The 221560-nt window shown below is 64.0% G+C and carries 220 protein-coding genes, 3 tRNA genes, 1 rRNA gene, 2 pseudogenes and 1 riboswitch (2 of these 227 only partly in view); of the genes and pseudogenes, 148 read left to right on the top strand and 78 right to left on the bottom strand.

Annotated elements, in window-relative coordinates; all coding sequences use genetic code 11:
* Both BRA1253DRAFT_RS21020 and BRA1253DRAFT_RS21015 read right to left on the bottom strand, forming a co-directional pair.
* Positions 1–76 carry the 5' portion of a GntR family transcriptional regulator gene (locus BRA1253DRAFT_RS21020; protein WP_007597652.1) on the bottom strand. 590 nt of this gene lie to the left of the window's left edge, so 76 of the gene's 666 nt are visible here — the first part of the coding sequence; its start codon is at positions 74–76; its stop codon lies off the left edge, out of view.
* An 8-nt stretch (positions 77–84) separates the two neighbouring features.
* Positions 85–1497, bottom strand: coding sequence for an FAD-binding oxidoreductase (locus tag BRA1253DRAFT_RS21015; RefSeq protein WP_007597645.1), 1413 nt, complete (start codon positions 1495–1497; stop codon positions 85–87).
* 180 nt (positions 1498–1677) lie between these two features.
* Between BRA1253DRAFT_RS21015 and BRA1253DRAFT_RS21010 the strand changes: the two genes are divergently transcribed.
* From BRA1253DRAFT_RS21010 to BRA1253DRAFT_RS21000, 3 genes are all read left to right on the top strand, one after another.
* Positions 1678–2562 carry a dihydrodipicolinate synthase family protein gene (locus BRA1253DRAFT_RS21010; RefSeq protein WP_007597644.1) on the top strand — a complete coding sequence of 295 codons (885 nt, stop codon included), beginning with the start codon at positions 1678–1680 and terminating at the stop codon, positions 2560–2562.
* 206 nt (positions 2563–2768) lie between these two features.
* On the top strand, positions 2769–5093 hold the full coding sequence (locus BRA1253DRAFT_RS21005) for a TonB-dependent siderophore receptor (protein ID WP_007597643.1): 2325 nt from the start codon (positions 2769–2771) through the stop codon (positions 5091–5093).
* Between the two features lie 63 nt (positions 5094–5156).
* Complete coding sequence (locus BRA1253DRAFT_RS21000) at positions 5157–6350, top strand: PepSY domain-containing protein (RefSeq protein ID WP_007597642.1); 1194 nt, start codon at positions 5157–5159, stop codon at positions 6348–6350.
* Positions 6351–6407: 57 nt separating this feature from the next.
* On the opposite strand, the gene BRA1253DRAFT_RS20995 is transcribed toward BRA1253DRAFT_RS21000, so the two are convergent.
* A complete protein-coding gene (locus BRA1253DRAFT_RS20995; protein WP_007597641.1) occupies positions 6408–7076 on the bottom strand; it encodes a hypothetical protein in 669 nt (222 codons plus the stop codon).
* A 182-nt stretch (positions 7077–7258) separates the two neighbouring features.
* On the opposite strand from BRA1253DRAFT_RS20995, the gene BRA1253DRAFT_RS20990 reads away from it, so the two are divergent.
* The 3 genes from BRA1253DRAFT_RS20990 (at position 7259) to BRA1253DRAFT_RS20980 (ending at position 11574) form a co-directional block, all read left to right on the top strand.
* A complete protein-coding gene (locus tag BRA1253DRAFT_RS20990; protein ID WP_035993744.1) occupies positions 7259–8491 on the top strand; it encodes a rhodanese-like domain-containing protein in 1233 nt (410 codons plus the stop codon).
* A gap of 99 nt (positions 8492–8590) precedes the next feature.
* Positions 8591–9835 (top strand): phosphoglycerate dehydrogenase, encoded by a 1245-nt coding sequence (serA, locus tag BRA1253DRAFT_RS20985; protein ID WP_007597639.1) that lies wholly within the window; start codon positions 8591–8593, stop codon positions 9833–9835.
* 77 nt (positions 9836–9912) lie between these two features.
* Positions 9913–11574: a tannase/feruloyl esterase family alpha/beta hydrolase gene (locus tag BRA1253DRAFT_RS20980; protein ID WP_007597638.1), complete on the top strand. Its 1662-nt coding sequence runs from the start codon at positions 9913–9915 to the stop codon at positions 11572–11574.
* 25 nt (positions 11575–11599) lie between these two features.
* Here the strand turns inward: BRA1253DRAFT_RS20980 and BRA1253DRAFT_RS20975 are convergent, their stop codons facing one another.
* Entirely contained in the window at positions 11600–13321 is a 1722-nt protein-coding gene (locus tag BRA1253DRAFT_RS20975) for an ATP-dependent Clp protease adaptor ClpS (RefSeq protein ID WP_007597637.1), read from the bottom strand.
* 208 nt (positions 13322–13529) lie between these two features.
* Here BRA1253DRAFT_RS20975 and BRA1253DRAFT_RS20970 point away from each other — a divergent pair, with 208 nt between their 5' ends.
* The 6 genes from BRA1253DRAFT_RS20970 to BRA1253DRAFT_RS20945 all read left to right on the top strand — a co-directional run bounded on the left by BRA1253DRAFT_RS20970 (position 13530) and on the right by BRA1253DRAFT_RS20945 (position 20441).
* Complete coding sequence (locus BRA1253DRAFT_RS20970; RefSeq protein WP_007597635.1) at positions 13530–14003, top strand: MarR family winged helix-turn-helix transcriptional regulator; 474 nt, start codon at positions 13530–13532, stop codon at positions 14001–14003.
* An 11-nt stretch (positions 14004–14014) separates the two neighbouring features.
* Positions 14015–14785, top strand: coding sequence for an enoyl-CoA hydratase (locus BRA1253DRAFT_RS20965; protein ID WP_007597633.1), 771 nt, complete (start codon positions 14015–14017; stop codon positions 14783–14785).
* A 129-nt stretch (positions 14786–14914) separates the two neighbouring features.
* On the top strand, positions 14915–16996 hold the full coding sequence (locus BRA1253DRAFT_RS20960) for a methyl-accepting chemotaxis protein (RefSeq protein WP_007597630.1): 2082 nt from the start codon (positions 14915–14917) through the stop codon (positions 16994–16996).
* A gap of 124 nt (positions 16997–17120) precedes the next feature.
* Positions 17121–18062 (top strand): dihydrodipicolinate synthase family protein, encoded by a 942-nt coding sequence (locus tag BRA1253DRAFT_RS20955; RefSeq protein WP_007597629.1) that lies wholly within the window; start codon positions 17121–17123, stop codon positions 18060–18062.
* A gap of 307 nt (positions 18063–18369) precedes the next feature.
* On the top strand, positions 18370–19770 hold the full coding sequence (locus BRA1253DRAFT_RS20950) for a selenium-binding protein SBP56-related protein (protein WP_007597628.1): 1401 nt from the start codon (positions 18370–18372) through the stop codon (positions 19768–19770).
* Positions 19771–19847: 77 nt separating this feature from the next.
* Positions 19848–20441 carry a hypothetical protein gene (locus tag BRA1253DRAFT_RS20945; protein WP_088941049.1) on the top strand — a complete coding sequence of 198 codons (594 nt, stop codon included), beginning with the start codon at positions 19848–19850 and terminating at the stop codon, positions 20439–20441.
* A 3-nt stretch (positions 20442–20444) separates the two neighbouring features.
* Here BRA1253DRAFT_RS20945 and BRA1253DRAFT_RS20940 read toward each other — a convergent pair whose 3' ends face one another.
* The 3 genes from BRA1253DRAFT_RS20940 to BRA1253DRAFT_RS20930 are packed head-to-tail and all read right to left on the bottom strand — an operon-like array spanning position 20445 to position 23011.
* Positions 20445–21143, bottom strand: a complete 699-nt coding sequence (locus BRA1253DRAFT_RS20940) for a DUF1045 domain-containing protein (RefSeq protein WP_007597626.1) — start codon at positions 21141–21143, stop codon at positions 20445–20447.
* 18 nt (positions 21144–21161) lie between these two features.
* Entirely contained in the window at positions 21162–22355 is a 1194-nt protein-coding gene (locus BRA1253DRAFT_RS20935) for an alpha-D-ribose 1-methylphosphonate 5-triphosphate diphosphatase (RefSeq protein WP_007597625.1), read from the bottom strand.
* Positions 22352–23011, bottom strand: a complete 660-nt coding sequence (locus BRA1253DRAFT_RS20930) for an acetyltransferase (protein ID WP_007597624.1) — start codon at positions 23009–23011, stop codon at positions 22352–22354. Before BRA1253DRAFT_RS20930 ends, BRA1253DRAFT_RS20935 begins: the two co-directional genes overlap by 4 nt.
* 183 nt (positions 23012–23194) lie before the next feature.
* On the opposite strand from BRA1253DRAFT_RS20930, the gene phnC reads away from it, so the two are divergent.
* The 4 genes from phnC (at position 23195) to phnE (BRA1253DRAFT_RS20910) (ending at position 26809) form a co-directional block, all read left to right on the top strand.
* Positions 23195–24004, top strand: coding sequence for a phosphonate ABC transporter ATP-binding protein (phnC, locus tag BRA1253DRAFT_RS20925; protein ID WP_007597623.1), 810 nt, complete (start codon positions 23195–23197; stop codon positions 24002–24004).
* A gap of 63 nt (positions 24005–24067) precedes the next feature.
* A complete protein-coding gene (gene phnD / locus BRA1253DRAFT_RS20920) occupies positions 24068–25003 on the top strand; it encodes a phosphonate ABC transporter substrate-binding protein (RefSeq protein WP_007597622.1) in 936 nt (311 codons plus the stop codon).
* A gap of 76 nt (positions 25004–25079) precedes the next feature.
* The gene (phnE, locus tag BRA1253DRAFT_RS20915; RefSeq protein WP_007597621.1) at positions 25080–25964 is read left to right on the top strand and encodes a phosphonate ABC transporter, permease protein PhnE; all 885 of its coding nucleotides are present in this window, start codon (positions 25080–25082) and stop codon (positions 25962–25964) included.
* On the top strand, positions 25961–26809 hold the full coding sequence (gene phnE / locus BRA1253DRAFT_RS20910; RefSeq protein ID WP_007597620.1) for a phosphonate ABC transporter, permease protein PhnE: 849 nt from the start codon (positions 25961–25963) through the stop codon (positions 26807–26809). Before phnE (BRA1253DRAFT_RS20915) ends, phnE (BRA1253DRAFT_RS20910) begins: the two co-directional genes overlap by 4 nt.
* Before the next feature lie 109 nt (positions 26810–26918).
* Here the strand turns inward: phnE (BRA1253DRAFT_RS20910) and phnF are convergent, their stop codons facing one another.
* Positions 26919–27650, bottom strand: a complete 732-nt coding sequence (phnF, locus tag BRA1253DRAFT_RS20905) for a phosphonate metabolism transcriptional regulator PhnF (protein WP_035993736.1) — start codon at positions 27648–27650, stop codon at positions 26919–26921.
* 170 nt (positions 27651–27820) lie between these two features.
* Between phnF and phnG the strand changes: the two genes are divergently transcribed.
* The 11 genes from phnG (at position 27821) to BRA1253DRAFT_RS20850 (ending at position 36438) form a co-directional block, all read left to right on the top strand.
* Positions 27821–28234 (top strand): phosphonate C-P lyase system protein PhnG, encoded by a 414-nt coding sequence (gene phnG, locus BRA1253DRAFT_RS20900; RefSeq protein ID WP_007597616.1) that lies wholly within the window; start codon positions 27821–27823, stop codon positions 28232–28234.
* 4 nt (positions 28235–28238) lie between these two features.
* Entirely contained in the window at positions 28239–28847 is a 609-nt protein-coding gene (gene phnH, locus BRA1253DRAFT_RS20895; RefSeq protein ID WP_007597614.1) for a phosphonate C-P lyase system protein PhnH, read from the top strand.
* 2 nt (positions 28848–28849) lie between these two features.
* Complete coding sequence (locus BRA1253DRAFT_RS20890) at positions 28850–29965, top strand: carbon-phosphorus lyase complex subunit PhnI (RefSeq protein WP_007597612.1); 1116 nt, start codon at positions 28850–28852, stop codon at positions 29963–29965.
* Positions 29962–30858, top strand: a complete 897-nt coding sequence (locus BRA1253DRAFT_RS20885) for an alpha-D-ribose 1-methylphosphonate 5-phosphate C-P-lyase PhnJ (RefSeq protein WP_007597610.1) — start codon at positions 29962–29964, stop codon at positions 30856–30858. The genes BRA1253DRAFT_RS20890 and BRA1253DRAFT_RS20885 overlap by 4 nt, the downstream gene beginning before the upstream one ends.
* A complete protein-coding gene (gene phnK / locus BRA1253DRAFT_RS20880; RefSeq protein ID WP_007597609.1) occupies positions 30851–31648 on the top strand; it encodes a phosphonate C-P lyase system protein PhnK in 798 nt (265 codons plus the stop codon). Before BRA1253DRAFT_RS20885 ends, phnK begins: the two co-directional genes overlap by 8 nt.
* Before the next feature lie 22 nt (positions 31649–31670).
* Positions 31671–32369, top strand: coding sequence for a phosphonate C-P lyase system protein PhnL (phnL, locus tag BRA1253DRAFT_RS20875; RefSeq protein ID WP_007597608.1), 699 nt, complete (start codon positions 31671–31673; stop codon positions 32367–32369).
* 11 nt (positions 32370–32380) lie between these two features.
* Positions 32381–33535 (top strand): alpha-D-ribose 1-methylphosphonate 5-triphosphate diphosphatase, encoded by a 1155-nt coding sequence (locus tag BRA1253DRAFT_RS20870; protein WP_007597607.1) that lies wholly within the window; start codon positions 32381–32383, stop codon positions 33533–33535.
* Positions 33532–34128: a phosphonate metabolism protein/1,5-bisphosphokinase (PRPP-forming) PhnN gene (gene phnN / locus BRA1253DRAFT_RS20865; RefSeq protein ID WP_007597606.1), complete on the top strand. Its 597-nt coding sequence runs from the start codon at positions 33532–33534 to the stop codon at positions 34126–34128. Before BRA1253DRAFT_RS20870 ends, phnN begins: the two co-directional genes overlap by 4 nt.
* Positions 34129–34150: 22 nt before the next feature.
* Positions 34151–34762: a pyridoxamine 5'-phosphate oxidase family protein gene (locus BRA1253DRAFT_RS20860; RefSeq protein ID WP_007597605.1), complete on the top strand. Its 612-nt coding sequence runs from the start codon at positions 34151–34153 to the stop codon at positions 34760–34762.
* Positions 34763–35241: 479 nt separating this feature from the next.
* Positions 35242–35463: a hypothetical protein gene (locus tag BRA1253DRAFT_RS20855; protein WP_007597604.1), complete on the top strand. Its 222-nt coding sequence runs from the start codon at positions 35242–35244 to the stop codon at positions 35461–35463.
* A 21-nt stretch (positions 35464–35484) separates the two neighbouring features.
* The gene (locus BRA1253DRAFT_RS20850) at positions 35485–36438 is read left to right on the top strand and encodes an aliphatic sulfonate ABC transporter substrate-binding protein (RefSeq protein WP_007597603.1); all 954 of its coding nucleotides are present in this window, start codon (positions 35485–35487) and stop codon (positions 36436–36438) included.
* 11 nt (positions 36439–36449) lie between these two features.
* On the opposite strand, the gene BRA1253DRAFT_RS20845 is transcribed toward BRA1253DRAFT_RS20850, so the two are convergent.
* The 4 genes from BRA1253DRAFT_RS20845 to BRA1253DRAFT_RS20830 all read right to left on the bottom strand — a co-directional run bounded on the left by BRA1253DRAFT_RS20845 (position 36450) and on the right by BRA1253DRAFT_RS20830 (position 39987).
* Complete coding sequence (locus tag BRA1253DRAFT_RS20845) at positions 36450–36953, bottom strand: DUF6496 domain-containing protein (protein WP_007597601.1); 504 nt, start codon at positions 36951–36953, stop codon at positions 36450–36452.
* 68 nt (positions 36954–37021) lie between these two features.
* Positions 37022–37804, bottom strand: a complete 783-nt coding sequence (locus BRA1253DRAFT_RS20840) for an alpha/beta fold hydrolase (protein WP_007597600.1) — start codon at positions 37802–37804, stop codon at positions 37022–37024.
* A 4-nt stretch (positions 37805–37808) separates the two neighbouring features.
* Entirely contained in the window at positions 37809–39104 is a 1296-nt protein-coding gene (locus BRA1253DRAFT_RS20835) for an O-acetylhomoserine aminocarboxypropyltransferase (RefSeq protein WP_007597599.1), read from the bottom strand.
* An 82-nt stretch (positions 39105–39186) separates the two neighbouring features.
* Positions 39187–39987 carry an IclR family transcriptional regulator gene (locus BRA1253DRAFT_RS20830; protein WP_007597598.1) on the bottom strand — a complete coding sequence of 267 codons (801 nt, stop codon included), beginning with the start codon at positions 39985–39987 and terminating at the stop codon, positions 39187–39189.
* Positions 39988–40118: 131 nt separating this feature from the next.
* On the opposite strand from BRA1253DRAFT_RS20830, the gene BRA1253DRAFT_RS20825 reads away from it, so the two are divergent.
* Genes BRA1253DRAFT_RS20825 through BRA1253DRAFT_RS20800 form a run of 6 tightly spaced genes read left to right on the top strand, consistent with a single transcriptional unit; the run spans position 40119 to position 44721 of the window.
* Complete coding sequence (locus BRA1253DRAFT_RS20825; protein WP_007597597.1) at positions 40119–41084, top strand: tripartite tricarboxylate transporter substrate binding protein; 966 nt, start codon at positions 40119–40121, stop codon at positions 41082–41084.
* A gap of 3 nt (positions 41085–41087) precedes the next feature.
* Complete coding sequence (locus tag BRA1253DRAFT_RS20820; RefSeq protein ID WP_007597595.1) at positions 41088–41705, top strand: flavin reductase family protein; 618 nt, start codon at positions 41088–41090, stop codon at positions 41703–41705.
* Between the two features lie 43 nt (positions 41706–41748).
* Entirely contained in the window at positions 41749–42609 is an 861-nt protein-coding gene (locus BRA1253DRAFT_RS20815) for a fumarylacetoacetate hydrolase family protein (RefSeq protein ID WP_007597593.1), read from the top strand.
* Between the two features lie 3 nt (positions 42610–42612).
* Complete coding sequence (hpaH, locus tag BRA1253DRAFT_RS20810; protein WP_007597591.1) at positions 42613–43416, top strand: 2-oxo-hept-4-ene-1,7-dioate hydratase; 804 nt, start codon at positions 42613–42615, stop codon at positions 43414–43416.
* 24 nt (positions 43417–43440) lie between these two features.
* The gene (locus tag BRA1253DRAFT_RS20805; RefSeq protein WP_007597590.1) at positions 43441–43833 is read left to right on the top strand and encodes a RidA family protein; all 393 of its coding nucleotides are present in this window, start codon (positions 43441–43443) and stop codon (positions 43831–43833) included.
* A 12-nt stretch (positions 43834–43845) separates the two neighbouring features.
* Complete coding sequence (locus BRA1253DRAFT_RS20800) at positions 43846–44721, top strand: amidohydrolase (protein WP_007597589.1); 876 nt, start codon at positions 43846–43848, stop codon at positions 44719–44721.
* Between the two features lie 193 nt (positions 44722–44914).
* Here the strand turns inward: BRA1253DRAFT_RS20800 and BRA1253DRAFT_RS20795 are convergent, their stop codons facing one another.
* On the bottom strand, positions 44915–45910 hold the full coding sequence (locus tag BRA1253DRAFT_RS20795; RefSeq protein ID WP_035995312.1) for an LLM class flavin-dependent oxidoreductase: 996 nt from the start codon (positions 45908–45910) through the stop codon (positions 44915–44917).
* A gap of 283 nt (positions 45911–46193) precedes the next feature.
* Between BRA1253DRAFT_RS20795 and BRA1253DRAFT_RS20790 the strand changes: the two genes are divergently transcribed.
* The 4 genes from BRA1253DRAFT_RS20790 (at position 46194) to BRA1253DRAFT_RS20775 (ending at position 48384) form a co-directional block, all read left to right on the top strand.
* The gene (locus BRA1253DRAFT_RS20790) at positions 46194–46697 is read left to right on the top strand and encodes a hypothetical protein (protein WP_007597587.1); all 504 of its coding nucleotides are present in this window, start codon (positions 46194–46196) and stop codon (positions 46695–46697) included.
* Between the two features lie 11 nt (positions 46698–46708).
* Complete coding sequence (locus BRA1253DRAFT_RS20785; RefSeq protein WP_007597586.1) at positions 46709–47338, top strand: ferric reductase-like transmembrane domain-containing protein; 630 nt, start codon at positions 46709–46711, stop codon at positions 47336–47338.
* Between the two features lie 191 nt (positions 47339–47529).
* A complete protein-coding gene (locus BRA1253DRAFT_RS20780) occupies positions 47530–47994 on the top strand; it encodes a Crp/Fnr family transcriptional regulator (RefSeq protein WP_035993730.1) in 465 nt (154 codons plus the stop codon).
* Positions 47995–48093: 99 nt separating this feature from the next.
* Positions 48094–48384 carry a hypothetical protein gene (locus BRA1253DRAFT_RS20775; protein ID WP_007597584.1) on the top strand — a complete coding sequence of 97 codons (291 nt, stop codon included), beginning with the start codon at positions 48094–48096 and terminating at the stop codon, positions 48382–48384.
* 730 nt (positions 48385–49114) lie between these two features.
* Here the strand turns inward: BRA1253DRAFT_RS20775 and BRA1253DRAFT_RS20770 are convergent.
* Positions 49115–49189 (bottom strand) — tRNA-Thr (locus tag BRA1253DRAFT_RS20770).
* A 315-nt stretch (positions 49190–49504) separates the two neighbouring features.
* On the opposite strand from BRA1253DRAFT_RS20770, the gene BRA1253DRAFT_RS20765 reads away from it, so the two are divergent.
* The 5 genes from BRA1253DRAFT_RS20765 (at position 49505) to BRA1253DRAFT_RS20745 (ending at position 53607) form a co-directional block, all read left to right on the top strand.
* Positions 49505–49717, top strand: coding sequence for a hypothetical protein (locus BRA1253DRAFT_RS20765; RefSeq protein ID WP_007597578.1), 213 nt, complete (start codon positions 49505–49507; stop codon positions 49715–49717).
* 27 nt (positions 49718–49744) lie between these two features.
* On the top strand, positions 49745–51451 hold the full coding sequence (locus tag BRA1253DRAFT_RS20760; protein WP_035993727.1) for an FAD-dependent oxidoreductase: 1707 nt from the start codon (positions 49745–49747) through the stop codon (positions 51449–51451).
* A 216-nt stretch (positions 51452–51667) separates the two neighbouring features.
* Positions 51668–51976 carry an EthD family reductase gene (locus tag BRA1253DRAFT_RS20755; RefSeq protein ID WP_007597575.1) on the top strand — a complete coding sequence of 103 codons (309 nt, stop codon included), beginning with the start codon at positions 51668–51670 and terminating at the stop codon, positions 51974–51976.
* Between the two features lie 277 nt (positions 51977–52253).
* Positions 52254–52763 (top strand): hypothetical protein, encoded by a 510-nt coding sequence (locus tag BRA1253DRAFT_RS20750; RefSeq protein ID WP_007597572.1) that lies wholly within the window; start codon positions 52254–52256, stop codon positions 52761–52763.
* Positions 52764–52782: 19 nt separating this feature from the next.
* A complete protein-coding gene (locus BRA1253DRAFT_RS20745; RefSeq protein ID WP_007597570.1) occupies positions 52783–53607 on the top strand; it encodes an alpha/beta fold hydrolase in 825 nt (274 codons plus the stop codon).
* A gap of 6 nt (positions 53608–53613) precedes the next feature.
* Here BRA1253DRAFT_RS20745 and BRA1253DRAFT_RS20740 read toward each other — a convergent pair whose 3' ends face one another.
* A complete protein-coding gene (locus BRA1253DRAFT_RS20740; protein ID WP_035993724.1) occupies positions 53614–54267 on the bottom strand; it encodes a TetR/AcrR family transcriptional regulator in 654 nt (217 codons plus the stop codon).
* Positions 54268–54350: 83 nt separating this feature from the next.
* On the opposite strand from BRA1253DRAFT_RS20740, the gene BRA1253DRAFT_RS20735 reads away from it, so the two are divergent.
* From BRA1253DRAFT_RS20735 to BRA1253DRAFT_RS20695, 9 genes are all read left to right on the top strand, one after another.
* Positions 54351–55289, top strand: a complete 939-nt coding sequence (locus tag BRA1253DRAFT_RS20735; protein ID WP_007597568.1) for an SDR family oxidoreductase — start codon at positions 54351–54353, stop codon at positions 55287–55289.
* A gap of 26 nt (positions 55290–55315) precedes the next feature.
* Positions 55316–55975 carry an NAD(P)H-binding protein gene (locus BRA1253DRAFT_RS20730; RefSeq protein ID WP_007597567.1) on the top strand — a complete coding sequence of 220 codons (660 nt, stop codon included), beginning with the start codon at positions 55316–55318 and terminating at the stop codon, positions 55973–55975.
* A gap of 81 nt (positions 55976–56056) precedes the next feature.
* Positions 56057–56494: a DUF2948 family protein gene (locus tag BRA1253DRAFT_RS20725; RefSeq protein WP_007597561.1), complete on the top strand. Its 438-nt coding sequence runs from the start codon at positions 56057–56059 to the stop codon at positions 56492–56494.
* Positions 56495–56646: 152 nt separating this feature from the next.
* Positions 56647–57942 carry a histidinol dehydrogenase gene (gene hisD, locus BRA1253DRAFT_RS20720; protein ID WP_035993721.1) on the top strand — a complete coding sequence of 432 codons (1296 nt, stop codon included), beginning with the start codon at positions 56647–56649 and terminating at the stop codon, positions 57940–57942.
* Entirely contained in the window at positions 57939–58436 is a 498-nt protein-coding gene (locus tag BRA1253DRAFT_RS20715; RefSeq protein WP_007597559.1) for a UPF0262 family protein, read from the top strand. Before hisD ends, BRA1253DRAFT_RS20715 begins: the two co-directional genes overlap by 4 nt.
* Before the next feature lie 5 nt (positions 58437–58441).
* A complete protein-coding gene (locus tag BRA1253DRAFT_RS20710; protein WP_007597558.1) occupies positions 58442–58909 on the top strand; it encodes a low molecular weight phosphatase family protein in 468 nt (155 codons plus the stop codon).
* Positions 58910–59065: 156 nt separating this feature from the next.
* Complete coding sequence (locus tag BRA1253DRAFT_RS20705; protein WP_007597557.1) at positions 59066–59695, top strand: Maf-like protein; 630 nt, start codon at positions 59066–59068, stop codon at positions 59693–59695.
* 155 nt (positions 59696–59850) lie between these two features.
* Entirely contained in the window at positions 59851–60033 is a 183-nt protein-coding gene (gene yacG / locus BRA1253DRAFT_RS20700) for a DNA gyrase inhibitor YacG (protein ID WP_007597555.1), read from the top strand.
* Positions 60034–60218: 185 nt separating this feature from the next.
* Positions 60219–60294: transfer RNA gene (locus BRA1253DRAFT_RS20695), tRNA-Phe, on the top strand.
* Between the two features lie 168 nt (positions 60295–60462).
* Here the strand turns inward: BRA1253DRAFT_RS20695 and BRA1253DRAFT_RS20690 are convergent.
* The 6 genes from BRA1253DRAFT_RS20690 to BRA1253DRAFT_RS20665 all read right to left on the bottom strand — a co-directional run bounded on the left by BRA1253DRAFT_RS20690 (position 60463) and on the right by BRA1253DRAFT_RS20665 (position 65763).
* Positions 60463–60780 (bottom strand): nitrile hydratase accessory protein, encoded by a 318-nt coding sequence (locus BRA1253DRAFT_RS20690; RefSeq protein ID WP_007597553.1) that lies wholly within the window; start codon positions 60778–60780, stop codon positions 60463–60465.
* Positions 60781–60784: 4 nt separating this feature from the next.
* Entirely contained in the window at positions 60785–61408 is a 624-nt protein-coding gene (gene nthA, locus BRA1253DRAFT_RS20685; RefSeq protein ID WP_035993718.1) for a nitrile hydratase subunit alpha, read from the bottom strand.
* Positions 61409–61416: 8 nt separating this feature from the next.
* The gene (nthB, locus tag BRA1253DRAFT_RS20680; RefSeq protein WP_007597549.1) at positions 61417–62139 is read right to left on the bottom strand and encodes a nitrile hydratase subunit beta; all 723 of its coding nucleotides are present in this window, start codon (positions 62137–62139) and stop codon (positions 61417–61419) included.
* 28 nt (positions 62140–62167) lie between these two features.
* On the bottom strand, positions 62168–63166 hold the full coding sequence (locus tag BRA1253DRAFT_RS20675; protein WP_007597548.1) for a GTP-binding protein: 999 nt from the start codon (positions 63164–63166) through the stop codon (positions 62168–62170).
* 123 nt (positions 63167–63289) lie between these two features.
* On the bottom strand, positions 63290–64915 hold the full coding sequence (locus BRA1253DRAFT_RS20670; RefSeq protein WP_007597546.1) for an MFS transporter: 1626 nt from the start codon (positions 64913–64915) through the stop codon (positions 63290–63292).
* Positions 64916–64929: 14 nt separating this feature from the next.
* On the bottom strand, positions 64930–65763 hold the full coding sequence (locus BRA1253DRAFT_RS20665) for an alpha/beta fold hydrolase (protein WP_007597544.1): 834 nt from the start codon (positions 65761–65763) through the stop codon (positions 64930–64932).
* 226 nt (positions 65764–65989) lie between these two features.
* Here BRA1253DRAFT_RS20665 and BRA1253DRAFT_RS20660 point away from each other — a divergent pair, with 226 nt between their 5' ends.
* Both BRA1253DRAFT_RS20660 and BRA1253DRAFT_RS20655 read left to right on the top strand, forming a co-directional pair.
* Positions 65990–67360, top strand: coding sequence for a sigma-54-dependent Fis family transcriptional regulator (locus tag BRA1253DRAFT_RS20660; protein WP_007597543.1), 1371 nt, complete (start codon positions 65990–65992; stop codon positions 67358–67360).
* Between the two features lie 310 nt (positions 67361–67670).
* Positions 67671–67916, top strand: a complete 246-nt coding sequence (locus BRA1253DRAFT_RS20655; RefSeq protein WP_007597542.1) for a hypothetical protein — start codon at positions 67671–67673, stop codon at positions 67914–67916.
* A gap of 13 nt (positions 67917–67929) precedes the next feature.
* Here BRA1253DRAFT_RS20655 and BRA1253DRAFT_RS20650 read toward each other — a convergent pair whose 3' ends face one another.
* Positions 67930–69072, bottom strand: coding sequence for a helix-turn-helix transcriptional regulator (locus BRA1253DRAFT_RS20650; protein WP_007597541.1), 1143 nt, complete (start codon positions 69070–69072; stop codon positions 67930–67932).
* Positions 69073–69450: 378 nt separating this feature from the next.
* Between BRA1253DRAFT_RS20650 and BRA1253DRAFT_RS20645 the strand changes: the two genes are divergently transcribed.
* The 4 genes from BRA1253DRAFT_RS20645 (at position 69451) to BRA1253DRAFT_RS20630 (ending at position 72869) form a co-directional block, all read left to right on the top strand.
* Entirely contained in the window at positions 69451–69951 is a 501-nt protein-coding gene (locus tag BRA1253DRAFT_RS20645) for a hypothetical protein (RefSeq protein WP_007597540.1), read from the top strand.
* Between the two features lie 236 nt (positions 69952–70187).
* Positions 70188–70859 carry an FABP family protein gene (locus tag BRA1253DRAFT_RS20640; RefSeq protein WP_007597539.1) on the top strand — a complete coding sequence of 224 codons (672 nt, stop codon included), beginning with the start codon at positions 70188–70190 and terminating at the stop codon, positions 70857–70859.
* A gap of 19 nt (positions 70860–70878) precedes the next feature.
* The gene (locus BRA1253DRAFT_RS20635) at positions 70879–71589 is read left to right on the top strand and encodes a dihydrofolate reductase family protein (protein ID WP_007597538.1); all 711 of its coding nucleotides are present in this window, start codon (positions 70879–70881) and stop codon (positions 71587–71589) included.
* Between the two features lie 8 nt (positions 71590–71597).
* A complete protein-coding gene (locus tag BRA1253DRAFT_RS20630) occupies positions 71598–72869 on the top strand; it encodes an NAD(P)/FAD-dependent oxidoreductase (protein ID WP_007597536.1) in 1272 nt (423 codons plus the stop codon).
* 57 nt (positions 72870–72926) lie between these two features.
* Here BRA1253DRAFT_RS20630 and BRA1253DRAFT_RS20625 read toward each other — a convergent pair whose 3' ends face one another.
* Positions 72927–73247, bottom strand: a complete 321-nt coding sequence (locus tag BRA1253DRAFT_RS20625) for a hypothetical protein (RefSeq protein WP_007597534.1) — start codon at positions 73245–73247, stop codon at positions 72927–72929.
* 357 nt (positions 73248–73604) lie between these two features.
* On the opposite strand from BRA1253DRAFT_RS20625, the gene BRA1253DRAFT_RS20620 reads away from it, so the two are divergent.
* Entirely contained in the window at positions 73605–75158 is a 1554-nt protein-coding gene (locus tag BRA1253DRAFT_RS20620) for an oleate hydratase (protein WP_007597532.1), read from the top strand.
* A gap of 9 nt (positions 75159–75167) precedes the next feature.
* Here BRA1253DRAFT_RS20620 and BRA1253DRAFT_RS20615 read toward each other — a convergent pair whose 3' ends face one another.
* The 4 genes from BRA1253DRAFT_RS20615 to BRA1253DRAFT_RS20600 all read right to left on the bottom strand — a co-directional run bounded on the left by BRA1253DRAFT_RS20615 (position 75168) and on the right by BRA1253DRAFT_RS20600 (position 78981).
* Positions 75168–75743 (bottom strand): hypothetical protein, encoded by a 576-nt coding sequence (locus tag BRA1253DRAFT_RS20615; RefSeq protein ID WP_007597530.1) that lies wholly within the window; start codon positions 75741–75743, stop codon positions 75168–75170.
* A 196-nt stretch (positions 75744–75939) separates the two neighbouring features.
* Complete coding sequence (locus tag BRA1253DRAFT_RS20610) at positions 75940–77253, bottom strand: tetratricopeptide repeat protein (protein ID WP_007597529.1); 1314 nt, start codon at positions 77251–77253, stop codon at positions 75940–75942.
* 13 nt (positions 77254–77266) lie between these two features.
* The gene (locus BRA1253DRAFT_RS20605; protein WP_007597527.1) at positions 77267–78277 is read right to left on the bottom strand and encodes an aldo/keto reductase; all 1011 of its coding nucleotides are present in this window, start codon (positions 78275–78277) and stop codon (positions 77267–77269) included.
* Between the two features lie 278 nt (positions 78278–78555).
* Positions 78556–78981: a PaaI family thioesterase gene (locus tag BRA1253DRAFT_RS20600; RefSeq protein ID WP_007597526.1), complete on the bottom strand. Its 426-nt coding sequence runs from the start codon at positions 78979–78981 to the stop codon at positions 78556–78558.
* 65 nt (positions 78982–79046) lie between these two features.
* On the opposite strand from BRA1253DRAFT_RS20600, the gene BRA1253DRAFT_RS20595 reads away from it, so the two are divergent.
* Entirely contained in the window at positions 79047–79676 is a 630-nt protein-coding gene (locus BRA1253DRAFT_RS20595) for a CoA pyrophosphatase (RefSeq protein WP_088941042.1), read from the top strand.
* Between the two features lie 70 nt (positions 79677–79746).
* The gene (locus BRA1253DRAFT_RS20590) at positions 79747–80961 is read left to right on the top strand and encodes a hypothetical protein (protein WP_007597524.1); all 1215 of its coding nucleotides are present in this window, start codon (positions 79747–79749) and stop codon (positions 80959–80961) included.
* A gap of 167 nt (positions 80962–81128) precedes the next feature.
* Here the strand turns inward: BRA1253DRAFT_RS20590 and BRA1253DRAFT_RS20585 are convergent, their stop codons facing one another.
* Positions 81129–81431, bottom strand: coding sequence for a hypothetical protein (locus BRA1253DRAFT_RS20585; protein ID WP_007597523.1), 303 nt, complete (start codon positions 81429–81431; stop codon positions 81129–81131).
* 195 nt (positions 81432–81626) lie between these two features.
* Here BRA1253DRAFT_RS20585 and BRA1253DRAFT_RS20580 point away from each other — a divergent pair, with 195 nt between their 5' ends.
* Complete coding sequence (locus BRA1253DRAFT_RS20580) at positions 81627–82106, top strand: hypothetical protein (protein ID WP_007597522.1); 480 nt, start codon at positions 81627–81629, stop codon at positions 82104–82106.
* Positions 82107–82380: 274 nt separating this feature from the next.
* On the opposite strand, the gene BRA1253DRAFT_RS20575 is transcribed toward BRA1253DRAFT_RS20580, so the two are convergent.
* Positions 82381–83394 (bottom strand): IS5 family transposase, encoded by a 1014-nt coding sequence (locus BRA1253DRAFT_RS20575; RefSeq protein ID WP_007592298.1) that lies wholly within the window; start codon positions 83392–83394, stop codon positions 82381–82383.
* A gap of 272 nt (positions 83395–83666) precedes the next feature.
* Between BRA1253DRAFT_RS20575 and BRA1253DRAFT_RS20570 the strand changes: the two genes are divergently transcribed.
* From BRA1253DRAFT_RS20570 to BRA1253DRAFT_RS20555, 4 genes are all read left to right on the top strand, one after another.
* On the top strand, positions 83667–84614 hold the full coding sequence (locus tag BRA1253DRAFT_RS20570) for a TAXI family TRAP transporter solute-binding subunit (RefSeq protein WP_007597521.1): 948 nt from the start codon (positions 83667–83669) through the stop codon (positions 84612–84614).
* Positions 84615–84774: 160 nt separating this feature from the next.
* Positions 84775–86886 (top strand): TRAP transporter permease, encoded by a 2112-nt coding sequence (locus BRA1253DRAFT_RS20565; RefSeq protein ID WP_007597520.1) that lies wholly within the window; start codon positions 84775–84777, stop codon positions 86884–86886.
* Positions 86883–87260 (top strand): DUF1850 domain-containing protein, encoded by a 378-nt coding sequence (locus BRA1253DRAFT_RS20560; protein WP_007597519.1) that lies wholly within the window; start codon positions 86883–86885, stop codon positions 87258–87260. Before BRA1253DRAFT_RS20565 ends, BRA1253DRAFT_RS20560 begins: the two co-directional genes overlap by 4 nt.
* 88 nt (positions 87261–87348) lie before the next feature.
* A complete protein-coding gene (locus tag BRA1253DRAFT_RS20555) occupies positions 87349–88155 on the top strand; it encodes an SDR family NAD(P)-dependent oxidoreductase (RefSeq protein WP_007597518.1) in 807 nt (268 codons plus the stop codon).
* Between the two features lie 130 nt (positions 88156–88285).
* Here BRA1253DRAFT_RS20555 and BRA1253DRAFT_RS20550 read toward each other — a convergent pair whose 3' ends face one another.
* Both BRA1253DRAFT_RS20550 and BRA1253DRAFT_RS20545 read right to left on the bottom strand, forming a co-directional pair.
* Complete coding sequence (locus BRA1253DRAFT_RS20550) at positions 88286–89056, bottom strand: hypothetical protein (RefSeq protein ID WP_007597515.1); 771 nt, start codon at positions 89054–89056, stop codon at positions 88286–88288.
* A gap of 214 nt (positions 89057–89270) precedes the next feature.
* The gene (locus BRA1253DRAFT_RS20545) at positions 89271–90848 is read right to left on the bottom strand and encodes a sodium:proton antiporter (protein ID WP_088941041.1); all 1578 of its coding nucleotides are present in this window, start codon (positions 90846–90848) and stop codon (positions 89271–89273) included.
* A 95-nt stretch (positions 90849–90943) separates the two neighbouring features.
* Between BRA1253DRAFT_RS20545 and BRA1253DRAFT_RS20540 the strand changes: the two genes are divergently transcribed.
* The 5 genes from BRA1253DRAFT_RS20540 to BRA1253DRAFT_RS20520 all read left to right on the top strand — a co-directional run bounded on the left by BRA1253DRAFT_RS20540 (position 90944) and on the right by BRA1253DRAFT_RS20520 (position 96640).
* Positions 90944–91702: a tetratricopeptide repeat protein gene (locus tag BRA1253DRAFT_RS20540; protein ID WP_007597512.1), complete on the top strand. Its 759-nt coding sequence runs from the start codon at positions 90944–90946 to the stop codon at positions 91700–91702.
* Positions 91703–91834: 132 nt separating this feature from the next.
* Complete coding sequence (locus BRA1253DRAFT_RS20535) at positions 91835–93220, top strand: tetratricopeptide repeat protein (RefSeq protein WP_007597511.1); 1386 nt, start codon at positions 91835–91837, stop codon at positions 93218–93220.
* A gap of 145 nt (positions 93221–93365) precedes the next feature.
* Positions 93366–95300 (top strand): propionyl-CoA synthetase, encoded by a 1935-nt coding sequence (locus BRA1253DRAFT_RS20530; RefSeq protein ID WP_007597510.1) that lies wholly within the window; start codon positions 93366–93368, stop codon positions 95298–95300.
* A gap of 169 nt (positions 95301–95469) precedes the next feature.
* Positions 95470–95730 carry a hypothetical protein gene (locus BRA1253DRAFT_RS20525; RefSeq protein ID WP_007597509.1) on the top strand — a complete coding sequence of 87 codons (261 nt, stop codon included), beginning with the start codon at positions 95470–95472 and terminating at the stop codon, positions 95728–95730.
* 163 nt (positions 95731–95893) lie between these two features.
* Positions 95894–96640, top strand: a complete 747-nt coding sequence (locus tag BRA1253DRAFT_RS20520) for an OmpW family protein (RefSeq protein ID WP_007597508.1) — start codon at positions 95894–95896, stop codon at positions 96638–96640.
* A 268-nt stretch (positions 96641–96908) separates the two neighbouring features.
* Here the strand turns inward: BRA1253DRAFT_RS20520 and BRA1253DRAFT_RS20515 are convergent, their stop codons facing one another.
* Entirely contained in the window at positions 96909–97604 is a 696-nt protein-coding gene (locus BRA1253DRAFT_RS20515; RefSeq protein ID WP_007597507.1) for a DUF1013 domain-containing protein, read from the bottom strand.
* 253 nt (positions 97605–97857) lie between these two features.
* On the opposite strand from BRA1253DRAFT_RS20515, the gene ispH reads away from it, so the two are divergent.
* The 3 genes from ispH to rnhA are packed head-to-tail and all read left to right on the top strand — an operon-like array spanning position 97858 to position 100277.
* Positions 97858–98826: a 4-hydroxy-3-methylbut-2-enyl diphosphate reductase gene (gene ispH, locus BRA1253DRAFT_RS20510; RefSeq protein ID WP_007597506.1), complete on the top strand. Its 969-nt coding sequence runs from the start codon at positions 97858–97860 to the stop codon at positions 98824–98826.
* A gap of 6 nt (positions 98827–98832) precedes the next feature.
* Positions 98833–99816 (top strand): homoserine kinase, encoded by a 984-nt coding sequence (locus BRA1253DRAFT_RS20505; protein WP_007597504.1) that lies wholly within the window; start codon positions 98833–98835, stop codon positions 99814–99816.
* A complete protein-coding gene (gene rnhA / locus BRA1253DRAFT_RS20500) occupies positions 99813–100277 on the top strand; it encodes a ribonuclease HI (protein ID WP_007597503.1) in 465 nt (154 codons plus the stop codon). The genes BRA1253DRAFT_RS20505 and rnhA overlap by 4 nt, the downstream gene beginning before the upstream one ends.
* 165 nt (positions 100278–100442) lie before the next feature.
* Here rnhA and BRA1253DRAFT_RS20495 read toward each other — a convergent pair whose 3' ends face one another.
* From BRA1253DRAFT_RS20495 to BRA1253DRAFT_RS20470, 6 genes are all read right to left on the bottom strand, one after another.
* Positions 100443–100928 carry a peroxiredoxin gene (locus tag BRA1253DRAFT_RS20495; protein ID WP_007597501.1) on the bottom strand — a complete coding sequence of 162 codons (486 nt, stop codon included), beginning with the start codon at positions 100926–100928 and terminating at the stop codon, positions 100443–100445.
* A 107-nt stretch (positions 100929–101035) separates the two neighbouring features.
* Positions 101036–101590 carry a DUF924 family protein gene (locus BRA1253DRAFT_RS20490; RefSeq protein ID WP_007597498.1) on the bottom strand — a complete coding sequence of 185 codons (555 nt, stop codon included), beginning with the start codon at positions 101588–101590 and terminating at the stop codon, positions 101036–101038.
* Between the two features lie 15 nt (positions 101591–101605).
* Positions 101606–103291, bottom strand: coding sequence for a long-chain fatty acid--CoA ligase (locus BRA1253DRAFT_RS20485; protein WP_007597496.1), 1686 nt, complete (start codon positions 103289–103291; stop codon positions 101606–101608).
* A gap of 190 nt (positions 103292–103481) precedes the next feature.
* Positions 103482–104939: a D-alanyl-D-alanine carboxypeptidase family protein gene (locus BRA1253DRAFT_RS20480; RefSeq protein WP_007597494.1), complete on the bottom strand. Its 1458-nt coding sequence runs from the start codon at positions 104937–104939 to the stop codon at positions 103482–103484.
* Between the two features lie 202 nt (positions 104940–105141).
* A complete protein-coding gene (locus BRA1253DRAFT_RS20475; protein WP_007597492.1) occupies positions 105142–106938 on the bottom strand; it encodes a glucan ABC transporter ATP-binding protein/ permease in 1797 nt (598 codons plus the stop codon).
* An 89-nt stretch (positions 106939–107027) separates the two neighbouring features.
* Positions 107028–108074, bottom strand: a complete 1047-nt coding sequence (locus tag BRA1253DRAFT_RS20470; protein ID WP_035993711.1) for an ABC transporter substrate-binding protein — start codon at positions 108072–108074, stop codon at positions 107028–107030.
* Between the two features lie 224 nt (positions 108075–108298).
* On the opposite strand from BRA1253DRAFT_RS20470, the gene BRA1253DRAFT_RS20465 reads away from it, so the two are divergent.
* The 7 genes from BRA1253DRAFT_RS20465 (at position 108299) to BRA1253DRAFT_RS20435 (ending at position 113761) form a co-directional block, all read left to right on the top strand.
* Positions 108299–108670, top strand: a complete 372-nt coding sequence (locus BRA1253DRAFT_RS20465) for a hypothetical protein (RefSeq protein WP_007597488.1) — start codon at positions 108299–108301, stop codon at positions 108668–108670.
* Positions 108671–108789: 119 nt separating this feature from the next.
* A complete protein-coding gene (gene hisE, locus BRA1253DRAFT_RS20460) occupies positions 108790–109194 on the top strand; it encodes a phosphoribosyl-ATP diphosphatase (RefSeq protein ID WP_007597487.1) in 405 nt (134 codons plus the stop codon).
* Positions 109195–109240: 46 nt separating this feature from the next.
* The gene (locus tag BRA1253DRAFT_RS20455) at positions 109241–109843 is read left to right on the top strand and encodes a YqaA family protein (RefSeq protein WP_007597485.1); all 603 of its coding nucleotides are present in this window, start codon (positions 109241–109243) and stop codon (positions 109841–109843) included.
* A gap of 47 nt (positions 109844–109890) precedes the next feature.
* Positions 109891–110427, top strand: coding sequence for a hypothetical protein (locus BRA1253DRAFT_RS20450; RefSeq protein ID WP_007597483.1), 537 nt, complete (start codon positions 109891–109893; stop codon positions 110425–110427).
* A 30-nt stretch (positions 110428–110457) separates the two neighbouring features.
* Complete coding sequence (locus BRA1253DRAFT_RS20445) at positions 110458–111858, top strand: aspartate ammonia-lyase (RefSeq protein WP_007597482.1); 1401 nt, start codon at positions 110458–110460, stop codon at positions 111856–111858.
* 149 nt (positions 111859–112007) lie between these two features.
* The gene (locus BRA1253DRAFT_RS20440; RefSeq protein ID WP_007597481.1) at positions 112008–112976 is read left to right on the top strand and encodes a nitronate monooxygenase family protein; all 969 of its coding nucleotides are present in this window, start codon (positions 112008–112010) and stop codon (positions 112974–112976) included.
* 11 nt (positions 112977–112987) lie between these two features.
* Complete coding sequence (locus BRA1253DRAFT_RS20435) at positions 112988–113761, top strand: thioesterase family protein (protein ID WP_035993707.1); 774 nt, start codon at positions 112988–112990, stop codon at positions 113759–113761.
* A 37-nt stretch (positions 113762–113798) separates the two neighbouring features.
* Here the strand turns inward: BRA1253DRAFT_RS20435 and BRA1253DRAFT_RS20430 are convergent, their stop codons facing one another.
* The gene (locus BRA1253DRAFT_RS20430; protein WP_007597478.1) at positions 113799–115361 is read right to left on the bottom strand and encodes an AMP-binding protein; all 1563 of its coding nucleotides are present in this window, start codon (positions 115359–115361) and stop codon (positions 113799–113801) included.
* A gap of 108 nt (positions 115362–115469) precedes the next feature.
* Here BRA1253DRAFT_RS20430 and BRA1253DRAFT_RS20425 point away from each other — a divergent pair, with 108 nt between their 5' ends.
* From BRA1253DRAFT_RS20425 to BRA1253DRAFT_RS20410, 4 genes are all read left to right on the top strand, one after another.
* On the top strand, positions 115470–116435 hold the full coding sequence (locus BRA1253DRAFT_RS20425; protein WP_007597476.1) for a nitronate monooxygenase family protein: 966 nt from the start codon (positions 115470–115472) through the stop codon (positions 116433–116435).
* Between the two features lie 163 nt (positions 116436–116598).
* Positions 116599–116847, top strand: a complete 249-nt coding sequence (locus tag BRA1253DRAFT_RS20420; RefSeq protein ID WP_007597474.1) for a hypothetical protein — start codon at positions 116599–116601, stop codon at positions 116845–116847.
* A 132-nt stretch (positions 116848–116979) separates the two neighbouring features.
* A complete protein-coding gene (locus BRA1253DRAFT_RS20415; protein WP_007597473.1) occupies positions 116980–117690 on the top strand; it encodes a hypothetical protein in 711 nt (236 codons plus the stop codon).
* Between the two features lie 86 nt (positions 117691–117776).
* The gene (locus tag BRA1253DRAFT_RS20410; RefSeq protein ID WP_007597471.1) at positions 117777–118496 is read left to right on the top strand and encodes a hypothetical protein; all 720 of its coding nucleotides are present in this window, start codon (positions 117777–117779) and stop codon (positions 118494–118496) included.
* A gap of 86 nt (positions 118497–118582) precedes the next feature.
* Here BRA1253DRAFT_RS20410 and BRA1253DRAFT_RS20405 read toward each other — a convergent pair whose 3' ends face one another.
* On the bottom strand, positions 118583–118807 hold the full coding sequence (locus tag BRA1253DRAFT_RS20405) for a cysteine rich repeat-containing protein (RefSeq protein WP_007597470.1): 225 nt from the start codon (positions 118805–118807) through the stop codon (positions 118583–118585).
* Between the two features lie 235 nt (positions 118808–119042).
* Here BRA1253DRAFT_RS20405 and BRA1253DRAFT_RS20400 point away from each other — a divergent pair, with 235 nt between their 5' ends.
* Entirely contained in the window at positions 119043–119324 is a 282-nt protein-coding gene (locus tag BRA1253DRAFT_RS20400; RefSeq protein ID WP_007597469.1) for a hypothetical protein, read from the top strand.
* A 116-nt stretch (positions 119325–119440) separates the two neighbouring features.
* On the opposite strand, the gene BRA1253DRAFT_RS20395 is transcribed toward BRA1253DRAFT_RS20400, so the two are convergent.
* The 4 genes from BRA1253DRAFT_RS20395 to BRA1253DRAFT_RS20380 all read right to left on the bottom strand — a co-directional run bounded on the left by BRA1253DRAFT_RS20395 (position 119441) and on the right by BRA1253DRAFT_RS20380 (position 123000).
* Positions 119441–121378: an ATP-binding protein gene (locus tag BRA1253DRAFT_RS20395; protein ID WP_007597468.1), complete on the bottom strand. Its 1938-nt coding sequence runs from the start codon at positions 121376–121378 to the stop codon at positions 119441–119443.
* Complete coding sequence (locus BRA1253DRAFT_RS20390; RefSeq protein WP_007597467.1) at positions 121375–122058, bottom strand: response regulator transcription factor; 684 nt, start codon at positions 122056–122058, stop codon at positions 121375–121377. Before BRA1253DRAFT_RS20390 ends, BRA1253DRAFT_RS20395 begins: the two co-directional genes overlap by 4 nt.
* Before the next feature lie 253 nt (positions 122059–122311).
* The gene (locus BRA1253DRAFT_RS20385; protein WP_007597466.1) at positions 122312–122545 is read right to left on the bottom strand and encodes a hypothetical protein; all 234 of its coding nucleotides are present in this window, start codon (positions 122543–122545) and stop codon (positions 122312–122314) included.
* Positions 122546–122697: 152 nt separating this feature from the next.
* On the bottom strand, positions 122698–123000 hold the full coding sequence (locus BRA1253DRAFT_RS20380; protein ID WP_007597465.1) for a hypothetical protein: 303 nt from the start codon (positions 122998–123000) through the stop codon (positions 122698–122700).
* Between the two features lie 203 nt (positions 123001–123203).
* On the opposite strand from BRA1253DRAFT_RS20380, the gene BRA1253DRAFT_RS20375 reads away from it, so the two are divergent.
* From BRA1253DRAFT_RS20375 to BRA1253DRAFT_RS20280, 20 genes and pseudogenes are all read left to right on the top strand, one after another.
* Positions 123204–123866: a response regulator transcription factor gene (locus tag BRA1253DRAFT_RS20375; RefSeq protein ID WP_007597464.1), complete on the top strand. Its 663-nt coding sequence runs from the start codon at positions 123204–123206 to the stop codon at positions 123864–123866.
* Positions 123866–125287, top strand: a complete 1422-nt coding sequence (locus BRA1253DRAFT_RS20370) for a sensor histidine kinase (RefSeq protein ID WP_007597459.1) — start codon at positions 123866–123868, stop codon at positions 125285–125287. The genes BRA1253DRAFT_RS20375 and BRA1253DRAFT_RS20370 overlap by 1 nt, the downstream gene beginning before the upstream one ends.
* Positions 125288–125374: 87 nt before the next feature.
* Positions 125375–126451, top strand: a complete 1077-nt coding sequence (locus tag BRA1253DRAFT_RS20365) for an ABC transporter substrate-binding protein (RefSeq protein WP_007597457.1) — start codon at positions 125375–125377, stop codon at positions 126449–126451.
* Positions 126452–126729: 278 nt separating this feature from the next.
* Positions 126730–128037 carry an MFS transporter gene (locus BRA1253DRAFT_RS20360; RefSeq protein ID WP_007597454.1) on the top strand — a complete coding sequence of 436 codons (1308 nt, stop codon included), beginning with the start codon at positions 126730–126732 and terminating at the stop codon, positions 128035–128037.
* A gap of 77 nt (positions 128038–128114) precedes the next feature.
* Entirely contained in the window at positions 128115–128912 is a 798-nt protein-coding gene (locus BRA1253DRAFT_RS20355; protein ID WP_007597452.1) for an extracellular solute-binding protein, read from the top strand.
* 54 nt (positions 128913–128966) lie between these two features.
* Entirely contained in the window at positions 128967–129227 is a 261-nt protein-coding gene (locus BRA1253DRAFT_RS20350) for a hypothetical protein (RefSeq protein WP_007597450.1), read from the top strand.
* 24 nt (positions 129228–129251) lie between these two features.
* Entirely contained in the window at positions 129252–130571 is a 1320-nt protein-coding gene (locus BRA1253DRAFT_RS20345) for an MFS transporter (protein WP_007597448.1), read from the top strand.
* 58 nt (positions 130572–130629) lie between these two features.
* Positions 130630–131667 (top strand): isocitrate/isopropylmalate dehydrogenase family protein, encoded by a 1038-nt coding sequence (locus tag BRA1253DRAFT_RS20340; protein ID WP_007597446.1) that lies wholly within the window; start codon positions 130630–130632, stop codon positions 131665–131667.
* A gap of 3 nt (positions 131668–131670) precedes the next feature.
* Positions 131671–132993, top strand: a complete 1323-nt coding sequence (locus BRA1253DRAFT_RS20335; protein ID WP_007597444.1) for an MFS family transporter — start codon at positions 131671–131673, stop codon at positions 132991–132993.
* Positions 132994–133067: 74 nt separating this feature from the next.
* Positions 133068–134726, top strand: a complete 1659-nt coding sequence (locus BRA1253DRAFT_RS20330; RefSeq protein WP_007597442.1) for an acetolactate synthase large subunit — start codon at positions 133068–133070, stop codon at positions 134724–134726.
* Positions 134727–134799: 73 nt separating this feature from the next.
* Positions 134800–135168, top strand: coding sequence for a phasin family protein (locus BRA1253DRAFT_RS20325; RefSeq protein WP_007597440.1), 369 nt, complete (start codon positions 134800–134802; stop codon positions 135166–135168).
* Between the two features lie 149 nt (positions 135169–135317).
* A pseudogene (locus BRA1253DRAFT_RS20320) lies at positions 135318–136214 on the top strand (AMP-binding protein); the annotation flags it as partial.
* Positions 136211–136735, top strand: a complete 525-nt coding sequence (gene ppa / locus BRA1253DRAFT_RS20315; protein WP_007597438.1) for an inorganic diphosphatase — start codon at positions 136211–136213, stop codon at positions 136733–136735. The pseudogene BRA1253DRAFT_RS20320 and the gene ppa, both read left to right, overlap by 4 nt.
* 21 nt (positions 136736–136756) lie before the next feature.
* Positions 136757–137371, top strand: coding sequence for an adenylate kinase (locus tag BRA1253DRAFT_RS20310; protein ID WP_035995301.1), 615 nt, complete (start codon positions 136757–136759; stop codon positions 137369–137371).
* Positions 137368–138540, top strand: coding sequence for an iron-containing alcohol dehydrogenase (locus BRA1253DRAFT_RS20305; RefSeq protein ID WP_007597436.1), 1173 nt, complete (start codon positions 137368–137370; stop codon positions 138538–138540). Before BRA1253DRAFT_RS20310 ends, BRA1253DRAFT_RS20305 begins: the two co-directional genes overlap by 4 nt.
* Before the next feature lie 22 nt (positions 138541–138562).
* Positions 138563–139237 (top strand): poly(R)-hydroxyalkanoic acid synthase subunit PhaE, encoded by a 675-nt coding sequence (locus BRA1253DRAFT_RS20300; RefSeq protein ID WP_007597435.1) that lies wholly within the window; start codon positions 138563–138565, stop codon positions 139235–139237.
* Entirely contained in the window at positions 139234–140355 is a 1122-nt protein-coding gene (gene phaC / locus BRA1253DRAFT_RS20295) for a class III poly(R)-hydroxyalkanoic acid synthase subunit PhaC (protein WP_007597434.1), read from the top strand. Before BRA1253DRAFT_RS20300 ends, phaC begins: the two co-directional genes overlap by 4 nt.
* Positions 140355–142277, top strand: coding sequence for an acyl CoA:acetate/3-ketoacid CoA transferase (locus BRA1253DRAFT_RS20290; RefSeq protein ID WP_007597433.1), 1923 nt, complete (start codon positions 140355–140357; stop codon positions 142275–142277). The genes phaC and BRA1253DRAFT_RS20290 overlap by 1 nt, the downstream gene beginning before the upstream one ends.
* A 148-nt stretch (positions 142278–142425) precedes the next feature.
* Positions 142426–143208 carry an alpha/beta fold hydrolase gene (locus BRA1253DRAFT_RS20285; RefSeq protein WP_245285949.1) on the top strand — a complete coding sequence of 261 codons (783 nt, stop codon included), beginning with the start codon at positions 142426–142428 and terminating at the stop codon, positions 143206–143208.
* 15 nt (positions 143209–143223) lie between these two features.
* A pseudogene (locus BRA1253DRAFT_RS20280) lies at positions 143224–143574 on the top strand (aldehyde dehydrogenase family protein); the annotation flags it as partial.
* A 215-nt stretch (positions 143575–143789) separates the two neighbouring features.
* Here the strand turns inward: BRA1253DRAFT_RS20280 and BRA1253DRAFT_RS20275 are convergent.
* A tRNA-Leu gene (locus BRA1253DRAFT_RS20275) sits at positions 143790–143874 on the bottom strand.
* Between the two features lie 154 nt (positions 143875–144028).
* Here BRA1253DRAFT_RS20275 and BRA1253DRAFT_RS20270 point away from each other — a divergent pair.
* Positions 144029–144568 (top strand): disulfide bond formation protein B, encoded by a 540-nt coding sequence (locus tag BRA1253DRAFT_RS20270; RefSeq protein WP_007597428.1) that lies wholly within the window; start codon positions 144029–144031, stop codon positions 144566–144568.
* 3 nt (positions 144569–144571) lie between these two features.
* Here BRA1253DRAFT_RS20270 and BRA1253DRAFT_RS20265 read toward each other — a convergent pair whose 3' ends face one another.
* Together BRA1253DRAFT_RS20265 and BRA1253DRAFT_RS20260 are read right to left on the bottom strand one after the other, a co-directional pair.
* Positions 144572–145657, bottom strand: coding sequence for an AbrB family transcriptional regulator (locus tag BRA1253DRAFT_RS20265; RefSeq protein WP_007597426.1), 1086 nt, complete (start codon positions 145655–145657; stop codon positions 144572–144574).
* 97 nt (positions 145658–145754) lie between these two features.
* On the bottom strand, positions 145755–146039 hold the full coding sequence (locus tag BRA1253DRAFT_RS20260; protein ID WP_007597424.1) for a PsiF family protein: 285 nt from the start codon (positions 146037–146039) through the stop codon (positions 145755–145757).
* A gap of 201 nt (positions 146040–146240) precedes the next feature.
* Between BRA1253DRAFT_RS20260 and BRA1253DRAFT_RS20255 the strand changes: the two genes are divergently transcribed.
* On the top strand, positions 146241–146732 hold the full coding sequence (locus tag BRA1253DRAFT_RS20255) for a hypothetical protein (protein ID WP_007597423.1): 492 nt from the start codon (positions 146241–146243) through the stop codon (positions 146730–146732).
* Positions 146733–146778: 46 nt separating this feature from the next.
* Here the strand turns inward: BRA1253DRAFT_RS20255 and BRA1253DRAFT_RS20250 are convergent, their stop codons facing one another.
* Positions 146779–147327, bottom strand: a complete 549-nt coding sequence (locus tag BRA1253DRAFT_RS20250; protein WP_007597422.1) for a TetR/AcrR family transcriptional regulator — start codon at positions 147325–147327, stop codon at positions 146779–146781.
* Positions 147328–147437: 110 nt separating this feature from the next.
* Here BRA1253DRAFT_RS20250 and BRA1253DRAFT_RS20245 point away from each other — a divergent pair, with 110 nt between their 5' ends.
* The 5 genes from BRA1253DRAFT_RS20245 (at position 147438) to BRA1253DRAFT_RS20225 (ending at position 150240) form a co-directional block, all read left to right on the top strand.
* On the top strand, positions 147438–147866 hold the full coding sequence (locus BRA1253DRAFT_RS20245) for a thioesterase family protein (protein WP_007597421.1): 429 nt from the start codon (positions 147438–147440) through the stop codon (positions 147864–147866).
* Between the two features lie 3 nt (positions 147867–147869).
* Entirely contained in the window at positions 147870–148346 is a 477-nt protein-coding gene (locus BRA1253DRAFT_RS20240) for a PaaI family thioesterase (protein WP_007597420.1), read from the top strand.
* A gap of 44 nt (positions 148347–148390) precedes the next feature.
* The gene (locus tag BRA1253DRAFT_RS20235) at positions 148391–148774 is read left to right on the top strand and encodes a CidA/LrgA family protein (RefSeq protein WP_007597419.1); all 384 of its coding nucleotides are present in this window, start codon (positions 148391–148393) and stop codon (positions 148772–148774) included.
* Positions 148771–149493, top strand: coding sequence for an LrgB family protein (locus BRA1253DRAFT_RS20230; RefSeq protein ID WP_007597415.1), 723 nt, complete (start codon positions 148771–148773; stop codon positions 149491–149493). The genes BRA1253DRAFT_RS20235 and BRA1253DRAFT_RS20230 overlap by 4 nt, the downstream gene beginning before the upstream one ends.
* A gap of 87 nt (positions 149494–149580) precedes the next feature.
* Positions 149581–150240 carry a DsbA family protein gene (locus BRA1253DRAFT_RS20225; RefSeq protein ID WP_035993693.1) on the top strand — a complete coding sequence of 220 codons (660 nt, stop codon included), beginning with the start codon at positions 149581–149583 and terminating at the stop codon, positions 150238–150240.
* Between the two features lie 79 nt (positions 150241–150319).
* Here BRA1253DRAFT_RS20225 and BRA1253DRAFT_RS20220 read toward each other — a convergent pair whose 3' ends face one another.
* The 3 genes from BRA1253DRAFT_RS20220 to BRA1253DRAFT_RS20210 form a co-directional block, all read right to left on the bottom strand.
* On the bottom strand, positions 150320–150526 hold the full coding sequence (locus BRA1253DRAFT_RS20220) for a hypothetical protein (protein ID WP_007597407.1): 207 nt from the start codon (positions 150524–150526) through the stop codon (positions 150320–150322).
* Positions 150527–150608: 82 nt separating this feature from the next.
* The gene (locus BRA1253DRAFT_RS20215) at positions 150609–151679 is read right to left on the bottom strand and encodes a phospholipase (protein ID WP_007597406.1); all 1071 of its coding nucleotides are present in this window, start codon (positions 151677–151679) and stop codon (positions 150609–150611) included.
* A gap of 28 nt (positions 151680–151707) precedes the next feature.
* Positions 151708–152679 (bottom strand): S1C family serine protease, encoded by a 972-nt coding sequence (locus BRA1253DRAFT_RS20210; protein ID WP_007597405.1) that lies wholly within the window; start codon positions 152677–152679, stop codon positions 151708–151710.
* Between the two features lie 285 nt (positions 152680–152964).
* On the opposite strand from BRA1253DRAFT_RS20210, the gene BRA1253DRAFT_RS20205 reads away from it, so the two are divergent.
* The 6 genes from BRA1253DRAFT_RS20205 (at position 152965) to BRA1253DRAFT_RS20180 (ending at position 160266) form a co-directional block, all read left to right on the top strand.
* Positions 152965–154383 (top strand): M20 family metallopeptidase, encoded by a 1419-nt coding sequence (locus BRA1253DRAFT_RS20205; RefSeq protein ID WP_035993690.1) that lies wholly within the window; start codon positions 152965–152967, stop codon positions 154381–154383.
* 261 nt (positions 154384–154644) lie between these two features.
* Complete coding sequence (locus BRA1253DRAFT_RS20200) at positions 154645–156435, top strand: peptide ABC transporter substrate-binding protein (RefSeq protein WP_007597396.1); 1791 nt, start codon at positions 154645–154647, stop codon at positions 156433–156435.
* Positions 156436–156463: 28 nt separating this feature from the next.
* Positions 156464–157423, top strand: a complete 960-nt coding sequence (locus BRA1253DRAFT_RS20195; protein WP_007597394.1) for an ABC transporter permease — start codon at positions 156464–156466, stop codon at positions 157421–157423.
* Complete coding sequence (locus tag BRA1253DRAFT_RS20190) at positions 157389–158306, top strand: ABC transporter permease (RefSeq protein ID WP_007597392.1); 918 nt, start codon at positions 157389–157391, stop codon at positions 158304–158306. The genes BRA1253DRAFT_RS20195 and BRA1253DRAFT_RS20190 overlap by 35 nt, the downstream gene beginning before the upstream one ends.
* The gene (locus tag BRA1253DRAFT_RS20185) at positions 158306–159301 is read left to right on the top strand and encodes an ABC transporter ATP-binding protein (RefSeq protein WP_007597391.1); all 996 of its coding nucleotides are present in this window, start codon (positions 158306–158308) and stop codon (positions 159299–159301) included. The genes BRA1253DRAFT_RS20190 and BRA1253DRAFT_RS20185 overlap by 1 nt, the downstream gene beginning before the upstream one ends.
* Positions 159298–160266, top strand: coding sequence for an ABC transporter ATP-binding protein (locus BRA1253DRAFT_RS20180; RefSeq protein WP_007597389.1), 969 nt, complete (start codon positions 159298–159300; stop codon positions 160264–160266). Before BRA1253DRAFT_RS20185 ends, BRA1253DRAFT_RS20180 begins: the two co-directional genes overlap by 4 nt.
* A 31-nt stretch (positions 160267–160297) precedes the next feature.
* Here BRA1253DRAFT_RS20180 and BRA1253DRAFT_RS20175 read toward each other — a convergent pair whose 3' ends face one another.
* The 3 genes from BRA1253DRAFT_RS20175 to BRA1253DRAFT_RS20165 form a co-directional block, all read right to left on the bottom strand.
* Positions 160298–160945: an HAD family phosphatase gene (locus tag BRA1253DRAFT_RS20175; protein ID WP_007597385.1), complete on the bottom strand. Its 648-nt coding sequence runs from the start codon at positions 160943–160945 to the stop codon at positions 160298–160300.
* Between the two features lie 66 nt (positions 160946–161011).
* The gene (locus BRA1253DRAFT_RS20170) at positions 161012–162916 is read right to left on the bottom strand and encodes a sensor domain-containing diguanylate cyclase (protein ID WP_007597384.1); all 1905 of its coding nucleotides are present in this window, start codon (positions 162914–162916) and stop codon (positions 161012–161014) included.
* Positions 162917–163083: 167 nt separating this feature from the next.
* The gene (locus tag BRA1253DRAFT_RS20165) at positions 163084–163305 is read right to left on the bottom strand and encodes a dodecin (protein WP_007597383.1); all 222 of its coding nucleotides are present in this window, start codon (positions 163303–163305) and stop codon (positions 163084–163086) included.
* Positions 163306–163606: 301 nt separating this feature from the next.
* On the opposite strand from BRA1253DRAFT_RS20165, the gene BRA1253DRAFT_RS20160 reads away from it, so the two are divergent.
* Positions 163607–164608 carry a family 16 glycosylhydrolase gene (locus BRA1253DRAFT_RS20160; protein WP_007597382.1) on the top strand — a complete coding sequence of 334 codons (1002 nt, stop codon included), beginning with the start codon at positions 163607–163609 and terminating at the stop codon, positions 164606–164608.
* A 74-nt stretch (positions 164609–164682) separates the two neighbouring features.
* On the opposite strand, the gene BRA1253DRAFT_RS20155 is transcribed toward BRA1253DRAFT_RS20160, so the two are convergent.
* The 8 genes from BRA1253DRAFT_RS20155 to BRA1253DRAFT_RS20120 form a co-directional block, all read right to left on the bottom strand.
* Positions 164683–165240 carry an HNH endonuclease gene (locus tag BRA1253DRAFT_RS20155; protein ID WP_007597381.1) on the bottom strand — a complete coding sequence of 186 codons (558 nt, stop codon included), beginning with the start codon at positions 165238–165240 and terminating at the stop codon, positions 164683–164685.
* A 214-nt stretch (positions 165241–165454) separates the two neighbouring features.
* Positions 165455–166432: a peptidyl-alpha-hydroxyglycine alpha-amidating lyase family protein gene (locus BRA1253DRAFT_RS20150; protein WP_007597376.1), complete on the bottom strand. Its 978-nt coding sequence runs from the start codon at positions 166430–166432 to the stop codon at positions 165455–165457.
* 50 nt (positions 166433–166482) lie between these two features.
* Entirely contained in the window at positions 166483–168339 is a 1857-nt protein-coding gene (locus BRA1253DRAFT_RS20145; RefSeq protein ID WP_007597375.1) for an NAD(P)/FAD-dependent oxidoreductase, read from the bottom strand.
* Between the two features lie 252 nt (positions 168340–168591).
* On the bottom strand, positions 168592–169221 hold the full coding sequence (locus BRA1253DRAFT_RS20140) for a general stress protein (protein WP_007597374.1): 630 nt from the start codon (positions 169219–169221) through the stop codon (positions 168592–168594).
* Between the two features lie 12 nt (positions 169222–169233).
* On the bottom strand, positions 169234–169554 hold the full coding sequence (locus BRA1253DRAFT_RS20135) for a PepSY domain-containing protein (protein ID WP_007597366.1): 321 nt from the start codon (positions 169552–169554) through the stop codon (positions 169234–169236).
* A gap of 177 nt (positions 169555–169731) precedes the next feature.
* Positions 169732–171240, bottom strand: a complete 1509-nt coding sequence (locus tag BRA1253DRAFT_RS20130; RefSeq protein WP_007597365.1) for an acyl-CoA synthetase — start codon at positions 171238–171240, stop codon at positions 169732–169734.
* A 22-nt stretch (positions 171241–171262) separates the two neighbouring features.
* Positions 171263–172447 carry an ABC transporter substrate-binding protein gene (locus BRA1253DRAFT_RS20125; protein ID WP_007597363.1) on the bottom strand — a complete coding sequence of 395 codons (1185 nt, stop codon included), beginning with the start codon at positions 172445–172447 and terminating at the stop codon, positions 171263–171265.
* Positions 172448–172480: 33 nt separating this feature from the next.
* Positions 172481–173455, bottom strand: coding sequence for a nitronate monooxygenase family protein (locus tag BRA1253DRAFT_RS20120; protein WP_007597362.1), 975 nt, complete (start codon positions 173453–173455; stop codon positions 172481–172483).
* A 176-nt stretch (positions 173456–173631) separates the two neighbouring features.
* Between BRA1253DRAFT_RS20120 and BRA1253DRAFT_RS20115 the strand changes: the two genes are divergently transcribed.
* Positions 173632–174519 (top strand): LysR family transcriptional regulator, encoded by an 888-nt coding sequence (locus BRA1253DRAFT_RS20115; RefSeq protein WP_007597361.1) that lies wholly within the window; start codon positions 173632–173634, stop codon positions 174517–174519.
* On the opposite strand, the gene BRA1253DRAFT_RS20110 is transcribed toward BRA1253DRAFT_RS20115, so the two are convergent.
* On the bottom strand, positions 174516–175169 hold the full coding sequence (locus BRA1253DRAFT_RS20110; protein ID WP_007597360.1) for a DNA-3-methyladenine glycosylase: 654 nt from the start codon (positions 175167–175169) through the stop codon (positions 174516–174518). The two genes, BRA1253DRAFT_RS20115 and BRA1253DRAFT_RS20110, sit on opposite strands and share 4 nt — an antisense overlap.
* Positions 175170–175280: 111 nt before the next feature.
* Here BRA1253DRAFT_RS20110 and gluQRS point away from each other — a divergent pair, with 111 nt between their 5' ends.
* Positions 175281–176153, top strand: coding sequence for a tRNA glutamyl-Q(34) synthetase GluQRS (gene gluQRS, locus BRA1253DRAFT_RS20105; RefSeq protein WP_007597359.1), 873 nt, complete (start codon positions 175281–175283; stop codon positions 176151–176153).
* A gap of 104 nt (positions 176154–176257) precedes the next feature.
* Positions 176258–177553, top strand: coding sequence for an ATP-binding protein (locus BRA1253DRAFT_RS20100; RefSeq protein ID WP_007597358.1), 1296 nt, complete (start codon positions 176258–176260; stop codon positions 177551–177553).
* Here the strand turns inward: BRA1253DRAFT_RS20100 and BRA1253DRAFT_RS20095 are convergent.
* Positions 177480–178373 carry a YihY/virulence factor BrkB family protein gene (locus tag BRA1253DRAFT_RS20095; RefSeq protein ID WP_007597357.1) on the bottom strand — a complete coding sequence of 298 codons (894 nt, stop codon included), beginning with the start codon at positions 178371–178373 and terminating at the stop codon, positions 177480–177482. The genes BRA1253DRAFT_RS20100 and BRA1253DRAFT_RS20095 overlap by 74 nt on opposite strands.
* Positions 178374–178655: 282 nt before the next feature.
* Here BRA1253DRAFT_RS20095 and BRA1253DRAFT_RS20090 point away from each other — a divergent pair, with 282 nt between their 5' ends.
* The 6 genes from BRA1253DRAFT_RS20090 (at position 178656) to BRA1253DRAFT_RS20065 (ending at position 182656) form a co-directional block, all read left to right on the top strand.
* Positions 178656–178850, top strand: coding sequence for a twin transmembrane helix small protein (locus BRA1253DRAFT_RS20090; protein WP_007597355.1), 195 nt, complete (start codon positions 178656–178658; stop codon positions 178848–178850).
* 1 nt (position 178851) lies between these two features.
* On the top strand, positions 178852–179424 hold the full coding sequence (locus tag BRA1253DRAFT_RS20085) for a cob(I)yrinic acid a,c-diamide adenosyltransferase (RefSeq protein ID WP_007597347.1): 573 nt from the start codon (positions 178852–178854) through the stop codon (positions 179422–179424).
* Positions 179425–179548: 124 nt separating this feature from the next.
* Positions 179549–180298, top strand: coding sequence for an electron transfer flavoprotein subunit beta/FixA family protein (locus tag BRA1253DRAFT_RS20080; protein WP_007597346.1), 750 nt, complete (start codon positions 179549–179551; stop codon positions 180296–180298).
* Entirely contained in the window at positions 180298–181242 is a 945-nt protein-coding gene (locus tag BRA1253DRAFT_RS20075; RefSeq protein ID WP_007597340.1) for an electron transfer flavoprotein subunit alpha/FixB family protein, read from the top strand. Before BRA1253DRAFT_RS20080 ends, BRA1253DRAFT_RS20075 begins: the two co-directional genes overlap by 1 nt.
* Before the next feature lie 192 nt (positions 181243–181434).
* The gene (locus BRA1253DRAFT_RS20070; RefSeq protein ID WP_007597339.1) at positions 181435–182316 is read left to right on the top strand and encodes a 3-hydroxybutyryl-CoA dehydrogenase; all 882 of its coding nucleotides are present in this window, start codon (positions 181435–181437) and stop codon (positions 182314–182316) included.
* A gap of 145 nt (positions 182317–182461) precedes the next feature.
* Positions 182462–182656 carry a hypothetical protein gene (locus BRA1253DRAFT_RS20065; protein ID WP_007597338.1) on the top strand — a complete coding sequence of 65 codons (195 nt, stop codon included), beginning with the start codon at positions 182462–182464 and terminating at the stop codon, positions 182654–182656.
* Between the two features lie 10 nt (positions 182657–182666).
* Here BRA1253DRAFT_RS20065 and BRA1253DRAFT_RS20060 read toward each other — a convergent pair whose 3' ends face one another.
* Positions 182667–183356, bottom strand: coding sequence for a TlpA disulfide reductase family protein (locus BRA1253DRAFT_RS20060; protein WP_007597337.1), 690 nt, complete (start codon positions 183354–183356; stop codon positions 182667–182669).
* 106 nt (positions 183357–183462) lie between these two features.
* Between BRA1253DRAFT_RS20060 and argH the strand changes: the two genes are divergently transcribed.
* From argH to lysA, 3 genes are all read left to right on the top strand, one after another.
* On the top strand, positions 183463–184860 hold the full coding sequence (argH, locus tag BRA1253DRAFT_RS20055) for an argininosuccinate lyase (RefSeq protein ID WP_007597336.1): 1398 nt from the start codon (positions 183463–183465) through the stop codon (positions 184858–184860).
* A 94-nt stretch (positions 184861–184954) separates the two neighbouring features.
* On the top strand, positions 184955–185245 hold the full coding sequence (locus BRA1253DRAFT_RS20050; protein WP_007597331.1) for a lipoprotein: 291 nt from the start codon (positions 184955–184957) through the stop codon (positions 185243–185245).
* A 23-nt stretch (positions 185246–185268) separates the two neighbouring features.
* Positions 185269–186534: a diaminopimelate decarboxylase gene (gene lysA / locus BRA1253DRAFT_RS20045; protein WP_007597329.1), complete on the top strand. Its 1266-nt coding sequence runs from the start codon at positions 185269–185271 to the stop codon at positions 186532–186534.
* Positions 186535–186591: 57 nt separating this feature from the next.
* On the opposite strand, the gene BRA1253DRAFT_RS20040 is transcribed toward lysA, so the two are convergent.
* Positions 186592–187110, bottom strand: coding sequence for an SRPBCC family protein (locus BRA1253DRAFT_RS20040; RefSeq protein ID WP_007597327.1), 519 nt, complete (start codon positions 187108–187110; stop codon positions 186592–186594).
* A 179-nt stretch (positions 187111–187289) separates the two neighbouring features.
* On the opposite strand from BRA1253DRAFT_RS20040, the gene BRA1253DRAFT_RS20035 reads away from it, so the two are divergent.
* On the top strand, positions 187290–187988 hold the full coding sequence (locus tag BRA1253DRAFT_RS20035; protein WP_007597325.1) for a helix-turn-helix domain-containing protein: 699 nt from the start codon (positions 187290–187292) through the stop codon (positions 187986–187988).
* A gap of 134 nt (positions 187989–188122) precedes the next feature.
* Positions 188123–188449, top strand: a complete 327-nt coding sequence (locus BRA1253DRAFT_RS20030; protein WP_007597323.1) for a DUF1330 domain-containing protein — start codon at positions 188123–188125, stop codon at positions 188447–188449.
* Positions 188450–188850: 401 nt separating this feature from the next.
* Here the strand turns inward: BRA1253DRAFT_RS20030 and BRA1253DRAFT_RS20020 are convergent, their stop codons facing one another.
* Both BRA1253DRAFT_RS20020 and BRA1253DRAFT_RS20015 read right to left on the bottom strand, forming a co-directional pair.
* Positions 188851–189747 (bottom strand): NAD(P)-dependent oxidoreductase, encoded by an 897-nt coding sequence (locus BRA1253DRAFT_RS20020; RefSeq protein ID WP_007597319.1) that lies wholly within the window; start codon positions 189745–189747, stop codon positions 188851–188853.
* Positions 189748–189969: 222 nt separating this feature from the next.
* On the bottom strand, positions 189970–190353 hold the full coding sequence (locus tag BRA1253DRAFT_RS20015) for a carboxymuconolactone decarboxylase family protein (protein ID WP_007597318.1): 384 nt from the start codon (positions 190351–190353) through the stop codon (positions 189970–189972).
* Positions 190354–190530: 177 nt separating this feature from the next.
* Between BRA1253DRAFT_RS20015 and BRA1253DRAFT_RS20010 the strand changes: the two genes are divergently transcribed.
* Together BRA1253DRAFT_RS20010 and BRA1253DRAFT_RS20005 are read left to right on the top strand one after the other, a co-directional pair.
* Positions 190531–192477: a TIGR02302 family protein gene (locus BRA1253DRAFT_RS20010; RefSeq protein ID WP_007597316.1), complete on the top strand. Its 1947-nt coding sequence runs from the start codon at positions 190531–190533 to the stop codon at positions 192475–192477.
* Positions 192465–193625, top strand: a complete 1161-nt coding sequence (locus BRA1253DRAFT_RS20005) for a DUF4175 family protein (RefSeq protein WP_007597314.1) — start codon at positions 192465–192467, stop codon at positions 193623–193625. The genes BRA1253DRAFT_RS20010 and BRA1253DRAFT_RS20005 overlap by 13 nt, the downstream gene beginning before the upstream one ends.
* Before the next feature lie 103 nt (positions 193626–193728).
* On the opposite strand, the gene BRA1253DRAFT_RS20000 is transcribed toward BRA1253DRAFT_RS20005, so the two are convergent.
* A complete protein-coding gene (locus BRA1253DRAFT_RS20000; protein ID WP_007597312.1) occupies positions 193729–194103 on the bottom strand; it encodes a response regulator in 375 nt (124 codons plus the stop codon).
* A gap of 27 nt (positions 194104–194130) precedes the next feature.
* A complete protein-coding gene (locus tag BRA1253DRAFT_RS19995; protein WP_007597311.1) occupies positions 194131–195012 on the bottom strand; it encodes an MJ0042-type zinc finger domain-containing protein in 882 nt (293 codons plus the stop codon).
* Positions 195013–195203: 191 nt separating this feature from the next.
* Between BRA1253DRAFT_RS19995 and ftsE the strand changes: the two genes are divergently transcribed.
* The 4 genes from ftsE (at position 195204) to BRA1253DRAFT_RS19975 (ending at position 198398) form a co-directional block, all read left to right on the top strand.
* Positions 195204–195863 (top strand): cell division ATP-binding protein FtsE, encoded by a 660-nt coding sequence (ftsE, locus tag BRA1253DRAFT_RS19990; protein ID WP_007597309.1) that lies wholly within the window; start codon positions 195204–195206, stop codon positions 195861–195863.
* Positions 195856–196824 carry an ABC transporter permease gene (locus BRA1253DRAFT_RS19985; protein ID WP_007597308.1) on the top strand — a complete coding sequence of 323 codons (969 nt, stop codon included), beginning with the start codon at positions 195856–195858 and terminating at the stop codon, positions 196822–196824. Before ftsE ends, BRA1253DRAFT_RS19985 begins: the two co-directional genes overlap by 8 nt.
* Before the next feature lie 73 nt (positions 196825–196897).
* Positions 196898–197602: a YdcF family protein gene (locus BRA1253DRAFT_RS19980; protein ID WP_007597307.1), complete on the top strand. Its 705-nt coding sequence runs from the start codon at positions 196898–196900 to the stop codon at positions 197600–197602.
* 22 nt (positions 197603–197624) lie between these two features.
* Entirely contained in the window at positions 197625–198398 is a 774-nt protein-coding gene (locus BRA1253DRAFT_RS19975; protein ID WP_007597306.1) for a 1-acyl-sn-glycerol-3-phosphate acyltransferase, read from the top strand.
* On the opposite strand, the gene BRA1253DRAFT_RS19970 is transcribed toward BRA1253DRAFT_RS19975, so the two are convergent.
* Positions 198395–199006: a gamma-glutamylcyclotransferase gene (locus BRA1253DRAFT_RS19970; RefSeq protein ID WP_007597305.1), complete on the bottom strand. Its 612-nt coding sequence runs from the start codon at positions 199004–199006 to the stop codon at positions 198395–198397. The genes BRA1253DRAFT_RS19975 and BRA1253DRAFT_RS19970 overlap by 4 nt on opposite strands.
* Positions 199007–199116: 110 nt before the next feature.
* Here BRA1253DRAFT_RS19970 and BRA1253DRAFT_RS19965 point away from each other — a divergent pair, with 110 nt between their 5' ends.
* The 4 genes from BRA1253DRAFT_RS19965 (at position 199117) to BRA1253DRAFT_RS19950 (ending at position 204157) form a co-directional block, all read left to right on the top strand.
* A complete protein-coding gene (locus tag BRA1253DRAFT_RS19965) occupies positions 199117–200301 on the top strand; it encodes a DUF2125 domain-containing protein (RefSeq protein WP_007597304.1) in 1185 nt (394 codons plus the stop codon).
* Positions 200302–200540: 239 nt separating this feature from the next.
* Complete coding sequence (locus tag BRA1253DRAFT_RS19960; RefSeq protein WP_007597303.1) at positions 200541–201884, top strand: GDSL-type esterase/lipase family protein; 1344 nt, start codon at positions 200541–200543, stop codon at positions 201882–201884.
* 190 nt (positions 201885–202074) lie between these two features.
* On the top strand, positions 202075–202302 hold the full coding sequence (locus tag BRA1253DRAFT_RS19955) for a hypothetical protein (RefSeq protein ID WP_007597301.1): 228 nt from the start codon (positions 202075–202077) through the stop codon (positions 202300–202302).
* Positions 202303–202588: 286 nt separating this feature from the next.
* The gene (locus BRA1253DRAFT_RS19950) at positions 202589–204157 is read left to right on the top strand and encodes a hypothetical protein (protein WP_007597299.1); all 1569 of its coding nucleotides are present in this window, start codon (positions 202589–202591) and stop codon (positions 204155–204157) included.
* A 114-nt stretch (positions 204158–204271) separates the two neighbouring features.
* Here the strand turns inward: BRA1253DRAFT_RS19950 and BRA1253DRAFT_RS19945 are convergent, their stop codons facing one another.
* The 3 genes from BRA1253DRAFT_RS19945 to BRA1253DRAFT_RS19935 are packed head-to-tail and all read right to left on the bottom strand — an operon-like array spanning position 204272 to position 207184.
* Entirely contained in the window at positions 204272–205210 is a 939-nt protein-coding gene (locus BRA1253DRAFT_RS19945) for a prephenate/arogenate dehydrogenase family protein (RefSeq protein WP_007597298.1), read from the bottom strand.
* A complete protein-coding gene (hisC, locus tag BRA1253DRAFT_RS19940) occupies positions 205207–206301 on the bottom strand; it encodes a histidinol-phosphate transaminase (protein WP_007597297.1) in 1095 nt (364 codons plus the stop codon). The genes BRA1253DRAFT_RS19945 and hisC overlap by 4 nt, the downstream gene beginning before the upstream one ends.
* Positions 206302–206335: 34 nt before the next feature.
* Entirely contained in the window at positions 206336–207184 is an 849-nt protein-coding gene (locus BRA1253DRAFT_RS19935) for a chorismate mutase (protein ID WP_007597296.1), read from the bottom strand.
* A gap of 204 nt (positions 207185–207388) precedes the next feature.
* Positions 207389–207468: riboswitch (SAM riboswitch) on the top strand.
* A gap of 90 nt (positions 207469–207558) precedes the next feature.
* Between BRA1253DRAFT_RS19935 and BRA1253DRAFT_RS19930 the strand changes: the two genes are divergently transcribed.
* Together BRA1253DRAFT_RS19930 and metW are read left to right on the top strand one after the other, a co-directional pair.
* On the top strand, positions 207559–208761 hold the full coding sequence (locus BRA1253DRAFT_RS19930) for a homoserine O-acetyltransferase (protein ID WP_007597295.1): 1203 nt from the start codon (positions 207559–207561) through the stop codon (positions 208759–208761).
* A 15-nt stretch (positions 208762–208776) separates the two neighbouring features.
* Positions 208777–209439 (top strand): methionine biosynthesis protein MetW, encoded by a 663-nt coding sequence (metW, locus tag BRA1253DRAFT_RS19925; RefSeq protein WP_007597293.1) that lies wholly within the window; start codon positions 208777–208779, stop codon positions 209437–209439.
* A 122-nt stretch (positions 209440–209561) separates the two neighbouring features.
* Here the strand turns inward: metW and BRA1253DRAFT_RS19920 are convergent, their stop codons facing one another.
* Positions 209562–210425 (bottom strand): alpha/beta fold hydrolase, encoded by an 864-nt coding sequence (locus tag BRA1253DRAFT_RS19920; RefSeq protein ID WP_007597291.1) that lies wholly within the window; start codon positions 210423–210425, stop codon positions 209562–209564.
* Positions 210426–210634: 209 nt separating this feature from the next.
* Here BRA1253DRAFT_RS19920 and BRA1253DRAFT_RS19915 point away from each other — a divergent pair, with 209 nt between their 5' ends.
* Entirely contained in the window at positions 210635–211459 is an 825-nt protein-coding gene (locus tag BRA1253DRAFT_RS19915; RefSeq protein ID WP_007597289.1) for a TIGR02594 family protein, read from the top strand.
* A gap of 112 nt (positions 211460–211571) precedes the next feature.
* On the opposite strand, the gene BRA1253DRAFT_RS19910 is transcribed toward BRA1253DRAFT_RS19915, so the two are convergent.
* Positions 211572–212360 (bottom strand): MOSC domain-containing protein, encoded by a 789-nt coding sequence (locus BRA1253DRAFT_RS19910; protein ID WP_088941036.1) that lies wholly within the window; start codon positions 212358–212360, stop codon positions 211572–211574.
* 257 nt (positions 212361–212617) lie between these two features.
* Between BRA1253DRAFT_RS19910 and clpB the strand changes: the two genes are divergently transcribed.
* Positions 212618–215257, top strand: a complete 2640-nt coding sequence (gene clpB, locus BRA1253DRAFT_RS19905; RefSeq protein WP_007597285.1) for an ATP-dependent chaperone ClpB — start codon at positions 212618–212620, stop codon at positions 215255–215257.
* A gap of 184 nt (positions 215258–215441) precedes the next feature.
* On the opposite strand, the gene BRA1253DRAFT_RS19900 is transcribed toward clpB, so the two are convergent.
* Both BRA1253DRAFT_RS19900 and BRA1253DRAFT_RS19895 read right to left on the bottom strand, forming a co-directional pair.
* A complete protein-coding gene (locus BRA1253DRAFT_RS19900) occupies positions 215442–217061 on the bottom strand; it encodes a hypothetical protein (RefSeq protein WP_007597283.1) in 1620 nt (539 codons plus the stop codon).
* A 156-nt stretch (positions 217062–217217) separates the two neighbouring features.
* The gene (locus BRA1253DRAFT_RS19895) at positions 217218–219281 is read right to left on the bottom strand and encodes a M23 family metallopeptidase (protein ID WP_007597282.1); all 2064 of its coding nucleotides are present in this window, start codon (positions 219279–219281) and stop codon (positions 217218–217220) included.
* A 1060-nt stretch (positions 219282–220341) separates the two neighbouring features.
* Between BRA1253DRAFT_RS19895 and BRA1253DRAFT_RS19890 the strand changes: the two genes are divergently transcribed.
* Positions 220342–221560, top strand: a 16S ribosomal RNA gene (locus BRA1253DRAFT_RS19890); it runs 270 nt beyond the window's last position.

The raw sequence follows: 221560 nt of genomic DNA, 5'->3' as shown, positions 1-221560 counted from the left end.
CGATGATGGCTTGGCGCAGCCGCTGCATCACCCGCTGCGACAGCGATTTCGGTGCATCGAGCTTCAGCGATCGCATCGGCTCTCTCAGATCACCTTGCCGGGGTTGAGCAGATGATCGGGATCGAGCGCGGCCTTCAACGTCCGCATCAGCGCGATCTCGGCCTCGCTCCTGGCATGACCCAGCCACTTCTTCTTCAAGGTGCCGATACCGTGCTCGGCGGAGACGCTGCCGCCCATCTCGCGCACGAGACCGTAGATGATCGCGTCCATCGCTTCCTTCGGCTGCTGCTCGACGGCAAGGCCGGTCACCCAGGAGACGAGATGCAGATTGCCGTCGCCGATATGGCCGTAATAGACGCTCTCGCATCCGTCGATGCCGTCCGCCAGCGCGGCCTTGCAGCGCGTGACGAACTCGTCCATCCGCGCCACGGCGAGCCCGATATCGTAGGAGATGTGCGGCCCCAGCACTTGGCCGAACTCGGCGCAGATGTCGCGCACGCGCCAGAAGCTCTGCGTCTGCCCCAGCGATTGCGCCACGGCAGCGTCGGCGAGCAGGCCGCGCTCCATCAGCTCTTCGAGCCAGCTTTGGAACCGCGGTGCGTCGAGGCTCTCGTCGGTGCCTTGCGCTTCGACTAGCACGTAGAGGCCGTGGCCTGTGGCGACCGGCGGCTTGACGCCGGCGCGAGTCGTAATGACGTCCCAATAGTCCGGCCACATCACCTCGAATGCCGACAGCAGCGGGCCGAGCCCGCTTCGCGCGGCGCCGAGCAGCGCGATCACCGCGGCATAGTCCTCGAGCGCGCAGAGCGCGGCCATGGTCGAGCGCGGTTTTGGAAACAGCCGCAGCACCACGCGGGTGATGATGCCGAGCGTGCCTTCCGAGCCGATGAACAGATGCTTCAGGTCATAGCCGGCATTGTTCTTCATCAGCTTGTTGAGGCTGGTGATGATGGTGCCGTCGGGCAGCACGACTTGGAGCCCGAGCACCAGCTCGCGCGTCATGCCGTAGCGGATCACGCGGTTGCCGCCGGCATTGGTCGAGAGGTTGCCGCCGATCGCGCAGGAGCCGCGCGAGCCGAGATCGAGCGGAAAGAAGAAGCCGGCTTCGTCGGCCGCCTGCTGGATCGTCTGAAGCGGCGTGCCTGCTTTCACCGTCATCGTCATCGAGGCGTGATCGATCTCCTCGATGCCGCTCATGCGCTCCAGCGAGATCGCGACCCAGCCTGCCTCAGGCGATGCGCCGCGGCACAGCCCGGTCAATCCGCCCTGCGGCACGAACGGCAGATGTGCCTGCCGGCAAGTCGCGATCGCATCCGCAACGCCTTGCGCGTCGACCGGGCGGATTACCGCGAGCGGCGTTTGCGGCAGGCTCGCGCTCCAGTCGTTGCAATTGCGCGCGGGCACGTCGGTGCCAACAAGCACGGCTGCGGCGCCGAGCCTGCCGCGCAAGGCGCTAAGCAACTGGGCGGGCCGCTCGACGGGGGTCACCATGTCCATGCGAGACCTCCTCGGAATCTGGCTGCGTGTCATGCGCGCCATGACGATGGAAAGGATTTGCGCCTTTGTTGTATGTAAGGTACAAGGCGGAAAGTAAAGCAAAAACAAGGCTTGCCAAGCCCCTGGTTCGATCGTCCGAGATCAGAGGCGTGGTCCGAAGCCACAGCAACGGATGGTGTGATGACGGAGGCAATTCGCGGGTTCTGGGTGGCGTCGGCGACGCCGCTTGCCGCCGACGGCAGCGTGGACTCCGCCAAGCTCGCGGCCCACGCCAAGCAACTCTTCGGCAAGGGCGTCGACGGTGTCGTGCTGTTCGGCACCACCGGCGAGGGTACCTCGTTCAATGTCGCCGAGCGGGTCGCGACCATCGAGGCCGTGCTCAAGGCCGGCGTCGCGCCGGACCGAATTGGAATCGGCGGCGGCTTCCCCGCGATCAGCGACAGCATCGCACTGACGCGCGCCGTGCTCGGCCTCGGTCTGCGTCACGCGCTGTATCTGCCGCCTTACTTCGACCGCAGCGTCACCCCTGAAGGCATCGAGGATGCCTTTGCGGCGATCCTCGACGGCGTCGCCGACGATCGCCTGCGCGCCTACCTCTATCATATCCCGCAGATCTCGGGTGTCGCGATCCCGACGAGCGTCGCCGCGAATTTGCGCAAGCGCCACGGCAAGGTCGTTGCAGGCCTGAAAGACTCCAGCGGCGACTTCAAGCAGTTCCAGGCGTTCCGCGCCGCCGCTCCTGAGCTCGCCATCACCGTCGGCAACGAGGTTGACATCACCCGCGCGATCGCCGCCGGCGGCGCCGGCACCATCTGCGGCATGGCCAACATCGCGCCGGAGCTGGTCAAGGCCATGATCGACGGCAAGGATGTCGAAGCACGCATGCAGGCTGCCGTGGACATCGTGGTGAAATCGCCATCCTTCCTCACGACGCTGAAAGCCATCCTCGCGGCACAGACGGGCGATGCGAGCTGGCTGCGTGTGCGGCCGCCGCTCCGGGCCTTATCCGACGGCACCGTGCTCAAGCGGAAGCTCGACGAGCTGACGGCTCCCGCCATCGCGTGAGATCGCGCAAAACCGCGACACGTTGCCGCAAATTCGCGCGCTGCGTGTCGCGCTCGCTGCGCAATCAATCGAAGATTGCCGAACAGCGGGATCGGAATCTAGAACCCTTCAACACTAGAGCGATTCAAGTTCGCTTGCGGTTCTCTTCACGAACAGCGTCTGTTAGACGCGCCAGCTTCTGCGTCTGACTTGGAAGTGAATCGAAAGTGCGTGTCTATCTGGACGGCCAGCGCGTCAGCGGCCGTCGAACGCTTGCCGGCGAGAGCCGCGCGGGTCTTCTCATTGGAGCGGCCGTGCTGCTCGCCGAATTTCTCTCCAGCTCGGCGACCGCGCAGGCCCAATCCGCACTTCCGCCGGTGACGGTGGAAGCGCCGGCTCCGCGGCCGAAAGCGGCGCGTGCATCGGACCAGTCTCCGCGCCGCACGCAAACCGCCGCGCGCCAGCGCAATCACAATCCAGCACCCGCAGCGCCGACGCTCTCGGAGCGCGCCGCCGCGGAAGCCGCCGCGCAACAGGCCGCCAAGCTCGGCTACCGCGCGATGCCGAGCGCAACCACGTTGCGCAGCGGCGCCTCGCCGCTCGACACCTCGCAGGCCGTCAACGTCGTCCCTGCGCAAGTGTTGAAGGACCAGCTTCCGCGCAACATCGACGATGCGCTCGTCAATATCTCCGGCATCACCCAGACCAACACGCTCGCCGGCACCCAGGACGCCGTGATCCGTCGCGGATTCGGCGACAACCGCGACGGCTCGATCATGCGCAACGGCATGCCCCTGGTGCAGGGGCGCAGCCTGAATGCAGCCGTCGACAGCGTCGAGGTGCTGAAGGGGCCGGCCTCGCTGCTTTACGGCATCATGGATCCCGGCGGCATCGTCAACACCATCAGCAAGCGTCCGGAGCTCTATCAGCACGGCTCGGTCACGCTGCTCGGCTCGACCTTCGCGAACAACCGCAGCGGCGCTGACGGCACGCTCGACATCACCGGTCCGATCGGCGACGGCGGTCTCGCCTATCGTTTCATCGGCTACGGCGTCAGCGAGGACTATTGGCGCAATTTCGGCCGCCACAGGGAAATGCTGGTCAACCCGTCGCTCGCCTGGTACGGCGACACCACGACGGTCCAGCTCACCTATGAGCACCGCGAATTCATCACTCCGTTCGACCGCGGCACCGCGTTCGTCAACGGCGCTCCGCTGGCGATCCCGAAGACGCGCCGGCTCGACGAGCCCTTCAACAACATGTGGGGCACCTCCGACCTGGTGCAGGCCTCGGTCGAGCAGAAGCTCGACGACAATTGGAAGGTCACGGCGGCCTATAGCTACAACACCGAAACATATAGCGCCAATCAGCTTCGCATCACCGGCGTCAACGCCAAGAGCGGTGTGGAGACCCGCAGCAATGACGGCACCCAGAACTCGCTGAGCAACGCCAGTTACGGCACCTCCTATTTACAGGGTGACGTCTGGGTGGGCGGCTTCCGCAACGAGATCCTGTTCGGTGGCGAGGCGCTGTATCGCACGATCGATCGCCACGACTTGATCCGTCAGGCGACCCCGAGCTTCAATTTCTACAACCCGGTCTACGGACTGATCTCGCCGGGCACGGCTGTTTCGCCAACGGACAGCGAACAGACCGACAAGCTCGGCACCCGCGGCTTCTTCGCTCAGGACACCTTCCATCTGACCAACTGGCTGTCCGTGGTCGGAGGCGTGCGCTGGATGGAATACGAGCAGCTCGCCGGAAAAGGCCGGCCGAACTTCATCACAAACACTAATTTGGCGGGTGACAAGGTGCTGCCGCTCGGCGGCGTCATCTTCAAGCTGAACGATCAGCTCTCCTACTACGTGAGCTATACGCAGTCGTTGAAGCCGACATCGGTCATCGCAGCGTTCACCTCCGGCTTTGTCGTAGACTCCACCATCGCGCCCGAAGAAGGAACGCAATGGGAAACCGGTCTGAAGTTCGATGTCAACAAGCGGCTGTCGGGCACCCTGGCCGTCTACGACATCCAGAAGAAGAATGTCCTGGTGCTGGATGACATCGGCGGAGGCAAGTCGGCGGCGCGCGCCTCTGGCGCGGCCAAGTCGCGCGGCGTCGAATTGGACGTGACCGGCAAACTGACTGATCAATGGAGCCTGATCGGAAGTTATGGGTATACCGATGCCCGGCTGATCAATGATCCCGCTGTCGGTAACGCCAAGCTCCTGAACGCCGCCATGAACACGGCTTCGCTCTATCTCGTCTATGATTTCGGCGATGCGCTGCCCGGACGTCTGCGGCTCGGCGGCGGCGCGCACTATGTCGGTGACCGACCGGGCGACTCCCTCAACACGTTCTTCCTGCCGGCCTATACCGTCGCGGACATCTTTGCGACTTACGACACCAAGATCGACAATCTGCCGGTGACCTATCAATTCAACGTCAAGAACCTGTTCGACAAGGTCTACTATACGTCCACCACCGGAAACGCTCTGAACGTCGCGATCGGCGACGCGCGCAGGATATCCCTGTCGGCGACGGTGAAGTTCTAGCGATGACGGTGTGGCGCGAGGAAGCCGATTTCCCGGTCGTGCAGACCAGAAGGGCCGGCGCCGATGCATGAGTGCTGGCGCGCGATCAAGGCCGTTCTGCTTCAGGTCCATTCCATCGCGGGCCTCGCGCTCGCGCTGCTACTCGCTGTGATCGCGCTGACCGGTGCGATCATGAGTTTCGAGGACGAGATCGGCGACTATCTGAACCGCGGCATCATGCAGGTCGCGCCGCGCCAGGCAGCGGCGCTGATGCCGGACGAACTGGTTGCGCGCCTGACTGCGGCGCAGGATGTCGGCAAGGTCTCCGCCGTGACGCTAGCAAGTGATCCGTCCGCCGCGGTGCATGTGCGCTTCGCCCGCGACGAACGAGGCGCGCGGCCGTCCTCGCTCTATGTCGATCCCTATGACGCGCGCGTGTTGGGCGCACCGCGCGGCGAAGAGTTTTTCGCGACCGTGCGCAAGCTGCATCGCTGGCTGTTGATTCCCGGCGACGCCAAGGGCTGGGGGCGTCAGATCACGGGCGTGGCCGCGCTCGGCTTGATCGTGATGCTCGTCTCGGGACTGGTGCTGCGCTGGCCGCGGCGTGCAGGCAGCGTGAAGATGTGGCTGAAGCCCAATGTCCGGCTCAGCGGGCGCGGGCTGCATCGGTCGCTGCATGCGGTGATCGGCACCTGGGTCCTGCCGGTCTATCTGGTGATGACGCTCACCGGGCTCTGGTACTCGTTCGACTGGTACAAGGATGGCGTCGTCTGGTTGCTGTCGCGGCCGCAAGTCGCCGCCGCTAAGATGCAGCCCAAGATGCCCACAAAGGCGTCGCGTGCCACCGGCGCCGGCGAGACGGCGCAGCCGATCGGCTTTGATCGCGCGTGGGCCGCCTTCCTGCACGAAGAGGGCAGCCGCTTCTCCAAGGCGTTACTGACGCTGCCCGCCGGTCCGGGCACGGTGATACGGATCCGGTCCTGGGGGAAAGACTCCACCCTCGATACTACCCGCGACGAACTCCGCATCGACGCCGTGACCGGTCAGTTGGTCTCTGCGGAACGCTACGCCGACAAGACGTTCGGCGAGAAGATCATCGCGAATGTGCTCGACATCCACCGCGGTGCGATTCTGGGTTGGCCCGGCAAGCTCGCGTTCATGGTCGCGGCTGCGCTGATGCCGCTGTTCGCGGTCACCGGCGTCCTGCTCTATTTGTCGCGCCGCAGGATGCGGCGCCCTGTGCAGCCGCGGCTCGGCCGGCTCGTGCCGGGCGAGTGAACGGACGAACTGCTTCGACACGGCTTGGGGTCGCCCGGCTGACCTGCCGCCCTCATGTCACTTCGCCTGCATGCGCCGTTCGTCAATGACGATGTCGTTGTTGATGGCGTAGACGAAGCAGCCGCCATCTCGGCCGTTCCGCGCGGGATCGCTGTTGCATTTCGCCAACGCGGAGGTCTGGGCGTCTTTCAGGCTGGGATCCCCTGCCGAGATGAATAGTTTGCCCCCGGGATGGATCGCGATCGCCTTGGGCTCCATGGCCTTGTCGTAGTTCTGCACGTCAGGGCGCTGTCGCGTGATCCGCCGGATGATCGGAATCTGCGACAAGTCGTACTTGCCTGCATAGTGCAGCCGCGGCATGTCTCTCGACGCGAGCTCGCCTTCGGCGACGATTTCCTCGTTGACGGCCAGCAGGGCGCATGGCTTGCCGTAGCGGAGCTGACACGCTTCGAGCGAGCGGTCGCCGGTGACAGACGGGTCTTCATGCTCGCAGGAGCGAAAATAGCTTGCGCGGATGAGCTCCACGGCCTGTCCCTTGTTGGGTTTGCAGGCGAGATAGTCCTTGATCAGCGTGTCGCGAAGCGTTGGGTGTACGGCCGGCGTCGCTGCGGCCATGATCGAGGCCATTGCCCGCTCGAATTGCGATTTGCGTTCGGCATTGGTGAGCGCGGCCATGGCGACGCCCGGAAGCGCCAGAAATATCACCAGGAATTTCAACATTTTCATATTGCGCCCCCCAGACGATTTGGAAACTCTAGCCCCCAAGCGCGGCATACGAAACGATTTTTCAGCGAGGGGCCAGGGCGGGCGCGCCGCCGGGCGGGGCCATGCCCCGGATCGGGCTGGCCAACCGGCCGGCAATCATTCAAGAACCAGTCCCGTTCAAGTCTCCCAAGGTTGCCTACCCCATGAAGCTCACCACCGTCACCCCCGCCGACATTCGCCGCGCGCTGCTGCTTCGCGAGGAGATCGCGCTGCTCGATCTCAGGCACGAGGCTGGTCTCGCGACGGGACATCCATTGTTCGCCGCCAATTTGGCCGCCGATCGGATCGAGATCGAAGCCGAGGTCAGGCTGCCGCGCAAAAATGTGCCGATCGTGCTCTATGACGACGGCGAGGGATTGGTCACTGCCGGCACCGAGCGGCTGGCCGCGCTCGGCTATACCAACGTCCGCGCGCTCGATGGCGGGCTGAAGGCCTGGCGCGACGCGGGCTATCAGGTGTTCGAGGACGTCAACTCCTACTCAAAAGCCTTTGGCGAGCTGGTCGAATCGCGCAGGCATACGCCGTCGTTCAGTGCCGACGAGGTGGCAAAACTCATCGCGGACAAGGCCAACATCGCCATCCTCGACGTTCGCCGCTTCGACGAATATGCCACCATGAACATTCCGGGCTCGGTCAGCGTGCCCGGCGCGGAGCTGGTGCTGCGGGCAGGGCAGGCGGCACCCGATGCCGAGACCACCATCATCGTCAATTGCGCCGGCCGCACCCGCTCGATCATCGGCACCCAATCGCTGATCAATGCCGGCGTGCCGAACAAAGTCCGGGCACTGCGCAACGGCACCATCGGCTGGACGTTGGCGCGGCATACGCTCGACCATGGTGCCGACCGGCGTGGCGCAATCGGACCGTTCGAGGGCGGCCCGGCCAATGCGCGCGACGTCGCCTATCGCGCCGGTGTCCGCCATATCGGCGCGAGCGAGATGACTTCGCTTGTCGCGCAGGCCGATCGCACGCTCTATCGCTTCGACGTGCGTGACGCGGAGGAATATGCCGCAGGTCATCTCCCGGGGTTTCGCCACTATCCTGGCGGCCAGCTCGTCCAGGAGACCGATATGGCAGCACCAGTGCGCGGCGCGCGCGTCGTGCTGACCGACGACAGGGGCGTCCGCGCCGACATGACGGCGTCCTGGCTCGCGCAGATGGGCTGGGAGGTCTATGTGCGGGAAGGCGGCTATGACGGCGCACTCGAAATCGGTCCGCCGCACGTCCTGCCCAAGCCCGACCCAGCCCACCGCTACCGCCGCCCCTATGAGGGCACCGGCGTCGACGAGCGCGCGATGCAGGCCTATCTCGACTGGGAGTATGGTCTGGTCGATCAGTTGCGGCTTGACGGAACGCACGGGTTTTATGTGATCTGACGACCGCTCCGCCATCTTCTCCCCGTATCCGAACCCTATTGTGCTGCGCATCCCCCGCGGTCTATGAGCTGCGGCGAAGCTGTGACCCACGGAGATTTCATGCCAGTCCCAGGCCAAAGCCCTGAGCGGAGCGCGAAGGCGCTGCTGCTCGAAGGCGTCAACGACAGCGCCGTGGACCTGTTCAGAACGGCGGGTTTCACCAATGTCGAGCGCCTGACCAAGGCGCTGGACGGCGAGGATTTGCGGCGGGCGCTCAAGGGCGTGTCGCTGCTCGGCATTCGCTCGCGCACCCAGATCACCGATGAGGTGCTGGAAGCAGCCGACCAGCTTCTCGCCGTCGGCTGCTTCAGCGTCGGTACCAACCAGGTCGATCTGCTGGCGGCGCGCAAGCGCGGCATTCCGGTGTTCAACGCGCCGTTCTCGAACACGCGGAGCGTCGCCGAGCTCGTGATCGGCGAGATCGTGATGCTGCTGCGGCGCATCTTCCCGCGCTCGGTGTCGGCCCATGAGGGCGGCTGGGACAAGTCGGCGACCGGCAGCCGCGAAGTGCGCGGCCGCACCCTTGGCATCATCGGCTACGGCAATATCGGCTCGCAGCTCTCGACGCTGGCCGAAGCGATCGGCATGCGCGTGATCTATTTCGACCGCACCGACAAGCTCCGCCACGGCAACACCGAGCCGGTCGAGAAGCTGGAAGAGCTGCTGGCGCAGAGCGACGTCGTCAGCCTGCACGTGCCGGAGACGCCGGAGACCGCCGGGATGATCGGTGAGAAGGAGCTGCGGGCGATGAAGCCCGGCTCCCTCCTGATCAACAACAGCCGCGGCACCGTCGTCGATCTCGATGCGCTGGCGGGGGCTCTGCGCGACGGTCATCTCGCGGGTGCCGCCATCGACGTGTTTCCGGTCGAGCCGTCCTCGAATTCGGACCGCTTCAAGAGCCCGGTGCAGGGCCTCGGCAATGTCATCCTCACGCCGCATATCGGCGGCTCGACCGAGGAGGCGCAGGAGCGCATCGGCGGCGAGGTGGCGCGCAAGCTGGTTGACTTTTTCATCACCGGCTCGACCACGGGGGCGGTGAATTTTCCGGAGGTGCAGTTGCATCTGCGTCCCTCCGGCGCGCGCTTCAGCCACGTCCATCGCAACGTGCCCGGCATGCTGCGCCGGCTCAACGAGGTCTTCCTCCAGCGCGACATCAACATCGCCGCGCAGTATCTGGAGACCTCGGGCGACCTCGGTTACGTCGTGCTCGATGCCGACCTCGGCGGCCAGGATTCAGGCGCGCTGCTGCAGCAGATCCGCAGCCTCGAGGGGACCGTCGGCGCGCGGCTGGTGTTTGAGCACTAGCACTGCATTGACGACCGGCCGCAGGGCGCCTTGAATGCGGCCTGCCGGCAGAACGAACAGAAACTCAGGGGGAAACGATGGCGCAAATCCATGTGACACTGTGCGCATTGCTGGTGGGCGCAGCGGGCGTGCTCGGCGCGAATTCGGCTTCAGCGGCGACGCTGGCCGAGGATGCGGACACCGTCTGCAAGGGCCTCGTCGGCGGCATCGACGCCGTGAAGATCGATTCGGCGACGTTGCTGGCGCCGTCGCAGCTTGCCGTCGCCGAACGCGGCCCGACGCCGTCGCAGCGCGTCACGCCCGCCAATCCCGGCTTCTGCAAGCTGCTCGGCCATATCGATCCCAGCGATCCCAAGGCGCCGCCGATCAAATTTCAGGTCAATCTGCCCGTCGAATGGAACGGCCGCTCGCTGCAATATGGCGGCGGCGGATTCAACGGCGTGCTGATCACGGGCCTGACGCTGCCGCCGGCCTATCCCTTCGACAAGCCGTCGCCGCTCGCGCGCGGCTTCGTCACCTACGGCACCGATTCCGGTCATGAGTCCAAGCCGGGCGAACCGCCGCAGCTGTTCGCGCTCAACGACGAAGCCTTCGAGAATTTCGCCCATCGCGCCTACAAGAAGGTGCGCGATGCCGCCGTCACGCTGATGCAGCGCGCCTACGGCAAGAGACCTGAGAAGATGTACTTCATGGGTTCGTCCGAAGGCGGCCGCGAAGGCCTCACCATGGCACAGCGCTATCCTGACGATTTCGACGGCATCTTTGCTCGCGTGCCTGTCATCAACTGGGTCGGCCTTCAGCATGCCGGCACGCGTTCCGGGCTCGTGACCATGGGTGACGGCTGGATCAACCCGGCGCAGGTGAAGCTTGTGGGCGATGCCGTGCGCGCGGCTTGCGACAAGGCCGATGGCTCCGATGACGCGCTGGTGCAGGATCCTGTATCCTGCAAGGCAGCGTTCAAGGCGGAGACGCTGCGTTGCGCCAGCGGCAAGACCGGCGATCAGTGCCTCACCGACGCACAAATCAAGGCGATCGAGACCCTGCATGCGACCTACAAATTCCCGTTCGCGCTTGCCAATGGCCTCGACGACTATCCGGGCTGGGGCGTGTCGGGCGAGGACACGCCGGCGGTTGGCCCGACCGGCGGCTGGGTCGCGTGGTGGCTCGGCACGGCGCCCCCGGCGCAGCCACCCACGCCCAATAACGGCATCGCCTGGATCTACGGTGCCGGCGGCATCCAATATGTGTTCGCGCGCGATCCCAAGCTCGACGTGACGACGTACAAGCCCGAACAGCACAAGGCGCGGCTGCTCGAGGTCTCCAGCCTGATGGATTCCACCGACCCCGATCTCAGCCGCTTCCGCGCTCGCGGCGGCCGGCTGATCATGCTCGAGCACATGGCGGACTACGCGCAGAGCCCCTATGCCGGCATCCGTTATTTCGAGAACGTCGAACGTAAGCTCGGCAAGGCCGAGACGGCTGAATTCGCGCGGCTCTACACCGCGCCCGGCGTCGACCATGTCGGATCCGGCGCGCCGGCCAATGTCGACATGCTGAGCGCGCTGGTCGACTGGGTCGAAAAGGGCAAGGCGCCCGGCGATTTGGAAGTCGCCGAGCAGAAGGTCGAGGCGCCGTCGTTTGCGACGCTTCGCGCGCTGCCGCTGTGCCGCTGGCCGGCCTGGCCGCACTACAAGAGCGGCCCGCTGACGGAGGCGTCGAGCTTCATGTGCGCTCCGTAGCAGGCGCACCACGTCGGAGGAAGCGTCACCCGGTGGCCATTGCCTGCGCGCCGCCGAGCAGCTGCGCGTTAAGCCGGCCGCCGGAGAACAGCATGTCGTCGAGGGCTTCGTCGATATCGGCGGAGACCACGGTGTTGCCGCCGTCCCGCGCAATGCTTCCTTGCGCCAGCCGCCGCATCAGCTCCTTGATGAAGGCGCAACTCGTGCCGTCGCTACGCCGGGCAGCCTCTGCGATGACCGCCTCGTCGAGCGGCAGTCCCTTGCCGTAGAGCCGGACCAGCTTGCCGCGGCCGGTCTCGTTGGGTAGCGGCACTTCGATGGCTTGGTCGATGCGGCCGGGGCGACCCGCGAGAGCACCTTCGAGGTCCTCCGGCCGGTTGGTGGTCAGGACGAACAGGATGTCGGCATCTTCCTTCAGCCCGTCCATCTCGTTGAGCAGCTTGTTCAGCATGGATTCCTCACACGGCCCCATGTCATCGCGGTCACGGGCGATGAGATCGACATCCTCGATCACCACCATCGACGGCTGGAGCAGCCGTGCCAGGCTCATATAGGCGCCGAGCAGACCGATCTGTTCGGCCGTGATGATCAGCGTCGTATGCCCGGGCAAATGCGTTGCGAGATAGCGGATCGTGTGGGTCTTGCCGGTGCCCGGCGGGCCGTACAGCAAGATGCCTTTGCGGGTCGATTGGCCCAACCGGCGCAATTGGTCTCGGGTGTTGACGAAGGTCAGAACGTTGCGATCGAGCAGCCGCAGGGTCTGCTCCGGCAGGATCACCTCGTCGCGCGACACCTGCGGCAAGCGATGCACCGTGATGCCGCGCGAGCGACCGCGATAGTCGGAGTCCGCATCGAGCGACAGGATCTTGCCGCGATAGGTCCGCGCAGCCTGTACGGCTTCTTCCAATTCACTGAAGCATTGCTGGACCAGAGCCGCGCCTGCGGAACCTGAAGGCACCAGGATCTCGATTCGAATTCCGGGCTCGCGACTGTATTCGCGGTGTGCGCAGAGCAAAACCGCATAGCGGAGATGATCCTGCTCACACAGCCATAGTCCGTTATCCAGACACTTGACCGGGCTCTTCTCGCCTACGTCGACGTCGGAATATTGCAGCGGGGCAATCGCGATCGCATAGCGGCCCTCCTTGAGCAGCCGTGGAATCGACAGCGTTTCGTAGCGCTGCTCCTCGTTCAATCCCACCAGCCGGATGGCCTTGCCGAAGAGCCGGTCGACTGCGGCCTGGAGATCGACCCGCATGTGGCCGGGAAATTGGCGGATCGTGGTCACGAGTTTGCTGCGCGCGGTGCTGGCAAGGTGCCAATCGAGAACGTCGCAAGCAAAGTCGAAATCTTCCTCTTGTTCGTTCGAGGGCTCATCCGCCGCACGCATGCAGTCGCTGCACAGCCAGACCGTGCGGTCGCCGATACGCACGTCCATCTGTCCCTCAGGCTTCCCGCAGAGTTCGCAAGGAGTCTTGACGGCCTCAAGCGTGACCTGCAGTCGATGGCCGGCCAAGCCGATGGATTGTTGCGCAGATTTGAAAAGGGCTTCGGCAACCGATTGAGGGTAAGGTCCGCAAACCGCCTTTTCCTTCTGCTCGATCTGAGTGATCAGCGCGGTCGCTTCACGATCTGATTTGCCGAAGACCTGCCGAAGCAGATCCATCACGAATTGGTCCGGCGTATCATCGTCATTATGAATTACGAGCTGGGTCGGCTGGTTCTCGCCACGCATACTGTTCAACACGAAAGGTCTCCGGGACAATCTATGATTGAATAGAACGAATAGGGAACACAAAAAGAAGCGACCGTCAAGCGGGGCGGCGGCGACTAATTGCGATTGGTGGCTGAGGTCCTGGTGCGCCGGTGCGGCCCTGTTCCTCGACGACTGCCGCGGCACATCGACCTAGCCGCCGCTCTTTGACAATCTGAACCGCTTCGACTATCTATTTCGCATGCGAAATAAAGAAGCCGGCGCGGGGCATCATCGGCTGATCTACCTGCTGAGCGTTGCGCAGCGGCGCTTGCAGCGCTGGATGGCGACGCAGCCTTCGAGCGAGGTCACGCCGGCGCAGGCAGGACTCCTGTTCATCCTCGGCAAGCGGGACGGCGTGCTGATGGGCGAGGCGGGCACGGCGCTCGATCTGGGGCCGGCCGGCATCTCCGGCCTCGTCGATCGCACGGCGGCTGCAAAATTGATCGAGCGACGGGCCGATCGCGAGGACGGGCGCGCCTGGCGCGTCTGGCTGACGCCGAAGGGCCGTGCAGCGCTCGCACAGGCGAAGGCCAACGCGGCACAGGTCAACGCGGCCTTGACGGACGGATTCACCAGTGCGGAGATCGATATCGTCGCGCGCTGGCTGACCAGCATTCAGGACAAGTTTCCAAGAGAACTTTCAAGAGAGCTTTCGAAAGATCCAGAGGAATAGAGGAGAGACCGATGACCGAGCACGTCCGGATCGAGAACGACGGCGGAATTCTTACGCTCACGCTGGCGCGCCCCGACAAGAAGAACGCACTGACGGATGCGATGTACGGCAAGCTTGCCGATGCCATCGAATCCGCCGAGTCCGATGCGTCGGCCCGCGTGATCCTGATCCGCGGCGAAGGCGACATGTTCACTGCCGGCAACGACGTCGGCGAATTCGCGGCGGTCGCAGCGGGCAAGTCGGAAGTAAGCCGCAACGTCGTGCGCTTCATCCAGTCGCTGGCGCGCTGCACCCGGCCCTTGGTTGCCGCGGTGCAGGGCCGCGCCGTCGGCGTCGGCGCCACGATGCTGCTGCATTGCGACCTCGTCGTACTCGCCGACAACGCGCAATTGTCGACTCCCTTCGTCAGCCTTGCGCTGGTGCCGGAAGCCGCCTCTAGCCTGCTGATGCCGGCGCGCATCGGCTACGCGCGGGCCTACGAGATGTTCGCGCTGGGCGAGACGGTGCCGGCCAAATCCGCGCTGGAATGGGGGCTCGCCAACCGCGTCGTGCCGCTCGACAAGCTCGATGCCGAGGCGCTCGCGCTGGCGCAGCGTCTTGCCCGTCAGCCGGCCGGCGCGCTCACCGCCACCAAGAAGCTGATGCGCAATGGCGAGGCGCTGGTCGCGCAGATGAATGCCGAAGGCGAGCAGTTCGGACTGCGCCTGCGCACCGCCGAGGCGCGCGAGGCCTTCACGGCGTTCGCGGAACGCCGCCCGCCGGATTTCACCAAGGTTGCGTGATGGCCGGGGCCGGGGCTCCTTGGGCCGGAAACTCACGCCCATTCGATTAATACCTTAACGGAACATTGGCATGTCGCGGGGCAAGGTGGTGCCCGAAGAATAGGCCCCCGACCTCAGGCCCCCGACACCATGGCAATGTTTAAGAAATCGGTAAGTTCGCTTCTCCTGACCTTGATGGCCCTGCTGGCCGCGGGTGCGCTGGCCTCTACGGCGATCCAGATGGTTGGGGCGTTCGGCCGCTATAGCGACAGCCTGGAGACCGCGCGGCTCGCCGCCGCCGACAAGGCGATCTTCCAGGGCGTGCTGGCGCTGCGCCACAATCGCGGCGATGCGCAGAGCGCAATCCTCGGCGAGGACGACCCGCGGGCAAAACTCGGCGAGGTGGAAAAGGCTGAGCAGGGGGGGTACGACGCGATTGGCGCAGCGCTCGCCACCGTCGATTTCGCCCGCCGCGACGAACTCGCTGGCACATTGAAGCAGGGCTGGAGCGCCGCCTCGCCGCAATTCCAGCTGTTCTACGATGAAGCCAAGCGCCCGCGCGCGGAGCGCAAGATCGAGCGCACCAACTCCTGGTATGATGCCGTCACCAAGGTGATCGACACGGCCAATCTCGCCTCCACCGCGGTCTCGAACCGTGCCTGGATGAACGACCCCTTCATCGCCCGCATGATCCAGGTTCGGCGCTTCGCCTGGCAGGTGCGCGATCGTTATGGAATCCATTGTTCGTCCCTTCGCTCCAACGTCAACGCCAGCAAGCCGCTCGATGACGCTCAGAAGCGGTCAGTGGCGCAATGGGATGGCACGATCGCCTCCGGCTGGGCGGGCATGGCCGAGTTGCTGGCTGCGCCGGACGTGGCGGCAGAGCTGGTGACGGCAGCGACGGACGCAAAGGCCACGACCGACGGTGCCCTCAAGCAGATCGGCGACCTCACGAAAAATTTTGACGGCAGCGGCAAGCCCGCGATGCCCGCCGCGGAATGGAATACGCTGTGTCAGTCACCCTTCGCGTCCATCGTCGCGGTGGCGAACAAGGCGCTCGACCAGTCGATCGTCCGGGCGGAAACGGTGCAGGCCAAGGCGCTCACCAATCTCGTCGTACAGTCGCTCGCGTTCCTGCTCGCGCTGGCCGTGACCCTGGCCGGCGTGTACGTGGTCCGCAACCGCCTCATGCGCCCGGTGCGCGCCATTGTGGACGCCATCGCCAAGATCAGCGCCCGCGACTACGCAACGCCCGTCCCGCAATCCAGGTATCCCGACGAGTTCGGCACCATGGCGGCCGCACTCGAAAGCCTGCGCGAGAGCGCGGCGACCGCGGAACGCCTGGGCCGGGAGCGCGAAGCGCAGCAGGCGCTCCAGCTCGCCCGCTCCGGCACCGTCGATGCGGCTTGCCGCAGTTTCGACGACACCGTGCAAGCCGTCATTCACAGCGTTGCGGCCTCGACGAAGGAACTCGATGCCACCGCGACCGACGTGCGCTCGCTGGTTACGGAATCGAGCAGCCAGACCGCGGCGGTCTCGTCCTCCGCCGAACAGGCCACCAACAATCTCGAGACCATCGCGGCCGCGACCGAAGAACTCTCGGCGTCCGTCGGCGAGATCTCCGCGCAGGTGCAGGCCAGCGCCCGCGAGGCCCGCGAGGCCGTGTCGCAGGCAGCGCAGACCAATGCGACGGTCGAGATCCTCGATCAGACCGCTGGCCGCATCGGCGAGGTCGTGAAGATGATCAACGCCATCGCAGGGCAGACCAATCTCCTGGCGTTGAACGCCACCATCGAAGCCGCGCGCGCGGGCGAGGCCGGCCGCGGCTTCGCCGTGGTTGCCGGCGAGGTCAAGAGCCTCGCCTCGCAGACGGCGACGGCGACGGAAGAGATCTCCCGCCAGGTCGCGGAGATCCAGGGCGCGACGGGCCAGGCGGTCACTGCCATCCGCGCGATCGGCGGCGCGATCAGCGGCATCGACGAGAAGATGACGGCGATCGCCGCCGCCGTCGAACAGCAGCGCGCGGCCACCACCGAGATCTCCCGCAACTTCCAGCAGGCCGCGCAGGGAACCCGCGAGGTCACCGACACCATCGGCAGCGTCGCCAGGCTCAACCAGGAGACAGGCAATGCCGGTTCGGTCCTGTCGGTGTCCGTGACGAAAATGTCCGCCGATGCCGATCGTCTCCGCGTCGCGGTCGAGGGCTTTTTGGGCGCGGTGAGGACCGCATAGCTTCGACAATCTTCCGTCCCTACGTCGCGCGATCGGCATTGCCGCCGATGCGCGCGGCGGGTACATCTGTGACGCGGCGCGAGCGTCGCGGCAGATGTAAGAGATATCAGGGATGGAGAGTTCGATGCCGGTCACGCCTCAACACAAGGCCCAGCGCCCCTATCGCGGCGTGTTCCCGGTCGCGCCCACCATCTTCGACGAGCGCGGCGAGCTCGACCTCGAGGGACAGCGCCGCTGCATCGATTTCATGATCGACGCAGGCTCGAACGGTCTGTGCATTCTCGCGAATTTTTCCGAACAGTTCGTGCTCACGGACGCCGAGCGCGAGACCGTGATGCATGCAGTGCTGGAGCATGTCGCGGGCCGGGTTCCCGTGATCGTCACCACCACGCATTTCAGCTCGGCCGTCTGCGCCGCGCGGAGCCAGCAGGCCGAGGCGGCCGGTGCCGCCATGGTGATGGTCATGCCGCCCTATCACGGCGCGACCTTCCGCGTGCCCGAGAAAGGCGTGGTCGAATTCTTCAAGGTGCTGTCGGGCGCAATCAAGATTCCGATCATGATCCAGGATGCGCCCGTCGCCGGCACGCCGCTGTCGGTCGAGCTGCTCGCGCGGCTGGCGCGCGATTTCTCCAACATCCGCTATTTCAAGATCGAGGTGCCGGGCGCGGCTGCAAAGCTGCGTAGCCTGATCGAGGCGGGCGGCAGCGATATCGAAGGTCCCTGGGACGGCGAGGAAGCGATCACGCTGCTCGCCGATCTCGATGCAGGCGCCACCGGCGCGATGACCGGCGGCGGCTATCCCGACGGCATCCGCCAGATTGTCGATCCCTACTTCGCCGGCAAGCGTGAAGAGGCGAAGGCCTCCTACGAACGCTGGCTGCCGCTGATCAATTACGAAAACCGCCAATGCGGCCTGATCGCCTGCAAGGCGATGATGCAGGCCGGCGGCGTGATCAAGTCGGACACGGTGCGGCATCCGCTCCAGCCGCTGCACCCGGCGACGCGGGCCGGGCTGCTGGAGCTCGCGAAAGAACGGGATGCGCTGGCGCTGCGGTGGGGGAAGTAGCCTCTGCCGGCGTCCTGGACAAGCGCGCCCGAAGGTTATGTGTTCCGCCTCCCGTGCGCGATTGCGCACTAGGCCGGGACGACACTGAGTGTGAGGCGCGCTGTGAGGTGCGCGCCCTGGCCTGATCCCGCCGGCTGAAAGCGTCGAATTAACGCGGTTCGGGCGGTTTCGCGCAGCCCGGCGATGACATATTGTTCGCTCGCCAACCAGGCCCGCGGAGCATATCAAGACATCGCGCAACAACTCTTCATTATGCCGCTATTCCGAACCAGGTTGGTGCGAACCAACGAGACAGGGAGGCAGTGCCATGACGATGAGGCCGGATCCCACCTTTCACGCATCGCCCAAGCTTGCGATGGAAGCTCCTGCGGAGAACTTTGCCTACACGTTGCTGCTCAGTCCGGATTTCTCAAAACCGGATGCTCTCGCGGTCATCGACGTCAAGCCGGGATCGCCGACCTACAGCCAGATCGTCCACACCGTGACGATGCCCAACAAGGGCGATGAGTTTCATCACTTCGGCTGGAATGCCTGCTCCTCCGCCTTGTCGCCGCTCACTGGGCATGCCTTCATCGAGCGGCGCTATCTCATCATTCCCGGGCTGCGCTCGTCGCGGATCTACATCATCGATACCAAGCCCGATCCGACCAAAGCCAAAATCCACAAAATCATCGAGCCCGAGGAAGTTTTCAAAAAGACCGGCTATTCGCGGCCGCATACCATCCATTGCGGGCCGGACGGCGTCTATGTGAGCACGCTCGGCGGCGGCGGCAAGGACGGCACTAACGGGCCTCCAGGCGTCTTCATCATGGATTGCGAGACGTTCGAGGTCCTTGGACGATGGGAGATCGACCGCGGTCCGCAGACGCTGCACTATGATTTCTGGTGGAACCTGCCGCGCGACTACATGGTGACGAGTGAATGGGCGTTGCCGCCGCAGTTCGAGAACGGAATCGTCGCGGAAGATCTGCTGGCGAACAAATATGGCCATCGTCTCCACTTTTGGGATCTTCGCGCCCGTCGCAACGTGCAGACCATCGACCTCGGCGCCAATCATCAGATGGCGCTGGAGGTACGGCCGGCGCACGATCCGGTTCGCGAATACGGCTTCGTAGGCGTTGTGGTCGACACCACGAATCTCGAAGCCTCGATCTGGACTTGGTGGCGCGAAGGCGGAAAATTCCATGCGGAGAAGACGGCGACGATCCCGTCCGAGCCTGCGCCAAAGGAGAAGCTCCCGCCGCTGCTTCAGGGCTTTGGCGCCGTGCCGCCGCTGGTGACCGACATCGACCTGTCGATGGATGATCGTTTTCTCTACGTCTCGTGCTGGGGCACGGGTGAGATGCGCCAGTACGACGTGAGTAATCCGCGAAAGCCGAAGCTTGCGGGCTCGGTTCACATCGGCGGCATCGCGCGCCGCACCCGTCATCCGAACGGCAAGGCATTTGCGGCCGGCCCGCAGATGGTCGAGATCAGCCGCGACGGCAGGCGGGTGTACTGGACCAATTCGCTCTATTCCACCTGGGATGACCAGTTCTATCCCGATGGCGTTCCGGGTGTGGAAGTCATGGCCAATGTCGGTCGCAATGGCGGCCTTGAGCTCGACAAGAACTACTTCGTGAGCTTCCCCGACGGATATCGTGCGCACCAGATCAGGCTGGAGGGCGGTGATTGTTCGACGGACTCCTTTTGCTACCCGTCGGCCTAGATTGGGCACACGCGAGCCTCGGCTGGCTGTGGCTCGCTCTTGTTGCGAGCGGTCTCTATCACGGGGTCAATCCGGGAATGGGCTGGCCGCTCGCCGTTTCGGCCGGGCTCATGGACAAGAGCCCGCGCGCGCTCTTTCGTGCTTTGTGGGCTCTGGCGGCCGGGCATCTCCTGGCAACGCTTCTCGTGCTGCTGCCATTCGCGTTCCTTCTCGTGCTGGCCGAGTGGCAGCGTTCGATCCAGCTCGGCGCGAGCCTTCTCGTCATCGGCTTCGGCGTCTATCGGCTGGTCGAGCGGCGCCATCCGCGCGCGCTGGCACGAATTCCGCCGACGCAATTGGCGCTCTGGTCATTTGCCGTTGCCATTGCTCATGGCGCCGCCTTGATGCTCGTGCCGATCTATCTCGGGCTCTGCCAGGCCTTCGAACTCGATGCCGGCCATGAGGCCGCCGGCGCGCTGATGAAGGCGAGTCTCGGGATGGCGGTGCTGGTGTCTTTGGTGCACGTTGCCGCCATGGTCAGCGCCGGCGGATGCCTGGCATGGCTAGTCTACCGCCATCTGGGATTGAGATTCGTCTCGCGAAGCTGGTTCAATCTGGATGTAATCTGGGCGACCAGCCTCATTCTGGTTGGCGTTGTGGCGCTCGGCTTCAATCTCGCGAGCTGGCACTGACGCTTACTGCGTCAAGGCCCACTCGCCGATGATGCGGAAGCGAGCTTTGGCGTCATCCTGCTTGAACAGCGCGACGCGATCGATCGCAAGCGTCTTGAGACCGAGCGCAGCAAACCTTCCCCGCAGCATGTCCAGAATCGGCCCGCGCCGCTCCGCGTCGAGCCGGCCCGTCAGCGTCATGTGGAAGCGGAATTCCTCCATCACGTAAGGATAGCCCCAGCGGTCGAGATAGTCGCGTTGCCGTTCGCTCAGCTTCTCCGGCTTGCGCCGCGCGCGGTCTTCCGCGCTCAGCGGCGCGCGGAAGGAATCGAAGTCGCGCGCGCAATCGGCGGCGAGCTGCTGGAGTTCGCCGACCGGCTCCGCCGGAATGACGGCGATGAAGCCGCTGATGGAATCGACGACCGGGCGGATCACCGGAATTGCGCGTGCCCTGCCGGCGAATGTCGCGCAGGCCGCAACAAGCTCGACCTCGCGCCTGTCGGACGCCAGCGCCATCGGCGCCTTCAGCGTGGCGTGAAAGCCGTATTTGCGGGGATCGGCGGTGACATCACGCCAGTCCGGAGCCGTGCGCAGGGCCTCGTCCGGGAACGGCAGCTCTCGGCCGGTATGCGCATCATAGCCGAGCAGTTCGGCGCCGAAGCGCGAGACGGCGCTGTCGGCACTGGCGGCATGATAGATCGCGTAGCGGGGAAAATCTGTCATGGACCGAACATAACCGGTTTATGCCGCGACGACAGCTTCGCGCGGGGTAGCTGCCATGCCAAGCAACCGCGTCGCGTCGGTGAGATGTACGAGCTTGCCGCCTGATATCACGGCGATCAGCCGCGGCCGCAGCGGCATGCGGTCGTCGACCAGCAGAATGTCCGCGCGCCGGCCTTCCGCGAGCACGCCGCGATCGGCAAGGCCGGTCGCGCGCGCAGGCGCGGCGGAGACCAGATTCCAGGCCTCGGTCAACGGCAGCACGCCATCGGCGGCGAGCCGGAACGCAGCGAGCAGCTGCGCGGGATAGTAGTAGTCCGAGGCCAGCACCGAGCAGAGCCCTTTGGCGATCATGTCGGATGCCTTGGTCCAGCCGGTGTGGCTACCGCCGCGCACGACGTTTGGCGCGCCGTAGACGATGGCATCACCGTGGCTTGCTGCCGCCCGCGCCGTCTCCTCGTTGATCGGAAACTCCGCGATCGCCACGCCCATCGCGCGAAAGCTCTGGCGCATCGCCGGCGTCGCATCGTCATGCGAGAGCATCCGCACGTCGGCGGCGCGCGCCGCCGCGGCGAGTCGCGACACGGAAGCCGGCACATCCGCGGCGCGGGACATTATGTGTCCGACCAGCCGGTCGAAATCTTCACCCGAGAGGCCGGTGCGCTCCACCATGCGGTTGCGCTTGCGGGGCTTGGCCATGTCCCCAACCGTGCCGTCCATGTGGTCGTTGAAGGCGAACAGGTCGACGCGGCCCTCGCTGAGCCACTGCGAGATCTCGGCCTCGGCGTCGAGATTGTAGGTCTCGTGGCGCAGGTGAAAGCGGGTGTCGGCGGCAAACTGCGGGCGCTGCCGTTCGATCGCCTCCATCAGGCCGCGCGCATTGTCGGCGCTGCGCAGGCCCGGCTCCCACGAACAGGTCGTGGCGTGAAACACCGTGGTGATGCCGTTGCTGATCGCCTGGCGATCGCTGTCGGCGAGCGCCACATCGATCGGGAAGTCTACCCCGGCACGCGGCATCATCTGTCGCTCGAAGGCATCGCCGTGCAGATCGACGATGCCAGGCAGCACCAGCAGGTCGCGCGCGTCGATCGCAAGTCGTACGCGGCTACGAGAGCCATCGACCTGCGCGATGTCCGTTCCGGACACGAGAAGCGACGTTTCGACGAACTCGGAGCCGATCAGGGCCCGGCCGCCCTCGAGGAATATGTCTGTCACGCGACCGCGCTTCGTTTGCTGGCAGAGGAAGGTGCCCCTGCTTCGTATGTCGTGAGGAAATCCTCAATCCCGAGCTTGCGGAAATCGGGCAGGGCTTCACGCAACTTGTCGTGATCCCAGTCCCACCAGGCGAGCCTCGCAAGCCGCCCCGCAACCTCTTCCGAGAACCGCCGGCGCACGATGCGCGCCGGATTGCCGGCGACGATGGTGTAGGTCGGCACGTCCTTGGTGACGATGGCGCCGGCCGCGATCACCGCGCCGGTGCCGATGTTGCGACCCGGCAGCACGATCGCGCCGTGACCGATCCAGACATCGTGGCCGATATGGACGTGGTGCTGGCGCCGCCAGTCGAAGAATTCCGTGTCGTCGCTCTCGCCTTCGAAATAGGCGCTCGACCGATAGGTGAAATGCGCCTGCGTGGCCCGGTGCATCGGGTGATTGCCCGGATTGATCCGTGTCATCGCCGCGATCGAGCAGAATTTTCCGATGGTGGTGTAGGTGATCTGGGCGTCATTCACGACATAGGAGTAATCGCCCATCGTCACTTCGTGCAGCATCGTGCGCGCGCCGACCTCGGTGTAGGCCCCAAGCCTGGTGTCGTGCAGCTTCGCCGAGGGATCGATGGTCGGCTGGACCGAAAGAGCTTTGGCGGCCATGTTGCATCCGAACGAGAGGGCGGGCGTTTCTCTTCGAGCGGCTTGATGACAATGTCATGACGACGCGGTGACAAGGGATGAACAGGGGATGAGGTGTGTAGGATCGCCGCACCGCAACGTCCGTGTCACACAAGTGTCAAGCGCCGGCGTTAGCGGTGGGTCCCAGCTACTCTGGAGCCCTGCATGCTGGTGGTTGAAGGTCTGACGTGTCGCTTCGGCGTGAAAGCCGCGGTGGACGACGCTTCGTTTCAAGTCTCTCCCGGCGGTTTCGTCGGCGTGATCGGACGGTCCGGCGCCGGCAAGTCGACCCTGCTGCGGACCATCAACCGTCTCGCGACGCCTTCGCAGGGTCGCATCCTGTTCGACGGCCTCGACGTCACCGCGTTGCGCGGCAAGGAGCTGCGGCAGTGGCGAGCGCGCTCGGCGATGATCTTTCAGCAGTTCAACCTGGTCGGCCGGCTCGATGTTCTCACCAACGTCCTGATGGGACGGCTCGCGACGATGCCAGCCTGGCGCTCGCTGTCGCAGACCTGGCCCGAGCAGGACAAGGCGCTGGCGATGTCCGCGCTCGAACAGTTCGATATCGCCCCGCTCGCAGCCCAGCGCGCCGATCAGCTCTCCGGCGGCCAGCAGCAGCGCGTGGCGATCGCCCGCGCGCTGGTGCAGCAGCCCGACATCATTCTCGCCGACGAGCCTATCGCCTCGCTCGACCCGCGCAACACCAAGATCGTGATGGATGCGCTGCTGCGCATCAACAAGCATTTCGGCATCACCGTGCTCTGCAACCTGCATTCGCTCGATCTGGCGCGCAGCTATTGCGACCGGCTGATCGGCATGGCGCAGGGTCGCGTGGTGTTCGACGGCGCGCCGGCCGAGTTGACCGAGCACGTTGCGCGCGAGCTCTACGATCTCGAAGCCGCCGATGTCATGGGCGGCACGCCTGCACCGGTGCGACAAGGCATTCCGGCGCTTGGAACGGCGGCCGCCGCCTGAGCTGCGCCGCTTCAGGACTCACCAGTTTTGCGTCAACCGACCTCAACCAATGAAGAGGCTATCATGATTACTCGCAGATTGATTCTTGCCGGCGCCGCCGCGCTCGCGTTCACGGCTTCCGCGTCCGCCGAAGACTGGAAGGCCAAATACCCCGAGCTGACCTTCGCGGTCATTCCGGCGGAAAACGCCTCGGGCGTCACCGAGCGCTGGGCGCCGTTCATGAGCTATCTCTCCAAGGAACTGGGCGTGAAAGTCACGCTGCGCATCGCCAACGACTACGCTGCCGTGATCGAAGGCCAGCGCGCCGGCAACATCCACATCGCGAGCTACGGCTCTGCCTCGTTCGCCCGCGCCCGCCTGACCGGCGTCAAGACCGACGCCTTCGCCAACGACATCAATTCCGACGGCTCGACCGGCTACTACTCGGTGTTCTTCGTCAAGACGAGCAGCCCCTACAAGAGCATCGACCAGCTCAAAGGCAAGAACCTCGGCCTGGTCGACCCGAACTCGACCTCCGGCAACAACGTGCCGCGCTTCGAGCTCGACAAGATGGGCATCGCGGATGCCGACACCTATTTCAGCAAGGTCGTCTTCACCGGCAGCCATGAGAACGCGATCCTGGCGCTGGCGCAGGGCACTGTCGACGTTGCCGCCAACCAGTGGACCAGCGATGACGATTCGACGCTGGCGCAGATGCTGACCAAGGGCATGCTGAAGAATGCCGACGGCTCGGCGATGAAGAAGGACGATTTCCGCATCATCCACAAATCGGCGCCGATCATCAACGGTCCCTATGCCTACAATTCCGACCTGCCGGAAGAGGCCAAGGCCGCCATCGCCAAGGCGTTCTTCGACGCGCCGGCCAAGGACAAGGCGGCCTTCGATCGCCTCCAGGACGGCCAGAAGAAGGGTTTTCATCCCGCGACCACCAAGGATTGGGATGGCACGATCGAGCTGATCAAGTTCGTCGATGCGCTGCGTAAGAAGAAGGCGTCCTGAATTTCGGGACGATGCCACTGGAGCCGGGTCGATGGACCCGGCTCTTTCTCTTTGATCGACCACCTTTCCTGATCAGATGACCGTCGCGGTTTCGATCCTTCCCGAGCAGCAGCTCGCCGTGCTCAACGCCGCCTATCGCCAGGCGGTCGCGCGCAGGCGGCTCCGACTCCTGTTTGGAGCCGTGATCTTCGCCGCTGCACTGTGTCTGGCCGCGTTCGGCGCCGAAGTGAATCTGCGCACGCTGTTCACCCATTACGGCAACTTCATCAGCTATTTCGACCGCATCCTTACACTCGACAACGGACAGCGGGTCTGGACCGATGTCGGCGAGTGGCTGTGGGGCTGGCGCAAATGGCTGAAGATGCTGGGCGAGACCGTGCTGATCTCCTATGTCGGCACGTTGATCGGCGCGGTTTTTGCATTTTGCCTCAACTTCTTCGCTGCTGAAAACACCTCGCCCGCGCCCTGGCTGCGTTTCACGGTGCGGCGCCTGCTCGAATTCGCCCGCACGGTGCCCGGCATCGTGTTTGCGCTGATCTTCGTGATCGCCTTCGGTCTCGGTCCGATGGCGGGTGTGCTCGCAATTGCGATTCACTCCACCGGCGCGCTCGGCAAGCTGTTCTCGGAGATCGTCGAGAACGCCGACATGAAGCCGGTCGAAGGCGTTCGCTCGACCGGCGCAAGCTGGCTCTCCTGTATGCGCTTCGCCATCCTGCCGCAGGTCACGGCAGGCTATGCCAGCTACGCGCTGCTGCGTTTCGAGATCAACGTCCGCGAGGCCTCCGTGATGGGCTTTGTCGGTGCCGGTGGCATCGGCCAGGAGCTCGTCGTCGCCATCCGCAAGTTCTACTACTCCGACGTCAGCGCGATCCTGCTCACCATCATCGTCACGGTCTTCATCATCGACATCAGCACCGGCTGGCTGCGCGGCCGCCTGTTCGGCAAGGAGGCGCGGACGTGACGGGACCGCAGGAGATCGACACCGCGGCGCTTCGCGCGCGCTATCCTGACGTGTTCGACCGGCCGGCCTCGGCGCGGCTCGCGATGCCGGCGATGATCGTTGCGGCGCTCGCGATCCTGATTTATGGCCTCGTCGATCTCGACTTCTCGCCCTCGCGCTTCGTCGCCGGGCTCAGCCAGCTCGGCTGGATCAGCCTGATGATGATTCCGCCGGATCCCGGCTCGTCGCTGCCGGTCTATCTGAAGGCGCTGGGCGAGACGCTGTCGATCGCGCTGCTCGGCACGACGCTGGCCGCACTGTTCGCGCTGCCGGTCAGTCTTCTTGCCGCGCGTAACGTCGTGCCGTCGAGCATTTTGCGCTTCCCGATTCGACGTTTCCTGGATTCGATCCGCGGCGTCGACACGCTGATCTGGGCGCTGGTGTGGATCAACGTGGTCGGGCTCGGCCCGTTTGCCGGCGTGCTCGCCATTGCCGTGTCCGATTTCGGCGCGTTTGGAAAACTGTTCTCGGAAGCGATCGAGGGCGCCGACCAGAAGCAGGTCGAGGGCATCCGCGCCTCCGGCGGCAGCGCGCTGCACGAGATCCGCTTCGGTCTGCTGCCGCAGGTTTTGCCCGTGATCGCCGGGCAGGTGCTCTATTTCATCGAGTCGAATACGCGCTCGGCCACCATCATCGGCATCGTCGGCGCCGGCGGCATCGGCCTCCAGCTCGCCGAGCAGATCCGCGTACTGGAATGGCAGAAGGTGTCGTTCCTGATCCTGATGATCCTGGTCGCCGTCGCCGCGATCGATTTCGTCTCGGGAAAATTGCGGTTTGCGATTATTGGGCGAAGGGCGGTGGCCTGATCACCGATTTCGTAGGGTGGGCAAAGCGAAGCGTGCCCACCACTTCAATCGCGACGTTGGATAGATGGTGGGCAGGGCGCAAGCGCGCCTTTGCCCACCCTACGATTCTTCACCCGTTCTCCACCAGAAATTCCACCCGCTCCGCGGCAAAGCGCGAATGCTTGGTCACCAGCGGCTTGCCGTCGAGATCGTGGTCGGTGGCATCGACCACCAGGATCGGTCGTCCCAGCGCCAGATCGAGCCGCGCGGCGTCGGTGGCGTCGACAATGCCGGCGGTGATCCGGGTCGCGCCGCGGCGATAGTCGCGGACGCCGTAATGTTCGAGCAATTTCGTCATCGAGCGGGTGGCAGCAAAGACGTCGCCCGCACCCGGGAACAGCTGCGCCGACAGCCACGTCGTGGAGACGCAGATCGGCGTGCGGTCGGCGAGGCGCATCGCCTCGATCCGCACCAATGGTGCGCCGGCCTTTAATCCAAGTTCCCGCGCGAGTTCGCGGGTCGCGACATCATCGGACGCCTCGATCAGCCGGCCATGCGGTTCGCGGCCGTCGGCGCCGACGATCTCGGAGAAGCGGGTCCGCGAGCGCAGTGGATAAGCGAGCTTCTGCGCCTCGACATAGGTTCCGCTGCCGCGTTCGGCCCGCACGATGCCGCGCTCGGCAAGCGCGGCCAGCGCGCGTCGCACGGTGTGGCGGTTCACGCGATAGGTTTCGGCGATCTCCACCTCGCCCGGCAGCTTGTCGCCGGCCGCAAAGCGGCCGTCGGCGATGCCGCGCTCGATGCCGTCGGCAACGAGGCGCCACAACGCCACGCCGGAGGAGGCTGTGTCCTGCATGCTCATGTGGCTCGGAAGCTACTCCAGAAATCACGCCTTTGTCACGAAACAGTCATGGCGCTCCCGTATGAAGTTGTCTAGTATCATAGACAACTTGGATTCGGCAAGTTCTGCAGAAAGTTTCGGTAGATCTGGTGACCCAGCACAACAATCAGCAAGCCCAGCGCAAGGCCGCAATGGCCGTGCTGGCGCACGCGGAGGCGGGCGAGATCGCCGCTCGCCTCCGCGCTCTCGCTTTGCCGGCGCATCAGGATCTGCGCGCGCCGGAAAACGGCCTCGTCATGCTGCGCGGCCGGGTCGGCGGCGACGGTGCGCCATTCAATCTCGGCGAAGCGACGGTGTCGCGGGCTGCGGTGCGGCTTGCGAGCGGCGAGGTCGGTTTCGGTTACACGCTCGGTCGCGACGGTGAGAAGGCGCGGCTGATTGCGCTGTGCGATGCGCTGGTGCAGTCCAGCGATTTCAGTGGCGCGGTGGAGCGGGACATCATCGCGCCGTTGCGTGAGCAGCTTATGGTCAGGCGCAAGCAAGCGGCGGCCGAGACCGCTGCGACGAAGGTTGATTTCTACACCATGGTGCGCGGTGAGGGGTGAGATCATGACCACGATTGCGGAACTGCCGCCGGGGTTCGCCGATAAGGTGCTGTCGGCGCAATCGACCTTTCGCTCGGTCATGGACGCGATGGCGCGGCCGGGGTCGGTCCAGCGCATCGTGCCGACATCAGGCGCGCCTCATGTGATGATGCGCGGCACGGCCGCGATCGCGCTGACGCTGTTCGATCACGACACGCCGCTCTGGCTCGATGCGCGCATGTCGGAAAGCACCGACGTGACAAAATGGCTGAAGTTCCACACGGGCGCGCCGGTGGTGCAGGATTCCTCGATCGTCAGCTTCGCGCTGATCAGCGAAGGCGGGGCGCTGCCTTCGCTCGAGCGCTTCGCGCTCGGCACCAGCGAATATCCGGACCGGTCGACCACGCTGATCCTTCAGGTCGAGAGCCTGCATTCGGGGCGCAGCTTCGAGCTGCGCGGTCCCGGCATCGACGGCGTCGCGACGCTCAAGGCCTCGATCAAGCCGTTCGACCTGTTCGAGCGACTTCGTATTAACGAAGCGCTGTTTCCGCGCGGCATCGATGTGGTCCTGGTCGCGGATGATGCCGTGGTTGCGGTCCCGCGCACCACGCGCGTCGTGAGCAAGGGAAGCTAAGCATGTATGTCGCAGTCAAAGGCGGCGAACGCGCCATCGAGAACGCCCATCGCCTGCTCGCCAGTGCGCGGCGCGGCGATCAAAGCGTGCCGGAAATTTCCCTCGACCAGATTTCGGAGCAGCTTGGCCTCGCCGTGGACCGCGTCATGAGCGAAGGCTCGCTCTATGACCGCGAGCTCGCGGCGCTCGCGATCAAGCAGGCGCGCGGCGATTTGATCGAGGCGATCTTCCTGATCCGCGCCTTCCGCGCCACGCTGCCGCGCTTCGGCGCGAGCGAGCCGGTCGAGACCGGCGCGATGCGGGTGCAGCGGCGGGTGTCCTCGACCTTCAAGGACATTCCCGGCGGCCAGATCCTTGGCCCCACCTTCGATTATACCCACCGCCTGCTCGATCCCTCGCTCGCCGAAGGCTTCGTACCGGAAGCGCCGGCGACGGCCGAAGCATCGACAGTGCCCACGCCGCGGGTGACGGATATTCTCGGCCGCGACGGCCTGATCGAGCCCTCCCCGCAGGCCGAAGAGGGCGCCAGCGTCGGCGATCTCACCCGCGAGCCGCTGAATTTTCCTGCCGATCGTGACCTGCGCCTGCAAAACCTTGCGCGTGGCGACGAAGGGTTTCTGCTGGCGATGGGCTATTCCACCCAGCGCGGCTACGGCCGCAACCATCCCTTCGCCGGCGAAATCCGCTTCGGCGAGGTCGATGTCGAATTTTCGGCGGAAGACGTCGGCTTCGCCGTGCCGCTCGGTTCGATCGAACTCACCGAGTGCCAGATGGTCAATCAATTCAAGGGCTCCGCGACCGAAGCGCCGTGCTTCACCCGCGGCTATGGCCTCGCCTTCGGCCAGAGCGAGCGCAAGACGATGTCAATGGCGCTGGTCGACCGCGCGTTGCGCGCGCGCGAGCTCGGCGAGGAGGCACTCGCCCCCGCACAAGATGAAGAATTCGTGATGTCGCATTCGGACAACGTCCAGGCGACCGGCTTCGTCGAGCATTTGAAGCTGCCGCATTATGTCGACTTCCAGTCCGAGCTCGGCCTGTTGCGCAAGCTGCGCCAAGAGTTTTCTGAAGCGTTTGCGGAGGCCAATGCGCCTGACGCCATGAAGGAGGCCGCGGAATGAACGCGCCTACCTATAATTTCGCCTATCTCGACGAACAGACCAAACGGATGATCCGCCGGGCGATCCTCAAGGCGATCGCGATCCCCGGCTATCAGGTGCCGTTCGCCAGCCGCGAAATGCCGATGCCCTATGGCTGGGGCACCGGCGGCGTGCAGGTGACGGCCGCGCTTCTTGGTCCGCAGGACGTGCTCAAGGTGATCGACCAGGGGTCTGACGACACCACCAACGCGATCTCGATCCGAAAGTTCTTCGCCAAGACCGCCGGCGTCGCCACGACGACGGCGACTGAAGATGCGACCGTGATCCAGACCCGTCACCGCATCCCGGAGACGTCGCTGCACGCAAATCAGGTGCTGGTCTATCAGGTGCCGATCCCCGAGCCTTTACGTTTCCTCGAGCCGCGCGAGACGGAGACGCGGCGCATGCATGCGCTCGCCGAATACGGCCTGATGCATGTCAAGCTCTACGAGGACATCGCCCGCTTCGGCCACATCGCGACGGCTTACGCCTATCCGGTGAAGGTCAATGCGCGCTACGTGATGGACCCCTCGCCGACGCCGAAATTCGATAATCCCAAGATGGACAATTGCCCGGCGCTGCAATTGTTCGGCGCCGGCCGCGAAAAGCGCATCTACGCGATCCCGCCCTATACGCAAGTCGTGTCGCTCGACTTCGAAGACCATCCCTTCGAGCCGTATCGCTTTAATGCGCCTTGCGCGCTATGCGCCGCGGAAAATTCCTATCTCGACGAGATCGTCACCGACGACAAGGGCGGCCGCATGTTCGTCTGCTCCGACACCGATTATTGCGAGGGCCGCCAGGCCGCCGGCCACCACGGCAGCCTCAGCGCCGCGCCGTACAAGGAGAAGGCGCAGGGAGGCTCACATGGTTGATCAAGATATGCTCGAACACGATCAGCCGCTGCTGGTTGCGGAGTCTCTCAGCAAATCCTACGGCCGTATCGCCGCGTGCCGCGACGTGTCCTTTGCGCTCTATCCCGGCGAGGTGCTGGCGATCGTCGGCGAATCCGGCTCGGGCAAATCGACGCTGCTTCAGCTCCTGTCAGGTCAGCTCGCGGCCAGCGGCGGCCAGGTGTCCTACCGGATGCGCGACGGCGTCGCCCGCGATCTTGCCACGCTGGGCGAAGCCGAGCGGCGGTTTCTGTTTCGCACCGATTGGGGTTTCGTCCACCAGGATCCCGCGCAGGGTCTGCGCATGGCGGTCTCGGCCGGCGCCAATGTCGGCGAGCGGCTGATGGCAGTGGGCTGGAATCATTACGGCCGCATCCGTGATACCGCGTCGGACTGGCTGACCCGCGTCGAGATCGACATCGCACGCATCGACGATGCACCGCGCACCTATTCCGGCGGCATGCGCCAGCGCCTCCAGATTGCCCGCAACCTCGTCACCGAGCCGCGGCTGGTGTTCATGGACGAGCCGACTGGCGGCCTCGACGTTTCCGTGCAGGCCCGCCTGCTCGACCTCGTGCGCAGTCTCGTCGCCGAGCTGCACCTCGCGGTCATCATCGTCACCCATGATCTCGCGGTCGCGCGCCTGCTGTCGCATCGCGTGATGGTGATGAAGGGCGGCCGCGTCATCGAGACCGGCCTCACCGACCAGGTGCTCGACGATCCCCGCGAGCCCTACACCCAGCTCCTCGTCTCCTCGATTCTGCCGCCATGAGCCTTCCCGGAAGAGTGTTTCAATGATCGCCATGATTGACGTCGCCAACACCAACAAGACCTTTACGATGCACCTGCAGGGCGGCATCGAATTGCCAGTCGTCAGCGGCGTGACCTTCCACGTCAATCCTGGCGAATGCGTCGTGCTGTCGGGGCCATCAGGCGCCGGAAAATCGTCGATCCTGAAGATGATCTTCGGTAACTACCGCTGCGACTCCGGCCGCATCGGCATCCGCCATCGCGGCGCGCTGGTCGATCTTGCCACTGCCGAGCCGCGGCAGGTCCTCAACATCCGCCGCGCGACCATCGGCTATGTCAGCCAGTTCCTGCGCGCGGTGCCACGCGTCGCCACTGTCGACGTGGTCGCCGAGCCGCTGATCGTCAACGGCCTGGCTCGTGTCGACGCACAGACGCGCGCGGGCGAGTTGTTGCATCGGCTCAATATCCCCGAGCGGCTCTGGCAGCTTCCGCCCGCGACCTTCTCCGGCGGCGAGCAGCAGCGCGTCAACATCGCGCGCGGCTTCATCTCGGATCTGCCGATCCTGCTGCTGGACGAGCCCACCGCCTCGCTGGATGCCGCCAACCGCGCCGTCGTGGTCGAGCTGGTCGCCGAAAAGAAACGCCAGGGCGTCGCCATGGTCGCCATTGTCCATGACGACGAAATCCGTCATCAGATTGCCGACCGCATCGTCGACGTCACCAGCTTCGCCGCCGCGGCCTGAAGGAAATGGATATGAACGCCAAGAAGGACATCGTGATCGCCAACGCCAGGATCGTGCTGGCGGAGCGGGTGATCGAGCAGGGCTGGCTAGCTCTCGCCGATGGACGCATTGCCGAAATCGGTGAGGGCAGGGCGCCCGCCGGGGCCGAGGATGCCGCCGGCGATCTGATCATGCCCGGCCTGATCGAGCTCCACACCGATCACCTCGAAGCCCATTACGTGCCGCGCCCAAAAGTGTTCTGGAATCCGGTTGCGGCCGTCGTCTCCTATGACGGCCAGCTCGCCACCTCGGGCATCACCACGGTGTTCGACTCGCTCCGGGTCTGGCGCGAGGATGGCGCCGAGGAAGTCGACGGACGCGCCGGCACGCTCGCCGCCGCGATCACCACCGCACGCGATGCCAATTTGCTGCGTGCCGATCACTTCCTGCATCTGCGCTGCGAAATCCCGATGCCGAGCGTGGTCGAGGAGGCCATGGAGCTGATCGACCGTCCCGACGTGCGGCTGATGTCGCTGATGGACCACACCCCCGGCCAGCGCCAGTTCCGCGACGAAGGAAAGCTGCGCGACTATTATCGCGGCAAGGGCGGCGGCAAGACCGATGCCGAGCTCGACCAGCTGTTCGCGAAGCGCTTCGAATATCAGAAGGCCTATGCGGCGACCAACATGCGCGAGATCGTGGCGCTGGCACACAAGTACAAGATCCCGCTGGCGAGCCATGACGATACCACCGAGGAGAACGTCGTGGACGCCGTGCGCGATGGCGTTTCGGTGGCGGAATTTCCGACCACGCTGGAGGCCGCGCGCGGCCTGCACGAGGCCGGCATCGACATCCTGATGGGCGCGCCGAACGTCGTGCGCGGCGGCTCGCATTCCGGCAACATCGCCGCGGTCGATCTCGCTCGCGAAGGCCTGCTCGACATCCTGTCGTCGGACTACATTCCCTCGAGCCTTCTGATGGCCGCGCTACATTTGCCGGAGCATGTGCCTGCCATCAGTCTTGCGGCGGCGATCCGCACGGTGACGAAGGCGCCCGCCGAGGCAGTCGGCCTGTCCGACCGCGGCGAGATCGCGGTCGGCAAGCGTGCCGATTTGATCCGCGTGCATGTTGCGGGCAGCGTCCCCGCGGTCCGCAGCGTCTGGCGCGAGGGGAGCCGCGTCGCATGAGCGAGGCCGCGACCGTGGCGGAGGACGAGACGGATGCGATCGGCCCTGGCCGGCTCGTGCTCGTGGTCGGCCCCAGCGGTGCCGGCAAGGACACGCTGCTGCGGCTGGCGCGGGCAGCATGCATCGAGGATCACGACATCGTCTTTCCGCGCCGTGTCGTGACGCGCGAATCCTCAGCCGACGAAGACAATGTCGCGGTGAGCCCTGACGAATTCCGGCGCGCGCGCGAGCGTGGGGATTTCGCCGTGCATTGGGAAGCGCATGGGCATTGCTACGCGCTGCCGCTCGACCTCAACGATGATATTCGTGCCGGACGCGCCGTCGTGGCCAATGTTTCGCGCACGGTGATCGGCGCGCTACGCCAGACCTATGCAAACGTCGTGGTGGTCGCGATCACGGCGCCACCGGATGTGCTGGCGCAGCGGCTTGCCGCCCGCGCCCGGGACAGCGACGGTAATATCGCGGACCGGCTGACGCGCAGCGTCGGCGACGCATCGGCGCAGGCCGACGTCACCATTCTCAACGCGGGCAGCGCGGAGTATCATGGCCGCCAGCTTCTGCGCGTGATCAGAAATCAAGGCTGGCACGAATAGCCGGCACAACAAGGAGACTGGAATGTCGGTGATCGAAACGGTCGAGCAGCTGGAGGCCATCTACGGCGTCACCAATGACGCCTCGACCGTGAAAGTCGCCGACCACGTCACCCCGCTCTATCGCGTCTTCATCGAAAAGGCCCCGTTCGCCGCGCTCGCCACCATCGGACCCGAGGGGATCGACTGCTCGCCGCGCGGCGATCTCTCCGGCTTCGTCCGCATTCATGACCCGAAGACGCTGATGCTGCCGGATCGCCGCGGAAACAATCGGGTCGATTCTTTGCGCAACATCGTGCGCGATCCCAGGGTGTCGCTGATGTTCCTGATCCCCGGCTCCGGCAATGCGGTCCGCGCCAATGGCCGGGCCTATGTTTCCATCGATCCCGAACTGCTCGCTTCCTTCAAGGTCGACGGCAAGGCGCCGCGCAGCGTCATGGTGATGACGGTCCACGAAATCTACTTCCAGTGCGCCCGCGCCATCGTCCGCTCCGATCTCTGGAATCCCGACAAGCGCATCGACCCCAAGACGCTGCCGACACCCGGCCAGATCCTCGCCGAGATGAGTGAGAACAAGGTCGGCGGCGCGGAGTATGATCGCGCCTGGCCCGAGCGGGCCGCGGCGACGATGTGGTGAGCTCTCTTCCCTCTCCCCTGCGGGAGAGGGTGGCTCGCCGCGACAGCGGCGAGACGGGTGAGGGGTTCTCTCCGCGCGCGACTCTCTTCTGGATTCGCTGAGGCAACCCCTCATCCGGCGCTTCGCGCCACCTTCTGCCGCAAGGGGAGAAGGAAAGAACTCATCGCGAGATAAATTCGATTGCCTGCGCTCGCGCCCGGAGAAGTGCCGATGCGCGCCGGTGGTAATTATGGATAGCCATTTCATTGACCGATCGCGCCAAACACTCGATAGTCGAGGCATCGAAACTGCTCCTCGAGCCGAAGCCGCGATATGAGAACCGATCAGCAGCGCAATAGGGACGACATGCATGTGTGCATGACGCGGCGCTGTTTCTCGGCGGCCACCGGCGCCTGTTGTTGCTGACCGCCGTCTTCTAGCAGCACCTCACCCAGCAAATCCCGAGACAGGAACGCCGAGATCCCGGCGAACGAGCAGTCATGTCCCGAACTCAATCGAACGCTTACATCATCGAGATCCACGACCGCGCCGCCGGCATCGTCACGAAGGATACGCGCGGCTTCCGCTTCTTCTCCTCCGAGCGTCTGTTCGACAGCCTCGAAGGCAGGCAGTTCCGCTCGGCGCGCGAGGCCGAGCGTGCCGCCCGTGCCGTGTTCTCCGAACGGAGCCGGCGCGCGAATTCTCGCTTCTTTGCCAGCTGAAACCACCGAAAGGACCACATGATGATGACCCGACGATACATCCTCGCAACCAGCCTGCTGCTCGCGACGGCCTTGGCCCCACCTGCGCGCGCGGAGGACAAGCCGGCGGAAATCCGCATCGGTACGCAGAAGGGCGGCTTCTTCCCCGCGGTTCGCCAGCGCCAGACGCTCGAAAGCGCCTTCAAGCCGCTCGGCATCGAGGTCAAATGGATCGACTTCCAGTTTGGTCCGCCGCTGCTGGAGGCCATCAATGTCGGCAGCGTCGATTTCGGGTTCGTCGGCGATACCCCACCGATCTTCGCGCAAGCCGGCGGCGCCAGGATCCGCTACGTTGCGGCGGTGAAGTCGGACGGCGACACTCAGGCGATCATCGTGCCGAAGAATTCACCGATCAAATCGCTCGCAGACCTCAAGGGCAAGCGCGTTGCCTTCGCCAAGGGATCGAGTGCGCACAACCTCCTGGTCGCGTCGCTCGAGAAGGCCGGTCTCGCCTGGTCCGACATCACGCCGGCACCGCTCGCCCCGGCTGATGCGACAGCCGCCTTCATGAAGGGATCGGTCGATGCCTGGTCGATCTGGGATCCATATCTGGCGCTTGCTGAATTGAAGGAAAGCGCCCGAGTCATCGCCTTCGACAGGGATGTCCACAAGCCGAACGCTTTCTACATCGCCGGGACGGACTTCGTAGAGAAGTATCCTTCGCTGGTGGCAAAGCTCAACGCGAGCTTCGCCTCCGAAGGCGTATGGGCGGAATCTCACCATGAGGAGGTAGCAAAGGCTCAGTCCGAGGCGACCGGCGTCGACATCGAAGCTGTCAGCCGCTTCGTCAACCGCTCCACCTATCGCGTGGTGCCGCTGGATGCAGAGGTGACCAAGAGCCAGCAGGCCGTCGCCGACCGTTTTGCAAAACTGGGCCTGATCCCGAAGCCAGTCAACGTGTCCGACATCGTCTGGAAGTGGACGCCGGGCTCCTGAGGGGACCAGACTTAACTCCGGCGGCGCGCCCTGGTGCGTGCCGCCTTCTTTGCGGCGGCGGAGCGGGCCTTGGCGCCTTTGGTCCGGCTCGCCTTGCGGGCAGTCGCCGAACGCGAAGCAGCGGATCGCTGGCTCGCGGCACGCTTGCCCTGTTTCGACAGTGCACTGCGCGATGCGGTCGAGCGCGGCTCCTTCTTCAAAACCTTTTCGACGGCCCGCGACACGCGCGGCCGGCGCTTCGCGGTGCGCTTGCCCTGACCGACCTCATAGGCATATTTGGCGCTGCGTCGCGTCGCCTTCTTGACGCGTCCCTTGCGCGGCGGCGGAAGATCGACGCCGGCGCGGCGCGCCTCGGACAGACCGATGGCGATGGCCTGTTTCGTCGAGCGCGCACCATGCTTGCCCTTGCGGATCTTGTCGATCTGGTCCTTGACGAATTCGCCGGCCTGCGTGCTTGCCGATTTACCGGCACGCTTGTCTTGCCTGGCTTTGCGAACGACTTGCTGTCTTGGCATGGGTCCGGTTCCCTCTGGAATTCACAGGGATGTCTGACCGCAACGCGCAAGATGGACGATTGATCCTGTCAGTTCCGTAGCGCCGCCAGCAATTCATCCGGGCGTTCGGCCATGATCATGTGGCCGGCGCCGGGCACGATGACGGTCTTCGCATGCGGGATCGCCGCGGCGAGCGCCCTGCCGGCCTTCACCGGCGTCATCATGTCCCGTTCGCCAAGGATGAGCGTCGTGGGCACCTTCACGCTCGCGGCTGCCTGAAGCGCATTCGCGTAAGCATTGCAGGCCGACAAATCCCGGAACAGCACGCCCGGCTCGCAGTGTTTCAACACGGCCTGCGCGCCGCCATGCATCCACAGGCCCGGTGCGAGGCTGCCGCCGAGCTCGGCGTTGAAGCCGAGCCCCCAGATCGAGACCATGTCGTTTGCATCCTGCGAATTGGCTTCGGCCGCCTTCAGCAGATCCGGGCCGACGGTCATGGTCGCGGCCGTGCCGATCAGGCTGAGCGCGGACACCTTGTCGGGGTGACGTGCGGCCGTCTCCAGCGAGATCAGCGAGCCCATGGAATGGCCGATCAGATGCGCTTTCGTCACTCCGGCCGCATCGAGCAGGGCCGCCGTCCAGTCGGCCATTTCGGCGATGCTTGCGAGCGACGGTCCGGGAGAACGGCCGTGGCCGGGCAGATCAGGCGCCAGCACGCCAAAGCCGTGATGGGCGAACCAGCGCGTGTGCAGCGCCCAGGTCGAATGGTCGAAGCCGGCGCCGTGGAGGAAGACGACCGCGGGCAGGGCCTTGTCGAAGTCGCGGCCGCCGGTTGCGACCAGCACCTCGGCGCCGTTGACGGAGAGCTTCATGGTGTCAGACCTTTTGCGAGATGCGCAGCGCTTGGGTGAGATCGTCGATGATATCGCTTGCGGTCTCGATGCCGACCGAGAGCCGCACCAGCTCCTCGCCGATGCCGGAGGACTTAAGTTGTTCGGCGTCCATCTGCTGATGCGTGGTCGAGGCAGGGTGGATCACCAGCGTCTTGGCATCGCCGACATTGGCGAGATGGCTGATCATGCGCAGCTGCTCGATGAACTTGCGGCCCGCGGGCCGCCCGCCCTTGATGCCGAAGGAGACAATCGAGCCGGCGCCGCGCGGCAGCAACTGTTTTGCCAGCTGGTAGTCCGCGTGATCTTCCAGCGAGGGATGCTGCACCCAATCCACGGCCTTGTTGGACTTCAGTGCGTCCAGCACGAGGTGCGTGTTTTGCATATGGCGGTCCATGCGCACCCCGAGTGTCTCCACGCCCTGCAACAGCTGGAACGCGTTGGTCGGGGATAGACAAGCGCCGAAATCGCGCAGGCCTTCGGTGCGCGCACGCATGATGAAGGCCGCGGTGCCGAACTGCTCGTCGAAGACGATGCCGTGATAACCGCCATAGGGTTCGGTCAGCACGCCGAATCTTCCGGATGAGCGCCAATCAAACCGGCCGCCGTCGACGATGGCGCCGCCGATCGCGATGCCGTGGCCGCCGATCCATTTGGTCGCCGAATGCATGACGATGTCGGCCCCGAGTTCGATCGGACGGCTGAGATAGGGCGTGGCAAAGGTGTTGTCGATCAGCAGCGGAATCTTCGCGTCATGCGCGATCTGCGCGACCTTCGGAATGTCCAGCACCTCGAGCCCGGGATTGCCGATGGTCTCACCGATCACCAGCTTCGTGTTCGGCTTGATCGCCGCGCGGAACGCATCGAGATCGCGCGGTTTCACGAACGTTGTGGTGATGCCGAAGCGCGGCAGCGTGTGCGCGAGCAGGTTGATGGTGCCGCCATAGAGCGAGCTCGATGCGACGATATGGTCGCCGGCGTTCAGAAGCGTCGCGATCGCCAGATGCAGCGCCGCCATGCCGCTCGCGGTGCAGATCGCGCCGACGCCACCCTCCAGCGCCGCGAGCCGCTCCTCGAGCACGCCGGTGGTCGGATTGGAGATGCGCGTATAGATGTGGCCGGCGCGCTCGAGGTTGAACAGCGCGGCGGCGTGATCGGAGTCCTGGAACACGTAGGACGTGGTCTGGTAGATCGGCACCGCGCGGGCGCCGGTCGCGGGATCCGGATGCTGGCCCGCATGCAGGCTCAGGGTTTCGAAGGCGGGCGGTTTTGGCGCGGGCATGCGTGGCCTCGTTGCTCAGTCGGCGGGAGGCGGCCCTTGTGCCACAAAAATGCGCGCTGCGTCAGCCCATTGACTGCGTTGTCTAACCCCGGATCGCCTGCTCGATGATCCGCGCCTCCCGCAGCAGGATCTCCGCGGCCTCCTGCTCGCGGCGCGGGCCGAGCCTCGTCCGAACGGCGGAGACGGTCATCGCGGCGGCGGGGCGGCCGTCCGGGGTCTTGATCCAGGTGGAGATCGATTTCGTGCCCTGCACGAGACCAATCTCTCTCATGCCATATCCCAGCCGTCTTGCGGCGGTGACCTGGCCCAGCACCGTCGCAACATCGGTCCGGTAGGCCTCCAGTCTCTTCTCATTGGCAGCGACGATTTTCCGCGCGTCCTGGGCCGGCATCGCGGCGAGGATGGCAACGCCCGCGCTGGAGACGCCGAGCGGTCGGCGCGCGCCGACCTCGATCGACAGCACCTGGATCGGATAGACACCGATCCTGCGGTCGACGCACAGCGTGTCGTTGCCGGTCCGCACCGTCAGGAACAGCGTGTCGCCGATCTCGGTCGACGCACGTTGCAGCGACGGATTGGCGGCGATCAGCAGCCGCGACGGCCGAGCCCGTGCGAGCGCAAGCTCCGGCACCTGGTTGCCGATCGCGTAGCGGCCGGTTTTGTCATGCCGTTCGACGATACCTTCCTCGATCAGCACGTGGACGATGCGATGCACGGTCGGGCGGGTGAGGCCGGTCGCCCGCACCACCTCTGCCAGCGGCACGCCGTCCTCGCGGCCGGCGGCAAGAATGCGCAGCACCGCGAGCGCGCGGCGGATCGCCTGCGCACCCTGTCGCGGTTCGGTGATGCGGCGGGTGGATTTCGCGGAAGCGGTCTTGTCCATAATATGGACAAGAACGCCACAATTCACTCGACAGGTAAAGCGCGCATCTGGAGATTGCGCTCCGAATCGAGATGCCGTGTACGACGTCAGGCAAATCGACGTAAAATTGGAAGCGCCGCCGGGAGGTTAACATGAGATTAATCTGGATTGCCATCGCTGCCGCAGCGGCGATGCTGACGGGACCGGCGTCCGGCCAGCAATGGCCGTCGCGCAACGTCAAGCTGATCGTGCCCTATCCGGCCGGCGGCAATGTCGACAGCGCCGCGCGCATCATCGCCGACAAGCTCCAGGAAAAGCTTGGCCAGCCCTTCATCATCGAGAACAAGGCGGGCGCCGGCGGCATGATCGCGGGCGAGGCTTTCGCGAAATCCGCGCCCGACGGCTACACGCTGTTCGTCGGTGCCAACGGCCCGGTGCTGTTCGCGACCGAAATCAACAAGCGCGACGTCTACAGCTGGAAGAAGGACTTCCTGCCGATTACGACGATCTCGATGACGCCGCTGGTGCTCGAGGTGCATCCGTCGGTGCAGGCGGCGAATTTCAAGGAATTCATCGACCTTGCCAAGCGCGAGCCGGGCAAGTTGACGATGGCCTCGCCCGGTCCCGGCACCACCAACCATCTGCTCAGTGAGCTGATGCAGTCCAGCCTCGACCTGCAATGGGTCACCGCGCACTATCGCGGCAATGCGCCTGCGGTCAACGATCTCTTGGGCGGCCAGGTACAGTTCGCGTTCGACCAGCTCACGGTCAGCCTGCAGCACATCAAGGCCGGCCTGTTCCGGGCGCTGGCCGTCACCAGCCCGCACCGCCTGAAGTCGCTGCCTGACGTCCCGACGTTTGCCGAGCTCGGCTACAAGGATTTTGACGGCCAGACCTTCACCGGCCTGTTCGCACCGGCAGGCACGCCGGCGCCCGTGATCGACAAGCTGCACGACGCGTTGACCGCGATCCTGAAGGACCCCGCCGTGGTCGACAAGTTCGAGAAGCTCGGCGGCGAAGCCGTCGCGATGACGCCCGATGAATTCAGGGCCTATCTCGAGCGCGAGGACGCCAAATGGATTCCGATCGTGCGCAAGGCCAACATCAAGGCGGATTGATCGATGCGGATCGACCCCACCGAGCTCGGCGCCGAGCGCATCTACCGGCTGATGACCGGCATCGTGGTGCCGCGTCCGATCGCCTGGGTGACGAGCCTGTCCCGCGCAGGCGTGCTCAACCTCGCGCCGTTCAGCGCCTTCACCTTCGTCTCGCAGAAGCCGCCGATGCTGGCCATCAGCGTCGGCCGCAAGGGCGCCGACTACAAGGACACCGCGCACAACATTCTCGACACCGAGGAATATGTGATCCACATCGCCGATACCCCGCTGATGCAGGCCGTGCACGACTCGTCGGTAGAGCATCCGCCTGAGATCAGCGAGGTCGCGGAGCTTGGCCTCGAGACGCTCCCGAGCGAGCGCATCAAGGTGCCGCGGCTCAGCATTGCACCGGTTGCGATGGAATGCCGCTTCCGGCAGTGCCTGGAATTCGGCGACGCCCGCAGCCGCCTGATCGTCGGCGAAGTCGTGATGTTCCACCTCCGCGACGGCCTCGTGAACGACGGCAAGGTCGAAACCGCGGCGCTCGATCCGATCGCGCGCATCGGCGGACCGCGCTACGCCCGGCTCGGCGAGATCGTGACGCTGCGCGGCGTGTTCCAGACTCCCAAATCGAAAGACTGAGCGCGCTGCGCCGCGCGCGCCTCAAGACCATTGGAGAACGACCATGCGACTCGTGAGTTATCTCGTGGACGGAGAGCCGCACTATGGTGCCGCCATCGAAGGCGGTGTCGTCGATCTGACCCGGCGGGTCGGCCGCGACTTCTCCGATTTGAGGGCGCTGATCGCAGCCAATGCGCTGGCCGACGCGCAGGAAGCCGTCGCCGGACAAAAGCCGGATTATGCGCTCGACGAGCTCGTGCTGCTTCCGCCGGTGCTGGCGCCGGAAAAGCTCTGGTGCATCGGCGTCAATTATGCCGAGCGCAATGCCGAGTATAAAGACAGCTCCGACCTGCCCAAATATCCCAGCCTGTTCGTGCGCAGCATGTCCTCGATGACGGGCTCCGGTCAGCCGCTGGAGAAGCCCACGGTATCCGATCAGCTCGATTATGAAGGCGAACTCGTCATCGTGATCGGGCAGGGCGGCCGTCACATTCCGCGCGAAAAGGCCTGGTCACACATTTTCGGCATGACGCTGTGCAACGAGGGCACGATCCGCGACTGGCTGCGCCACGGCAAGTTCAATGTCACGCAAGGCAAGAATTTCGACCGCTCCGGCAGCATCGGTCCGTGGATCGTCACGTCGGACGAGCTCGATCCGCGCGGCCCTCATGACATCGTCACGCGCGTCAACGGCGAGGTCCGGCAGCAGGACACCACCGAGCGGCTGATGTTTCCGTTCGACTTTCTGATCTCCTATCTCTCCACGTTCGCCACTCTCAAGCCCGGCGACATGATCGTGACAGGCACGCCGACCGGCGCCGGCGCCCGCTTCGACCCGCCGCGCTGGCTGAAAGTCGGCGATGTCGTCGAGGTCGAATCCAGCCGCATCGGCGTGCTGCGCAACACCGTCGCGGCGGAGAGTTAAACCATGCTGGACACCGCCACGATCGAACGCCTTGCCGCGCGCCTTGACGAGGCCGAGCGCACCAAGACGCTGATCACGATGTTCACCAAAGACTATCCCGATTTCAGCATCGAGGATGCCTATGCCGTTCAGCGCGCCTGGACAAAACTCCAGCTCGGACGCGGCCGGGTTATCAAGGGCCACAAGATCGGCCTGACCTCGAAGGCGATGCAGAACGCGGTCGGCATTTCCGAGCCGGATTACGGCGTGCTGTTCGCCGACATGTTCTATGCCGATGCCACGCCGATTCCGTTCGACCGTTTTCACGCGCCGCGCATCGAGGTCGAGCTCGCCTTCGTGCTGAAGGCGCCGCTGCGCGGGCCGGATTGCACCATCTTCGACGTGCTCAACGCCACCGACTACGTCACCCCGGCGCTGGAGATCCTGGAGACGCGCATGCACCGCGTCGATCCCGACACCGGCAAGGCGCGAAAGGTGATGGACACGATCTCGGACAACGCGGCGAATGCCGCGCTGGTGCTCGGCGGCCGGCCGTTCCGCCCGATGGACGCGGACATGCGCTGGATCGGCGCGCTGTTGTTCCGCAACGGCGAGGTCGAGGAGACCGGGCTTGCGGCCGGCGTGCTCAATCATCCCGCCAACGGCATCGCCTGGCTCGCCAACCGCCTCGCGCCGCATGACGAGCATCTCGCCGCCGGCGAGGTGGTGCTGGCGGGGTCGTTCACGCGTCCGGTCGATATCCGCCGCGGCGACACGTTTCATGCCGACTACGGCGCGTTCGGCTCGGTGTCCTGCCAGTTCGTCTGAACCAACAATAAACGGGAGCGCATCATGACAGGCCAAACGCGGCGCAAGAGCATCCACATCGGCGGCTTCAAGCACGCCAACCCGATTCCGAACGCCTGCCGCATCGGCAATCTCGTGATGTCAGGCGTCATCCTCGGCCGCGATGCCGCCGGCGCGATGCCCGAGAGCCTCGATGCCCAATGCGCCAACATGTTCGCCCATATGAAGGCGACCGTTGAGGCCGCCGGCGGCACCACCGACGACATCATCAAGATGACGGTGTGGCTGAAGGACCGTACGCAGCGCGGCCCGGTCAACGTCGAGTGGCTGAAGATGTTCCCGGACGAGCATTCGCGCCCGGCGCGCCACGCGCTGCCGATGGACAATATGGACGGCGGCGCGCTGGTGCAGTGCGACTTCACCGCAATGATCGACTAAAGGAGTTTGCGTATGCCGACCTATCTGCCGTTCGACCCGAACCCGCGCCGCCCGGTCAAGGCGCCGCCGCCCAAAACCGTCGACAGCCAGTTTCACGTGCTCGGCCCCATCGACAAATATCCGGAACGTCCCGGCGCGGCCTATCGGATGCCGACCGCGACCTGGGAAGCGGCGCTGCGCGTGCACAAGACGCTCGGCATCGAGCGCGGCATCATCGTGCAGACCACCACCTACGGCGCCGATCATGCCGTCGTGCTCGACGGTCTCGCCGCGATGGGCCCGAACTATCGCGGCTGCGCCAACGCGCTGGTGTTCGCGGAGGCGAACGACACTTATCTCGCCAAGCTGCATGATGCAGGTGTCCGCGGCGCGCGCTTCAGCTTCCGCCAGGAGCTCGGCGCCGTGCTGTCGGATGCCGATTTCCTCCGCGCGATTGCCCGCATCCGCGAGCTCGGCTGGTACGTCAAGATCCAGCCCGAGAAGGACGGCATCGTCTCCAGCGTCGCCAAATACGAGAATCTCGACGTGCCCGTGCTGATCGACCACATGGCGCGTCCCGATCCGGAAGCCGGCAGGAACGATCCGAATTTGCGCAAGATGCTCGAACTGCTCGCCAAGGGCAATTTCTGGGTGATGCTGTCGCTCGGCGAGAAGACCTCGAAGCTCGGGCCGCCTTACGACGACGTCATCCCGATCGCGCGCGCCTATATCGAGGCCGCAGTCGACCGCTGCGTCTGGGCCAGCGACTGGCCGCATCCGGTCTCGGTCAAGCAGCCGCCCAACGACGCCGATCTGCTCGAGCTGATGTACCGCTACGCGCCTGATCAGGCGGAGCTTGAGAAGATTTTGGTGCACAATCCGGCCAAGCTGTTCGGCTTTCCGGATTAGGGGCTGCTTTCTGGATTTGGGGCTCGAGGCTCGCAACAAACGCGGTGCGCTCCCTCTCCCGCCTGCGGGAGAGGGCTGGGGTGAGGGCTCTCTCCTCTGGGAGATTGTCCCATCGCGGAAACACCCTCTCCCCAACCCTCCCCCGCAGGCGGGGGAGGGAGCGCACCTTCACTGTCGCAACAATCGCGCCCGCTCACCCCGCCAGCCGGTCCCTTACCCCAGCCGCGATCTCGAACGAGTGCAGTCGCGCAGCGTGATCGTAGATCTGGCCCGTGGTCATCAGTTCGTCCGCGCCGGTATCGGCGATCAGCGCCTTCAGCTTCGCTTCGACCATGTCAGGCGAGCCGACCGCCGAGCAGGACAGCGACTGCCCGACCATGGCCTTTTCCGCCGGCGACCACAGCGCGTCCATGTCGTCGACCGGTGGCGGCAGCGGGCCGGGCGTGCCGCGGCGAAGATTGATGAACTGCTGCTGCAGCGAGGAGAACATGCGTTGCGCGTCCGCCTCGCTATCGGCGGCGAACACGTTGACGCCGACCATTGCATAGGGCTTGTCCAGCTGCGCCGACGGCTCGAACCGCGCGCGATACTCGCGCAGCGCCGGCATCATCATCTGCGGCGCGAAATGCGAGGCGAACGCGAACGGCAGACCGAGCATGCCTGCGAGCTGCGCGCCAAAGGTGCTGGATCCCAGGATCCACAGCGGCACCTTCGTCCCCATGCCCGGCACGGCGCGGATGGTCTGGTTCGGCTTGACGTCGCCGAGCAGCGCCTGCAACTCCAGCACGTCCTGCGGAAAATTCTCGGAGCTGGTGGCGAGATCGCGGCGCAGCGCGCGTGCGGTGAACTGGTCGGTGCCCGGCGCCCTGCCGAGCCCAAGATCGATCCGCCCGGGAAAGAGCGAGGCCAGCGTGCCGAACTGCTCGGCGATGACCAGCGGTGAATGGTTCGGCAGCATGATCCCGCCGGAGCCGACGCGGATGGTTTTGGTGCCGCCCGCGACATGCCCGATCACCACCGACGTCGCCGCGCTCGCGATGCCCGTCATGTTGTGATGCTCGGCCAGCCAGAACCGTTTGTAGCCCCAACCTTCGGCGTGCCGGGCGAGATCGAGCGAATTGCGGAACGCTTGTGACGCGTCGCCACCCTGGCGGATGGGCGCGAGGTCGAGCACGGAGAAGGGGATCATTTCGGTACCGAAGTGGAGGAGGATGACGCGCGGCGGCTGAGAATACATGTAGTGTCGGCGCGTAGGATGGGTAGAGCGCAGCGAAACCCATCATGCGTCTTCATCGAACAAGGCTCGATGGGTTTCGCTTCGCTCTACCCATCCTACGAAGCTGTTCGAGCGGCCTAAACCCCATTCACAACACCGTCATCGCGCCCCGTTCCACCCCTCGCCCCAACTGGGCGTCTCGCGTCTGTTGTTGTACCATTCCCGGAGCCACTGCTCTGTTGCAGGAGGAACCGACATGACCACGGTCCTACTCAATCGCCGCAACCTCCTTGCCGCTGGCGGCTCGATCGTCGCCACCGGGATTTTGGCAACCGGCGTTCCCGGCCTGCTGTTGCCTGCCCGTGCGGACGGCCTCGCGCCGACCGAGACGATGTCGGGCGGCGCGAACAATTACCGCAAGGGCGCAGCGATCGTGGAGCGGATCGGCAAGGGCGGCTTCTGGATGAGCGGTACCGTGCGCCGCGCCGGCGACGGCGCGCCGCTCGCAGCCCAACGCATCCAGATCTGGGCGCACACCACCGAAGGGCAGGAGCACGAGCCGCAAAGCCATGGCGCCACGCTCACCGACAAGGACGGCAAGTTCCGGCTCGAGATGCCGCAGATCATTCCGATTTTCGGCCAGCCGCATGGACATCTCGCCTATGACAGCGGCGACTTCAAAACCGTGTTTCTGCGTCCGGTGATGCGGAGCGCAAAAGAAACCAGCCTGGAAGCGCACTTCGTCCTGCAGCCGGCCTGATCGCATTGCAAATGAAGGGGCGGAGATCGGCCCGGGCGAGCCTGATCTGGGTCGCCCTCGCCTTGGCCATTGGCGTGCCGATCGCGTTCGCTGCCGGAAGCGAGCAACTTGCATGGCGCGGCCCGGTCTACATCCTCGCCGGCTTTGCCGGGATGATTGCTCTGGGTCTTGTCCTCGTTCAGCCCCTGCTGATCGGCGGATATCTGCCGGGACTGTCGGCCTATCGCGGCCGGCGCGCCCATCACTGGATCGGCGGCGCGCTTGCTCTGGCGGTGGTGATCCACGTCGCCGGCCTCTGGATCACCAGCCCGCCCGATATGATCGACGCCCTGACCTATACCTCACCGACGCCGTTCTCCCCCTTCGGCGTGACCGCGATGTGGGCCATCTTCACCGTCGCGCTTCTGGCGCTACTGCGCCGGCGATTGGGATTGCGGCTGCGCACCTGGCGCATCGTCCATATTCCCCTCGCGATCATCATCGTAGCGGCCAGCGTCGCCCATTGCCTGCTGATCGAGGGGACGATGGAGACGATCTCGAAGGCAGTGCTGTGCGCAGCTGTGCTTGCGGCGACCGTCAAGGTGATGGTTGATCTCAGGCGAAAGCGGACGCTCCGCGGCGAGAGTGTTGCGCGGCAGTAAGCGTAGGGTGGGCAAAGGCGCGTAGCGCCGTGCCCACCATCTATCTATCAATAGTGGTTGGTGGGCACGCTTCGCTTTGCCCACCCTAAGAGCTACGAAATTTTCGCTGACCGCCTTGTTCCAACACGTTGAGCATCGTACCGATGTCTCCTCTGCTTGCCGCGGAAGGCGGTGAAGATTATCCTCCCGTGATGGCCGTCAGTGTCCCCGACCTGAAAGCATTCCTGCTCGCCACACCGTTCTTCGGCGGTATCCCGGATCAAAGTCTCGATCTCCTGATGTCGATGCTGGTCGAGTGCCGATTTGATACCGGAGCAACCGTCGTGACGGAGGGCGAACCCGGACGCTCGCTGTTCATCGTCAAGTCCGGCCGGCTGGCGGTGAGCAAGCGGGCGAATGCGGGGAGCGTCATTCCGATTTCAGTTCTCGAGCCCGGGGATTTCTTCGGCGAGATGACGCTGATCGAAATGCAGAATCGATCCGCCACGGTGGTCGCGGAGAGTCCGACCGTGCTTTACGAGTTGACGGCCCAGAAGCTCTACGCCTGCTACAAGGCCGATATCCACGCCTATGTGATCATCCTGCAAAACATTAATCGCGAGCTATGCCGACGGCTTCGCCGGTCTGATGATCGGTTTACCGGGCACAGTGCGTAGGATGGGTAGAGCACTGCGAAACCCATCATATTTCGTCACCGAACGAGGCCTCGATGGGTTTCGCTGCGCTCTACCCATCCTACGAGCTGAGATGTTTTCATGGGCACGTTCTATACCGACGAGCAGATACAGGAAGCCGTTGCTGCCTTAGAGGACCACACTCCCGGTATCTTCGAGAGAATGAAGAAATTGGCCTCAGTCAACGATCCGTTTAGCGATGAGCAAGAAGCAGAACTAGGAGCCGTCGTAAGAGTTCTCACTATCGTTCTGCCGAAAGTGTCGTACGTGGTGCAAGCTGAAGACAAAAATGAAGCGAGAGCGCGCCTCAGCATAGACCTGGGCGACGTTGTTCGCGCTGCACTCGCATCAGATGAAGACGATTCCCAATAACGCCCGCCATGGCCGCCTAAGGCTAACGTCGGTCATGCCAATCTGACCCGTCGGGCAAAACACCCGCCTCCCGCAAAGCCCCGCCAACCCTCCCTCACAAAAATATTCCACTTTACCGAAATTCGGAATCGCAGTATCAATCCGCCATCCCGGTCCAGGGAGAGGGGCGATCGTCCGTCGTAACGAACGTGGATCGGGGTGCGGTGGACGCAGCAGTGTCGGGCACGAAGGCGGGGACCAGGGCGAGATGAACCTCGTGAGGTCTTGTCTAGCGTGCGGACGAACGGCGCCAACGCCCTGCGAAGCCCTTTTGGGCGAAGCAGGACGTGTCCGGCGAAGCCTCTTGGCGAAGCCGGATCGCTGCGTACGGCAAAATCGTGTGGTCCTGGCCGTCGTTGCTACGGTCAAGCCTTGCGGAGATGGATCGGGGCTCTACCGGGTCTTTGTCCATCGTCAATTCGCAAGGCGACGGTGACAAAAAGGAACTCGTCGCCGGGGAGAGCGCGGCATAAGCCGTCAACCCACTGCGCAGGGAAGGCCGAGTGTTCGGCGTCACCTGTATGCTGCTGTGCGGTCTCTTTGCGCTACATCTTTGCGCAGCGGACCGCGGGTGCCAGCCGGCACCCGGTCTTCCCTGCGCCCTCTTCACAGAGGAGGGCTACGAAAAAAGCAAAACTCGGGCATTTGGTGCCGCGAGAAGGCTGCTTCATGTGCGATTTGAGCGAGGGAATGGTGCTGCCAGACAGGATTGAACTGTCGACCTCTCCATTACCAATGGAGTGCTCTACCACTGAGCTACGGCAGCATGTGCTGGGGTAAGAATCGGCCGCCACGAGGGGCCTACCAAGCGGGCCGATATCTGCCACAAGCCCCCCTCCTGTGCAAGCTTGCTAGCTCCGCCAAAGCGATAAAATCGGGTCGATATCGGGGCCAAAATGCCTGTTTTGGCTCGAAACGGCCGACTTTCCGCGGATTCGGTTCCGATATCCCCACCCAACTGGCCAGTTGCCCGATGCGCCGGATTCGATCCATTTCGATTTTCGCACGATCGGATCGCGCGGCCCTCTTGAGCTGCCTTATTCCTCGGGCATGTTATCGCCGATCGCTGTAATGGACCTCGATGGCAGACCAGAACGACAAGAGTACGAAGCAGGACTCCAGACAGGCGAGGGCATCCCGCGACGACCGGCTCAAATCGGCGCTGCGCGAAAACCTGAAGCGGCGAAAGATGCAGGCGCGCGAACGGGCCGCAAGTGGCGGCCCCTCGCAGAACGAAGATGATTCCCTAAATGAGGGGACCGCCGGCAAGATAGCCGACAAGACCGGCGACTAGAATTTTTTGGAGTGCATGGCCGTGGCAATGGGGCAGGACGAGCAGCAACGACCCGACGGTGACGCGCAGATGTCGCGGTTCACCCGCCCTGAGCAGACCTTTCCGGCGCTGACATCAGCCGAGATCGAGCGGATGAGGCATTTCGGTGAGGTCCGCAACTACGCCGATGGGGAATTCCTGTTCGAGACCGGCAAGCCCGGGCCGGGCATGTTCGTCGTGCTGAAGGGCCACGTCGCCATCACCCAGCGCGACGGCCTTGGCCATGTCACCCCGTTGATCGACCAGGGGCCGGGGCAATTTTTGGCCGAGTTGAGCCAGCTCTCGGGACGGCCGGCGCTGGTCGACGGCCGCGCCGAAGGCGATGTCGAGACGCTGCTGTTGCCACCGGAGCGGCTGCGCGCGCTGCTGGTCGCCGAGGCTGAACTCGGCGAGCGCATCATGCGCGCGCTGATTCTGCGCCGGGTCAATCTGCTCCAGGGCGGCGTTGGCGGCGTGGTGCTGATCGGTCCGTCGCATTCGGCAGGCGTGGTGCGGTTGCAGGGCTTCCTCACCCGCAACGGTCAGCCGCATCATCTGCTCGATCCCGCGCGCGATCGCGACGCCGCCGATGTCATCGCGCGTTATTCGCCCAAGCCGGACGATTGGCCGCTGGTCGTCACCCCCGATGGTGCGGTGCTGCGCAATCCCGGCGAAACCGAGCTTGCGCGCGCGATCGGCATGATCGGCGGCCCGCGCAACGACCGCATCTACGACGTCGCGATCGTCGGCTCCGGGCCGGCCGGGCTCGCTACCGCCGTGTATGCCGCGTCAGAAGGCCTCTCGGTCGCCGTGCTCGACACCCGCGCCTTCGGCGGCCAGGCCGGCGCCAGCGCGCGCATCGAAAACTATCTCGGCTTTCCGACCGGCATTTCCGGCCAAGCCCTGACCGCGCGCGCCTTCAACCAGGCGCAAAAGTTCGGCGCGGAGATCATGATCCCGGTGACGGTGAAGTCGCTCGACTGCACGCGCAAGGACGGCGCGTTTTCGGTGGCGCTTGACGGCTGCGACCCGCTGCATTCGCGCGCGGTGGTGGTCGCAAGCGGCGCGCGCTATCGCCGGCCCGAGATCGAGAACCTCGACAAGTTCGAAGGGCGTGGCGTCTGGTATTGGGCCTCGCCGGTCGAGGCGAAGCTGTGCGCCGGCGAAGAGGTGGCGCTGGTCGGTGCTGGCAACTCCGCGGGGCAGGCCGCTGTTTTCCTGTCGGGGCACGCCAAGAAAGTGCTGATGATCATCCGCGGCGGCGGGCTTGGCGCCAGCATGTCGCGCTATCTCATCGAGCGCATCGAAGCCACGCCGAACATCGAACTGATGTTCAACACCGAGATCACGGCGCTCGAAGGCGACGAGGCCTCGCTACTGCGGCGCATCCGCTGGAAGAGCCGGCTGTCTGATGACGAGGATTTCGCGGATATCCGCAATCTCTTCCTGTTCGTCGGCGCCGATCCCGCCACCAATTGGCTCGACGGCTGCGGCGTGACGCTCGATCGCGGCGGCTTCGTCGTCACGGGCGCGCAGTCCGAGCAGAACCAGGGCCGACTGGTGGCGCCGCTGGAGACCTCGGTGCCCGGCGTCTACGCGGTCGGCGACGTCCGCTCCGGCTCGGTCAAGCGCGTCGGCGGCGCCATCGGCGAAGGCGCGCAGGTCGTGGCCTCCCTGCACGGCTTCCTCGGCGACGCCGCAAAACCGGCGCTTTAGTCAAGCAGAAGACGAGCGGACGGCAAGCCGAATCTGGCTTGCCATCTTGCCGGGTGATGCGTGACTATCTCCCCTCATCCTGAGGAGCGGCCGCAGGCCGCGTCTCGAAGGATGAAGGCCCAGCTGCCAAAGCCGGGCCTTCATGGTTCGAGACGCGTGCTTCGCACGCTCCTCACCATGAGGATCTAACAGAACAAATTTCAACGGGAGGACTAAATGGCTGAACTCGTCGTGCTCTACAAGACGCCCAAGGATGCTGCCGCCTTCGACAAGCATTATGCCGAGACTCACATCCCGCTCGCCAAGAAACTTCCCGGCTTGAAGAAATACGCCGTGAGCACGGGCACGGTCGGCTCCCCCGCCGGACCTTCCGGAATTCACCTCGTCGCCATTCTCACCTTCGACAACGTCGCCGCCATCCAGTCGGCTTTCGGCAGCGAAGCAGGCAAGGCGGCCGCCGGCGACGTGCCGAAATTCGCCACTGGCGGCGCCGACCTGTTGATCTTCGATACCAAGGAAGTGTGAGCCGCGACTTTCGTCGTGTAGCCCGGATGGAGCGCAGCGTAATCCGGGGCCACTGCATTTGCATGCGAAAATCCCGGATTACGCTATCGCTCCATCCGGGCTACGCACTACAAACTGTCGTCGTTCGTGACAGCGTTGCAAAAAATTCAGCCATGCGTTTTTCGATTCGCACGATGACGCTTGGCTGCGCACGCATGTGTGACACCAGCGCGTGTGGCAATCCGATGAGGACCGTAATATCAATCCCGAACTCGATGCAGAGAGTAGGAGAGATGTCATGGTTCTTGGGTTGAGCTTGCCCGCCTTCACGCTGGTTCATGTCATCATCAGCCTGATCGGCATTGCCGCCGGCCTCGTCGTGATGTTCGGCCTGCTCGGCTCGAAGTCGATGCCGGGCCTCACCGCGATTTTCTTAGCGTTTACGATCCTCACCAGCGCCACCGGCTTCCTGTTTCCGTTCAAGGAGCTGCTGCCGTCGCATATCATCGGCATCATCTCGCTGGTGCTGCTCGCGATCGCCTGCATCGCGCTGTACGGCATGAAGCTCGCTGGCGTCTGGCGTCCGGTCTACATCGTGACCGCGATGATCTCGCTGTATTTCAATGTCTTCGTGCTGGTGATCCAGTCGTTCCTGAAGGTGCCGGCGCTCGCCGCGCTCGCACCCGCCGTGGCGCCGGCGCCGCCCGGAGGCCCCGTGTTCGCGGTGGTGCAGGGCCTCGTGCTGGTGTTCTTCGTGGTGCTCACCATCGGCGCCTGGCGCCGCTTCAGGCCGATGGCGTTCGCCTGATCATTCAAGGAGCCTGACAATGCCCACCATCACCACCAAGGACGGTGTCGAGATATTCTACAAGGACTGGGGCTCGGGCCAGCCGATCGTGTTCAGCCACGGCTGGCCGCTGTCGGCCGACGACTGGGACGCGCAGATGATGTTCTTCGTGACGCACGGCTATCGCGTCATCGCGCACGACCGTCGCGGCCATGGCCGTTCGTCGCAGGTCGCCGACGGCCACGACATGGATCATTATGCCGATGATCTCGCGGCCGTGACGGCCCATCTCGATCTCAAGAACGCGATCCATGTCGGCCACTCCACCGGCGGCGGCGAAGTGGTGCATTACATCGCGCGCCACGGCGAGAGCCGGGTGGCGAAGGCCGCGATCCTCTCGGCGGTGCCGCCGCTGATGCTGCAGACTGCGGCCAACCCCGGCGGCCTGCCGAAGAGCGTGTTCGACGATTTCCAGGTGCAGCTCGCTGCCGGCCGCGCCAGCTTCTACCGCGACATCGCGGCCGGCCCCTTCTATGGCTACAATCGTCCCGGCGCAAAGCCGTCGGAAGCGGTGATCCAGAACTGGTGGCGCCAGGGCATGATGGGCGGCGCGAAGGCCCATTATGACGGCATCGTCGCGTTCTCGCAGACCGACTTCACCGAGGACTTGAGGAAGATCAATGTGCCGGTGCTGGTGATGCACGGCGACGACGACCAGATCGTGCCTTACGCCGACTCCGCGCCGCTGTCGGCCAAGCTGCTCAAGAACGGTACGCTGAAGACCTACAAGGGTTTTCCGCACGGCATGCCGACGACGCACGCCGAGACCATCAACGCGGACCTGTTGGCGTTCTTTAGGGAGTGAGCGGCCTCACGCCAATATCGCCCTGATCGCGTCGAAGGTGCGCTTGACGAAAGCTTCCGGCTTCTCCGGCGCTCCTCCGGCGATCCAGCTCTCGCCGCCGACGCGCATCGCGCCGGTGGCGATCATGGCGACGAGCCGCGCCTTCAGCTGGTCCGATTTGGTTCTGGCGCGCTGGGCGAGCCCTTCGGCCAGCGCCCGCTCGAGCTTCTCGTATTTGAGTTGGTCGCGCGCCCGAAGCGCGGGATTATCGCGCTTGAGCCGCGACATGGCCGCAGCCTCCGCCGGATCGATCCGCTTGAGCGCCGCCGCGATCGCGTTCTCCGCCGCCGTCAGCATGGTTTCGCCCGCCGGCCGCGCCACGACCTCCGCGACCAGCGCGGCGGCGGCGCCTTCCTGCCAAGCCGCGACCACGTCCTCTTTCGAGGCGAAATAATGGAAGAAGCTGCGTCGCGACACGTCCGCCGCGGCCGCAATATCGTCGATGGTCGTGGCCTCGAAACCGCGCTCCAGGAATAGCGCCATCGCGGCGCGGGTCAACCGCTCGCGGGTCGCTTGCAATTTGCGCTGGCGCAGGCCGGTGCCATCGGCGGATTTTGCTCCTGCCGGCAATGGCTTGGTGCGCCTGTTGACTGATTTCCCGGCGACTTTCGAAAGCTTCAAATCACTTCACCACTTGCAAAGTTGCACCCAGTGCACATTTAGACCCGTCGCGGGGCCTTTCCCAGCCCCGACGGAGCTATGGCATGACCGACTGGACCACGGCAGACATCCCCTCCCTCAGCGGCAAGACTGCCGTCGTGACCGGAGCGACGGGCGGCCTCGGCTACGAGACGGCGATGGCGCTGGCGGGCGCCGGTGCCATTGTCATACTCACCGGACGCAACGAGGCAAAGGGCCTGCGCGCGATCGAGGGCATTTGCGAGCGCTTTCCCAATGCGCTGATCGCCTACGAGCATCTCGACCTCGCCAGCCTCGCTTCCGTCGCCGATTTTACCAGGCGCTTCGCCGCCAGCAACGAGCAGATCGACCTGCTCGTCAACAATGCCGGCGTGATGGCGCTGCCAACGCGGCAGCAGACGGCGGATCGTTTCGAGATGCAGCTCGGCACCAATTATCTCGGTCATTACGCGCTGACGGCGCGGCTGTTGCCGCAGCTTCGCCGGGCGAAGGCGGCTCGGGTCGTCAACCTCTCGAGCCTTGCGCACCGCTCCGGGGCGATCAATTTCGACGATCTGCAGGCTAAGCATTCCTATCGTCCGTGGCGGGCTTATTGCCAGTCCAAGCTGGCGATGCTGATGTTTTCGCTGGAATTGCAGCGCCGCAGCCTCGCCGCAGGCTGGGGTCTGACGAGCCTTGCCGCACATCCCGGCTACGCGCGGACCGATCTGATTTCGAACGGTCCGGGTGCGAACACGTTCCAGTGGCGTGTGAGCCGGTGGCTGCAGCCCTTCATCAGCCAGTCTGCCGCGGAAGGCGCGCTGCCGACTTTGTTGGCGGCGACCTCGCCGGCAGCAGAGCCGGGCGGCTACTATGGTCCCAACTGGTTCTTCGAATTGAAAGGGCCGCCGCGGCCGGCGAAGGTCATGCCGCATGCAAAGGATTTCGCCTCGTCAGCCATGCTGTGGGATGTTTCGGCGACGTTGACCGGTATATCCTTCGACGAGATCGCGGCCGCCGCATGAGCCGCGAGCCTGTCGGGGAGGTCCCGATGCAGATCATCATCTTCGGCGCGACCGGCATGGTCGGGCAGGGCGTCTTGCGCGAATGCCTGATCGATGCCGGCATCGATCGCGTGCTCGTGGTCGGCCGCAGCCCGACCGGCGTCCGCCACGCCAAGCTCACGGAGATCACGCACGGCGATTTCACGGACTACTCGGCGATCGAAGCGCAGCTCACCGGCTTCGATGCCTGCTTCTTCTGCCTCGGCGTCTCCTCGATCGGCATGAGCGAGGAGCGCTACCGCCATCTCACCTATGACCTCACGCTCGCAGCGGCGACCGCGCTGGCACGGCTCAATCCGCAGATGACATTCGTCTATGTCACGGGCGCCGGCACCGATTCCACCGAGCAGGGTTCGCGGATGTGGGCGCGGATCAAGGGCAAGACCGAGAACGATCTGCTCAAGCTGCCGTTCAAGGCGGCCTACATGTTCCGCCCCGGTGCAATCCAACCGCTCCACGGTGCCCGCTCCAAGACCGCGTGGGTGCAGGCCGTGTATGCAGCAAGTTGGCCACTGTGGTCGGTACTGCGCCGGGTCTCGCCGCGGCTCGTCACCTCGACGGAGCAGATCGGCCGCGCGATGATCCGGGTCGCGCGGGAGGGGTATCCGCGAAAGGTGCTGGAGATGGAGGATATCAATAGCCTCTAGTCCAGTGGGGCGTTAGTTCTAGGGAAATTTCGCCGCCCGCGCGCGTTGAGCCCTGTCCGCCCGAAGCAGAAAGCGCCGTCGATGTCTCCCCAGCTCAAACTGATCGCACTCGACGCCGACGACCTCTCCGTGATCTCGGCCCACGTCCAGGACGCCCGCGTGCAGCCCTCGGACATCATCTGGCGGCAAAGCGAAAAGCGGCTGGTCGTCGGCATGAGCCGGTTGGACTGGGAGCAGACGCTGGACGGCGAGGCCGAGCCGCGCAGGCTGGTCGCCGCCCTCCGTTTCGACCGCGTGCTCGCCTGCAAGTCGCGCAACATCGACCTCGACGCGCCGGACACTGTCCTGGACCTCGTCGGCATCGAATTCCACGGCCAGGACGCCCCCGGCGGGAGCGCGCTGCTCCTGTTTGCCCAAGGCGGCGCCATCCGCCTCGACGTCGAATGCCTGGAATGCGAACTGACTGATCTGGGGGCGGATCAGCTGGGAGCGGGGTTGGAGGCTGAAGGGGAGGGGTGAAGTGGCATGCCAAGGCCACGCATTCCGCTTTCGCCAGGACGACGCCGGAGGGGAACGGCCCGGCCCAAGGGTTGACGCAGCTTCCCCGCCGCGCCATTGAGCAGGGGCCTGGTGAGCCAAACCGCGCCCCCAAAAACCAGTTAGAAGCCAAGATGCCCGTTCGTCTCGACCGCAGCAGCGCCGATTTTGACCAGCGATTCGGGGCCTTCCTCGCCGCCAAGCGCGAGGCCTCGGCCGACGTCGAGGCGGCCGCGCGAGCCATCGTCGACGACGTGGCGAAGCGGGGCGATGCCGCCCTGCTCGAGGCCACGGCAAAGTTCGACCGGTTGACGCTCAATGCATCCGGCCTGCGCGTCACCGCCGCCGAGATCGAGGCCGCGGTGAAAGCCTGCGACGCAGCGACCCTGGATGCGCTCAAGCTCGCGCGCGATCGCATCGAGACCTATCACAGCCGGCAACTGCCGAAGGACGAGCGTTTCACCGATTCGCTCGGCGTCGAGCTCGGCTGGCGCTACACCGCGATCGAATCCGCCGGCCTCTACGTGCCCGGCGGCACTGCAGCCTATCCGTCTTCGGTGCTGATGAATGCGGTGCCGGCAAAGGTCGCGGGCGTAGCGCGCCTCGTCATGGTGGTGCCCTCGCCCGACGGCAAGCTCAACCCGCTGGTCCTGGCGGCAGCAAAGCTTGGCGGCGTCACCGAGATCTATCGCGTCGGCGGTGCGCAGGCGGTTGCCGCGCTCGCGCATGGCACCGCGACGATCGCGCCCGTCGCCAAGATCGTCGGACCCGGCAACGCGTATGTCGCCGCGGCAAAGCGGCTGGTGTTCGGCAAGGTCGGGATCGACATGATCGCCGGTCCCTCGGAGGTGCTTGTCATCGCCGATGACACCGGCAATGCCGACTGGATTGCCGCCGACCTGCTGGCACAGGCCGAGCACGATTCCAGCGCGCAGTCGATCCTGATTACCGATTCCGCGCGCCTTGCCGCCGACGTCGAAAAGGCCGTCGAGGCGCAGTTGAAGACGCTGCCGCGCGCTGCGATCGCCAGCGCCTCGTGGGCCGATTTCGGCGCCATCATCATGGTGCAGAGCCTCAATGACGCCATTCCGCTCGCGGATGCGATTGCCGCCGAGCATCTCGAGATCATGACGCATGATCCCGACGCGCTCGCCGCAAGGATCCGCAACGCAGGCGCCGTGTTCCTCGGGCCGCACACGCCGGAGGCGATTGGCGATTACGTCGGCGGCTCCAACCACGTGCTGCCGACGGCGCGCTCGGCACGATTCTCGTCGGGGCTCTCGGTGCACGATTTCCTCAAGCGCACCTCGATCCTGAAATGCGGCCCGGATCAGCTGCGTGCGCTCGGTCCGGCCGCGATGATTCTCGGCAAGGCGGAGGGGCTAGATGCCCATTCGCGCTCGATTGGATTGCGCCTCAACCTGTCATGACCCAGCCGCCCGAACAGGACGACTCGACCAATCGCATCGTCGGCGTCACGCTCGACGAGGACTCGATCGGCCGTTCCGGGCCCGACATCGAGCATGAGCGCGCGATCGCGATCTACGATTTGATCGAACAGAACCTGTTCGCGCCGGAGGGCGCCGACGGGAGAGGGCCGTTCACGCTGCATATCGGCATCACCGGCAGCCGCCTGATGTTCGACATCCGCCGTGAGGACGGCACGCCCGTGGTCGCGCATCTGTTGTCGCTGACGCCGTTCCGGCGGATCGTGAAGGACTATTTCATGATCTGCGACAGCTACTACCAGGCGATCCGCACGGCGACGCCGGACAAGATCGAGGCCATCGATATGGGCCGCCGCGGCATCCATGACGAGGGCTCGCGCACGCTGCAGGAGCGGCTGAAGGGCAAGGTGCGGGTCGATTTCGAGACCTCGCGCCGGCTGTTCACGCTCATTACTGTCCTGCACTGGAAGGGTTAAGCGCGATGGCGGGTCCGCCACGCGCACGCGATCCGCAATCGGTGCTGTTCGCTTGCGCCATGAACAGCGTGCGCTCGCCGATGGCCGAGAGCCTGCTGCGGCACATGTTTCCGCAAGGCCTCTACGTGAAGTCAGCCGGCGCAAGGCGCGGCGAGCTCGATCCGTTCGCGGTGTCCGTGATGGCCGAGCTCGGCCAGGACATCTCCACCCACAAGCCGCAGACCTTCGAGGAGCTGGAGGATTGGGAGGGGCTGAATTTCGACCTGATCATCACGCTGTCGCCGGAGGCGCATCACAAGGCGCTGGAGCTGACCCGGACGCTTGCCGCCGACGTCGAGTATTGGCCGACGCTTGATCCCACCACCATGGAAGGCAGCCGCGACCAGAAGTTGGCTGCCTATCGTGACGTCTGCGACCAGCTCCTGATGCGCATCCGCCGGCGGTTTTCGAAGGTGGGCGCGGCGAACGGGTAGCATTCGGCGCCCGTAACAACCGCGTCACAGACTGCGGGCACACGCATCCCGTACCCGTCGAATCAGTAAAGTCCGGGTTCCCGGGTTGTGAAATCAGCCCCCGTCCGATAGGTTCCGCGCGCAATTCACCCCCTGCTTCATTCCCCAAATCACCCGATGCTCGGCCGCCCCAAATTCGTTCTCGCCTCCGGTTCGCCGCGGCGCCTGTCGCTGCTCAACCAGGCCGGCATCGAGCCGGACGCGCTCCGGCCCGCCGACGTCGACGAGACGCCGAAGCGGGGCGAGCTGCCGCGCGCCTGCGCCAACCGGCTCGCGCGGGCCAAGGCGGATGCGGCGCTCAAATCAGTGCAGCTCGACGACGAGCTGCGCGGCGCCTTCATCCTCTCCGCCGACACGGTGGTGGCGGTCGGCCGCCGCATCCTGCCCAAGGCCAATCTCGTCGACGAGGCCGCGCAGTGCCTGCGGCTGCTGTCGGGCCGCAACCATCGCGTCTACACCGCAATCACCCTGGTGACGCCGCGTGAGGCCTTCCGCCAGCGCCTGGTCGAGACCCGCGTCCGCTTCAAGCGCCTCTCGGAGGACGACATCCAGGCCTATATCGGCTCCGGCGAATGGCGCGGCAAAGCCGGCGGCTACGCCGTGCAGGGCATCGCGGGGTCGTTCGTGGTCAAGATGGTGGGGTCCTACACCAACGTGGTCGGCCTGCCGCTCTACGAGACCACCACGCTGCTTGGCGGCGAAGGTTTCCCGATCCGCTTCGGCTGGCTCAATGCCACCGCCGTCTGAGCCGACAAGCCGCTCCTGTAAAAATCGCGAAAACAACCCCATGCACAGTAGAATTGCCCCGCGGGAATCTGGCCGGAACGCCTGCACTTCCGCCGGAGGAACTCCTTTGGCGACAGGCTCTTGAACTCTCTCACCTCGTGCAAGCTGAGCACCCTATGGACGACCAGGTGAAAAAGCCCGCAAGCCCCCTCAAAACCTGCCCGATCTGCGGCAAGCCGCAGTCCGAGGCCACCCGCCCGTTCTGCTCCTCGCGCTGCCGCGACGTCGATCTGAACCGCTGGCTGAAAGGCTCCTACGTCATCCCCGGCCGGGATGACGAGGCGGATGGAGAAGAATAAACAAGTAATATCAACATTCTAAGTGAATGATGCCCGCGCAGCACGCCAGCTCCAGCAAGCCCGCCCGACCTTGTGCACAGCCGGGCCGCGCCCGGCGAAGCCTCTTGGTGAAGCCGGGTGGACAGGCAGCCTTCAGCCCACTATAAACCGCCCGCTCGATGGGCTTTGGCCCCTCTTTGGAGCACGCCCAGGTAGCTCAGTTGGTAGAGCATGCGACTGAAAATCGCAGTGTCGGTGGTTCGATTCCGCCCCTGGGCACCAAATCCACGATTTTGTGCGCTGGGGCACAATTCGTACGGCTACATTCACCAGATATCGGCGCGAAGGCCCTCGCAGATCTATCTCTCTAGCGCTCGCTAAGTGTACGTACGATCAAGTCCAGCCCGCCGCGCTCTGGGGCCCCGCTGCATCGACCCGACATCGAGACGCCTAGAAATACGACCGGGCCGATTGCTCGATCAAGCCGGATCGTTGCACCATCTGCTCAACTACGGTGAGCCAGATCTCGTAGTAGTCCCAGCTTGGGTCGGTCTCGTCGTGGGTGGCCTCCCAAGCGGCGATGCTTGATATCATTTCCGAGCGGAAATCCTCCCATTCGAACAAGCCTTGTTTGGAGAGAGCAAGCGCCAGGCCGAATGCCTGACGCTCCCAAGGCGCGCCGAAGCAAAGGCTTCCGTTATCCTTGGGTGGCATGTCGGTCTTCCCCAACATGCTTCCCAGGGCGAAATGCTCGAAATTTGTTTGCATCGCTTCAGGTGCTCGGCGGCTTGACGATCGCGACGCCCATCATCGACTCGGGTGTGACAAGAGCTGCCAACTGCTCTTCGCTGAAGGTATCGGTGCCCGCCGGTCGTTCCGGGACAACGAACCAGCGGATCTGGGCGCTGCTGTCCCAGGTCCTGATTTCCTTTTCCGGCCCAATGTTCAGACCAAATTCGCTCAGCACTTTGCGGGGCTCGCGTGCAGCTCGCGCGCGGAACGAAGGATCCTTGTACCAATAGGGCGGCAGGCCCAGAATCGGCCAAGGATAGCAGGAACAGAGGGTGCAGATGATGAGATTGTGCACCTCCGGCGTGTTGATCGCCGCTCGCATATGCTCGCCTTCGGCGCCGGCTCCCCCGGTCACGAACTTCATCTGTTCGACCGCAGCCATGGTGTCTTCGGCCAGAATCTTCTTGAATGCCGGATCGACCCACGCTTTCGCAACAAGCTTGGCGCCATTGAACGGGCCCATTTCAGTCGCGAAGATTGCCATGATCTTGTCGACAGTCTCGCGCGTGATGACTCCCTTCTCGATGAGCAGAGCCTCCAGCGCGCGGACGCGCGCCGCGTTCACCGTTTCTCGATCCGTGGAATACTCGAAACGTTGCATCATGTGGCTCCTCAGGATGCGATGGCCGGTTCGAGATAGGCCTCGAACAGGTCTGCGTAAAAAGTAAAATTCTGCTCGGTATTTCCTGGCCACAGAGTTTCGGGATCGAATTTGACGCAGTAGACGGGCATTGCTTTGCCGATCCCGTCCGGCCCGATCTCGCAAAGATAAGTGTAAGCGTCAGGATACACGCTATCGATAATGCCCGCCTTGTTCCGAAGATGCCCTGGCAAGCGAGTGTGATCGACCGATTTCGGATCGGCGACGCAAACCGCCTCGCCGGCCGCGAAGCGCGGTTGGGTCGAGCGCTCCCGTTTCGGATCGTCGCCGATCAGCAGATATTTCCGCACGCGAGCGTCCACAGCCGCGTCTCCGCCTTTCGGCATGACTGGGGCTGACGTCAAGAAGGTTTCGGTTCGCGCGTCGAGTTCGATCTGAGTGATGTAACCCTTCGCGACGAAATACGCAGAGATTCCGCCCAGCCACTTCTCATAGTAGCGGAATTTGAAGTAATCGAACGGATTCATCGACTCTGCGCCCTTGCGCAGGTCGGCCCAGGTCCATTCGGTGTTGAATGTACTCGGTGTTGCTTCGAGATCGAGTTGCGAACTCAGTGCCATCATCGCCGTGTGGATGCCGAAGATCCTCTCCTCCCAAGCTTCCACGAACACCCGCGTTTCAAGCGAGATCGGATCGAGACCTTCGAGGCCTCCTAGATAGTGTTGCAACTTCATTGTTACAGCGCCCCTCTTCTGGCTTTGATCACGTGACCAGACTGGTATCCGACGAGGTCAGATCCGAAATTTCATTTCGAATTCGCGTTGCGTCGAGCCCTCTTCCGATGAAGACGATCGCGCTGGCGCGGTGCTCATTCGAGGCCCAGGCCCTGCCTGGTCGACCTTCGAGCGTCATATGGACTCCATGGAAAACCCAACGCCGGGCCTCGCCTGCCAGCGACAGGACACCCTTGCAGCGTAGAAGGGTCTCACCATTCTCCAGGACGAACACATTGAGCCACCGGAAGAATCGAGGCCCGTCGAGGGCGCGTTCTGCGCGTACTTCGACGCTGACCACCGAGAGATCATGCTCGTGCTCGAGCTCAGAGAGCAGCAGCGGTTCAATGGACAAGCAGTTTTTCAGATCGAAGGCCTTGACGTCGACGATTGAGGCGACGTCAATCCGGCTGTCGATCGCTCGGACCATCGGAGCCATGGGATTTATGGTCCGAATAGTCGCCTCGCATCTGGCGCGTGCGTCTTGGTCGACAAGATCCAGCTTGCTTATCACCAGGACGTCGGCGAAGGCGATCTGTTCGGCCGCGACGTTTTCGCCGGAGCCCTGATCGGCGAGCCACCGGTCTATATTGATGGCGTCGACCACGGTCACGACTGCATCGAGCGCCGTGACTTCAGAAAGCACCTCGTCGACAATAAAGCTTTGAATAATGGGGGCTGGATCGGCCAACCCTGTGGTCTCGATGAGGATGCGGCGGATGGGCCTTGTTCCTGAGAGAAGATTGGTGATCGTCGAAACAAGATCCGAGCGGACCGTACAGCAGATGCAGCCGTTGTTGATCTGCAGAATCTCCTCGTCAACGCCGACGACCAGCTCGGCGTCGATGCTGATGGCTCCGAACTCATTCACGATGACCGCTGACTCGGCCATCAAGTCGCTTTCGAGCAATTGATTCAGCAGCGTCGTCTTGCCGGATCCGAGGAAGCCCGTGAGGATAGTGACCGGAATTTTTTGTGATATTGCCATTGTTGCCGCCAGATTGTTCCAACGCCTGTCGCATGTCTGATGCAGTGGAATGCGCCGCTCGAGTGGCGCATCCCAACGAAGACCTGCGACGGCGAAACTCGGCGCCGCAGGTATGCGATCGCGCTATTGCCCTCGGATATCGCGACCACGGGTTTCCGGCAGAAAGAGTGCTCCGATGATCGCGGTCAAACCGGCAAACGCGATCGTGTACCAAAGCCCGCCGAAGATGTCGCCGCTCGCGATGACGACCGTCGTTGCGACGAATGGAGCAAAACCGCCGATCCAGCCGTTACCGAGCTGCAGTGCGACGGACACGCCGCTGTAGCGGATATGGACAGGAAAGAGCTCGACCAGAAGAGCGCCCAGCGGCCCGTAAACCATGGTCGCCAGGAAGACCAAAGCGAACAAGATGGCGATCACCATCGGACCGTTGGGTTGAGCCGGCGCCTTCGCCGATGGGAGGCCTCGTTCGGTCAGCTCCTTTAGAAGCTTGGCTCCATCGAAGGCGGTCGCCGGATCTTCGTTGATCTGGACGCTAAGGGAAGCAGTATCGGCCTTCACGACGTATGGAACGGCATTCGCAGTCAGGAATGCCTTCACGCGCGTACATTCCTTCGTCGCTTGCGGGCGGAATAGCTGGCCAATCCAGGACTGATCCTCGCTGCAGTCGTTGCCGTGCACGACCACAGAAGTCTTGGCGCGGAATTCTGCAAGCGCAGGGTTTCCGTAAGTCGCCAGACTCTGGAATAACGGCATGATCAGCAGGGCTGATAGCGCGCATCCCGTGACGACGATCCACTTGCGCCCCACCTTGTCGGAGAGCCAGCCGAAGAACAGGAAGAACGGTGTGCCGAGAATGAGCGCGACCAGAAGGTAGAAATTGGCCTGATCCTGGCTCATCTTCAATGCGGTGGTCATGAAATAAAGGCTGTAGAAATGCCCCGTGTACCAAATCACCGCCTGCCCCGCTACGACTCCAAAGATGGCCACGAGCACCAAACGCAGATTACGCCTGTCACCAAATGTGTCAGCGATAGGATTTTTCGAGCCTTTGCCCTCGGCCTTCATCTGCTGGAACACCGGCGACTCGTGCAGCTTCAGCCGGATGTACAAAGAGAGGATCAGAAGCGCGATCGATCCGATGAATGGAATTCGCCAGCCCCAGCTCGAGAAGCTCTCCGCCGACATCGAAGAACGGCAAAGAATGATCACCGCCAGCGAGAGAAACAGCCCAAGCGTCGCCGTGATCTGGATCCAGCTTGTCGTGAAGCCTCGCTTGTCCGGATCGGAGTGCTCGGCAACGTAGGTCACCGCACCCCCGAATTCGCCGCCAACGGCGAGCCCTTGCAGCAGGCGTAATCCGACCAAGATGGTCGGCGCCCACCAGCCGAAAGTCTCGAATGAGGGCAGCAGGCCGACCGCCGCGGTAGCGAGGCCCATCACCAGCATGGTTACGAGGAATGTCTTTTTGCGGCCTACGAGATCGCCGAGGCGTCCGAACACGATGGCGCCGAGCGGGCGAAGAACGAACCCCGCGCCGAAGGTCGCCAATGCTGCGAGCAATGCCGCGGTGTCATTTCCTTTCGGAAAAAACAGCGTGCTGAAAAACGCTGCCAACGAGCCGTAGACAAAAAAATCGTACCACTCGAAAACGGTGCCCAGGGCGGCCGCGAAGACAATGCGCTTGGTATCGCGATCGAGGCCGTTGGACGCGAGGATGGTTTCTGATTCGATAGCTTGAATGGACATTCGATCCTCCAGCATCAAACGGCTTGGTGTGTGTAAGACGACGCGTCTTCGGTCGGGCGTGGCGGCACGTCCTGCTGCGCCAGAAATTCGTTCAGCAAACGATTGAAAGTATCCGGTTGCTCAAGCATCGGGAAATGGCCCGCCGATGGTATGATGTGAAGGCGACTATTCGGAATGCCGTCCGCCAAGGTTTGCGATTCTCTCGGTGGGGTGATGACGTCCTCCTCGCCGACGAGGACCAGCGTTGGCACGCAGATCTCTCCAAGCTTTGCGCGGCTATCCGAGGCGTTGAGCGAGGCAATCGCCTGGCGCGCGACAAAGGCCGGAGTCTGCGTGACCTCGTTCCTGGCAAAGTCGATGAGCTCGGCGCTCGCGGCGGAGCCGAAGGATCGTTCGATCACCTTTTGGCTCGCCGTCGCCGCACCCAGTTCCTCAATGGCTTTGCGCACGTTGTCGACATTGACGTCTACGCCCAATCCATGAGGCGTGGCTCCCACCAGCACCAACGCCCGCACGTACTTCGGGTGGGCGAGCGTGAGGCTCTGGGCCACAGTTCCGCCCATCGAAAGGCCGACGAGAATGGCCGACTCGATGGACAATGCGCAGTACACTCCGAGCACGTCCTCGACGAAGGCGGCGATCGTATATTTTCGATCTACAGGGCGTGGTGAGCGACCGTGACCGGGCAGGTTGATGCGAATCATCTGGTAACCGGTCGAGAACGGCTCGACCTGCTCACGCCAGAATTCCGCTGTTGTCGTAAAGCCGTGCACGAACACCATCGGCATTCCGGCTCCGGACACCTGCACGACGGTATCGCCGACTGCGATGGTTCTTATGGTCGTCATTTCGCTCCCTCCCGAGGTCGATTCCATCACAGTAAGATCGCAAGCGCCGTGCCATGTCGGCGCCCCGCTGCACGGGGGCACCTAATGAATTGTTCTCGTTGCCAAAACGCGTGTGGCGGGGAGCGGCCCTTCCGGTTTGACGCTTTCCGAACGTGACGCTAGTGTCGCGTTTATGAGACAGTATGTCGCGCAAGTGTAACGCTTGCTGATCTGAGGTTTCCGTAAAATGGTTCTGTCCCAGTGGATCGCCGGCTCGTCCGAGGAAGCGAGCTTCCTGAAGCTTGTCCTCGATCATGTCTCGGACTGCTTGGTCGCGGTTGATACGTCAGGCACAATCGTATTGATCAACCAGCCGTATTGCAGATTGCTAGAAGGCCAGGCGGACGACTTCATCGGGCGACATATTACCGATGTCGTTGGTCCACAAACCAAGCTCCATCTCGTGGCGCGCGGCGAAGGCAGCCATATCGGTTATCCCCTGAAAGTGCGTGGACACCAACTCATTACGCGACAGGTCCCAGTGCTTCAGGATGGCCGCATTATTGGCGCGGTCGGTCTGGCCCTGTTCTCGAATCTCGGTGCTTTGAAGAGGACGTTTCGCCGGGTCGCGCAAGCCGAACTGGCACTGCCGCAGGCGAACAAGCAATGGCGCTCCCGCTTCAGCATGCGCGACATCGTTGGCCAAGGCGGGCTCATGGACGCGTACCGGCACTCGCTCGAGATCGTCGCCGGCCACGACCTTCCCGTGTTGATCTCGGGAGAGACCGGTTCCGGCAAGGAACTGGCCGCCCACGCGATTCACACGAATTCGAGCCGATCCGAGGGCCCCTTTGTCTGGATTAATTGTGCTTCAATCCCGGGCGAACTGATTGAAGCTGAATTGTTTGGCTATGAAGGGGGCGCGTTCACGGGCGCCCGAAGCCGGGGAAAGCCGGGAAAGTTCGAGCTAGCCTCCGGGGGCACCCTGTTCTTGGACGAAATCGGAGATATGCCGCTGCATCTGCAGGGCAGTTTGCTGCGGGTGCTTCAGACGAATGAGATGGTGCGGGTAGGCGGCACAACTCCGGTTGGGGTCAATGTCCGAATTGTTTGCGCAACCAATCAATCACTTCCGGAACTGGCCCAGGTCGGCCGCTTTCGGCAGGATCTCTATTACCGCCTGAGCGTGTTGCCGATCAACGTGCCATCGCTCCGTGAGCGGGACGATATCGAATTTCTCGCCCGACAATTGCTCACCCGGATCGGAGAGCGGTTGGGCAGCGAGACCAGGGACCTATCGCGAAAACAGTTAGCGTCGCTGGGTGCGCATGGGTGGCCTGGAAATGTGCGGGAGCTGGAAAACGTGCTCACTCGCTTCATCGTGACCGGTCAATTGTCGGTGCTCACCGCACATGCTTTGCCAACGCCGGAAGCGGAGAAGGTGTCCGGATTGTTGAAGGAACGCATCCGGTCTCAAACCGCGGCGGAAATTCGAGCCGCGTTGGAGAGATCCGGCGGTAACAAGCGCCAAGCAGCAGGGCTGCTCGGCATCAGTCGCGGGCATTTGTATCGGCTTATGAAAGAGCAAGCCTCTGATTCCAATCAAGCGCGGGACTAACGCGGTGGCGGATTGGCGATGAAGCGAATCTAGGCCACCGCTGCCAGGCACTCACGCCACCATATTGAGGACAAACAGCAATTCGTCCCGTCGGTGGTTGCGTATGATACCCTCCCTGGGCACCATTTTCGCTCGCCACGGGCAACATCTTCCCCAGCGCCAAGCCTTGAGCGCCAGGTCTTGACCAGCCCGCTCGCGCAGCAATCCGTTCCGGAACCAGATCGCGCCCGCCCATTGCTGGCACTCTGCTTGCTCAGCCAGGACCAAAGTCTGGCCTTGGAAGAGAGGCCGTTTCAGGTTGAGGCAAGTGATGCAGGAAGTGTCCCGTTCTGATGCTGGCGAACTCCGGCTCGATGCGTTGGTCGCCGATTTGTGGTGGCGCGTTCGGCTCATGAACACAGACATTCTCGAGGAAGAGGCGAGAGCAGGGGTGTTTGACGTGCTGCAGCCGACATACCCGCTTCTTGCGCTTAATCTTCGCGTGCGACGCGACAATTTGGTCTCGACGATCGGCGTGCTCGAGCAGCGTGCGCGATCAACGTCGGAAGCGGCTTGAGCGCGGTCTTCTGTTACACCGGGAACGTCAGCGATTTCGCGAGCCTGACCAGATCGACCTGGCGTCGGCAGCCTGTCTTTTCGAAGACGTGAATGAGGTGGCTCTTCACGGTGCTGACGGAAACGCCGAGCAAGGCCGAGATCGCGTCTCGTGTGTGTCCCTCGCAGATGAGCTCGAAGATGCGAATCTCGGCCGGCGTCAGGTCATAGAGCTGGTTGAGCGCATCGTGAGGCAATCGCGGCGGCCCGGAGGCTGACGTCACGAACACGGCGGCAGCGGCGCTTTGGATCAGGCCGGATCGCGTGTGGCTGCGTCGCAACGGCAGAACGTGAATGACGAGAGCGTCACCGCCTTGGCGAGGGATCGGGATGCCGATGCCTTTCTGCCCGAGCTTCGTCTCGTCCTTTGCCGCCTGCGCGACCGCCGATTGCAATGTGGCCGTGGTCGCCGCGGATTGAACCGCGATCCGGCCATGCCTTGCCACGATCGGATCGCCGGCCGCGAGCATCGCCGCGGCTGCGGCGTTGGTGTGAACGATTTTCGAATCCTCGTCGGCCAGGACGACGCCCACCGTCAGGGCCTCCACCGTGGCCGCGAATGTGTTGGCCTCCACCGCCTTCATGTCGAACAGATTGCTGATCGTCACGGCGCGGCGGATGTGAGGCGCCAGAAGGCGCAATCCGTCGACCTGCACATCGTCAATGCGGCCTGCCGACTCATGCTGGCTGAATATCGCATTTCCAACCATCGTCCTGTCGCGTACGAGGCCGACGGCAACGGCGTCGAACAAGCCCTTGGGCAGGGCCCATTCGCGATAATAGCGGTTGCTGGAAATGATCTCCGACCGGACGGCTTCGGATTGAACGATCGGCTCGCCGAGCGGATACTGCTGAATGCGCTCGGCGCCGCCCCATAGCTCGATGATGTCGGCGCCGTAGCCGACCCCGTTCTGGGCCATCTGGGCCAGGTCGGACCCGGAGACCGCATTGACGACGGCCTTCATATTGGTGAGGCTGGCGACCGAGAGCGCGCCGGTGGCAAAGCCGAACTCGGCGCAGATCTCATCCAGAACTTCGGTCCAGCGTTCCGGCGCGATCACACAATCATAGATACTGCCGATGAGGTCCGAGAACTTCTCGACCGAAGCCTGGTGCATTCCAAACCACTCACTTGAAAATAGCGGACGTCACTTGAAAGCTAGTTTAGGAGTGGCTTCATCGCCTATGACGTATTTCACAATCCCGAGGCAGCGATCCTATCACCGCGATTCGGGGGCGCAAACGGGAACACCGAACCCAAATGCTTGGAGTGGCTTGTTGGCGACCGCGACGCATTTCGCGCTCGTGCTTTGCTGCCGCTAAGTCGAGTGTCTGTTCTGCTCGATGCCTGCTCAAAACTGCGGCAGATGCGATGCGGAGCGCGTCGGCAGGCCGTGTCAAGTTGCATGGTTCCTCTCCATGCAACCTGGATCAGGGCGTGATATCCTGGCCCTCGGGACGGAATTGACCGTCCCCGCATCTGGAAGGACATGGCCATGACGTTGTCATCACGCTTCGGTACGCGTCCCGCTGTCGCCATCTCATCGATTGCACTGCTCCTGTGCGCCCTCGGCGGCACCGCGATGTCGCAACCGACGCCCACCACGACCGCCGCCGACACCCAGCTTCCCGGCGTCACGGTCGATGCGCCGAAGCATATGGCGCGGCCACACCGGCCAGCGCATCACGCGACAGCTCGCGGGACCGCATCGCGCACGTCAGCCGCTTCGACGGCGTCACTGGCGCCGAACTCGGACGCCGCGAAGCTTGCCAAGCTCGCCGCTGCCACGGGCAGCTGCGTCGGCGGTTGTCAATCGAGCTTCAAGACGGGCGACAAGCCCTGGGTTGGTTGCAACGTTTCGGGTGGCGTCTATTCGTTCACGTGCCGTAACGTCGCTAACTACAAGACCTATGACGAGTGCAAGGAAGCAGGACGGATCACCGGCTGGCGCTCCGGCGAGACCTCGGCATATTGCAGCAGCCTTGCGTTGAAGTAGCAGTGCGGATGGCCTCTCCTCCGATTGCACGAGGCAAGTCGCAAGCGGGTCGACGATCAGCGCGTGATTGACGACACATATCATTCCAGCCGGTCAGTCCAGCCTGTTGTCAGGTGGCTCGCGTCATGGATCGTCTGCGCGTGGCGCCTATGTCCATTCGCGATTGTGAGGCTTGCGAACGAGCCACGCCCGCGCTCTCATGCTATTGCTGCCTCCGCAATGACGCGAGGACACCCATGCTCCCCCTTCCCGCCGATATCTTCACCGAGCCCGAGGACGTCTCGCCCGACGGGCTTGCCAATCTCGGCCCGCTCCGCCGTCTCGCAGGCAGCTGGCAGGCCGACAAAGGTATCGATATCAATCCGAAGGCGGAGGGGCCGGAGCGGCGGACCTTCATTGAGCGCATCCGGATGGACCCGATCGATCCGCAGGCCAACGGGCCGCAGCTGCTCTATGGGCTGCGCTATCACATCCACATCAACACGCCCGAGGAAGACATCACCTTCCACGACCAGGTCGGCTACTGGTTGTGGGAGCCTGCGACCGGGCTGATCATGCAGACGCTGGCGATCCCGCGCGGGCAGGTGCTGCTGGCGTCGGGCAAGGCCGGGGCGGACGACAAGGAGATCTCCGTGACCGCCAAGCGCGGCGACACCGCATACGGGATCTGCTCGACTGATTTTCTGGAACAAGCGTTCCGCACCGATGCTTACCGCTGCGACATCACCTTCAACGACGACGGCAGTTGGACCTATCTGATCCAGACCGAGTTGTTCGTGCGCGGCGCGCCGTTCAACCATCGCGACACCAACACGCTGAAACTCGTCGCGCCGCCGAAGCTCAATCCCCTCGCGGTGATCTTGAACGATCGCGCCACGGGGAATAAGGGCAATGAGCCGGCAGCCTGAGCGCGGCCCGGAGATACGCATGAAGCCTTACGTCATCTGTCTGATGCATTCGAGTCTGGACGGCCGCACCCATCCGAGCCGCTGGCGCCCGAAGGGGGCAGGGACGGACTGGTTCGAGAAGATCCACGACGAGCTCGGCGGCGATGCCTGGGTAATCGGCCGCGTCACCGGCTCGGAGTTCGCCAAGGGCAAGCCCTATCCCGCGACGGCGGCCGCGAAATTTCCGCGCGAAAACTGGTTCGCGCGACGCGACGCGAAAACCTATGGCGTCGTGCTCGATGCGAAGGGCAAGATCGGCTGGGGCCGCTCCGATATCGGCGGCGATCCGATCGTCGTCGTGCTGACCGAGAGCGTCTCCGATTCGCATCTCGCGGGGCTCCGCCGCGAGGGCGTGTCCTATATCTTTGCCGGAAAGTCCGAGATCGACCTCGCGCGGGCGGTGGACATTCTCAACCGCGAGCTCGGCGTGAAGCGCCTTCTGGTGGAGGGCGGGGGCGTCGCCAACGGCGCGTTCCTGCGTGCCGGCCTGATCGACGAGTTCGATCTGATCCTTAGCCCCGCGATCGACGGCGCCAAGGGCGCGCCCTTCGTGTTCGATTCCACGGATGCCGATGGCGACCGGCGTGCACCGCTGAGCGCGATGACGCTGGAGAGCACGCGAGATCTCGGCGGCGGCGTCCTGCTGCTGCGCTATCTGATCCAGAACGATCCGCAGGCCGTGGGCAAGTAAGCACCGACATGTCGGCAACATCAGAGCATATCGTCATCGTCGGTGCCGGCGCGGCCGGCCTGATGGCGGCGCGCGAGCTGGCGTGCGCGGGCAGGACGGTGACGATCCTGGAGGCGCGCGAGCGCTGCGGCGGCCGCATCCATCCGCTGTCTGTTTCGGAGTTCGGCTACCCCGCCGATGGCGGCGCCGAATTCGTCCACGGCGAGGCGCCGGTCACGCGCGCGCTGCTGCATGAGGCCGGGCTGTCCCTTCAGAAAATCGAAGGCGAGCGATGGGTCTTTGACGGCGCAGACATCGTGCGCGAGGACCGCCACGATCCGCTTGAGGCCGAGCTGCACGCCGTGGTTCGGGAATTGAATGACGATCTCACCATCGCCGATTTCCTGCGCCGGCATTTTGCCGGCGATGAGCATGCGGGGCTGCGCCATTCGATCGAGCGAATGGTCGAGGGCTACGATGCGGCCGATCCCGAGCGCGCCTCCACGCTGGCGCTGCGCGAGGAATGGATGGCTGGCGGGCACTCTCCGCAGGCGCGCATCAAGGGAGGCTATGGTGGGATGATCGACTTCCTGGCAGCCGAGTGCCGCAAGCTTGGCGTGATGTTTCGCTTGGGCTGCGTGGTGTCGGCGATCGAGGAGGAGGGCGGCGCGATCGCCGTTCGCTGTATCGGCGGCGACGTGCATGGCTGCGGTCGCGTGATCCTCACTGTTCCGTTGCCGCTATTGCGCGAGATCGGGCTGCCGAGCCGCGCGCGCGCGAAGGCGGCGGCGGCCGACGACATCGGCTTCGGTAACGTGATAAAAATCCTGCTACGCTTCAGGCGGCCATGGTGGCGCGAGCGCAAGGAAGAGCTCGCGGACATGAGCTTCATTTTGTCCGACCAGGTCATCCCGGTGTGGTGGACGGAATATCCGAACCGGCATCCCGTGCTGACCGGATGGTTCGGCGGCCCGCGCACGGCAGCGCTGTCGCACCTCGGCCCGCAAGCGCTGATCGATGCCGGGCTCGATTCGCTTGCGACCGTCTTCGGCCTGTCGCGCGAAGATCTCGCGCGCGAGCTCATCGCGGCCGCTGCGACCAACTGGGCGCACGATCCCTATGCCCGCGGCGCCTATTCCTGGGCGACGCCGCGAACGCGCGAGGCGCAAACGATCCTCGCGCTGGCCGACGGTCCAGTGCTGTTCTCCGGCGAGGCGCTCTATCGCGGAGCCGACATGGGCACGGTCGAAGCGGCGCTGGCGAGCGGCCAGCAAACGGCGGGGCTGATCTTGCGGGGATAGCTGACAGTCAAGAAAAAGGCCCGCATCCCGCGGGCCTTCGTCTTACCAGCGACCGTCTTACCAGCGGCTGCCGCCGAAGCCGAACGTCACGCTGGGACCGCCGCCGCCGTAATATCCGTACGGTCCGCCGCCGTAATAGCCGTGGTGCCGCGGGTAATAGCCGTAGCTCCGGTAGTGCGGACGATGAAATCCGTGATGGTGGTGAGGACGCCAGTGATGGCGATAGCCGTGATGGTGGTGCCTGTGCTGCGCGCTGATATCGGTTGACTGGCCGGCTGGCGCGTTCTGTTTCGCGCTTGAATTGTTGGCCGCGTTCGCCGTGGATCCGCCTGCAAGCGCCGCAGCACCGACGGCCATCGCGACAATGAGATACTTCATGTCATCACTCCAGTTGAATGTCGTGTGACAACACGTGGTCATCCGGCGCGTTCCGGCCAGTGCGGGCGTCGAAACGACGCAGTTTCATTGGCGTTCGATTTGCGCGGCTGCGTGCGTCTCGTGAGATCTATTGTCGCATCGCGGGCGTCGATCGCAACTCTGCCATCACTCTGCCGCGAATGACGCAATCACGTCATCGGTGGAGAGTCGCGAAAGGACGCCATGCCGGGGTTGATCAGTCAATTGCTCAACTCAACGTGATCCTCATGCGCGTTGCGCTTGATCCAGCGCAACTCCGGCCAGTGTCTCCCCATGCAATGTCGCCGCGACAATTCGAATTGCAGATCGAGGCAAGACATGAAGGCGTATTTCATCGGTGGCGGCATTGGATCGCTCGCGGGCGCGGCGTTCCTGGTTCGTGACGCGCAGCTGCCGGGGCGGGACATCGTGATCTACGAGGCGCAGCCGCTGGTCGGCGGCAGCCTCGACGGCGCGCTGCTCGCGAACGGCGCTTATTCGCTGCGCGGCGGACGCATGCTCACGACCGATCACTACGAATGCACCTGGGACCTGCTGTCGAGCATTCCCTCGCTCGAACATCCCGGCCTCAGCGTGCGCGAGGAAACCGTCGCGTTCAACACCGAGAACCCGGCGCATTCGCAGGCGAGGTTGGTCGATCGCAACCGCTTCAAGCTCGACGTCTCGCATATGGGATTTTCCGCGCGCGACCGGCTCGAGCTGCTGCGGCTCACGGAGGCGTCGGAGGAGACGCTCGGCAACAGCCGCATCACCGACTGGCTGTCGCCCAAATTCTTCGAATCCAATTTCTGGTGGCAGACCACTTTCGCCTTTCAGCCCTGGCACAGCGCGGTCGAGCTGAAGCGCTATCTGCATCGCTTCATGAACGAATTCCCGCGCATCGAGACGCTCGCCGGCGTCAAGCGCACCGTCTACAACCAGTATGACGCGATCGTGCGGCCGCTTGCCGCCTGGCTCAAGGGCCAGGGCGTGCAGTTCGTGCGCGGGACCGCCGTCACCGACATGGCGATCGAGAGCGAGGACGGACGCTTGCGGGTGCGCCAGCTCGTACTCGACCGCGACGGCCGCATCGCCAATGTCCAGCTCGAGGACGGCGACCTGGTGTTCTTTCAGAACGGCTCGATGACGGACGCCTCGAGCCTGGGTTCGATGACCGAGCCGGCTCCGTGCCTGACCAAGTCCGACAGCCGGGGTTGGGCGCTGTGGGAACGAATCGCGGAGGGACGTCCCGAATTCGGCAAGCCGTCCGCGTTCAACGCGTCGATCCCGGAATCCTATTGGCTGTCATTCACGGTCACCTGCCGCGATCCGCGCTTCTTCGACAAGATGGAGGCGTTCTCCGGCAACAAGGCCGGCACCGGCGGCCTCGTCACGTTCAGGGACTCCAACTGGCTGATGTCGGTGGTGCTGTATCACCAGCCGCATTTCGCCGGACAGCCGAAGAACGTGCAGGTGTTCTGGGGCTATGCGCTGCATCCCGACCGCGTCGGCAATTTCGTGGCCAAACCGATGTCCGATTGCAGCGGCGCCGACATCCTGAAGGAGCTTTGCGGCCATCTGAATTTCGACCTTGGCGTCTTCGAGGATGCGATCTGCGTTCCCTGCCGCATGCCCTACATCACCAGCATGTTCATGCCGCGCAGCGCGACCGACCGGCCGCTGCCGGTGCCCAGGAATTCCGTCAATCTCGCCTTCGTCAGCCAGTTCGTCGAAATCCCCGATGACGTCGTGTTCACCGTCGAATATTCGGTGCGCGCGGCGCAGACGGCGGTCTATCAGCTGATGAAGATCGATCGCCCTGTGCCGCCGGTGACGCGGCACAACAAATCGCTCGCAGTGATCTTCGCAACGCTGGAAAAGGCGTTCACGTGACGGGTCGAGTTATTTGAACGGATCCTGGATCGATGGCGCCGACTGCCTGATACGACGCACGCTCACGGGCGTGCCGTCGGAAACGAACAGCAGTTCGTAGCGGCGGCCCTCGCTGTCGGTGGCGGAGCAGGTGACATCAGTCACCTTCTTGGCGGCGAAATTGCCGGTCTGGCGGCAGAGGCCGGTGGAGGTCTGCTCGGCCGGCACTGGCAACCCGTCGACCTTGGGGCGGTCCTTGGAGTTGAGCAGCATGCGATCGATCGGCAGCTCGTAGGAATTGTCGTCGGCGCGCTTGCCGTTCTCGCCGGAGAACGACACGACGTGATTGTGATCGGCGGGATCGTCGACCGCGACCGCGAAATTGACCCGGCCCTTGTCACCATGGGCGTAGGCCACCGTCTTGCAGGCGAAGGTGCGCCCGGCGACCTTCAACGTCTTGCAGTGGCCGGACATCAGCGCCAGCAGGTCGACGTAAGCGTTTGCGGCCGGAGGGTTGTTGACGGGAATCGACAAGGAAGACTCGGCAAAACAAGGGCTTGCCAGGCTGATAAGGGCGGCGGTGAGGACTGGTCGGCAGAGGCGCATCGGGAGGCTCACATGCCAGGGAACCACGGAAAAGTTCCGTCCGATAACCAGCGAACCGCAAATTGGTTGCGATCCCGTTTGTTCTACCGAATTCGTCTGAAATACCACCGCGCCACCCCAACGGCGATTCGCCCGTATCGCCCAACCATTCCCGGCCGGCACTTGCCGCCCGGCCGGTGTTTTTTTCGTGGCGGAGCTACCCCATTGCCGCCTGCCAGCGCGTATCGCGCAGGGAGGGACGGCGGTGCAGGCGCGCGTCGAGCAGCGCGCGGGCGCGCGGCAGGTCGCCGCTGCGCATGAGGGCAACGACAAAAGTGTCCTCGATCAACTCGCGCTGGGCATGGCTGCCGCCGACGCGCACGACCTCGCCGAGGACCGGCGCGAGCATTTGCACGCATGCCGCGTAATCCTCTTCCGCAAAGGCTGCCAGCGCACGGCAGACCGCGGGCACCACTGGACCGGCCGGAAGCTTGCCATCGGCGAGCCGCTGCTCGATCGCGGCAAGACGTATGGCGAGCGCCTCGCGATTTTGCGTCGCAGCCGCGAACAGCGCCATGTGGATGTCGGCGAAGGGCAGGCTCGATTTCGGAAACAGCTTTTGCGCGGTGGCATCGGCTTCGACCCAGAGCGCTTTCGGCACGGCGTGGCCGTAAGCCGACAGGCGCCAGAGCAGGGACGCGGCGTCGGTGACGACGTTGAGCGGCGGCGCCTGCGTCGCCTGCGGCTGCAGCACGTCGGCATAGATCGCGAGCGCCCGCGCGGCATCGCCATGCTCCAGCGCGCCGAGCGCCTGATGCCAACGGATGTGGCCGTGCAAAATTCCAGCCCGGTCGTAAGAGGGTATCCAGTCGTCGACGAGTCGGTCGGCCGCCTCGATCGAACCGTCCTCGAACATCGCATGCAGCACGGCGTGCGCGGCGTGGGCATTCTGCCGGCGCAGGTGGAAGCCGCGCTCGGTGATACCGCGACCGCGACCGACATTGCCGTTCTCGGTCATCGCCCAGCCGTACATGGTGAGGAACCACCAATCCTCGCCATAGTGATGCGCCACGCGCTCGCACAGCTCCTGCCGCGCGCGGTCGTGATCGGCCATGCCGGAGAATGCGAACAGGCCGAAGGCGCCGAGCGGCAGCGACAGCACCAATGCATCGCGCGGCCACGCCTCGACGTGCTTCATCGTCGCCGCGATCGCCTCGGGCAGCCGGCCCTCGATTGCGAGCGCCAGCGTCTCGACATGCGAACGCTCGCGTTCCGTGCCGCGTGTCGCCACGAGCTCACGCGCGAGTGCCGCCTTCTGCCGTGCCAGATCGCCTTGCTGATAGAAGCCATGCAGGCGGCCGCGGGCGATATGGGCCATCGCAAAATCCGGATCGGCCGCAATCGCGCGCTCCAGCGTTTCCGCCGTACCGGTCCAGCCCGCGAGCATGAGGTCGACGCCCTCACGATAAGCGGATGCCGCCTCGGGCGAAGAGGTAGAGAGCGGCAGGCCGTAGCGATCTTCGAGGGCCATTCCTGTCTCCGGCTCAAGCCGTCCGCGCGCGACGTCCTTCAATCGGATAGGCCGGGTCGTTGTAGCCCGGCGTCGAGGGATGCCCCGGCACGACGAGCCTGTCGATCAGCGCCTCGTCTTCCGCAGTGAAGCGATAGTCGAGCGCGCCGGTGTAGCCGTCCCATTGCTCCTCGGTGCGCGGCCCGGCAACGATCGAGGAGACAAAGGCGGAGTTCAGCACCCAGGCGACCGCGAACTGGCCTGCGGTGATGCCCTTTTTCTCAGCGTGGGCCTTGATCTCCTGCGCCAGCTGAAGCGATTCCGGCCGCCATTCGGTCTGCATCATGCGCGTGTCGTTGCGGCCTGCGCGCGTCTCCTTGTCGGGAGCCGCGTCGGGCTTGTATTTGCCGGTCAGCACGCCGCGCGCCAGCGGGCTGTAGGGCACGATGCCGAGGCCGTAATAGGAGCAGGCCGGGAAGTGCTCGACTTCGGGCATGCGGTTCATGGCGTTGTAATAGGGCTGGCTCACCGCGGGCCGGTCGATGCCGAGCCGGTCGCAGATGTTGCAGATTTCGGCGACGCGCCAGGCGCGGTAGTTCGAGACGCCGAAATAGCGCACTTTGCCGGCGCGGATCAAATCGCCCATCGCGCGCACCGTCTCTTCGAGCGGCGTCGCATGGTCTTCCTTGTGCAGATAATAGATGTCGATGTGATCGGTGCCGAGCCGCTTGAGGCTCTCATCCGCCGCCTGCAATACCCAGCGTCGCGACAGGCCGACACGGTTGGGATCGTCGCCCATGGGATTGGCGAGTTTCGTCGCGAGCACCCAGGCGTGACGGTTGTTGCCGATCGCGCGTCCCACGACCTCTTCGGATGCACCCTTCGAATAGGCATCCGCGGTGTCGATGAAATTGATCCCGGCCTCGTGCGCCTTCGCGATGATCCGCTTTGAGGTGGCTTCATCGGTCGGCCCGCCGAACATCATCGTGCCCAAGCAGATCGGCGACACTTTGATGCCGCTGCGGCCGAGTTGGCGATATTGCATGGGCACGTCCTTGCTGCTTCTTGTGGCATCAGCATAGCCGTCTCATGCCGTCATTGCGAGCGCAGCGAAGCAATCCAGAGATGCATCCGCAGAAAGAGCCTGGATTGCTTCGCTGCGCTCGCAATGACGAGGTTGGGGGAGCAGCTTGCTACGCTCTCAGCTGTCATCGCCCGGCTTGACCGGGCGATCCAGTACGCCGAGAGGATAGTGATGACCGGAGAAGCCTCGGCGTACTGGATTCCCCGCCTTCGCGGGGAATGACAGCGTTGGGTGTGGAGCTACCCCGGCCCCTTCAAGATCTTGAACACACCATTGGCCATCACCACGCAGCGGCCGTCCACGCTGACCTCGGTGCTCATGAAGATCAGGCTGCGCGTCGAGCGCACCACGCGCGGGCGGGAGATCAGGATGTCGCCGATCTGGCCGGCTTCGACGAAATGGGTGTCGAGCTGCACCGTCGCCATGAACTCCTTGCCGGAGACGTAGCGGGCGGTCATGCCGCAGGTACGGTCCGCGAAGGTCATCATCACGCCGCCCTGGACCATGCCGCGGCGATTGTGGTGCTTGTCCTCGGTCGCAAGTGCGAATTCGTATTGGCCGTCGACCTTGCGCTCCCATAACGGGCCGATCAGGTGCATGAAGCCCGTGGTCTCCAGGATGGTCCAGCCTTCTGCCTTCAGCCTTGCGGCTGTCTTATTGGTCATGTCGTCCATTCCTGAGCGGGTCGTGCGATCTGATTTCATCGGGGGCGGACGTGGTGTAGTCAAGCATCATGAGACCGTTCGACGATGCCACACGGCGGAATATCGCGGCTGCCTGCGCGGCCTTCACGCGGTTGCCGGAAAACGAGGCGCCGGCGGCGTTGAAGCGTGCCGCAGTGGTGGTTGCGCTGACCGCGGCCAGCGAGGCCGATGACACGGCGTTGCTGCTCACGCTGCGCGCATCGCATCTGCGCGCCCATCGCGGTCAATGGGCCTTGCCCGGCGGACGCTGCGATGCCGGCGAGACGCCGGTCGAGGCGGCGCTGCGCGAGCTCGACGAGGAGCTTGGCCTCCACCTCACAGGCGCGGAAGTGCTCGGCACGCTCGATGATTATCCGACCCGCTCCGGCTACCTGATTACGCCGGTCGTGGTCTGGGCGGCCGATAGTGCCGCGATCAAACCAAACCCGGACGAGGTCGCCTCCGTCCATCGCATCGCGCTTGCGACGATCGAGCGCGAAGATGCATTTGATTTCGTCGGGATCCCCGAGAGCACGCGCCGCGTGATCCGCTTTCATCATCAGTCGAGCCTGATCCACGCACCGACGGCGGCGTTGATCTACCAGTTCCGCGAAGTGCTGGCAGGACGGCACACCCGCGTCACCGAGCTGGAACAGCCGGTATTCGCCTGGAAATGACGCGAGGGGCGAAAACGAGGTAAACGGCGCGTTAACGTGACAGTTACCGGATGCCTGCTAAGAGGGCAGCATGCATCGATCGATTCGAAATGCCGTGAGACTGGTTCCACTCGCGCTCGTCCTGCTCGCGCCTGCCGCGCGCGGGGGCGAATCCGACGCGCTGCCGCCAGCCGTCCGCAATGCCAAAGCCCAGCTGTTGTCGCAATTTTTCGCGCAAGGCGGCGCGTCGCCGGCCGTGCTCGAATATCGCCGCAAGCTGCAGGAGTATCAGGCGGCGCGTGCTGCGTTCGACGAGGAAGCCGGCGCCTATTGGAGTCAGATCTCCGAGAAGCGGAAAGGTCGCAACGCCAAGCGGCGCAGCGGGCAGCAGATCACGCTCGACGATTACGTGCTGGAGCATCCGCCGCTCTATAACGGGCCGAAACGGCCGGTGAATCCGGAGCCGGAGGAAACCCCGTCGCGACCTGAGCGGAAGCCCATCCCGGTGGTCGCCGATCTGCTGCGCGCGGCGCAGGAACTCTACCAGTTCACGCCGCAGCGACCCTCCAGCGAAGTCGAATTCAAGCGCGTCTATGCGCGCTACGCGGTGGCCTCGGGGCTGACGCGCGAGCAGGCGGTGCGGGTCTATGCGTTCGAGACCGGCGGCACCGGCAGTTACGACGTGCAGGCGGGAATCGAGCATGGCGGCAAGCGCGCCATTTCGACCGCGATGGGCTACAACCAGCTGCTGACGACCAACAGCGTCGAGCTGCTGGCCGAGCAAGGCCATGAATTCATCCGCGCGCTCTCTGACAGGGTCGCGCGGACCTCGGGCCCGGCGCGCCAGTCGCTCGAGCACAAGCTCGCCGTTCTGAAGAAAATGGTGGCACATGCCAAATCGGTGCCCGACACCTGGTCGGAGCACGAGAAGATCGGCAACACCGCGCAGGGCTGGGCCATGCATGCCATGGTGCTCGACATCGACATCGGACCGATGCTGCAGACCCACAAACTGCTCACCTCGGTGCTGTTTGCGCGCGCCAAGGGCTATAGCCGCCCGCTCAGCGCGGCCGAGCTCGAGATGATGAACCTCACCGGCGACGGCACCGGCCTCGACATGGTGACGATGCCGCCGGCGATGCGCGAGCAGGTGCCGACCTCGAACTTCTTCCAGCGCGGCGGCTACGAGCGCAACCCGGTCGCGATCCGCCACAACACGGTGGCGAAGCTGCTGGCGGTGACGGATACGAGGATGGACAGCAACAGCAACAACGCCGGCGCGCGCGAGCTGGCGGGGGCGTTCTAGCCGTTCGCCCTGCCACACCTTCCGCTGTCATGCCCCGGCTTGACCGGGGCATCCAGGACGCCGCGGCCTCTCGATTCAATCACGACGGCCTCTGGAATACTGGATCACCCGCTTTCGCGGGTGATGACACCGAGTGTGTGGTGGCGCCGTCGCCCGCCATCCCCGCCCTACTGATCCGACCCGAACTTGAACTTGCCGTCGCCTTCCAGATACGGGCCGCTGCGCATGTAGAGCTGGCCGTTGTGGCCGATGAAGAACAGCGTGCCCTTTGGCACCTTCTTGGCGCCCTTCAGAAGTTCGCCGGCATTGCTGGTGCCCATCTTGTAGGAGAAGGTCTTGCCGTCCTTGTCATAGGCGTAGCCGGTGTCGGGCTTGAGCTCCCAAGGTGTCGCAGCGGTCTGCGCCAATGCGGGTGCAGCCAACGCGCCGAGCATGGCCGTCACCAGAAAAATCCTTGTCGAAAATGCCATCACCCTATCCTCCCCATCGAGGCGCCCCGGCTTGAACAAATCACGAACGGCGCTTCCAGGTCAATTTGCGAAAGCGCCGCAGCGCATCACGTCTTGCCGAGCAGTTTGTGATTTTCCCTTCGTCCCCGCGCGACTATGTTCCGCTTTCCGTCTAGAACGCAATTCGACAAAAACATTGGGTAGGGGATGATTCGAATGAACTTCGTCATTAAAGCTTGCTGGGCCGCCGGCCTCTCGCTGACGGTGCTCGCGCCGGCCGCCCGGGCCGATGATTACCAGCTCAGCCACAACCAGAGGATTTCGTGCAGCCGCGGCCTGGCCCCAGGCAAGCTGAACACCGCGACCTGCAAGTCCTACACATATCTCTTCAACACAAAGACCTCGGAATATTTCCGTTGCCAGGTCTCGCTGGCGCTGACCCGCGACAACAAGGAAGTCATCAACGTCCAGACCGACGGCGCCTGCACCAAGAAGCCGCGCATCTTCGAGACCGACGGCCATTACGATTTCGACGCCACCGAGACCGAGCCGCCGAACACCAATTCGTTCTTCGGCCCCGGCGGTTACTCGGTCTGGGCCGCCGACGTCGGCGCGCAGAAGGTGCGCGGCTGCATCATCATCTCCTCCGGCCTCGGCTCCGACATCTCCAAATGCCTGGACATGACTTTCCAGTAAGCGTTTGCCAGTGAGAGTTCGCCAGTGACGGTGCGCTCCCTGCTCGCTTGCGCGGAGGGTTGGGGAGAGGGTGTTTCCGCAATGGGGCAATCCCCCAGAGGAGAAAGCCCTCACCCGGCGCTTCGCGCCGACCTCTCCCGCACGCGAGGGCTTTGCTTAATTGGCCGAGCGGGAGTGAGGCTCGATATGGGGTATTTTTTGTGCGGCCTCGGATGGCGCGCGAACGCAGACGGTCTTGTTTTCGTGGCCGATCGATGGCCTTGGGCTGTGGCGGTCACACCACACCTCCCGCGGGACACAGGACCGCCCATCGTTTGAGGTTCATGGCCAGGCAGAGAAGACGCAGATGGGTATGATTGCGTGCCAGGCCCAGATAGCGGGCTCGCGCCCAGCCGTAGACGCCCTTGAGGCGCGCGAAGACCTGCTCGACCGGGGCGCGGCGCCGTCCCACGGCGTCGTTGAAGCGCTTCTGCCGTTCGGTCAGGGGATGATGCTTGTTGGGCCGGAACATCAGCCGCGGCTTGATGCCCCGGGCAGCCAGCCCGGCGCGACGCTCATGCTTGTCATAGGCCTGGTCGGCGTAGACCGCCTTCTCGTCACCGCTGATCAATTCGTCGGCGGGCACCGTATCGTTGACCGCAGCGTCGGTCAGCTTGCTGCGACGAATGATCGCCGAGCCCTGGTCGACACCGACATGCGCCTTGTAGCCGAAGTATCGCTTGCCACCCTTCTTGGTCCATCGCGCATCCGTATCGCGCTCGCTATTGACCAGCTTGCTCGGCGGGCGTCCGTCCGGGCCGGGAGGCAGCGGGTCCTTTGGCGGCTTCGGCGGTTTCACGGCCGCCGGGATCAGGCTGGCGTCGATCAATGTGCCTCGGCGCAGCACCAGCCCGCGCGCGTCGATCTGGCGCAGCATCTCGGCAAACAGCGTCTCGTCCAGGCCAGCCTGCTGCAAAGCTTCGCGGAAGCGCCAGATCGTCGTGTGGTCGGGCGTCTCGTCGCCCAGCGCAAAGCCGCAGAAGTCGCGGAACGAGGCCCGGTCATCGAGCGCTTCTTCCAGTTCCGGATCGGACAGACCGTACCATTGCTGCAACAGCACAGCCTTGAACATCACCAGCCGAGGATAGGCCGGCGCGCCACGCTCCGGCTCCGGCAGGCCGCTCAGCACGCGCTCGACAGCCGCCCAATCCACCAGTTCGCCAATCCGCCTCAGGACCGCACCCCCTTTGCCCCGCCGCGACGCCAACGCATCTGCGAAGCTCGGTTGCCCCACCTGCCGATATGCCATCCCCAGATCCTCTTCAGATGTCTCTTAGAGAATCGCAGATTCGCGATTTACGCAAAGCCCTCGCACGCGGGAGAGGTTGCACCGAACCTGCCGCGTGAGTGATTGATTCTCGCTCGAGCGTGCCTGGCTGCGCCACCTCGCCGCACCCGCCGAGTTCCCCAAAAATCGAGCCAGGACAGCCATTTACCGCAGTCCTGTTTTGACTTTTGGATGGGTTGACCCGCCCCCCTCATCCGGCCAACTTCCCGGCCGGTTTGGGGAGTAGAAAGATCATGAAACGAACGATTTTCGGCGTGGCCGCGGCTGTTGCTCTGGCGGCGTCGGCGCCTTGCGCGCAGGCGCAATCCTTCATCAACGTGCTGACCGGCGGCACCTCCGGCGTCTACTATCCGCTCGGGGTCGCGATCGGAAAGATCTACGGTGACAAGATTCCGAACGTGAAGACGCAGGTGCAGGCCACCAAGGCGTCAGTCGAGAATCTGATCCTGCTCCAGCAGGGCCGCGGCGAGCTGGCGTTCACGCTGGGCGACTCGCTGAAAGCGGCCTGGGACGGCGAGGAGGAGGCGGGCTTCAAGTCCAAGCTCGACAAGCTCAGGACCATCGGCGCGATCTATCCGAACTACATCCAGATCGTCGCGACCGCCGAGAGCGGCATCAAGACGCTGGCGGACCTCAAAGGCAAGAGCCTGTCGGTCGGCGCGCCGAAATCGGGCACGGAGCTGAATTCGCGCGCGATTCTGGCGGCGGCGGGTATGAGCTACAAGGATCTCGGCAAGGTCGAGTATCTGCCGTTCGCCGAATCCGTCGATCTCATGAAGAACCGACAGCTCGGCGCGACCCTGCAATCGGCCGGGCTCGGCGTGGCCTCGTTGAAGGATCTGTCGACCTCGAGCCCGATCACGGTGGTGTCGGTACCGAAGGAGACCGTCGACAAGATCGGCCTGCCCTTCATCGCGGCGACCATTCCCGCCAACACCTACACCGGGCAGGACAAGGACGTGCCGACCGCGGCCGTGGTCAACTATCTCGTCACCAGCTCGGCCGTGTCGGACGATCTTGCCTACCAGATGACAAAACTGGTCTACGAGTCGCTGCCCGAGCTCGCCAACGCGCATGCGGCCGGCAAGGAGATCAAGCTCGAGACGGCCGCCAGCGGCAGCCCGGTTCCGCTGCACCCCGGCGCGATCCGCTATTACAAGGAAAAGGGGCTGATCAAGTAAGGTCGGCCGTCACTATCGGACGTCATGGCCGGGCTTGTCCCGGCCATCCACGTTCTAAGGCCAGGCGAGAAAGATCGTGGATGCCCGGGACAAGCCCGGGCATGACGGTCTGAATACGCGGCGCCAATGCTATAAGCGCTGGACGGTTGGGGACATATCGATGTTGCAAGCAGACGGCACCGCCGAAGCGCCCATCAAGGTCGAGTTCGACAATTTCGAGCACGGTTTTCCGGAAGGCTTTGGCCCGGGCTGGTGGGGCACGCTCGCGTACTGGATCGGCATCGCCTTCGCGACCTTCCAGCTTTATGTCGCGGCGTTCAATTACCTGCCGAGCCAGGTGGTGCGCGGCGTTCATGTCGGCTTCCTCATCCTCCTCACCTTCGGCCTGATCGGCAACTTCACCGCCAAAAGCAATGTCGGCCGCGGGCTCGGCTGGCTGATCGGCAGCGCGGGCTTTCTGTGCGGGCTCTATCAATGGATCTTCTATGCGGATCTGATCGCACGTGACGGCGATCCGACGCGCCTCGATCTTGTGGTCGGCACGCTGCTCGCCGTCCTGATCTTCGAGGGCACGCGGCGGCTGATGGGCGCGGCGCTCCCGCTGATGTGCGGCGCCTGTCTCGTCTACTGGTTCTTCGGCCAGTATCTGCCGTCACCGCTGAACCATCGCGGCTATGATTTCGACCAGATCGTCACTCATCTCTCCTTCGGCACCGAGGGCTTTTACGGCGTGCCGATCTACGTCTCGGCGACCTACATTTTCCTGTTCATCCTGTTCGGCTCGTTCCTGGAGCGCGCCGGCATGATCCAGCTCTTCACCGACGTTTCTCTTGGGTTGTTCGGCAGGACCCGCGGCGGCCCGGCCAAGGTCGCGGTGTTCGCCTCGGGCATGATGGGCACGATCTCGGGCTCGGGCGTCGCCAACGTCGTCACTGTTGGCCAGTTCACGATTCCGCTGATGATCAGGTTCGGCTATCGCCGCGCGTTCGCGGCCGGCGTCGAGGCGACGGCCTCGATGGGCGGGCAGATCATGCCGCCGGTGATGGGCGCGGTTGCCTTCATCATGGCGGAGACGCTCGGCGTCCAATATTCGGAGATCGTGAAAGCGGCGGCGATTCCCGCGATGCTCTATTTCGCCTCCGCCTTCTGGATGGTGCATCTGGAGGCCGGCAAGCACGGGCTCACCGGGATGAAGAAGTCGGAGACCCCGAGCGCCTGGAAGGCGCTGGTGACGCGCTGGTACCTCGTGCTGCCGCTCGCAGCGCTCGTCTACATGCTGTTCGAAGGCTTTACGCCACTCTATGCCGGCAGCATGGGCCTCGCGCTCACAGTGGGGCTGATCCTCGGCACCGCCATCACGACGGGCGCACCTTCGATGGCTATCCGCTATATCTTCTGGATCGGGCTTGCGCTCGTGGTCGCGGCGCTCTCGCGCGACGGCCTTCAGATCGTGCCGGTCGCAGGCGTCGTCGTCGCGTTGATCGTGATCACTGCGTTCGTGCGCGGCGGATTTTCCGCCCTGCGCGCCTGCCGCGATGCGCTGGCTGAAAGCGCGAAATCCGCCATCACCGTCGGCATGGCTTGCGCCATTGTCGGCGTCATCATCGGCATGATGTCGCAGACCGGCGTCGGCACCATCTTCGGCGGTTGGGTGATCGGCCTCGGCGAGAAGAGCCTGTTCCTGGCGCTGATCATGACCATGCTGCTGTCGATCCTGCTCGGCACCGGCATCCCGACCATCCCGACCTACATCATCACGGCGGCGCTCGCGGCGCCCGCGCTGGCGAAACTCGGCGTACCGCTGATCGCGAGCCACATGTTCGCGTTCTATTACGGCATCATGGCCGACCTCTCGCCGCCGGTGGCGCTGGCTGCGTTAGCCGCGGCACCGATCGCGAAGGAGAATCCTGACAAGATCGGCTGGGAGGCGATGCGTATCGCGCTGGCCGGCTACGTCATCCCCTTCATCTTCGTCTATTCGCCGGCGCTGATGCTGCAGGCCGGCGATCCCATGGCAGCCAAGCTCGGCTTCTACGGCGCGGTGGCGTTGGCGACCTTGAAGGCCCTGGTGGCGATCGCCCTGTTCGGCATGGTCGCCATCGGCTTCCTGTTCACGCGCCTGACGTTCCTCGAACGTTTGGTCGCGCTCGGTGCCGCGATCTGCCTGCTCGGCGATTTCCCGTTCAGCGACACCGCCGGCTTCCTGCTCGCCGCGGCAATCGTGCTGTGGCAGTGGCGGCGGCGTCCGCCGGCGCCGGTCGAGGCGGTGTGAGCCTCTGCTTCGTCACAGCCTCAGGCGTGAAGGCGCTGGCGCTGTCCGCGTTCACGCTGGTGTGGACGCATTCCATCGCGAAGGTCGACTGGCAGGAAGACTGGCGCGTCACCCCCGCCGGGCTCGAACTGACGCAGGCACGCGTGAAGGGCACCGGCCCCGGCATGGAGCCGCCGCCCGAGGCGCGCCTCGTCGACGGCTGGTTTCAGTGGAGGCCTGCGCGTGCGCCGATGCCGGAGGTGGTGCTCGGCAATTCGGGCGCGGCTGGCGAATGGCGGCTATGCCATGACGGCAAGTGCCGGACGTTGTCCGAGATTGTCGGTCATCCCATTGGTGCTAACGTCACAAAGATGAAGATTTGCGACCATCCGTAGCCCGGATGAGCGAAGCGACATCCGGGAGCGGCGGACCCGGATATCGCTACGCTCATCCGGGCTACAAGAAAAATAAAGGAGAAACGCGATGGGTCGGCTCAAGGGCAAGGTTGCGATGGTGGTGGGCGCGGGCTCGATCGGCCCCGGTTGGGGCAACGGCAAGGCCACCGCGGTCACCTTTGCGCGCGAGGGCGCGCAGGTGTTTTGCGTCGATCGCAACGGCGCGGCCGCCGAGGAGACCGTGAAGATCATCACGGACGAAGGCGGCCAGGCGATCGCGTTCACGGCCGAGGTCTCGCGTGCGCACGAGGTCGAGGCGATGGTCGCCGCGTGCCTGCAGGCCTACGGCCGCATCGACGTCCTCGACAATAATGTCGGCATCGCCGAGATGGGCAGCGTGGTCGAGGTGACCGAGGAGAGCTGGGACCGGGTCTTCAGCGTCAACCTCAAGAGCGCGTATTTCGCCATGAAGCACGTCATCCCCGTGATGGTGAAACAGGGCGGCGGCTCCATCATCAACATCTCCTCGATCGCTTCGATCCGCCACATGGGTATCTCCTACGTCACGTACGGCACTTCGAAAGCGGCGATGAACCAGATGACGCGCACCACCGCGATCGAATTCGCGCGCCACCATGTCCGCGTCAACGCGATCCTGCCCGGCCTGATGAAAACGCCGATGGTGGAGCATTCCGCCGATCTCGCCGCCAGTTACGCCAAGGGCGATGTCGAGGCGATGTGGCGGGCGCGCGATGCGCAAGTGCCGATGGGCCACATGGGCGACGCCTTCGACGTCGCTAACGCCGCACTGTTCCTGGCCTCGGACGAAGCGAAATATGTGACGGGGATCGAGCTCGTGGTGGACGGCGGGATCACGTGCAAGGCGGGGGCGTAGCTCCTTGCTCGTCGCCCTGGCGTAAGCCAGGGCCCATTACCACAAGGCTCGGTTGGCGAAGACTGCCGGCTCCAGCTTCTTCAACAATCAGCATTCGGGGCAATGGGTCCTGGCTTTCGCCAGGACGACACTATTGCGCCAGCGCCAGAATCCCGCCGGCGAATGAATGCCATGCCGCCGTTTCGCTGATCGGCCAGTTCAGTACCTTCACCGCCAGCATCGCGAGCGTGCCGGTGATGTAGACCGGGTGCACGCGGCCTTCGGTGCGCCAGTCGCGTACCATGGCGACGACGAGCAGCAGCGAAGCGACCATCGCGGGTGCGATGGTGACGGGCACCGGCGGCGGCCCGGGCGGTCCCGGAGGCGCGAGGAAAGTGAGAAACCAGCGCGCGATCGCGGCATCGAGGATGGAGACCGCGGCGAGCAGCATCAGGCGTTTGTGAATCTCCGGCTTTCGCGTGTTCATGATCGCGAGCACGAACACCATTGCAAAGAACGCAATCCCGCTCATCGGTACGATCGAGAAGGCGATGCCGGCCTCTTTCTGTCCGAGCGCCGCGGAATGCTGCATCACATGGACGGAGGCGAGGAAGCCGAAGATCGTCATCGCGGTCGCGAGCGAAACGCCGGCGATGCCGAGCGCACGGTGATTGACCACGCGGCCTGAGGCGGCGAGCCAGGTCTGGATCACGAAATAGAGAGACCAGGTGAAGAACAAGAGACCATGGAAATGAATGACGGGGCTTGCGGACAAGGTCCGTTGCGCGAGCGGCACAAAATAGGTCGGTGCGAAGCCGAGAAAGGCGGTGGCCGCGCAGGCCAGCGCCATGTGGAGATAGAAATATCGTGCGGGCGACGCATCTCGCGCGCGCACACGACGGTCGTCGATCAGGGTCGTCATGAGGGATGAGTCTGGAGAGGCGGCGTTTGGTTCAAAGCAAACCGTCCCTGCACCGTCGTCCCGAGGCGCGCACAGCGCGAGCCCGGGACCCATAATCACAGGGCGCGGTTTGGCGCGAAGCTGGTAACTCCGAATCTTCGCAAAACACTTGCTGCGGCGTATGGGTCCCGGATCTGCGCTTCGCTTGTCCGGGACGACAGCGGTGTTTGCGGATCTAACCCCCCGCGCTCAATTCCGCGCGATCAAGCTCCTCCTCGATTCTGTGAAACGCGTCGTCGCCGATCACCTCGGTGGCGCGGAGTTCGAAGATCGACTTGCGCGCGGCCGCGATGCCGCGGCGGCGCAGGGGATCGGCCGGCAGTTCGCCGTTGGTGATGCCGCCATGGGGATCGTCGTCGGCCTGCATCAGGATGGCGCGATATTCGAGCCGCAGGATTTCCGCTTCCTCCGACGGATCGTCCTCGATCGCGTCGAGCGCCGCGCGATAGGCGACGGCGCGGGCACGCGCGACCTCGATGCCCACGGGATCGTCGTCCTTGAGGCCGAACGCCAGGATCAGCGGCCGCAACGTCAGGCCCTGCACGACCAGCGTGCCGAGCACGACGGCAAACGCCGAGAAGACGATGAAGTCACGATGCGGAAAGCTCTCCGGCAGGGCAAAGGCGGTGGCGAGCGTAACCAAGCCGCGCATGCCGCACCAGGAGATGATGAGGCCGCCCTTGGCCGAGGCGACCTGCTTCGGATCCTTGGGGTGATAGATGCCGTGCGCCACCAGCGTGCGCAGCGTCGTGCGGTAGAACGTAATCCAGGCCAGCCGCACCAGGACCACGGTGAGCAGGATCCAGGCGGCCGCCACGCAATATTCCCAGCGCACGTCCGCATCGAGGCGCGTCCAGATCGGCCGCATCTGCATGCCGATCAGCATGAAGGCGAGCACGTTGAGCACGAACACCATGGTTTCCCACACCGCATAGGAAGGTACTCGCAGCCGCGCCGGCATGCGTGTCCCAGCCGTGCGGGCGATGGTGATGCCGTAGACTACTATGGTGAGGATGCCAGAGAGACCGAGATGCTCGGCGGCAATCCAGACCATGAAGGTCGTGGCGAATTGGATGATGATCGAGCTGGGGGCCTCCTTCACGCGTTCCATGAACAGCGGAATGATGCGGCCTGCGACCAGGCCCGCGACGACGCTGCCGACCAGGGCCAGCGCCATGGTCGGCGCGACCTGGCTCCATGCCAGATGCTCGGTTGCGATCGCTCCGACCGCGATGCGATAGATCAGGAGCGCGGTCGCGTCGTTGAGCAGGCTCTCGCCCTCCAGGACCTTCACCATGCGGTGAGGCAGCTTCACCTGGCTCAGGATCGCGACCGCAGCGGCCGCGTCCGGCGGGGCCACGATGGCGCCGAGCGCAACCGCGGCGGCCCAGGGCATGTCAGGCATCAGCCGGTGGGCGACGTAGGCCACAGCGGCCGTGGTCAGGCCGACGGCGGCGACGACCAGAGTGGAGACCGGAACCCAATTGTTGCGGAGATCGCGCAGCGAGGTGTCGAAGGCGGCATCGAGCAGGACCGGTGCGACAAAGAGAGCCAACGCCAGGTCGGGCTCCAGCGTCCAGGACGGGCTCGACGGCACAAACGCGATCAGCGCGCCCCCGATCGCGAGAAAGGTCGGATAGGGGACCTTGATCCGCCGCGCCAGCGCCGATAATCCAACGGCGCCGAGCAGAAGCACGATGATCCATTCGAATGTCGACACGTTGATCCCCGAAACCGATTTGAGCGGCGCCACAAGCTAGCACCAATCCGGCCGTATGATGGATAGTGCGGCCCCCAGGCAAGACCTCAACCCGGACCTTAACCCAAGATTTTCCGACTGTGACGAGCATGCGTTTTCTCATTCAATGGTCCGGCGCCGGGGTGCTCTTCGCGCTCTCGTTCGTCGTGGCTCATGCCGCGACCGGCGGCGAACCGGCCGCGGTCCCGCAGGTCGACATCGCGCCGTGCCTCGCGGCTGCCGCGGCCGACGACATCGACAAGGCCGCCACGGCCTGCGCCGCCGTGATCGACAACGAGAAGACGGCGAAAGGCGATCTGATCAAGGCGCTGATCGCGCGCGGCGGGCTTTATGCGCGGCACGACCAAGTCGACCGCGCGATCGCCGACGACAGCCGCGCTCTGGAGCTCGATTCCGGTCTCGCCGATATCTTCAACGCGCGGGGCGAGCTCTGGCTGAGGAAGGGCGACAAGCCCAAGGCGGTGCAGGATTTCGGCGCGGCATTGAAGATCGATCCGAACCACGAGCAGGCCAAGGCCAATCACAAGGCGATGGCGCGCGAGATCGAGCGGATCGGCGCGCAGATGGCGGTCGCGGGCAAGCCCAGCTTTATTTGCAAGGGTGCGCGCCGCCCCGTCGAGAAGGCGATCTGCGTCAACCGCGAGCTCGCTGATCTCGACCGTGAGGTCTTTGCCGCCAACGCGCGCGTGTTGCGTGAAGCCCGCAATGCAGGCGAAGCGAAGGCGCTTCAGCGCGAGCAGGACGATTTCATCGCCCGCCGCAACGCGGGGTTCGGCCGGCCGGGGTACGATTTGAAGAAGGCGATGCAGGAGCGGCTGCAGCGGCTGAACGGGGTGGACGGGTATTGAGGCTGCTCATCTCGCCCGTAAGAGCGGGTCGAAAAAGGGAAGGATCGGTGCGCCGCTGGCACGCCTCGATTTGAACCGATTCTTTGGCCGCCGCGACAATGGTGAAAGCCTGATGTCCCGGAGCTCTATGCCATGTGCGGCACGCATCCTTCCGCGCAAATGCTCTCGTTTGCAAAAATCTCGTTTCGCTCGCTCCTGCTCAGCGCGGCAATGAGCGTCGTCCTCGTCGCTCCTGCCTTGGCCGGCGTCGATTGCGTGATGGAGAGCAAAGCCGCTCCGGCTGAGCTGATCCCGGCCTGCAGCGCCACCATTGACCAGGCCTCAATTCCATCCTCCGATCGCGCCGCGGCGTTGCTGGTGCGCGCCGACGCCAATGCGCGGACCTCGGGCGGCCTCACGCAGGCGCTGCGGGACATCGACCGCGCCATTGCGCTCGATGGCAAGAACGCAAAAGCCTGGCGCCTGCGCGGCGATCTCCTCCGCGAGGCCGGCGGCGATCTCAACCGCGCCGCGGCGGACCTCAGCAAGGCCATCGAACTCAATCCGCAGGATTCGGAATCTTACGAGCTGCGCGGCGTGGTCTACACCAACCAGCGCCGGCTCGACCGCGCGCTTGCCGATTACGACCAGGCGATCAAGCTGAAGCCTGACAATGCACAGGCCTGGTCAGACCGCGGCGTGACCTATTATCTCGGCGGCGACAACGAGAACGCGATCCGCGATCTCAGCGAGGCGTTGCGGCTCGATCCGAATCGGCCGCGCAGCTACACCAATCGTGGCGCCGCCTACAAGAAGCTCGGCCAGCTCGAGAGGTCGGTTGCCGACGATGGCGAGGCGATCAGGCTCGATCCGAAGGTGCCCGAATATTACGACAATCGCGGGCTGTCCCTGGCCGCGATGGGCGAGTACGACAAGGCGATTGCCGATTACGATCAGGCGCTGCGGCTGGCACCGCGCCCGAACTTCTTCGCTAACCGCGGCGACTCCTACCACCTCAAGGGCGAGCTTGGCGCGGCGCTGAGCGATTACGAGGCCGCGCTGAAACTCGAGCCGAATTTCGCGCAGACCTACAATAACCGCGCCGTGCTCTACAAGAAGATGGGCGAGCGCAAGAAGGCGCTGGCCGACTACGAAACCGCGCTGCGGCTCGATCCCGGCAACGACAACGCTGCCGCCGGCCGCCGCGCCATGATCGCGGAGATCGTGAAATTCGGCGGCGAGCCGCTGCGGCCGCTCGCGGCGAATTCCGGCAAGGGCCCGTCGTTCGATTGTGCCACTGCGAAGCGCGAGGTCGAGAGGGTGATCTGTGCCGATCCGCAGCTGGGTGTGCTCGATCGCCAGATCGCCGAGACTTATGAGCGCGTGCTGAAATCGGCCGGGTCCCGCTCGGCCGGCGACCTCCGTCGCACCCAGCGCGACTTCCTCGCCACCCGCAATACGAGCTTCGGCCGCGCCGGCTATGATCTGAGGAAGGTCATGCAGGATCGCCTGCAGCGGCTGAACGCGATGGATAGCTGAGCACTGTTCTTTTCAGCTTGAACCGCGGCCCATTCCCGGGAAAATAGCCCTCAAACATGGCCGGTACTTGATCCCTGTCATGGCGGGACGTTTGTCCTGCCACAAGTTCAAGGCCAGGCGAATAAAAGGGAACGGGAGCGCGGGAATGAACGTCCGAGGAAACGTCCAAGGAAACATCGACGGAAAGAGCCTCTATCACGAGGTTTATGCGCGCTCGCTGGCCGACCCTGAGGGCTTTTGGGCCGAGGCGGCCAAGGAGATCGACTGGATCGAGCCACCAAAAAAGATCTTCGATCCCTCGCCGGGCGTCTACGGCCGCTGGTTCAGCGGTGGCATTGTGAACACCTGCTACAACGCGCTCGACCGCCACGTCGAACGCGGCCGCGCCGACCAGATCGCGCTAATCCATGATTCGCCGCTGGCAAATAGCGTCACCAGATTCACCTACGCCGAACTGCTGGCCGAAGTGCAGGCGCTCGCCGCCATCATGCAGGACTTTGGTGTCGCCAAGGGCGATCGCGTCGTCCTCTATATGCCGATGGTCCCGGAGGCCGTCGTTGCGATGCTCGCCTGCGCGCGCATTGGCGCGGTGCACTCCGTGGTGTTCGGCGGCTTTGCCGCGAAAGAGCTCGCCACCCGCATCGACGATGCGCAGCCAAAGTTGATCCTGTCGGCGAGCTGCGGCATCGAGCCCGGCCGCATCGTTCAGTACAAGCCGCTGCTCGACGAGGCGATCAGGCTTGCGGGCGCAAAGCCGAAGGCCTGCATCGTGCTGCAACGTCCGCAGCTCGTCTGCGCCCTCACGCCCGGCCGTGACTATGATTGGGCGGGCCTGCGCCGCAAGGCGATGAACGACGGCAAGCAGGCGCCTTGCGTGCCCGTCGCCGCCACCGATCCGCTCTACATCCTCTATACGTCAGGCACGACCGGCATTCCCAAGGGCGTCGTGCGGGACAATGGCGGCCATCTCGTCGCAGTGAAATGGTCCATGTTCAACCTCTATGGCGTCAAGCCGGGCGAGGTCTGGTGGTGCGGCTCCGACATCGGCTGGGTGGTCGGCCACAGTTACATCGTCTACGGCCCGCTGCTGCACGGCGCGACCTCGATCATGTATGAGGGGAAGCCGGTCGGCACGCCCGATGCCGGCGCGTTCTGGCGCGTGATCAGCGAGCACAAAGCTGTCGCCTTCTTCACTGCGCCGACCGCGTTCCGCGCGCTCCGGAAAGAAGATCCGGAAGGAAAATTCATCCGGCAGTACGACCTCTCGACGTTCCGCACGCTGTTCCTGGCCGGCGAGCGCGCCGATCCGCCGACGGTGGAATGGGCGGAGCAGCAGTTGAAAGTGCCTGTCATCGACCATTGGTGGCAGACCGAGACCGGCTGGTGCATCGCCGGCAATCCGGTTGGCTTAGGCCAGCTGCCGGTGAAGCACGGATCGCCGACGGTGCCGATGCCGGGCTACCAGGTCGACGTGGTCGACGAAGCGGCAAAGCCGGTCGGTCCGAACACCATGGGCTCGATCGTCATCAAGCTTCCGATGCCGCCGGGCTGCCTGCCGACACTGTGGAATCAGGACGAACGGTTTAAGGAAGCCTACCTCACCGAATTCCCCGGCTACTACAAAACATCGGATGCCGGCTACAAGGACGAGGACGGGTATGTCTTCGTTATGGGCCGCACCGACGACATCATCAACGTCGCCGGCCATCGGCTCTCCACCGGCGGCATGGAGGAGATCCTGGCTTCGCATCCCGATGTCGCCGAATGCGCCGTGCTCGGCGTCAAGGACGCGATCAAAGGTGAGGTACCCTGCGGCTTCCTGGTGCTCAAGGCGGGTGTGAAGCGGGCCCCCGCCGAGATCGAGAAGGAGATCATCGCGCTGGTGCGCGACAAGCTCGGTCCCGTTGCCGCGTTCAAGCTCGCCATCACCGTCGGGCGCCTGCCCAAGACGCGCTCCGGAAAGATCTTGCGCGGCACCATCAAGAAGATCGCAGATGGTGAAGCCTGGACCATGCCGGCGACGATTGAGGACCCCAAGGTGCTCGACGAGATCGGCGATGCGCTGAAGGGGCGGGTGTGAGGTTTGCAATGGGGCTTGAATAGGCCGCATTTTTCCGCTCAATCCTCATCCTGAGGAGCGCGCCTGGCGCGCGTCTCGAAGGATGAAAGGCCCCGCTGCTCCAGCTTGGCCTGCATGGTTCGAGACGCCCGCTGCGCGGGCTCCTCACCATGAGGATGAAGGGCCTGCCATGAATTCGAAGCCGTTTCTAGCGATTGCATTTGCGGGCCTCATTCTCTCCGCCTGCTCCGCGCGCTACCAGACGCCGGTGGCGATGGGCGGCGATGATGACGACGCGGTCTGCCAGAGCCGCGGCTATGCGGCCGGCTCGCCTGAATACGTGGCCTGCCGCAAGGACCGCGACGTCCAGCGCAGCGCCGCGACCACCCGCGCCGACCGCCGCCAGCGCGACCTCGGCGAATACATGCTGAACCATCCGGACCGGCCATGATGTAAGCCGTGGCATTATCCTGCCGCGACAGATCTGCAACGCCGCAGTCAAATCGCAATCGCACTTGTCCTGATTTGATCGGCATCAAATCCTTCACCACTGCCTTTCTGCTCTGACGCTGATGTCGCGCAACGAAGCGCGCACATGGCTGAAGGGGAATGCAATGGACGGAATAATAAGAAACATGGCGCGGCTCGCGACGCTAGGTGCGGCGCTGGCGGGGGCTTTTGCCTCGGCACAGGCCGCCGATTTGCCGATCTACAAAAAGGCGCCGCCGCCGGTAGAAGCCTTGAATCCCTGGATGGTGCGTTTGCGGGTGCTCGGCGTGTTGCCGGATGCGGGCGGCTCAACCGTCAATGTCGCCGGCGTTCCGTCGCTGTCCTCGCCGAATTCGGGCCTCTCGATCAGCGACCAGGTCGTGCCTGAGCTCGACATCAGCTATTTCTTCACCAGGAACATCGCGGCCGAGTTGATCCTCGGCGTGACCCGGCATTCGATCAGCGGCACTGGCTCGCTCGCAAATCTGCCGATCGGCAAGACTACGCTGCTGCCGCCGACGCTGACCCTGCAATATCACTTCGACAATTTCGGCGCATTCAAGCCGTATGTCGGTGCCGGCGTGAACTACACAATGTTCTTCAGCAACTCCGCCGCCAATACGCCGGCCGCCATCGCAGGTCCGCCCGCGATCGTCGCCACCACCACTGGCCTGCATGTCAGCAACGCCTTCGGTGGCGCGGTGCAGTTCGGCTTCGACTACATGCTCGATCGGCACTGGGGCCTCAACGTCGACGTCAAGAAGCTCTGGTTGCGGCCGGACTATTCTGCGACGGTCAGTGGTCTGCCGGTTACCGGCACTGCGCATATCGACCCGTGGCTGGTCGGTGGTGGTGTGACGTATAAGTTCTGAAGTTGTTGTTGCCTTAGGGAGGCACACTGTCGCCCTAACGTCGTCCTGGCGAATGCCAGGACCCATACCGCGGAATCTATCGACTGAGCGCGGTAGGAGAACCGAGCGACGAGTAGTCGCCAAATTCCTCCTTGGGGTAATGGGTCCTGGCTTTCGCCAGGACGACGCCGGAGGGTATGCGTTGTCAGTCGTTTTGCAGGTGCAAAACAAAAACGCGGCAGGTTTCCCTGCCGCGTTTTTGTTGCGTTCACGAATGAACAGCGAAGGATTACTCCTCCTCCTGGTCCTGCTTCTTGCCGCCGAGTGTCTTCAGCTTGGCGAACACGGCATCGACGTTGAGATCGTCGCTGGACCTCTCGGCGGGTTCGTACTCGTCCTTCTTGGTGGTTTCGGAAGCCGGCAGCAGGGTGGCGCCGCCATAGGCCGCGTCGATCGGCTTTTCCTTGGCCGCGCGCGCGACCTCGAAATCGAGCTCGATCTGCGAGCAGAGGCCAAGGGTGACGGGATCAATCGGCGTCAGCTGGGACGTGTTCCAGTGGGTGCGATCGCGGACACTGGCGATCGTGCTCTTGGTCGTGCCGACCAGGCGCATGATCTGGGCGTCCTTGAGCTCGGGATGGTTGCGCAGCAGCCAGAGGATGGCGCTCGGGCGTTCGTGGCGGCGCGAGACCGGGGTGTAGCGCGGGCCCTTGCGCTTGGGTTGCGGCGGCAGCACCACCTTACTCTCCTGGAGTCGGAGCCGGTAGTCCGGGTTGTTCTCGCCCTTCTCGATCTCCTCGCGGGTCAGCTGGCCGTTGGAGAGGGGATCCATGCCCTTGATGCCTTGGGCGGCGTCGCCATCGGCGATCGCGCGCACCTCGAGGGGGTGCATTTTGGTGAAATCGGCGACCTGATCGAAGGTCAGCGCGGTGTTGTCGAGCAGCCAGACGGCGGTCGCCTTGGGCATCAGAGGTGCGTTGCTCATGGCAAATCTCCTTTGTGCTTCGCCCACCCCTTTGGAGGCGAAACCGGTGGTCATCAGCGATGACTGGGAATTCGCGCTATATAAGCCCGGAGGGGGTAGCCACGCAATGGTTCTGCTATAGATAGTGCCTTGACAGCGCCCGAAAGGGGGCCCAATTCCCTCTGAAGTCCCTGTAAGACCGTACCCAAGCCCTATTCATTCATCGACCGCTTCCCGCCCATTTGGCGAGGTGATTCGGTCCCGAGATCGCTCAATGTCAGCCAAACCAGACCTCAAGATCGTGCTTTGTTCTCCCCGTGGCTTCTGCGCCGGGGTGGTCCGGGCGATCGACACCGTGGAACGGGCGCTCGATAAATACGGCGCCCCCGTCTATGTTCGCCATGAGATTGTGCATAACAAATACGTCGTCGATGGGTTGAAGAAGAAGGGCGCGATCTTCGTCGAGGAACTCGCCGAGATCCCGGAAAACACCACCGCGCCGGTGGTGTTCTCGGCCCATGGCGTGCCGAAATCGGTTCCGGCCGACGCCACATCCCGCAATTTGTTCTCGCTGGATGCGACCTGCCCCTTGGTCACCAAGGTCCACCGCGAGGCCGCGATCCATTTCAAGCGCGGCCGCGAGATCTTCCTGATCGGCCATTCCCATCATCCCGAGGTGGTGGGCACGCTCGGCCAGCTCCCGACCGGCGCCGTGACCCTGATCGAGACCGCCGAGGACGCGAAGACCATCGCCCCGAAGGACCCGAACAACCTCGCCTTCGTGACCCAGACCACGCTGTCGATCGACGACACCGCGGAGATCGTGGCGCTTCTGAAGGAGCGCTTCCCGAACATCAACGGGCCGCACAAGGAAGACATCTGCTACGCCACCACCAACCGCCAGCTCGCGGTGAAGAAGGTGGCGCCGGTGGTCGACGCCCTGATCGTGGTTGGTGCGCCGAACTCGTCGAACTCGCAGCGCCTGCGCGAGGTCGCCGAACGCGAGGGTTGCCCGATCGCCGTGCTGGCGCAGCGCGCCACCGAAATCGACTGGAAGCGGTTCGAGAACATCACCAGCCTCGGCATCACCGCTGGCGCCTCGGCACCGGAAGTGATCGTCGAGGAGATCATGGACGCGTTCGCCGAGCGCTTCACGCTGCATGTGGAGACGGTCTCGGCCGCGGAAGAGAACGAGTTCTTCCCGCTGCCGCGTCAGGTGCGCCCCGAAGCCGCCGCCGAGTAGATCTTCATGGCGGTCTACACCGACGTTGCCGCCGACGAGCTTGCGGACTTCCTCAACCAATACGATCTCGGCGAGTTGCTCTCGTACAAGGGCATCGCCGAGGGCGTCGAAAATTCCAACTTCCTGCTGCATACGACCAAGGGATCGTTCATCCTCACGCTCTATGAGAAGCGCGTGGCGAAGAACGATCTGCCGTTCTTCCTCGCACTGATGACGCATCTGGCCGAGCACGGCGTCAACTGCCCGCTGCCGGTGAAGGGAACGGACGGCGAGGCGTTGCGCGAGCTGTCGGGCCGGCCGGCCGCGATCATCACCTTTCTCGAGGGCGTCTGGCCGCGCAAGCCGAACGCGGCCCATTGCGCCGGCGTCGGCGAGGGGCTCGCCAGGATGCATCTGGCGAGCGCGAATTTCGCGATCAGGCGTGCGAACGCGCTGTCGGTCCCGGGCTGGCGGCCGCTGTTCGATGCCGCGTCACAGCGGGCCGACGAGGTGCAGCCCGGCCTGCGCGCGTTCCTGAGCCACGAACTCGACTACCTCGAGAGCGGGATCTGGCCGACGCAGCTGCCTGAAGGCGTGATCCACGCCGACCTCTTCAACGACAACGTCTTCTTCCTCGGCGACAAGCTCTCCGGAATCATCGACTTCACTTTCGCCTGCAATGATATGCTGGCTTATGACGTCGCGATCTGTCTCAACGCCTGGTGCTTCGAGCCGGATCATTCCTTCAACGTCACCAAGGCGCGGGCCTTCCTCAACGCCTATGGCCGTGTGCGAAAGCTGTCCGAGGCGGAAGAGGCAGCGCTGCCGCTGCTCGCGCGCGGCGCCGCGATGCGGTTCCTGCTGACGCGGCTGGTCGACTGGCTCAACGTTCCGCCCGGCGCGCTGGTTCGGCCGAAGGATCCGCTGGAATATGTCCGCAAGCTGCGCTTCCACCAGAGCGTTTCCAGCGTGCGCGACTACGGGCTGATGCCGTCGGGGCTGGTGGCGTGAGCGAGCTTCCGATTGTCACGATCTACACCGACGGCGCCTGCTCGGGAAATCCGGGGCCCGGCGGCTGGGGCGCGATCCTGAAGTTCGGCGACAAGGAAAAAGAACTGAACGGTGGTGAGCGCCACACCACCAACAACCAGATGGAATTGATGGCGGCGATCTCCGCGTTGGAAGCGCTGAAGAAGCCGTGCACGGTCGATCTCTATACCGACAGCCAATATGTCCGTCAGGGCATCACCGGCTGGATTCACGGCTGGAAGCGCAACGGCTGGCGCACCGCCGACAAGAAGCCGGTGAAGAATGTCGAGCTATGGCAGCGCCTCGATGCTGCGCTGAAGGCTCATGACGTGCGCTGGCACTGGGTCAAAGGCCACGCGGGGCATCCCGAGAACGAACGCGCCGATCAGCTCGCGCGGGACGGCATCGTGAAGGCGCGGTTGCAGGCGCGGGTGGCGGAGTAGCGCGGATCCGCGCTCCTTCCTCATGTTCCGCCGTCATCGCCCGGCTTGACCGGGCGATCCAGTACGCCGCGGCCTCTCGATTCAACAACAACTGTCTCTGGAATACTGGATGCACCGCTTTCGCGGGGCATGACAGTGTCGTTTGTGGCTGAAAGCGGTGGCCGCTTACAGCTGCCCGAGCAGCGTATCGCCGCCGGACACCTCGACCTTGCCGGGCATCGCCTCGAGGTTCAGCTTCTTGACCACGCCGTCCTCGACCAACATCGAATAGCGCTTGGAGCGGATGCCGAGACCGTTGCCGGAGGCGTCGAGCTCCATGCCGATCGCCTTGGCGAAGTCGGCATTGCCGTCGGCGAGGAAGATGGCCTCGTCGCGCTGGTCGGTGTCGCGCTTCCACGCGTTCATGACGAAGGCGTCGTTGACGGAGACGATGGCGATGGTGTCGACGCCCTTGTCCTTCATGGCGTAGGCGTTGAGGAAGATGCTCGGCAGATGCATCTTGTGGCAGGTGCCGGTATAGGCGCCGGGCACCGCGAACAGCGCCACTTTCTTGCCCTTGAAGATGTCGTCGGTGGTCTTCACCTGCGGGCCTTCGGCCGTCATCACGCGGAATTTCGCCTCGGGCAGCTTGTCGCCAGTCTGGATCGCCATCGTCAGTCTCCCTGAAAATCGGTCCCGCTTTTTAGACCGTGCGGCGGCGCTGCACAATGTTGCCGGTAGGGCAGGCGGTGAGGGCGGGACCCTTCACCATTATGTCATCAGCCGGCGAACCCGCCGCCGTCGAGGAAGGCCTGCTCGTCCGGGGTGGTGTCGCGGCCGAGCAGGCGGTTGCGGTGGGGGAAGCGGCCAAACCGCCGGATGATATCGGCGTGCTCCCGCGCGTATTTCAGGTTTTCGGCATTCTCCGTGTTTTGAAACAGCGCGACGCAGTGCAATTGGTCGGGCAGGTGCTCGGAATGCATGAAGGGCAGATAGAGGAATTCGAGCAGGACCGGTTCGATCCTTTGATCTGCACCCCGCGCAATGGCGCGGCGGGCGACGTCGCGCGCGAGCGCGTCGCTGGCAAAGGCCTGCGCCGTGCCCCGGAACATGTTGCGCGGAAACTGGTCGAGCACGATGACGAGCGCGAGTGCGCCCTCGTCGGTCTCCTCCCACGACGAGAGCTCGCCGGCGACCGCCTTCTGCCACAGCGCGAGAAAGCGGCGCCTGACCTCCGCGTCGAATGCGTCGTCGCGCTCGTACCAGGCATCGCGGCCGGCCTCGCGCCAGAAGGCGAGGATGCCGGCCGGACTGATATTGCCGAAATCAGTCATGAACGAAAGAGGCGCCTACGCCGCCTCCGCCTTCTTCTCGTCGCGGAGCTGCCGGCGCAGGATCTTGCCGACATTGGTCTTCGGCAGGTCGGTGCGGAATTCGATGTGCTTGGGCACCTTGTAGCCCGTCAGCTGCTCCTGGCAGAACTTGACCAGGGCCTCCGCCGTGAGGTCCGGGTCCTTCTTGACCACGAACGCCTTCACCGCCTCCCCCGACTTGGAATCGGGAATGCCTATGACGGCGCATTCGAGCACCCCGGGGTTGCTCGCGATCACTTCCTCGATCTCGTTCGGATAGACGTTGAAGCCGGAGACCAGGATCATGTCCTTCTTGCGGTCGACGATCTTGGTGTAGCCTTTCTCGTCCATGATGCCGATGTCGCCGGTGCGGAAATAGCCGTCTGCGGTCATCACCTTGGCGGTCTCCTCCGGCCTGTTCCAATAGCCCGACATCACCTGCGGACCCTTGGCGCAGATCTCGCCGGGCTGGCCGAGCGGCATCTCGTTGCCGTCGTCGTCGCGGATCGAGATCCAGGTCGAGGGCACGGGGATGCCGATGGTGCCGTTGAACTCGGGATCGGTCGTGGTGTTGCAGGTCAGCGTCGGAGACGTCTCCGACAGGCCGTAGCCTTCGGTGATCGAGCAGCCCGTGATCGCCTTCCACTGCTCGGCGACGGGGCGCTGCACCGCCATGCCGCCACCGTTTGAGATCTTCAGCTTGGAGAAGTCGAGCTTCTTGAAGTCGGGATGATGCATCAGGCCGTTGTAGAGCGTGTTCACGGCCGGGAAGTTGTTGACCTGGTACTTCGCCAATTCCTTGATGAAGCCCGGGATGTCGCGCGGATTGGGGATCAGGAGATTGCAGCCGCCGGCGCGCACCGCGAGCAGATAGCAGGCCGTCAGCGCGAAGATGTGGTAGAGCGGCAGCGCGCAGACGACCATGAGTTGATCGACATGCGGCGGCGCGGCCATCGCCGGCTGCAGCCAGGCGTCGTTCTGCAGGACGTTGGCGACGATGTTACGATGAAGCAAGGTGGCACCCTTGGACACGCCGGTGGTGCCGCCGGTATATTGCAGGAAGGCGACGTCGCCGGGCGACAGCTTCGGCTTGTTGAATGCCAGAGAGCGGCCGGCGGAGATCGCGTCGTTGAAGGACACCGCGCCTGGCAGCGACCAGGCCGGCACCATCTTCTTGACGCGGCGGACGACCAGATTGACGATCACGCCCTTGAAGCCGAGCAGGTCGCCCATGCTGCCGACGATGACGTGCTTGACTTGCGTCTTCGCGATCACCTGCTCGACGGTGTGGGCGAAATTCTCCAGCACGATGATGGCTTCGGCGCCGGAATCCTTGAGCTGGTGCTCGAGCTCGCGCGGCGTGTAGAGCGGATTGACATTGACCACCGCGAAACCGGCGCGCAGTACGGCTGCGGTCGCGACCGGATATTGCAGCACATTCGGCATCATGATCGCGACGCGGGCACCGCGTTGCAGGCCTCGCCCTTGCAGGTAGGACGCCATCGCCAGCGACATCTGGTCGAGGTCGCGATAGCTGATCGACTTGTCCATGCAGATGAACGCCTTGCGGTCGGCGAACTTGGCGAAGCTCTCCTCCAGGAGGTCGACCAGCGATGAATATTGCGTCGGCTCGATATCGGCGGGGACGCCCGGCGGATATTGCTTAAGCCAGATGCGCTCCATGGAAACTCCCCTCATTGACCAGAGCCCGTTGTGTCTCGGGCTTGCCTCATTGCCGTCAGTATCGAGCCTGCCGGAACGGGTGGCAAGCGGTCGAGGCTTAGGATAAACGCCAGGGAGTGGCTACCGGAATCCTCGCAAACGGCGCTGCCGCAAGTGCGAAGTGCGGCGCGGTCTCGTCTCGCGTCGGCCGTTAACTGTTGTTGGCCGGCTTGGCGGGCTTGGTCGCGGCCTTGGGCTTGGCGGGCTTGGCTGCCTCGCCGCTCACCGCAGGCTTTGCCACCGCATCGGGCTTGGCTGCGGCATGCTTGGTGCCGGCCGGCTTGACTGCGGACTTGCCGTCGGCCGACTTGGCGGCCACCACCGGCTTGGCATTGGGCTTCGCCGCCGCCGTCTTGGCATCCTTCGGCTTGTCTGCTGGCTTGTCTGCCGCGTCGGGCTTTTTGGCGACGCGCGACTTCTTGCCACGCGGCTTTGGCGTGGCCTGCTGGTCGGCATCGGCCGCGACCGCCGCGATGAGGGCGGTCCCGGTGCGGGTCGGACCGGTATACACCAGCACGGGCTCGGCCGCCGCCGGGGCCGAGGCCATCAGCTCGGAGGCCTTCATCAGCGGCGGCTGAAGTCCGGCCGTGAAGAAGGTGACCTGGGCTTCGCCGCCCGTGGCCGAGGCGGACCCGGACGTGCCGCCATTGGTCGCGATCAGCGCGTCGTCATCGTCGCTGGCCGGCCGCTTGCGATGGCCGCCGCACATGTCGTCACGCAGGTTCGGCGGCGAGGCGTCGACCGGCACCAGCTTGTCGACCGTGCCGAGCGAGGGGCGGAGCCAGGTGAGATTATCTTGCGAGAAGCCGCGCTCCAGCAGCTGCGCTGCCTTCACCGCGCGCGCGGTCCCGGAGTTGGCGCCCAGCACGACGGCGATCAGCCGGCGGCCGTTGCGGGTGGCCGATGCGACGAGGTTGTAGCCGGAGGCGCAGATGAAGCCGGTCTTGAAACCGTCGGCGCCGGGATAGCGGCCGATCAGCTTGTTGAAATTGCCGGTGACACGCTTGCCGAAGCGGATAGCCGGAATGTGCACGAAATACTCGTACTCGGGCAGGTCGCGCAGGAACGAGCGCGCGAGAATGCCGAGATCCCGCGCGGAGGTGATCTGTCCGTCGGCGGGCAGGCCGTTCGGATTGACGTAGCTCGTCTGCGTCATGCCGAGCTTCTGCGCGGTGTCGTTCATCAGCGCCGAGAAGCCGTCGATCGAACCGCCGACGCCTTCGGCGAGCACGACGGCCATGTCATTCGCCGATTTCACCATCATCATCTTGAGTGCGTTGTCGACGGTAAGCTGCGTTCCCGGTCGAAACCCCATCTTCGAGGGCGACTGCGAGGCTGCCGTCGGCGACACAGTGAGCAGTGTGTCGAGTGTGAGCTTGCCGTCCTTGACCGCCTTCAGCGTCACATAGGCGGTCATGATCTTGGTGACGGAAGCCGGATACCAGGGAATGGTCGCGTTTTCCGCCTGCAGCACCTTGCCGCTATCGGCCTCGATCAGGAGCAGGGCTTCGGCGCTCGCCGCGCGCGGCACGAGCAATGCGCCGCATGCGAGTGCCGCGGCGAGCAGGTTGAACAAGGATTGACGAAGCAGCGGGCGAAGAGCGTGCACTATCCGATTCCGGTCCTTGGAGACCCGCCGGTTCCGGTCGGCTCTCGTGATCTGATGTTCGGTTCTGAAATCCAGCGCCGCCGCTTGCGGCGCCGCAAACCTATACCGGCTGGTGCGTCGGGAATAGGGGCATCAGCGGGGTATTCCGCAATGAAATGGGCCGAATTTCGACGATACGATGGGGACTTGCCAAGGCGGCTTGCTAAGGCGATTTGGCGGCAGTCGCAGCAGCCTCAGCCGCTGTCACGCTGGCCCGTGCGTTCTCCTGAACCATGAACTGGGCCCTGGCGAGGTCGGCGAAATGGCCGCCTTTGGCCACGAGTTCATCAAAAGTTCCGCTTTCGATCACACGCCCGTTCTCGAATACCAGGATGCGCGTGGCATTGCGGATGGTGGAGAGACGGTGGGCGATCACGAAGGTGGTGCGGCCCTTCATCACTTCGTCGAGAGCGGTATTTACCTTCGCCTCGGTGACGGCGTCGAGTGCGCTGGTCGCCTCGTCCAGGATCAGGATCGGCGGATCCTTCAGCAGTGCACGGGCGATCGACAGCCGCTGGCGCTCGCCGCCGGACAGCATGCGGCCGCGCTCGCCGGCATTGGTCTCGAAGCCGCCGCTGCGCTCGATGAATTCGAGCGCCTGCGCACGCTCCGCCGCCTTGCGCATCTCGGCCTCGGTGGCATCAGGCTTGCCGACGCGCAAATTCTCCGCGATCGAGCGGTTGAACAGCAGCGCCTCCTGAAAGACCACGCCGATGTTCCGCCGCAGCGATGTCAGCGTCACCCCGCGCACGTCCATGCCGTCGATCCTGATGAAGCCGGACTGCGGATCGAAGGCGCGATGCAACAGCGCAATCGCGGTGGATTTTCCGGCGCCGGTCGCGCCGACCAGCGCGATGGTCTGGCCGGGAAGCGCGGTGAAGGAGAGATCCTCGACCGCCGGCCGCTTGCCGTCATAGGAGAAGGTGACGTCGTTGAATTCGACGAGGCCGGAGAGCCGACCCGCATCGATCGCGTCGTGCCGGTCGTGCACCGCAGGCACCGCATCGAGCACGTTGAAGAACTCGCGCAGGCGCGGGGCTTCCATGAACACGTTGTTGATGAAGCTCACGACCTGCTCCAGCTTCTGGATCAGAAGCGTCGCGAAGCTCACGAACATCACGATCTCGCCGACCGAGGTCAGCCCCTGGTCGTGCAGCGCGATGCCGAAAGCGAAGATCGCGAGCACCGTGATCGTGGTGGAGGCGCGCGTGATGACGGTGACGAGCGCCCACCACGACAGCACCGGCATCTGGGCTGCAAGCAATTGGTCGGCAACGGAGCGCAAACCCTGTACCTCGGATTCGACGCGGACGAAGCTCTGCACCAGCGCGACATTGCCGAGCGCATCCGAAGCGCGTGCGGAGAGCTCGCTGTATTGCTCTTCGACGTCCATCTGCATGCCGAATGTCTTGCGCACCACGAAGGTGGTCAGCGCGGTGAAGACGATGCAGAGCACGAACAGCAGGATTGCAAGCCGCCAGTTGAGGTAGAGCGACAGCGGCAGCAGCACCACGACCGAGAGGATCGCAGCAAAATGCTCGCGGAAGAAGCCCAGCCACAGCCGCCACAGCGCATCGGTGCCGTTGAGCATGACCTTCATCAGCCGGCCCGAATGGATGCCGGAGTGGAAGGTCAGCGGCAGTTGCAGGATGTGCTCGAAATAATCCGTCAGGACCGCTTGCCGCTGCCGGTGGGAGAGCCGGTCGGCCTGCAACGCCACGAGCGCGCTGCAGGCGATGGTGAACAGTCCGAACGCAACCCATGCAACCAGGAACGGCCAGGCCGAGTTGGAGCCTGCGACCGTCTTGCCGGAGAGCACGTCGACGATCCGGCCGAACAGCACCGGCTCGGCGAATTGCGAGCCCGCAAGCAGGAGATTGACGATCGCGAGCAGCCAGCCCAGCCGTGCCTCCTTGCCGAGCAGCTCGAGAACACGGGTGTAGAGGCGGAGAATGGGCATGGGCGAGGAGCTCGGGCGGCTGGAACGGAGTGAGCCGATACTCTAATCAGGGATCGGCTGCGAGATATAGCGGAAGCTGTCGGTTTTGCTCAGTTGATCAACCGCCCTGCGAGCGGCGGCAGGAAGCCGCCGTCGAAGATGTCGCCCGCCGCCGGCTGTTTGCGGAATTTGAAATCCTGCCCGATCTGGTCGATCGCGCGATCCATGCGCGCCGGGTCGATGTCGCCGAGGCCGTTGCGACGGACCTCGTCGGTCAGGATGTTGTCGACGAGGACTGTGCGCAGGCGCTCCAGCTCGAGTTCGCGGTCGCCGTCCTCGATGCGGCTCGCGGCCTCGTCCGCCGCGCGCGCCGGCTCCTTGACGGTCGCGTTGATGCCGGCGATCAATGCGCGAACGAATCCCTTCACGGCGTCCGGCCTGGCCGCGGCGAAAGCCGGGTTGACCACGACGGCAAAGCCGTAGGCCTCGCAACCATAATCGGCATAGCGAAGCGCGACGAGATCGCCGCCCGGCACGCCGCGGTCGCGCAGGTTCACTGCCGAGAGATAGCTGAAGCCGGCGACGGCATCGACCTGTCCCGCGGAGAGGATCGGCTCGCGCACCGCGGCGCTGATCTTGTGGAATTTCACGTGAGCCGTGTCGATGCCGTTCTGCTGCGCCAGCGCCGGCCACAGCCGCATCGACAGATCGCTATCCGCGACGCCGACGGTCTTGCCGTCCAGGTCGGGCATGAGGTGGATGCCACGGCTCCTGCGGGCGACGATCGCGTAGGGCGCGCGGTTGAACAGCACGAACACCGACTTGACCGGTGCCGGATCCTTGTCGCGGAAGCGGATCAGCTCGTTGATGTCGACGAGCGCGAGTTCGCTATCGCCCTTGGCGACGCGCGCAAGCGCCTCCGGCGATCCGGCCGCGCTGCTGAAGGAGACGTTGAGACGTTCGGCGCTAAAGCTGCCGTCTTTTGCGGCAAGAAAAAACGGCGCCATGCTCGCATCGATCGGGCGGTCGAAGGTGAAATGGATCGCAATGGAGGGCACGACGGTCTCGGCCGCGGTAGCATCGCGCGCAGTTAGCGCCGCAAGCAAGATTGCAAGGGCCGGCAGGCAACGAAGGGCAGTGGTCCTGAATCCGAACATCAGTGGCGCCGGTCCCGCATTGTGGTTCGTGACGCTCGCAGCGCTGGCGGGCGTAGCAGTCTGTTTGCGCCAGTATGAACGGCGGATGAGCGGCGGTTGCGTCACGATCACGCAACCCCGTTCAGCTTGTGTTGGGGTTGGGGAACCCAACATGGGATGCAGGTGTTTGAGAGACACGAGCCTGTCATCAGGCACCATTCGAGGTCCCAAGGAGGGTCCAGGACATGTTTGACAGATTTTCAGGATTTGCCGGCCGTAAGGCCCTTCTCGCTACCGCCGCGGTGCTGGCGCTGACCGCAATGACCCCGACCGCTTCATACGCGGGCGGCCGCCATTGGCATGGTGGCGGCGGCGCGGCCTTTGCCGGCGCGGCCATTGCCGGTGCTATCGGCACCGGCCTCGCAATCGCCGCGACCCGCAATGCCTACGCCTATGACGACGGCCCTTATTATGGCGGTCCCGCCTATTACAGCGGCCCTGCCTATTACGGTGATGGCCCGTATTACGGACCCGGCCCGAACTACCAGTATCAGCGCTACGGCGGCACCGCTCCGTCGGAGCTTTGCGGCCAAGGCTACCACACCAACTGCTACTAGGTTTGGCCGCAAAAGGTTGACCACAAACGGGCCGTCGTGCTTGCCGCGGCGGCCCATTTTGGGCTTTTACTATCGCGCGTTAACGCGCTCGCCATGGGTTTAGAGTAGTTTCGAGTACCATGAGTGATTCGCTTGAGCGGCTATATCTGGCTGTGCTCGCGGCCAGGGACCTTGATCCGGCAACATCGCGCACCGCGCGGCTGTTTCAGCGCGGCCCGTCAAAAATGGCGAAGAAACTGGCTGAAGAGGCCATCGAGGTCGTCATCGACGCGGTCAACGGCGATAGCGAAGCCGTGATCCGGGAAAGCGCCGATCTACTCTACAATCTGACCGTGCTCTGGGCCTCGGCCGGCGTGCGCCCCGAGGACGTCTGGCGCGAGATGACGCGGCGTGAAGACATGCTCGGCATCGCCGAGAAGCTGCCGAAGTCGGCGATGAAGCTGCCCAAAGTTGCGTCACCGCGGGTCGCCGCCAGGCGGCCTATCGTCGCGCTCGAAGGCCGCACCGCGCGCAAGCGCCACTAATATTGGCACAAATCGGTCTCATCCCGGCCATGGACAAATCCGTCCCATGGTGCTTCATCGCGGCGCCATGCTGAAACGTATCTACGACTGGTGCATCGACGCCGCTCACAAGCCTTACGCGCTCTGGATCATGGGCGCCGTGGCTTTCGCTGAAAGCTCCTTCTTTCCCGTCCCGCCGGACGTGATGCTGATCCCGATGTCACTGGCGCGCCCGCAGCGCGCCTGGGTCTATGCGGCGATCTGCACTGCGACGTCGGTGGTGGGTGGTCTGTTGGGCTACGCCATCGGTGCGCTGCTCTTCGACTCGGTCGGCCATTGGCTGATCGAGGTCTATGGCCTCGGCGGCAAGGTCGACGCCTTCCGCGCCTCCTATGCCGAATGGGGCGCCGTGATCATCCTGCTCAAGGGCCTGACGCCGATCCCCTACAAGCTCGTGACCATCACGTCCGGCTTTGCCGGCTACAATATCGGGCTCTTCATCCTGTGCTCGATCGTGGCGCGTGGCGGGCGCTTCTTTATCGTGGCGATCCTGCTCAACCGCTACGGCGACTGGATCCGGGTCAAGATCGAGAAGCATCTCGGATTGGTGGTGGCAATCGGCGCTGCGGTGCTCGTGCTCGGCTTTGTCGTCGCAATCAAGTTGATCTAACTCCAAGGCGCTTTGCCGCCGCGCCTCGTTCGGCTACGGTTGCCGTCATGATGCTTCGATCCGGCAATCCGGTCCTGCGGCTGGGCACGCTGACATTTGCGGTGCTTTCGCTCCTGCTCGTTGCCGGCGGCACCGGATGGCCGCAATCCGCGCCGCCGGCGCTCGGCTTGCAGGAGCAAGGACCGCAGGCCGCACCGGCGCCCTCGACAGCTCCTTCGTCGCCGCCGGCGCATGAGGAAAATCCCGGGCTGATCAACGAAATGGGCAAGCTGTTCGACAAGCTGCCGTCGATCCTGCCGCCGATCAAAAGTCCGAGCGAGACCATGAACGATTTGTCGCGCCTAGCGAAGCCGTCGACCATGGTGTCGGGACGCGTCGCCTGTCCGGCCTCGTCGAACGGCGCGCCCGACTGCAAGCTCGCCGCCGACAAACTCTGCCAGAGCAAGGGCTACACGGAAGGCAAGAGCCTGAATGCCGATTCCGCGGAAAAGTGCTCGGCCAAGGTTCTGATCCCGGGCAGGCAACGCAAACCGGATGACTGCCGCACCGATACCTTCGTCACCAGCGCGCTGTGCCAGAACTGAGGACGTCGCGCGAGCAAGCAAGGAGCGCCCATGAGCCGCACGGAGCAGGACTTCCTCGGACAGCGTGAGATCGCCGACGACATCTACTACGGCGTCCAGACCATCCGTGGGAAGGAGAACTTCCACATCACCGGCATTCCGATGAACCAGGAGCCTTACTTCGTGAAGGCGCTTGGTTACGTCAAGAAGGCCGCCGCCATGGCCAACCGCGATCTCGGCGCGGTGGACACCAAGGTCGCGGAAGCCATCATCGTGGGCTGCGATCGCGTCATCGCCGGCGACATGATGGACCAGTTCGTCACCGACTTCATCCAGGGCGGGGCCGGCACCTCCACCAACATGAACGCCAACGAGGTGATCGCCAATCTCGCGCTGGAATCGCTCGGCTTTGCGAAGGGCGACTACCAGCACGTCAGCCCCAACGATCACGTCAATTACGGACAGTCGACCAACGACACCTATCCGACCGCCTTTCGGCTGGCGCTGATCCTGCGGCTCGAGAGCTACATGACGGCGCTGCGCCAGCTCCAGGAGGCGTTCTTCGCCAAGGGCAGGGAGTTCGAGCGCGTGCTGAAGATGGGCCGCACCCATTTGCAGGACGCGGTGCCGATGTCGCTCGGCGCCGAATTCCGCGGTTGGGGCACCACCATGGGCGAGGAGGTCGATCGAATCTCCGAGGCCCGCGCGCTGCTGCGCGAGATCAATCTCGGCGCCACTGCGATCGGCACCTCCGTCACCGCCGCGCACGGCTATCCCAAGCTCGCGGTCCGGCATCTGAGCGCGCTCACCGGCGTCGACTTCATCCTCGCCGGCGATCTCGTCGAGGCGACGTCGGATACCGGCGCCTATGTGCAGCTCTCCGGCGTTCTCAAGCGCACCGCGAGCAAGCTAACGAAGATCTGCAACGACATCCGCCTGCTCGCCTCGGGCCCGCGTGCCGGCTTCAACGAGATCAACCTGCCGCAGCTTCAGCCGGGTTCCTCGATCATGCCCGGCAAGGTCAATCCTGTGATCCCCGAGGTTGTCAACCAGACCAGCTTCCTCGTGATCGGGCTCGACACCACCGTGACGCTCGCGGCGTCCGCCGGTCAGCTCCAGCTCAATGTGATGGAGCCGGTGATCTCGTTCGCGCTGTTCTTCTCGATCCGCACCATGGAGCGCGCGGTCAACAGCCTGCGCGAGAATTGCGTCGTCGGCATCACTGCCAACGAGGAGCACACCCGCAACATGGTGCTGAATTCGCTCGGTATCGTCACGGTGCTAAAGCCGCTGCTCGGGTACAAGCAATGCGCCGAGATCGCGCGCGAGGGCTACAAGAGCGGCAAGTCGCTGCACCAGATCGTCGTGGTCGAGCGCAAGCTGCTGACCCAGGAGAAATGGGACGAGATGTTTTCGTTCGAGCGGCTGATCAATCCAGATTTGCTTGCGTGATGTCGTCGGTCCGCCCTGAATTCCGCGCGTTGGAATTGCGGTAACGGCGTCCTCCACGGCGCCAAAACGCAATACTTGACAGTGGAAAGATTGCCTTGTTGGTATGGCCCCCAACTTCGATGTGACCGCCAACAGAGGATCGTCTCGCAATGTCCATGCCTGCCTTGTTTAGGGGACGCCTGTCGATCCCCGTGATCGGCTCGCCGCTCTTCATCATCTCGGTGCCCGATCTCGTGATCGCGCAGTGCAAGGCGGGCGTGGTCGGCTCGTTTCCCTCGCTGAACGCGCGTCCGCCGGAGCTGCTTGACGAGTGGCTGGCGCGGATCACTGAAGAGCTCGCGGCCTATGACCGCGCGCATCCGGACAAGCCGTCGGCGCCGTTCGCGGTCAACCAAATCGTGCACAAGTCGAACAACCGGCTCGATCACGACATGCAGCTTTGCGCCAAGTACAAGGTGCCGATGATCATCTCGTCGCTCGGCGCGCGCGAGGAGCTGAACCAGGCCGTGCACGGCTGGGGCGGCATCGTTTTCCACGATGTGATCAACCAGAAGTTTGCGCACAAGGCGATCGAGAAGGGCGCCGACGGCCTGATCCTGGTCGCGGCGGGCGCCGGCGGCCATGCCGGCACGATCTCGCCGTTGGCATTCGTCGCCGAGACACGAAAATGGTTCGACGGCCCGATCGCGCTGTCGGGCGCGATCGGCAACGGCAAGGCGATCCGCGCCGCGCGCATTCTCGGAGCCGACTTTGCCTATATCGGCTCGGCCTTTATCGCCACCAAGGAAGCCAATGCGGTCGAGAAGTACAAGGAGATGATCGCCGGCGCGACGGCCGACGACATCGTCTATTCCAACCTGTTCACCGGCGTGCACGGCAACTATCTGAAGCCGTCGATTCTCGCCGCCGGCATGGATCCGGAGAACCTGCCGACGTCCGATCCCTCGAAGATGAACTTCGGCACCGACGCCTCCGGCGAGCGCGCCAAGCCGAAGGCCTGGAAGGAGATCTGGGGCTCCGGCCAGGGCATCGGCAGCGTCGACGGCATTCTTCCCGCCGCCGAGCTGATCGCGCGCTTCAAGAAGGAGTACGACGAAGCGATCGATCCGCCGTTGTAATGGCCCTCCCAATGACGGCCATCTACCGCGTCGACGGCAACAGCGTCATCACCAGCCCGGATGCCGCCGGCCCGTGGGACCGGCGCATGCAGCACGGCTCGGCGCCGGCCTCGCTGGTGACGTGGGCGGCTGAGCGTATTCCGACGCCTGTCGCGATGGACATCGCGCGCGTCACCATCGACCTGATGCGCCCGGTTCCGGTGGCGCCGCTCACGATCGCGACCGAGGTCTTGCGCGAGGGCCGCAAGATCCAGCTCTGCGGGGTCAAGCTGCTCGCCGACGGCGTACAGGTGGTCGGCGCCACCGTGCTCAAGATCAAGCGCCAGGCGCTGACGCTGCCCGATGACATCAAGGCACTGCCGGTTACGCTGCCGTCGCCGGAGGACTCGCTGCTCGAGGACGGTCATGCCGCCACCAGCCCGTTCGTGCGATCGGTGTCGATGCGCGCCGCGCGCGGCCGCTTCGGGCAAGCCGGCGCCGGCGCGATCTGGTTTCGCGTCGACCATCCCCTGATCGCAGGCGAACCGCTCTCGCAGGCGATGCGCGCCGTGGTCGCGGCCGATTTTTCCAACGGCACCGCCTCGTCGCTCGATTTCCGCGCCTGGACCTACATCAACGCTGACCTCACCGTGAGCTTTGCGCGCCAGCCGGTCGGCGAATGGATCCTGCTCGACGGTGATTCCTGGATCGGCCCCGATGGTGCCGGGCTTGCGATGTCGCGGCTGGCGGACCGGACGGGGTATTTTGGCCGCGCCGTGCAGAGCCTGGTGATCGAGAAGCGGTGAGGGGCTGCGTGAGACTGCGCCGCGGCCGGGGCAGGAGCTACCCCACCATCCGGTCCCGCCCGCTCCAGAATTCCGCGCGCAGCACCTTCTTGTCGACCTTGCCGACGCCGGTCATCGGCAATTGCCTGACGAACTGGATATGCTTGGGCGCGTGAGCCGAGCCCTTCCGCGTTCTCACCATGTTGATCAGCTCGTCGGCGTCAGGCGTAGCGCCCTCGCGCGGCACGACGATGGCAGTGACGGCTTCGCCCCATTTCTCGTCAGGGATGCCGACGACCGCGACCATGGCCACGTCGGCGTGCTGTGACAGCACGTCCTCGATTTCCCGCGGAAAGATGTTGAAGCCGCCGGAGACGATCATGTCCTTCTTGCGGTCGAGGATGAACATGTAGCCGCGTTCGTCCCTGCGCGCGATGTCGCCGGTATGGACCCATCCGTTCCGAAGCGTCTCGGCGGTGATGTCGGGCCGCTTCCAGTACTCCGCCATCGCGTGCGGGGCGCGCACGCAGATCTCACCGGCTTCGCCCGTCTTCACTTCTTGATCGTTGTCGTCGAGGATTCGGACCTCGCAGGCCGCGATCGGGAAGCCGCAGGACAGGAACAGTTCGGGCGTCCTGGGATCGTGATCCGCCTTGCGCAGCACCGAGATTGGATAGCATTCGGTCTGGCCGTAAAGCTGCGAGAACACCGGCCCGATCCGCTCGATGCCCTCGATCAAGCGGCTCGGCGACATCGCGGAGGCGCCGTAGAGCACCAGTTCGAGCGAGGAGAGCTTGGTCCTGCTCAATGCGGGATGATCGAGCAGCACATAGATCATGGTCGGCACGAACAGCGTGAAGTTGATGCGCTCGCGCGCGATCGTCGCCAGCACCGCCTCGGGATCAAAACCCTTCAGCATGTGCACGGTGCCGCCACGCATCAGGGTCGGCAGCACCTTCGTGCCGGCGACATGGCTGATCGGTGCCACCGCGAGGTAGCGCGCGCCATCGGGGATCTCGAAGTCGGCGAGGATCGCGGCCGCGGCCCCGGCATTTTCGCGGTGGTAGCGCAACGCGCCCTTGGATTTGCCGGTCGTGCCACCGGTATAATTCAGCGTGGAGAGATCGTCGGGGCCGGCGAGGCAATGCGCGCTGGCATGGCCTTCGATCTCGATCGCCTGCAACAGGTCGACGCCATAGGCGGCCGGTCCCATGGTGAAGACCGCCTTGAGCCACGCCGCCTGCGCGGCGAGTTCGCCGCCGCGATCTCGGAAGGCGGCCGCATCGACCACCAGCACCTCGGCCTCGGAATCCTCGAGCTGAAACAGCTGGTCTGCCCGCGATCCCAAAGGATGCAGCCAGGTGACGCAGAGCCGCGACAATTGCGCGGCGACGCCGGTGCACCATGTGTCGGCGCGGTTCGCGGTGAGGAAGGCGACCCGCGCGCCGGGCTGCAATCCAAGCCGCATGAACACGCCCTGGATGCGCCCGATCAGGTCGATGGTGCCCTGATAGCTCAGCGATCCGCCGGGCCACGCGAACGCGGTGCGGCCCGGATAGCGCGACAGCGCCCGCAGCGCCTGCGCGCAAGTCGGGGACGATGCGTAGAGCGGATCGGACATATGTTTCCTCGCTGCTTTGTCATCGGCTTCTGGCGTGCCAATGTTTATCGCGACGCTAGCACAGGGAATGCGGGATGGAACGACTAAGCCCGCGCGAGGGAGGCATGCGTGACGTCAGATCGGCTGCAACATTTCCACGGTCGTCTCGCCCTGCCGCTGATTGCCGCGCCGATGTTTCTCGTGTCGGGCGTCGAGCTCATGGTAGCTGCCTGCCGCAACGGCGTGATCGGCAGCTTCCCCAGCGCGAATTGCCGTAGCACCGAACAACTCGATGAATGGCTCACCGACATCGAAACGCGGCTGCTGCGGCACGAAGATCAAACCGGCCGCAAGGCCGCGCCGCTTTGCCCAAACCTGATCGTGCACCGCTCCAATGCACGGCTGCAGCAGGATCTCGCCGTGTTGCTGCACCACAGGCCGGAGATCGTCATCACCTCGGTCGGCTCCCCCACGCCGGTGCTGAAGCCGCTGCACGACGCCGGCGCATTGGTGCTTGCGGATGTTGCCTCGATCCGCCACGCCGAACGCGCGGCGGAAGCAGGTGCCGACGGGCTCGTGCTGCTCACTGCGGGCGCGGGCGGCCAGACCGGCTGGCTCAACCCGTTCGCCTTCGTCCGCGCGGTGCGCGCGTTCTACGATGGCATCATCGTGCTCGCGGGGGGCATCAGCGACGGCTACGCATTGCGCGCGGCCGAAGTGCTCGGCTGCGATCTCGGCTACATGGGTACAAAGTTCATCGCGACCCACGAGAGCATGGCGGATGATCGTTACAAGCGGCTTCTGGTCGAGAGCAGCGCCGACGATATCCTGCTGACCACCGCATTCACGGGACTTCAAACCAGCATGCTGAAGCCGTCGATCGTCGCCGCGGGTCTCGATCCCGACGATCTGCCGGCGCGCGGCGCGATCGACATCGGCAAGGACATCGACGTTACCGCACGAGAGAACCGGCCAAAGCGCTGGCGCGATATCTGGAGCGGTGGGCACTCGACATCCGGCGTGACCGATGTTCTCGCGGTTGACGACCTCGTCGCATCAACGCTCGCGGAATACCGTGAGGCGGTGGAGCGGTAGACCCGGCCCCCTTTTCCGGAAGAACCGGGAGAGGGAAGGAGATACCGTCGCATCGGTCACAGTTAATCCCGCATGGCTCCGCAGCCCCACACTTAACGGCAGATTAACCATCGATCGCCCAGAATCCCCCTCAGGCGCCAATCAGGACCGAGAGGGACAGGCGATGGACTTCGACTTTCTCAACACCAAGACGGCGGCTTCGCTGGACGAAATTCGCATTCGCGTAGCCCATGCGCTGGCCCGCCATCCGCTGTGCCGCAACGTGCGCTTCGACATCGTCAGCGTCCCCCGCACCCGCCGGGGCGGCAATTGGACGGTGGCGCTGCAGTCGGTCGAGCCGCGTGGAGTTTGGGAGGCCTCGGAGATCGTGGCCGACATCCAGGACGCTTACGATCTGGCGCTAGCTGCCTGATTTTGTTGATCCTTCTAGGTGATGTCGCCGCAGTCCGCGCGATTGCCGCCGCGATGGCACGGTTAAGCCTTAATTTTCGCCCAGTTTCCGGGCAGTGATCACGTGGACTTGAAGCCGGTTGCGGAGAGACGTTTGTCGAAAGCCATCACCATCGTCGTGCTGACCTGCTTCCTCGTCCTCGGCGCCGCCACCACCGCCATTCTCGGCCGCGACAGCGTGCCCAGCGTCAGCGCCGAAATGATCACGCAGGCGCCGGCACCCAAGCCGCTTGCAACCAATCGGGCGGCCAAGGCTGACCGTCTGGTTCCGACGCTGGCGCTGGCCTCGGCCGCCATCGACCCGGTCCACGTTCCGGCCGACAAGCTCTCGCAAATGCCCGTGCTGACCGAGCCGCTGCGCCAGGCGTTTGCCGCCGCCACGCCATCCGATTTCCCGATGCCCAAGGCGAGCGTGAACGAGGCTCCGGCCGCTGCAGAGATTCCTGCCGTCGAAGTCCCGGCCAAGCCGAAGGTCGTTGCCAAGCCGCAGCCGCAGAAATCCTATTCACTCCTGTCCGACGTGCAGATCGCGGGCATCAGGGACCGTCTGAAGTTGTCGTCGTCGCAGGAATATTACTGGCCCTCGGTCGAAACCGCGCTGCGCAACGTCGTCCGCAAGATCTCGGCAAACAAGCTGTCCAATCCGAACGTGCAGGGCGTGCCGATCGATCCCAATTGCGACGAGGTCCAGCAGTTGAAGTCGGCCGCGATGCCGCTCCTGTTCCAGCTGCGTGACGACCAGAAAGAGGAAGTGCGCAAACTCGCCCGCATCATCGGGCTCGAGAAGGTCGCGCAGCAGATCTGACGCGCAAGTTCCTTCCGGAACTGCGCATGTATCGGGAACATCAGGCAATCGAGAAGCGTTGCCCGCTCCAAAGAGGGAGTGGACCAATGCGCGCCTCGACAGCCTATTTCGTCGGTGCAGGAACCATCGTCGCAGCCATCGCCATTGGTCTCGGCGGCGGCATTGTCGCCGGCAATATCATGAATCCGGTCTCGCCCAAGCAGGGGCCTGATACCAGCAAGATCGCGCAGCGCGCTGACGCCAAGCCCGCCACGACGGACGCGCCATCCGAGCGCCTGCAATATCTCACCGGCTCGCAAGCATTCGGCGCCATGGTCGCCGCGCCAGCGCAGGCCGAAGCCAAATCCGACGCCAGATCCGACGCGAAGGCCGAGTCCAAGCCTGAGGCAAAGTCCGAAGCGGTGAAGCCCGACACGCAGACCACTCAAGCCAACGCTGAACAGCCAGCGCAACAGCCTTCGCAAGCGGCCGCGGTGGAGCCCCCGAAACCGCCACCGGCGTCGCCTCCGCAAGTCGCAAAGCCTGCCGAGCGACAGGCATCGACAGAGCCGTCATCCGACAACGCCTATGCCAAAGCCAGGGATTCTGACGTCAAGCGCGCCACGTCTGAACGGCGCCGGACGGAGCGCCGTGAGCGCTGGGCCGAGCGCCGTCATTACGATTTCCGCGAGCCGCGTGGTATGCGCGACCGCACCGATTGGGACGACGTCGCGCGCAACATCCGCGAAGATGCCGATGCACGCGAGGTCCCGAGCAGGCCGCACGGCGGTTTTCCGCAGATCAGGCTATTCGGAGACGACGATTAGCGTCCATCCTCTATGACCGGCGCATCGACGTCTATTGGCCTGACGGCATTGGCGCCGGCGAGGTTTGTGCTGTGGATGGCGAGCACTTACCCGCCGTGTGACTCCACGACCTTGCGGCAGCCGTCCGAAAGCTTCGACTTGTTCTCGCGCAGGCAGGCATTCATCTGCGGCGGCTTGCCGATGTGTTCGGCGCAGAATTTGCTCGCGTCGCTTCGGCAGGTCATCTGCTCCTGCGGCGTCGGACCGGATTGCGCAGCGGCGGTCTGGGCGGTAGCGGCGAGCAGCAGCACGGCAAGAACCGAAATCTTCATAAAACACCTCCTTGGGAATGTCGTTGGTCCCGCCTGGGATCAAGTGGGCCGGACCATCTCGCGAGCCCCGGGCGCAGGTCCATGCCATGTTCATGGCATCGGCCAGCCCGTCCCGCCGCCGTACCCCCATTTTCATGGCATGTATCAGCGCGCCGTCTTTTGTCATTCAGGCTGCACGTCGGCTGCGAGACCCGGTGATTGCATCGGGCCGCCGAACGGGAAGCAGGAGAGCAAGATGTCGAAAAGAGCGGGAGCGCTGAGCGCCGGGCTGACGATTTTGGCGCTGGCAGGTGCGGCGATGGTTTCGTTGGGCACGAGCCCGGCGCAGGCGGTGGTCTATTGCAAGACGGTCGGCATACCCAAGGGCTGCGTGGTGCGGCCGACAGCGGCAGTGGTTGTTGCGCCGGCCGCCGCGGTCGCGGTCGCGACACCCGGGGTCGGTGCGCCCGGTGTCGGCGTGCGCGCGGGCACGCCGATGAATCGCGGTGGTCCGGTCAATCGCGTCGGCGTGCGCTGAGAAAGACAAAGAGTTCGGGCGAAGGAGCATTGCGGACGACTCCCCCGTCCTCCGCAGGCAAATCATCCGGCCCGTCCCTCTCTCCGCGCGTCCCACACGTTCGGAGAGGGGGCTTTTCAGCCGACGGCGGCATCGCTGTCGGGGAAAACCTGCGGCAATTGCAGCCGCACGCGCGTGCCTGAGGAATCCGAGCTCAGATCGAGCATCGCCCCGCAGCGCGCGGCACGGCTCCTCATGTTGCGAAGGCCCCGCGCGGTCTGGCTCGCGTCGGTGGCTCCGCCGCTGCCGACCGGCGCAGAACCGTTCGCAAAGCCCTTGCCGTCATCCGCGACCTTGATCACACCGTACGGTCCCTGACCTTCGTCGACCGTCTCGATGGTGACCGCGATGCGGCGGGCCTCTGCGTGCTTGACCGCATTGGTCACGGCCTCGTCGAGGATGCGCACGATCTGGATGACATGCCATGGCCTGAGCTCGGGATGCAGCGGTAGCCCCTGCGGCGTGGCCACGTGCCAGTCGAGTGCGATGTCGTGCGGTCGCAATTGCGCGGTCGCGCGCTCGCGCCAGGAGCCGAGTGCGAGCATCAGGTCGCCGCCGATGTCGTCCATGGAATCGATGACGAGGCGGAGGTCCTTCAGCGCCGCACGGGCGGCGTCGGTGATGGTCGCGCCCTCGTGCCCGCGCTCGGACAGTGCCACGATGCTGATGAGCTGGCCGCCGAGGCCGTCATGTAGGTCGCGCATCAGCCGCGTGCGCTCATTGGCGAGCGCGGCGGCCCGTGCACGCTCCTCCTCGCGGGCAAAGCTCGCCTTCAGCCGCTCCTCAGCCTCGCGTACGCGCGTCACGAGCTGGTCGGCAAAGCTGTCGACCTGGTTCAGCGCGCGCGCGAACCGCCAGGTCAAGCCGGCGCCGATCGCGACCAGCATCGCCGAATAGGACAGGCGCGAGAGGAAGATGCGCTCGTTGGTCACGATCTCGAACACCGACAGCATGTCGTGGACCCAGCAGATCAGCACAATGGTCACCGCGCAGCCGAGCGTGAAGCTTGCCGCGTCCTGCCGCCGCACCACCGCGGCAGCGGTGACGCAGGCCATCAGGAGCAGGCAGAGACCGACGGTGGGAATGCCAAGCAGGAGAAACAGAATGCGCGGCAGCGGCGGGCCGGCGATCAGTCCGACACCGAACACGACGAGCCCCGGTGCGAACAGCAGCATGCCGTAACGCGGCCAGCGCCAGCCGAAGAACAGCACGCCGAAGACGACGACCAGGGCGCTCTCGATCGGTGCGGACGCGAGCAACACCGCGACGAGCCGGGACGTGTTGACGGGGGGCACCGGTGGCGGCGCGAAGGCCTGCACCACGCCGAGTACCATCGCCACGGCGAGGACGCCGTAAACCGGCTCGCGGCGGCGCATCAGCCACATGATCGCCAGGATGACGGCGAGGATCGACTGCCAGGCGGAGAACACCACGGGCAACGTGACGAACATCAGCGTGCGTGTCTCGTAGGCCGGCCGCAAGGCCGCATCCGGGCCGACATAGACGGTGTCGAGAAAGCCCTTGAGCGGTCCCCAAACCAACAGCCGCACCGTGATCTCGTTCGCGCCCTCGCGCAGCAGCGAGGACGGGATTGACGCGATCTGGGGAGTGTTGCGGTCGGGCCGGTTGGCGTTGGCATCGCGTCGGGAATCCAGGATGACGACGCCGTTGATTGCGACTTCCACCGCGTTGCTGAAGCGCGGCAGGAATACCGACCATCCCGACGCCACGTCGCCGCGGCGGAACGTGAAGGTGCCGGTGTAGAGCGGCGGGTCGGCCAGGGAATAGCGTGACGACGTGAAATGCGGCAGCGTCACCGGACGTGCCACGCCGTCCTCGCGCAGCGAGAATTCGCTCAGGGCAAAGTCGTCGGGGTCGCTGGGCTGGAGCAGCCGCAGCCCGAGGACGGTCGCGACAACTATGAGCGCCTGGAGCAGCAGATAGGGTACGAGGCGCGAGACCAGCAGCCGGCGCCGCGCGGGTTTGACCGGTGCCTTGGCCGCGATCTCGCTCACAGCTTGATCAGGCCCTGCTGCACCGCTTCGAACACCGCTTCGCTGCGGGTGTGCACTTCTAGCTTGCGATAGATGTTCTTGATGTGGCCGGGCACGGTCTGCCGGGACAGGCCGAGATGGCTCGCGATCTCGGCGTAGCTGAAACCTTTGGCGATGCCCCAGAGGATGTCGATCTCGCGCGGGGTGAGCCTTGCGGTGTTGAGCGCGGGACCAGGCGGAGGCTCGGCCGCATTCTGCGCGGAACCTTGCGTTCTGCGCACGATGAAGCGGGCGATCGAGGCCGAGATCGGCGAATGGCCGGCGACCAGATCGCGCACGGTGGCGGCGATATCAGTGGGGAACGCATCCTTCAGGAGATAGCCGGTGGCGCCGACCGTGATCGCGGAGATCACACTCTCTTCGTCGCCGAGCGCCGAGATCACCATGATCTCGGTGTCGGGAAAGCGTTGCCTTGTCTCGCGGATCAGCTCGACGCCGTGGCCGTCGGGTAGCCGCAGATCGGTGAGCAGCACGCGCGGCGCCCGCTCGCCGAGCCCGGCGCGGGCCTCTGCGAGCGTGCCGGCGCTGCGCACCTCGTAGCCGGCTTTGACCAGCGCGTCGTGGAGCCGCCAGCAGGTCGGCGCGTCGTCCTCGACGAGGAGGATGGTGATGGCCTCACCCGTCTCGCCCTGTTCGGTCATGATCATCGTCCTGCACCGCGTGTCCCCCGCGGCGCAGGGCCAAGTTTAGCCGCGGTGTCGGCGCCGCGACACCCATAATCATGGGGGCGCATTGTCACTCTTCCGCGCCGTCGCGGACGCCGCCTACCGCTTTGCTGCGGCCGATGGCGTCGACGGCGCGGGCAGATGCTGCACCCTGACCCGCGCCGTGCGGCGTTGCTCGCCCTGGGTTGAGGGGCTGGTGAGATCCTCGCGTCCGCCCAGGATGGCCCCTCTACGAAGCCTCTCCCCGCGGCGGCGGATATCGCCGGGCCAGCGCCGACAACGGCAAGTGTCGCTCGCCCTCCGGCAGCTCCAGATAGGCGAGCACGAGCGGCCGTTTCCAGTCACCGACGCCGAAATTCATCGTCATCCATTTCTGCGGTTCGGGGCCCTCGAGGCCGCGCACCCAGACGAAATAGCGGGGGAGATCGTCGGCTTCCGTTTCGGTCGCGCGTCTCCTGGCCATCAAAGCTGCTCGCCGTATCGTTACGTGTTGCCACACGATATAGGGACTGGCCCGGCGAAGTCGAACCGCCGAGGGAGGGCATGCCGGGAAGCACGCAGCCCTCTTCTGGCGAAGTGTCCCAAGGATGCGAGCCGTACGGCCGGCCGCTCTCGTCAGTGCCAGAGTTCGCAGGTCGCAACCCGGTTGATGTCCGCGAGCCGCCGGCTGGTGTCGCCCTCGAGGTCGAGGCTTGCGACCAGCGTCAGCAGGCGATGATAGGCGCCGTCAGCGACCTCGACGGGCAGCGGAGCCTCATCGAACGTGTCGACATAGCTGCTGACGAGGCCGCTCAACAGACGGCACAGGCCGCGCTGTTCGGGGTCGTCGCGGCCGAGCGTCTCGAGCTTTTGCTGAAAGATCCGGAACGTCCGCAGGCCGTGGTGCTGTTGCGAAAGCCAAGTGTGCAGGTCGTTCATATGAGCTCCTTCGAGTTGCGGAAGAAGCTACCGGTTTATACAGGCGGGATGTGACGATTGCTAGGGAGGGGGAGGGACTGGACGCGTTGACCCAGTCCGCTAGCCTCCGCGAGGAAGCTCCGATTTGATCTTTCGATACTGTCCTTCTAGCCTCACGGTAACGTCTCCCTCGCACGGGTGGTGCGAACGCAAGGGTTTGTTCAGTGAGGATTCTGATCGTCGAGGACGATGCCGCCATGGCGCGGGGCCTTGCCGAGCGGCTCAAGCTGTCCGGGTTCGCCGTCGATATCGAGTCTGACGGGGCTTCGGCGGCGCAGACCGCCTTGCTGGAACCCTACAGCCTCATCATCCTGGACATCAACCTGCCGAACGTGTCGGGTTTCGGCGTCCTGCACAAGATACGGCAAGCCGGGTCGACCGTTCCGGTCATGATTCTGACTGCCCGTTACGCGACCGGCGATAAGGTCAGCGGCCTCGATCTTGGCGCCGACGATTATCTCTCCAAGCCATTTGATATCGCCGAATTTGATGCCCGCGTTCGTGCGCTCGTGAGAAGGGGACAGGGGCTTCCCAATCCAACCTTGATCTGTGGCCCGCTCGCGTTCGACCGCGCCGCGGGCACGATTACATTGAGCGGCCGGCCGCTTGAATTGCGACGGCGCGAGTTCGCCGTGCTGGAGGTGCTGATGACCCGCGCCGGCAAAGTCGTCTCCAAGGAGCGCCTGATCGCGGAGGTGTTTGGCTTCGACGAGGCGGTAGCGCCGAACGCGGCGGAACTCTATGTTGGTCGCGTTCGCCAGAAACTCGGTCCCGACGGGCCGCGGATCCGCACCGTCCGCGGGCTAGGGTATCTGCTGGAGGTATAGTGATCGCCACCTGGCGACCGTCGTTGAGGCGAACACTCCTCACCAATCTGGTGGCGCCCGCCATTGTATTGGCGATGGTGCTTGGAATCGGCGGTATGTTGCTGATTCAGCGGGTTGTCCAGACAGTCCATGACCGGTTGCTCGATGGGTCGATTCTCGCCATCGCCGAACGTGTCGGCGTGGAAGATGGCGAACTGACCGTCGACTTGCCGCAGGTTGCGCTCGGCATGCTGGAGAGCCAGTCGCACGATAGCATCTATTACAGCGTGACTTATCTTGGCGAATTGATCACCGGTTACAAGGATCTTCCGCTCGCAGGGTTCGATCGATTGAAGGCTGGCGAAACCGGACATCGCGATGGCGCGTATCGCGGCAAAACGGTTCGTATCGGCGCGCAGGCGCGGCAGGTCTACGGCAGGCCAGGGCTGGTCCTCGTCGCAGTGGCCGAAACGGTGCAGGCGCGCCGCGTCGTCGAACGTGAAATGCTGATCGGACTGGCGATGCTCGAGGCCGGCTTGATTAGCCTCATCGCTTGCCTCGGCTGGTACGCGGTCGATCGAGGCCTGAGGCCGCTTGGCGAACTCAAACAAGAAATCGACGCGCGCGGCATCCAGGGCGGTCCAAATCTCAGTCCGCTTGACCTTTCCCGGGTGCCGCAGGAAGCTTTAGCACCGGCGCTCGCGGTAAATTCCCTGCTACAGCGGCTGGATCTGGCCATTGGACTGGTGCGCCGATTCACCGCCGATGCCTCGCATCAGATGCGAACGCCGTTGGCGATATTGCGAACGCATCTCGATCTGGTGCGACGCCTGGGGTCGGAGACGCCGGCGGGCCAATCTGCCCTCGACGAGGTCGATAACGCCATCAACCGCCTTGAACGGCTGCTCGAGCAGCTCGTGACACTGGCTCGGGTCGACGAGCAGAACATTGCGCAACCGGCCGCGGAGAACGTTGACCTGAACGAGGTCGCCTTCAATGTCCTGTCGGAGCGTGCCCCACAGGCGTTCGCGCGCGACATCGACGTCCAGTTCGATCGATTTGACGGTCCCGCGGTCATCGCCGGCAATACCGTCCTGATTGGCGAATTGCTGGCAAACCTGATCGACAATGCCATCCGCTACAACCGACCCGGCGGGTTGGTCCTGGTTCGCGCGGTTGTTGACGCCACGACCGCGCGGATTGAAGTCGAGGATACCGGTCCGGGAATTCCGGAGGCCCATCTGGCCCGTGTCTTCGAACGCTTTTATCGGATTCCGACGGCGAACGGCCCTGAGGGTAGCGGCCTTGGACTGGCCATCGTGAAAGCGTTGTCGGACCGTCTCGGGGCTCAAATCGTGCTTGCACCTGGCCCGGAAGGCCGGGGCCTGCGGGTTTCCGTGAGCTTTCCTCTTGCCAAGCGTGATGGTGAAAGCTCAAGTTGAGGCCTGATTGTGCGCCGCTGTAGAAGTGGCTGCAGTCCTGAACAAACTAAAGTCCGCAAAGCGGCTCATGGACGAGGAAGCGTCACGATGGGGGCTGCCAAAGCCTTGGCCTTGTGCGTTGGAATCTTGCTGGCGTGGCCTGCCATGTCGGAGCAGGCGCAGCTCGGCCCTCTCAAGGGGCAAGCATCAGTTCCCGCCGCAACTCGAGAGCAACTCAACATCGTATCGACGACCCAAGACGCGGACGTCGCCGACTTGCTTGCCGATTTCCGGGCAGGTCATCCGGACATCGAGATCGTCCATACAAAGATCAACTCGAACGAAATCTACAATCAAGTCGTGGATCCCTCGACCTCCAGCGCAGCACCCGGAGATATTGTCTGGAGCTCCGCGATGGATCTACAGATCAAGCTCGTCAATGACGGCTATGCCCAACCCTATGTCTCGAAGGAAATTGCGCATATCCCGGATTGGGCAATCTGGAAAGACGAAGCCTATGCCATTACGGCGGAGCCGATTGTCATTGTTTATAACAAGAACCTCGTCGCGGAGGGCGATGTTCCTCGAACCCGCGCGGATCTGAAGAGCCTTCTGAGCCGGAAGCCCGATACCTATCGGGGCAAGATCGCAACCTATGACCCGGAGCAGAGTGGGACCGGTTTCCTGTTCATCACGCGCGATGCCGGAATCACCAGGACAACGTGGGATTTGGTCCGTGCCTTCGGCGGCGCCGGTATCAAGCTTTACTCGACCACCGGAACGGTGCTTGATCGAATTTCATCCGGCGAACATCTGATCGCCTACAATATGATAGGGTCTTACGCGATCGAGCGGGCCAAGGAAGATGCCTCTATCGGAATCGTGTTTCCTGCCGACTACATCACCTTGATGTCGCGAATAGCCTTCATACCTGTCACTGCGCCGCACCCGGAATCCGCGAAACTGTTTCTTGATTACTTGCTTTCGGAGCGCGGCCAGAAATTTCTCCTGGCCCGGTCGGTTGGTCCTGTGCGCCTCGGTCTCGGCGCACAAGGCGTGATACCTGCGGATCGCAGCGGCGCGGTCAAGCCGATCCATATTGGTGCAGAATTGCTCACCTATCTCGATCAGTCGAAACGGGCGAGCTTTCTCAAAGAGTGGCGCCGCGCATTGCAGGATCGATAGAAATCCATGGATTTGGATTTCAAACGGAACCAACATCCGAGAGAAGCCCCCCTATCTGCCGGCTCGCCAAGCGCGCCGTCTTCACCCCCGCTTCGACCAGATTTTCCTGCAGGATGCATCAGCGACAGGTTGATGACAGGCAGCTGATATACGGTGAGGCAGCCTAGCTTGAACGATAGCGCCTCGCGTATCGGTCAATCCGGCCGCGATCAAGTGTGCAACACCTGCCTGACAGGTGAACAAGACCAAAATCATAAATGATAAAAAGGGAGGACGGCATGACGGCTACCACCGGACAGTCGAAGCTTGGCATGGTGCTCCGCGTCACCAGTGGCAACTTTCTTGAGATGTTCGATTTCTTTCTGTCGGGCGTCTACGCGTCGTACATCGCCAAAGCATTCTTCCCGCTCGAAAATGAATACGCGTCACTGCTGCTGACCTTTGTCGCGTTTGGCGCAGGCTTTCTGATGCGTCCGCTCGGCGCCATCATCCTCGGCGCCTACGTGGATCGGATCGGCCGGCGCCAAGGCCTGATCGTTACATTATCCATCATGGCTGCCGGAACGGTGCTCATCGCGTTCGTGCCAAGTTACGCAACCATTGGCATCTTGGCCCCGATCCTCGTCTTGATTGGGCGCCTGCTGCAGGGCTTCTCGGCTGGCGTCGAGCTTGGTGGTGTTTCCGTCTATCTCTCGGAAATGGCCACACCGGGAAAGAAGGGTTTTTACGCCAGCTGGCAATCGGCTAGTCAACAGGTCGCGATCATCGTCTCGGCCTCGCTGGGGTTTGCTCTGAATGCATGGCTTGCACCGGCGCAACTTAACGATTGGGGCTGGCGCATTCCGTTCTTCATCGGCTGCCTGATCGTTCCTTTCGTGTTCTTCATTCGACGCTCGCTGCAGGAAACCGATGAATTCCTGGCGCGGAAGCATCATCCGACACCCCGCGAGATCTATCGCTCCATCCTCGCAAACTGGAGCGTTGTTCTTGCCGGGATGATGATGGTGATCATGACCACGGTGTCGTTCTACCTCATTACCGTCTACACGCCGACATTCGGCAAATCGGTCCTCAAACTCACCGCGGCCGACGGCCTGATCGTGACGATTTGCGTGGGAATATCGAATTTCATCTGGCTTCCCATCATGGGCTCGTTGTCCGATCGGATTGGTCGTCGGCCGATCCTCATCGCCTTTTCGACTTTGGCATTTCTGACTGCATATCCCGCGCTTTCCTGGTTGGCCGCAGGCCCGACGTTCCCGAAGATGCTGACGGTCCTGCTTTGGTTGTCGTTCATCTACGCCAGCTACAACGGCGCGATGATCGTCGCATTGACCGAAGTCATGCCGGTAGGCGTACGAACGTCGGGATTCTCCCTCGCATATAGTCTGGCAACGACGTTCGGAGGGTTTACGGCAGCGATCTGCACCTGGCTGATCGCTGCCACTGGTGACAATGCATCGCCGGGATATTGGATGAGCGCGGCAGCGCTCTGTGGTCTGGCCGGGACGTACCTCGTTTACAGGCCGCAGGAACGACGCGCGCTATCCGGCGCCAATTCGGTCGAGACGGCGATAGGGACGTGACCACCAAAGTGCTCGATGATTTCGACCGTCAACGAGCAAGCACAGTCCCCGAATAATAGCATCGAAGGAAATTGCCGATGAGCGTGACGATCGTCGTGCGCAGGCTAGTTGCGCTGAGCTTGCTGATTGTTTTGACGGCCGCGGCGGGAATCGCCGGGGCGTCCGAGGTCAGGGTCATGATCTCGGGAGGCTTGGCGACGCCTTACAAGGAGCTCGTACCGCAATTTGAACGCGCGACGGGAAACACGGTCGTCACGGCCTATGGCCCTTCGATGGGTACGACGGAGAACGCTATCCCAGTGCGACTGGCACGTGGGGAGGCAGCGGACGTGCTCATCATGGTCGGCGACGCGCTGGGCGAGATGATCAAGCAGGGCAGGGCGGTCAGAACCAGCCGCGTCGACCTGGTGCGCTCGCCGATCGGGATCGCGGTACGCGCCGGGACGCCAAAGCCTGATATCAGTACGTCCGACGCATTGAAACAGGCACTGTTGAACGCGAAGTCGGTTGCATACTCCGATAGCGCCAGCGGCGTCTATGTCGGCAACGAGCTGTTCAAGCGTCTCGGGATTGCGGCCGAGATGAAGGACAAAGCCAAGATGATTCCGGCCGAGCCGGTCGCCAGTGTTGTTGCACGCGGTGACGCCGAACTCGGCTTTCAACAGATCAGCGAACTCCTGCCGATCGCTGGAGCCGACCTTGTGGGGCCGCTCCCGCCAGACGTGCAGAAAATTACGATCTTTTCTGCAGGCATAACCTCCAGCGCCGATCAGCCAGAAGCCGGACGGGCTCTCATTGCCTTCCTCGCTTCAGCTGCAGCCGCTCCGACTCTGAAAAAAGCGGGTCTCGATCCCCTTGCCGCATCGGAGAAATAGACCGGCTTCAGATCTGCGGGACGCGCACGATTGCAGCGAAGGGGGGACTTGATCATGAAGCAGTATCTCAACAGCTTCGGCGCACGCCAGACACTTGTCGTCGGTGCAAAGACCTGCGCCTACTATTCGCTTGCCGCAGCGGAAAAAGAATGGCCTTCCCAGCATCTCCAGAAGCTCGCGATCGAGATCCGCGAGTCCGATGGTGCGAATAAGGCCATCATTCCCTTGACCTGCCGCATCGATACGCTCGACGAGCTCGAATATTTCCGCAACGGCGGAATTCTTCAATACGTCCTGCGCCAACTGGCTGCCTGACCGTCAACCCGAAACGAGGACGCCATGCCAATGAATTCCGCGCCGCTACCGAGGATCGAAGCGGAAACCATGCGCCGCATTACATGGCGCCTGCTTCCGTTTTTCATGGTTTGCTATTTCATTTCGTACGTCGACCGCGTCAATGCCGGGTTTGCGGCCCTGCAAATGAACAAGGATCTGGGCCTGACGCAGGCTGCTTTCGGGGCGGGCGGGGCGCTGTTCTATATCGCCTACATTATTTTCGAGGTCCCCAGTAATCTGGCGATGCAGAAAGTTGGCGCGCGGATCTGGATCGCGCGCATTATGATCACATGGGGGATGGTCGGTATTCTCTCCGCTTTTGCGGTAGGGCCGGTTACTTTTTATCTGAGCCGGTTTTTGTTGGGTGCAGCGGAGGCCGGGTTCTTTCCTGGTGTGATCCTGTATCTGACCTTCTGGTTTCCGGCGGCTTATCGCGCACGGATCGTTGCGGTTTTCATGGTGGCCATACCGCTATCGAGCTTTCTGGGATCGCCGATATCCGGCGCCTTGCTGGCGATGGATGGCTTGCTGGGTCTGCGTGGTTGGCAGTGGCTTTTCATCGTTGAAGCCATCCCAGCCGTCCTGCTCGGCCTGGTCTCGTTCTTCGGGCTTCCGAACAAACCCGCTGATGCAAAGTGGCTCGAGCCGGAGGCGCGCAATTGGCTCGACGCGCGCCTGCAGTCCGAGCGATCGATGGCGAAGCAGGGCGGCCACATGTCGCTGTGGCAAATCCTGACTAACAAATATGTGCTCATCCTCGGTTTGATCTATGCGGGGAGCTCGGCCACGAGCAACGCGTTGTCGCTGTGGCAGCCTCAGATCGTGAAATCGTTCGGGATGTCCGACATGGAGACCGGATTCCTGAATGCCATCCCGTTTGGCATTGCCTCCGTCGCGATGATCTTTTGGGGAAGATATTCGGACAGGTCGAACGCCCATGCTCAAAACACCGCAATACCGCTTGCGTTATGCGCAACCGCGCTGCTTGCGACCATGCTCACGAGTTCATTACCCGTGACGCTCGCTATTCTGAGCGTAGTCTTGATCGGCAATTATTCGATCAAGGGACCATTCTGGGCCTTGGCGACGGGGACACTTTCTCCGGCTACGGCTGCGGCCGGAATTGCCGGCATTAATACCCTGTCGCACATCGGTACTTCGGGCGCGGTGTGGCTGCTCGGTGTCATCAAGGAGGCGACGGGTAGCTTCCCCATGGCCTTGATTCCGCTGGCTCTGCTTCAAATCGCGGGAATCGTCGCGGTGCTTTGGATCAACAAGCAGGAAATGCTCCCCGCCACTTCCGCCGCAAGCCCCGTACATTGAGCGCAGGCAACATGTCTGACATCCACAAATCCCCGCGGCTCTCCACCAGGATATAAAAATGTCTGCTCAATCCAAAACGAAGCGGCCCGCCACGCTCATTCCAGGCGATGGTATCGGCCCCGAGATCGTGAAATCGGCCGTAGACATTCTCGAAGCGCTCGGCTCTCCATTCGAATGGGACATCCAGCAGGGGGGCCTGGCCGCGATCGAGGCAAGCCGTGATCCGCTGCCGCAGGCGACGCTGGACAGCATCCGACGCACGCGGCTCGCCCTGAAGGGCCCGCTGACGACGCCGGTGGGGGGAGGATTCCGCTCGATCAATGTTCGTCTGCGCGAAGAATTCGGCCTTTACGCCAATTTGCGGCCGGTTCGAAGCATGGTTCCCGGAGGACGATTCGACGACATCGATATCGTGCTGGTGCGAGAGAACCTCGGCGGCCTCTATGTCGCTTTCGAACACTACATCCCGATCGGGGACGATCCGCACGCGGTCGCCATTTCGACCGGGGTCAACACCCGCGAAGGATCGCGCAAGATCATCGAATTCGCATTCGACTACGCGCTCAAGAACGGTCGCAAGAAGGTGACCGTCGTGCACAAGGCCAACGTGCTGAAGGCGCTGACCGGCATCTTTCTCGAGGTCGGGCACGAGGTTGCAAAGAAGTACGAGGGCAGGGTCAAAATGGACGATCGCATCGTCGATGCCACGGCGATGCAGCTCGTCATGAATCCCTGGCAGTTCGACGTCATCGTCACCACCAATTTGTTCGGCGACATCCTGTCCGATCAGCTCGCCGGCCTGGTCGGCGGTCTCGGGATGGCTCCCGGTGCCAACATTGGACCGGATGCGGCGATCTTCGAGGCCGTGCACGGCTCGGCGCCGGATATCGCCGGCAAGGGAATCGCCAATCCGCTGGCTTTACTGCTGGCGGTCGGGCTGATGCTGGAGCACATTGATCAGCCCGATCTTGCAAACCGTCTTAGAGCGGCAATTGATCAGGTCCTGCGCAAGGACGGCGTTCGCACGCCCGATCTGGGCGGCAAGGCGTCCACTGGCGACTTCACGCAAAGCATCATCCGTCGATTGGGAGGGTAAGCAATGACCGCTATTGTTGCATCGCACGCGGCAATCCCCGCTGATAGCACGGCGCAAAAGCTCTCGCGTATCAAAGCGATCGTGGCAGCCTCATCGGGAAATCTTGTCGAGTGGTACGACTTTTATGCTTACGCATTTACCTCGATCTATTTCGCCGCCGCGTTCTTCCCGTCGGGCGACCAGACCAGCCAGTTGCTGGCGACGGCCGGCATTTTCGCCGTAGGGTTCTTCATGCGGCCGCTCGGTGGCTGGCTGTTCGGTTGGATCGCCGACGCGCATGGCCGCAAGAATTCGATGGTGCTGTCGGTGCTCCTGATGTGCGCCGGATCGCTGATGATCGGGATGCTACCCACGTACCAAACAATCGGCGCCGCAGCGCCGGCTTTGCTGCTGTTTGCGCGCATGGCGCAGGGCCTGTCGGTCGGCGGCGAGTATGGAACGGCGGCAACTTATATGAGCGAGATTGCCGGCAAGGGCAACCGCGGGTTCTATTCGTCCTTCCAGTATGTCACGCTCATCGGCGGGCAACTTCTCGCGCTCCTCGTGGTGGTGGTTCTGCAACAGACATTGTCCCTCGACGAGCTGAAGGAATGGGGCTGGCGAGTTCCGTTCCTGTTCGGAGCCGTCGCAGCGGTTGTGGCGTTGTATCTCCGCCGCTCGTTGCAGGAGACGGCGTCGGCCGAGACCATGCATCGCAAGGAGGCTGGTTCTCTCTCCGGTCTCTTGCGTCACAAGCGCGCGCTCCTGATCGTTCTCGCATTTACCATCGGCGGGTCGCTCTTCTTCTATACGTTCACGACCTACATGCAGAAGTTCCTTGTCAACAGCGTGAAGCTCGATGCCAAGGTGGTCAGCTCGATCATGACCGTGGCGCTGATCGCTTTCATGCTGCTGCAACCGGTGTTCGGGGCGCTCTCGGACCGGATTGGTCGCCGCAACAACATGCTTCTGTTCAGCGGATGCGCGACGCTCGCCGCGGTGCCGCTGTTGATGATGTTGTCCGGCACGACCAACGTCTATGCCGTTTTCGGCCTGATCATGGTCGGCCTCATGATTGCATGTTTCTACACCTCGATCAGCGGCGTCGTGAAGGCCGAGCTGTTTCCGCCCGAGGTGCGCGCGCTTGGGGTCGGGCTTCCTTACGCCATTGCAAATGCGATGTTCGGCGGAACCGCCGAATATGTTGCGTTGTCACTGAAATCGTCCGGATACGAAACGGTATTCTTCTGGTACGTCGCGGCGATGGCTTTCGTCGCCTTCATTGCCTCGCTCTGGATGCCAGATACGAGGACGCGAGGCTATCTCGAAGGCGATGGCCGGATCTGAATCGAACACCACGGGCTTCGTCCATGCGTGGGACGGTGTCTGCTGAGAAGTGAATTGAAAAAGGAGACGCGCTAATGCCGAAGGGGTCAGATCTATTGGTTGCCGCACTCGAGAACGAGGGCGTCGACCGAATTTTCGGCGTTCCCGGTGAAGAGAATCTCGATGTCGTGGAAAGCTTGCGCAACTCGTCGATCAAGCTGATCCTGACGCGCCACGAGCAGGGCGCGGCCTTCATGGCCGCGACTTATGGACGGCTGACCGGTAAGCCCGGCGTGTGCATCACCACGCTCGGCCCGGGCGCATTGAACCTGACGACTGGCGCCGCCTACGCGTTGCTCGGCGCCATGCCCATGATCATGCTCACGGGTCAGAAGGGCATCATGAGCAGCCGGCAGGCCAAATTCCAGATCGTCGACGTCGTTAGCGCATTCAAGCCGTTGACCAAGCTGTCGCTCCAGATCGTCAGCACAAGCGGCATTCCGACAATCGTTCGCGATGCCTTCCGGATCGCCATGGAAGAGCGTCCGGGTCCGGTTCTTCTGGAACTGCCCGAGGACATCGCGGGCGAGGAAGCCGAAGACGTCGCGATGGTGGCGCCGCATCCGATCGAGATCCCGGTCGCCCATCGCGCCTCGCTGGACCGCGCCGCCGACATGATCCTCAAGGCCAAGCGGCCCTTGATCATGCTCGGCGCTGCCGCGTCCCGGCCGCGCAGCACGGCTGGCATCGGCGGCTTCGTCCGCCGCACGAAAATTCCGTTCTTCACCACACAAATGGGCAAAGGAACGGTGCCCGGCGGCAGCAATCTCTACATGGGAACGGCGGCGCTCAGCGAGCGCGATTACGTTCATGAAGCGGTCGACCGGGCCGATCTGATTATCGCCATAGGTCACGACACCATCGAAAAGCCGCCCTTCATCATGGGCCCGAAAGGTCCTCAAGTCATCCACGTCAGCTACACGCCGGCCAACGTGGAGCGGGTCTACTTTCCGCAGTGCGAAGTGGTCGGCGATGTCGGGCCGAGCCTGGAGTTGCTGGCCGACCGTCTCGAGGGGCGACTGCATCATGCCGGCGCGCTGTTAAGCCTTCGCGAAAGCATTTTGGCCCGGATCGGCGATCGCGCGACCGAGGAGCGCTGGCCCCCGACGCCGCAACGCATCGTGCACGATGTGCGAAAGGTCATCCCCGAAGACGGCGTCGTCGCGCTCGACAACGGGATGTACAAGATCTGGTTCGCCCGCAACTACCGCACCTATGTGGCGAACACGCTGCTGTTGGATAATGCGCTGGCGACAATGGGCGCCGGGCTGCCATCCGCCATGATGGCGGCGATGCTGCATCCGGAACGTCGCGTGCTCGCGGTCTGCGGCGACGGCGGCTTCATGATGAATTCGCAGGAGATGGAAACTGCGGTCCGCCTTAAATTGAATCTCGTCGTGCTGATCCTGGAAGATTCGGCCTATGGCATGATCCGCTGGAAACAGGCGGTCGATAGTTTCCCGGACTTCGGCCTGACGTTCGGCAATCCGGATTTCGTCAAATATGCCGAGAGCTACGGCGCGAAAGGCTCGCGGGTCGAAAGTACGGATTCATTGATTCCTACGCTTGAAAACGCGTTCAAGGGCGGCGGTGTGCACCTCGTCGTGGTGCCGATCGACTACAGCGAAAATACACGCGTGCTCGTGGATGAACTTCGCGAGAAGCTGAAACAGGTTGTTGAGCCGACCGCGTGAGCCGTCGGCAAGGGTCAATTGATTGGCTGAGCTGAAATTGGCGCAGTCGCAAGCGCTGGCGATGGAGAGTGCAATGAGTGAGCAGATCAACGAGCAGGCCGAGAAGATGCGGGAAATGGCGCAGACCACGCTCGACAAGGCGAAAGAGGCTGTGTCGAAATACATAACGGAATCCCAGAAATTGAGAGAGAAGGCCGATTCCAGCGTTCGCTCAACCTATTCGGCGGCGAAGGAGATGAACGAAAGGGCAGTCGCGTTCGCCGAGGAAAATGTGGCTTCGGGCTTCGAGCTTGCGCAACGGCTGTTGCATGCCAAGGACCCGCAGGAAATGAGTGCGGTTTACCAAAGCCATCTCAAGGAGCAGATGGACAAAATGAACGCGCAGTTTCGCGAGCTTGCAAGTGCGATGAGCCCGCCGTCGACCGTTGACCTGAATAAGTAGGACCGCTCGCCTCAAAGCGACGATCGTATCGCTTGATAACAGGATGGTGCCTGCACGCGGTCGGAGTGCGGACGGTGCATCATTCGCTCAAGACAATCGCATCATGATGCGTCGGGAAGGGCTGCAAAGTGGGCGTAGACAAGTCGGATACCGCGCCGACCGCCATCCGTTCGTTGATGGGTGCGGGCGAAGGGCCGGTTAAACAGACCAGCCGTGCATCGCTGCGGTTGCTCGGCTCGGTCGGCGAACCGATCAATCCGGAGGCCTGGGATTGGTATCACCGCGTCGTCGGCGATGGACGTTGTCCGATCGTCGATACCTGGTGGCAGACCAAGACCGCTGGCATTCTGATCTCGCCGCTTTCCGGCGCGACCGCTTTGAAGCCAGGTTCGGCAACCCTGCCGTTCTTCGGGGTGATGCCGGAAGTTGTAGACGCAAATGGCGCCGTGCTGACCGGCGCGTGCGAAGGCAATCTCGTCATTGCCGATTCCTGGCCGGGCCAGATGCGCACGGTCTACGGCGATCACAAGCGCTTCATGCAAACCTATTTTGCGACCTATCCGGGCAAGTATTTCACGGGCGATGGCTGCCGGCGCGACGCCGACGGCTACTACTGGATCACCGGCCGCGTCGACGACGTGATCAACGTCTCCGGCCACCGCATGGGGACCGCCGAAGTCGAAAGCGCGCTGGTGGCACATCAGAAGGTTTCCGAAGCCGCTGTCGTCGGCTTTCCGCACGACATCAAGGGGCAGGGCATCTACGCTTACGTCACCTTGATGTCCGATGCGGAGCCATCCGGGGAATTGCGCAAGGAGCTGGTGGCCTGGGTCCGCAAGGAGATCGGACCAATCGCCGGACCCGATGTCATTCAGTTTGCGCCGGGCCTGCCCAAGACCCGCTCTGGAAAGATCATGCGTCGGATTTTGCGCAAGATCGCCGAGAACGAAGTTGGCGCGCTCGGCGACACCTCGACCCTAGCCGATCCCGCCGTGGTCGATGATCTCATCAAGAACCGCCATAGCCAAAAGACGGGGCCGAAATGAATATCGAGGCGATCTCGATCGGCGACAATCCTCCTGAAGACGTCAATGTCATCATCGAGGTCCCAATCGGCGGTGAACCGATCAAATACGAAATGAACAAGGCTGCGGGCGCGCTGTTCGTCGATCGCTTCCTGTATACGCCAACGCGCTATCCCGGAAATTATGGCTTCGTGCCGCACACGCTTTCGGATGATGGGGATCCGATCGACGTGCTCGTGGCCAACTCGCGGCCGATCGCTCCTGGTGCCGTGATCAATGTCCGGCCGATCGGCGTACTCAAGATGGACGACGAGGGCGGCGGCGACGTGATCATCGCCGTGCCGATGCCAAAACTGACAATGCGCTACGCCCACGTCAACGGGATCGCCGACATGCCGCAGATCGCGATCGAGCAGATCCAGCACTTCTTTGAGCACTACAAGGATCTGGAGCCGGGAAAGTGGGTCAAGGTGGTCGGCTGGGGTGACAGTGCTGAAGCGCGCCGACTGATCGTCGAGGCAATCGCCCGGGCAAAGAGCTAAAACCGAGATATGGGCAAGGATATGAGACTGGTTCTGTTGGGGCCGCCAGGCGCAGGCAAGGGCACGCAGGCGACGAGGATCGTGACTCGATTTGCGATTCCGCAATTGTCGACCGGTGACATGCTGCGCCAGGCGGTCGCGGAAGGCACGGCTGCGGGATTGCGCGTCAAGCACATCATGGATCGCGGTGAACTTGTGCCCGACGATGTCGTGGTGTCCGTGATCGCCAACCGTATCGATCATTCCGACGCGGCAAACGGCTTTATCCTTGACGGCTTCCCGCGCACGGTCGCCCAGGCCGAAGCGCTCGATCGGGAACTGGCCAGTCGGGACATTAAGCTCGATGCGGTACTCGAGCTCAAGGTCGATGAAGATGCACTGCTCGACCGCATCAAGGGGCGCGCCGACGAGGCGGCAAGCCGAGGCGCGCCGGTGCGCCGCGACGATAATCCGGAGGTCTTCAAGACCCGGCTCGACGTTTATCGCGAGCAAACCGCGCCGGTCACGGAATACTACCGGTCGCAGGGACTGCTCAACATCGTCGACGGCTTGCAGCCGATTGACGCCGTGACCGAACAGCTCGCCGCGGCGCTTGCGGCAGTAACGTCCGATCAGATCAGGAGTGATGTCAGATGAAAGCCTTTACGTTCCAGGCACCGCCCAACATCCTGTTCGAGGCAGGCGCATCGAAGAAGTTGGCGGAGTTGGTCGCGGGATACGCGGCAAAACGTGTCCTGCTGGTGACCGACAAGGGTGTACGCAATGCCGGCCTGACGAAAAACGCCGAGGCTGGCCTGGTTGCCGGCGGCTGCGAACTGACAATATTCGAAGATGTGGAGGCGGATCCGCCGTCGCATATCATCGAGCGGGCGGTCGCACTTTGCCGTGACAAGGACATCGAGCTGGTTGCCTCGATTGGCGGCGGCAGCGCGCTCGATACCGCGAAGCTGGTGGCCTATCTGGCCAAGACGCCTGATCGCCTCGACGATATCTACGGCGTCGGCCTTGCCAAGGGCGAACGCCTTCCGCTGCTGCTGGTGCCGACAACGGCCGGAACGGGCTCGGAGGTGACCCCGATCGCGATCGTCACCACGCCGACGACCGAGAAAAAGGGCGTTGTTGCACCCCGCCTGCTCCCCGACTGGGCCATCCTCGATCCGGAATTGACGCTCGGCCTGCCCGCGCATGTCACCGCTGCAACCGGCATCGACGCCATGGTGCACGCAATCGAAGCCTATACCAGCAAGCATCGGAAGAATCCGATGTCGGACCAGTTGGCACGGCAGGCTCTCGCCCTGCTGTCGGCGAACGTCCGCACGGTCTGCGCGGACGGATCCAATCTGGAGGCGCGGTCGCAAATGCTGCTGGGTTCGATGCTGGCCGGCATGGCGTTCGCCAATTCCCCGGTGGCCGCCGTGCACGCGCTGGCCTATCCGATCGGCGCGCTGTTCCACGTGCCGCATGGCCTGTCGAATGCCCTGGTGCTGACCCAGGTGCTGCGCTTCAATTTGCCGGAGGCCGAAGGGCTATACGCCGAACTGGCGCCGATCGTCGATCCCAAGTCGGAAGGAATGAGTGTCAGCCAGCGGGCACGGCTGTTCGTCGATGCGATCGCGGCGATCTGCCGGGATTGCAACGTGCCGGCCTCGCTGGCCGATGTCGGCATCGCGAGGGGCGACCTGAAGAAGCTCGCCGAGGACGCGATGAAGCAGACGCGGCTTCTGGTCAACAATCCCAGGGAATTGAGCTTCGACGATGCGCTTGCGATCTACACCGAGGCGTTCGGCAACCGCGCGGCAGCCTGAACGGGCACAAAGAGTGAGCAGCATGAGCGAGAACGACAAATCGGCTTCCGTTGATTCCGATCCCGGCCTGGAATGGGCGAAGCTTTGGCAGACGATGGCCGAATCCTCGAACCGCATGGTCGAGGCGTGGTCAGGGTCGATGGCACCGTTCATGCTGGCGCGTCTGTCGGAGAAACCGGGTGGTTTTGGCGACGGCAACGAATTGTCGGCAGCGATCGAGCGAATGGCGCAGGGGCCGCGGCTTGCCGACGTCTGGGACATCGACCGGAAAATGGCGTTGGCCTTTGGCGCCTGGATCGAGATGCGTCAGCGGCTTGCGAGCTACAATGCGGTCGCTGCCGCGCCGTGGCCTGAAGCGTCGAAGCGGTTTTACGAGACGATGTCCGCAACGGCTAGCGGTGGCTCCCCGCATCCGGAGTGGCGCGAGGCGTTCGCCAAATGGAGCGAAATCTCCAACGAGGAACTGATCCGTAACCAGCGCACCGACGGGTTTTTGCAAGCTCAGAAAGAGCTACTCCAGGCGGGGCTCAAATTGCGGAGTCGGCAGGATGACGTAGCTGAAGCGGCGTCAGCCATGTTGGGCCTGCCGACTCGCAAGGATTTCGACGACGTGACGCGGCAATTGACCGAACTCCGCCGAGAAGTCCGTACGCTCGCCCGCCAGATCCGCGACCAGAAGAGCGAAGGCGCACGATGAGCGATCAAGAGGATCAGACCTTGCGCGTCGCCCGCGACATGGCGGCCAATGCCGAGAAAATGTTCAAGGCGGCACAGCTGATCGCCAATACGCGGGATGAAGACGTCGCCATCGGCACGACGCCGAAGCATCTCGTCATGCGCCGCGACAAGGTCGAGCTGTTCCATTACGAGCCGATGGCGGAAGCGACCGCGAAGACGCCCGTCCTTTTGGCCTACGGCCTGATCGGGCGGTATACCATGGCCGATTTACAGCCCGACCGTTCGCTGGTGCGCAGCCTGCTCTCAAAAGGGCTCGATCTCTGGCTGATCGACTGGGGCCAGCCGGGCCGAACCGAGCGATGGCTGAAAATTGATGATTACGTCGATGACTACATCGATGCCGCAGTCGACCGCATCGCGCAGGAAACCGGCCATGACAAGATCACGCTGCTCGGCATCTGCGAAGGCGGCGTCTTTACGACGTGCTACGCCGCTCTGCATCCGGAGAAGGTAAAAAATCTCGTCATCACCATCACCCCGATCGACTTCCATGCCGATGTCAAGGACAAGGCCGCGCACCATGGCTTCCTCAACCTCTGGACCCGCAGCCTCGATCCTGATGACATCGACAAGCTGGTCGATACCTACGGCGTGCTGCCGGGCGAGTTCATGAGCTCGGTGTTCTCGATGATGACGCCGATGCGGTCACTGACGAAATACAATGTCGATCTCATCGACGTCGTCGATGACGAGGCGAAGTTCATGAATTTCCTCCGTATGGAAAAGTGGCTCGCGGACCGTCCGCATCATCCTGGCGAAGCGGCGAAGCAGTGGCTGAAGGATCTCTACCAGGAGAACCGCCTGGTCGATGGCAGCTTTGAACTGTCCGGCTGTCGGGTCGATCTGAAGTCGATCACGGCTCCGGTGCTGAATGTTTTCGCGCTGGACGATCATATCATTCCGCCGGACTGCTCGCGTGCGCTCGGCGCGAAGATCGGCAGCACGGATTATACCGAAATTCCGCTGCCCGGCGGCCATGTCGGCCTGTTCGTCTCCAGCAAATCGCAGGGCAAGCTGAGCCAGAGCATTGCCGACTGGCTGGTCGCCCGCGACGCCAATCCCGGAAGTGAAGCCTGATGCGCAACAAGATCGTCGACGCCGCCGAGGCGGTGGCCATCATCCGTTCCGGTGACACCGTCGCCTCGTCCGGCTTCGTCGGCGTGGGAACGCCCGACGAGATCATCAAGGCGCTGGAGCGGCGCTTCGTGCAGACCGGAGAGCCGCGGGACCTTTCGTTGGTGTTCGCGGCGGCGCCGGGGGATGGCGCCGATCGCGGTCTCAACCGCCTGGCGCATCCCGGCCTGATCAAACGCCTGGTCGGCGGACATTTCGGCCTGGTTCCGAAGCTCGCACGGATGGCGGTCGACAATCACGTCGAGGCCTATAACTTGCCACTCGGATGCGTATCGCATCTGTTTCGCGAAATTGCGGGGCGCAAGGCCGGGCTTCTCTCCAAGGTCGGGCTCGGCACCTTCGTCGATCCGGCCAATGGCGGCGGAAAGCTGAATGCGCGCACCACCGAAGAGCTGGTGCGGCTGATCGAAATCGATGGCGAACAATGGCTCTTCTACAAGGCATTTCCGATCAACGTTGCGATCATCAGAGGTACCACCGCCGACCACAACGGCAACATCTCGATGGAAAAAGAGGCCTTGACCCTCGACAATCTGGCGCTGGCAACGGCCGCCAAGAACTGCAAGGGGTTCGTCATCGCGCAGGTGGAGCGCATCGCCGCCTCCGGCTCGCTCAATCCGCGTCACGTCAAGATTCCGAGCGTCTTGATCGACTGCGTCGTCGTTGCGCAGCCCGAAAACCATGTCCAGACTTATGCCACTGGTTACAACGGCGCATTCTCGGGCGAATTGCGCGCGCCGGCCGATCGCAATGTTCCGATGGCGCTGGATAACCGCAAGATCATTGCGCGCCGCTGCGCCCTGGAACTGCCGATGGGCGGCGTGGTCAATCTCGGCATCGGCATGCCCGAGGGCGTTGCGTCGGTTGCCGCCGAAGAGAAGCTGTTCGACTTTGTGACGCTGACTGCCGAGCCCGGCATCATCGGCGGTATTCCGCAAGGCGGCCTCGATTTCGGTGCTTCGATCAATGCAGAATCAATCATCGACCAGAACCAGATGTTCGATTTCTACGACGGCGGCGGGCTCGATCTGGCCTGTCTCGGCATGGCTCAGGTCAATGGCCGCGGCGACGTCAACGTCAGCCTGTTCAATGGCCGCCTGGCCGGCGCCGGCGGCTTCATCAACATATCCCAGAATGCGCGCCGGCTGATCTTCGCAGGCACCTTTACCACCGCTGGGCTCAAGACGTCGGTCGTGGATGGTCAGCTCAAGATCCTCAGCGAAGGCAAGTCCTCGAAATTCATCGGCAAGGTGGATCAGATCACGTTTTCGGGCCAGCTTGCCGCAACCAACAGGCAGCCCGTTCTCTATGTGACGGAGCGATGCGTGTTCCGCCTCACTCCCGAAGGTCTCGAACTGATCGAGATCGCGCCGGGTATCGATATGGAGCGCGACATTCTCGCGCTCATGGGCTTTCGGCCCATCATCCGCGCGCCGAAATCCATGGATGTTACGCTGTTCAGCGAAGCGCTGATGCAGCTCGACGACCGGCTGCTCAATCGGCCGCTGGCGGAGCGGCTGTCGTACGATGCCGATCGCAACACGCTGTTTCTCGGACTTGACGGCTATCGGGTCCATAGAGATGCCGACGTCGAGGTAATCCGGACGTCGATCCTCGAACTCTTCCATCGTGTCGGACGCCGGTTTTCCGCAGTCGTCAACTACGATTCGTCTTACATCGCTCCCGACATGGCGGAGAAATGGTTTTCAATGGCCGCCGAGGTCGAGCGGACCTGCTACGATCATGCCTCGCGCTACACCACCAGCGCATTCATGCGCCTGAAGCTCGGCGACGCGCTGTCCCGCCGCGATGTCGCGCCGCATATCTTCGAAACCTCGGCCGACGCCCACCGGTTTGTCGAATAGACCGATGGAGCTGAAATCCACCGAGTTGCGCCCCGCGGACTGGCCTGAAGGACGGCAGAGGGCGCCCGACCGCACCGGATCGGTGCGCGGGCTGACCCGGCGCAGCTTCCATCGCATCGCATTCACGGATTGGGGGCCCGTGCCCGCGGTGCGGCCGGTGCTCTGCGTCCATGGGTTGACCAGAAACGGCCGGGACTTCGATCACCTCGCCGCAGTTCTCGCCAGCGCGGGTCGGCGCGTCATTTGCCCGGATTTGCCTGGCCGGGGACAAAGCGAGCGGCTGCATGACAGCAGCGATTACGCGTTGCCGCAATATTGCAGCGACATGACCGTGCTGATGGCAGCGCTTGATGCAACGGAAATCGACTGGGTTGGAACGTCGCTGGGCGGCTTGATCGGGATGGTGCTGGCTGCCCTTCCGGGCAGTCCGATCCGTCGCATCGCCATCAACGATATTGGGCCTTATCTGCCCTGGACCGGATTGCTTCGCCTCGGCGCCAATCTCAACGATGCGCCAAGATCCTTTGAGACGATCGAACAGGCCGAAGGCTACTACCGGCGGGTTCTGGCTCCGTTCGGGCGATTGGAGGATGCGCACTGGCGGCATCTGACAACGCATAGTGTGGTCTGGAGCGCGGAGGGACGCTGTTTCAGGCCGCTGTGCGATCCGAATATCGCCCATGCCTTTCGAAATCCTTGGCACTACAGCGTCGATCTCTGGAAATACTGGGACGCGATCGACGTCCCCATTCTTGTGATACGCGGGCAGCAATCGGATTTGCTTTCAGAAGGCGTCCTCAAGGACATGATGCGGCGCAATCGCAATGTCCGCGTTCACACCGTCGCGGACTGCGGCCATGCGCCGGCCCTGATCGCTGATGACCAGATCGAGGTCGTGACACAGTTTCTGAGCGGCAACGACCCCACTTAACGCTGAGCGCTTTAGGTGTTGGCGGATGCCACGTCGGACATGTTGGTCTTCCGCGAGGAAACTTTCGGCCCGGTCGCGCCTGTATTGCGCTTCAAGACTGAAGAGGAAGCAATCAGGCTTGCGAACGATACCGAGTTCGCACTTGCGGCCTATTTCTACGGCCGCGATATCGGACGGGTCTGGCGCGTTGCCGAAGCGCTCGAGTACGGCATCGTCGGTATCAACGAAGGCCTGATCTCGACCGAGGTTGCACCGTTCGGCGGCAAGGAGAGCGGCAACGGCCGTGAGGGTTCGAGATACGGCATCGAGGACTATCTGGAAATCAAGTACCTCTGCATGGGTGGAATCCAGAGTTGTGCCACTTGAGCGGCTGCCGGCATCGCGGATCACGCAAGGGCGGCAAAATTCCCGTTTCCGGCCCTAGCTTGAGTGAGGAGCGAGCAGCCACCTAGGGAATTAGTCGCAATATTCAGCGGTCAGTTTTCTTCATTCGGAATATCGAAATTCGCGGCGAAAATTTTTCCGAGAATCCGGAATCGAGGCTGCCGAATAAGTCATTGTTATAATTTATATTCTAGACTTGGTGCCCCTGGCCGGAATCGAACCAGCACTCCTTGCGGAACTCGATTTTGAGTCGAGCGCGTCTACCAGTTCCGCCACAGGGGCCCTCGGTCGGCCCTAAGCAGGCGTCGCGAAGCCGGCGGACTATAGCCATGGACAAAGCGGGGTCAACCCGCGCCAAAGTGATCCCGGCCGTTCTCGACAGCCGCATGAGCCGGCGTTACAGCCTTGGAAAGCGACCCATCGAAAAGAGGCTGCCGTGACGACCCAGAGTGCCGCAATACCTGCATTCAAATCGGCGGCCACCAGCCCGGCTCTGACTGCCTCGCTCGCTGTGACCCTGATTGCGGCCGCCACGATCGCGGGCGCCTGGTTCTTCCAGCTCGTGCTCGGGATCGTGCCCTGTCCGCTCTGCCTGGAGCAGCGTTACGCCTATTACCTCGCGATCCCCCTCGGCCTGCTCATCGCACTCGCGGCGCGGGGCGGTGCGCCGAGGCCGCTGCTGCTCGCGGGCCTTGCGATCCTTGCGCTGGCGAGCCTCGCCAATGCCGGGCTCGGCTCCTATCACGCCGGCGTCGAATGGGGCTTTTGGAAGGGACCGACCGACTGCTCCGGTCCCGTCGTCAATCTCGGCAGCGCCACCGATCTGCTGTCGCGGCTCGACACCGTGAAGGTGGTCCGCTGCGACGAGGTGCAGTGGCGCTTCCTCGGCCTCTCGCTTGCCGGCTACAACGTGCTGATCTCGCTCCTGATGGCTGCGATCGCCGCATGGGGCTTCGTTGCGACGGCGAAGCGCTGAGGCTCAATCATCCACATCGTCCTGCGTCCGGCCGAACAGGTGCACGATGCCCGGCGTCGCGATCGTCACGAAGACGAAACGCGAGAGGTGATGTGCGCCGACGAAGATCGGGTCGATGTGCAGCGTCAGGGCCAGCGCCAGCATGGCGTCCATCGCGCCGGGGGCGTAGGCGACCACGACATCAGAGAATTTCACCTGCGTGGTGAGCGCCACGATGCCGACGAAGATCGCGGAGACGGCGATGGCGACGGCAAACGAGCCCAGCGCCGCGTTGATGTGGCCGGCGAGCGTCTTGATCCGCATCCGCGCGAAGCGGCTGCCGATCAGGGCGCCGATGCCGACCAGCGCCACGCCGCGTACCCAGTCCGGCAGGCCGCCCTCGACCCAGCCGGCGCCATGCAGCACGCTTGAGCCGATCATCGCACCGAACATCCAGCTCGCCGGAAACCTGATCAGCCGCAGGAGGAGTGCCGCGGCCAGCGAGGCCGCGACGAGTTCGACCAGGTCGAGCGGCGAGGCAATCGTCGTCGTCAGCGACGGCGCGACGGAGGGTGCGACGCCGGCGAACGCCAGCACCATGGGCAGTGCCGCGGTGAGGATGATGACGCGCATGGTCTGCACCACCGCGATGCCCGGCAGGTCGGCGCCGCGCTCGACCGCCAAGATCGTGATCTGCGACAGCGCGCCGGGGCTGCCGGCGAGGAAGGCCGAGGTGCGGTCCCAGCCGTGGATGCGCTGGAGATAATAGCTGGAGCCGAAGGTCGAGCAGAAGGTCGCGAGCGCGAGCAGCCCGATGGTGAGCGGATAGGCACTGACCTGTTGAAGCAGGTGGCGCGAGACGACTGATCCTAACGAAATGCCGAGCAGCACCAGCACGGTCTGAGTCAGGATCGGCGGCAGCGTCAGCTGGCGACCGGCGATCGCGGCGACCCCGACCGCGATCATGGAGCCCGAGATCAATCCCCCCGGAAGGCCCGCGAGCAGAAACACGAGGCCTCCGGCGGTGCCAATGACGAGCGTTTCCACCGTGCTCAAGATCTTGGCACGGCTCGGCCATTCGAACGGCAGGGAGGCGGTGATTTGCTTCACACCACCTTATCGCAAATCAGCGAGAGGCGCACAATTGCGGCCACGTCATGCCGCAATGCGCGCGCCTCTCGCCGAAGCCGCGAGCAGGGGGAAGGACTTACTTCTTGTCCGCAGCCGGCGCGGCCATGCCGGCCTTGGCGGTCTTGATGCATTCGGAGCGGAATTTCTTGCGCTCCTTGCCGTGCAGGCCCTTGGCGTCGGCCTGCTTGGAGCATTCGAGCGACTCGGCCGAGTGCTCCTTCGGTGCCTTCTTGTCCATGGGGGCGGCGGTTGTGGTCTTGGTGTCGGTCTTTGCTGCCGGCGCGGCGGTCTGCGCGAAGGCAGTGCCGGTGGCGAGAAGGGAGGCGAGAGCGACGACGGCGAGGCGAGATGTGAAGGTCATGGTGCTGCACTCTTCTTGCGGGAATTGCGAAGGGCGCGAAAGTCGGCTGGCGTTGCTGAACGCGACATGAATAATTCGAACGTGGAGGGTCACTATATTTTGGCGGCAGCAGCCATCGCTTCCTTGTCGCGAGCGGGCAGCACGCTAGGATAGCAATCCTCGGTTCACTTCCCTCGGGGGAAGATCAAGGAGGAGACAAGGATGACCATTCAATCAAAGTTGCTGTGTGCAGTTGCGCTGTCGGGCTTTGCCGCGCTGGTGGCAAGTGCGCCGGCGCAGGCGCTGACCTCGCAGGAGTGCAGCGCGAAATACCAGGCCGCCAAGAAGGACGGCTCGCTCGGCACCACGAAGTGGAACGACTTCCGCAAGGCCCAGTGCGGCGCGGACGCGACGCCAGCGGCTGCGCCGACCGCGGCCGCTCCTGCTGCGCCCGCCGTTCCTGCCGAGCCGAAGCAGGCGAAGAAGGAGGCCGCCCCGGCTGCTGCGCCGACCCTGCCGGCCGGCCCCGCGATCTATCCGAACGCGGTCGATCCGAAATACGCCAAGGAGACCCCCGGCAAGGGGCGCCTGCACACCTGCGTCGACCAGTACAACGCCAACAAGACCACCAACGGCAATGGCGGCATGAAGTGGATCGAGAAGGGCGGCGGCTATTACAGCGAATGCAACAAGAAGCTGAAGGGCGCCGCCTGACGCTTCAAGACGACACAGAGGCCGGGGCCAAGCTCCGGCCTCTTGCTTAATCCAGTAGCTTCTCGGCCGACTTCGCCACGAGCTGCGATCGCTTGCGCGGGCCGCGCTCGACGAACAGCAGGCTCTGGCCGAAGATGAAGCAGTAGAACAGGAAGGCCTGCGCTTCGGCTGCCTCGGTATCGAGGCCGGTCGCGCGATAGAGTTCGGCGACGTGCTTCAGCCGCGCCGCGTCCACGTTCGCCACCGCTGTCGCGGCGCCCTCGTCCGAGCGGGCCCATTGCCGGATCGCAAGCTCGATTGCCATCCCGTCCGGATTGAGCCGCTCGGAATAGAGTTGGATCACCGCCCGCAGCCGTTCACGGGGGTCTTGGCCATCGAGGCTCGTCTGCTGCGCGATCGCCGTTGAGCGCCCCTCGCGCCAGCGTTCCAACATGGCACCGAGCAGCGCGGCACGGTCGGCGAAGCGGCGGTAGAAGCCGCCCTTGGTGACGCCGAGGTTCTTGGCGAGCACCTCGACCCGCACCCCCTCGACCCCCGATCGGGCGAGCTCGGTGAGCCCTGCCTCGACCCAGACATCGCCTTTGCCGTCACTCATGCGGGAAGCCTCGCCGATTCTTGATACGGTGCCGTATTGCTAACGCGGGAGGAGGTTGATACGCTACCGTATCAATAACCAAAGGTGGGAAAGAGCCAGGGAGAATTGCGATGGAGCAGGAGGCGACCTATCGCGGCACGGTCTATCCGTGGCAGTGCGATCACGTCGGCCACATGAACATCATGTGGTATGTCGGCAAGTTCGACGAAGCCAACTGGAATCTGTTCGCCCGCCTCGGGCTCACGCCGAGCTACCTGCGCGGCTCCGGCCGCGGCATGGCCGCCGTGCAGCAGAACATCACCTACAAGCGCGAGCTGCTCGCCGGCGACATCGTCGAGATCCGCAGTCACCTGCTCGAGATCCGCGACAAATCGATCCGCTTCCGGCACGACATGACCAATGCCGAGACCGGCGAGATCGCCGCGTTGTGCGAGATCACGGGCGTGCACATGGACCGCAGCCTGCGTAAATCTGTGCCGTTCACGGATGCCATTCGCGAGCTCGCTTTGAGGCATCTCGCCGAGCCCGCGGAGGCCTGAGCCATGGCCGCATACGAGCCGAAGAACCCGGGTTATCGCGCGGCTGCCATCGCCATGTTCGACGGCCAGCCGGCGATGCACACGCTCGGCATCGTGATCGTCCGCCTTGCGCCGGGCGAGGCTGAACTCGCCATGCTGCATTCGCCGGCCCTCACACAGCAGAACGGCTTTGTCCACGCCGGCATCATCACCGCAGGGCTCGACAACGCCTGTGGTGTCGCTGCCTTCACCTTGATGCCGCGCGAGGCCGATATCCTCACCGTCGAGTTCAAGACCACGCTGCTCGCGCCGGCACGGGGCGAGCGTTTCGTCTTCAAGGCAGAGGTGGTCAAGCCCGGCCGCACGCTGACCTTTTGCGAGGCGAAGGCGTTTGCCGAGCACGAGGGCAAGGTCACGTTGATCGCCACGATGACCGGGACGCTGATGGCGATGCTGCCGCGCGTTGCCGCTTCGCACGAACCGCGCACGCCCGCTGCATAGCGGTGATTGACAAGGCGGCCGGCGCATCCCTTGATGCCAAAATCATGCTTGCAAGTCTTGGTCTCATTCTGCTCTGCCAGTTGATCGGCGAAGCCATCGTGCGCAGCCTCGGCTTGCCGATGCCGGGCCCGGTACTCGGCCTATTGCTGCTCCTCATTCTGCTGCTCGCGCGCGACCGCTTTGCGCTTCTCGCGCGCGGGCCGCTGCGCGATGACGGTGTCGAGACGGCGAGCAAGGGTCTGTTGGCGCATCTGTCGCTGCTGTTCGTGCCGGCCGGGGTCGGCGTCGTGCAGAAGCTCGATCTGCTCGCGTCCCACGGCATCGCCATCATTCTGGTGCTCGCGCTGTCGGTGGTCGTCACGCTGCTCGCAACCGTACTCACCTTCCGCCTCGTCAGCCGCCTGTTGAGGCAACAGGACGCGCGATGAAGGACAATCCGTTCTCGCTCTGGGTCTATCTCTCGCAGTCGCCGCTGCTTTGGTTGACTGTGACGCTGCTGGTCTATGCCGGCACGGACGCGGTGTCGCTGGCGACGCGGCGCCATCCGCTCGCCAATCCCGTGCTGCATGCGATGTGGATCGTCGGCGCCTTCCTGCTGTTGACCGGCACCTCCTACACGACCTATTTCGCCGGCGCGCAGTTCGTGCATTTCCTTTTGGGGCCCGCGACGGTCGCGCTGGCCGTTCCCCTCTACGAGAACCGCAAGCGCGTCCTCGCCTCGATCGCGCCGATGCTGGTGGCGCTGGTCGCGGGATCGGTCACCGCCGTGGTGTCCGTGGTGTTGCTGGCCGAGTTCGCCGGTCTGCCGCGCGACGTGGTTTTGTCGCTCGCGCCGAAATCCGTCACGGCCGGCGTTGCCATGGGCATCGCCGAATCCCTGCACGCCGATCCCTCGCTGGCCGCGGTTGCAGTCATCCTGACCGGGATCATGGGCGCGATCATCGTGACGCCGTTGATGAACCGCACTGGGATCAGCGATTTCCGCGCCCGCGGCTTTGCCGCCGGCCTTGCCGCGCACGGGATCGGGACCGCGCGAGCGTTCCAGGTCGACGAGATCGCCGGCGTCTTCTCCGGGATCGCCATGAGCCTGAACGCTTTGGTGACCTCCTTCCTGGTACCCTTGGCGGTCACGCTGCTGGTGCGATGACATCGGCGCCGCGACACTCTATATGATTTGTAACAATTCCCAGTCTCGAACCGTATCGACGGAGATGGGACCGAAATGGAACGAGATATGTTTGGATTCAGGAACAAGGGCCTTGTGCCGACGCGGCGCGCGGCGCTGACGCTGATCGGGGCGGGCGCCCTTGTCGCCGGTGGGATCACCGCGGCGCGCGCGGCGACCGACGAAGACGAGGTGCTGACCGAAGCCAAGGTGCTGCGCGACCCAGATGTTCCCGTCGCCGGCAATCCTGACGGGAATATCAGCATCATCGAATGGTCCGACTATAACTGCCCCTATTGCCGCAAGCTCGAGCCCGAGTTGCGTCAGGTCATCCAGGACGACGGCAAGGTCCGGCTGGTGATGAAGGACTGGCCGATCCTCGGTCCGGTTTCGGTCACGGCGGCGCGGACCGCGCTCGCGGCGAAATTCCAGGACAAATACCACCAGGCCCATGACGCCATGATGGGCGTCAGCTCGCGCCTGACCGATCCACGCATCAACGAGTTGCTCGCGGCCGCCGGCGTCGACATGGATCGGTTGAAGCGCGATCTCGGAGACCACGCCAAGGACATCGACGCCGTGCTCAAGCGCAACAACGAGCAGGCCGAAGCCTTCGGTTTCCGCGGCACCCCGTCCTTCATCGTCGGCAAGTACCGCGTGCCGGGCGTGCTCAGCATGAACGAGTTCGAGCAGGTCATCGCCGACGCCCGCAAGGCCAAGATGAACTGAGCCGAGCGATATTCACCGCATACGAAGGCGCCGCCGCGGACCCGCGACGGCGCCTCATTTCATTCATGATACCACGTCGTTACTTCGAGGAGATGCGGACCCAATCTTTGTGCGCGCGATCGCGCAGCGCTTCCCAATCGGCCTTTGCGACATCCCAGTTTACGATGGTGCGATTGGTCGTCGCAACCTCGCCATTAGCAACCGACGACGTCTGCATGGAGTCATAGACATACACGCTGCAGGCAAGCAGCAGCGCGCCCAAAATCATTCCAAGAAACATCCGCATGGCGAAACCTCCGATGACGGGCGATAACGTCGGCCCGGAATGATAGTTCCGCGGCAGTACGGCGCAGGTAAGGACGATCCGTTCACGCTTCATTCAGCCACTGCACCAGCTCCGCGTTGATCTCGCGAGGATAGGTGTGGCTGAGGTCGTCGATCTCGCGATAGGTGACATTCGCGCCGGCGGCGGCGAGGGCCGCCTGCGTTTGCCGCGCGGTCTGTACCGGAAACATCCAGTCGAGCTTGCCGTGCGTGATGAAGATCGGCAGCCGCTGCAGGCGTGTGGCGTCGGCCATCTCCGCCATCAGCGGGTGGAAGGTCGCCGACACCGGCGCGAGATGCGTGAAGGGCGAGGCGCCGTCGAGCCCGGTGACGTAACAGAAGGTGCCGCCGTCGCTCATGCCTGTCAGGAGCATGCGCGAGGCGTCGATGGTCCAGCGGCTGCGCACGGTATCGAGAATGCGCATGAGATTGGGCGTGTCGGAATCGTCACCCATCAGGGCCCAGGTCGGGCCGGTCGCGGTCGGCGCCACCAGGATCGCACCAAGACTGCGGGCATCGCGCAGCCAGCTCCACAGAAAGCCGCGGCCATTGCCGCTGCCGCCATGCAACGCCATCACCAGCGGCATGGCGCGATCGGGAGTGTAATATTCGGGCACGTAGACCGAAAAGCCACCGCGGCTGCCGGGCTCGTTGTCATCGTGGATGATGCCGGTGTGCGCGTCCGCGCCGGCTTCGAGTCGCGACAACAGGTCGGCATTCTCGCGATTGGCGGAGTTGAGGAAGAAGCTGCTCACGGGCGGAAACTGCACGGCCAGCGGATAGAGTGCCTCCTGCGCGCGCGGGACGTGGCGCAGCGCGCGGAAGACCGCGACGAGATCGCCATTGCCACGCTCGACCTCGCGCAGGCCGGCAAAGGCGGCGAGCGTCTCGTCGCAGGCCCGATCGAGCCGCTCGCGCAGTCCGGTGAACTGTTCCGGCCATTCTCCGATTGCCGCGCGCACCGTTTGCAACGCCTCGTCGGGAGCGCCGATCGCGTTCATCACCGAGCCGAAGGCCGGCGGGTGCAGGTTGCGCTGAAAGAAGGCGAGCGCCTCCAGCGCATTGAGCAGCGGCGGCAGCACGGCCACGATATCGTCAACGACGGCCTCGCTCATCGTCGTTTCCTTGCTTCAGTTCGGCTTGTCAGTGCAGCTTCGGCGCCTTCAAGAGCTTGAAGCGATCGGTCGAGGTTACCGTGACGTCGAAGGTGACGCCTTCATGATGTACCGTCAGCGGCACGTCGACGCCGGCAGCGCCGAGGCTCCACAGCTTCTTGTAGAAGCCGGTCTGGCTCGTGACTTTCTCGCCGTCGACCGCGAGGATGACGTCGCCGGTCTTGAGCTCGGCAAGGGCGGCCGGACCGTTGGCGGAGATCCCGATCACCACCACGCGGTTGTCGATCTCGGTCGAAAAGAGTCCGAGCCACGGCCGTGCCGGCTTGTTGACGCGGCCGAACTTGCGCAGATCGTCCAGGATCGGTTTCAACAGGTCGATCGGCACGATCATGTTGACGTGCTCGGCCTTGCCGTCGCGCTCGCGTTCGAGCTGGAGCGAGCCGATGCCGATCAACTCGCCGCGCTCGTTGAGGAGCGCCGTGCCGCCCCAGTTCGGATGCGCGGGATGGGTGAAGATGGCCTCGTCCAGCAGATATTCCCAGTAGCCCGCGAATTCCTGCTTGGCCACGATCTGGCTCGCGACCGAACGCGTGCGTCCGCCGGCGCCGCCGACCACGACGCGGTCGCCGAGCCGGGTCTCGGCCGAGATGCCGAGCGGCAAGGGGTCGACCTCGAGCTGGCCGAGCGCCTGCACCAGGCCAAAGCCGGTGACGGCATCGAAGCCGAGCACATGTCCCTCCACCACGCGCCCGTCTCCGACATGCAGCCACACCGACTCTGCTTCGGTGATGAGGTAACCGATGGTGAGCACCAGCCCGTGGTCGATCACGACGCCGTTGCCGGCGCGCTCGGTCCCCAGCGTCTCGGCACTGAAGGCGTCCGGCGGGATGATGGCATGCAGGCCGACGACGGAGGCGAGCGCGCGGTCGAGATCGAAATCATAATCGCTCGCCCGCGGCTGATTGGCCGGCGGCACTCTCCATTCGGTCAGAGCGGGCATGGAGTTCTCCTGGCTGAGAGCATCGCTCCGCCGTGGCTAGCGGAACGACACGCGAAGCACCGATAATTTAGGCCGGAGGAGGCCGTCTTGAAAGCCTCGTTCCCAACTATTCCAGAGAACGCCGTATGAAATCTTTGAAAGGCACAGGACCGGTTCATGCACGGGTCGGTCGGGCGGCTCTCCGGCATTGACCGCATGGCTGCTGTCCGGCGAGGTGCTAGGCGCCGTACATTGAAGCTGCTAACCATTGCCGCTTCGTTTGACCCAGGGATCACGGACCGAAGCATGGACAACCGCAGCGACATCTGGCGTGGCATCGACACGATCAAGGCACGTTTCATCGACCTCAGCGACAAGGTCTGGGGCATGCCCGAGGTCTGCTACACCGAGGCGCGGTCGGCCGCAGAACATCTCGCCGAGTTGCGTCATCAGGGTTTTCGCATCACCGAGCAGCTCGCGGGCATTCCGACCGCGGTGATGGGCGAATGGGGCGAGGGCGGACCGGTCATTGCCTTCATGGGGGAATATGACGCGCTGCCGGGCCTGAGCCAGGAGGCGGGCGTCGCGGAGCATCGTCCGGTCGAGACCGGCGGCCACGGTCATGGCTGCGGCCACAATCTGCTCGGTTCCGCAGCTCTCCTCGCCGCGACCGCGGTGAAGGACTGGCTCGCCGAGAACAAGGTGCCGGGCCGCGTGCGCTATTACGGCTGCCCCGCCGAGGAAGGCGGCGCGGCAAAAGCGTTCATGGTACGCTCCGGTGCATTTGAAGACGCCGACATCGCCATCACCTGGCATCCGCACAGCTTCTGGGAAGTCGCGGTGACGCCGTCACTCGCCAACACCCGCGCCGATTTCATCTTCACCGGCCGCACCTCGCATGCGGCAGCCTCGCCGCATCTCGGCCGCTCCGCGCTCGACGCTGTGGAGCTGATGAATGTCGGCGTGAACTATATGCGCGAGCACATGCCGAGCGACGCGCGCGTGCACTACGCGCTGCTCGACACCGGCGGCATCGCCCCGAACGTGGTGCAGGCGCATGCACGCGTGCGCTATTCGATCCGTGCCCGTGATCTGCCCGGCATGAACGAGCTGGTTGGACGCGTGAGCAAGATCGCGGAGGGCGCGGCGCTGATGACCGAGACCAAGGTCGAGATGAAGATCATCTCCGCGGTCTCCAACATCCTGCCGAACACGCCGCTGGAGCAGGCGCTGCACCGGGTCATGGAAGAACTCGGACCGCCGCATTTCGACGACGCGGACAAGGGCTTTGCCACGGAGATCCGCGCGACGCTGAGCGACAAGGACATCGAGTCGGTCTATTACGCGATCGGCATGGAGCCGACCGACCGGCCGCTGGCTGACTTCTTGGTGCCACTCGATGCCAAGCGCAATCCGCTGGTCGGCTCGACCGACGTCGGCGACGTGAGCTGGGTGGTGCCGACCGTGCAGGTCCACGCACCCACGGTTGCAATCGGCACGCCCTTCCACACCTGGCAGGTGGTCGCGCAGGGCAAGAGCGCGCATGCTCACAAGGCCATGGTGCAGGCCGCTAAGGCGATGGCCGGCATCGGCATCAAGGCGCTGACGGACCCGGAGCTGATCAAGGCTGCCAAGGCTGACCTCGAGAAGCGGACGGCCAAGACGCCTTACGTCTGTCCGCTGCCAGACCACGTCGCGCCGCCGCTCGACATGTCCGTGGCGTAGAATTTCGCCTCGATACTTCGTCTGATGCGGCGACCAAATTTTCTGCAGTGCAGCGCGGAATTCAGCGTGTTTTGATGCTGGATTGCCGAACGGATGGGCTGCGGAATATGGTTTTGCCCAACAGACAGTCAGTAGACCGTTTGCATACACACGGTCGCAGTTGACGCGCACCCCATTCGGTGTGCCATCTACCGCCAGCCAATCCCGGTGGTCGCCTCGCGCGACCGCCTGCATCCATACGGGAACCAGACGGGGACAACCATGCTGGATAAAGAACTGCGTTCGATGATCGGTGACGTGAAGGACGGGCGGATGGATCGCCGCGGCTTCATTCAGCGCCTGGCTGCCGTGGGTCTCACCGCGCCTTTGGCCAACCAGATCCTCGCGCTTGGTGGCGTCGCCATGGCTGAGGGCGCCTCGACCTACAAGCCGACCAAGCGCGGCGGCGGTGGTGCGCTCAAGCTGCTGTGGTGGCAGGGGCCCACCCTGCTCAATCCGCATTTTGCCACCGGCACCAAGGACCAGGACGGCGCGCGCCTGTTCTACGAGCCGCTCGCCTGTTGGGATCCCGACGGCAACATGAAGCTGGTTCTGGCCGCCGAAATTCCCTCGATCCAGAACGGCGGCCTCGCCGCTGACGGCAAGTCGGTGACCTGGAAGCTCAAACCCGGCGTCAAATGGCATGACGGCACGCCGTTCACAGCCGACGACGTCGTCTTCAACTGGGAATATGCCAAGGATCCGGCGACCTCCGCACTGACCATCGCGACGCTCCGCGACATCACGGTCGAGAAGGTGGACGACCTCACGGTCCGCATCCTGTTCAACAAGCCGACGCCGTTCTGGGCCGACGCTTTTGTCGGGGCTCCCAATACCATCATCCCAAAACATCTGTTCAAAGACTATATGGGGTCCAAGTCGCGGGAGGCGCCGACCAACCTCTCGCCGGTCGGCACCGGCCCCTACAAGTTCGTCGAGTTCAAGCCGGGCGATCTTGTCCGCGGCGTGATCAATCCCGATTATCACATGGCGAACCGGCCCTATTTCGATTCGATCGAGATGAAGGGCGGCGGCGATGCCGTCTCTGCCGCGCGCGCGGTGATCCAGACCGGCGAGTATGATTTCGGCTGGAACATTCAGGTTGAGGACGACGTGCTGCTGCGCCTGGAGAAGGGCGGCAAGGGAAAGACCGTCTACGCCGTCGGCGGCGACACCGAATTCATCGCGCTGAACTTCACCGACCCCAACACCGAGGTCGATGGCGAACGCTCCTCGATGAAGACCAAGCACCCGCTGTTTTCTGATCCAGCGGTGCGCAAGGCGCTCTCGCTGCTGATCGATCGCGAGTCGGTCAAGAAGGCGATCTACGGCCGCGCCGGTCGCACCACCGCCAACTTCCTCAATGGGCCCGAAAAATTCGTGTCCAAGAACACCTCGTGGGAGTTCAGCGTCGAGAAGGCCTCGAAGATCCTCGACGATGCCGGCTGGAAGCCGGGCGCCGACGGCATCCGCGAAAAGGACGGCAAGAAGCTCAAGCTCGTCTATCAGACCTCGATCAACGGGCCCCGTCAGAAGACGCAGGCGATCGTCAAGCAGGCCTGCCAGAAGGCGGGCATCGACGTCGAGCTGAAATCGGTCGTCGCCTCCGTGTTCTTCTCCTCCGACGTCGGCAATCCCGATACCTATTCCAAGTTCTACGCCGACATGGAGATGTTCCAGATCCCGCTGAGTCAGCCCGATCCGTCGCAGCACATGCGTCGCTACCTTTCGAACCTCGTTGCCACCAAGGAGAACAAGTGGCAGGGCACCAACTTTCCGCGCTGGGTCAACAAGGAGTACGACGCGACCATCCAGGCCGCCGACGGCGAGATGGATCCGGTCAAGCGCGCGGCGCTCTACATCAAGGCCAATGATCTCATGTACCAGGACATCGTTTTCATCCCGGTGCAGCACCGCCTGAAGGTCGAGGCGGCCGCCAACAATCTGCGCCCGGTGGTTTCGGGCTGGGCCAACGAGACCGACAATTTGTTCGACTGGTACCGCGAAGAATGATCACGCACGCCTAGAGCGGTCCTTCTTCATGAGCCAGTATGTCCTGCGTCGCCTCCTGATCGCGATTCCGAGCCTGCTCGGAATTTCGCTCGTGCTGTTCGTCGTGCTCGCACTAGCCCCGGGCGATCCCTTCTCGGAGCTGGCGACCAATCCGAACGTGCCGCCCGAAGTCGCTCTCGCGCTTCGGGCGAAGTTCGGCCTCGACGATCCGATCTACCTTCGTTACCTGCACTGGCTCAACGCCATGCTGCACGGCGACTGGGGTTTCTCCTTCGTCAGCCGGATGAACGTCGACACGCTCATTCTCCAGCGACTGCCAACGACGCTCTATGTGATCGGCTCGGCGCAGATCCTGGCGCTCCTGATCGCGATCCCGGTCGGGGTCTATGCCGCAACGAAACCTTATTCGCTGTTCGACCAGGTCGCCAACACGCTCGCCTTTGTCGGCTTCTCGCTGCCGACCTTCTTCACCGGCATCCTGTTCATCCTGATCTTCTCGGTCACGCTGGACTGGCTGCCTTTCGTCTACACGACCGACATCAAGGGCACGGGTATTCACTGGGTGCTGGAGATGATCCGTCAGGCGATCATGCCGGTGGCGGTGCTCGGCCTGTTCCAGGCTGCCTCGATGACGCGTTTCGTGCGCTCGGCGATGCTGGACGTGATCCGGCTGGACTACGTCACCACCGCGCGCGCCAAGGGCATCGGCCAGCGGCGGGTGATCATCAAGCACGTGATGCGCAACGCGATGATCCCGGTCGTCACGCTGATTGCGTTGCAAATCCCGGCGGTGTTCGGCGGCGCCATTGTCACCGAGCAGATTTTCCGCATTCCCGGCATCGGCTCGCTGCTGATCTCCTCCATCCTTTCCAACGACACGCCGGTGGTGATGGCCGTCACCTTCGTCTTTGCGTGCCTGGTCGTGCTGTTCAACCTCATCGCGGACGTTCTTTATGGCTGGCTTGACCCTCGCATCTCCCTCCGCTGAGCGGCGCGTCTACTCGCCCTGGCGCGAGACGTGGCGGCGCTATAGCCGCCACAAGCTTGCCGTCGTCAGCGCGTTCCTGCTCCTCGTTCTGATCCTGGCGGTGGTGGTCGGCCCCTTCATCTGGCGGGTCAAGATCGACGACATCGACATCGTGGCGGGCATGCAGGGGCCGTCGCTGGCCCATCCCTTCGGCACCGACGATCTCGGGCAGGACATCCTCGCCCGCATGATCTATGGCGGGCGCATCTCGCTCGCGGTCGGCCTCGCGGCGATGCTGGTCTCGGTATTTGTCGGGGTGCTGATCGGCGCGCTCGCCGGCATGTCGCGCGGTGCGCTCGGTCATGGGCTGATGTGGCTCACCGATCTCTTTTTGTCGCTGCCGCAATTGCCCCTGCTGCTGCTGCTGATCTATCTCTTCCGCGATGGGCTGAAGGCCGCTTTCGGCCCCGAGGGCGGCATTTTCATCCTGATCGTGCTCGTGATCGGTGGCTTGCGCTGGATGCCGGTCGCGCGCCTCGTCCGCGCCCAGTTCCTGTCGATCCGGGAGAAGGAATTCGTCGAAGCCGCGCGCGCGCTCGGGGCAAGCCCGGTGCGGCAGGTGGTGCGCCATATCCTGCCCAATGCGCTGGGTCCGGTGATCATCGCCGGAACCATCGACGTGGCCGCAGCCATCATCGCGGAATCGACACTGTCCTTCCTCGGCCTCGGCTTCCCTCCGGATACGCCGACCTGGGGCCGGCTGCTTTATGACGCGAAAGACTTTCTCGACATCGGCCCGCACTGGGCGCTGTTTCCGGGCGGCGCGATCTTCATCGCGGTGGTCGCCATCAACTTCATCGGCGACGGCCTGCGTGACGCGCTCGATGCGCGGCGGGTGATCTGATGGCGCCGTTGCTCGAGATCAAGGGACTGAAAACCCACTTCTCCACCGACGACGGCATCCTCCAGGCCGTCGACGGTGTCGATATCTCCATTAACCGCGGCGAGACGCTCTGCGTCGTCGGCGAATCCGGCTGCGGCAAGACCGTCACCGCGATGTCGATCCTGAAGCTGATCGCGATGCCGCCGGGCCGCATCGCGGCAGGCGAGATCATTTTCGAAGGCCGCGATCTCGTGCCGCTGACGAGCAGTCAGCTCGACGAGATCCGCGCCAAGGAGATCGGCTTCATCTTCCAGGAGCCGATGACCTCGCTCAATCCGGTGCTCACCATCGGCGAGCAGATCGCCGAAAGCCTGCGCCGCCATGAGAACGTCACCAGGAAACAGGCGCTCGAGCGCACCATCGAGATGCTCAAGCTGGTGCAGATACCCAATGCCGAAGGCCGCGTGCACAACTATCCCCATCAGTTCTCCGGCGGCATGCGCCAGCGCGTGATGATCGCGATGGCGCTTGCCTGCAAGCCGAAGCTGATCATCGCCGACGAGCCCACCACGGCCCTCGACGTCACCATTCAGGCGCAGATCCTCGATCTGCTCCAGGACATGAAGGAACGTTTCGGCATGGCGGTGATGCTGATCACCCATGCCATGGGCGTCGTCGCCGAGACCGCGCAACGCGTCGTCGTGATGTATGCCGGCAAGGTCGTGGAGGAGGCGTCTGTCGACGAGCTCTTCGGTAATCCCGGCCATCCCTATACCCAGGGACTGATCCGCTCGATCCCGCGCATCGATCTCGACAGCGAGCACAAGGTGCGGCTGGAGGCGATCGGCGGCTCGGTGCCGATCCTGATCAATCCGCCGGTCGGCTGCCGCTTCGCTCCACGCTGCCGCCACGCCATGAGCGTCTGCACCGAGAGGGAGCCGCTGCTGCGCGAGATCGCGCCAGGCCACCGCATGGCCTGCCATCTGGGAGATACGCAGTTGGGAGGCACAGCATGACCGAGCCCTTGCTCCGCGTCAGCGGCCTGAAGAAATATTTCCCCGTGCACGGCGGCCTGCTGTCGCGTCAGGTCGGCAGCGTCTATGCCGTCGATGGGGTCTCGTTCTCGGTCAACCGCGGCGAGACGCTCGGCCTCGTCGGCGAATCCGGCTGCGGCAAGTCGACGACCGGACGCTGCGTGCTGCGCCTGATCGAGCCGACCGACGGCGAGGTCGTTTTCGACGGTCAGGATGTCCGCCAGCTCGGCGGCAACGATTTGCGCGCGATGCGGCGGAACATGCAGCTTGTGTTCCAGGATCCGTTCGCCTCTCTCAATCCGCGCATGACGGTCGGTGCCATCCTCGGCGAAGCCCTCGTCATCCATAAGCTCGGCTCATCGGCCAAGGAGCGTGAGGATCGCGTCGCGAGCCTGCTGGTGAAGGTCGGGCTCAAGGCCGAGCACATGCGCCGCTATCCGCATGAATTCTCCGGCGGTCAGCGCCAACGCATCGTGATCGCGCGTGCGCTCGCAGTCGAGCCGAAACTGATCGTCTGCGACGAACCGGTGTCTGCGCTCGACGTCTCGATCCAGGCGCAGGTCATCAACTTGCTGGAAGATCTCCAGGCCGAGCTGAACCTCACCTATCTCTTCGTCGCGCACGATTTGTCGGTGGTCGAGCACATCTCCGACCGCGTCGCGGTGATGTATCTTGGCCGTATCGTCGAGCTCGCCAAGGCCAGCGACCTCTACCGCAATCCGCAGCATCCCTACACGAGGGCGCTGTTATCAGCGGTGCCGGTGCCCGATCCCAAGCTCAAGCGCGAGCGCATCCGCCTCAAGGGCGACGTTCCGAGCCCGATGAAGCCGCCGTCGGGCTGCCACTTTCACACCCGCTGTCCCATCGCCCAGCCGCGTTGCGCAGAAAGCGCACCGGAGCTGAAGGAAGGAGCGGGCGGGCACTTCGTGGCGTGCCATCTCGCCTGACGCCTGACGCCGAGAAATGCGGAGCACGCATTCATGCTTGAAGCAGGCCGTGCTCCGAAAGGGCCTGCCTGAAAGCCTCAACCGAGGTGTGGTGATGCGCGAACAGACCCGCCTCTCGCGCGCCGGCGACATTGGGCATGAGATCGTCGACGAACAGGACGCTCTCCGGTTTGACGTCGAGCTCCGACAGACAAAGGCGGAAGCAGCGCGGGTCCGGCTTCGCCGTCTTGAACCGGGCCGAGGCATAGATTCGGGAGCCGAACAGCGGCGGCAATTCCGGCAGCAGCGCAGCGATATGGTCGGCGACCAGCGTGGTGTTGTTGGTCAGGACGGCAATGTCGATGGTTTGCCGCAAGCTGCCGGCAATCTCCAGCATCGCACGATCGGCCTGCATCGAACGGCGTCGCGCCTCGATCCACTCGTCCAGTGACAGCGGATAGCCGATGCGGTCGCCGAAGCCCCGCAAATAGTCCGCGGCGTCGAGAGTGCCGGAATCGCCGAGCAGCTCGAAGCCGCTGTCCCAGATCGCCTTGTGGACGGATTCGCTCGTGGTCCCCGCAAGCTTCGCCAGCCATGCGACACGCTTTGCCCTGTCGTAGTCGCAGAGGACATTGTCCATGTCGAAGAGGACGAGTTTGATTTTACCAGTCACAGCAGCACTCTCGGATTGGCCGACCATCCGGCCGTGATCCAAGCCATACCGCGCTGGAGCGCGGGCGACAAATCCGGGGCAACGGTCGATCCGTCACGCGCTCCTGGCGGGCCAGGGAACGACCTGTCCCGACATCACCAGCCGGTCACGGCCGTTGTCCTTGGCGGCGTACAGCGCGCGGTCGGCGGCGGCGACCAGCGTGCTGCAGTCCGTCGTGGTTTGGGATGGAAGGCTCGTCGCGCCGCCAATGCTTGCAGTCACCAGGCGGGAGGGGGGACTTTGCGCATGCAGCATGGCGAGATCTTGCAGGGCCTTGCGAATCCCATCGCCGACCTCGGCGCAGCCCTCGGGACCGGTGTTCGGCAACAGCACGGCGAATTCTTCGCCACCATAGCGCGCCGCGAGATCGGCCGGGCGCTTGGTGTGCGCTGATAGGATCCGGGCCAGCGCGCGCAGGCATCCGTCACCCGCCAGATGGCCATATTGGTCGTTGAATTTCTTGAAATGATCGACATCGATCAACAGGAGCGAGAGCTGCGAGCCGTCGCGCCGGGCCCGCGCCCATTCATCAGCGAGGCGCTCGTCGAATGCGCGTCGATTGGCGAGCCCGGTGAGGCCGTCGGTCGTCGCAAGCGAGGCGAGCTTGTCCTGAAGGTCCTTCTGCTCGGTCATGTCGCGCACCACCGCGACGACGCCGTCGATCTCGCCGCTGTCCGATGCCAGGGTCACGTGCAACGCCGCCTCCGCCCAGATCTCGCCCTTGTCGCGATGACGCTGGCGATAGACGAACCGCGCCTCCTCGGCCTCGCCATTTTTAAGCGCGGCGATGGCCTGCTCGACCCGCTCGATGTCGTCGGCGTGAATGCCGGCCAGGGCCGAGGTGGCCAGCAGTTCGTCAGAGGACCAGCCCGTGATGCGTACGCAGGAGGGGGAAACGTAGAGCAGCCGGTTGTCGAGCCCGATCCGGGTCACCATGTCGCTGGATTGCTCGGCCAACAGGCGGAAGTTTGCTTCGTTGACGACGAGGGCCTGGGCCATGCGCTGCCGCTGCACGAGTTGACGGACCAGGTAGAAGCCAATCACCGCGATCAGCAGCACGAGGCCTAGGACGAAGGTGCTGCGCGCAGCCGCGGCTTGCCGCCAGGGCGCCAGCACGTCGTCCCGCGACTTGCTCGCCAACACCATCAGGGGATAGCGGCTGCTGCGTTGATAATAGCTCAGCCGCTGGACGCCATCGAGCGGCGACTTGAAGTAGTAGACTGCTGCGGCGGGACGGCTTTCCCATCCCTTGAATAAGGGCGCATTGGACAGGTCGCGTCCGACAAAGGCGCCGCTCTCGTCGCGGCTGCGCGCCAGCATGATGCCGCTATCGTTGAGCAGCGATGCCGAGCCGTTCGTACCGATGTCAAACCGCTCGTAGAACGTAACGAAATAGCTGACATCGATCGTGAGCAGGGCAACGCCGGCGAAGCCGCCGTCCGCATCGTTGATCCGGCGGGACGCGGTGACGACCCATTGGCCCCCGGCTCGACTCTTCACGGGCGATCCGATCAACGTGCCCATCTCGGGCGAGTCACGATGACGCTGGAAATATTCGCGGTCGCTGTTGTTGAGCTTGGAGAAATCGAGGTGCTCGGTCGTAGCCAGCCACTGCCCGGTCGCGTCGTAAACGAAGATGCCGCGGATGCGGTCCGATGATTTCCGTGTCGGCAGATAGGCCTGAAGCTTGGTGATCGTGTCCGGACCCGTCCCGTCGAGTTCGAGCCGATGGACCAGGCCTACGAGGATCGTATCAACGAGTTCGAACGTGTCGTCCGCGTGCTGGATCAGCGAATGCGCCAGATTGGCGACATCGATCTCGGCGTTCCTGAGTTCGGCGTTGCGGGTTTCCCATTCGCGCCAGCCGCTCAAGCCGAGGATGGCGAAGCAGGTCAGGATGACGAAACCCGCCGCCCAGAGCGGAAGGCGCGTCTTTCCGAGTTCTCGGCCCGTGGTCATCAGGCTTGCTCCATTTCGGCGCAAACCTCTCACTTTGGCCTTAACGGGCTGTTGCAACATCCGCGCGGATTGTGCGCTTCCGGTCGGAACAGTCCTCGACAACTGACGGGCTATTGTCGAGCTAACCAGGCTGGCCTCAGGTGTCGGCTTCGCCCGGGCTTTCTGCCTCACTCATCCAGCGTGAAGCCGACGCGTAGCGTCACCTGGTAGTGGCGCACGGCGCCCTTCTCGATATGGCCGCGCGTTTGCACCACCTCGAACCATTTCATCTCGCGAACGGTCTTGGCGGCACGGCTGACCGCGTTCTTGATCGCATCCTCGATCGAGGTCTCGGACGATCCGACCAGTTCCAGGATCTTGTAGACGTGATCCGTCTCGCTTGTGGCCATGACTATTCTCCCCTCGAGCTGTGGCGGGACCGGATATGTCTGTCGCGGACAACTGGCGCCCGCGCGACATCCGGCCTCAACTCTGAACGGATGCCGGCGCTCCGAGTTCCGTCCCCGGCAGGAGCCTGCCGCTCGCCTTCCGGGCGCTGCCTAGGCGTCCCATTTTGTAAGTGCACGAAAATCTGGATCGCGTGTGCAAGCGGCGCTCCTGAATTGGCGCGCGGTCGCGGGCCTGCTCTTGCCGGTTCCGATATGAGCAAGCTAACCTCGGCCTTTCCTCTGGCATCTTCGAAGTGCGGTGATGATGGAGCGTTTGACGAGGGGCGCTCTGGCTGCGATCGGTCTCTGCGTTGTGCCTGCGCCGGGCATCGCGCAGGACGATCTCGATGCTGCCCCGGTGAGCATGTCGCTGCAGGTCACGACTGATCCCTCCACCATCGAGTGCCGCCGGCTGGAGACCGTCAATCCGGCCTCGCTGGTCTTCTTGCCGCTGCGCCGGACCTTCAACGAGGATTTTGACGAGCATCCGCTGGCGAACGGACGCTGGGTGTCGCACTACGCCGGTGGTGCGGCCTGGCCGGAGGCGCGCTACTGGGGCGGCGACGGCTCCGACTTCAAGCGCAAGACCAGCGCCAATGGCGAGCAACAGATCTATGTCGATCCGCGCTACGCCGGGCGCGCCTTGGCGCCGCTCGGGCTCGATCCGTTCAAGGTCAAGGACGGCGTGCTGTCGATCGTCGCCAGCCGTACGCCGCCGGCGTTAAAGCCGGTGCTGTTCAACAACGAGTACATCTCCGGGATCCTCACGACCCAGGGCACGTTCGCGCAGAAGCACGGCTATTTCGAGATCCGCGCCAAGGTGCCGGTCGGACACGCGGTGTGGCCGGCGTTCTGGATGCTGGCGGATGACGGCGGCTGGCCGCCGGAGGTCGACGTGCTGGAAGGCCGCGGCGAAAAGCCGGGTGATCTCGTGATGACGACGCATTGGCGGATTCCCTCGACCCAGAAGATCCAGTCCTGCGGCTTCGACTTCGCGGTCGGCGACGCTTCGAGCGCGTTCCACACTTACGGTGTGCTGTGGGAGGAGGATCGCCTGGTCTATTTCATCGACCGCAGGCCGGTGTCCGACATCAAGGTGCCGATCGGATTCGACGATCCCATGTACATGATCGTCAATCTCGCGATCGGATCGAAATTCTTTCTCGGGGTCGGACCTGTCGACGCGGAGTCGCCGCCTACCGTCGCATTCGAGATCGACCGGATTTCCGTCTACCAGATCGATTTGGAGCAGGCGCGCAGATAGCGAAGCTCGCTGATCTGTCCCGGCGTTGAGCGGCGCGAGTCAACGATGGACTGCCGCGGGCCTGCACGCCGACGCTACGGATCCAGCTCCGTATCCCAGTAGAGATAGTCCAGCCAGCTGTCGTGCAGATAGTTCGGTGGGAACAGCCGGCCGTTGCGGTGGAGCTGGTGCACCGTCGGCGCGAACGCGTGCTGGCGTGGAAACATCTTGGCCTGCACCGGCGTCAGATTACCTTTGCGCAGATTGCAGGGCGAGCACGCCGCGACCACGTTCTCCCAGGTGGTCTGGCCGCCTTTGCTGCGCGGGATGATGTGGTCGAAGGTGAGGTCTTCGGGCGAGCCGCAATATTGGCAGGCGAAACGATCGCGCAGGAAGACGTTAAATCGGGTGAAGGCAGGGTGCGTGGTCGGCTTGACGAACGATTTGAGCGAGACGACGCTCGGCAGCTGCATTTGCAGCGTGGGACTATGGACCGCCTGATCGTAATGCGCGACGATGTTGACGCGGTCGAGGAATACCGCCTTGATCGCGTCCTGCCACGACCACAAAGACAGTGGGTAGTAACTCAGCGGCCGGAAGTCCGCATTCAGCACCAACACCGGCCAATGGCCTTGCGAGACATGTGCGTTCAAGTAACGCTCCTGGCCTCCAATGTACGCTGCGAAGCAGCACGTACTGACATACTACATGCAGCGTGACGGGATTGTGAAGCCCGTTGAGCGACTTATTCCGGCACAAGCAATGCGGCCGGGGGGGTGGCAAACCGCGCAAAACGCCGTGATTTCCAGGTCCGAGGCCGTGGAGGCAGCGTCATCCTGACAGCGCGACGTGGATGTGCCGAGGCAGCTACTCCCGCACCCGCTCCAGCTTCTGCAAACATCGCGTCGCCCGCACCGCGGCCGGCATCTCCTCATCCGGAAAGCTGGTCTTCCAGTCGGTGACGCCGACCTCGCCGACATAGATGTCACCCCTGGAATCCAGCGCGATGCCGTGCGGTGCCAGGAACTTGCCGCTCGCAATGCCCGGGCCTGCCTCGCCGCCAAGCCGCGCGATGCGGTTGCCTTTGGCGTCCACGATCGACAACCGCGGGCCGAGATTGGGCACCTTGCGGTTAACCGCCAGGCCAGGGCCGAGTTCCCCGATGACGAAGGTCGGGCTCTTAGCCCCACCGCAACAGCACAGCGCACAGGGGCGGTGCAGATTGTTCCACTGCGTCTCGTACCTGCCGTTGCCGTCGAACACCTGCACGCGGTGGTTCTCGCGGTCGGCGACATAGACAAAGCCGTCGGCGTCGGTGGCGATGTTGTGCACGATGTTGAACTGGCCGGGATCGGTGCCGGGCTCGCCCCAGCTTGTCATCAGTTCGCCATCGGGCGTGAACTTGTGCACGCGCGCATTGCCATAGCCGTCGGAGACGTAGATCTCGCCCTTCGGCGACAGCGCGGTGTGGGTACAGCGGTGGAAGGGATCGCCGCTCATGAACGGTGACGGTTTCTCGGGGATGCCGATCGTCAGCAGCACCTTGCCGTCGGTGGTGCACTTGCGCACGGTGTGGTCGCCGTCATCGGTGCAATAGAGATTGTCGTCGGCATCGATGTGCAGGCCGTGGGCGCGCGAGAACAGGCCTTCGCCCCAACTGCGCAAGAAATTGCCCTCGCGATCCAGCACGACCATCGGATGGGCCCCGCGGTTGAAGACGTAGACGCGGTCCTTGCTGTCGACCGCGACCGAAGCGACGTCGGTGAGCTGCCATCCGTCCGGCAGCTTTGCGAAGTTTTCAACGACGCGGTAGCGGTGCTCGCCGGTGCCGAGAATGGCTGGCATGGGTGTTCTCCTCTTATTCGTATCGGCGATGCGCGATCGTCTCCACACTGTCATTGCGAGCGCAGCGAAGCAATCCAGACTGTCTCTGCGGAAAGATTCTGGATTGCTTCGCTGCGCTCGCAATGACGAGGCTTAAGCCTGCCCGCCTCACGCCCCAAAATCCCTTCCTCGATCGCCTTGATCTGCAGCGCGAGATATTTCGAGTTGATCCGGCATTGTGCGAGGCTGCCGGCGATGAACCAGAGGCCGGGTTGCCTGGTGCGCGCATACATGTTGCGCAGCTCGAGGCCGTCGCCAAAACCCCAGATCGGGCCGACTCGCTCGGCGACGCGGCCGCCGAACAGTTTCCGCACCAGATATTCCTGCGTCTTGTAACCGGTCGAGAGCACGATCAATTCGGCCGGAAGGCTTGCGCCGTCCTTCATCCGGACGCCCTCGGTGACGAAGCCCTCGATGTCGGAAAACTGCCTGAGCTTGATCTCACCCTCGACGATGAGGTTGGAGCAGCCGACATTGAAATAATAGCCGCCGCCACGGGTGAGATATTTGAACTGCCAACCGGTGCCGGCCTCGCCGAAATCGAGTTTGAAGCCGACGCGCCGCAATCCGTCGAGCAGCTCCTTGTCGAGCTCCTTCGACTGCTCCGTCAGCATCACATGGGTCTTCTTCGCCAGCGGCGTCGGCATCGAGGTGGCGATCAGATCATTGTCCTCGAGCGTGCCCTCATTGTAGGTCGCATAAGCGAGTTGGGCCGACGGCTCGATATTGGTGACGAGCGTAGGTGAACGCTGCACCAGCGTCACGTCGGCGCCACTGGAGTGAAGATCCTGCGCGATATCGTGACCGCTATTGCCGGTGCCGATGACGATGGCGCGTTTGCCCGTCCAGCTCTCGCCGTCCTCGTAGCGGCTCGAATGCAGCAGCGTGCCCTTGAAGTTATCGAGGGTCGGAATAACAGGCACATTGGCGATGCCGCTGACGCCGGTTGCCATCACCACATGGCGGGGGTGCATGATACGCTCACTGCCGTCGGTGTGCCGCAGTGTGACCGTCCAGTGGCCTTTCGCATCGTCGTAGGCGCCGCCCTCGAATTCGGTGCCGGTCCAGAAGTTCAGCTCCATCGCGTCGACGTAAGCTTCGAACCAGTTGGCGAGCTTGTCCTTGGGGATATAGGTCGGCCAGCTCGGCGGAAACGGCATGTAGGGCAAATGATTGACCTGCACCTGGTTGTGCAGGGTCAGCGCGTGATAGCGCTTGCGCCAATTGTCCCCGATCCGTGCCTCGCGATCGACGATCAGTGTGTCGATCTTCAACAGCTTCAGCCGCGCCGCAATTGCGAGCCCGGCCTGGCCGCCGCCGACCACCAGCACGGTGGGATCGCGATCGGTGTAGTCGCGCGAGGCGCTGCGCAGGTCGAGCCAGTTCGGTCCACGGAAGTCGCGTGAATAGGCCTGGCCGCGCGGCCGCGAGGTGCCGAGCTGCTCCTCGAAGCCCTTAAGCTCGTCGAGCGCGGTGAGGAGCGTCCACGCTTTCAGGCGGTCGCCGTCGTTGGCGTCGGGCACAAGCCTGACGATGCCGCTGCCGCGCCCCAGTGCGGTTTCGAAATTGAAGATCGCTTCGATATTGTTGGTCCCGGCACGCGTCACCCAGCGCGGTGGCGGGCGGTTCGGCGCGATCTTGAAGCTGCCCGGCGCGACCTTTGCGGCGAGCGTTGTCAGCTCCCGCTCGATCGAGCCGCCGCCGGCGATCGTTTGCAGGTTCCAGCTGAATGCCAGCGCGTCGCGCCAATAGCAGTCGGCGAGGAACAGACGATCCAGCCCAGCGCCATCGGGTGCGCCAAGCGTGCGCTCAAATTCATCGAGCCAGGCTTGCGCGGATGCGGCAATATCCTTCGTCCTGTCCAGCATGCGCGACCTCGTGCCGTCTTCGCGGCGTTTCCTCTAGGGTCGAAAGCTATACTGTTTCGCAGACGGCCAATAGCCGATTACCCGAGCAGTGAGAACATGTGCCCCTGCTTCAGCGGAATGCACCCGTTGAGAGAGACCTGCGGCACCCTCGTGGTTTCAAGGAGGGGGCACGCGAAAAAGGCTCCACCTTGGTGGAGCCTCCCTCGCGCTCTTGGGATTCACAGCCGCTCGCGTAGCGGCGAGCGAACATCCCTACCTACCCCGCATCCCAGTGCCGTACAGCTCGCGCTCACGGCCGATATCGTCAGGAGACAGCGGTGGGCTTGCGGCATCGAAGCCATTCCAGCCGGACTTCTGCCAGGCGGTGCTCCGTTCCTGCAGGTTCACGGCCTTCTCGTGCAGAAGGGCATCGAGACGCGTGCGGTCCTGGTCGGGTACCCGGGCCGATACCAGCGTTCCGCCACGACGGACGCCCTCCGCGTAGCGCGACGCATCATCCTTGGAGACGCCGGCTTCGGTCAGCGCGCCAACGATGCCGCCCGTCGCGGCGCCGGCCGCGGCACCAACTGCGGTCGAAGCCAGCCATCCGGCGGCAACTACCGGTCCGAGCCCCGGAATGGCCAGCAAGCCGAGTCCTGCAAGCAGGCCCGCCGCGCTGCCGATTCCAGCGCCGATGCCGGCACCCGTGCCGGCGCCTTCGGCGCGATCGTCGACGCCGTCGCGATCGCGGTCGACCTTGGCGGTGGAGGAGCCGTACCAATTATCGGAATTGTTCGCGACGATGCTGATGTCGGAGTGCGGCACGCCCGCGGCCTCCAGACGCCTGACCGCACGTTCCGCATCCGGATAGGTGTCATAGAGTCGAGAAATGGTGGTGGTCATGTTTGATCCTCCTTACTTGGCGGGGTTCACGTTGCCCTGGAAGTCGACGCTCACGTCCGCCTTGGTCCCGGACTTGTCGGCCTTGCCGCGCCAGACGCCATTGTCGTCCTTTTGCAGGCCGGAAACATTGGAATAGCCCGCGCCCTCGATCTTCGACTTCGCCTGTCCCTCGGTGAAGCTGTTGCGGCCTGCAACCGGTGCGTTGGAGTTGTTGTGATCAGAGCTGTTGACGGCGTTGTTGCCCGGGCCGCTTTGTGCCTTTTGCGACTGTGCGCTTACGGGCATTGATCCGAGCAGCAGGACAGCCGCAGCGAGCGAAACTAGACGTGACATAGTTTATCCTCCGGCAGTGATTGTGCCGGTCGACAACAGACGAGATTCGAATTGGTTGCTCTGCCATTTGCGACGGAAGCGCGGGTCTTCAAACTGGTCGATATTGAAGAGGCCCAGGAACGATTGCCATTCGTTCCCGTTTATACGGTCGCGCTCTCTCGGACGCGTCGCCTGCTTTCACGCCGCCCAATAGGGCTCCCGCAGTTTGCGCTTGAAAATCTTTCCCGTTGCCTCGCGCGGCAGAGCGTCGCGGAATTCGACGTCCTTTGGCACCTTGAAATTGGCAAGCCGCTCGCGCAGGAACGATCGGACAGCGTCGGCCGAGAGCTCGGCATCGGATTCAGGCTCGACAAAGGCGCACAGCCGTTCGCCGAATTCCGCGTCCGGGATGCCGAACACGGCACAGTCGCGCACGCCGGGCATTCCGATCAGCACGTTCTCGATCTCCGCGGGATAGATGTTGACGCCGCCGGAGATCACCATGTCGCGCTTGCGGTCGCACAGGAACAGATAGCCGTCCACGTCGAGGTAACCGACGTCGCCGACGCTGACGAGGCCGTCACGGCCGGCCTCGGCCCTTGCCTGCGACCTGCCGTGATAGTCGAAATCGGGCACTGCCGTCTGGCGCATGTAGATTTCGCCGACTTCGTTGGCACCGCACTGGCTGCCGTCATCGCGGAAGATCCTGACGATGCCGCCTTCGATGGCGCGGCCGACCGTGCCGGGCTTCTTCAGGGCTTCCTCGGCCGAGTGCCACACCGGGATCCCGGTCTCCGTCGAGCCGAAATATTCGTTGATGACCGGTCCCCACCAGTCGATCATAGCGCGCTTGACGTCTGGCGGGCAGGGCGCGGCGCCGTGCACGACGAAACGCAGGGACGACAGGTCGTAACGTTGCCTGACCGCTTCGGGCAACCGCAGCAGCCGGACGAACATGGTCGGTACCATGTGAATGTGCGTGACGCGGTGGCGCTCGATCAGCGCCAGCAGCTCCTCGGCATCGAACCGCGCCTGGAGGATGATGGTGCAACCGCTGCGGAACGCCAGCATGCCGTAGGAATGCGGCGCCGAGTGATACATCGGCCCGTTGATCAGCACGATTTGGTCTTCCCGCGGCTTGATGCCGTAGGCGATCCCGCCCACACGTTCCGAGGCGGCCGCCTGTTCGGGCTGCGTCGGCATGCGCCGCACGCCCTTCGGCATGCCCGTTGTCCCCGATGTGTAGATCATTGCTGCCGCGCGCCGCGGCGGCTCCTGCGCTTGCGGATGGTCGTCGCGCCAGCGGTCCCAATCGGTCAGTCCCACCGGGATCTCGGTCAGCTCCCGAGGGATCGAGAAGGTCGCTGCGAGTTCGGGCGGGGTCGCGACGACCAGGAGAAGGACATCGGCAGGTATGCCTTCACGGATCTGCGGCAGCAAATCGGCATGGCAGACCAGGATCTTCGCCCCGCTGTCGGCCAGAATGTAACGGACCTCCTCGGCTTTCAGATGCCAGTTGATCGGCACCACCGGACTGCCCAGCGCGGCGGAGGCCGCAACCACCTCGAAGAGGGCGAAATCGTTGCGTAGCATCATCGCGACCGGCGCGGCCTCGGCGAGCCCCAGGGCGCGGAAGCCGCTCATCGCCCGCTTGATCCGGGCCCGGATGTCGTCATAGCTGATCTGGCGTTCGCCGCTGATGATCATGGCGTCTCCTCATTCCGCTCGTCTAGCGATCATCCAGCACGTCGCCGAAGCTGACCCAGCTCTTGCCATTGAAGCGCCGGAGCTGAAGCTGCTGGAACGGCAGATAGTCGTCGGGGCCGGTCGCAACAGCCATTCCCGGCAGCAGCAGCGGCAACGTCACGTCCTTCAACGAGGCCGCCTGGCGCATGATGTTGTCGCGGCTGATATCATCCTTGCACGCCTTCAGCACCGTCATCAGCAGCGTGGCATAGTGATAGCCCGCGGCGTAGTTGGAGTTGGAGAGGTCCGCGGTCGGCATGTAGCGCTTCATGAAGGCGAAGTATTCCTTCACGCCGGGATCGTCGGCCCATTGCGGATCCATCGTGTCCTTCTGGTTGCTCGACGAGATCAGACCAACGGCGTTGTCGAGGCCCGCCGGCTCCAGAAACGAGATCGACGACGCCGAGGTCGGCACGAAGAACAGCTCCGGCTTCCAGCCGATCTCGGCCACGCCCTTGACCATCTGCGAGGTGAACTTGCCGAGCACGACGCCGAACAGCACGTTGGCGCCTGACGCCTTCAGCGTCGAGAGCTGCGAACTGATCGTCGGCGCGCTGGTCTCGTAGCTCGCCTCCGCGATGATCATGCTTGCGGCCTTGGGCCCGAGCGCTCGCTTGAACCCCGCCACATAATCGCGGCCGAAATCATCGTTCTGCGACAGGATCGCGATCTTGGCGTCGGGCTTGGCCTGCAAAATATATTTGGCGTAGACCACGCCCTCGGATTCGTAGGCCGCCATGCCCGGCATCGTCCACGGGTTCTTCTGTGGATCGGCCCATTTGGTGGCGCCGGAGAGCACGAATAGCTGCGGCACCTTCTTGGCGTTGAGATAGCGCTGCACGGCGCTATTGGTGGCGGTGCCGAGCGAGCCGAACATCATCAGCACCTCCTCTTGCTCCACCAGCTTGCGGGTCTGCTCGACGGTCTTCGGCGGCGAATAGGCGTCGTCCAGCGTGATGAACTTGACCTTGCGGCCGTTGATGCCACCTTCGGCATTGACCTTCTCGAAGAACGCTTCCTGCGTCCGTCCGATCGCGCCGAAGCCAGAGGCCGGACCGCTGTAGGGCAGGGTCTGCCCGATGCGGATCTCGTCGCTGCCTTCGGCGTGGGCGCTGCCGCCAGCGAGCGTCAGCAGCGACATGCCGATCAGTGCGGCTGCCAGCTTCATGGTGTCCTCCCGTTTTATTGTCGGTCTGAGACGTCAGGCGCTGACGCGCATCAGGAAATCCTGTCGGGCCTGGTCGAATTCCTGTTTCATCCGGTCGACGAGCTCGGCGACCGGCGGCGCGTCGGCGATCTGGCCGATACCCTGGCCGGAGCCCCAGATGTCGCGCCACGCCTTGGACTTCATGTTGCCGCCGGAGCCGAAGTTCATCTTCGTCTTGTCGGCGGCCGGCAGATTGTCCGGATCGAGCCCGGCCGCAGCGATCGAAGGGCCGAGATAGTTGCCGTGCACGCCGGTGAAGAGGTTGGTGTAGACGATGTCGTGCGCAGCGTGCCGTGTCAAAGCGGACTTGTAGGCTTCGTCGGCGTTGGCTTCCTTCGTCGCGATGAAGCGCGTGCCCATATAGGCGAGGTCGGCGCCCAGTGTCAGCGCGGAGGCGATCGCGAAGCCATCGCTGATTGCGCCCGACAGCAGGATCGCGCCGCCGAACCATTGCTTGACCTCTCGTACCAATGCGAAAGGCGAGAGCGTTCCTGCATGTCCTCCAGCGCCGGCGCAGACCAGGATCAGGCCGTCGACGCCTTGCTCTGACGCCTTGCGCGCGTGCTTGACGTTGATGACATCGTGGAACACGAGGCCGCCGTAGGAATGCGCGGCCTCGACGAGTTCGGCGGGCGGCCGTAGCGAGGTGATGATGATGGGCGCCCTGTGCTTCACACAGGTCTCCATGTCCTTCATCAGCCGGTCGTTGGAGGCGTGGCAGATCTGGTTGACGGCGTAGGGCGCGACCTTCTTGCCGGGATTGCGCGACTTGTATTCGCCGAGTTCGTCCTCGATGCGGTTCAGCCACTCGTCGAGCTTTTCCACCGGACGGGCATTGAGCGCCGGAAACGAGCCGACGACACCGGCCTTGCACTGGGCGATCACCAGCTCGGGACCGGAGACGAGGAAGAGCGGCGAGCCGACCACGGGCAGCTCGAGCGAATCCTTCAAGAGAGCGGGCAGCGCCATGATGTCCTCCCGGAAACGCAGCCCGCCGGCAGGCGGATGACGAGGCGTTTCCCTGTTGGTCGTCGCGGGCGAGTTGCCGCCCATGTTTCATTTGACGCCATTATAGGGGTTGGAGTGCGGCCTCCGATCGTTCAATATTGAACGGACGACTATTCAGATTTGAACAGAGGCCGCTTATGGACTGGGACCTTTGCAAGACCTTCGTCGCCGTCGCCGAAACCGGCAGCTTCACCGGCGCGGCACGCCGGCTGCACAGCAGCCATCCCACCGTCAGTCGCAAGATCGCGGCGCTGGAAGCCCAGCTCGGCACCAGGCTGGTGGCACGCGCCGCCGACGGCCTGGCGCTGACCGCGGATGGACGGACATTGCGCGAGCACGCCGAGGCGATGGCGGCGGCCGCGCTGCGGGCGGAGACGGCAGTCTCGGCCGGAGGGCATAAGGCGCGCGGGACCGTCAAGCTGTCGATCGGGGCGACGCTGGCGTCGCATTGGCTGATGCCGTGCCTGCCTGCTTTCCTGCGCGCGCATGATCACGTCCAGCTCGAGATCATCACCCATCCGTTTCCGGCGAGCGTGCGCCGGCGCGAGGCGGACGTGGTGCTGCGGCCCTTCGACAGCGGCGAGGAAAATCTGGTCGGCCGCAAGATCGGCCGTCTCGGCACCGGGTTCTACGCCTCGCGGGACTACGCCGGCGGGCGGTCCTTGCCGGAACGGCGCGGCGAGTGGAAGGGGCACAGCGTCATCGGTTTCGCCGACCAGACCTCCAACATCCAGCTTGCGCGCTGGAGCGACGTCGTCACGCGTCAGGCCAGGGTGGTGATGCGCTGCTCGTCGCAGGGCGACATGCTGGCGGCGGTCCGCGCCGGACTCGGAATCTCCGCCCTGTCGTGCTTTGTCGCCGAAAGTTATCCCGATCTCGTGCGCGTCGCGCCGCAGAAGCTCGCCAGCGTGGCGGACCTGTGGCTGCTGGCCCATCCCGACCTCGTCGAGCTGCCGGCGGTGCGGGCCGTGGTCGACTTCGTCGCCGATTGCGCCCGGACCGATCGCGTTAGGCTGCGGGGCTAAGCTGATCCGGCGAGCACGCCTTCGCGTTTTTTCACCGCGCGATAATAGCTCCACCACAGATGCGCCGCCGCGCCGCGCAGGGGGCGCCAGGGTTCGGCGAGCGGCGCCATCTGCTTCTCCGTCGGCCGCGCCTGCAAGCCGAGCCCGATGCGGATGCCTTCCTGGACGGCGAGATCGCCGGCCGGCCAGGCGTCGCCATGGCCGAGGCAGAACAGCAGATAGACGTCCGCAGTCCAGGGTCCGATGCCGGGCAGTGCGATCAGCGTGTGATGCGCGGCATCGGCGTCTTCTTCGGCGAGCACGTCGAGGTTCAGCCGCTGTGCGGTGATCTCGCGCGCGAGATGTTTCAGCGTCTTGATCTTGGCTGCGGACAGGCCGAGCCGCCCCAGCCGGTCGGTGCGGGCGCGGCGGACCGCGTCATGGTCGAATGGATCGAAAGCCGCCGACAGCCGCCCCCAGATCGCCGCGGCGCTGGCTGTGGAGAGCTGCTGCCCGCAGACGATATGGGCAAGCCCCGCAAAGCCCGGCTCGCGCCGCCGCAACGCCGGCATGCCGGCGATTGCGAGCACGGGCTTGAGGCGCGGATCGCGCTTGACCAGCGCGTGGACGGCTTCTTCGAGGTCGGACTGGGTCTCGAGGTGGATGGTCATCGCTTGCTCAACTTGTCATGCGCGGGCTTGACCCGCGCATCCATCTCCTATCGTAACAGAGTGTTGGAGATGGATGATCGGGTAAGTCCGGCCATGACGAGATTTGTGCATATGTCGCCACCCGTTTTCCGATTTGCCCCCAGTCCGAACGGCTACCTGCATCTCGGCCACGCCTATTCAGCGCTGTTGAATTCCGACCGCGCGCGAGAGACTGGCGGGCGGTTGCTGCTCCGCATTGAGGACATCGACGCGACGCGTTGCCGGCCGGAATATGAGACTGCGATCTACGAAGACCTCGCCTGGCTCGGCATTGCCTGGGAGACGCCGGTGCGGCGGCAGTCGGAGCATCTCGACGCGTATCGGACGGCGCTGGACAGGCTCTCGGCGCTCGGCCTGGTTTATCCCGCCTTCGAAAGCCGCGCCGAGATCGCAAGGCAGGTTGCGGCGCGTGAAGCGGATGGGCCGTGGCCGCGCGATCCCGATGGCGCGCCGCTCTATCCCGGCGCCGCCAGATCGCTGTTCGCCAACGAGCGTGACCGCCTCATCGACACCGGCGCGCCTTATGCGCTTCGGCTCGACATGGCGGCCGCCTGCCGCCGCGCCGCCGGCCTGAGCTGGAACGAACTGGGCGTGGGGCCCGATGGTGAGCGTGGCGTCGTCCCGGCGCGGCCAGAAGCCTGGGGGGACGTCATTCTGGCCCGCAAGGAGACGCCGACCAGCTATCATCTGTCCGTCGTTGTCGACGATGCGCTCCAGGACGTCAGCGAGATCGTGCGGGGCCAGGACCTGTTCCACGCCACTTCGGTCCACCGTCTGCTTCAGGTTCTGCTCCGCCTGCCCGAACCCGTCTACCGTCACCATGGGCTACTTCGTGACGAGGCCGGCCGGAAGCTGTCGAAATCAACCAGCTCGACCGGCCTACGTGAATTGCGCGCTGCCGGCGCCACGCCGGCCGGTATCCGCCAGCTGGTGGGATTAGGTTAAGTTTCTCTGGGGGTTAGCCAAACGCCGCCGTGACTCCGGGTGTTCCGCCGTGCCATGCTCACCTCACGGCCCGGGTTCGAAGGGGGATACTTCGAAGGGGAGTTATGGCGGCGAAAACGCGCGGAGCGCGCACTACGGGGACGTCCAAGCGAGTGGCTCGGAAGCGCTCCGGGCCGACCGCCCGGTTGCGCAAGCGCAGCATCAAGCGGGCCGAGCCGGACGTCGTCCAGGCCGCGCTTGCCGCCTTCGCCCATGAGGTCCGCACCCCCCTGACCGGCATTCTCGCGATCAGCGACTTGCTCGCGACTTCGGATCTCGGCGAACGGGAAAGACGCTGGGCCGACACGATCAAGGCCGGTGCCGAGCATCTGGCGAACCTTGCCACCCTGTTCGTCGATGCCGCCAGAACCGGCAAGGGGACCGGCAAAAGCGTCGGAGGTGGAAGCTCGCTGCGGCAGGATTTGTTCGACCTGCGGACCCTCGCCCGCAACGCCGGCGATTCGCTGGCCGGTCGCGCCGCGGCCAAGGGTCTCCAGGCCGAAGTCGATATCTCGGAGAAGCTGCCGGGGCTGGTAGTCGGGGATCCCGTCCGCCTGCGCGCCGCGCTCGAGAACCTGATCGACAATGCCGTGAAATTCACCGAGCACGGCGGCGTGGCGCTCACGGTCGCGCCTTGGCGTTCCGTCAAGAGCAAGACCAAGAGCAAAGGCAAAGCAAAGGGCAAAGGCAGCGTCGGTGTCGCCTTCGCGGTGTCCGACAGCGGCATCGGCCTCACCATGGCCGAGATCAAGCGCTTGTTCCGGCCGTTTACCCAAGCCAATGTCACCATTGCCTCGCGCTTTGGCGGCGCCGGCCTGGGTCTGTCGTCGGTGAAGCAACTGGCGCGCGCGATGGGCGGCGACATCACGGTCGCCCCTCGGCCCGGCGGCGGCGCCACCTTCACGTTGACGGTGTCGGTGTGTGCCACGGGATCGGGCAAGTCCCGCAAGTCGAAGGGCGAAGCCGAGATGGATGCGGTCCCGGCGCTGCGCTTGCTCAGCGTCGAGGACAATCCGTTCGGGCGCGTCGTGCTCAACACCATCCTGACCGAGCTCGGTCATCATGCCGAGTTCATTGGGCGCGGCGAGGACGCGGTGAACCGGCTCGCGCAGGGCGCCTTCGACGCGGTGCTGATGGATATGGTGCTGCCGGGCATTAATGGCGTCGAGGCGATCAGGCGGATCCGCACCATGGCGACGCCGCTGGCTCAGATCCCCATCATCGGGGTGTCAGGTCGCGGCGAAGACGAAGTCGCCTCACGCGAGGCCGGCGCCGACGCATTTCTGGTCAAGCCTGTGTCTCCGCGGGCGCTAGCGACTGCGCTGCTTGCAGCGACACGCCGTGAGGAAGCCGCGACTTGATGATCGCGGCGTTGAGCTCGCCGCCGAAAACGAAGATCGCGGCGATGAAGTACAGGAACACCAGCGCGATAATCACCGAGGCGAGCCCCGCATACATCGTCACGTAATTGTTGGCGAAGCGCGCGAGGTACTGGCCGAACACGATGCCCGAGATCAGCGACGCCACGATGGTGAAGACGATGCCGGGCAGGATCTGGAGGAACCGGCGCCGTCCCGCCGGCAGCCAGGTATGCAGGATGATCAGCGCCACCACCAACGCGGCGACGGTGATGCCGTAGCGCAGCCAGGTGAGGATCCTCTCGTTGGATTCAACGAACAGCGGAATGTGCGCACGCGCGGCCTCGATGAGCAGCGGCCCGAGCACGATCAGGAATGCCATGGCGAGCGCGGTGAAGGCCGCAATCAGCGTGTAGGCGATCGATTCCAGCCGTAGCCAGTACCAGGGCCGCATCTCCACCACCGCATAGGCGCGGTTGAGCGCGACCCGTAGCGCCTCGACGCCGTTGGAGGCGAAGTAGACCGACAGCACCGCACCGATGGTGAATAGGCCGGTGCGGGTCGTGGTCAGCACGTCGTGGACTTCCCCCGAGATTGAATCCGCGACCTGCTTGGGCCAGACCTGGAGCATCAGGCTGGCAGCCTGATCGGCGAGTTCCTTGGAGCCGAAGAAGCCGGCGAGCGAGGTCAGCACGATCAGGAACGGGAACAGCGCCATCAGTGTCGACAGCGCGATATGGCTCGCGATCGCCCAGCCGTCATCGGCGAGGAACGTGTAGAACGCGTCCATCACGACGACGTAGATGGTGCGGACGGCTTTCACGGCTGGCTCTGTCCTGCTCCCTCTCCCCGCCTGCCGGGAGAGGGTTGGGGTGAGGGGGGCTCTCCGCGGGGACGGTGACCGTTGAGCTCGTGGAGATTCTCCCTCACCCGTAAGCCGCGCTGCGCGCGCATTGCGGCCTCTCCCCACAAGCGGGGAGAGGCGAAGAAGACAGACGACGCGCGCAAATCGGAGATCATCCAGCTAGCTTCTGATATTATTGGCTTAAAAGCCAGATCGGGAACGCCATGGCGGACCGGCGCGCAGGGTGTTATCTACCCTCGAATGGCATCTCTCCTGAGTACTTTTATCCTGCCGATTGCGGCCGGCGCCGTGGCGTTGATGCTGCTGCTCGGTCTCATCAACATGATGCGCGGCGGCTCGCCCAACACCTCGCAGAAGCTGATGCGCTGGCGCGTGCTGCTTCAGTTCGTGGCGATCGTCATCGCGATGGTCGCCGTGTGGGCGATGGGGCGTTAACATGGTCGTGCTCAACCGCATCTATACGAAAACCGGTGACGACGGCACGACAGCGCTCGGCTCGGGCGAACGCCGGCCGAAATGCGATCTGCGCATCGAGGCCTATGGCACGGTCGACGAGACCAATGCTGCGATCGGCGTGGTCCGGCTTCACACCAGGGATGCGCCCGAGCTCGACGCGATGCTTGGCCGCATCCAGAACGATCTGTTCGACCTCGGCGCGGACCTCGCAGTGCCCGAACGCGAGGGCAAGGCGGAGCGGCTGCGGGTGGTGGCGAGCCAGGTCGAGCGGCTTGAGCGCGACATCGACGCGCTCAACGACAAGCTGGCTCCCCTGACCTCCTTCGTGCTGCCGGGCGGCACGCCAGCCGCCGCCTACCTCCATGTCGCCCGTACGATTTGCCGCAGGGCGGAACGTGTGATGGTGGAACTGGCGGCCCGGCCGGACGAGCCCGTTGGTGCCGCTGGCATCCAATATATGAACCGCCTGTCGGACTTCCTGTTCGTGGCGAGCCGCGCCGCCAACGATGACGGCGCCGGTGACGTGCTCTGGGTTCCGGGCCAGAACCGCTGACCCATTGGGCCGCGCATTTCTGGGCGCCAAAATTAGACCCCTTCGCGCGTTGACCGGGCCGGATCAGGCCTTTAGGTTCCGCGCCAGTTGATAACCCCCTCCCAGATTGAGTGAAAGAGGATCGATGAAGGTCTTGGTGCCGGTAAAGCGGGTGGTCGATTACAACGTCAAGGTCCGCGTCAAGAGCGATGGATCGGGTGTTGAACTCGCCAACGTCAAAATGTCCATGAACCCGTTCGACGAAATTGCGGTCGAAGAAGCGCTGCGCCTGAAGGAAGCCGGCAAGGCGACCGAAGTCGTGGTGGTCTCCATCGGACCGGCGCAGGCGTCGGAAACGATCCGCACCGGTCTCGCCATGGGCGCCGATCGCGGCATCCTGGTGAAGGCCGAGGGCGCGGTCGAGCCGCTCGCCGTCGCCAAGATCCTGAAGAAGATTGCGGACGAAGAGCAGCCGGGCCTGATCATTCTCGGCAAGCAGGCGATTGACGACGACAGCAATCAGACCGGCCAGATGCTGGCCGCGCTGCTCGGCTGGTCGCAGGCGACCTTCGCCTCGAAGCTCGAGGTTGAAGGAAGCGACTTCAAGGTCACCCGCGAAGTCGACGGCGGCTTGCAGACCGTGAAGCTGAAGGGACCGGCGATCGTGACCACCGATCTCCGTCTCAACGAGCCGCGCTACGCCTCGCTGCCCAACATCATGAAGGCCAAAAAGAAGCCGATAGCGGACAAGACCGCCGCCGATTACGGCGTCGATCTCACCGCGCGCCTAGAGGTTCTCAACACGACCGAGCCGGCGGGCCGCAAGGCGGGCGTCAAGGTCAAGGACGTCGCCGAGCTGGTGTCGAAACTCAAGAACGAAGCCGGGGTGCTCTGATGACGACGCTTCTGATTGCCGAACACGACAATGCGTCGCTCAAGGATGCGACCAACAAGGCCCTGACCGCAGCGGCCGCGCTCGGCGCGGATGTCGAGGTTCTGGTGGCCGGCGAGAATGCGAAGGCCGCGGCGGACGCGGCCGCAAAGCTTGCCGGTGTGAAGAAGGTGCTGCTCGCCGACGGCGCGCTTTACGCGCACGATCTGGCCGAGCCGCTGGCCGCGCTGATCGTCTCGCTGGCTCCCGGCTACGACGCCATCGTCGCGCCCGCGACCTCGCGCTTCAAAAACGTGATGCCGCGCGTCGCGGCCCTGCTCGACGTCATGCAGGTCTCGGAGATCACCAAGGTGGTCGCCCCCGACACCTATGAGCGTCCGATCTACGCCGGCAACGCCATCCAGACGGTGAAGTCCAAGGACGCCAAGAAGGTCATCACGGTGCGCACCTCCACCTTCGCTGCAGCGGGCGAAGGCGGCAGCGCGTCGGTCGAGAGCGTCGCGGCGGCGGCCGATCCGGGCCTGTCGTCCTTTGTCGGCGAGGAAGTCGCAAAGAGCGACCGTCCCGAGCTGACCTCGGCCAAGATCATCGTCTCCGGTGGCCGTGCCATGCAGAGCCGCGAGAACTTCGCAAAGTACATCGAGCCGCTCGCCGACAAGCTCGGCGCCGGTGTCGGCGCTTCGCGTGCCGCGGTGGATGCGGGCTATGCGCCGAACGACTGGCAGGTCGGCCAGACCGGCAAGGTCGTGGCCCCCGAGCTCTATGTCGCGGTCGGCATTTCCGGCGCGATCCAGCATCTGGCCGGCATGAAGGACTCCAAGGTGATCGTCGCGATCAACAAGGACGAGGACGCGCCGATCTTCCAGGTTGCCGATTACGGCCTGGTCGCCGACCTCTACCAGGCGGTTCCGGAGCTGACCGCCGAACTCGGCAAGCTCGGCAAGTAAAACGCGCTAAAACACCGGCCGGAGCTATAAACTCCGGCCGGTGTTGCTTTTTGAGGCGTTTTCTTTGGCGTGGGACACGCCTTCGAAGCGATCCAATCTAGGTTTCGAGGCCGGGTTCTGATTAAATCGGATCTCCCGGCTCGGGGGATAGGCAGGCGCGGTTGATAGCGCGCCGTTCCGGTGGATGACATTATGGCGGCAGTAATCAAGAAGGTCGGCGTGATCGGCGCGGGGCAGATGGGCAATGGCATCGCGCATGTCGCTGCGCTGGCCGGCTTCGACGTGGTGCTCAACGACATTTCGACCGACCGCCTCAAGTCAGGCATGGCCACGATCAACGGTAACCTGACGCGCCAGGTCTCCAAGAAAGCCGTTAGCGAGGACGACAAAGCCAAGGCGATGGCGCGTATCGTGGCCGGCGAAAAGCTGGACGATCTCGCAGACTGCGATCTCGTGATCGAGACCGCGGTCGAGAAGGAAGAGGTCAAGCGCAAGATTTTCCACGATCTCTGCGCCGTGTTGAAGCCGGAGGCGATCGTTGCCTCCGATACCTCCTCGATCTCGATCACCCGGCTCGCCGCCGCCACCGACCGGCCCGAACGCTTCATCGGCATTCACTTCATGAATCCGGTGCCGTTGATGGAACTGGTGGAGCTGATCCGCGGTATCGCCACGGACGACCAGACCTTCGAGGCGTCAAAGGAATTCGTCGGCAAGCTCGGCAAACAGGTCGCGGTCTCCGAGGATTTCCCGGCCTTCATCGTCAACCGCATCCTGCTGCCGATGATCAACGAGGCGATTTACACGCTGTACGAAGGCGTGGGCAACGTGGAGGCGATCGACGCGGCGATGAAGCTCGGGGCGCACCATCCGATGGGCCCGCTGGAGCTCGCCGATTTCATCGGTCTCGATACCTGCCTGTCGATCATGCAGGTGCTGCATGAGGGCCTCGCCGACTCCAAGTACCGCCCGTGCCCGTTGCTGGTGAAATACGTCGAGGCGGGCTGGCTCGGTCGCAAGACCCAACGCGGTTTCTATGACTATCGCGGCGCCAAGCCGGTTCCGACGAGATAAGCGGTCTCGTGCCCCGGCTCTGCGGTGCGTCACTTCGTGCCGCCCGCGTCCGGAACACGGACAAAGCCCCCTACAGCGCTTCGTGACAATTCATGTCCCGTTAACCGCTCGCCTCTAGGTTACGCGCGGTACGAGGGTTTGCGTAATGGACATGATGGCGATGGTCAGCAGCATGCTGGCCTCTCAGCAAGGCGCGCTGCAGTCGAATATCTCGGCGACGCTGATGAAGCAGAACGCGGATGCGGAGAAATCCACCGTCCTGACGCTGCTCGGCGCCGGACAGCCCTCGCTCGCCAATGTCGGCGCCGGCGTCGGCGGCAACATCAACGTCACCGCCTAAACATCATCGCTTAGAACGACGCGGCGGCTTTGCCCGTCGCAGCCCGGATCAGCTTGAGCGCATCCTCGCTCGCCCATTCCGCCGGCCCCGCGATCGTCGCGATCTCGCAGCCTTGAGGATCGACCAGCACCGAGGTGGGCATGCCCAAGGCCCGGCCTATCGCCTTAAGATCCTGAAAAACCTTGGCTTTCTGATCGTTGAAATAGCCGAGCCTGACAAGATTGGCCTCTTTCAGGAACGCCTTGGGCTTTTCGGAGTCGCGGGTATCGATATTGATCGCCACCACCTCGAAATTCGGGCCTGACAGCTTGCCCTGGAGCTCGTCCAGCGCCGGCATCTCTTTTCGACATGGCACGCACCAGGTGGCCCAGAGGTTGACCAGCAGCGTCTTTCCGCGGAAATCCGACAGCTTCTTTGGCTTGCCGTCGGCGTCCTCGAAGGCCAGGTCCGGCAGCTTCAGCGGTGCGGTCGCCATGGTCAGCGCCGCTACCTCGCCATGGGCGAGCGGGGCGATCTTCTGTGCGGTGTTCACCGCCGCCCGGCAGGCGGGATCGCCGGATGGGGCCCGGCCCAGGCCCAGCCCGTACAGCGCGGCAAAGCCAGCCAGGCCCCCGACCACCACGGTGGCGATGACGGCGGGGATACGGCGCGTGGCCGACCGTGCTGTCCGTTGGTCGAGCCTGTCGTTGGGGTCGAGCATATCGTTTGTCATCCGGTCGCAGATATGGCTATCAGAGGCCTCTTAATACGGCTGGCAGCCGTCAGCAAACGTGCGGCGGCGACAGGCAAGGCGTGAGCAGGGGATCATGAGCAACAAGATGTGGGGCGGCCGGTTCTCGGAACGCCCCGACGAGATCATGGAAGAGATCAACGTCTCCATCGACGTCGATCGTCACCTCTTTGCCCAGGACATTGCCGCGTCCAAGGCCCACGCCGCGATGCTGGCCGCGCAGGGCATCATCACGGCCTCTGATGCGAAAAATATCGGCAAGGGTCTAGACACGATTTTGTCAGAGATCGGCAAGGGCGGCTTCGAATTCAAGCGCGCGCTCGAGGACATTCACATGAATGTGGAGAGCCGGCTGTCCGAGCTGATCGGCCCCGCCGCCGGCCGCCTCCACACCGCGCGCTCGCGCAACGACCAGGTCGCGACCGATTTCCGTCTCTATGTCCGCGATGTCCTCGATGAGACCGACGCCTCACTCGCCGCGTTCCAGCAGGCGCTGGTCGAGCGCGCGCTGGAGCATGCCGGAACGGTCATGCCCGGCTTCACGCACCTGCAGACCGCGCAGCCGGTGACCTTCGGCCACCATCTGCTCGCCTACGTCGAGATGGCCGCGCGCGATCGCGGCCGTTTCCAGGACGCGCGCAAGCGGCTGAACGAATCCCCGCTCGGAGCTGCGGCGCTCGCCGGTACCTCGTTCCCGATCGATCGTCACGCCACGGCGAAGGCGCTCGGTTTTGATCGTCCGATGGCCAACTCGCTCGATGCGGTTTCCGATCGCGACTTCGTGCTGGAGACGCTGTCGGCGGCCTCGATCTGCGCCGTGCACATGTCGCGCTTCGCCGAGGAGATCGTGATCTGGACCTCGCCGCTGGTCGGCATGATCCGCCTCAGCGACAAGTTCACCACGGGATCCTCGATCATGCCGCAGAAGCGGAATCCTGACGCCGCCGAGCTGGTGCGCGCCAAGACCGGCCGCGTGATCGGTGCGCTCAATGGGTTGCTGATCGTGATGAAAGGCCTGCCGCTCGCCTATCAAAAGGACATGCAGGAAGACAAGCAGGGCGCCATGGAAGGCTTCGCCGCGCTGTCGCTCGCGATCCGCGCCATGACCGGCATGGTCCGGGATCTCGTGCCTGATGAAGCGAAGATGAAGCTTGCTGCAGGCGAGGGCTACGCCACCGCGACCGATCTTGCCGACTGGCTGGTGCGGACGCTGAAGATGCCGTTCCGCGAGGCCCATCACGTCACCGGCCGCATCGTCGCGAAAGCCGCCGAGGGCGGCGTGGCGCTGCACGAGCTCCCGCTCAAGGAGATGCAGGCAATCGAAGCGAAGATCACGAAAGACGTGCTCGGCGTGCTCTCGGTCGAATCGTCGGTGAAGAGCCGGACCAGCTTCGGCGGCACCGCGCCGAAGAACGTGGCGTCGCAAGCCAAGGCCTGGCTGAAGCGACTGGAAAAAGAGCGAAAATTGGGCTGAGGGGCAAAATTTCGCTTATGTTTCATGATCATCCGGGTCTCGCCAGAGCGCGCCAATCTCTGTATGGTGCGCCGCGCGTAGTGGGGATTTCGTCGTGACGTCAAAGTTTCGCCCGGCCGGCTCGGGGTGGGCCATCATTGTCTTGAGTCTGACGGCGCTCGCGCTTGCCGGCTGTGGCCGCAAGGGCCCGCTGGATCTGCCGCCGACCGCCTCCAGCGCGTCCACGGCGAACATCGCGCCACCGACCGACACCGAGACCGAAGCCGAGAGGACGCCGAGCGTGTTCAATCCCACCTATGGCGCGGACGCCGCACCGGCGGCGACCAAGGGCAAAAAGAGACCGTTCATCCTCGACCCGCTGCTGGACGAAAGACCCAGCCGATAGGCTGGGGCAACTGAGCCAACGCCATGAACCATTTTGAGTATCGCAACGGCGTGCTGCACGCCGAGGCGGTGAATCTGTCCGAGCTGGCCGCAACCGTCGGCACGCCGTTCTATTGCTATTCGACCGCGACGCTCGAGCGGCACTATCGGGTTTTCACCGACGCTTTCGCCGGCGAGAAGGTGCTGGTCTGCTACGCCATGAAGGCGAATTCCAACCAGTCGGTACTGCGCACGCTGGCCAGGCTCGGCGCCGGCGCGGACGTGGTCTCCGGCGGCGAATTGAAGCGCGCGCTGGCCGCCGGCATTCCCGCCAATAAGATCCTGTTCTCCGGCGTCGGCAAGACGGAAGCCGAGCTGCGCGCCGCGCTGGCCGCCGACATCCTCTGCCTCAACGTCGAATCCGAGCCCGAGCTCGAGCTGCTGTCGCGCCTTGCGACCGAGACGGGCAAGACCGCGCGGATCTCGATCCGTGTCAATCCTGACGTCGATGCCGGCACGCATGCAAAGATCTCGACCGGCAAGTCCGAGAACAAGTTCGGCATCCCGATTACGCATGCCCGCGAGGTCTATGCCCGCGCCGCGAAGCTGCCGGGCATCGAGGTCACAGGCACCGACGTGCATATCGGCAGCCAGATCACTGACCTCTCCAAGATGGAGATCGCGTTCCGCATCCTCTCCGAATTCGTGCAGACGCTGCGCGCCGACGGCCACAACATCTCGCATGTGGATTTCGGCGGCGGCCTCGGCATTCCCTATTACATGGACCGCGAGGCGCCGCCGGCGCCCGACGCCTATGCCGCCATGGTCAAGCGCGTCAGCCACAATCTCGGCTGCACGCTGATGTTCGAGCCGGGGCGCATGATCGTCGGCAATGCCGGCATTCTGGTCGCCAAGGTGATCTATGTGAAGCACGGTGACGGCAAGAATTTCGTCATCATCGACGCCGCCATGAACGATCTGATCCGTCCGACGCTGTACGAGGCCCATCACGACATTCTGCCGGTGACGCAGCCTGCGAAGGGGGCCGCGACCATCATGGCCGACGTCGTCGGCCCGGTCTGCGAGACCGGCGACTACCTCGCGCTCGACCGCACGCTGCCGACGCCAAAGCCCGGCGACCTGATCGCCATCATGACCGCCGGCGCCTATGGCGCGGTGCAGGCCGGCACCTACAATACGAGGCCGCTGGTGCCCGAGGTGCTGGTGAAGGGCGACCAGTACGCCGTCGTGCGTCCGCGCATCGAGGTCGAGCAACTGATCGCGATGGATACGCCGGCGCCGTGGTTGTGAGTGTGTGATTGTCCACGATGAGCGCAGCTGCCGCTGCGCCCATCTCGGCATTGACACCTACTTCTTGAACCGGTCCCTGATCGCGGCGAGGCCGGAATCATAGACGCCGCCGAGGGCATCGACCGCTTCCTTCTCCCGCCCCGGGTCGGGCGTGTAGATGCCGGTCCATGTCACCACCGACGCGCCTTCACCCTTTGCCGTGACCTTGATGGTCGACTTGTACTGGCTCACCGGCAATGGGCTCGACAGAAACGCGTAGGAATAGCTGTAGTCTTTGTCGTTCCGCGCAGTCTGCGTCTCCACGAACGAAGCCTTGCCGTCCCTGGTGACGAGCGTCCTGGTTGGCGGCGACTTGCCGTCCGCAATGCACTGCCCCACCGGCGGCAGCCAATCCTTGATCGCGCAGAACGGGCCGATGACGGACCACACCTCGGCCGCAGCACTGCTGACCTCGATGCTCCTCGTCAGATTGGCTGCGGACGCCGGCATGACGCCGACGCCCAGGCCGAGGGTGCAAATCGCGGCGCTGCGAACCGAAACGAGCAATCTGGAAGCCGCTGAATCGTATTTCTTCATGGTAATCTCCTGTGTCCGGGGCCGTAATTGCGGCGGCCGGCTTGCCAATGCCGGTCGAATAGACGCTCACCACGGTCCGCGGCCAGTTCAGAGAATGAATCGCTGCTGATACAGAAACTGAACTAGGAAGCCGCGCGCCGCGGCCCTAAGGTTGCCCTTCGCTTGTCACGGAGGCCCGCATGACCATCGGCAGCTACAGGCAGTTCTGTCCGGTCGCGATGGCGGCCGAGATATTATGCACGCGCTGGACCGTCGTACTGCTACGTGAACTCGTCGCCGGCTCGACCCGGTTCAACGAGTTGCGCCGCGGCGTTCCCCGCATGTCGCCTGCGCTGCTTTCCCAGCGCCTGAAGGAACTCGAAGCCGCAGGCATCGTCATCCGCCAGCCGTCGACCTCCGAGCGCGGCGTGATCGAGTATCAGCTGACCGCCGCCGGACGCGAACTCGGCCCCATCGTCGAGGCGTTCGGCATCTGGGGCCAGCGCCGCATCGAGTCGCATCTGTCGCTTCAGCATCTCGATGTCCAGCTGTTGATGTGGGACATGCGGCGGAATCTGAACACGACCCCGATGCCGACCCGCCGCAGCGTGCTGCAGTTCGCCTATCCGGAAATGCCTTCGACGCAGCGATTGTGGTGGCTGATCGTCGATCCCGACGACGGCGTCGACCTCTGCTCGATTGATCCCGGTTTCGACGTCGACCTTTACGTGTCGGTTGATCTGCGCACCATGACGGCGATCTGGATGGGACTCGATACCGTGCGCGCGGCCGTCGCAAGCCGGCGGATGCTGCTCACCGGCGACCGGCAGCTTGCCGCGGCCATGCAAAGCTGGCTGGGCCTCAGCCCGTTCGCCAAGGAACGCAAGCTGGCGAGCTGATCCAGGGCGGCGCAATTCAGTATTTGTATCGCCCCGCTACAGTTCCCGTACTGGCGAGCCCGCGCCGTGTTCTGGCACCCAAATGATGCCCGCCTGTATCAACGCGGAGCTGAACTCGAGCCAGGAGACACGACATGACAGCGTATCTGATCGCGGACATCAAAGTGACTGACGGAAAGTGGGTGCCGGACTACGCAGCGTCCGTCCACGAGTTGGTGCACAAGCATGGCGGCAAGTATCTTTCCCGCAGCGGCAATGTGAAAACCATTGAAGGTGCCCCTCTCGACACATCGCTGATCGCGATCATGTCGTTTCCAACCGCGAAGGCAGCGGAGTCCTTCGTCGCTGATCCCGCCTACGGCCGCTTCGCGGCAGCGCGCAGGGGCGGCAGCGAGAGCCGCTTCCAGTTGATCGACGATACGGACTTGGCCGGCACGATCCCCTATCTCGCCAAGGCTTGAACTGCGTCTTCGTCAAACACTCGGCCGCAGGCGCAGACGTGCCCGGCCAACACAGGAGATTGGAATGAACGGTTCACTCGCCGGCGCTGGCCTGCTTCGCATGCTTTTCGTAGCTTGCAGCGTGGCCTTCCTGCTCGGACTTTCCGGCGTCGCGTCGGCCCGGGTCACGCGGTGCGACATCACGTGGGTCAGCTGCAACAACACCTCTGCGAAATGCTCGAGCGAGAGACGGTGCATGCGCAGGTGCGACGAGAAGTACATCAAATGCAGCGGGGGCTCGGCCTCCCTGCAACTGGAGCAGCCGATCGACCTTCCGGACCTTGGCAGACGCCGCACGTAGCAGATCGATCCAAGGAGGACAGCGCAGCGCCGGTCGTCGGCGCTGCGTTCTCGTGTTGGCGCTAGCTGGGTGGCCTGCCGCCAACCACGACGCCCGCCTTCTTCTCGATCGGCTTGATCGCCGCGGTGAAATCGGACTCGGCGCCTTCCGCGCTGATGACCGCCTCCCACAAGCGGCCGACCGCATCCGCGACCTCCATCGACAGGCCGAGCTGCTTCATCTCCTCCAGCGCCAGCCGCACGTCCTTCACCATCAGTCCCGTGGCGAAGCCGAAGTCGAAGCTGCGCGGCAGCACAGCGCGCGGAAACTTGTCGCGGCTCGCGGTGTTCATGCCGGAGCCGGCATTGATGACGTCGATCATCACGGCAGGATCGAGCCCTGCCTTGACGCCCATCACCACCGCTTCCGAGGTCGCCACGATCGCGGTGGCGGACAAGAAGTTGTTGGCGAGCTTCATGGTCTGCGCCGCGCCGGGCTTCTCGCCGATGAAGAACACCTTTCCGATGATGTCGAGCGCGGGCTTGAGCAGTTCGAACTCGGTCTTCGGCCCCGAGACCATCACTGCGAGCGTGCCTTTCTCGGCGCCGCCGACGCCGCCGGAGACGGGGCAGTCGATCTGCACGATGTCATGCTTGGCGAGCAGGCCGTGAATCTTCACCGCCATCGCCGAGCCGACGGTGGAGAGATCGATGAAGCGTTTGACGCGGCTCCCCTCGATCACGCCGTTCGGCCCCGTCGCAACCGCGAGCGACGCCTGCAGCGAAGGCAGGCTCGCCATGACCGTCTCGACCTGGTCAGCGACCTCCTTCGGCGACGTCGCCGCAGTGGCGCCGCGCGCCACCAGCTTGTCGACGGCCTCCCGGCGCGTGTCGAACACGACGAGCCGGTTGCCGGCTTCGATCAGCCGTCGCGCCATCGGGAAACCCATGTTTCCGAGGCCGATGAATCCGATGTCCATGGTGTTTCCTTGTGTTGAATGTTCGTTGTTGTTGATCGCGCGCATCCATCCTCGGTGTCGTCCTGGCGAAAGCCAGGACCCATTACCCCAGGGAGAGGTTGTGGCGCGAAGTGGCAACTCCGAGTCCCCCTAACCACACCTGCCGGGGGCTATGGGTCCTGGCTTTCGCCAGGACGACGTGGGAGAGGGACGTCGCGTCCCCGTCCCTCACGCCGGCACCGCTCACGCCTTGCCGTCGATCTCCGCGAACACCTCGCGCGCGATCCGAAAACTGTCGACCGCAGCCGGCATGCCGCCATAGATTGCGACCTGCATCAGGATCTCGCGGATCTCGTCGCGGCTGACACCGTTGGTGAGGGCGCCCTTCAGATGCGCGCGGAATTCGTGCTGACGATTGAGGATCGCGATCATCGCGATGTTGAGCATGCTGCGGGTCTTGCGCGGCAGCTCCTCGCGGCCCCACACGGTGCCCCAGCAATATTCGTTGAGCATCTCCTGGAACGGACGGTTGAAATCGTCGACGGTCTTCAGGGCGTTGTTGACATAGGCCTCGCCCAGCACCGCTTTGCGGACTTCCAGGCCCTTGTCATGCATCTTCTTGTCCATGGCGTTTCCTTTGCTTCTCTTGCGTTTTTCTTGGCTGGCGGCGCGGAAATTACGGGGTTGCGGCGGGTCAGTCACGTACTCGTGTTATGCGGGAAAAGGGGTGTCTCCCGTACAGGAACGGATGCCTCAGTGCTGCCGTTGTGGTACGCTTCTCTACCGGGCAACCTGGAGAGTTGATTGAACGGCGTCACCCCCGACCCGTCAGACCCGATCCGCGATGGCGACGCTCTGTCGCGGCTGAAGCTGGCGCAAGGCCTGCAGCGGGCCACTTATGCCATCGCGTGGGAGCGTGCCTGGCCGAATTTGGCGCGGCTTCTCACTGTCGTCGGCCTGTTCGTTGTGGTGTCCTGGGCCGGCCTCTGGCTGGCGCTGCCCTTCATTGCCCGCGCTATCGGGCTCGTGGTTTTCGCCGGCATCGCGATTGCCGTCCTGTTCCCGTTGAGTCGCTTTCGCTGGCCGAGCCGCGAGGAGGCGCTGGCCCGGCTCGACCGCGGCTCCGGCATCCGTCATCGGCCGGCCACCACGCTGACGGACACGCTGAGCTCGCAGGACCCGGTTGCGCAGGCATTGTGGCGGGCGCAGCGTGAGCGCACGTTGGCTTCGATCAAGCGCATCCGCGCCGGTCTGCCGAGGCCCCGGCTCGCTCTGCATGATCCCTGGGCGCTGCGCGCGCTGGTCATGGTGATGCTGGTTGCGACGTTCTTCGCCGCCGGCGACGAGCGTGCGATGCGGCTCGGAGCCGCCTTCCACTTGAACGGCATGCTGGCCCCGGCGAATGTTCGCGTCGATGCCTGGGTCACGCCGCCGCTCTACACCGGCAAGCCTCCGGTCATCCTGTCGGCCGCGAACAAGGAGGCCGCGGCGCTGCCGGCCAGCGGCCCGCTTGCCGTTCCCGCTGGTTCGACCCTGATCGTTCGCTCCTCCGGCGGCAGCCTGGATGTTGCCGTCTCCGGCGGCCTCAAGGAGGTCGCGCCTACCGAAGCTGCGCCCAAGGGCACCAACGAGAAGCATTTTACCATCAGCGGCGACGGCACCGCGCATGTCCGTGCGCCCTCTGGCCAGCCGCAATGGGCGTTTGCGGCAACGCCGGATCGTGCGCCGACGATCGCGCTGGCCAAGGATCCCGAGCGCCAGGCCCGTGGCGGACTCCAGCTCACCTACAAGGTCGAGGACGATTACGGCGTCACCGGCGCCGACGCACAAATCGGCCTGCGTCCCGCCGACGCCAAAGATGGTGTCAAGGATGGCAGCAAGGAGGCCGACACCAAGGCTGCCGCGCGGCCGCTATTCCAGCCTCCGCAATTCCCGCTCGTGCTGCCGAATGCGCGCACCCGCAACGGCGTCGGCCAGACGGTGAAGGATCTCAGCGAGGATCCCTATGCCGGCGCCGATGTCACGCTGACCCTCACCGCCAAGGACGAGGCCGGCAACGAGGCCCGGAGCGAGCCCTTCAACATGCGCCTGCCCGAGCGACTGTTCACCAACTCGCTCGCGCGCGCGCTGGTCGAACAGCGCCGCATCCTCGCGCTCGACGCCAACAAGAATTCGGATGTCTACGCCGCGCTCGACGCGCTGATGATCGCGCCCGAATTGTTCACGCCGGATGCGGGCTGCTATCTCGGCCTGCGCAGCCTGGCGCTGCAGCTGGAAGCCGCCCGCACCGACGACGCGCTGCGCGATGTGGTGGGAAGCATGTGGGCGTTCGCGGTCACCATCGAGGACGACGGTGTCGCCGGCAGCGTCAACGCCGCGCTGCGCTCGGCCCAGGACGCGCTCAAGCGGGCGCTGGAACGCGGCGCCAGCGAGGACGAGATCAAGGCGCTGACGCAAAAGCTTCGCGAGGCGATGGCCGGCAAGGTGCGCGATCTCGCCCGGCGCGCCGAGCAGAATCCGCTTGGACCGCGGCAGCCTTTCCCGGCAGAGGTTCAGCTCATCCTCGACAAGTCTGTCGAGCTGAAACAAAAGACCCAGAACGCCACGACCGAGCAGCTCGAAGAGCTGGCGAAGCAGCAGGACGCGTTGCGCGAGCAGCTTCAGGCCTATCGCAAGTCGGCGAACAACCGGGCGAAGCCGGGCAACGACGGTGCCAACCAGTCGACGCGAGACCGTAAATGCGGAAGCTAGCACGCGTGCCAGTCTTGAAGGCGATCTCGATCGCCTGCCTCGCCTTCCTGTTGGGAGGCGTCTCGCCCGTGGCTGCCCAGCAGGATCAGGATGTCGATGCCCTGCTCGATGGCGCTGAAAAGGCGATGCAGGATTCCGGCGACAGCCTCAGGCAGAAGGAATCCGGCAAGAGCCTCAACAATCAATCCGATGCGATTCAGAAGCTCGAGGACTACAAGCGCGCGACGGAAAAGAGCCAATCCTCCAATCGCGATCGTTCCGTCATCACGCAGCGCGACCTCGACGAATTGCTGAAGCAAATCGAGAAGGCGGCGCGCGAAGGCAACAAAGAAGCGGCTCAGCGCATGCTCGAGCAGCTCGCGCAGATCATGGAAAATCTCCAGATGGCGCAGCCCGGGCAATCCGGCGACAGCGACATGGAGCAGGCGCTCAACGAGCTCAGCGACATGATCCGCAAGCAGCAGCAATTGCGCGACAAGACTTTCAAGCAGGGCCAGGATTCCCGGCGTGAGCGCTCGCGCGGCAAGCAGCAGGGCGACCAGTCGATGTCGGACCTCCAGCAGGATCAGCAGTCGCTGCGGGATCGCCTGAAGAAGCTGCAGGACGAACTCGCCAAGCGCGGCCTCACGCAGAAGGGGCAAAAGGGCCAGAAGAGCCAGGGCCAGAAGGGGCAAAAGGGTCAGCAGGGCGAGCAGGGACAGCCGGGCCAGGATGGCGATCAGGACGGCGACCAGGGCGATGACGACGGCAGTCTGGACGCCGCCGACGGGGCCATGGGCGATGCCGGCTCGCAGCTCGGCGAAGGCAATTCGGATGGTGCCGTGGACGCGCAGGGGAAAGCGCTCGAGGCCTTGCGCAAGGGCGCGCAGAAGATGGCCGAGGCGATGCAGCAGGGCGATGGCGACGGGCAGGGCGATGGTCCCGGCAACCGGCCTGGCCGCCAGCAGAGCGGCGGCAATCAGACCGATCCGCTCGGCCGCCCCCTTCACGGCCGCGATCTGAGCGACGACTACACGGTCAAGATCCCCGGCGAGATCGACGCCCAGCGCGTCCGGCGCATCCTCGAGGAGCTCCGCCGCCGCTTGGGGGATAGCTCGCGCCCGCAGATCGAACTCGACTACATCGAGCGGCTGCTGAAGGATTTTTGAGGCTGTCGCAGCTTTCGTGGCCCGGATGAGCGAAGCGATATCCGGGGCCGCCGGTCCCGCATGTCGCTGCGCTCATGCGGGCTACAAGCTACGACCCCGCCTGCTACCCCTTCTTCGCCGCCAGCGCATCCGCGACCGCCGTGCGGATGTCGGCGACCGAGAACGGCTTGGTCACGACGTCATGCACCAGCGCATTGAGATTCGAGGCGCGCTCGCGCTGGTCGGCAAAGCCGGTCATCAGCAGAATGGTCAAATCGGGGAAATCGCGTGCGACGGAAAGCGCCAGCGCGATGCCATCCATCACCGGCATCTGGATGTCGGTGAGCAGCAGGTCGAACTGGCCGCCCGCCCGGGTCAGGATCTCCAGCGCCTCGGCGCCGTCTTGTGCGGTGACGATCTCGTGCCCGTCCATCGCGATGGCGCGTGCCACCAGCTGGCGCATCGAATCCTCGTCGTCGGCGATCAGGATTTTGGACATGAGACGAACCTTGACCTGCGAAATCGATTATACGCTGCCGCCGGCGATGTCGCGCCGGTTGAAGAAGCGAACGTCGATATTGCGGCCCTCCGGGGGCGGCGAGGCCAGGCGCGAGCGGAAGAAGGCGCGCTCGCCGGGCTGTAGCACGGTCTGTTCCAGAACGGTGTTCCAGGCGTAGATTTCCGCGCCTTGCGCGTCGCGCACCGCGAAGCGCAACCGGGGAATGTCGAGCGGCTTCTTGCCCTGGCCCACGATCACGCCCTCGATCACCAGCACCTGCTTACCGTCCACGGTCTCGCTGGAGAGCTTGACGTCCTTGAAGGCCAGTGCGCGCAGGTTAACTTCGAGGCCGACCATCCTGTAGAAGGCGGCCGTCTGCGGCAGCAGTCGCACCATATCGCCGCGCCAGATCACCAGCGCCAGCACTAGCGCGCCCATGGCGGCGCAGGCGGTTGGCAGGCCGAAATGGGATTTTCGCGGGGCCGCGGTGGCGACTTGACGGCGCACTCGGGCGCCGCGGCGACGGCCGAACAGGCCTTGGAACCAGGACTGGTGCTGTTCGCCGACGACTTCCTCCTCGACGGACCGGGCAGCCGCCGACCATTCGTCTTCGGTGTCGCTGGTCTCCTGGTCCGGCCAGTCGCTGGCGATCGAGGGGCTGTCAACGACAGGCGCGTCAGCTGCGCCGTCGTCCTGGGCAAATGAGTTCCACTGCTCGGCGAGATCGGACTGGTCGTCGGCCCGGCTGGCTGCGGCCATGGCCGGGACAGATGCCTCCTCGATGGCATCCTCGGCATGGGCGACCCAGGTTTCCTTGCAACGGGAACAGCGCACGGTCCGGCCGTTCGCCCCAAGGCTCGCGGGCTTGATGGCGTAGGATGTCGTACAATGAGGGCAGACGATATGCATGGACGAGCCTTGATGCATGGACAAGTCTTGACGGTGACACGGTCGCGGAGAACCGAGAGGGAAAGATGCTACCAATTATGCTACAGGACGACCGTTAACGAACCGGAAACCATAACGGCCGCAAAACCCGTTGATCGCGCGGAGCGGAGCACAGCCGTGCGGCCCGCGGTCTCTCTCGAACGGAGCTGAGCTTGGTTCGGTTCGAAAATGTCGGATTGCGTTACGGCCTGGGGTCCGAGGTCCTGCGCGACCTCAACTTCCAGATCCCGGCGCATTCTTTCCAGTTTCTCACTGGCCCGTCCGGCGCCGGCAAGACCTCATTGCTGCGCCTGTTGTTCCTCTCGCATCGACCGACGCGGGGCCTCGTCAATCTGTTCGGTCACGACATCTCGCAGCTCGGCAAGGACGAAATCGCAAACTTGCGCAAGCGCATCGGTATCGTGCTCCAGGATTTCCGCCTGCTCGACCACATGACGACCTATGAGAACGTCGCGCTGCCGTTCCGCGTCATGGGCCGCAGCGAATCGAGCTACCGCAAGGAGGTCATCGACCTCCTGAAATGGGTCGGGCTCGGCGAACGCATGGACGCGCTGCCGCCGATCCTGTCCGGCGGCGAGAAGCAGCGCGCGGCGATCGCGCGCGCGGTGATCTCGCGACCGCAACTGCTGCTGGCCGACGAGCCGACCGGCAGCGTCGATCCGACGCTCGGTCGCCGCCTGCTGCGGCTGTTCATCGAGCTCAACAAGTCAGGCACCGCCGTCATCATCGCCACCCACGATATCGCCCTGATGGACCAGTACGAGGCGCGACGCTTCGTGCTGCACCAGGGACGGCTGCACGTCTATGAATAGGCCCGACGAGCGCGGCGTGCTGGTCGATCTCGGACAGGAGGGGCCGCCGCTTCCGGCTAGGGCGCGCAACATGTCGCCGATCGTGCCGCGCGCCTCGATCCACGGCCGCGCGCTGGTCGCCGTCGTCGCCATCATGACCTTCCTGGCGTCGATGACGACCGGCACGGTGCTACTGGTGAGCGCCTCCGCCGCCGAATGGCAGTCGGATGTCGCGAGCGAGATCACCATTCAGGTCCGCCCGCAGACGGGCCGCGATCTCGAACGCGACACCGCGGCGGTGACCGAGGCCATGCGCGCGCAAGCCGGCATCGTCGAGGTCAAGCCGTTCACGAAGGACGAGAGCGGCAAGCTGCTCGAGCCCTGGCTCGGCACCGGCCTGTCGATGGACGATCTGCCGGTGCCGCGCATGATCATCGCGCGCGTGCAGCCCGGCACGGCGCTTGATCTCGGCGCCTTGCGCGCCCGCGTGACCCAGGTGGCGCCAAGCGCCAGCGTCGACGATCACCGCGCCTGGATCGAGCGCATGCGCTCGATGACCAACGCCACAGTGCTCGCCGGCCTCGGCATCCTCGCGCTCGTCATCGTCGCCACCATCATCTCGGTGTCGTTCGCGACCCGCGGCGCCATGGCGGCGAACCGTCCGATCGTCGAGGTGCTGCATTTCGTCGGCGCCGGCGACCGCTACATCGCCAACCGCTTCCTGCGTCATTTCCTCAGGCTGGGGCTGGAGGGCGGCGTGATCGGCGGCGGCGCCGCCATGCTGGTGTTCGGCTTCTCCGAGTCGATTGCAGGCTGGTTTTCCGGCACCCCCGTCGGCGACCAGTTCGCCGCGCTGCTCGGCACCTTCTCGCTGCGGCCGTCCGGCTACATCGTGCTCGCGGTGCAGGCCGTGCTGATCGGCGCCATCACCGCGGTCGCCTCGCGCCAGACGCTGTTCGCGACGCTGAATGATGTCGATTGAGGCCGACAAACCGGACTCCACTTCGCCTCAAAACGTCCTAAAATCACCTCTGGGAAGGGATCACCGACATCGCATGACCGCGCCGACCGACGATCGATCGCCGAAACTGCCGCGCGGCTGGCTGCGCGCGGCCGTGATGTCGACGATCGCGCTCGCCTTCGTTGGCGCGGCGGCGGGCTTCATCGCGTTTCTGTCGCAATTGCGCGGCGCCGAAATCGCGCCGGACCGCAAGGCGGACGGCATCGTGGTGCTGACCGGCGGCTCCTCGCGGGTGTCGGATGCGATGGAGCTGCTCGCTGCAGGTTACGGCAGGAGGCTCCTGATCTCCGGCGTGCACCCGACCTCGACGGCGAGCGACATCTCCCGGACGCTGCCGGAGAACCAGTCCTTCATGCGTTGCTGCGTCGATCTCGACCGCACCGCGGTCTCGACCCGCGGCAATGCCGCGGAAGCGCGGCGCTGGGCCGCGGGGCGCGGCTTCAAATCGCTGATCGTGGTCACCTCGAACTATCACATGCCGCGCGCGCTGGTGGAATTCTCGCATGCGATGCCGGAGACGACACTGATCCCGTTCGTGGTGGTCGGCGACAAATGGCGCGAGGAGCCGTGGTGGACCTCAGCGTCCACCTTGCGGCTGCTGCTGTCGGAATATGTCAAGTACATCGCGGCCGAGCTCAGGGTGCGGCTGGAGGATTTCGGGATTGACCTTTCGCCCGAGATGTCGGAGCAGCCTTCCGGGCTGCAGCCGAAGCGGCCCGCCACCGCACAGGCCAATTGATCGGCAATTGATCGGATCCTCGATGTTCTTGATTTTCCTGCGATCGCTCGTGTTCAACGTGCTGTTCTACACCGTGCTGGTGTGCCTCGCGATCGTGGCGCTGCCGACCTTCGCATTGCCGCCGCGCGCCATGCTCACGGTCGCGAAATGGTGGGCGAAGGCGACGCTGTTCCTGATGCGGGCGGTCTGCAACATCAAGGTGGAATTCCGCGGCCTCGACAAGATTCCGACGGGACCATTGGTCGTCGTGGCGAAGCACCAGTCGTTCTGGGAGACGTTCGTCTTGCCGGGCTTCTTCGACCGTCCGATTTTCATCCTCAAGCGTCAGCTCATGCAGATCCCGGTGTTCGGTCAATTCCTGGTCAAGACAGGGATGATCGCGATCGACCGCAACGCCGGCGTCAAGGCGCTGCTGGACATGACGCGGCGGGCGCGTGAGGCGGTGCGCAGCGGCGGGCAGCTCGTGATCTTTCCCGAAGGCACGCGCCGCGCCCCAGGCGCGCCACCGGACTACAAGAGCGGCTTCGCGCAGATCTATTCGTCCTGCGGCGCGCCGTGCCTGCCGATCGCGCTCAATTCCGGCCTGTTCTGGCCGCGCCGCACCTTCATGCGCTATCCCGGCACGCTGGTGGTGGAGTTTCTCGATCCGCTGCCGCCGGGCTTGCCCAAGGACGAGTATCTTTCCCGTGTGCAAACGGCGATCGAAGACGCGACCGGCCGCCTGGTCGAAGCGGGTCGCAAGGAGCAGGAGCAGCTGATCGGCTCGGCGCCGAGCTATGCGCCGTCGGAGAGCTAGCGGTTTTCCCGATCGTCCACCGGAGCCGGCGCGTGCTGAGAATGCGCATCACCATGCAGCATCATGGCAAGCTGATGCAATGGCGCATCGCGAAAACCTTCGGCCTCGATCGCCTTCACCGTCGCGGTCACGTAGTCGCGGTTGGCGCCCGACTGGCCGTGGCCCTGGAGCACGTGCCGATGCTGGTCGGTGAGCGACAGCCGGCCGGCATATTGCACATGGCCACGGTCGACGACATAGGCGAGCGCGGAGACGCGCTGCCGTGCGTCGTTCTCCAGCCACACCGAGCGCATGACTTCGCGATAGACCGACGTCACCTGCTCGCGCGCGCGCAAATAGGCAACGACATCGGCGCGTTTCTTTTCGGCGACGCGGAAGGCGATGCCGCGGCAGGCGCCGCCGCGGTCGAGGCCGAGCACCAGACCCGGCTTCTCCGGCGTGCCACGGTGGACGAAGGAATAGACACAGAGCGCGCGATGCTCGCCGACCAGCCGCGCCGGGACGCGCTCCTCGAATTCGAAGCCCGGCCGCCACATCAGCGAGCCGTAGCCGAACACCCAGAGGTCGCCTTTGGCAGTGGTGACGGAGGGGAGGGTGATTTCCGACATTTCGGGCACGGCTACCAGAACCGCGCCCCCAAGCGAAGCGAATTCTCCGCCTTTCGTCGCAGACTTACCTCGCTTACATTTGACAAAATCAGGGATCAAAGGGTCGCCGCATGTCCGATATGACCGTTGCCGCAGGCCGGCGCTCCCGTTGGGGCCTTTTCATCGCCCCTGTCATCCTCCTGATCCTCGCGGTGGCGTGGAGCGGCTTCTGGTTCTATGCGGCGTCGCAGGCCGAAATCGCCGCCGACGCCTGGCGCGCGCAGGAGGCCAAATCCGGGCGCATCTATGATTGCGCCAAGCGCTCGATCGCGGGCTTCCCCTTCCGCTTCGAGGTCCAGTGTTCCGGCGCCAGCGTCGCCCTGGTGTCGCAGAACGCCAGCAAGACGCCGTTCACGGCGAAGCTCGACAACATCCTGGTCGTCGCCCAAGTCTACGACCCCAAGCGCGTCATTGCCGAGTTCACCGCACCCGCGACGCTCACTGACGGCGTCACGCAAAGCACCTTCGTCGTGAACTGGAGCAAGGGTCGCAGCAGTGTCGTCGGCCTGCCCGCCGTGCCGGAGCGCGCCTCCATCGTGTTCGAGGATCCCACCGTCAATCGCGTCGACGGCAGCGTGCAGGTGCCGCTCGCGCGCGCGAAACAGGTCGAGCTGCATGGACGCCTCGCGGATGGATCGCCGTCAGATCATCCCGTGATCGAGACCGTGCTGCAGATCGCGCAGGGCAGCATCCAGGGCGTTCATCCGCTGCTCGCCGAGCCGTTCGAAGCCGATACGCGGGCGAAGATCACCGGACTGTCCGACCTCAGGCCAAAGCCGTGGCCGCAGCGCTTCCGCGAGATCCAGGCCGCCGGCGGCCATATCGAGATCGTGCAGTCCCGGATCCAGCAGGGCGAGATGATCGCGGTTGCGGCCGGCACGCTCGGGCTCTCGGCGAACGGCCGTCTCGACGGCGAACTGCAGATGACGGTGACGGGCCTCGAGCGCGTGATCCCCGCGCTCGGCATCGAGAAGATGCTGGAGGAGGGAGTGCCGCAGGCAACCCTCGATCGCGTCGCGCCCGGCGTGAAGTCGCAGGACCTGAACAATCTGTTCGGCGCGCTCGACCGCGCCGTTCCCGGCCTCGGCAAGGTCATCAAGCAGAACGCCAATGCCGGCGTTGCCGCCGGCATCAATTCGATCGGCACCGAGAGCACGCTGGAAGGCAAGAAAGCTCGCAGCTTCCCGCTGAAGTTCGTCGACGGCGCCGTGCTGCTCGGCCCGGTCAAGGTCGGTCAGATCCCGTCGCTTTATTAGTTCGTGAATTCATCAATCTGCCGGGCGGACAGCTCGGTCCGCCTGACGCTTCCGAAGCTGTGAACAGATCGCTTCCGAAGGGCGTCTTGTCGTCGCCGGTGACGCAACCTGCGAGGTCCTCTCCTGCGTCGGGCGAGGAGTGCGTCAGCGCGTCTGGACAGGAGACGTTCTGCCGCCCTATTGAAGACCAACTGACGGCTCTAAGGTCGCGCCCAATTATCTGGGGTTCGGGGGAAACAATGCACGCGTTGAATTGTCTCGTGGCAGCATCGCTGCTCGTCGCCTCGCTTCAGACCGCAACCGCCAAGAATGGCGAGCATTGGGTGGTGTCCTGGACGGGCGCGGTTCAGGGCCCATACCCCGTCGGCAATCCGTCTGCCCAGCCCGAACAGAAATTCGCGTTTCCCGAGCCTGCGGCCGGTGCGCGGGATCAGACCTTTCGTCTGATCGTGCGACCGGATATCTGGGGCCGTCAGGCCCGCATCCGGCTCAGCAACGCCTTCGGCACCAAGCCAGTCACGTTTGACGGCGTTTTCGTCGGCCTGCAATCGGGCAGTGCCGCGTTGATCCGCGGCTCCAACACTCCGGTGACGTTCGCCGGCACGGCTTCCGTTACGGTGTCACCGGGGAATTCGGTCTGGAGCGATGCGATCGCGCTGCCGTTTGCAAAGCGGCCTGATGACCTCGCCGGCCGCCGGCTTGCGGTCAGTTTTCATGTTGCCGGCCAGAGCGGTCCGATGACCTGGCACGCCAAGGCGCTGACCACCTCCTATGTCAGTGCGCCCGGCGCCGGCGCGAAGGGCGCCCTCGAAGACGAGGCTTCCTTCCCCTATGCGACTGCGTCGTGGTTCTTTCTCGATGCGATCGAGATGACTGCGCCTTCCGATGCCTTTGCCGTCATGGCGTTTGGGGATTCGATTACCGACGGGACCGCTTCAACCATGAATGGCGACGATCGCTGGCCCAACGTGCTGTCGCGTCGCCTGAAGGCGGTCTACGGCAACAAGGTCGCCGTCGTGAACGGCGGCATCGGTGGCAACCAAATCGCAGGCCCCGCCGAATATGGTCCCGACAAACCGTACGCGGGCGGCCCCGCTTCGGGCCAGCGGCTCGATCGCGACGTGCTGTCGCTGTCCGGCATATCGAGCCTGATCTGGCTGGAAGGCATCAACGATTTCAGCAAGAACGGCAATTTTACCGCCGACCAGGTCATCGCCGCGATGAAGGACGGCGTCGCGAGGCTACGCGCAAAATGGCCACAAGCCCGGATCATTGGCGCCACCGTCGTTTCGGCACTGGGCAGCACCAGCGCGGCACATGGTTTTCCCGAGCAGGATGACAAGCGCAAGGCGCTCAACGCATTTATCCGTAGCTCGGGGACATTCGACGGCGTGATAGATTTTGATCGTGCGACGCTCGATCCGGCCTCGGGTGGCCTCAAGCCGGAGTTCGTTCCCGAAAGCACGACCGGCGGCGCCGGCGACAAGCTTCATCCCAACCGCACCGGATATCTGGCGATGGGACAGGCCATCGACCTCGATCTGTTCAAGCCGGGAAAGTTTGATCGCAGCGCGAAGCAGTAGGATGAATTCAGAGTTGCCTGTCTCCATTCATCGCCCTCAGCTGTCGTAACTCCCTCCATGCAGGTTACGAGCTGAACTCACGGCCGCTTCGCCGGATCGTGATGACCCGCCGGGAATGCGGAGCCGCAAAGTCCGCTCTCTCTCCATGTCGGCCGCACGTTGAGGCGGTCGCCCAGGCAGGAGAGATATCATGACGAAGTCCAGGCTGTTCATTGCCGCTATCGCCATCTCGACCACGCTCGCGACGCCCGCGTTCGCGCAGTGGGAATGGCAGTCGCAGGAGCCGGCCGCATACGCCTCGATGTATCCTAATGGTGATCGCAACATCTCGAATCCCACGACGCGGGAGACGATGGCATTCGTCCCCTCGCGGAAATCACCGCGCCCCACGGTGATGCGCGCGACCAAGGGCAAATAGTCGCCATCCACCACTTGCCCGTCGCGAACTGGGCCTGGTCATGCCCCGGCCGGGCCCAATGCGCATTACCTTGAACGTGGCCTTGGACAATCGCGACAGTCGCGCGTGCGGATCGGGGGCCAACGAAAATATTCCGAACAGGATCGTCAGGAAAACGTAATGCAGAAGATGCACCTCGCCGCGAATAACCGCAGCCGCATTCAAATCACTCCACACCAGGGAAGCATGCAGGCGCCGGAGACGGCGCGCGGAATCCAATCCGCTTCCCAAATGGAGGAAGCTTCAAGTGCGGATCATCAATTGCGGACTGATGCTGGGTATTCTCGCTGCCTGTTCAGGGCAGGCGCGTGCCGACGACAATGTCACAACCGAAATCCAGTCGCTGAAGGCGAAGCTGAAGGAGCTCCAGCAGCGCGTGGACTCTGAGGCGCGCAAGACGCGGCAGGTTGAAGCGCAGGCGAAGGCCGTTCAGTTACCGGCAAGTTACAAGGTGCTCGCCGCCGATCCATGTGCGGCCGGCAAGGTCTGCTACAAGGGCGTGACGTTGACATTCGGAGGCTGGGTCGATCTCACCGGCATCTACCGCTCACGCAATCTCGCTTCCGATACCGGCTCGGTCTACAACTTCATCCCCTATCAGCAGAGCCACAATTTCAACATCCCGGAAACGCGCTTCTCCGCGCGCCAGAGCAGGTTCTCGGTGTTGGCCGAAGGCAATGCCGATGCCGACACGCACCTCGCTGGTTACGGCGAGATCGATTTCGAAGGTGCGGCTCAGACGGCGAACTCGGTGGCGACCAACTCATTCAATCCGCGCATGCGGCAGCTCAGCCTGGAACTGGACCGCACCGATCTCGGTCTTCACTTCCTCGCCGGGCAATCCTGGTCGCTCAACGCGCCGACCAAGTCGGGCATCGATCCTCGCGGCGTCGATGCGCCCGGCGTGATCGACTTCGAATCCGTCCCGGGATTTCTTGCGGCACGGCAGCCCGGGCTGCGCGTCTGGCAGGACATCGGACCGGAGTTCAAGCTGGCTGCGTCGGTCGAGAATGCCCAGACCGCGTTCTTCGGCGGCAACGTCCCGGCTGTCGGCACACCCGCCATTGGACCCCAGGGCGTGCTGAACCCGAACCTTCAGGTCAATCTGACCGGTCCCGGCGGCAGCTTCTTCAACAACCTCAACAATGTCAGTCTGAATCAGGTGCCCGACGTCACCGTCAAGGCAGCCTGGGACCCACGGCTCGGGCCCACCAAGCTGCATGTCGAGGCGTGGGCGCTCTACCGCCAGCTGTTCGATCGCTTCAACAACGCCAACCACACCTACGACACCGGAAGCTTCGGGGGACACATCTTCGCCGAACTGATTCCGAAAACCCTCGATCTTCAGCTCTATGGCTCGCACGGCGTGCTGGGCCGCTTCACGGCTACGCCGTTCCCCGACGCGGCGGTGGCGCAGGACGGCACCATCCTCCCGCTGACGATCACGGCGGCCGCCGTCGGCCTGATCTGGCACGCGACGCCCAGCCTCGATGTCTACTCCTATGCAGGCCTCGAAAAGGCCAAGGCGAATTTCGCCAATGTTGGAACGGTGCCCTTCGGCTACGGCAATCCGCTCTACAACAACACCGGCTGCTTGACCGAGAATTCGCCGGCCGCGACCTGCAACGGCAACACCAGGGAGGTCCGGCAGATCACGGCGGGAATCTACGACACAATCTACCAGGGCAATTACGGCACGCTCAAAGCCGGCCTGCAATATTCCTACACGCAGCGGTTCGCGTTCGCCGGCGTCGGCGGCGCCCCGAAGACGGACGACAACGTGGTCATGACGCAGATCCGCTACTATCCGTTCTAGTCATGGAGCCACGCGGGCTCGTAGCCCGGATGGAGCGAAGCGCAATCCGGGAATCTTGCCTCAAGCGACGGAGGTCCCGGATTACGCTTGCGCTCCATCCGGGCTACTTCAGTGCTACGGCTTGTTGCCGAGCTGCGCATGCGGCCGGCCGAAGTCGGGCGCCGCCGAATCCTGGCCGATCTCGACAATGCCGCGGCGGATGGCGCGGGTGCGGGTGAAGTGGTCGAACAGCGCCTCGCCGTCGCCGCGGCGGATCGCGCGGGTGAGCTTTGCCAGATCCTCGGTGAAGGTGCCGAGCATCTCCAGCACGGCTTCCTTGTTGGCGAGGAAGACGTCGCGCCACATCGTCGGATCGGAGGCGGCGATGCGGGTGAAATCGCGAAAGCCGCCGGCGGAGAACTTGATGACCTCGGACTCCGTCACCTGCGCCAGCTCGTCGGCGGTGCCGACGATGGTGTAGGCGATCAGATGCGGCAGATGGCTGGTGATCGCGAGCACGAGATCATGATGATCCGGCGTCATGATTTCGACCTTGGCACCCATCGCCGCCCAGAACGCACGCAGGCGATCGGTGGCAGCCGCATCGACGCCCTCCGGTGGGGTGAGGATGCACCAGCGGTTGATGAAGAGCTCGGCGAAGCCCGAATCGGGACCCGAATGCTCGGTGCCTGCGACGGGATGCGCCGGCACGAAATGGATGCCTTTCGGCAGATGCGGCGCCATATCCCTGACGATGGCGCCCTTGACCGAGCCGACGTCGGAGATGATCGCGCCGGGCTTGAGATAGGCGGCGATTTCCTGCGCCACCGGCCCGCAGGCGCCGACGGGAATGCAGAGGATGACGAGATCGGCATCCTTCACCGCTTCTGCATTGGTCGCCACGACCTGATCGACGATGCCGAGCTCCATCACGCGTGCGCGCGTCTTCTCCGAGCGCGCGGTGGTGACGATCTCGCCAGCCAAGCCCTGGAGCTTCGCAGCGCGCGCGATCGAGCCGCCGATCAAGCCGAAGCCGATCAGCGCGACGCGCTGGAAGTGCGGGGTCGCGCTCATGTTCCGGCCATGAAGTCGCGCAGGCCCTCGACGACGAGGCGGTTGGCCTCCTCGGTGCCGATGGTCATGCGCAACGAATGCGGCAGGCCGTAGTTCTTCAAGCCGCGCAGCACCAGCCCGCGCTTGGTGAGGAAGGCGTCGGCGGCGTCCGAGGTCTTGCCCTCGGTCGGGAAGTGGATCAGCACGAAATTGGCGACGCTCGGCGTCACCTTCAGGCCGAGCTTGCCGATCTCTTCGGTCAGCCAGTTGCGCCAGGTCTCGGTGAACTGCTTCGACATCGCCTGATGCGCGGTGTCCTCGATCGCGGCAACGGCAGCGTACATCGCCGGCGTCGACACGTTGAAGGGACCGCGGATGCGGTTGACCGCGTCGATGATGTGTTCGGGGCCGAACATCCAGCCGATCCGCAGCGCCGCAAGACCATGGATCTTGGAGAACGTGTGGGTCACGACCGTGTTCTCGGTGGTCGCCACCAGCTCGATCCCCATCTCGTAATCGTTGCGCGAGACGTAGTCGCAATAGGCTGCGTCCAGCACCAGCAGCACGTGCGAGGGCAGGCCGGCGCGCAGGCGCTTGACCTCGTCGAACGGCAGATAGGTGCCGGTCGGGTTGTTGGGGTTGGCGAGCCAGACCAGTTTTGTGCGCGGCGTGACGGCTTTCAGGATGGCGTCTACATCCGCGGTGAGGTTCTTCTCCGCCGCGACGACGTTCCTGGCGCCGACCGCCATGGTTGCGATCGGGTAGACCAGGAAGCCGTGCGTGGTCGAGATCGCCTCGTCGCCATGGCTGAGATAGGCGTGGGCGAGCAGATTGAGGATCTCGTCCGAGCCGGCGCCGCAGATGATGCGGTTGGGGTCGAGCCCGAAGGTGCGCCCGATCGCTTCGCGCAGCACGCGCGAGGTCCCTTCCGGATAGTCTTCCAGGTGATCCGCCACGTTCTTGAACGCCTCGATCGCCTTCGGCGAGGGCCCGAACGGCGTCTCGTTGGCCGAGAGCTTGAACACCTTGCGACCGGGCTCCGCCACCGGAGTCTTGCCGGGCGTATAGGGCGCAATATCGAGAATGCCGGGATTCGGCACTGGGCGGGACATCTTCAACTCCGGAGTGGCTTAAGCGGTTCGCGACTTACGATTTCGGCCCGGTCGGGGGCACCGTATAGCGCGTTGCGTGGCTGCCGACGAGGGCCGTGGAGCGCACCGAGGCCCCCGCTTCGATCAGGGCAGCCTTGATTTTGTCGAGGCTGCTCGTCGCGGTGACCGAGACCAGCAGCGCGGCGCCGTCGAAGGCGGTGTCGGGCACCGCCACGATCTCGGCGAGCGGCGACAGGACGCGCGCAACTTCGGCGTTCCACCCCGACACGCGTACGCTGAAGGTCTCGACCTCCGTCACCAGGGCGCTGTCGGCGACGCGCGAGACCGCGAACACCGGCAACGCCGCCGGATGGTCGGCGCGCTCGACAAAGGGTAGCCGCGCGATGATCTTTGGCGCGCCGGCTTCTTCCAGCGACAGCCACCACGGCGTGCGGCTCGAGGTTGCCGAGACCAGCGCAAGGTCGCCCTTGGATTTCGCGACGGCCTCGACCGCCGCCTGCGCGCTGAAATGCGCGACGTAAGGCACGGTGAAGCCGAAATGGAATCGCGCGGAATCGCGCATGGCCGGCTCGCTTGCCGAGATGTCGGCGTGCACCGAGAATGGCGCCTGGACGTAAGTGAACGTCGCGATGATCACGCGCCAGATGCTCTCGACCGTGTCGAGCGGCAGGATGCCGCGATGGCGCTGGACGAGGTCACGCATCATGGCGGCCTCGCGCGCGGGACGGAACGCCGAGCCGACCTCCTGGGTCTGCTTCACCTGGATCAGGCGGTCGATGATGTCGCCGCGTTGCATCAGCAGGCGATGCATGCCCTCGTCGATCGCGTCGATCTCCTTGCGCAATTCCTGGAGCGATGGTGGCGCGGGCGGACGTTGGGACATGTCTGACAGGTGCTGTTGAGAGGCGTTCCAATGCGGCTCAGTCGAGCCGTCACCGCTGTGATGGATATCCTGATTAGGCAGTCGGGGCTGCGAAAGCAAAGAGAAATGCAAAGGGAAATCGGGCCCTTTCCGCCGGCGGCTCGACAGGCGAATTTGGTCGATCCGGGCCGCGACTTGACGAAAACCGTCCAAGACGGTAGTTTTTATCCGTTCCGTGGTCATTTGAGCCGGCCGGCTTGCAGCCACGTTAAAAAACTCGCTAAACAGGCCGGGGACGCTTTCGATCCCGGCCGAACCTATCGTTCAGGCCGGGTTTTTCATGGCCTGATGTCAATGCGGTCACTTCTACGATCGCAAACGAGGTCGATGGTCAGATGGTTGGCGTCCAGTCAATTCCCAGTCCCGCGATCACTGCCGACGAGCGGTCGCACGAGGTGGATCGTCCGAGCTCGCAGGTTGCGCAGTTCGGCACGGAGCAGCCGCTGCAGCTCGATTGCGGTGTCGATCTCAGCCCGTTCCAGATCGCCTACCAAACCTACGGCGAGCTCAATGCCGATCGCTCCAATGCGATCCTGATCTGCCATGCGCTGACCGGCGACCAGCACGTCGCCAATGTGCACCCTGTCACCGGCAAGCCCGGCTGGTGGGAGACCTTGGTCGGCCCCGGCCGACCGCTCGATCCCAGCGAGTATTTTATCATCTGCTCCAACGTGATCGGCGGCTGCATGGGCTCGACCGGTCCGGCTTCGATCAATCCCGCGACGGGCAAGGTTTGGGGCCTCGATTTCCCCGTCATCACCATCCCCGACATGGTGCGCGCGCAGGCGATGCTGATCGACCGGCTCGGCATCGACACGCTGTTCGCAGTCGTCGGCGGCTCGATGGGCGGCATGCAGGTGCTGCAATGGACTGCGGCGTATCCGACCCGGGTATTCTCCGCGCTGGCGATTGCCTGCTCGACACGACATTCGGCGCAGAACATCGCGTTCCACGAGCTTGGCCGTCAGGCGGTGATGGCCGATCCCGACTGGCACCAAGGCGGCTATGCCGATCACGGCATCCATCCGCATCGCGGGCTCGCTGTCGCTAGGATGGCGGCGCACATCACCTATCTTTCGGACGCCGCGCTGCATCGAAAATTCGGCCGGCGCATGCAGGACCGCGAGCTGCCGACCTTCTCGTTCGACGCCGACTTCCAGGTCGAGTCCTATCTGCGCTACCAGGGCTCCTCCTTCGTCGAGCGCTTCGACGCCAACTCCTATCTCTATCTCACCCGTGCGATGGATTATTTCGACATCGCCGGCGACCATGGCGGCGTGCTGGCGAAGGCGTTCGCGGGAATCCAGACCCGCTTCTGCGTGGTTTCTTTCACCAGCGACTGGCTGTTCCCGACCTCGGAATCGCGCGCGCTGGTGCACGCCCTGAATGCGTCGAGCGCGCGGGTGTCCTTCGCCGAGATCGAGACCGATCGCGGTCACGACGCGTTCCTGCTCGACGTGCCCGAGTTCTTCGACATTGCCCGTGCCTTCCTGCAGTCGGCAGGCAAGGCGCGCGGGCTCACTGCCAAGACTGCTTAACAAGGACGGCTAGCCATGTCTGTACAGGAAGCGTTGCCGCTGGGCGGCCTTGCGACCGGGCAGCCCGGTGATTTTCGCGCCGACCATGTGCTGGTCGCCGAGATGGTCAAGCCGGGCTCGAAGGTGCTGGACGTCGGCTGTGGCGAGGGCGACCTGCTCCAGCTGCTGGAAACCCGTGGCATCGACGGCCGCGGCATCGAGCTGTCGCGCGAGGGCGTCAACCGCTGCGTCGCCAAGGGGCTTGCGGTGGTGCAGGGCGATGCCGACACCGATCTCGTGAACTATCCGGATGACGCCTTCGACTACGTGATCCTGTCGCAGACCTTGCAGGCGACGCGGCAGCCGAAAGTGGTGCTGGAGAATTTGCTGCGCATCGGCCGCCGCGCCATCGTGTCGTTCCCGAATTTCGGCTTCTGGAAGATGCGGCTCCAGCTCCTGATCGGCGGCCACATGCCGCGGACGGAAAATCTGCCGGCAAGCTGGTATGACACCGCCAACATCCATTTTTGCACCATCAAGGATTTCGTCGAGCTCTGCGACGCGATCGACGTCAAGATGGAACGTGCCGAGGCGCTCGACCTCTACGGCCGTCCGCTGCGGCTGCGGATGCCCTGGTGGGTGTGGAATCTGTTCGGCGAACAGGGCGTGTTCTTGCTGACGCGAGGCGGCAGGAAATAGGATTCCCGTAGCCCGGATGAAGCGTAGCGCAATCCGGGATTCTATCCGCGGAGGCGAAGGCCCCGGATTTCGCTTTCGCTCCCTCCAGGCTACGCGACGGAGCGTGTGGCGACGCCTTCGCGCTAATGCGCCGGCAACGACCGCGCATCGCGCGCCGGCCATCGTCCCGCTTCCACCAGCGTGACGAACCGTTCCACCGTTTCGTTGAACAGCGCGGGCTCTTCGAGATTGAGCACGTGGCCGGACTTCGGAAACATGGCGAGCCCTGCCGCAGGCAGATGCTTCTTCAGGAACAGGCTTGCGCCCACGCACGGATCGTCCTCGTCGCCGCAGATGATGAGTGCCGGCGTCGCGGCGGCTCTGATCGCATCCGTCATCGTAAAGATCGAGGGACGTCCGGCCTGGAAGCCGCGCATCGTCCGCGCCGATCCCTTGGCGTCGTGCCGCGCCAGCGCGGCATAGAAATCGGCGTGGCCGCGCGGGTCCTTCGTCAGGAACGGAATCCGGCTCGGCGCCTCGCGCGTGACTTTTGCGACTTCGGCTGAGCCGAGCATCTCGAATTGCTCCGCGTTGGCGCGGCACTGCCGGCGCCAGGCGTCGAGGTTCTCGATCTCCGAGCCTGAGCCGACGCCGGCGAGCGTCATCGACAGGGCACGTTGGGGCGCGTTGAGCCCGATCTGGAGCGATGAATAGGCGCCCATCGAGAGGCCGACGAAGTGCGCGCGATCGATCTTCAGATGATCGAGCACCGCGAGCGCATCGGTGTAGAAATGCGTGTAGCCGTAGACCTCGCCATCAGGCACGTCCGATGGCGTGTAGCCGCGCGCGGAATAGGTGATGCAGCGATGGCCGCGCGAGAAGTAGCGCATCTGCGGCTCCCAATTGGTGTAGTCGGCGGCGAATTCGTGCAGAAAAAGTATTGGCGTGCCCGTGCCTGCTTGTTCGAAATAGAGGCGGCAATTGTCCTTCGTGAGGGCGTGAGGCATCCGGTTTTCTCCCAGAGGTGGCTGCGACATTGGAATGCCGTCCTGCGGTTAGCGCATACGAACCTAACACTTATTAATCATCTTAATCATCGTCCAAAATCTCCGCGACCGCGTCTTGTTCTCGCCACATCAGGATACTGATACAGCCCGCGGATGTCGGCCACCGCACGGGCCGATTGGGAAGTGGGGGTGTCAACGAAGGATGAAGAATGTTCGAGTTGTTTGCGTCTCGCCTGTCGCGCTGTGTCGTCGCGCTGGCTGTTTCCTTCGCGGCGGTCGCCGCGCTCACCTCTCCGGCGTCAGCACGACCTCATCGTCATAGCGCAGAGCGGCACGCTTACGCGCATCACGCCAGCAGACATCATCATTACCGGCATGCACGCGGCTCGCGCTTCGAGCGCGGCGCGGCGCAATTGCAGGCAAACGGCTTCGGCAACACCTTCGCCAGCTATGACCCGAACGCCAATAGCGGCGGCATCGCCATGAGCGGCAGCGGTGGAATGGCTATGAGCGGCAGCGGTGGAATGGCCATGAGCGGCAACGCTGGAATGGTTACCAGCGATAGCGGTGGGATGACGACGCGCGCCAGCCGTCGAATCGCCAAGAGGCGTGGCGGTGAGATTGCCACTGACGCGAATGTCGGCGGCGTGGCCAATAGCGCCACGAGCAGCAGCGGCTTCGGCGGCGGGTCGGGCCTCGTGTCCGAGGCACGCCGCTATGTCGGCGGCAATCCGACCGGCCGCGGCAGCCTGTGGTGCGCGCGCTTCATGAACATGGTGCTTGAAAAAACCGGTCACCGTGGCACCGGCTCCGACATGGCGAACTCGTTCGCGCATTACGGCACGCGTGTCTCCGGTCCTCAGGTCGGCGCCATCGCGGTCATGTCGCGCGGCGGCCGGGGCGGTCATGTCGGCATCATCACCGGCGTCGATGCGCAGGGCAATCCGATCATGATCTCCGGCAACAACGGCAACCGCGTCCGCGAAGCGCCGATCTCGCGCGGCCGGATCTATGCCTATGTGATGCCGAATTGAGGCGCGTCATTGCGAGCGCAGCGAAGCAATCCAGAATCCCTCGCGGAGACAGTCTGGATTGCTTCGTCGCTTCGCTCCTCGCAATGACGGAGTTTGCCGAGAAAGCGCCCCGTCACACCAGCTTCGGCTGTTCCACCGCAACCGCGTCGCCCACGCCGATGTCGCCGTCGGCGATCACCTCGGCATAGATGCCGCAGTCCATGTGGCCGAGATTGCTCGAGAGCGTGGCCGGGATTTCGAGATCGCGCCTGGCGGTCTGAGGATCGACATTGGTGGCCGGGCAGCGCTTGATGCGCTTGACCACGTTCAGCCGGGCCTGTCCGATCGCCAGCGTCTGGCCGACGAGGTCGAGCTCGGACCAGGCCGGCCAGCCCTTCACGTAAAGATTGGCGCGGAAGCGCAGCGGGTGGACGGCGGCGCCGCCGAGCATGGTCTCGAGTGCGCGGACGCTGTCGAGATTGATGATGGACACGACCTTGCGGGCGACGTCGGAAAAGCTGTGGTCGCGGCCGGACAGGACCTTGGGCGGGCCCTTCAACTCCGGCTGAAAGTTCTGGCTGAAATAGTCCTCGATCGCGGCACGCCCGGCGGCGGTCTCGAGATCGCCGACGGCGACGATCTGGCCATCCTTGCGGATGGTCAGGCGATGGGTCGCGTCCTCGAACTGGCTGTCGAGCGAAGCCAGCCGCTCATTGCGCGCCAGCATCAGGAACTGGATCTTCGGCTTCCACTGCGGCTCTTCCGGATCGAAGCCGCTGGGGCCGTTCTCGATGGCATAGCGGCGGTCGGCGGGCAGTGTCTGGCCGGTCTGCAGGGAGACGCGGGGCAGGGGCTCCGGCGTCAGACCCTTGATCGGATAGCGGTAGAGGCCGGTGATCTCGGCGGTCTGGTTGGCTGTCATTGCGCTCGGTGTCATGCCGCTACTTAGGGGATTCGGCCCAGCGGCGCCAAGCGGGCGGATCCGCGCACGAAATTGTGAACTCGCCTCTTCCGGTCCGAGGCCTCGCTTCCCACATCTGGGTCAGGCCGGCGCCAGCGCCGGCTGATAACGACGGTTGCCGGTTGAGAAACGTCAATGCGGTCATCGGAAACCCAATGAAGATGCCGTTTGGAGTGCCTTAGAGGGCTCCAGGGGCAGGCCGAGGGAAAGACCACGATATGAACATCGAAAAATATACCGAACGCTCCAGGGGCTTCGTCCAGTCTGCGCAGTCGCTTGCGGTACGCGAAGGGCACCAGCAGTTTTCGACCCTGCACGTCCTGAAAGTGCTGCTGGACGACAATGAAGGCCTCGCTGCCGGCCTGATCGACCGCGCCGGCGGCAGTTCCCGCGCAATCCTGAAGGCGACCGAGGACGCCCTGAACAAGGTGCCGAAGGTCTCTGGCGGCGGAGCCGGCCAGATCTATCTGGCGCCCGAGCTCGCCCGCACCTTCGACGCGGCTGAGAAGGCCGGCGAGAAGGCCGGCGACAGCTTTGTCACCGTCGAGCGGCTGCTGCTCGGGCTCGCGCTGGAGAAGACCAGCGAGGCCGGCGCGATCCTGGCCAAGGGCGGCGTCACCCCGCAAAACCTCAACGCGGCGATCGAAGCGCTGCGCAAGGGCCGCACCGCGGACTCCGCCACGGCCGAGAACGCCTACGACGCGCTGAAGAAATATGCTCGCGACCTCACCCAGGCGGCGCGCGACGGCAAGCTCGATCCGGTCATCGGCCGCGACGAGGAGATCCGCCGCACGATCCAGGTGCTGTCGCGCCGGACCAAGAACAATCCCGTCCTGATCGGCGAACCCGGCGTCGGCAAGACCGCCATCGCCGAGGGCCTGGCGCTGCGCATCGTCAACGGCGACGTGCCGGAGAGCCTGAAGGACAAGAAGCTGCTGTCGCTCGACCTCGGCTCGCTGATTGCAGGTGCAAAATATCGCGGCGAGTTCGAGGAGCGGCTGAAGGCCGTGCTCCAGGAGGTGACCGGGAGCGATGGCAATTTCGTCCTGTTCATCGACGAGATGCACACGCTGATCGGCGCCGGCAAGGGCGACGGCGCGATGGACGCGTCCAACCTGCTCAAGCCTGCGCTCGCCCGCGGCGAGCTACACTGCATCGGCGCCACCACGCTCGACGAGTACCAGAAGCACGTCGAAAAGGACGCGGCGCTGGCGCGGCGTTTCCAGCCGATCTTCGTCAGCGAGCCCTCGGTCGAGGATACGATCTCGATCCTCCGCGGGCTGAAGGACAAGTACGAGCAGCACCATGGCGTGCGGATTACCGATTCCGCGCTGGTCGCCGCCACGACGCTGTCCAACCGCTACATCACCGATCGCTTCCTGCCCGACAAGGCGATCGACCTCATGGATGAGGCCGCCGCGCGGCTCAAGATGCAGGTCGATTCCAAGCCGGAAGAGCTGGATTCGATGGATCGGGAAATCATCCGGCTGAAGATCGAACAGGAAGCATTGAAGAAAGAGAGCGATGCCGGTTCGAAGAGCCGCCTGCAGACGCTGGAGAAGGAGCTCGCTGACCTCGAGGAGAAGTCCGCGGCGCTCACCGCACGCTGGAGCGCGGAGAAGAACAAGCTCTCCGATGCCCAGAAACTGAAGGCCGAGCTCGACGGCTTGCGGGTCGAACTTGCCAACGCACAGCGGCGCGGTGAATTCCAGAAGGCCGGCGAGCTGGCCTATGGCCGGATCCCCGAGCTCGAAAAGCAGCTTGCAGAGATCGAGGCCAAGGAGAACTCCGGCGAGATGATGGAGGAGGCGGTCACCGCCAACCACATCGCGCAGGTGGTCTCGCGCTGGACCGGCGTGCCCGTCGACAAGATGCTGGAAGGCGAGAAGGACAAGCTCCTGAGGATGGAGGACTCGCTCGGCAAGCGCGTCGTCGGCCAGGCCGAGGCCGTGCGTGCGGTCGCGACCGCCGTGCGCCGTTCGCGCGCGGGGCTGCAGGATCCGAACCGGCCGACCGGCTCGTTCATGTTCCTCGGGCCCACCGGCGTCGGCAAGACCGAACTGACGAAAGCGCTCGCCGAATATCTGTTCAACGACGAGACCGCGATGGTCCGCCTCGACATGTCCGAATACATGGAGAAGCACTCGGTCTCGCGGTTGATCGGCGCGCCTCCGGGCTATGTCGGCTATGACGAGGGCGGTGCGCTGACCGAAGCGGTGCGGCGCCGGCCCTATCAGGTCGTGCTGTTCGACGAGATCGAGAAGGCGCATCCCGACGTCTTCAACGTCCTGTTGCAGGTGCTCGACGACGGCCGCCTCACCGACGGCCAGGGCCGCACCGTCGATTTCCGCAACACACTGATCATCATGACCTCGAACCTTGGTTCGGAGTTTCTGGTGAACCAGCCGGAGGGCGAGGACACCTCGGCCGTGCGCGAGCAGGTGATGGGAATGGTGCGGGGACATTTCCGCCCCGAATTCCTCAATCGCGTCGACGAGATCATCCTGTTCCATCGCTTGCAGAGAAGCGAGATGGGCCGGATCGTCGAGATCCAGTTCGCGCGGCTGCAAAAGCTTTTGACAGATCGCAAGATCGTGCTGACGCTCGACGCCGCGGGCCGCGATTGGCTCGCCGCCAAGGGCTGGGATCCCGCCTACGGCGCACGGCCGCTCAAGCGCGTGATCCAGCGTCACGTCCAGGATCCGCTCGCCGAGATGATCCTGGCCGGCGACGTCAAGGACGGTGACAGCGTTGCGATCTCGTCCGAAGGCAACGTGCTGACCTTCAACGGCAAGGCGCCGCAGACCGCGGAGATCACCCAGTTCGAGGCGCCGGTGTCGAAGCGGAAGTTGAACTGAGCGCCGGCATTCGAAGCCTGAAGCAACAAGCCGCCCCGGAGAGTTCAATCTCTCCGGGGCGGTTTCTTTGTGGGTTATTGACGATTTTGCTGCAGCCGGAGTGTGGTTTGTCTAGGTCGTGCAATCTTTACGGTGGGGCCCTACCGGCATATGCAATCCAATCCACATTTTTGAGCGCGGGGACTTATTTCTTCGTGACCTTGTAGATCGCGTTCTCGATGTCAGACGAGAAATAGATCGTGCCGGATTCCCCGATGCCGACGCCCGTCGGAATATGCGTTGGCAGTCCTCCGGGCGCGCCCACCAGGCCGATCGGGAGATTGGCCGCGATCTCGGTGACCGTGCCGCTCTCAGGTGCGATCTCGATCAATCGCTTGGCGCCGACCTCCGCCACGATCAGCTTGCCGTCGCCGGCGCGTGCGATCCCTTCGGGCATTTTCAGGTCCTTGGCGACCACCGTCTTTTCGCCGTTGCTCTCGATCATCGAGACGACGCCGGAAAAGGCTTCGGTGACATAAACCTCGCCACGCGATCCCGCGACGAGCCCGACCGGGCCCTCGAGGCCGCCGATCAGTGTGGTGCGGTCCTTGCCGTGCTCGCCGCTGACGCGGACCAGCGATTTGGTGCCGAGCTCGGCCACCAGAATGCTGCCGTCCGCGAGCACGATCGCGTCGTGCGGCGCCTTGAAGCCATGCAGCATGTCGCGGGTGGCGCCGGTCTTGCCGTCGATCACCTGCACCGTGCCGGTGAACCAGCTCGACAGGACCACGTCGTTGCCCTTCGCCGTTGCGCTCATCGGGTATTCGAGCGTGACGCCGGCGGCGTGCATGCGGGCCTTCTCGGTGACCTCGCCAGTAGCACCGTCCACTGTGCGATAGGCGAACACGTCGGCGACGTGGATCGTGTCCTTGCTGTTCTCTGACGTGACGCCGATGCCGCCGGGCAAGGCGAGCTTGCCGATGATGACCTGCCGCGCCTGGCCGGTCGCCGGATCGACCTCCTGGATGCCGTTGTCGGCCATGTTGGAGACGTAGATCCGGTCCTTGCCGTCGATCGCGAGATTGTCCAGCGACGGCTTCAACTGCGCGACCATGGTCTTGGTGCCCGACTTGGGATCGACCTGAACGAGCTGGCCGAGCGCGGTGTCGACCACCCAGAGATTGCCCTTGGAATCGAAGTTCACCGCGGCCGGGACCTTGAAGCCGTCCGCGACGACGGTCAGATCGGCCTTGTCGACGTCGACCTTTGCGACCTGTCCCTTGAACCAGAGCGGACCGTAGAGCTTGTCGTCGGGACCGAACTCGAAGCCGTTGAGGCCGCCCATCTTCTCCATGATCTGGCGCGGCGGTTTGACGCCCTCGACGTCGATCTCATAGAGCGTGTCACCGAGAAAGACGGTGGTGGCGTAGAGCCTGCCGTCCTTGCGGAAGGCGAGCGAGTTGATGCCGGGAAGGCCGGAAGCGAGCTTCGTGATCGGGCCGTCGCCCTTGCGCGAATAAAGATCGCCGGCCAGAAATCCGGTCCAGGCCATGGTGCCGTCGGGGGCGAATGCGATGTCGTCGGCCATTCCGATCGGGGCGGGGATTGCAACCTTGGCGGTACCGCCGGCGATGTCGACCTCGTAGAGCGCCGCGCCCGCGACGCTGCCGGCAAACAGATGGCCGGCCTTGTCGATCGCAAGCCCGTGCACGCCGTGGAACGCCGAGCCGGGGACGAGCCGGGTGACCTCCCAGTTTTCGGCCGAAACGCTGGTGGCGGAGACAATCGCAGCGACGAAGGCTGCGCAGGCGAGCCTGTTCTTCATGGCGAGACCTCCTGTTTTTTGGAAAGTATTCGCTCCCCACGCCGCTTTGGCAAACGAAACTTGACGTTGTGATGGCGCCAAGCGGGCCTCGCGCATCGACGTCAAATCCGGATCGTGTTTGAAGATGACCGGCCGATCTCGGCCGGTTCGCCGGCTTTACCGGTTGGTGACCTGCAACGGTCCGCCGGTTGCGTCCGACATCCGGGCGATGGCGCCGGCGCGGCCGCTCATCATGCCGTCGAGACGGTCGCGCTCCTTCTCGAAGCCGGCCAGCATCGGGCCTTCCAGTGAGCGGCCGCGCGGCAATTTCACACGCAGCGGATCGACGAAGCGGCCGTTGACCAGGATTTCGTAGTGGACGTGCGGGCCGGTCGACGCGCCGGTCGAACCGACGAAGCCGATCACCTGGCCCTGCCGCACCTTCTTGCCGGGCTCCATGCCCTTGGCGAAGGCCGACATATGGCCATAGGCGGTCTCGTAGCCGTTGTTGTGCTTGATGCGGATGTATTTGCCGTAGCCGCCCTCGGGGCCGGCCTTCTCGATCACGCCGTTGCCGGAGGCGAAGATCGGCGTGCCGTAGGAGGTGGCCCAGTCGACGCCGGTGTGCATCTTCACAAAGCCGAGGATGGGGTGACGGCGGCCGCCGAAGCCGGAGCGCATGATGGCGTTGTTGACCGGCTTGCGCACCAGGAACTTCTTCGCGCTCTTGCCGGTCTCGTCATAGTAGTCGACGACGCCGTCGTCGGGGCTCTGGTAGCGGTAGTATTTCTTGGTTTCGCCGCCGAGCGTGAGCGAAGCGAACAGCACGTCGTTCTTTTCGCTCGCGGTCACGCCTTCGTCTTCGCCGGCGTAGAACACGTCGAATGAATCGCCCGGCGCCACCTTGCGCTGGAAATCGACGTCGTAGGAGTAGATCTTGATCATGTCGTCGATGACGGGCATCGGCACTTTGTTGCGCATCGCGGTCTCGTAGATGCTCTGGTAGAGCCGCACGCCCGTGCCGTCATCGTCGTCATCGTCGTCGCTGTTGGCGTTCGCCGCCGCATCGGCGACGGTATTCATGCTGGAGACGTCGACGGCGACGTATTTGCCGAGATCGGACAGCGCCGCGATCGCCTCGACCATGGTCTCGTTGGCGATGACGACGCGGTAGGGCTGCAGACGGGCGCCGGGGCTTGCGGGCGCCATCAGGATGCGCAGCTTCTCGCCTTCCTTCACGCCGCCGTCTCGGCCGCGCGGACCGAGCGTCGCGGTGATCGCCTTGATCTCCTCGGCCGTGGCGCCGAGATCGCGCAGCACGCCGGCGACGCTGTCGCCCTTTTTGACCACGTGGACGCGTTCACCGTTGGGATTGCCGCCGGTGATCTGTTCCTTGGTCTTCGGCAGCAGCGTGACGTTTTCCGGCACCACGCGCGTCTCGAAGCCGGCATAGGGATCGGACGGCGACACTTCGGTGGCGTAGGCGCTTCTGATCTCGGACGGGGCGGTCGCGCCGGAGACGTCGGCCGCAGCATTGGAGAGAGCGGCATAGCGCACCCCGCCATTGCCGCGCCAGTTGGCGGCATCGCGCACCCGCATCAGGATGTCGTCCAGCGCCACCACTGCGGTAATCTTGGCTTTCGGCAGCACCTGGGAGAGGTCCTTGGTGACGAAGGATACCTCGGCGTCGGGTTCGACGGCCTCCGGATTGTTCGGATCCTCGGATGCCGTCTTCGGATCGGAGCCGACATCGGTGAGAAGGCGCTGGGCGTTGAACGGCGGGATCTTCGCCGACAGGTCGCTCGTCGTCATCGACAGATTGCCGGCAATCCGGATGAAGGGACGCACCCGCATCACGTCGCGGTTGCCGACGCGGGCGACGGTCGAGACGCGCACGATGTTGCGCGAGGCCGTGGCTTCGTTCGGCGGCGGCAGGCGGTCGCTCTTGTGCAGCGTGGCGGCGCGGTCGGCTGCGCCGAATGCGCCGCGCAGCGCGCCTTCGACGCGCTCCGGCACCTTGGCGAAGGTCATCTCGCCGTCGAGCGAAGCGAAAACGGCGCCGCCGATCAGGGCTGCGCCGCAAAGTCCGGTTAGAATAGTCCCGCTGAACCATTGCACCGAGACGCGGCGCCGATCGATGACAGCGGCTTCGGAACCATCGACGGACAGCGGCGGCTCGTGGCCGAGATCGATGATCCCGGTCTCACGCCCGTAAGCGCCGCGTGACGTCCTGTGGTTCAACCCAAGTCCCCCAATCAACGACCCGAGAGCCCGATTTCGAGCAGCCCGTTCCGGACAGTCCTGTTTCGAGCCCCTCCTTACGCCGCCCTCTCTGGGGCGTCTCTGGAAAAGGCAAGCCGCATAGGCGTCCGCGGTCAGAAGGCCCAGATGACGGACCGGCCGAAATTACGAACAGCTAAGCGGAAAAAGATCTCTCGATGTGTCTCGAATGTCTGAAGAAGGCTGCTTCATCGGATGATCGCCTTCCTCTGACCCCACACAAACCGCCGGCAGCCCCCACTGGCATCCATGCGATTCAAGCTTCGTCTGTACCAGAACGCCGGGGGATTGTGGCTCAAGTACGGCGCCTAATATGGAAAAGTTTCCGGAACGGCAGGGGGGCCGAGGGCCTTCCAGGGGCGGGCGCCCCAAGCCGCGGCCAAGCCGCGCTAAGCCGCGCCAAGTCACGTCCAAGTCACGTCCAAGCCGCTTCCGGAGCCCGCTCAGGCCCAATCTTTTTTTGGGTTTTTTCTCAGCGTCGGCCCGATCCATCCGCTCAGCGCCTTTCTAACCAACTGTAATCACGTGTATTTTTTGAATAATCCACCGTGCGACGATTTTCTGACAATCGGCGTTGACAACCCCGATGGGTGGGGCCTATAACCCGACCACTGAGCGCGGCGCCGCCGGGTCACTGACCAAGGCGAGCGAACGCGCCACTGATGCTCCTCACCTTGTTGAGTGACACAACAGTCGACGTAAGTCGATTGGAGTTCATCCATCGTCGGTAAGGGTGTCGGAACCCTTCCTCTCTGGAAGGTTGGGGCCTCCTGGTCCCGGGCTGTTTGACAAGTGAAGATGAAGAAAGAGAAACGTGGACGGCGGAGTCCTTGCGGGTCTCGCATTTAAAGAGCTTCGGCTTTTTGGATCGGGACCGGACGAAAGACTTCGGCGGTACACGTTTTAAGGTTACACCATCGTTGCCAGCGATGTGAATCGCGGGCAGCTCATCGACTTCGGTCGATGAAAAATGGTGGGACCTCGTCAAAACGTTGTGATCAGCCGGTTCAAAGTTCAAGTCCAACTTGAGAGTTTGATCCTGGCTCAGAGCGAACGCTGGCGGCAGGCTTAACACATGCAAGTCGAGCGGGCGTAGCAATACGTCAGCGGCAGACGGGTGAGTAACGCGTGGGAACATACCTTTTGGTTCGGAACAACACAGGGAAACTTGTGCTAATACCGGATAAGCCCTTACGGGGAAAGATTTATCGCCGAAAGATTGGCCCGCGTCTGATTAGCTAGTTGGTGAGGTAATGGCTCACCAAGGCGACGATCAGTAGCTGGTCTGAGAGGATGATCAGCCACATTGGGACTGAGACACGGCCCAAACTCCTACGGGAGGCAGCAGTGGGGAATATTGGACAATGGGCGCAAGCCTGATCCAGCCATGCCGCGTGAGTGATGAAGGCCCTAGGGTTGTAAAGCTCTTTTGTGCGGGAAGATAATGACGGTACCGCAAGAATAAGCCCCGGCTAACTTCGTGCCAGCAGCCGCGGTAATACGAAGGGGGCTAGCGTTGCTCGGAATCACTGGGCGTAAAGGGTGCGTAGGCGGGTCTTTAAGTCAGGGGTGAAATCCTGGAGCTCAACTCCAGAACTGCCTTTGATACTGAGGATCTTGAGTTCGGGAGAGGTGAGTGGAACTGCGAGTGTAGAGGTGAAATTCGTAGATATTCGCAAGAACACCAGTGGCGAAGGCGGCTCACTGGCCCGATACTGACGCTGAGGCACGAAAGCGTGGGGAGCAAACAGGATTAGATACCCTGGTAGTCCACGCCGTAAACGATGAATGCCAGCCGTTAGTGGGTTTACTCACTAGTGGCGCAGCTAACGCTTTAAGCATTCCGCCTGGGGAGTACGGTCGCAAGATTAAAACTCAAAGGAATTGACGGGGGCCCGCACAAGCGGTGGAGCATGTGGTTTAATTCGACGCAACGCGCAGAACCTTACCAGCCCTTGACATGTCCAGGACCGGTCGCAGAGATGTGACCTTCTCTTCGGAGCCTGGAACACAGGTGCTGCATGGCTGTCGTCAGCTCGTGTCGTGAGATGTTGGGTTAAGTCCCGCAACGAGCGCAACCCCCGTCCTTAGTTGCTACCATTTAGTTGAGCACTCTAAGGAGACTGCCGGTGATAAGCCGCGAGGAAGGTGGGGATGACGTCAAGTCCTCATGGCCCTTACGGGCTGGGCTACACACGTGCTACAATGGCGGTGACAATGGGACGCTAAGGGGCAACCCT

It is taken from the genome of Bradyrhizobium sp. WSM1253, assembly GCF_000244935.1.
Lineage (GTDB): Bacteria > Pseudomonadota > Alphaproteobacteria > Rhizobiales > Xanthobacteraceae > Bradyrhizobium > Bradyrhizobium canariense.
The sequence above is the reverse complement of the archived record's forward strand: the minus strand, read 5'-3'. Positions and strand labels throughout refer to the sequence as shown.

Excerpts from the sequence above, each read along its gene's own strand:
- BRA1253DRAFT_RS21015 (WP_007597645.1), bottom strand. The coding sequence starts at position 1,497 with ATGGACATGGTGACCCCCGTCGAGCGGCCCGCCCAGTTGCTTAGCGCC.
- BRA1253DRAFT_RS21010 (WP_007597644.1), top strand. The coding sequence starts at position 1,678 with ATGACGGAGGCAATTCGCGGGTTCTGGGTGGCGTCGGCGACGCCGCTT.
- BRA1253DRAFT_RS21000 (WP_007597642.1), top strand. The coding sequence starts at position 5,157 with ATGCATGAGTGCTGGCGCGCGATCAAGGCCGTTCTGCTTCAGGTCCAT.
- BRA1253DRAFT_RS20995 (WP_007597641.1), bottom strand. The coding sequence starts at position 7,076 with ATGAAAATGTTGAAATTCCTGGTGATATTTCTGGCGCTTCCGGGCGTC.
- BRA1253DRAFT_RS20990 (WP_035993744.1), top strand. The coding sequence starts at position 7,259 with ATGAAGCTCACCACCGTCACCCCCGCCGACATTCGCCGCGCGCTGCTG.
- serA (WP_007597639.1), top strand. The coding sequence starts at position 8,591 with ATGCCAGTCCCAGGCCAAAGCCCTGAGCGGAGCGCGAAGGCGCTGCTG.
- BRA1253DRAFT_RS20980 (WP_007597638.1), top strand. The coding sequence starts at position 9,913 with ATGGCGCAAATCCATGTGACACTGTGCGCATTGCTGGTGGGCGCAGCG.
- BRA1253DRAFT_RS20970 (WP_007597635.1), top strand. The coding sequence starts at position 13,530 with ATGCGAAATAAAGAAGCCGGCGCGGGGCATCATCGGCTGATCTACCTG.
- BRA1253DRAFT_RS20965 (WP_007597633.1), top strand. The coding sequence starts at position 14,015 with ATGACCGAGCACGTCCGGATCGAGAACGACGGCGGAATTCTTACGCTC.
- BRA1253DRAFT_RS20960 (WP_007597630.1), top strand. The coding sequence starts at position 14,915 with ATGGCAATGTTTAAGAAATCGGTAAGTTCGCTTCTCCTGACCTTGATG.
- BRA1253DRAFT_RS20955 (WP_007597629.1), top strand. The coding sequence starts at position 17,121 with ATGCCGGTCACGCCTCAACACAAGGCCCAGCGCCCCTATCGCGGCGTG.
- BRA1253DRAFT_RS20950 (WP_007597628.1), top strand. The coding sequence starts at position 18,370 with ATGACGATGAGGCCGGATCCCACCTTTCACGCATCGCCCAAGCTTGCG.
- BRA1253DRAFT_RS20945 (WP_088941049.1), top strand. The coding sequence starts at position 19,848 with ATGGGCTGGCCGCTCGCCGTTTCGGCCGGGCTCATGGACAAGAGCCCG.
- BRA1253DRAFT_RS20940 (WP_007597626.1), bottom strand. The coding sequence starts at position 21,143 with ATGACAGATTTTCCCCGCTACGCGATCTATCATGCCGCCAGTGCCGAC.
- BRA1253DRAFT_RS20930 (WP_007597624.1), bottom strand. The coding sequence starts at position 23,011 with ATGGCCGCCAAAGCTCTTTCGGTCCAGCCGACCATCGATCCCTCGGCG.
- phnC (WP_007597623.1), top strand. The coding sequence starts at position 23,195 with ATGCTGGTGGTTGAAGGTCTGACGTGTCGCTTCGGCGTGAAAGCCGCG.
- phnD (WP_007597622.1), top strand. The coding sequence starts at position 24,068 with ATGATTACTCGCAGATTGATTCTTGCCGGCGCCGCCGCGCTCGCGTTC.
- phnE (WP_007597621.1), top strand. The coding sequence starts at position 25,080 with ATGACCGTCGCGGTTTCGATCCTTCCCGAGCAGCAGCTCGCCGTGCTC.
- phnF (WP_035993736.1), bottom strand. The coding sequence starts at position 27,650 with ATGAGCATGCAGGACACAGCCTCCTCCGGCGTGGCGTTGTGGCGCCTC.
- phnG (WP_007597616.1), top strand. The coding sequence starts at position 27,821 with ATGGCCGTGCTGGCGCACGCGGAGGCGGGCGAGATCGCCGCTCGCCTC.
- phnH (WP_007597614.1), top strand. The coding sequence starts at position 28,239 with ATGACCACGATTGCGGAACTGCCGCCGGGGTTCGCCGATAAGGTGCTG.
- BRA1253DRAFT_RS20890 (WP_007597612.1), top strand. The coding sequence starts at position 28,850 with ATGTATGTCGCAGTCAAAGGCGGCGAACGCGCCATCGAGAACGCCCAT.
- BRA1253DRAFT_RS20885 (WP_007597610.1), top strand. The coding sequence starts at position 29,962 with ATGAACGCGCCTACCTATAATTTCGCCTATCTCGACGAACAGACCAAA.
- phnK (WP_007597609.1), top strand. The coding sequence starts at position 30,851 with ATGGTTGATCAAGATATGCTCGAACACGATCAGCCGCTGCTGGTTGCG.
- phnL (WP_007597608.1), top strand. The coding sequence starts at position 31,671 with ATGATCGCCATGATTGACGTCGCCAACACCAACAAGACCTTTACGATG.
- BRA1253DRAFT_RS20870 (WP_007597607.1), top strand. The coding sequence starts at position 32,381 with ATGAACGCCAAGAAGGACATCGTGATCGCCAACGCCAGGATCGTGCTG.
- phnN (WP_007597606.1), top strand. The coding sequence starts at position 33,532 with ATGAGCGAGGCCGCGACCGTGGCGGAGGACGAGACGGATGCGATCGGC.
- BRA1253DRAFT_RS20860 (WP_007597605.1), top strand. The coding sequence starts at position 34,151 with ATGTCGGTGATCGAAACGGTCGAGCAGCTGGAGGCCATCTACGGCGTC.
- BRA1253DRAFT_RS20855 (WP_007597604.1), top strand. The coding sequence starts at position 35,242 with ATGTCCCGAACTCAATCGAACGCTTACATCATCGAGATCCACGACCGC.
- BRA1253DRAFT_RS20850 (WP_007597603.1), top strand. The coding sequence starts at position 35,485 with ATGATGACCCGACGATACATCCTCGCAACCAGCCTGCTGCTCGCGACG.
- BRA1253DRAFT_RS20845 (WP_007597601.1), bottom strand. The coding sequence starts at position 36,953 with ATGCCAAGACAGCAAGTCGTTCGCAAAGCCAGGCAAGACAAGCGTGCC.
- BRA1253DRAFT_RS20840 (WP_007597600.1), bottom strand. The coding sequence starts at position 37,804 with ATGAAGCTCTCCGTCAACGGCGCCGAGGTGCTGGTCGCAACCGGCGGC.
- BRA1253DRAFT_RS20835 (WP_007597599.1), bottom strand. The coding sequence starts at position 39,104 with ATGCCCGCGCCAAAACCGCCCGCCTTCGAAACCCTGAGCCTGCATGCG.
- BRA1253DRAFT_RS20830 (WP_007597598.1), bottom strand. The coding sequence starts at position 39,987 with ATGGACAAGACCGCTTCCGCGAAATCCACCCGCCGCATCACCGAACCG.
- BRA1253DRAFT_RS20825 (WP_007597597.1), top strand. The coding sequence starts at position 40,119 with ATGAGATTAATCTGGATTGCCATCGCTGCCGCAGCGGCGATGCTGACG.
- BRA1253DRAFT_RS20820 (WP_007597595.1), top strand. The coding sequence starts at position 41,088 with ATGCGGATCGACCCCACCGAGCTCGGCGCCGAGCGCATCTACCGGCTG.
- BRA1253DRAFT_RS20815 (WP_007597593.1), top strand. The coding sequence starts at position 41,749 with ATGCGACTCGTGAGTTATCTCGTGGACGGAGAGCCGCACTATGGTGCC.
- hpaH (WP_007597591.1), top strand. The coding sequence starts at position 42,613 with ATGCTGGACACCGCCACGATCGAACGCCTTGCCGCGCGCCTTGACGAG.
- BRA1253DRAFT_RS20805 (WP_007597590.1), top strand. The coding sequence starts at position 43,441 with ATGACAGGCCAAACGCGGCGCAAGAGCATCCACATCGGCGGCTTCAAG.
- BRA1253DRAFT_RS20800 (WP_007597589.1), top strand. The coding sequence starts at position 43,846 with ATGCCGACCTATCTGCCGTTCGACCCGAACCCGCGCCGCCCGGTCAAG.
- BRA1253DRAFT_RS20795 (WP_035995312.1), bottom strand. The coding sequence starts at position 45,910 with ATGATCCCCTTCTCCGTGCTCGACCTCGCGCCCATCCGCCAGGGTGGC.
- BRA1253DRAFT_RS20790 (WP_007597587.1), top strand. The coding sequence starts at position 46,194 with ATGACCACGGTCCTACTCAATCGCCGCAACCTCCTTGCCGCTGGCGGC.
- BRA1253DRAFT_RS20785 (WP_007597586.1), top strand. The coding sequence starts at position 46,709 with ATGAAGGGGCGGAGATCGGCCCGGGCGAGCCTGATCTGGGTCGCCCTC.
- BRA1253DRAFT_RS20780 (WP_035993730.1), top strand. The coding sequence starts at position 47,530 with ATGGCCGTCAGTGTCCCCGACCTGAAAGCATTCCTGCTCGCCACACCG.
- BRA1253DRAFT_RS20775 (WP_007597584.1), top strand. The coding sequence starts at position 48,094 with ATGGGCACGTTCTATACCGACGAGCAGATACAGGAAGCCGTTGCTGCC.
- BRA1253DRAFT_RS20765 (WP_007597578.1), top strand. The coding sequence starts at position 49,505 with ATGGCAGACCAGAACGACAAGAGTACGAAGCAGGACTCCAGACAGGCG.
- BRA1253DRAFT_RS20760 (WP_035993727.1), top strand. The coding sequence starts at position 49,745 with ATGGGGCAGGACGAGCAGCAACGACCCGACGGTGACGCGCAGATGTCG.
- BRA1253DRAFT_RS20755 (WP_007597575.1), top strand. The coding sequence starts at position 51,668 with ATGGCTGAACTCGTCGTGCTCTACAAGACGCCCAAGGATGCTGCCGCC.
- BRA1253DRAFT_RS20750 (WP_007597572.1), top strand. The coding sequence starts at position 52,254 with ATGGTTCTTGGGTTGAGCTTGCCCGCCTTCACGCTGGTTCATGTCATC.
- BRA1253DRAFT_RS20745 (WP_007597570.1), top strand. The coding sequence starts at position 52,783 with ATGCCCACCATCACCACCAAGGACGGTGTCGAGATATTCTACAAGGAC.
- BRA1253DRAFT_RS20735 (WP_007597568.1), top strand. The coding sequence starts at position 54,351 with ATGACCGACTGGACCACGGCAGACATCCCCTCCCTCAGCGGCAAGACT.
- BRA1253DRAFT_RS20730 (WP_007597567.1), top strand. The coding sequence starts at position 55,316 with ATGCAGATCATCATCTTCGGCGCGACCGGCATGGTCGGGCAGGGCGTC.
- BRA1253DRAFT_RS20725 (WP_007597561.1), top strand. The coding sequence starts at position 56,057 with ATGTCTCCCCAGCTCAAACTGATCGCACTCGACGCCGACGACCTCTCC.
- hisD (WP_035993721.1), top strand. The coding sequence starts at position 56,647 with ATGCCCGTTCGTCTCGACCGCAGCAGCGCCGATTTTGACCAGCGATTC.
- BRA1253DRAFT_RS20715 (WP_007597559.1), top strand. The coding sequence starts at position 57,939 with ATGACCCAGCCGCCCGAACAGGACGACTCGACCAATCGCATCGTCGGC.
- BRA1253DRAFT_RS20710 (WP_007597558.1), top strand. The coding sequence starts at position 58,442 with ATGGCGGGTCCGCCACGCGCACGCGATCCGCAATCGGTGCTGTTCGCT.
- BRA1253DRAFT_RS20705 (WP_007597557.1), top strand. The coding sequence starts at position 59,066 with ATGCTCGGCCGCCCCAAATTCGTTCTCGCCTCCGGTTCGCCGCGGCGC.
- yacG (WP_007597555.1), top strand. The coding sequence starts at position 59,851 with ATGGACGACCAGGTGAAAAAGCCCGCAAGCCCCCTCAAAACCTGCCCG.
- BRA1253DRAFT_RS20690 (WP_007597553.1), bottom strand. The coding sequence starts at position 60,780 with ATGCAAACAAATTTCGAGCATTTCGCCCTGGGAAGCATGTTGGGGAAG.
- nthA (WP_035993718.1), bottom strand. The coding sequence starts at position 61,408 with ATGATGCAACGTTTCGAGTATTCCACGGATCGAGAAACGGTGAACGCG.
- nthB (WP_007597549.1), bottom strand. The coding sequence starts at position 62,139 with ATGAAGTTGCAACACTATCTAGGAGGCCTCGAAGGTCTCGATCCGATC.
- BRA1253DRAFT_RS20675 (WP_007597548.1), bottom strand. The coding sequence starts at position 63,166 with ATGGCAATATCACAAAAAATTCCGGTCACTATCCTCACGGGCTTCCTC.
- BRA1253DRAFT_RS20670 (WP_007597546.1), bottom strand. The coding sequence starts at position 64,915 with ATGTCCATTCAAGCTATCGAATCAGAAACCATCCTCGCGTCCAACGGC.
- BRA1253DRAFT_RS20665 (WP_007597544.1), bottom strand. The coding sequence starts at position 65,763 with ATGACGACCATAAGAACCATCGCAGTCGGCGATACCGTCGTGCAGGTG.
- BRA1253DRAFT_RS20660 (WP_007597543.1), top strand. The coding sequence starts at position 65,990 with ATGGTTCTGTCCCAGTGGATCGCCGGCTCGTCCGAGGAAGCGAGCTTC.
- BRA1253DRAFT_RS20655 (WP_007597542.1), top strand. The coding sequence starts at position 67,671 with ATGCAGGAAGTGTCCCGTTCTGATGCTGGCGAACTCCGGCTCGATGCG.
- BRA1253DRAFT_RS20650 (WP_007597541.1), bottom strand. The coding sequence starts at position 69,072 with ATGCACCAGGCTTCGGTCGAGAAGTTCTCGGACCTCATCGGCAGTATC.
- BRA1253DRAFT_RS20645 (WP_007597540.1), top strand. The coding sequence starts at position 69,451 with ATGACGTTGTCATCACGCTTCGGTACGCGTCCCGCTGTCGCCATCTCA.
- BRA1253DRAFT_RS20640 (WP_007597539.1), top strand. The coding sequence starts at position 70,188 with ATGCTCCCCCTTCCCGCCGATATCTTCACCGAGCCCGAGGACGTCTCG.
- BRA1253DRAFT_RS20635 (WP_007597538.1), top strand. The coding sequence starts at position 70,879 with ATGAAGCCTTACGTCATCTGTCTGATGCATTCGAGTCTGGACGGCCGC.
- BRA1253DRAFT_RS20630 (WP_007597536.1), top strand. The coding sequence starts at position 71,598 with ATGTCGGCAACATCAGAGCATATCGTCATCGTCGGTGCCGGCGCGGCC.
- BRA1253DRAFT_RS20625 (WP_007597534.1), bottom strand. The coding sequence starts at position 73,247 with ATGAAGTATCTCATTGTCGCGATGGCCGTCGGTGCTGCGGCGCTTGCA.
- BRA1253DRAFT_RS20620 (WP_007597532.1), top strand. The coding sequence starts at position 73,605 with ATGAAGGCGTATTTCATCGGTGGCGGCATTGGATCGCTCGCGGGCGCG.
- BRA1253DRAFT_RS20615 (WP_007597530.1), bottom strand. The coding sequence starts at position 75,743 with ATGCGCCTCTGCCGACCAGTCCTCACCGCCGCCCTTATCAGCCTGGCA.
- BRA1253DRAFT_RS20610 (WP_007597529.1), bottom strand. The coding sequence starts at position 77,253 with ATGGCCCTCGAAGATCGCTACGGCCTGCCGCTCTCTACCTCTTCGCCC.
- BRA1253DRAFT_RS20605 (WP_007597527.1), bottom strand. The coding sequence starts at position 78,277 with ATGCAATATCGCCAACTCGGCCGCAGCGGCATCAAAGTGTCGCCGATC.
- BRA1253DRAFT_RS20600 (WP_007597526.1), bottom strand. The coding sequence starts at position 78,981 with ATGACCAATAAGACAGCCGCAAGGCTGAAGGCAGAAGGCTGGACCATC.
- BRA1253DRAFT_RS20590 (WP_007597524.1), top strand. The coding sequence starts at position 79,747 with ATGCATCGATCGATTCGAAATGCCGTGAGACTGGTTCCACTCGCGCTC.
- BRA1253DRAFT_RS20585 (WP_007597523.1), bottom strand. The coding sequence starts at position 81,431 with ATGGCATTTTCGACAAGGATTTTTCTGGTGACGGCCATGCTCGGCGCG.
- BRA1253DRAFT_RS20580 (WP_007597522.1), top strand. The coding sequence starts at position 81,627 with ATGAACTTCGTCATTAAAGCTTGCTGGGCCGCCGGCCTCTCGCTGACG.
- BRA1253DRAFT_RS20575 (WP_007592298.1), bottom strand. The coding sequence starts at position 83,394 with ATGGCATATCGGCAGGTGGGGCAACCGAGCTTCGCAGATGCGTTGGCG.
- BRA1253DRAFT_RS20570 (WP_007597521.1), top strand. The coding sequence starts at position 83,667 with ATGAAACGAACGATTTTCGGCGTGGCCGCGGCTGTTGCTCTGGCGGCG.
- BRA1253DRAFT_RS20565 (WP_007597520.1), top strand. The coding sequence starts at position 84,775 with ATGTTGCAAGCAGACGGCACCGCCGAAGCGCCCATCAAGGTCGAGTTC.
- BRA1253DRAFT_RS20555 (WP_007597518.1), top strand. The coding sequence starts at position 87,349 with ATGGGTCGGCTCAAGGGCAAGGTTGCGATGGTGGTGGGCGCGGGCTCG.
- BRA1253DRAFT_RS20550 (WP_007597515.1), bottom strand. The coding sequence starts at position 89,056 with ATGACGACCCTGATCGACGACCGTCGTGTGCGCGCGCGAGATGCGTCG.
- BRA1253DRAFT_RS20540 (WP_007597512.1), top strand. The coding sequence starts at position 90,944 with ATGCGTTTTCTCATTCAATGGTCCGGCGCCGGGGTGCTCTTCGCGCTC.
- BRA1253DRAFT_RS20535 (WP_007597511.1), top strand. The coding sequence starts at position 91,835 with ATGTGCGGCACGCATCCTTCCGCGCAAATGCTCTCGTTTGCAAAAATC.
- BRA1253DRAFT_RS20530 (WP_007597510.1), top strand. The coding sequence starts at position 93,366 with ATGAACGTCCGAGGAAACGTCCAAGGAAACATCGACGGAAAGAGCCTC.
- BRA1253DRAFT_RS20525 (WP_007597509.1), top strand. The coding sequence starts at position 95,470 with ATGAATTCGAAGCCGTTTCTAGCGATTGCATTTGCGGGCCTCATTCTC.
- BRA1253DRAFT_RS20520 (WP_007597508.1), top strand. The coding sequence starts at position 95,894 with ATGGACGGAATAATAAGAAACATGGCGCGGCTCGCGACGCTAGGTGCG.
- BRA1253DRAFT_RS20515 (WP_007597507.1), bottom strand. The coding sequence starts at position 97,604 with ATGAGCAACGCACCTCTGATGCCCAAGGCGACCGCCGTCTGGCTGCTC.
- ispH (WP_007597506.1), top strand. The coding sequence starts at position 97,858 with ATGTCAGCCAAACCAGACCTCAAGATCGTGCTTTGTTCTCCCCGTGGC.
- BRA1253DRAFT_RS20505 (WP_007597504.1), top strand. The coding sequence starts at position 98,833 with ATGGCGGTCTACACCGACGTTGCCGCCGACGAGCTTGCGGACTTCCTC.
- BRA1253DRAFT_RS20495 (WP_007597501.1), bottom strand. The coding sequence starts at position 100,928 with ATGGCGATCCAGACTGGCGACAAGCTGCCCGAGGCGAAATTCCGCGTG.
- BRA1253DRAFT_RS20490 (WP_007597498.1), bottom strand. The coding sequence starts at position 101,590 with ATGACTGATTTCGGCAATATCAGTCCGGCCGGCATCCTCGCCTTCTGG.
- BRA1253DRAFT_RS20485 (WP_007597496.1), bottom strand. The coding sequence starts at position 103,291 with ATGGAGCGCATCTGGCTTAAGCAATATCCGCCGGGCGTCCCCGCCGAT.
- BRA1253DRAFT_RS20475 (WP_007597492.1), bottom strand. The coding sequence starts at position 106,938 with ATGCCCATTCTCCGCCTCTACACCCGTGTTCTCGAGCTGCTCGGCAAG.
- BRA1253DRAFT_RS20470 (WP_035993711.1), bottom strand. The coding sequence starts at position 108,074 with ATGTTCGGATTCAGGACCACTGCCCTTCGTTGCCTGCCGGCCCTTGCA.
- BRA1253DRAFT_RS20465 (WP_007597488.1), top strand. The coding sequence starts at position 108,299 with ATGTTTGACAGATTTTCAGGATTTGCCGGCCGTAAGGCCCTTCTCGCT.
- hisE (WP_007597487.1), top strand. The coding sequence starts at position 108,790 with ATGAGTGATTCGCTTGAGCGGCTATATCTGGCTGTGCTCGCGGCCAGG.
- BRA1253DRAFT_RS20455 (WP_007597485.1), top strand. The coding sequence starts at position 109,241 with ATGGTGCTTCATCGCGGCGCCATGCTGAAACGTATCTACGACTGGTGC.
- BRA1253DRAFT_RS20450 (WP_007597483.1), top strand. The coding sequence starts at position 109,891 with ATGATGCTTCGATCCGGCAATCCGGTCCTGCGGCTGGGCACGCTGACA.
- BRA1253DRAFT_RS20445 (WP_007597482.1), top strand. The coding sequence starts at position 110,458 with ATGAGCCGCACGGAGCAGGACTTCCTCGGACAGCGTGAGATCGCCGAC.
- BRA1253DRAFT_RS20440 (WP_007597481.1), top strand. The coding sequence starts at position 112,008 with ATGTCCATGCCTGCCTTGTTTAGGGGACGCCTGTCGATCCCCGTGATC.
- BRA1253DRAFT_RS20435 (WP_035993707.1), top strand. The coding sequence starts at position 112,988 with ATGACGGCCATCTACCGCGTCGACGGCAACAGCGTCATCACCAGCCCG.
- BRA1253DRAFT_RS20430 (WP_007597478.1), bottom strand. The coding sequence starts at position 115,361 with ATGTCCGATCCGCTCTACGCATCGTCCCCGACTTGCGCGCAGGCGCTG.
- BRA1253DRAFT_RS20420 (WP_007597474.1), top strand. The coding sequence starts at position 116,599 with ATGGACTTCGACTTTCTCAACACCAAGACGGCGGCTTCGCTGGACGAA.
- BRA1253DRAFT_RS20410 (WP_007597471.1), top strand. The coding sequence starts at position 117,777 with ATGCGCGCCTCGACAGCCTATTTCGTCGGTGCAGGAACCATCGTCGCA.
- BRA1253DRAFT_RS20405 (WP_007597470.1), bottom strand. The coding sequence starts at position 118,807 with ATGAAGATTTCGGTTCTTGCCGTGCTGCTGCTCGCCGCTACCGCCCAG.
- BRA1253DRAFT_RS20400 (WP_007597469.1), top strand. The coding sequence starts at position 119,043 with ATGTCGAAAAGAGCGGGAGCGCTGAGCGCCGGGCTGACGATTTTGGCG.
- BRA1253DRAFT_RS20390 (WP_007597467.1), bottom strand. The coding sequence starts at position 122,058 with ATGACCGAACAGGGCGAGACGGGTGAGGCCATCACCATCCTCCTCGTC.
- BRA1253DRAFT_RS20385 (WP_007597466.1), bottom strand. The coding sequence starts at position 122,545 with ATGGCCAGGAGACGCGCGACCGAAACGGAAGCCGACGATCTCCCCCGC.
- BRA1253DRAFT_RS20380 (WP_007597465.1), bottom strand. The coding sequence starts at position 123,000 with ATGAACGACCTGCACACTTGGCTTTCGCAACAGCACCACGGCCTGCGG.
- BRA1253DRAFT_RS20365 (WP_007597457.1), top strand. The coding sequence starts at position 125,375 with ATGGGGGCTGCCAAAGCCTTGGCCTTGTGCGTTGGAATCTTGCTGGCG.
- BRA1253DRAFT_RS20360 (WP_007597454.1), top strand. The coding sequence starts at position 126,730 with ATGACGGCTACCACCGGACAGTCGAAGCTTGGCATGGTGCTCCGCGTC.
- BRA1253DRAFT_RS20355 (WP_007597452.1), top strand. The coding sequence starts at position 128,115 with ATGAGCGTGACGATCGTCGTGCGCAGGCTAGTTGCGCTGAGCTTGCTG.
- BRA1253DRAFT_RS20350 (WP_007597450.1), top strand. The coding sequence starts at position 128,967 with ATGAAGCAGTATCTCAACAGCTTCGGCGCACGCCAGACACTTGTCGTC.
- BRA1253DRAFT_RS20345 (WP_007597448.1), top strand. The coding sequence starts at position 129,252 with ATGCCAATGAATTCCGCGCCGCTACCGAGGATCGAAGCGGAAACCATG.
- BRA1253DRAFT_RS20340 (WP_007597446.1), top strand. The coding sequence starts at position 130,630 with ATGTCTGCTCAATCCAAAACGAAGCGGCCCGCCACGCTCATTCCAGGC.
- BRA1253DRAFT_RS20335 (WP_007597444.1), top strand. The coding sequence starts at position 131,671 with ATGACCGCTATTGTTGCATCGCACGCGGCAATCCCCGCTGATAGCACG.
- BRA1253DRAFT_RS20330 (WP_007597442.1), top strand. The coding sequence starts at position 133,068 with ATGCCGAAGGGGTCAGATCTATTGGTTGCCGCACTCGAGAACGAGGGC.
- BRA1253DRAFT_RS20325 (WP_007597440.1), top strand. The coding sequence starts at position 134,800 with ATGAGTGAGCAGATCAACGAGCAGGCCGAGAAGATGCGGGAAATGGCG.
- ppa (WP_007597438.1), top strand. The coding sequence starts at position 136,211 with ATGAATATCGAGGCGATCTCGATCGGCGACAATCCTCCTGAAGACGTC.
- BRA1253DRAFT_RS20310 (WP_035995301.1), top strand. The coding sequence starts at position 136,757 with ATGAGACTGGTTCTGTTGGGGCCGCCAGGCGCAGGCAAGGGCACGCAG.
- BRA1253DRAFT_RS20305 (WP_007597436.1), top strand. The coding sequence starts at position 137,368 with ATGAAAGCCTTTACGTTCCAGGCACCGCCCAACATCCTGTTCGAGGCA.
- BRA1253DRAFT_RS20300 (WP_007597435.1), top strand. The coding sequence starts at position 138,563 with ATGAGCGAGAACGACAAATCGGCTTCCGTTGATTCCGATCCCGGCCTG.
- phaC (WP_007597434.1), top strand. The coding sequence starts at position 139,234 with ATGAGCGATCAAGAGGATCAGACCTTGCGCGTCGCCCGCGACATGGCG.
- BRA1253DRAFT_RS20290 (WP_007597433.1), top strand. The coding sequence starts at position 140,355 with ATGCGCAACAAGATCGTCGACGCCGCCGAGGCGGTGGCCATCATCCGT.
- BRA1253DRAFT_RS20260 (WP_007597424.1), bottom strand. The coding sequence starts at position 146,039 with ATGACCTTCACATCTCGCCTCGCCGTCGTCGCTCTCGCCTCCCTTCTC.
- BRA1253DRAFT_RS20255 (WP_007597423.1), top strand. The coding sequence starts at position 146,241 with ATGACCATTCAATCAAAGTTGCTGTGTGCAGTTGCGCTGTCGGGCTTT.
- BRA1253DRAFT_RS20250 (WP_007597422.1), bottom strand. The coding sequence starts at position 147,327 with ATGAGTGACGGCAAAGGCGATGTCTGGGTCGAGGCAGGGCTCACCGAG.
- BRA1253DRAFT_RS20245 (WP_007597421.1), top strand. The coding sequence starts at position 147,438 with ATGGAGCAGGAGGCGACCTATCGCGGCACGGTCTATCCGTGGCAGTGC.
- BRA1253DRAFT_RS20240 (WP_007597420.1), top strand. The coding sequence starts at position 147,870 with ATGGCCGCATACGAGCCGAAGAACCCGGGTTATCGCGCGGCTGCCATC.
- BRA1253DRAFT_RS20235 (WP_007597419.1), top strand. The coding sequence starts at position 148,391 with ATGCTTGCAAGTCTTGGTCTCATTCTGCTCTGCCAGTTGATCGGCGAA.
- BRA1253DRAFT_RS20230 (WP_007597415.1), top strand. The coding sequence starts at position 148,771 with ATGAAGGACAATCCGTTCTCGCTCTGGGTCTATCTCTCGCAGTCGCCG.
- BRA1253DRAFT_RS20225 (WP_035993693.1), top strand. The coding sequence starts at position 149,581 with ATGTTTGGATTCAGGAACAAGGGCCTTGTGCCGACGCGGCGCGCGGCG.
- BRA1253DRAFT_RS20220 (WP_007597407.1), bottom strand. The coding sequence starts at position 150,526 with ATGCGGATGTTTCTTGGAATGATTTTGGGCGCGCTGCTGCTTGCCTGC.
- BRA1253DRAFT_RS20215 (WP_007597406.1), bottom strand. The coding sequence starts at position 151,679 with ATGAGCGAGGCCGTCGTTGACGATATCGTGGCCGTGCTGCCGCCGCTG.
- BRA1253DRAFT_RS20210 (WP_007597405.1), bottom strand. The coding sequence starts at position 152,679 with ATGCCCGCTCTGACCGAATGGAGAGTGCCGCCGGCCAATCAGCCGCGG.
- BRA1253DRAFT_RS20205 (WP_035993690.1), top strand. The coding sequence starts at position 152,965 with ATGGACAACCGCAGCGACATCTGGCGTGGCATCGACACGATCAAGGCA.
- BRA1253DRAFT_RS20200 (WP_007597396.1), top strand. The coding sequence starts at position 154,645 with ATGCTGGATAAAGAACTGCGTTCGATGATCGGTGACGTGAAGGACGGG.
- BRA1253DRAFT_RS20195 (WP_007597394.1), top strand. The coding sequence starts at position 156,464 with ATGAGCCAGTATGTCCTGCGTCGCCTCCTGATCGCGATTCCGAGCCTG.
- BRA1253DRAFT_RS20190 (WP_007597392.1), top strand. The coding sequence starts at position 157,389 with ATGGCTGGCTTGACCCTCGCATCTCCCTCCGCTGAGCGGCGCGTCTAC.
- BRA1253DRAFT_RS20185 (WP_007597391.1), top strand. The coding sequence starts at position 158,306 with ATGGCGCCGTTGCTCGAGATCAAGGGACTGAAAACCCACTTCTCCACC.
- BRA1253DRAFT_RS20180 (WP_007597389.1), top strand. The coding sequence starts at position 159,298 with ATGACCGAGCCCTTGCTCCGCGTCAGCGGCCTGAAGAAATATTTCCCC.
- BRA1253DRAFT_RS20175 (WP_007597385.1), bottom strand. The coding sequence starts at position 160,945 with ATGGTCGGCCAATCCGAGAGTGCTGCTGTGACTGGTAAAATCAAACTC.
- BRA1253DRAFT_RS20170 (WP_007597384.1), bottom strand. The coding sequence starts at position 162,916 with ATGACCACGGGCCGAGAACTCGGAAAGACGCGCCTTCCGCTCTGGGCG.
- BRA1253DRAFT_RS20165 (WP_007597383.1), bottom strand. The coding sequence starts at position 163,305 with ATGGCCACAAGCGAGACGGATCACGTCTACAAGATCCTGGAACTGGTC.
- BRA1253DRAFT_RS20160 (WP_007597382.1), top strand. The coding sequence starts at position 163,607 with ATGATGGAGCGTTTGACGAGGGGCGCTCTGGCTGCGATCGGTCTCTGC.
- BRA1253DRAFT_RS20150 (WP_007597376.1), bottom strand. The coding sequence starts at position 166,432 with ATGCCAGCCATTCTCGGCACCGGCGAGCACCGCTACCGCGTCGTTGAA.
- BRA1253DRAFT_RS20145 (WP_007597375.1), bottom strand. The coding sequence starts at position 168,339 with ATGCTGGACAGGACGAAGGATATTGCCGCATCCGCGCAAGCCTGGCTC.
- BRA1253DRAFT_RS20140 (WP_007597374.1), bottom strand. The coding sequence starts at position 169,221 with ATGACCACCACCATTTCTCGACTCTATGACACCTATCCGGATGCGGAA.
- BRA1253DRAFT_RS20135 (WP_007597366.1), bottom strand. The coding sequence starts at position 169,554 with ATGTCACGTCTAGTTTCGCTCGCTGCGGCTGTCCTGCTGCTCGGATCA.
- BRA1253DRAFT_RS20130 (WP_007597365.1), bottom strand. The coding sequence starts at position 171,240 with ATGATCATCAGCGGCGAACGCCAGATCAGCTATGACGACATCCGGGCC.
- BRA1253DRAFT_RS20125 (WP_007597363.1), bottom strand. The coding sequence starts at position 172,447 with ATGAAGCTGGCAGCCGCACTGATCGGCATGTCGCTGCTGACGCTCGCT.
- BRA1253DRAFT_RS20120 (WP_007597362.1), bottom strand. The coding sequence starts at position 173,455 with ATGGCGCTGCCCGCTCTCTTGAAGGATTCGCTCGAGCTGCCCGTGGTC.
- BRA1253DRAFT_RS20115 (WP_007597361.1), top strand. The coding sequence starts at position 173,632 with ATGGACTGGGACCTTTGCAAGACCTTCGTCGCCGTCGCCGAAACCGGC.
- BRA1253DRAFT_RS20110 (WP_007597360.1), bottom strand. The coding sequence starts at position 175,169 with ATGACCATCCACCTCGAGACCCAGTCCGACCTCGAAGAAGCCGTCCAC.
- gluQRS (WP_007597359.1), top strand. The coding sequence starts at position 175,281 with ATGTCGCCACCCGTTTTCCGATTTGCCCCCAGTCCGAACGGCTACCTG.
- BRA1253DRAFT_RS20100 (WP_007597358.1), top strand. The coding sequence starts at position 176,258 with ATGGCGGCGAAAACGCGCGGAGCGCGCACTACGGGGACGTCCAAGCGA.
- BRA1253DRAFT_RS20090 (WP_007597355.1), top strand. The coding sequence starts at position 178,656 with ATGGCATCTCTCCTGAGTACTTTTATCCTGCCGATTGCGGCCGGCGCC.
- BRA1253DRAFT_RS20085 (WP_007597347.1), top strand. The coding sequence starts at position 178,852 with ATGGTCGTGCTCAACCGCATCTATACGAAAACCGGTGACGACGGCACG.
- BRA1253DRAFT_RS20080 (WP_007597346.1), top strand. The coding sequence starts at position 179,549 with ATGAAGGTCTTGGTGCCGGTAAAGCGGGTGGTCGATTACAACGTCAAG.
- BRA1253DRAFT_RS20075 (WP_007597340.1), top strand. The coding sequence starts at position 180,298 with ATGACGACGCTTCTGATTGCCGAACACGACAATGCGTCGCTCAAGGAT.
- BRA1253DRAFT_RS20070 (WP_007597339.1), top strand. The coding sequence starts at position 181,435 with ATGGCGGCAGTAATCAAGAAGGTCGGCGTGATCGGCGCGGGGCAGATG.
- BRA1253DRAFT_RS20065 (WP_007597338.1), top strand. The coding sequence starts at position 182,462 with ATGGACATGATGGCGATGGTCAGCAGCATGCTGGCCTCTCAGCAAGGC.
- BRA1253DRAFT_RS20060 (WP_007597337.1), bottom strand. The coding sequence starts at position 183,356 with ATGCTCGACCCCAACGACAGGCTCGACCAACGGACAGCACGGTCGGCC.
- argH (WP_007597336.1), top strand. The coding sequence starts at position 183,463 with ATGAGCAACAAGATGTGGGGCGGCCGGTTCTCGGAACGCCCCGACGAG.
- lysA (WP_007597329.1), top strand. The coding sequence starts at position 185,269 with ATGAACCATTTTGAGTATCGCAACGGCGTGCTGCACGCCGAGGCGGTG.
- BRA1253DRAFT_RS20040 (WP_007597327.1), bottom strand. The coding sequence starts at position 187,110 with ATGAAGAAATACGATTCAGCGGCTTCCAGATTGCTCGTTTCGGTTCGC.
- BRA1253DRAFT_RS20035 (WP_007597325.1), top strand. The coding sequence starts at position 187,290 with ATGACCATCGGCAGCTACAGGCAGTTCTGTCCGGTCGCGATGGCGGCC.
- BRA1253DRAFT_RS20030 (WP_007597323.1), top strand. The coding sequence starts at position 188,123 with ATGACAGCGTATCTGATCGCGGACATCAAAGTGACTGACGGAAAGTGG.
- BRA1253DRAFT_RS20020 (WP_007597319.1), bottom strand. The coding sequence starts at position 189,747 with ATGGACATCGGATTCATCGGCCTCGGAAACATGGGTTTCCCGATGGCG.
- BRA1253DRAFT_RS20015 (WP_007597318.1), bottom strand. The coding sequence starts at position 190,353 with ATGGACAAGAAGATGCATGACAAGGGCCTGGAAGTCCGCAAAGCGGTG.
- BRA1253DRAFT_RS20005 (WP_007597314.1), top strand. The coding sequence starts at position 192,465 with ATGCGGAAGCTAGCACGCGTGCCAGTCTTGAAGGCGATCTCGATCGCC.
- BRA1253DRAFT_RS20000 (WP_007597312.1), bottom strand. The coding sequence starts at position 194,103 with ATGTCCAAAATCCTGATCGCCGACGACGAGGATTCGATGCGCCAGCTG.
- BRA1253DRAFT_RS19995 (WP_007597311.1), bottom strand. The coding sequence starts at position 195,012 with ATGCATATCGTCTGCCCTCATTGTACGACATCCTACGCCATCAAGCCC.
- BRA1253DRAFT_RS19985 (WP_007597308.1), top strand. The coding sequence starts at position 195,856 with ATGAATAGGCCCGACGAGCGCGGCGTGCTGGTCGATCTCGGACAGGAG.
- BRA1253DRAFT_RS19980 (WP_007597307.1), top strand. The coding sequence starts at position 196,898 with ATGACCGCGCCGACCGACGATCGATCGCCGAAACTGCCGCGCGGCTGG.
- BRA1253DRAFT_RS19975 (WP_007597306.1), top strand. The coding sequence starts at position 197,625 with ATGTTCTTGATTTTCCTGCGATCGCTCGTGTTCAACGTGCTGTTCTAC.
- BRA1253DRAFT_RS19970 (WP_007597305.1), bottom strand. The coding sequence starts at position 199,006 with ATGTCGGAAATCACCCTCCCCTCCGTCACCACTGCCAAAGGCGACCTC.
- BRA1253DRAFT_RS19965 (WP_007597304.1), top strand. The coding sequence starts at position 199,117 with ATGTCCGATATGACCGTTGCCGCAGGCCGGCGCTCCCGTTGGGGCCTT.
- BRA1253DRAFT_RS19960 (WP_007597303.1), top strand. The coding sequence starts at position 200,541 with ATGCACGCGTTGAATTGTCTCGTGGCAGCATCGCTGCTCGTCGCCTCG.
- BRA1253DRAFT_RS19955 (WP_007597301.1), top strand. The coding sequence starts at position 202,075 with ATGACGAAGTCCAGGCTGTTCATTGCCGCTATCGCCATCTCGACCACG.
- BRA1253DRAFT_RS19945 (WP_007597298.1), bottom strand. The coding sequence starts at position 205,210 with ATGAGCGCGACCCCGCACTTCCAGCGCGTCGCGCTGATCGGCTTCGGC.
- hisC (WP_007597297.1), bottom strand. The coding sequence starts at position 206,301 with ATGTCCCGCCCAGTGCCGAATCCCGGCATTCTCGATATTGCGCCCTAT.
- BRA1253DRAFT_RS19935 (WP_007597296.1), bottom strand. The coding sequence starts at position 207,184 with ATGTCCCAACGTCCGCCCGCGCCACCATCGCTCCAGGAATTGCGCAAG.
- BRA1253DRAFT_RS19930 (WP_007597295.1), top strand. The coding sequence starts at position 207,559 with ATGGTTGGCGTCCAGTCAATTCCCAGTCCCGCGATCACTGCCGACGAG.
- metW (WP_007597293.1), top strand. The coding sequence starts at position 208,777 with ATGTCTGTACAGGAAGCGTTGCCGCTGGGCGGCCTTGCGACCGGGCAG.
- BRA1253DRAFT_RS19920 (WP_007597291.1), bottom strand. The coding sequence starts at position 210,425 with ATGCCTCACGCCCTCACGAAGGACAATTGCCGCCTCTATTTCGAACAA.
- BRA1253DRAFT_RS19915 (WP_007597289.1), top strand. The coding sequence starts at position 210,635 with ATGTTCGAGTTGTTTGCGTCTCGCCTGTCGCGCTGTGTCGTCGCGCTG.
- BRA1253DRAFT_RS19910 (WP_088941036.1), bottom strand. The coding sequence starts at position 212,360 with ATGACAGCCAACCAGACCGCCGAGATCACCGGCCTCTACCGCTATCCG.
- clpB (WP_007597285.1), top strand. The coding sequence starts at position 212,618 with ATGAACATCGAAAAATATACCGAACGCTCCAGGGGCTTCGTCCAGTCT.
- BRA1253DRAFT_RS19900 (WP_007597283.1), bottom strand. The coding sequence starts at position 217,061 with ATGAAGAACAGGCTCGCCTGCGCAGCCTTCGTCGCTGCGATTGTCTCC.